The organism is Streptomyces sp. NPDC001663, assembly GCF_042893105.1.
Taxonomy (GTDB): Bacteria; Actinomycetota; Actinomycetes; order Streptomycetales; family Streptomycetaceae; genus Streptomyces.
Genome location: NZ_JBIAUR010000011.1, coordinates 1 through 230,686, shown reverse-complemented (window position 1 = coordinate 230,686; position 230,686 = coordinate 1). Strand labels below are relative to the sequence as shown.

The window sequence follows — 230,686 nt, the reverse complement described above, 5'->3', positions numbered from 1 at the left end:
GTGACGGTGACGTCGGAGCCGATCACGGCCACGTCGCCCTCGATGAGGCCGAGGACGTCGCCGGCCTGGCAGATGCCGGCCATGGTCCAGGACTGCCGCTCGGCGACGGCGACCTCGGCGTAGCGGGTCGCGCCGGCCGCCGAGGTCATCGACACGACGTCCTCGTCGAAACGGCGCTCCGGCTCGTGCACGGCGAGCGCCGCGATCCCCTGCACCGCGGACCGCGTCGGGATCAGTGCCACGCGGATGCCCTCCGCGCGGGCCTGCTCGGCCGCCGCCGCGGCGGTGTGGCGCAGGTCGGCGTCGTTGGGCAGCAGCACGACCTCGCGCGCATGGGCCCGCCGTACGGCATCGACGAGTTCCCCGCTCGCGGGCGCCTCCCCGGGGCGCGCGAGCACGGTGGTCGCGCCGGCCTCGGTGTACAGCCCGGCCAGGCCCTCGCCGGGCACGACGGCGACCACGGCGCGCTGGACACGCTCCCGGGGCGGCCGTTCCCCGCCGGTGGTGTGCACGTCGCCGACGCCGAAGTGCGTGATCCGGATCCGGTACGGCCGCCCGGCCTCGACGCCCGCCTCCACGGCGGCGCCCGCGTCGTCCACGTGCACGTGCACGTTCCACAGTCCGTCGCCGCCGACCACGACCAGTGAGTCGCCGAGGGCGTCGAGGCGCTCCCGCAGCCTTGCGACGGCGGCGTCCTCGGCCTCCAGCAGGTAGATCACCTCGAAGGCGGGGCCGCCCGCTTCCGGGGAGGACGCGCAGTCGTCGACGGTTTCCGCGTTCCCGGCAGCCGCCGTACCGCTGTCCACGCGCGCGTGCGCGACAGTTGCCGTATCGCCCTCCACGCGCGCGTACCCGCTGGAAACCACGACCGCCACCGGCGCTTCCCCCGTGAAGGTCTCCACCAGTGCCGCGAGCACCGCCACCAGCCCCCGCCCGCCGGCGTCGACCACCCCGGCGCGCCCCAGGACGGCCAGCTGGCCGGGGGTCGCGGCAAGCGCCGCGCGCGCTCCGTCGTAGGCCGCCCGTGCCACCGCGCCGCAGTCGCCCTCGGCCCCGCCGGCCGCGTCGGCGGCGCCCGCGGCCACCGACAGGACCGTGCCCTCCACGGGATGCGCGACGGCCTGGCGGGCGGAGTCGGCCGCGTGCCGCAGGGCGAGCCGCAGTCCGGAGCCGTCGGTGTGAGGCGTCTCACCGTCGGCGGCGAGCACCTGCGCCATGCCGCGCAGCAGCTGGGCGAGGATCGTCCCGGAGTTCCCCTGGGCGCCTATCAGCGCGCCGTGCGCCATCGCGCGCGTGGCGTCGGCCAGCGTCGGCTTCCCGGACTCCTCGGAGCCCACTTCATGAGCCGCGAAGACGGCCTCCACCGCGGCGACCGCGGACTCCACGGTCAGATACAGGTTGGTGCCGGTGTCCCCGTCGGCCACGGGGTAGACGTTGATCGCGTCGATCTCCTCGCGCGCGCGGCCGAGCGCCTCCAACGCGAGGCCGCACCAGGTGCGCACCGCGAGAGCATCGAAGAATGTCTGCGGCACCTGCGCCACCTGCGCCTCCTTGAGCCTTTGGACTGGACGCAGCGTAGACCCCGGGCCGGTGTCCGGCGGAAGTGGGCCGGGACGAGACCCTGATCAGCCATGGTAGTTTCGTTGTACTGGCGCAGTCGTTGTATGCTGCTCCGGTTGCCCGATCCACATCGGGCTTTCCCCTGGCACCGCCACTCAGATCTCTGATCCTGCGATCTCGATCCCGGCATGCCGGGACCCAACCGTAAGTGCATCTGAAGTCTTTGGAGTGACCCGTGGCTGCCAACTGCGACGTCTGCGGCAAGGGGCCGGGCTTCGGCAACAACATCTCGCACTCGCACCGCCGTACGTCCCGTCGCTGGAACCCCAACATCCAGCGCGTCCGTACCGTGGTCGGCGGGACGCCGAAGCGCGTGAACGCTTGCACCTCGTGCATCAAGGCCGGCAAGGTCTCGCGCTGACGCACAGCTAAGCGCGCGGCCACTGCTGGTTCGCTGCACTGAGCCGGTCCACCTCACGGTGGGCCGGCTTTTTGCCGTACCCGACAACCGTGCGCCCTGCGAGAATCCCCGGCATGCGCTTCGGCATCCTGGGCCCCCTGGAGGTACGCACCCACGACGGCACCCCCGTCGACCCCGGAGGGCCCCGCCCCCGCGCCCTGCTCACCCTCCTGCTCCTCGACGGGGGCCGGACGGTCTCCGTGGAACGCCTCATCGACGGCCTCTACGGCGCCGAACCGCCCGCCGGAGCCTCGAACGCGCTCCAGTCCCAGATCTCGCGTCTGCGCAGGCGCCTGGCCCCGCACACGCAGATCGAGGCGGCCCCGGCCGGCTATCGCATCGTCACCGTGCCCGACGCGGTCGACGCCCACCGGTTCGAGCAGCTGGTCGCGCAGGGACGTGCTGCCCTCGCCGCCGGAGATCACCGACTAGCCGCCTCCGAACTCCGGGACGCCCTCGCCCTGTGGCGCGGCCCCGCCCTGCCCGACCTCCCGGACGCGCATGCCGAGACCGCGCGGCTCGAGGAGCTGCGACTGGCCGCCGTACAGGACCGGATCGAGGCGGATCTGGCGCTCGGCGGCGGCCCCGAGCTCGTACCGGAGCTGCGGGCGCTGCTGTCGGACCACCCGCTGAGCGAGCGGCTGTACGGGCAGCTGATGCGGGCCCTGCACGCGGGCGGACGGCCCGCCCAGGCGCTCGCGGTGTACGAGGAGGCCCGGCGCGCCCTCGCGGACGAACTGGGCGCCGATCCCTCGCCGGAGCTGTCCGCACTGCACCAGGAGCTGCTGCGGGGCGCGGAGCCCGAGCGGCGCCGTCTGCCGGTGCAGCTGACCCGTTTCGTCGGCCGTGAGAGCGAACTCACCCGGATCGCCGCGCTGTTGACCGATTCCCGTCTGGTCACGCTCACCGGACCCGGCGGGGCGGGCAAGACACGGCTGGCGATCGAGGCGGCGAACCCTCTCGCCGGCGTCTGTTTCGTCGAGCTCGCTCCCCTCACCGACGGGCAACAGATCCCGTACGCCGTCCTGACCGCACTGGGGGTGCGGGACGGCTTCCGCTCGCCCACGACCGACAGCACCGACCGGCTCCTGGCCGCTCTGGATGGCCGCGATGTCCTTCTGGTCCTCGACAACTGCGAGCACCTGGTGGAGGACGCGGCCCGGCTCGCCTCCCTGCTCCTCGCCTCCTGCCCCGGCGTGCGTGTCCTCGCCACCAGCCGGGAGTCCCTCGGCATCACCGGTGAGGTCCTGGTCCCGGTGCCGCCGCTGCAACCGGAGCCTGCCGTGCGGCTCTTCCTGGACCGCGCCCGGGCCGTCCGGCCCGGTTTCGACGGCCACGCGCGCGTGCCCGACATCTGCGCCGCCCTCGACGGGCTCCCCCTCGCCATCGAACTGGCGGCGGCCCGCCTGCGCACGCTGACCCCGGACGAGCTCGCCGACCGCCTCGACGACCGGTTCCGGCTGCTCTCCCGCGGCGACCGCTCGAAGGCACCCAGGCACCGCACCCTGCGCGCGGTCGTGGAGTGGAGCTGGGAACTGCTGGAGGACGAGGAGCGGGAGCTGGCGCGGCGGCTGACCGTGTTCTCCGGAGGCGCCACGCTGGAGGCCGTCGGGGCGGTGTGCGGGCTGCCGTACCCGGAGGACGTGCTGGCCTCCCTGGTCGAGAAGTCGTTCCTGGAGGTGTCCGAGGGGCGCTACCGGATGCTGGAGACGATCCGGGCGTTCGCCGCAGAGGACGCGAGGGACACGAGGGACACGGAGGAGCTCGGGGACACCCACGCCGGCTACTTCCTGCGGCTGGCCGAGGAGGCCGAGCCGCACCTGCGCGGCGGTGGGCAACTGCCCTGGCTGGCCCGGCTGGCCGCCGAGCACGCCAATCTGGACACGGCTCTGCACCACCTCGTGCGCCGCGACACCGGCCTGGCCCTGCGCCTCATGGGCCCCCTCTCCTGGTTCTGGCGGCTGCGCGGAGTTCACGGCGAGCGGGTGGCGACGGCACGGCAGTTGCTGACCGCCGTCGGAGACGCGCCGCCGCCCGGACTGGAGGAGGAGTACGTGCTCTGCGTGATCAACGCCCTCTCCGGCGCGGGCGACGAACCCGAGCTCATCGCGCGCGTGGACACCGTCCTGTACGGGTACCAGGGGCCGCTCAGGCTGCCGTACATCCTCGTGCTGTGGGCGGTCGCGGCCGGTCCACGGCCCGCCACCGACGCGCACGCCCTCACCCTGGCCGGCGACTCCCCCTGGGCGCACGCCCTGCTGGACGTGGGCCTCGGCTTCCGGGCGCAGTACGCGGGCCGGCCCCGGGAGTCCGAGGAGTGCTTCGCCCGGGCGCTGGTGGGATACCGGACCACCGGTGACCGCTGGGGCATGGCCAACTGCCTCGACCCGCTGGGCATGTTCGCCCACGCACGCGGTGAGTCCGAGCGCGCCCTGGAACTGCTCGACGAGGGCCTGGCGTACGTGCGGGAACTGGCCGCACCGGAGGAGACCGCCGATCTGCTGCGCACCCGGGCCACCGTGCTGCTGCACCGGGGCGACACGGCGGCCGCCGTGGCCCACTTCGAACAGGCGCTGACGCTTGCGCGGGGCGCCGGGCTCCCCGACAAGGTGGCGGCCGCCCGCCGGGGCCTCGGCGACGCGGCCCGGCTGTCCGGGGACACGGCACACGCGCGCGTGCACTACGAGAACGCCCTCCAGGAGTGTGCCGCCAACTGGTTCAGCGTCGGCGAGACCGTCCGCAGCCTGATCGGGCTCGGCCGCACGGCCGCCGCCGAGGGGCACACCGAGGAGGCCCGCGACTGGTTCCGGCAGGCCGCCGAGCTGGCCGTGGAGGGATGGGGCGACCTGGAACTCGCCGACGCGGCCGAAGCGTTGGCCTCCACCGCCGACTCCGCCGAGCGGGCCGCGGTGCTGCTGGGCGCGGCCGTGGGCCTGCGGGGGCTGCGGACCGAGGGCGACCCGGACGTCGTGGGCATCGACCGGGAGATACGGGCGAAGCTGTCCGCCGAGACGTACGACCAGGCCTTCGAGCAGGGCCTACGGCTGCGGTCAGCGGCGGTCAGCGAACGGTAGGGGGACGGTCAGCGCCCCCGCCGAAGCTCGCCGCATGACAAAGAATCTCGCTCACCTCAGCGTCCTGATCTCCGGCGCCAGCGTCGCCGGACCCGCCCTCGCCCTCAACCTCTCCCGGCTCGGCGCCCGCGTCACCGTCGTCGAGAAGGCGCCCGAGCTGCGCGGCGGCGGCTTCGCGGTCGACTTCCGCGGCCACGTCCACCGCACGGTCCTGACCTCCATGGGCATCTGGGACGAGATCCACGCCCGCCAGACCCACATGGGCCGCCAGACCGTCGTCGACGCCGACGGCAGCCCGCGCGTGGACCTGCCCGCCGAGCTGATGAGCGGCGACGTGGAGATCTTCCGCGGCGACCTCGCGCAGATCATGTACGAGCGCACCAGGAACGACGTCGAGTACGTCTTCGGCGACTCGATCGCCTCCCTCACCGAGGACGCCGACGGCGTCGACGTCACCTTCGACAAGGGCGCTCCCCGCCGCTTCGACCTGGTCGTCGGCGCCGACGGGCTGCACTCGAACACCCGCCGGCTCGTCCTCGGTGACGAGTCCCGCTACCTGCGCTTCTTCGACCACTACGTGGCCGGCTTCGACGTCCCCAACCACCTGGGCCTGGACCGCAGCGGCCGCGTCTACAGCGAGCCCGGCCGCGCGTTCGTCATCGGCAACTACGACGGCGATCCGGACCGCGCGGGCGCGCTGCTGGTCTTCCGGTCCGAGGAGCTGTCGTACGACCGCAGGGACGTCACGGCGGTGAAGGAGATCCTCCGGGAACGTTTCGCCGGGATGGGCTGGGAGACGCCGTCCGTCCTCAAGGCCCTCGAAGAGGCCGACGACGTGTACTTCGACGCGATCGCCCAGATCCATGTCGACCGCCTCACCAAGGGGCGCGTGGTGCTGCTCGGGGACGCCGGGTACGGGGCGACCATGGGCGGCATGGGGACGGGTGTGGCGATCGTCGGCGCGTATGTCCTCGCCGGTGAACTCGCCCTCGCGGACGGCGACTTCCGCACCGCCTTCGCCGAGTACGAGACCCGGATCCGTGACTTCGCCAAGGGCTGCCAGAAGATCTCCGGCAACGCGGGCCCGTTCTTCGCCCCGGCGACCGAGCGGCGGATCCGCAGCCGCGACCGGATGTACCGGATCCTCGGCTCCCGCCCGCTGGCCCGCTTCTTCAAGAGGCTGACCGAGAAGGCGGCCACGGACATCAGGCTGAGGGACTACCCGGCCCTGCTTGAGGCCTGAGCGCCCAGGCATGGTCCACGGGCCCGATCCCCCCGCCGAGTGCGAACCCGGCCGCGATCGCCCCGGTGACGTACTCCTTGGCCGCCGCCACCGCCTGAGGCACGGACTGCCCCTTCGCGAGCTGCGAGGCGATCGCGGACGCGAGGGTGCAGCCCGTGCCGTGCGTGTGCCGGTTGTCGAGGCGCGGGGCGCGAAACCAGTGCTCCTCGGCGCCGTCGGTGAGCAAGTCGACCGCGTCGCCGGGGAGATGACCGCCCTTGATGAGCACCCACTTCGGCCCATACGCCAGCACGGCCGCCGCGGCCTCCCGCAGCCGGCCCTCCGACTCGACCCGTACGCCGGTGAGTTGGGCGACCTCGTCGAGATTCGGGGTCGCCACCGTCGCCACCGGCAACAGCTTCGTCCGTACGGAATCCAGCGCGGACGCGGCCAGCAGCGGGTCCCCGTGCTTGGAGACGCCCACCGGGTCCACGACGGCCGGCGCATCGGTGGAACCGATCAACTCGGCCACCGCCTCGACCAGTTCGGCCGAGGCCAGCATCCCGGTCTTCACGGCCTGTACGCCGATGTCGTCGACCACACTCCGGTACTGGGCCCGCACCGCCTCCACCGGCAGCTCCCAAGCCCCCTGCACCCCAAGGGAGTTCTGCGCGGTGACCGCCGTGACGACGCTCATGCCGTGCACGCCGAGCGCAAGCATCGTCTTCAGGTCGGCCTGGATTCCGGCCCCGCCACCGGAGTCGGAGCCCGCGACCGTCAGCACCCGGGGCTTCACGACTCGATGTCCCCGAAGTGGTCCCAGCCGCCCTTGCTGGTCCACGGCGCCCCGTCGACCGTGACCTGGGGCAGCGCCGAGGGGTTGAGCACCTCGCCGATCACCTTCCAGCGGGCCGGCAGCTTCACGTCCGGCGGGAAGGTCGCCACGATCGCGTGGTCCTCTCCCCCGGTCAGCACCCACTGCATGGGGTCGACGCCGACGGCCTGCCCGATGTCGTTCATCTGGGACGGGATGTCGATCGAGCCGGAGCGGATGTCGATACGGACCTTGCTGGCCTCGGCGATGTGCCCGAGGTCGGCGATCAGCCCGTCGCTCACGTCGCACATCGCGGTCGCACCGAGCGCGGCCGCCGCCGGACCGGCGTGGTACGGCGGCTCCGGGCGCCGGTGCGCCTCCACGAACGCGCGCGGCGAGCGGAAGCCGCGGGAGAGCACCGCGTACCCGGCGGCGGACCAGCCCAGCCAGCCGGTCACCGCGACCAGGTCGCCGGGCTGGGCGCCGCCCCGGGTGATCGGCTCCTGGTTGCGCAGGTCGCCGAGCGCGGTGATCGCCACCGTGATCGTGTCACCTCGTACGACATCGCCGCCGACCACCGACGCGCCCGCGACCTGGCACTCGTCGCGGATGCCGTCCATCAGCTCGCTCGGCCAGGTCACCGGGAGTTCGGCGGGCACGACCAGGCCGAGCAGCAGTGCGGTCGGCACGGCGCCCATGGCGGCGATGTCCGCGAGGTTCTGCGCAGCGGCCTTACGTCCCACGTCGTAGGCGGTGGACCAGTCGCGGCGGAAGTGCCGTCCCTCCAGGAGGATGTCGGTGCTGGCCACGACCCGTCGGTCGGGCGCGGCGACCACCGCGGCGTCGTCGCCGGGGCCGACCCGGACCGCCGGGGTGGTGGTGAGACGGGAGGTGAGCTCCCTGATGAGCCCGAACTCCCCGAGCTCACCAACAGTGCCCTTCATTGCCCTTGCTCCCCTTCTGTCCCTTGCCGTTCCCGGTCGCGCGTCATCAGTGTCCTCGATACGGTCGAGATGACCGTCAACTTCTGCCGTGCCTGCACCCTGGCGCGCAAGCCCCGGTCTCCGCGGGTCTCCCCGCGGCGAGCGGCGACGCGATACCGTGGCGTTCCTTTTCCCCACATGATCCTCGTGGCCGCCCTGGAGGTTCCGTGGTACAGGCGTACATCCTGATCCAGACGGAGGTCGGCAAAGCGTCGACCGTCGCCGAAACGATCAGCAAGATTCCTGGGGTGATCCAGGCCGAGGACGTGACAGGACCTTATGACGTGATCGTGCGGGCCCAGGCCGACACCGTGGACGACCTCGGCCGCATGGTGGTCGCGAAGGTCCAGCAGGTGGACGGCATCACCCGCACCCTGACCTGCCCGGTCGTGCATCTGTAGCCCCCGTCTACCCTTGGCCGGTGAACTTCTTCCGTCACCGGCACCGCACTGTTCTCGGGCTGCCCGCACTCGCCGTCGTGTTGATCACGGCCGCGGGCTGCTCCTCAGCAGACGACAGCGCCCGGGCTGCGGTTCCCGGCCCGGGCGCGAAGGTCACCAAGCTGTGTCAGAACCTGGACAAGGTGCTGCCGTCCAAGGTCGACGGCCAGGGCCGCAAGGACCCCGAGCCCGCCTCCGCGTTGACCGCGGGCTGGGGCGACCCGGCGATCATACTGCGCTGCGGTGTCGACCGGCCCGCCGAGATGGACGACCCCGAGGCCGACGGGGTCGAGGTGAACGGCGTGGGCTGGCTCCTGCAGAAGCAGAAGGACGGGTCGTTCCGTTTCACGACGACGCTGCGGAAGGCCTACGTCGAGGTGACGATCCCGAAGGACCGTACGGGAGACGGAATGGCTCCGCTGGTCGACCTCGCGCAGTCCGTCAAGAAGGCGATCCCCGCAGGGATCGCCGACTAGTGCCTAACGAAGTCCCGTGGACCTGCGCAGCGCCGCCTGCACCAGGCGGTCCACCAGCTCGGGGTAACTGATCCCGCTCGCCTGCCACATCTGCGGGTACATCGAGATCGGCGTGAAGCCGGGCATGGTGTTGATCTCGTTGATCACGAACTCCCCGCCCTCCGTGAGGAAGAAGTCCGCCCGCACCAGCCCCTCGCACGAAGCCGCCTCGAAGGCGTCCACCGCGAGCCGCTGCACCTCGGCCGTCTCCTCGGGCGTCAGCGGCGCCGGCACGATCCCCGGGGTCGAGTCGATGTACTTGGCCTCGAAGTCGTAGTACGCGTGCGCGTCCGGCGGCGGGATCTCCGCGGGCACGGAGGCCCTCGGCCCGTCCTCGAACTCCAGGACGCCGCACTCGATCTCGCGGCCCCGCACCGCCGCCTCGACGAGGATCTTCGGGTCGTGCCGCCGGGCCTCGGCGATCGCCTCGTCGAGCCCGGACAGGTCGTCGACCTTGGTGATGCCGATCGACGAACCCGCGCGCGCGGGCTTCACGAACAGCGGCCACCCGTGGTCGCCGGCAAGGTCGATGATCTTCTTGCGGGCGGCCGACTCGTCCTGCTCCCACTCGCGGGGCCGGATCACCACGTACGGGCCGACCTTGAGCCCGAAGGAGGTGAACACCCGCTTCATGTACTCCTTGTCCTGGCCGACGGCCGACGCGAGCACACCGGAACCCACGTACGGGATGCCGGAGAGCTCCAGCATGCCCTGCAGGGTGCCGTCCTCGCCGTACGGGCCGTGCAGGACGGGGAAGACGACGTCGATCTCGCCGAGCGCCTTGGGCACCGATCCCGGCTCGCTGTAGACGACTTCGCGGTTCGCGGGGTCGACGGGGAGCACCACTCCGCCCTCCCTCGACTCGGCGAGCTCCTCGACGTCGGGCGTGCGGCGTTCGGTGATCGCCATGCGTTCCGGTTCGTCGGCGGTGAGCGCCCAACGGCCTTCCCGTGTGATGCCGATCGGCAGGACGTCGTACTTGGTCCGGTCGATCGCCTTCAGTACGGCGCCGGCGGTGACCGCGGAGATCCCGTGTTCGGAGCTGCGTCCGCCGAACACGACGGCCACGCGCGGCTTGCGAGGCGGCTGCTCAGGGCTCTGGGGGAGGTTCTCGGTGCTCATATCGCGTTGAGAGTACCCGTTGGTAGTGCCCTGAGACAGCGTCCGCCCCGCGCCGGGAAAACAGCGTTGCTCAGCGTCGTTCCGGCTTCGCGCTGCGCGACATCAGCTCCTTGACGGCGACCACCGGAGGCTTGCCCTCGTGCACGATGGCGACGACCGTCTCGGTGATCGGCATGTCGACTCCGTGCCGGCGGGACAGATCCAGCACGGACTCACAGGACTTGACGCCCTCGGCGGTCTGCTTGGTGACCGCGATGGTCTCCTGCAGGGTCATGCCCTTGCCGAGGTTGGTGCCGAAGGTGTGGTTGCGCGACAGCGGCGAGGAGCAGGTCGCCACCAGGTCGCCCAGGCCCGCGAGTCCGGAGAACGTCAGCGGGTCGGCGCCCATCGCGAGGCCCAGCCGGGTCGTCTCGGCGAGACCGCGCGTGATCAGCGAGCCCTTGGCGTTGTCGCCGAGCCCCATGCCGTCCGCGATGCCGACGGCGAGACCGATGACGTTCTTGACCGCACCGCCGAGTTCGCAGCCGACCACGTCCGTGTTCGTGTACGGCCTGAAGTACGGCGTGTGGCAGGCCGCCTGGAGCCGCTGGGCCACCGCCTCGTCGGTGCAGGCGACCACCGCGGCGGCCGGCATGCGGGCGGCGATCTCCCGTGCGAGATTGGGTCCGGTGACCACGGCGATACGGTCCTGGCCGACCTTGGCCACGTCCTCGATCACCTCGCTCATCCGCATGGCCGAGCCGAGTTCGACACCCTTCATGAGGGAGACGAGGATCGTGTCGGGCGCGAGCAGGGGAACCCACTCGGCGAGATTGCCGCGCAACGTCTGCGAGGGGATGGCGAGTACGGTGAAGTCGGCGTCGCGCGCGGCCTCGGCGGCGTCCGTCGTCGCCCGCAGGTTCGCCGGGAGTTCGACACCGGGAAGGTAGTCCGGGTTCGTGTGCGTGGAGTTGACCGCTTCCGCGAGTTCGGCGCGGCGGCCCCACAAGGTGACCTCGCAGCCCGCGTCGGCGAGCACCATGCCGAAGGCGGTGCCCCACGATCCGGTACCGAAGACGGCCGCCTTGACGGGCTTGCTCACTTGCCCTGCCCCTCTTCCTGCTCGACCTTCGACAGCGTCTCCGCGGCGGTCCTGCGCCGCTGCTCGATCCGCTCCTGGCGCGGGTCGTAGGGCGTCTCGGGCGCCTTCTCGCCGCGGATCGTCTCCAGCTGGCGGGTGACGGCGGCCATGATGACCTCGGTCGCGTCCTTCAGGAGGTCCGGGGTCATCTCCTTGTCGTAGAAGGACGACAGGTCCACCGGCGGGCCTGCGAGGACGTACGAGGTCTTGCGCGGACGGACGTTGAGCTTCTTGGTGTACGGCGGCAGCAGTTCGTTGGCGCCCCACTGCGCGACCGGAATCACCGGGCACTTGGTCTGCAGGGCCACGCGCGCGGCGCCGGTCTTGCCGGTCATGGGCCACTGGTCGGGGTCCCGGGTGATGGTGCCCTCGGGATAGAACGCGACGCACTCGCCGCGTTCCACGGCCTCGATCGCGGCCCGGAAGGCGCTCAGCGCGTCCGTGGTCTCGCGGTAGACGGGGATCTGTCCGGTGCCGCGCATGAAGGCACCGACGAATCCCTTCTTGAAAAGACCGCTCTTCGCGAGGAATCGCGGAACGCGGCCGGTGTTGTACTGAAAGTGCGCATAGGCAAAGGGATCGACGTGCGAATTGTGGTTCACCGCGGTGATAAATCCGCCGTCGGCCGGAATGTTCTCCATTCCGCGCCAGTCCCGCTTGATCAGAACCACCAGCGGCGGTTTGGCGATCACCGCTGCGAGGCGGTACCAGAAGCCGATTCTGCGGCGGGGCACGCGGACACCTTCCTCTTGGGCCTGGGGGGCCGCACAAGTGTCGCCCCAGGCCGCCGGTCTGTCGAGAACACCGTACGCCCCGGCGACGCGACCGCCAGATGGCCCCAGGTGACGGCTGAGTGACAATGGCCGCGACAAGAGAGGGACGGAACGCTCGTGCAGTGGACGTTGGTCATACCCCTGAAACCCCTGTCGCGGGCCAAGAGCAGGCTCTCGGACACCGCGGCCGACGCGCTGCGGCCCGGCCTCGCTCTCGCCTTCGCCCAGGACACCGTGGCAGCCGCGCTGGCCTGCCCGGCGGTCAGGGATGTGGCGGTCGTCACGGACGACGCCCTGGCCGGCCGCGAGCTGGCCGCACTGGGCGCCCGTATCGTCCCCGACGAGCCGCGGGGAGGCCTCAACGCGGCCCTGGCGCACGGGGCGACCGCCGTACGCGCCGCACGCCCCACAAGTGCCGTCGCGGCCCTGAACGCCGACCTTCCGGCGCTGCGTCCCCCGGAATTGTCCCGGGTCCTCGACGCTGCCGCGGAATTCCCCCGTGCATTTCTCGCCGATGCGGCCGAAATCGGCACCACCTTGCTGGCCGCAACTCCCGCCCAGGAATTGCTCCCGTCCTTCGGCCCCGATTCCCGCGCCCGCCACCGCGCCTCCGGAGCCGTGGAACTGACCCTGGACGCGGTGGATTCGGTACGCCAGGACGTGGACACCGGCGAGGACCTGCGCGCGGCGCTGGCGCTGGGCGTGGGCCGGTATACGGCGACGGTGTCGGCGGGACTACTGATCCCGGGCACGTGAGCGCCCCGCAAGGGGCGCGGGGAACTGCGCGACCAGCCACGACGCACCCGCAGGCGGACACAATCCGTGGCTCAACGGCGAGCCCCGGCAGGCACTAGGCTGACCACCATGCAGGCCACCGCATACACGTACGACGCCGAAACCCGCTGCGGCAGCGTGCTGCTCGACGACGGCACCCCCCTCCCCTTCGACGCCGCTGCCTTCACCGCCGGAGGCCTCCGGCTGCTGCGGCCCGGGCAGCGGGTGCGGATCGAGGTCGAGGGGGCCAAGGACAGCCTCCGGATCACGCTGGTGACGCTCCAGACGCTCTGAACCCCCGTACCCGAGCCCCTTGAACACGCCGCGGGCCGGACTCCGACACGGAGTCCGGCCCGGCGTGTGAGTGCCCCTGTGCCCTTACCTCTTGCGGGCCGTGGCCTTCTTGGCGGTGGTGGTTCGAGCCGTCGACTTCTTGGCGGGGGCCTTCTTGGCCGTCGCCTTCTTCGCCGGGGCCTTCTTGGCCGTCGCCTTCTTGGCCGTGGTCTTCTTCGCCGCGGAGGTCTTGGCGGCGCCCGTGGTCTTCTTGGCCGTCGTCTTCTTCGCGGTCGTCTTCTTGGCGGTGGCCGTGGTCTTCTTGGCCGTCGTCTTCTTCGCCGTGGTCTTCTTCGCGGCGGCCGTCGCCTTCTTGGCGGTGGTCTTCTTCGCCGCGGCCTTCTTGACCGTCGCCGAAGCCCCGCCGGTCAGGCTGCCCTTGGGCGCCTTCTTGACGGCGACCTCGCCGCCGCGCGGGAGCTTCTTCGAGCCGCTCACCAGGTCCTTGAAGCCCTGGCCCGCGCGGAAGCGCGGAACGGAGGTCTTCTTGACCCGAACCCGCTCGCCCGTCTGGGGGTTGCGGGCGTAGCGGGCCGGACGGTCCACCTTCTCGAACGAACCGAAGCCGGTGACCGAGACCCGGTCTCCCGCGACGGTCGCACGGACGATGGCGTCCAGGACCGCGTCGACAGCCTCGGCGGCCTGCTGACGGCCACCGACCTTGTCGGCAATCGCTTCTACGAGCTGCGCCTTGTTCACGTCTTCCCCTTCGGAGACATTGCCAGAACGAAAGTGTTCAAGCTTTTTCGCACGTTAGGCAGATATATACCGCAAATCAAACACGAAACGGGCTTATCACCCTTGTGCCGCAACGAACTCGACTGCCTGGGACGTGTTCAGCGTTCCTCTTCGGGGAATCGCCCCTCCTCGAGGTCCGCCCTGAACCGCTCCAGGCGCCTTGCCGCGTCGGCGAGATCGTGCTTGGCCGCGGCCGTAATGACCAGCAGCTTCCGGGTCAGCGCCATCCGTACGCCCTCCGGGACTTGCAGTGCGCGCACACTTGCGTGCGCTTCCTTCAGTTGGTCCGCGACTGCCGCATAGAGCTCGAGTTGGCCGTCGTGTTCCATGCACAGATTGTGCCATCTGGGGCGAGTTGTCGCCTGCGGGGGTCGCAACTGATGCCTCAAACGGCCTTCCGGGCTCCGGCGGAAGTCGCGCCTACAAGCCTCGGCTACCCCCACAACAGCCTTCGTAACGTGGGAAGTTGGGGAAGACCCCGAGCGCCCCCGGGAGCGTCCGGACGCAGAAACAGCAGTACCCCCGATCGGGCTGATCGGGGGTACTGCGGGGCTGTTCAGGTGGCCGAAAGCCGACCCGCGAGTGCGCTTCGGGTCAGACCTGGAGCGTCCGCGGCTTGTACGACGGGCGCTTGGCCTCGTACGTGGCGATGTCGGCCTCGTTCTGAAGGGTGATGGAGATGTCGTCCAGCCCGTTCAGCAGCCGCCAGCGGGAGTTCTCGTCCAGCTCGAAGGAGGCGGTGATGCCCTCGGCGCGCACCTCGCGGGCCTCGAGGTCGACGGTGATCTCGGCCTGCGGGTCCTTCTCGGAGAGCTCCTGCAGCGCGTCCACGATCTTCTGCTCCAGAACGACCGTGAGCAGGCCGTTCTTCAGCGAGTTGCCGCGGAAGATGTCGGCGAAGCGGGAGGAGATCACGGTCTTGAAGCCGTAGTTCTGCAGCGCCCACACCGCGTGCTCACGGGAGGAGCCGGTGCCGAAGTCGGGACCGGCGACCAGGACCGTGGCGCCCTGCCGCTCCGGGCGGTTGAGGATGAAGTTCTCGTCCTTGCGCCAGGCCTCGAACAGCCCGTCCTCGAAACCGTCCCGGGTCACCTTCTTGAGCCAGTGAGCAGGGATGATCTGGTCGGTGTCGACGTTGGAACGGCGCAGCGGGACGGCCCGGCCGGTGTGCGTGGTGAATGCTTCCATGACTCTCAGACTCCAGCGGGCGCGGCGGCGGTTACGTCGGTCAGGTCGGCGGGCGAGGCCAGGTGACCCAGCACCGCGGTGGCGGCGGCGACCTGCGGCGACACCAGGTGCGTACGGCCGCCCTTGCCCTGCCTGCCCTCGAAGTTGCGGTTGGAGGTGGAGGCGGAGCGCTCGCCCGGGGCCAGCTGGTCCGGGTTCATGCCGAGGCACATCGAGCAGCCCGCGTGCCGCCACTCGGCGCCGGCCTCCTTGAAGACGACGTCCAGGCCCTCGGAGACGGCCTGCAGACCCACGCGCGCGGAGCCCGGGACGACCAGCATCCGTACGCCGTCGGCGACTTTGCGGCCCTCGACGATCGCGGCCGCGGCGCGCAGGTCCTCGATACGGCCGTTGGTGCACGAGCCTACGAAGACGGTGTCCACCTTGATGGAGCTCAGCGGCTGCCCGGCCTCCAACCCCATGTATTCCAGGGCCTTTTCGGCGGCGAGGCGCTCCGAAGCGTCTTCGTACGAAGCAGGGTCGGGGACGTTCGCCGAAAGCGGCGCACCCTGACCGGGGTTGGTGCCCCAGGTGACGAACGGCGCCAGCGAAGGACCGTCGATGACGACCTCGGCGTCGAACTCGGCGTCCTCGTCCGTCTTCAGCGTCTTCCAGTACGCGACGGCGGCGTCCCAGTCCTCGCCCTCGGGAGCGTGGGCGCGGCCCTTGATGTACTCGAAGGTGGTCTCGTCGGGGGCGATCATGCCCGCGCGGGCACCGGCCTCGATCGACATGTTGCAGATGGTCATCCGGGCCTCCATCGAGAGCTTCTCGATGGCGGAGCCGCGGTACTCCAGGATGTAGCCCTGGCCGCCGCCCGTACCGATCTTGGCGATGATCGCCAGGATCAGGTCCTTGGCGGTGACGCCCTCGGGCAGTTCGCCGTCGACCGTGATCGCCATGGTCTTCGGGCGGGCCAGCGGCAGCGTCTGGGTGGCCAGCACGTGCTCCACCTGGGAGGTGCCGATGCCGAACGCCAGCGCGCCGAAGGCGCCGTGGGTGGAGGTGTGGGAGTCACCGCAGACGACCGTCATGCCGGGCTGGGTCAGACCCAGCTGCGGGCCGACGACGTGCACGACACCCTGCTCGACGTCACCGAGCGGGTGCAGCCGCACACCGAACTCGGCGGCGTTCTTGCGCAGTGTCTCCAGCTGGACGCGGGAGACCGGGTCCGCGATGGGCTTGTCGATGTCGAGGGTCGGGGTGTTGTGGTCCTCGGTGGCGATGGTCAGGTCGAGCCGGCGCACCTGGCGACCGCTCTTGCGCAGCCCGTCGAAGGCCTGCGGGCTGGTCACCTCGTGCAGGAGGTGGAGATCGATGAAGAGGAGGTCGGGCTCGCCCTCGGCGCGCCGGACGACGTGGTCGTCCCAGACCTTCTCCGCGAGTGTCCTACCCATCGCTTTCCCTCCGGCCGGCAAAGGTGCGCCGGCCCAACTAGAGATCTTGTGGAGGCGACGCCCACGGCCCCTGTTCCCGGGCACCCGCCGCCAGGCCCGTTGGTCTTCGGGCCGCTGTGCATACAAGGGTTGCGCGTCTCACGAAAAAAGGAACTTGCGTTTCACAGAGTGAGACGTGAGTATCGTTTCATGGACAACAGTAGCGGCGTCGGCGTTCTGGACAAGGCAGCCCTTGTCCTGAGCGCCCTGGAGTCCGGTCCGGCCACCCTCGCGGGTCTGGTCGCGGCGACCGGGCTGGCACGACCCACGGCCCACCGACTGGCCGTGGCTCTGGAACACCACCGTATGGTGGCGCGCGACATGCAGGGCCGTTTCATTCTCGGCCCCCGCCTGGCCGAGCTGGCCGCGGCCGCCGGCGAGGACCGTCTCCTCGCGACCGCGGGCCCGGTGCTCACGCATCTGCGGGACGTCACGGGCGAGAGCGCCCAGCTCTACCGCCGCCAGGGCGACATGCGCATCTGCGTGGCCGCGGCGGAGCGCCTGTCCGGCCTTCGGGACACGGTCCCGGTCGGCTCGACGCTCACGATGAAGGCGGGCTCCTCGGCGCAGATCCTGATGGCCTGGGAGGAGCCGGAGCGCCTGCACCGGGGCCTGCAGGGCGCCCGCTTCACGGCCACCGCGCTCTCGGGCGTACGGCGCCGCGGTTGGGCCCAGTCCATCGGCGAGCGCGAGCCGGGCGTCGCATCCGTCTCGGCGCCCGTACGCGGCCCGTCCAACCGCGTGGTGGCCGCCGTGTCCGTCTCCGGCCCCATCGAGCGCCTGACGCGCCACCCGGGCCGTATGCACGCCCAGGCGGTCATCGACGCCGCCGCCCGCCTCTCCGAGGCCCTGCGCCGCTCGGGCTGACCCCGGACCGGGACATCGACGGGGGGCCTGCCCCAACGCCGCGGCAGGCCCCCTCGTTCCCCCGATCCCCCCTGGTCACCCAGCCTTTTCGGCCGCCTTCGCCGACCGGTGCGCGAACCGGTCCTTCGCCCGCCGGCCACGCCGCTCGAGCGGCACCTGGCCGTGCGCCTTCGCCAGGCCGAACGACGGCATGTCGAAGTAGATCGACTCGTAGGAACCCTCGGCCGCGATGTACGTCTCGTGCCACAGGCCCACGTGCCCGCGCGCCTTGCCCTGGCGCTCCTTGCGGTTGAAGACCGACCAGGCCCGGTGGTGGAACATGTCCGGCGAGGCCGTGTAGGCGTACAGCTTCTCCTTCGACTCCCAGTACTGGACGACGTAGTACGTCCGCGGCGAGGCCGTCAGCATCACATGCCCCAGCAGCCCCCGGTCACGGTCCCGCGCAAGCTCCCCAAGCATGCGGAACATCGACAACATGACCGGCAGCCACTGGTGCACCGCCCGGAAGTGGTTGATCCGCATGCCGATCAGCAGGACCACCACATCACCCTCGGCCGCTGCGGTCGTACGGCCGGACACCGGCTTCGCGAACATGACGGTCCCCCCATCAGATAGCGCCACTATCCGTCTGGCGATGGTTAGATAGTGACACTCACCAAGGAAGGGCGCAAGAGATGCGGCTGGCGGAGCTGAGCGAGCGCAGCGGCGTGTCCACGGCGACGATCAAGTACTACCTGCGCGAAGGGCTGTTGCCGCCGGGTCACCAGATCAACGCCACGACGGCCGAGTACGACGAGGAGCACCTGCGCCGGCTGCGGCTGGTGCGGGCGATGATCCAGGTGGGCCGGGTGCCGGTGGCGAAGGTGCGCGAGGTGCTCGGGCATGTGGACGACGACTCCCTGGGCCGGTCGATCCGCCTGGGCGCGGCGCTGTGGGCACTGCCGCAGGTGCCGGAGCCGGACGAGGACGACGAGTACGTCCAGGCCGCCCAGCAGGAGGTCGCCACGCTCCTGGACCGGCTCGGCTGGGAGAACGCCAAGCGGCTCTCGACCATCTCCCCCGCGTACCGCTCACTGGTGGTGTCGGTAGCCGCGTTCCGCCGGCTCGGCTACGGCTGGGGGGCCGAACTGATGGCGCCGTACGCCGAGTTGATGCACCGGACAGCCGTCCTCGACCTGGACAACATGGAGACGCACCCCTCGGAGGAGGAGCGGGTCGAATGGGCGGTCCTGGGGGCGATCATCAACGAGCCGATCCTGCAGGCGCTGCACCGGCTGGCCCAGGAGGAGGAGACGACACGGCGGTACGGCTTCGAGTGAGCCGGACACACGGAAGGCCCCCCAGCTCAATGCTGGAGGGCCTTCGATGTGCGTACCCCCGACCGGATTCGAACCGGCGCTACCGCCTTGAGAGGGCGGCGTGCTAGGCCGCTACACAACGGGGGCAAGGATCTTACGTTTCCGCAGATCCGAGCTGGTCTACCTGGACTCGAACCAAGACTAACTGAACCAGAATCAGTCGTGCTGCCAATTACACCATAGACCAATGTGGTTTAGACCAGTTTGTACCCCCGACCGGATTCGAACCGGCGCTACCGCCTTGAGAGGGCGGCGTGCTAGGCCGCTACACAACGGGGGCCCTAGCGATCCCGAGTTGACCGAGATCAGTACCCCCGACCGGATTCGAACCGGCGCTACTGCCTTGAGAGGGCAGCGTGCTAGGCCGCTACACAACGGGGGCGGATGCAGATGAGCTCTGCGAGCTGGCCTACCTGGACTCGAACCAAGACTAACTGAACCAGAATCAGTCGTGCTGCCAATTACACCATAGGCCACTGGAACGCAAGCCCCTACGGGGATCTTGTTCTAGTTTGCTCCTCCGGTTCCCGGCCTTTCGGCCCGCTCCCCGGCGGCGCAGGAAGAACATTACCTGAAGGTGGACGGGGCTCCAAAACGGGTATCCGCGCCGAGGATCGCGGGGAGTTCGGCGAGGGAGGCGATCCGGTGCGGGCCTGCGGGGGCGTCGCCGCTGGTGTGCACGCCATCGCGGTCGATCCACACCGACAGCAGTCCGGCGTCGGCGGCACCGCGCCCGTCGATCTCCGGGTGGTCGCCGACGTACGCGACCTGTTCCGGGGCGAGTTCCAAGGCCTCGCAGGCCGCGTGGAAGGCACCGGCCTCGGGCTTGGAGACGCCGAGTTCCGCGGCGCACAGGATGGCCTCGAAGCGGCCGTGCACGCCGAGGACGCGGAGCTTGTGATCCTGGACGTGGATGCTGGAGTTGGAGAGGACGGCGTGCCGGTGGCTGGCGGCGAGGGCGTCCAGAACGGGCAGGACGTCCGGGAAGAGGGCCCAGACGGTCTCGTAGTGCGCGATGTACCGCTGGAACCATGCGTCGGCCTCCGCGTCGCTCAGCTCCTCGCCCAGGAACACCCGCACGCGGTCCCGGCGCTGCCCCTGGAAGTCGACCTCCCCCGCCGAGAACCGCGCCCACTGGACGTCGGTGATCTCCCGCCAGCGCACGATGGCCTGCTCGGCACTCTCGTATGCGTCCAGCAGCCCCTCGGCCGCCAGGTGCAGGCGCATTCCGGCGCGGTCGGCACCGGTGTAGTCGAAAAGAGTGTCGTCAACGTCCCAGACCACGGCCCGAATGCTCATGATCCGACGGTAGCTCCACTCTCGGGGGGTGCGTCCGGCGATCGGGAATTGTCAGGCGGGGGCGTCGGACGGGTCCGGGGCGACGAAGAAGTCGGTGAGGAAGCAGGTGACCTCGCCGGTCGCCGAGCGCCCCACCCAGGTCGGGTAGGAGCCGTCGCCCCAGCCGGAGGTGAACGCGGCCAGCGTGTGACCGGTGCCGAGGGAGGTGACCAGGTGGGGCCCCGCCGACCAGTCGCTGTTCTCGAAGGCCTCCCACAGCGGCCCCTCTTCCTCCTGGGTCCCGGGGAAGGCCTCCTCGGCCGAGGCGTCGTAGAAGCAGCCGGTGCCGGCGTCGACGCCGTAGCCGAAGAACTCGTCGTCCTTGAGTTCGGCGGGGTCCTGTTCGGGGAGGAGCGCCAACTCCCAGGTCACGGTGGGTTCGTCACGGATGACGAGCCGGGCCGCCGCCACACGCCGGTGGGGGCGCTCGGCCGGGGGCTCGTCGGGGCGGGTGAGGGTCGCCACGGCCGCCTCGACCCGGTAACGGCCGGGTTCGACGGTGACGGTGAACGGCTCGATGTCCCCGGTCCCCAGATAGACGAACGGGTCGCAGGCGACGACCCGTCCGGTGGGCAGGTCGAGCGTCCCGCCGTCGGCCACGTGGATCACGCCGGAGGTCCCGGACTCGTAGGCGAACGTGGTGCCCGGTGTGAACAGCCAGGTGTAGTCGCGGGGGGACATCGGCATGACGGCGCCTTTCCGGATCTTGTGTGCGAACGAGCCGGAACACTAGTGCGCGCCACTGACAACGACGACCGAGGGGCGGCGCCCGGTGGTCCGGGTGCCGCCCCTCACGCGCGCGTGCGTTACGCGGTCAGCTTCTCCAGTGCCGCGTCGATGCGGGCCAGCGTCCTGTCCTTGCCCAGGATCTCCAGGGACTCGAAGAGGGGCAGGCCGACCGTGCGGCCGGTGACGGCCACGCGGACCGGGGCCTGGGCCTTGCCGAGCTTGAGGCCGTGGGCCTCGCCGGCGGCCAGGACGGCCTCCTTGAGGGACTCGGCCGAGGTCCAGTCGGCGGACTCCAGCTTCTCCTTCGCCGTACGCAGCAGGGCGTCCGAGCCCTCCTTCATGGCCTTCTGCCAGCTCGCCTCGTCCTCGACCGGCTCCGGCAGGAACAGGAAGTCGACGTTGTCCGTGATCTCCGAGAGGACCTTCAGGCGGGTCTGGGCGTGCGGGGCGACCGCCTGCCACTTGGCCTCGTCGAAGTCCTCCGGCGCCCAGGGGGCGAACGGGGCCCGCAGCCAGGGTGCGCAGCGCTCCGTGAAGTCCTTCACGTCCAGCAGACGGATGTGGTCGGCGTTGATCGCCTCGCACTTCTTCAGGTCGAACCGGGCCGGGTTGGGCTGCACGTCGGCGATGTCGAAGGCCGCGATCATCTCGTCGATCGAGAAGATGTCCTGGTCCGCCGAGAGCGACCAGCCCAGCAGGGACAGGTAGTTGAGCAGGCCCTCGGGCAGGAAGCCGCGCTCGCGGTAGAGGTTGAGCGACGACTGCGGGTCGCGCTTCGACAGCTTCTTGTTGCCCTCGCCCATCACGTACGGCAGGTGGCCGAACTGCGGGATCTGCTTGGCGATTCCGAGCTCGGTCAGCGCCTTGTAGAGCGCGATCTGGCGGGGCGTGGAGGAGAGCAGGTCCTCGCCGCGCAGGACGTGGGTGATCTCCATCAACGCGTCGTCGACCGGGTTCACGAGCGTGTAGAGGGGGGCTCCGTTCGCTCGAACGATCCCGTAGTCCGGGACGTTCTCCGGCGTGAACGTCAGCTCGCCGCGGACCAGGTCCGTGAAGGTGATCGTCTCGTCGGGCATGCGGAAACGGACGATCGGCGTACGGCCCTGGGCCTTGTACTCCTCGACCTGCGCGTCCGTGAGGTCGCGGCAGTGGCCGTCGTAGCCGGACGGCTTGCCGGCGGCGCGGGCGGCCTCGCGGCGGGTGTCCAGCTCCTCCTGGGAGCAGTAGCAGTGGTACGCGTGACCGGCGTCGAGGAGCTTGGCCGCGACGTCCTTGTAGAGGTCCATGCGCTGCGACTGGCGGTAGGGTGCGTGCGGGCCGCCGACCTCGGGGCCCTCGTCCCAGTCGAAGCCCAGCCAGCGCATCGCGTCGAGCAGCTGGTTGTAGGACTCCTCCGAGTCGCGGGCCGCGTCGGTGTCCTCGATGCGGAAGACGAGCGTGCCCTGGTGGTGCCGGGCGAAGGCCCAGTTGAACAGGGCGGTGCGGACCAGGCCCACATGGGGGTTACCGGTGGGCGAGGGGCAGAAACGTACGCGGACGGGTGCGCTAGCCACGCTTGACAACCTTGTTGGTGAGAGTGCCGATGCCTTCGATGGTGACGGCGACCTCGTCGCCGACGGTGAGCGGCCCGACGCCTGCCGGGGTGCCCGTGAGGATCACGTCGCCGGGGAGCAGCGTCATGGCCTCGGAGATGTTGACGATCAGATCCTCGATCGGGTGGATCATCTCGCTGGTGCGGCCGAGCTGGCGTTGTTCGCCGTTGACCGTGAGCTGGACGGTCAGGTCGGAAGCGGTGGCGAGGTCGAGGTCGGTCTCCACCCAGGGGCCGAGCGGGCAGGAGCTGTCGAAGCCCTTGGCCCGCGCCCACTGCTTCTCGCGCTTCTGCACGTCACGGGCGGTGACGTCGTTCGCGCAGGTGTAGCCGAAGATCACGTCGGCCACGCGCTCGCGCGGGACCTCGCGGCACATGCGGCCGATGACGACGGCCAGTTCGGCCTCGTGGTGCAGGTCCTCGGTGAAGGAGGGGTACTGGATCTCGTCGCCGGGGCCGATCACCGAGGTGGACGGCTTGAAGAAGGCGAAGGGTGCGTCGGGTACCTCGTTGCCCAGCTCGCGCGCGTGCTCCGCGTAGTTGCGGCCGAAGGCCACGACCTTGTTGGGGAGCACCGGCGGCAGCAGCCGGACCTTGCTCAGCGGCACCTTCGTACCGGAGAGCTCGAAGTCCGCGAACGGGATGCCCTTGATGATGTCGAGGACGAGCTCGTCCGGTCTGTCGCCCTCGACCGCGCCGAAGGCGACGTTCCCGTCGATGGAGAATCTGGCGATGCGCACGGGATTCTGGCGCCCCTCACTGAGCCTGCTGGAGTCTGACGCTCCAGGCTAACGCGGGAGGGGGGCCGCGCCTCGCGCATTACTGCGGACGCGGGGCCGCCTTGAACGATCCGCCGAGTTGATCTTCCGAGTGATCCGCTCGACCTGTTGAGTGATCTACGACCCTTGCGCGTACTACTGGGCGACGGAGGCCGTGGCGGGGACCTCCACGAGAACGGTGCGACGGGGATTGGCGGTCTGGGTGGGGAGATCGACGGAGTGTTCCGGCTGCTCCGGGGTCTGCAGTGCGTCGGCGTCGTCCAGGTGCGCCAGCGTCGTGCGCCGCGGGTTGGCTATGTTGTGGAACATCATCGTCGTCTTCACGGTTGTACTTGACCCTGTCGTGCTCGGGCGCCGGTGGAGGCCCAATGGCCCCCCGCGCGGGCGCGGTTGTCAAAGCGCTACGTCTTGTAAAGCGCCAGGCTAAACATCCAATTCCCCGGCGAAGACGTGAAGACCGCATGATCGGCATGTGAGTTTGCTCACGAAGCCGCAGGCAAACCGGTCAATTCAGGCCTCCAACCCACCCCAACGAAACGGACATTGACCCCCTGAAGCCACCATTCCGCTCCTGATCATGGCGACTGGGACACCGCTCCCACCTGGGGGACTCGCGGGCATAAGTCCGTTATGGACGAGATCTCGTTCTACGTCCGGTGACCCGGCACTCACATGCTGTCACGTAGGTCACGGCATGGCCCTCGGCCCTTGTTGGAGATCCTGCACTGTGCTGGAATTCCACGGACCGCCGCAGGATCGAGCCGGCGCACAGGGGGCGCGACAGAGCGCCGCGTGGCGGCGAGAAGGGGGAGCCAGCGGCCGGTCACTCACGACCGAACAGGGGGCGTATTCAGGGCGCTCCCCAAAACGCCGACACCGTGTCTTTCCGTTCACGCGGAGGGGCGCCTGGTCCAGAGGTTGCGACGCTAGTGCAGGGACGTTTCAAGAGGGATGGCAGTGCTTCGGCGGAGCCGGAGCCGCACGGCGGGACTGGCCCCAATGTCGGCAGTTCCTCGCCCCAGCACGCCCAGAACCCGGGCCCGACTGCGTCCGGCGACTCCGGCGGGCGCCCCGGCGCCGGGGCACCTTCCGGGCCCCCGAGCGCCGCTCCCCCGGCGATAAAGCCGCCGGCGGGCCCGAGCGGCCCAGGCTCGCGCCTGGCCCTGCGCAACTGGCGCATCTCCACGCGTCTGGTGTCGCTGCTGGCCCTCCCCGTGGTCGCGGCCACCTCGCTGGGCGCCCTGCGCATCAGCGACAACATGGACGACATCCAGCAGCTCGACAACATGAAGCTGCTGACGGAGATGACCAAGCAGGCCACCGAGCTGGCCGCGGCTCTCCAGGACGAGCGCGACCAGTCCGCCGGTCCGCTGGCGCACGGCTCCAAGGCCAGCGACTACACGGTCAAGGGCTACCGGGACAAGACCGACCGCGCCCGGCAGAACTTCACCGACGCGGCCGAGGAGATCGACACCTCCAACAAGGACGGCAAGCTCCAGGGCGTCCGCGAGAGCCTGGTCAGCGTCGTCAGCGACCTGGAGACCCTCGCCAAGATCCGCGACACCGCGTACGAGGCCAAGGGCAACTCGACCCAGACGGTCGAGGCCTACCACCGCCTGATCACGCACCTGCTGGACCTCTCGCAGGACATGGCGGAGGCCACCAGCAACCCCGAGATGATCCAGCGCACGCGCGCCCTGGCGTCCTTCTCCTCCGCCAAGGAGTACGCGTCCGTCCAGCGCGCGGTCCTCGCGGCGGCCCTGCCGGCGAACAACACCAACGTCGGCAAGCTGTCGGAGAACGACCGGCTGTACGCCCAGTCGGCGCTGCAGAGCCAGAACTCCGAGCTGCGCAGCTTCAAGAGCATCTACGGCACCGACAAGGCCGTCGCCCTCCTCAAGCCCATCGAGGAGAACAACGCGACGATCAAGGCCACCAACACCTACGCGACCCGCGCCCTGGCCGGCACCGACGGTCTGCAGGATCTGCAGAAGCGTTCGTACCAGGACTGGGTGGACGACAGCTCGACCAAGATCGAGCAGATGAAGAAGATCGAGCACTCGCTGCTCGAGGACATGGAGCAGAAGGCCCGCGAGCTGCGTGCCTCCTCCGAGCAGGAAGCGATCATCTCCGGTGCGCTGATCCTGCTCGTCCTCGGCGTCTCGCTCGTCGGCGCCTTCGTCGTCGCCCGCTCCATGATCCGCTCGCTGCGCCGGCTGCAGGAGACGGCCACCAAGGTCGCCCAGGACCGGCTGCCCGAGCTGGTCAAGCAGCTGTCCGAGTCGGACCCGCAGGACGTCGACACCTCGGTCGAGTCGGTCGGTGTGCACTCCAAGGACGAGATCGGCCAGGTGGCCGCGGCCTTCGACGACGTGCACCGCGAGGCGGTCCGCCTCGCCGCCGAGCAGGCTCTGCTGCGGGGCAACGTCAACGCGATGTTCACCAACCTCTCGCGCCGCTCCCAGGGTCTTATCCAGCGCCAGCTGTCGCTGATCTCCGAACTGGAGTCCCGCGAGGCCGACCCGGACCAGCTGTCCTCGCTGTTCAAGCTCGACCACCTCGCGACGCGTATGCGCCGTAACGGTGAAAACCTCCTGGTTCTCGCGGGTGAAGAGCCCGGCCGCCGCTGGACCCGCCCGGTCCCGCTGGTCGACGTGCTCCGTGCCGCCGCGTCCGAGGTGGAGCAGTACGAGCGCATCGAGCTGGCAGCCGTGCCGACCACCGAAGTGGCCGGCCGCGTGGTCAACGACCTCGTGCACCTGCTCGCCGAGCTGCTCGAGAACGCGACCTCCTTCTCCTCGCCGCAGACCAAGGTCAAGGTCACCGGTCACGCGCTGCCCGACGGCCGCGTCCTGATCGAGATCCACGACACCGGTATCGGCCTCTCCCCCGAGGACCTCGCGGCGATCAACGAGCGGCTCGCCTCGCCGCCCACCGTGGACGTCTCCGTCTCCCGCCGCATGGGCCTCTTCGTGGTCGGTCGTCTGTCCCAGCGGCACGGCATCCGCATCCAGCTGCGCCCGTCCGACTCCGGTGGTACGACCGCGCTGGTCATGCTGCCCGTCGATGTCGCCCAGGGCGGCAAGAAGCCGGCTCCGGGCAAGCCCGGCGCCCCCGGGTCCAGCGGTGGTCCGGCCGCCGCGCAGGCCGCCGCAGGTGTGGCCGCCGCGCGTCGCCAGGCCGGTCCGGGCGGAGCGGGCGGCGGCGCCTTCGGCGGCGGTGCCCTCGGCGCCGGTGCGTCCGGTGGCGGTCGGCTCGGTGCCGGTCAGGGCCCGCGGGCCGCGCTGCCCGGTGCGGGCGGCAACGGCAACGGCGGCCGTCCGGGTGCCCCGGGCGGAGCGCGTGGACCGCAGTCTCCGGCGGCTCCCCAGCAGGGCCGGCCGGCTCCCGCGGGTGCGGGCGCCGGGTTCGGTCAGGCGCCGGGTGCCCCGCAGGGTATGCAGGCCGCGGGCACCGGTCAGGACAGCTTCGGCGGCGCTCGTGGCGCCGTACCGCCGCAGTCCTCGGGCAACGCGAACAACTCGAACTCCGGGAACGAGCAGGGCGGCCGGCGCGGGCGTCAGCCGCAGCTGCCGGGCCGTGGCGGTCCCCGTGCCGAGCTGCCCGGCGGCAACCCGCAGGCCCGGCCGAGCTGGAGCGACGAGAACGCGCAGCCGCCGGTGCCGCGGGCCTCGCTGGACACTCCGCGCGGTCACGACGAGACCTCGCAGATGCCGCGCATCGACGACCGTCAGGGCCCGGCCTCGACCTCCCAGATGCCGGCGATCCCGCGCGGCGACGACCGCCAGGGTCCCGGCGCCACCTCCGAGTTCCCGCGTCAGGACTTCGGTGGCAACAACCCCCAGCACACGGGCCAGTTCGGCCACCAGGACTTCGGCGCACCGCAGCCCGGCACGAACGGCGCGCAGAACCCGGGCCAGTTCGTCCGCTCGGACGTCTTCGGCACCCCGAACGGGCAGAACGGCCAGAACAACCCGAACAACCCCGCCAACACGGGCCAGTTCGCGATCCCCCAGGCGTACGACTCCGGTTCCACCGGCCAGTTCGCGATGCCGGGCTACGACAACGGCTCCACCGGGCAGCACAATCTGCCGGGTCGTCAGAACCCCGGTAACACCGGGCAGTTCGAGCGCCCGCAGGCCGGCAACCAGAGCGACTTCGGTGCTCCGCGGCCGCCCGTCCCGCCGCGTCCGCAGCAGCGGCCCGTCCGCCAGGAGCCCGAGGCGCTGCCGCCGGCGTCCGGCCCCGGCGACGGTCGTACGCCGCTGTACGACACGCTGGAGACCAACTGGTTCCACGGCGGCCAGCAGGGCGGGCAGCCCGCCAACGGCTCTCCGGCCTCGCAGCAGCCGCAGGCTCCCGCCGCTCCCGCGGCGCCGCAGCCCGCTGCCGCTCCTCAGCGTCCCGTCACCTCCAGCTGGCGCAGCTCTCCGAACGACGATCTCGTCCGGCAGGCAGAGCGCGTACGGCAGCCGGCGGCGGGCGGCGTCACCACCTCCGGCCTGCCGCGCCGGGTGCCCCGGGCGAACCTCGTCCCGGGCACGGCTCAGCAGCAACAGCACCAATCCGGTCCGGCTGTCTCGCGTGCGCCTGATGACGTACGCGGCCGTCTGACCAATCTCCGTCGGGGCATCGCGCAGGGTCGCCAGGCCGGTACCGGCCAGACCGGCAGCTTCCCGAGCCCCACTCACCAGCAGGAGCGATAGTTGAGCCAGATGAGCCAGGCGGCACAGAACCTCAACTGGTTGATCACCAACTTCGTGGACAACACCCCAGGTGTGTCCCACACCGTCGTCGTGTCTGCCGACGGTCTCCTTCTGGCGATGTCGGAAGGCTTCCCGCGGGACCGCGCAGACCAGCTGGCGGCCGTCGCGTCCGGGCTCACCTCGCTGACGGCCGGGGCCTCCCGGATCTTCGAGGGCGGCAACGTGGCGCAGACGGTCGTCGAGATGGAGCGGGGCTTCCTCTTCCTGATGTCCGTCTCGGACGGTTCGTCCCTGGCCGTGCTCGCGCACCCCGAGTGCGACATCGGCCTGGTCGGCTACGAGATGGCGCTGCTCGTCGACCGGGCAGGTGCGGTCCTCACACCGGACCTGCGCGCCGAACTACAGGGCAGTCTGCTCCACTGACCCGCCCAGGATCCACCCCCGTCACCACATCACCGTCCGGCCGCCACAATCCCCCCACGGCCAACAGACGGCCAGCCCGATCGACTTGCTGTCCCGCCCGGAGGATTCATGACCCCGCCCACCGCCTCTCATGATCCGTACGCGGAGCCGTACGAGGATGAGGGCGACCAGCCGCTGGTACGTCCGTACGCGATGACCGGTGGCCGGACGCGGCCGCGCTATCAGCTCGCCATCGAGGCGCTGATCAGCACCACGGCCGACCCGGCAGCACTCATGGGGCTGCTCCCGGAGCACCAGCGCATCTGCCACCTGTGCCGTGAGGTGAAGTCGGTCGCGGAGGTGTCGGCGCTTCTGGCCATGCCGCTGGGCGTGGCCCGCATTCTCGTCGCGGACCTGGCCGAGGCCGGGCTCGTCGCCATCCACCAGCCGGGCGGCGACGAGACGACCGGTGCGCCGGACGTGACACTGCTCGAAAGGGTGCTCAGTGGACTTCGCAAGCTCTGACGGCGGGCGGGCGACCACCTCCGCGAAGATCGTGGTGGCGGGTGGCTTCGGCGTCGGCAAGACGACCTTCGTGGGCGCCGTCTCCGAGATCAACCCGCTGCGCACGGAGGCCGTCATGACGTCCGCGAGCGCGGGCATCGACGACCTGACCCACACCGGGGGCAAGACCACCACCACGGTGGCCATGGACTTCGGCCGTATCACGCTCGACCAGGACCTGATCCTGTACCTGTTCGGTACGCCGGGCCAGGACCGCTTCTGGTTCATGTGGGACGACCTGGTGCGGGGCGCGATCGGCGCCATCGTGCTGGTCGACACCCGTCGGCTCGCCGACTGCTTCCCGGCGGTGGACTACTTCGAGAACAGCGGCCTGCCGTTCGTCGTCGCGCTCAACGGCTTCGAAGGGCACCAGCCGTACGCTCCCGAGGAGGTGCGGGAGGCGTTGCAGATCGGTCCGGACACCCCGATCATCACCACCGACGCCCGCCACCGCTCCGATGCCAAGAGTGCGCTGATCACGCTGGTGGAGCACGCTCTCATGGCACGGCTGAGGTAGCACTCAAGTCAGCGATGCAATACGGCAGTTGTCGTAGACGCACCGGAGTCGGCTGTGGCCTTTGACACGGTCGGCCCCGGTGTTCATAACGTTTCGGGAGAGGAATCGGGTGGTACGGCCACGGGTCGTTGCCAACCGGTCTCGCTGCGCACACAAAAGCCCCGTCTTTTGACGGGGCTCGCTCTTTATGACCGTTTTATCTGGGGCTTACATCACACGGAATCCTCGCTTTCCACTGTTTGGAAGAGCGCAGGTCGTCGTGCTGGAATGCGTGAACTGCCCAATAGTCAAAGACGTACTCAGTAGTACTGCGTACTCAGTGACGTACTGGGCTCTGAGACACTGCGGCACAACGTTGGTGCCCGCCGCCGAGAGGTTGTTGGTCGAGTGAGGCGAAGCAAGAACGGTCCCGAGCCGTCGGCCCGGGGCAACTTCACCCCGCCGCCGCGCGGAGCGGCGCCCGCCCCTGTGCCCGTATCCGAGCCGACGGCGGCGCCCGCTTCGAGCGGCAGCCGTTTCTCGCCCCGCAACTGGCGGGTGCCGACCCGGCTGAACGCGATCCTGCTCATACCCGTGCTGGTCGGCCTCGTCATGGGCGGCTTCCAGGTGAAGAGCTCGATCGACACCTGGCAGGACGCCCAGGACGCGGAGAACACCGCGCGTCTGGTGCGGGCCGCCCTGACGTACAGCAACGCGGTGCTCGTCGAGCGCGACACGACCGCCGAGCCGCTGCTGGAGGGCAAGGGTGAGGACGACAAGACGGTCGTCGCCGCCCGCAAGGCCACCGACCAGGCCGCCGACGCCTTCGACGAGGCCGCCCAGAACATGCCGGACCGGGCCAACCTCAAGCGCCGTCTGGCCCGCTTCCGCGAGGTGGAGCCGTCGCTCGCGAAGATACGCGCGGTCGCCTACACGTCCCAGATGAAGGGCGTGGAGACCGAAGAGGCCTACGTCAACATCGAGCACCCGCTGCTCGAGTTCTCCAACGAGCTCGGGCTCGGCACCGGCAACATCACCAGCTACGGCCGCTCGGTCTACGCCATCGCACTCGCCAAGGGCGCGCTCTCCCTGGAGCGCTCCATCGGCATGCATCTGCTGATCAAGCCGGGCACCAGCCAGAGCAGCCTTGCCAAGCAGCGCATCGCCCTCACCTCGTACGCCTACCTGGAGGGCATCGCCATCCAGGAGTACCAGGCCGGCGGCACCGACGCGGACCTCGCCAAGCTGGAATCGCTCACGAAGCAGATCAAGGCCGACGGCGCGGCGATGGCCAAGAAGGCCGCCGCGCAGGCCGCGGCCGAGAACAAGACCTACGTGCCGCCGCCGTCGGACGACCCGACCGACATGATCACCGCCATGGCGCAGCTGAAGACGACGGACCCCGCCGAGCGCCAGGCGCTCGCCGCGAAGGGCGTCAGCTACGTGAACTGGTGGGGCATGACGACCCTGAAGTTCGACGCCTACCGCAAGCTGGAGTCCGACAAGGCCGACACCGCGGTGAGCGAGGCCTCGGACATCGCCGACAACGCCAAGCGTGACGCGCTGATCACGGGTGCCGCCGTCATCGTCGCCCTGCTGCTCGCGTTCATCCTGGCCGGCGCCGTCGCCCGCCAGATGTCCCGCGCGATGCGCCAGCTGCGCAACGCCGCCTTCGGCATCGCCGAGCAGCGCCTGCCGATGCTGGTCGACCAGCTCTCGCGCACCGACCCCGGCCGCGTCGACACCCGCGTCCAGCCCATCCCGATCACCACCCGGGACGAGATCGGCGAGGTCGCCCGCGCCTTCGACCAGGTCCACCGCGAGGCCGTGCGACTGGCCGCCGAGCAGGCCCTGCTCCGTGGCAACATCAACGCGATCTTCACCAACCTCTCGCGCCGCAACCAGTCGCTGATCGAGGGCCAGCTGACCCTGATCACCGACCTGGAGAACAACGAGGCCGACCCGGACCAGCTGGAGAACCTCTTCCGCCTGGACCACCTCGCGACCCGTATGCGCCGCAACGGCGAGAACCTCCTGGTCCTCGCCGGCGAGGAGCCCGGCCGCCGCTGGGACCAGCCGGTCCCGCTGGTCGACGTGCTGCGCGCCGCCTCCTCCGAGGTGGAGCAGTACGAGCGCATCGAGCTCTCCGGCGTCCCGGAGGCCGAGATCCACGGCCGCGCCGTGACCGACCTCGTGCACCTGCTCGCCGAGCTGCTGGAGAACGCCACGACGTTCTCCTCCCCGCAGACCAAGGTCCGCGTGACCGCGACCCGTCTCCCCGACGGCCGCATCATGATCGAGATCCACGACAAGGGCATCGGCCTCACGGCCGAGGACTTCGCGGACATCAACCACAAGCTGGCCAACCCGCCGACCGTGGACGCCGCGATATCCCAGCGCATGGGCCTGTTCGTGGTCGGCCGGCTGTCCGACCGGCACGGCATCCGCGTCCAGCTGCGCCCCTCCGGCGAGCAGGCCGGTACGACCTCGCTGGTCATGCTGCCCGACGCGATCACCCACGGCGGTGGCGGCGAGCAGCAGATCAACCGCGACGAGTTCACGGTCTCGCAGATCATCCCGGAGCAGAACTTCCAGGGTGAGGACTTCAACAACGGCCTGCCGATGCGCACGGCCGCGGAGCTCGGCTTCGACGACAGCCGCTACTCCGACGTACCGGACGACATACGGGAGCTGGACCCCGTCGGCCGCTCGCTGATGCGCGAGGAGCGCAGGGCGGCCCTGGAGGCCCAGGCGCAGGGCGAGCCGGGCCAGGACTCCCCGTCGTACGCCGAGTCCTTCGACGCGCAGCCTTCCTACGACAACGGCGGGTTCCCGGAGCAGCAGACGGGCTCCTACGACCGGCGCCCGACCTTCGACGAGCCGCAGCAGACTCCGTACGAGGAGCCGCAGCGCACCTCGTACGAGGAGCCCGCGAGCCGACCGTCGTACGACGAGCCGTACTACGCGCCGAACGGCGGACTGCCGCAGAACGACACGTTCTCGTCGGGCGGCGGCTACCCCGAGCCCTCGTATGCGGAGCCGGTCCGTGAGGAGCCCCCGGCCGTCCGCGCCTCCGCCCCGGAGTCCTTCCCGGCCTTCGAAGAGCGGCGCTACCAGGACGACTGGCCGCAGCAGGACAGCTACCAGAACGGCTACTCGTCCGATTACGCTCCGGAAACGGAAGCCGTCCAGGCCGCTGACGTGAGTGAGCGCGACCGCGTAGGCTTCGACCGTCCGGGACCGGCCCCTTCCGCGGGCCACGCGCTCACCGACGCCGGACTGCCCCGCCGCGGATCCATCGCAAGCGGTACGAGCGGTTCGAACGGCGCGCGGCACGTGAACCAGGAAGCGCCGGCTCCCGCCCCGGAGAGCAATGGCAGCAGCAACGGCAACGGAAGCGGCCCCGGCGGCGACTGGCGCTCGGCGAACGACGAGCGCTGGCAGCAGGCCTCCGCGCTCCGGAAGCCCAAGGCGGGCGGGGTCACCTCCTCCGGCCTGCCGCGGCGGGTACCCAAGGCCAACCTGGTCGAGGGAGCCGCCGAGAGCACTCCCCAGGGAGGCCCGTCGGTCTCCCGCGCCCCGGAGGACGTCCGGGGCAGGCTGAGCAACCTGCGGCGGGGCGTCCAGCGCGGACGCAGTGCCGGCGCAGGCAGTGAAACGAACGGCCAGGGCTTCGGTCCTGACAGCACCTACAACCAGGAGCGTTAGTGTGAGCCCGATGAGCCAGGCGGCACAGAACCTGAACTGGTTGATCACCAACTTCGTGGACAACACCCCGGGGGTGTCCCACACGGTGGTGGTCTCCGCCGACGGACTCCTTCTGGCGATGTCCGAAGGTTTTCCCCGCGACCGCGCCGACCAGCTTGCGGCCGTCGCCTCCGGTCTGACGTCACTGACGGCGGGCGCCTCCCGGATCTTCGAGGGCGGCGCCGTGAACCAGACGGTTGTGGAGATGGAGCGGGGATTCCTGTTCATCATGTCCGTATCCGACGGTTCCTCGCTCGCGGTTCTCGCGCACCCCGAGGCGGACATCGGCCTCATTGGGTACGAGATGGCACTTCTGGTGGACCGGGCCGGCTCGGTTCTGACGCCGGATCTTCGTGCGGAGCTCCAAGGCAGCCTGCTCAACTGACAGACAGACGGTGCGTTTTGGCGTCCCGGGGCCGTAAGGTTTCGGGACGCGGCTCCACAGGGATTGGGTGCCCGGCACAGTCGGAGGAGGAGAAAGTGGCAACACCCCCAGGCGGTTCGAATTCTGGCAACTGGTCGTACGGCCCTGCCCAGGGCCAGGGCGACGGTTCCCAGAACCCGAACCGCTACAACTTCCCCTCCACCCCGAGCCAGCGGCGTCACCAGCCGTACGCGCCCCAGGGTCCGCAGGGACCTGGGCCGTCGCCGTACGACCAGCCGCCGGCGCCGCGTATCCAGCCCGTGCAGCCGCAGCGACGCGCCCCTGAGCCGGCGCCCGCAGGGGCGTCGAACAACCCCCTGGTGCGTCCGTACGCCATGACCGGCGGCCGGACCCGCCCTCGCTACCAGCTCGCCATCGAGGCGCTGGTGCACACCACCGCGCAGCCGCACCAGATGCAGGGCCAGCTGCCCGAGCATCAGCGGATCTGCAACCTCTGCCGAGAGATCAAGTCGGTGGCCGAGATCTCGGCACTGCTGACGATCCCCCTCGGCGTGGCCAGGATCCTCGTCGCCGACCTGGCGGAAGCAGGACTGGTCGCCATCCATCAGCCCGGCGGCGACGAGAACGCCGGCGGCCAGCCAGACGTGACACTGCTCGAAAGGGTGCTCAGTGGACTTCGCAAGCTCTAGCGGCGGTCCTTCCCGCTCCACCACCTCCGCGAAGATCGTGGTGGCGGGCGGCTTCGGCGTGGGCAAGACCACGTTCGTCGGCGCCGTCTCGGAGATCAACCCGCTGCGCACAGAGGCCGTGATGACATCCGCTTCGGCGGGCATCGACGACCTCACCCACACCGGAGACAAGACGACCACCACGGTCGCCATGGACTTCGGCCGCATCACCCTGGACCAGGACCTGATCCTGTACCTGTTCGGCACCCCCGGTCAGGACCGCTTCTGGTTCATGTGGGACGACCTGGTGCGCGGTGCCATCGGCGCGATCGTCCTGGTTGACACCAGGCGCCTTGCCGACTGCTTCCCCGCGGTCGACTACTTCGAGAACTCGGGTCTCCCGTTCGTGATCGCGCTCAACGGCTTCGACGGCAACCAGCCGTACAACCCGGACGAGGTGCGGGAGGCTCTGCAGATCGGCCCGGACACCCCGATCATCACGACGGATGCCCGCCACCGTGCGGACGCGAAGTCGGCGCTGATCACGCTCGTCGAGCACGCGCTGATGGCTCGCCTGCGGTAGTCGTACGACGCTGAAGGGCCCCCTCCGCACGGAGGGGGCCCTTCGTCTTGGCCGAGGACGCGGACAACGCTGAAGGGCCCCTCCCGTTAGGGAGGGGCCCTTCAGCGTTGTGCAGACTCAGTGCCAGCTGTGCGGGGCCCGGAAGCCGGGCTCGCGCTCCAGGCGGCGCCAGCCGGCTTTCGCGCGGCCGCGGTGGGTCTGGACGTCCGACGGGGCGGCCGCGGCGCGAGCCAGGAGGATGGCCGTGATGGCGGCCACTTCCTCGGGCTCGGCGTGGCCCTTCTCGACGCGAATGTCAGGGGTGCTCATAGGTCTCAGTCTCCGTGAGAGAGGTTTCCGCGGGGGTATCGCGGAGGGTCCGCCGGGTTACTGCGGGGGGTTGCCGTGCTTGCGCGAGGGCAGGTCGGCGTGCTTGGTCTGCAGCATCGCCAGCGAGCGGACGAGGATCTCGCGGGTCTCGGTCGGGTCGATGACGTCGTCGACCAGGCCGCGCTCGGCCGCGTAGTACGGGTGCATCAGCTCGGACTTGTACTCCTTGACCATGCGGGCCCGCATGGCCTCGGGGTCCTCGGCCTCTGCGATCTGTCGCCGGAAGATGACGTTGGCGGCCCCTTCGGCGCCCATCACGGCGATCTCGTTCGTCGGCCAGGCATACGTGAGGTCCGCACCGATGGACTGGCTGTCCATGACGATGTACGCACCGCCGTACGCCTTGCGCAGGATCAGCGAGATCCGCGGCACGGTCGCGTTGCAGTAGGCGTAGAGGAGCTTCGCGCCGTGGCGGATGATGCCGCCGTGCTCCTGGTCGACACCGGGGAGGAACCCCGGGACGTCCAGGAAGGTGACGATCGAGATGTTAAAAGCGTCACACATCTGGACAAAGCGCGCAGCTTTTTCGCTCGCCTCGATGTCCAGGACGCCCGCGAGCGTCTGCGGCTGGTTGGCGACGATGCCCACTACTTGGCCGTCCAGACGGGCCAGGGCGCAGATGATGTTGCGGGCCCAGCGCTCGTGGACCTCGAGGTACTCGCCGTCGTCGACGATCTCCTCGATGACCTTGGCCATGTCGTACGGCCGGTTGCCGTCCGCCGGGACCAGGTCCAGGAGCACCTCGCTGCGCCGGTCCGCCGCGTCCTCGGACTCCACTCGCGGAGGGTTCTCACGGTTGTTCTGCGGGAGCAGCGAGAGGAGGTAGCGGACCTCGGCGATGCAGGTCTCTTCGTCGTCGTAGGCGAAGTGGCAGACGCCGGAGGTCTCGGCGTGGACGTCGGCGCCGCCCAGGCCGTTCTGGGTGATCTCCTCGCCGGTGACGGCCTTGACCACGTCCGGGCCGGTGATGAACATCTGCGAGGTCTCGCGGACCATGAACACGAAGTCCGTCAGGGCGGGGCTGTAGGCGGCGCCGCCCGCGCACGGGCCGAGCATCACCGAGATCTGCGGGATGACGCCGGAGGCCCTGGTGTTGCGCTGGAAGATGCCGCCGTAGCCGGCGAGCGCGGACACGCCCTCCTGGATGCGGGCGCCCGCGCCGTCGTTCAGCGAGACCAGCGGGGCGCCGGCCGCGATGGCCATGTCCATGATCTTGTGGATCTTGGTGGCGTGGGCCTCGCCCAGGGCGCCGCCGAAGATGCGGAAGTCATGGGCGTAGACGAAGACCGTGCGGCCCTCCACCGTGCCCCAGCCGGTGATCACACCGTCCGTGTGCGGCTTCTTGGCCTCCAGGCCGAAGCCGGTGGCCCGGTGCCGGCGCAGCTGCTCGACCTCCTGGAAGGAGCCCGCGTCCAGCAGCAGCTCGATGCGCTCGCGCGCGGTCAGCTTGCCCTTGGCGTGCTGCGCCTGGGTCGCCTTCTCGCTCGGTCCGGCCAACGCCCGCGCACGGATCTCGTGCAGCTCGGCCACCCGGCCGCGCGCGTCCGTCGGCTCGCTCACCGGCTCACCCGTCGACTCACCCGGCGCCTCATCCAAAACGGTCATGTAGTGACCATACGAAGCCCACCAAGGATTGCGAGCCGTCGACTCCGTACAGTCTCTGCCCCCTTTTCCTGGTGCCACTGAACAGAACCCGGACGGCATGCAGGCGTTCCGACTGTTCAGAGGGCTCCCGCGTTGTAGGGGCCACACAAAGCCGTCAGCCGAGAGCCAGGACACATCGGTGAGTCGCACATGACACGCCTGGGGTAATCCGCAGGGTCGTACGGCGGCCGGTGGAGAGGACTTCGACCGTCTCGTCAGCGCGGAGGACCCCGCGCGCCGGGTGGTCCCAGGTGATCTCGACCGGTTCGCCCGTACGGGGCGGCTCGCTCACGCAGAGCGTAGCGGTGCGGGCCCGACGGCGTACGAGGACGCCGGCGGGCGCGGAGGCGGTCAGCGGGCCCGCGGTGCCGGGCTGCCAGAAGTTGGCCGCCGTCAGGCCGAGGGAGGGGACGTGGACGGCCTGACGGGCGCTGTCGTTGGCGAGGAGCGACAGCCAGTGGCGGTCGGCGGCGCGGGCCGCGACGGCGTGGCGGGAGGCTCCGGGCATGAGGACGTACAGGTACGTGGCGTCCGTCGGGTCGGTGCCGTGGTCGAGCCAGAGGGTCTGCCAGCGCCGGGTGCGCTGTTCCGTCGTACTGGTCGTGTTGATGTCGGACCAGGCGCCGGTGCGGTCCTCGCGGAGGTCCGACAGACGCCCGTCCGGTACGACCCAGCCGCCGTGGCCGTCGAGGTGGGCCCAGCCCCGGCCTCGCACGAACTGCTGCGTTCCGCTCTCCCCCAAGTTGCGGTTGTCGACAACCGTCTCGACGGGCACCCCGTCGGTGCACGTGATCCCGGCACCCAGGCAGATCACCGCGTCCTCGACGCAGAACCACGACTTACGGGCCTGGAGCGTCGAGCCGAGGCCCCTCAGATGCTGGCCCACGGCCGCGTACTCGCCGTCGGTCGTGCCGCCGACCCAGCGCACGTCCGGCTTGGGGGCGCCCCATTCGCCACCCGCGCGGTCGCCGAGGCGGAGCGTGGAGACGGTCGTACCCGGCAGGCGATACCAGTCGACGGTGGGCCAGAACCAGTCCGTGTACTGGTCGCTGCGCCCCTCGGGCCACCAGTAGAGCATTCCGGCGCCGGTGTGCCAGCCGCGCGGGTTCTCGCCGTTGCCGCACTCGTAGTACGTGATGCGGTCGCTGCACATGGCGATGTTCGCGGTGAAGCGGGGGCGGCGGTGGACGGCGCGGTCCATCGCCGGGAAGAGACGGTGGCCTACGGGTTCGGGGGCGGCCGGGGCGGGCGAGGCGGCGACCGTGTGCAGACGGGCGAGGTCCGCCACGCCGAACTGAGACGCCGTCAGAATCGGTGTCACCGTGTCCCGTTCGATCCAGCCCTTGATGTACGAGTGCCAGCGCTCGCGTTCGGCTTCGCTCGCCCCGCCGGCCAGCAGAGCAATGGCCGCGATGATTCCCTGCCCGTGGAAGTGGTCGCTGCGCATCAGGTGCCGGTCGTCGCTCTTGAGGTAACCCCGGCTGATGGCACGGCCGTTGACACTGTCCATCACCAACCCGTCGTGGATCAGGGGCGCGTAGGCGCGCTCGACGCTGTCGAGGACGATCTGCCGGTCGGGGTCGGTCACCTCCCAGGCGGATCCGGCGAGGAGCGTGAAGAGACGGCCGAGGCCGTCGAGCATGACTTGTCCGTACGTCCCCGAGTACGCCACCCAGGTGTGCTGGACGAAGGAGCCGTCCGCGTACAGCCCGTCCCCTTTCGTGACGTACGGGAAGACCGGCGAGAGGGCGTCCCGAGCGAGAGCGATCCTGGCGTCCGCCCGGCCCAGGATGCCGCGCAGGGCGACCGAGCGGCACAGGTCGACGCGGTTGGCGCCGGTGGAGGTGCCGGAGTAGTCGGTGAGCATCGTGTCGGGGATGAAGTGGTCGACGGCGGCGCAGGCCGCTTCCCGCTGTGCGTCGGTGAGGTGGTCGTGGAGGACGGCCGTGATGTCCATCAGCAGGCGGGGGCTGCCGATCTGCCATTCCCACCAGTTGCCGTAGCGCGTGGTGGAGGGGTTGTAGATCGTGGCGAAGAGGTGGTCGAGGCCGCGCAGGACGTCCGCGAGGAGGGCCGGGTCGCCGGTCGAGCCGGTGCCCTGCTGGACGTAGGCCTGGGCCATCGTCCACAGGCGGCCGAAGCTCTGGGTGATGCCGGCGGGCGGGTCGTAGGGGTAGCCGGGCCAGAGGGAGGTGGGGGTCGGGGACATGCCGGCCTGGGCGGCGCGGGCGAGTTCGCCGGTCTCGGCGAGGCGGGAGGCGTACGGCTCGGCGGTGGGGTCGTAGCCGGCGCCCAGGGCGATGTCGAGCCAGCGGCGGCGGAGGGTGTCGTACGGGTCGTCGGCGCCGGCGCGCGCGGTGGGGGTGGCCGTGGCCAGGAGGGCTGCCGCGAGTAAGACGGCTCGACGCGTGAGTCTCACGGGGCCTCTTCGCTGTGGGTTCATGCCATGGGCATCTACCACCTCAGCGTAATCACGCCAACACCTTGCGGATGATGTTGAAACTTGAACGGAATAGGTCTACGGTCATCTGTGTTGAGTAGTTCAACATTCAACATCACTCCTTAGGAGCATGACATGGCGACCCCCGACCTCACCGCTCTGACCGGCGACTACACGATCGACACCGCCCACTCCGCGATCGGCTTCACCGTGCGCCACGCCATGGTGACCAACGTCAAGGGCAAGTTCGTCGACTTCAGCGGCTCGCTGCACCTGGACGGCGGCGACCCGTCGAAGTCCGGGGCGTCCATCGACGTCAAGATGGAGAGCATCGACACCGGGTCGGCGGACCGCGACGGTCACCTCAAGAGCGCGGACTTCTTCAAGATCGAGGAGTTCCCGACGATGACCTTCCGCTCGACCTCGGCGGAGTCCCTCGGCGGTGACGACTACCGCATCACCGGTGACCTGACGATCCTCGGCACCACCAAGCCGCTCAGCATCGACCTCGAGTTCAACGGCGCCGCGAAGGACCCGTTCGGCAACGAGCGCGTCGGCTTCGAGGGCAAGGCGGAGATCCTGCGCTCCGAGTGGGGGCTGACCTGGAACGCGGCGCTGGAGACGGGCGGCGTGCTGGTCTCCGACAAGATCAAGCTGAACTTCGACATCTCGGCGATCCGCAACGCCTGATCCTTCACAGCACCGGCACCTGAGCGCGCCCGCTCTCCTGTACCAGGAGGGCGGGCGCTCGCCATGCTCGGTCAGCCTGACCTCGCGGACCGGCGGCGGCCCTCACGCGTCGCGTCTGTGGAACAGCACCGCCCCGGCCGCCAACAGCCCCGCCGCGTACGCCGCCAGCACGCCGAGGCCCGGCCATGGGGCGATCGGCAGGTGGTCCAGGTTGCGGGTTGCCTGGATGGAGAGGGCCGCCGGGATCGGGGCCCAGCGTTGCAGGCGGTCCTGCCAGGTGGGGGAAGGCAGGAGGTCGGCCAGGAGGGGGACGACGTAGAGGAGGGCCAGGCCCAGGGTGATCGCGGCGGCCGTGTCGCGGAGGAGGGTGGCCAGGGAGAGGCCCAGCAGGGTGACCAGGGTGAGGATGAGGATCGAGCCTGCCGTGGCGCGGAGGGTGGCGGTGTCGGTGAGGGTCGGTGCCTCGAAGCCGTTCGTGGGGAGGATCCGGCGGGCGATCCAGAGGGTCGTCACGGTCGCCACGGCTCCCGCGGCCGCCGTCAGTGCCGCCAGCGCGGTCGCCTTGGCCGCGAGCACGCGGGGGCGGATCGGGATCGCCGTCAGGGTCGTGGTGATCGTGCCCGTGCCGTACTCCGCGCCCATCGACAGGGCGCCCAGGACCAGGCAGGTCGCCTGGCTCAGCCAGACTCCCGTCAGGGCCAGCTTGACCGTGTCCTCGTGGCAGCTGGACGGGGACGGGCACACGTCGTGGGTGAGCGAGGCGGCTGCCGCCGCGCCGACCGCGGCCGTCAGGACCACCGTCGCCGCCAGCAGCCACCAAGTACTCGGCAGCGTGCGGAGTTTCGTCCACTCGGCGTGCAGTGATCTCATGCGTCCCTCCTGCGCAGGCGCCAGGCCGCCAGCAGCAGGGCCGCCGCCGTGTAGGCCGCGAGGACGGCGAAGCCGTTCCAGGGGGCGAGGGGGTAACAGCCGCTTTCCGGGAGGCAGTTGTACTGCACCTGGGGGTAGTGGGTGACGCCCTGCTGGATCGCGAAGGCCGCCGCCGGGGTCACCCGCAGCAGCCACTGCGCGGCGGGGAGCGGGAAGGCGAAGGACAGGATCTGCGGGAGGATCACGAGGACCACGACCGTCGCTATGGTGCCCGCGCTGTTGCGGAGGACGGCGCCGAGGGCCAGCGCCAGGACCGCCACCAGGGAGAGCAGGGCCGCGCTGCCCACCACCGCCCGCAGCGCCGGGTTCTCGAGGAGGGAGACTTCGGGGAACTCGGGAGGTCCGAAGCCATTGGCGTGCAGGGCGTGCTGGGCGAGGGTGAAGCCCAGGGCGGTGGCCAGGAGGCCTGCCGTGAAGGTCACCGCGGCGATCACCGTCGTCTTCGCCGCCAGGACCTTCAGCCGGGCGGGCGTCGCCGTGAACGTCGTACGGATCAGGCCCCGTTTGTATTCGACCGTCATGAAGAGCGCGCCCAGCGTGACCATGAACAGGACGCCCACGAAGACGCCCTGGAAGCTCATCTGGACCAGGTCGGGGCCGTCCTGGGCGGGGGCGATGTCGCCGTGGCCGGTGAGGGTGTACGTGCCCGTCGTGGAGACGGCGGTCGTGCCCGGGGGGACGGCGTTCCCAGGGGCCGGGCCGCCGGGGGACGCTCCGCCCACGTCCGTGTTCGTCCAGGAGGTGGTGGAGCTGCCCGAGAGGGCGAGGTGCTCGTAGGTGCCCCTGACCAGGCCGCCGCCGTACTTCTCGCTCGTGCCGCCGAAGGCGCGGTGCACGTTCTGGTGGGCGGGGGTGCCCAGGAACAGGCCCACCTGGACGGTTCGCGGCAGGCCGGTGAGTCGTATGTCCTTGATCTTCGACCAGTTGTGGCCGTCGGCCGACTCGTAGCCGGTGAGATGGTCGCCCGTCCTCGTCAGGCGCAGCCAGCGCGGGGTCCTCGTCACATCGGTCTTCGAGCCCGCCGTGTCATCGGTGAAGTTCCACTGCATACGGATGCCATGGGCGGGGGTGGCGAGCACCGCCGCGTACGAAGAGCCCAGCACCAGGCTCGACTTGACCATGATCCCGGCCTTCGCCCAGGGCTCCAGGCCCTTGCCGTCGGCGCTCTTGATGCCGGTGACGCGAACCGTGACGCTGCCGTCGCCGGTCAGCGGGCGGTGGGTGAAGCGGAAGACGTCGACGACCGGCTTGCCGTCGGGGCCGAGCGTCACGTCCCCGCCGCCGCTGGTGCTGGAGCCGCTCGCGCCGAGCTGGCAGATCAGCACGGTGACCGCGGCGGCGACGGCCAGGACGACCGGCCAGACGCGGACCGTGCGGAACTTGGTCCACTCCGCGTGCAGGAGACGGCCGAAGCCGGCGCGGGCCGGGTGGAGCCGGGAGCGGTAGGGGGTGGCGGTCGTGGTCATCGGGTCACCTCGTCGGTGTCCGTGGCGGAGGTGAACTCGACCGCGTCTCTGGTGAGTTCCATGTACGCCTCCTCCAAGGTGGCCCGGTGTGCGCCCACTTCGGCGAAGGGGACACGGGCCTCGCCCAGCAGCTCGACGATGCGTGGGGCGGGGAGGCCGGTGATCGTGAGGGTGTCGCGGTCCGTTACGGCGACGGTGGCGCCCTCCCCGGCCAGGAGCTCCATGGCCTGCGTACGGGCGTCGGTGCGCAGGCGTACGCGGTCGCCGGAGGCCGCCGCCAGGAGGTCGGCGACCGCGGTGTCGGCGATCAGGCGGCCGCGGCCGATGACCACCAAGTGGTCGGCGGTGTCCTCCAGTTCGCTCATCAGGTGGCTGGAGACGAGGATCGCGCGGCCCTCGGCGGCCAGGTGGCGCAGGAGGGTGCGGATCCACTGGATGCCCTCGGGGTCGAGGCCGTTGACGGGCTCGTCGAGGAGCAGGACCGGCGGGTCGCCCAGCAACGCCGCCGCGATGCCCAGGCGCTGGCGCATGCCGAGGGAGTAGCCGCCGGCCCTGCGCCGGGCCGCGGTTTCCATGCCGACCTGTTCGAGGACCTCGTCCACCCGGCTCAGCGGCAGGCCGTGGGAGTTGGCCAGCCAGCGCAGGTGGTCGCGGCCGCGGCGGGCCGGGTGCAGTGCGGCGGCGTCCAGGAGCGCGCCGACCTCCAGGAGCGGGGTGCGCAGGGCGTGGTAGCGGCGGCCGCCGATCAGGGCCTCGCCCGCGTCGGGGGTGTCCAGTCCCAGCAGGGCCCGCATGGTGGTGGACTTGCCCGCGCCGTTGGGACCGACGAAGCCGGTGACCGTGCCGGGCTCGACCGTGAAGGACAGGCCGTCGACCGCGAGGGTCCGGCCGAACCGCTTGCGCAGGTCGCGGACTTCGATGGTTGCGTCGCTCATGCCAACGGAGGCTAGGCGTGGGGACAGGCGGTGTCGTCACGCCGGGGAGGTCCCTCGCGCGGGGGACGCAGGGCGGGAGGGCCCTGGGCACAATGACCGGGTGGGCGTGGAGAGATGGGTTTCGGCAAGGACGCGGGCGGCCCTGGGAAGCGCTCGCTCCCCCGCCGTTGCCTCAGGAGGCCTCGCTCTGCTGTCCGTCGGCGAGGGGCTCGTCCGTAGTGGCGATCCCAGCAGCAGCCTCGCCGTCGTACTGCTGCTGGCGCTCGCCACGACGCTGCCTCTCGCCCTCGTCCTCGGGGTCGGGCGGGGCAGCCGGGCCGGGGCCGCGATCGCCGTGAGCGCCGCCTGTGTGCTTGCGCTCGTGCCGTTCCAGGCGCTCACCTTCGGTGCCGCCGTCGCCCAGCTCAGCTGCGTGTACGTGCTGGCGCGGACGGGGCGGCCGCTGCTCGGCGGGCTGCTCGTCGCGCCCTACGTCGTCATCGCCCTGTTCGGTCACGAGGACGCCACCCGGATCGTGGCCGTCCTGCTCGCCACGTCGGCCTCCGTCGCCGCCGCGACCGGCATCGCGCGCCACGTACGCAGCACCGCCCTCGCGCACAGCGCGACCGAGCAGGCCTTCGCGGACACGCTGCTGGAGCATGCCGCCCGGGGCGAACGGGCCCGTATCGCAAGGGAGTTGCACGATGTCGTGGCGCACCACGTCTCGATGATCGCAGTGCAGGCGGAGAACGCGCGGCTGACCACGCCCGGCCTGCCGCCGGAGGGCGCCGCCCGCTTCCTGGCCATCGGGGACACCGCGCGCACCGCCCTGACGGAGATGCGCCGGCTGCTGGGCGTGCTGCGGGAAGACGCAAACGACACGGACACGGGTGTGCGGCGTCGGCCCCAACCCGGTCTCGGACAGTTGATGGAGCTGCTGGACGAGTCGCGCGACGCGGCCGGTTCGGGGACCCGGCTGATCGTCAGCGGGTCGGTCGGACCGCTCGACCCGGGCATCGAGGTCACCGCGTACCGGATCGTCCAGGAGGCGCTGACCAACGCGCGACGGCATGCGCCGGGTGCGGCCGTGGACGTGGAACTCCGGTACGAGGAGGACGAGTTGGCGATCCGGATCCGGGACAACGGGCCCGGCCCGGCGGCCCCCGGCTCACCCCACTCCCCCGGATCTCCCGGCTCCCCCGGTCACGGCCTGCTCGGCATGCGCGAGCGCGCGGCGACGGTCGGCGGCACGCTCGGCACCGGACCGGCGCCGGGCGGCGGCTTCCTCGTCGAGGCACGGCTCCCGGTGCGCGCGGAGGCCCTCGCATGAGCGCGGGCGCGGGCGCGGGCGTCCGGATAGTCGTGGCCGACGACCACGAGGTCGTCCGTGCCGGTTACGCCGGGCTCCTCGCCACCCAGCCCGACTTCAGCGTCGTCGGCACCGCCTGCGACGGCGCCGAGGCGGTGCGCGTGTGCCGGGAGCAGGGACCCGACGTGGTCCTCATGGACGTACGCATGCCGGTCATGGACGGCATCCGGGCGACGGCGGAACTCCACAGCGGACCGGACGCGCCGCGCGTCCTCGTCCTCACCACCTTCGACCTGGACGAGCACGTGTACGACGCCCTCGCCGCCGGGGCCAGCGGGTTCCTGCTCAAGGACGTGACGGCGGAGCGGCTGTTCGAGGCGGTGCGGGTGGTCGCCGCCGGTGAGGCGCTGCTCGCGCCCGCGATCACCCGGCGACTGATCGCCGAGTTCGCCCGGATGCGGCCCAGGGCGCCCGCCCAGGGCACGCTCGCCGGGCTCACCCCGCGCGAGACGGACGTGCTGCGGCTGCTGGCGGAGGGGCTGTCGAACCCGGAGCTCGCCGAGCGGCTGCATGTCGGCGAGGAGACGGTGAAGACGCACGTCAGCCGGATCCTGTCCAAGCTGGGGCTGCGCGATCGTACGCAGGCGGTCGTGATGGCGTACGAGACGGGGCTGGTCGTGCCGCGGACGGGATGACGGGTCAGCCCGCACACACCGGCTGGAGTACGCGGTCGAGCCCGTCGTATCGGGCCGGGGCGGGCGCCATGGTCACGTACCGGTCGCCGTGCCAGGTGTGCAGCGTCAGGTGCAGCAGGGGTGTGCCCTCGTGCGGGTGCGACAGCCAGTGCCGGCAGGCGGCGGCGCGGTGGACGTACGGGTTGCTCGCGGGTGTGCCGCCGACGCCGGTGAGCGCGCGGGACGCCGGGGGCGGGGCGAGGAGGCAGCCGGTGAGCAGCGCGAGCGCGACCAGGCAGGTGGAGGCGGTGAGCGTGGCCCCGGCCCGGGGCGGCAGTGTCTGCGGGCGCTCCCGGAGCGGTGGCCGGCCCGCTTCGAGGATCTCGACGGCGGTCACTTGCGGCAGGCCTTCCGCACAGCTTGCCCGATCCGGTCGAACTGGGCCTCGGTGGGGACGACTTGGGCGCGTCCCTCGCCGCGCTCGTTGCGCACGATCAGGATCAGCAGGGGCATTCCGCGCCGTGGGGCGTGCCCGTGGCAGAAGACGTTGAAGCGGGTGTGCAGGGTGCGTGCCTGACCGGGGACGAGCGCGGTACCGGGGGCGGGCATGCCCCACAGCAACAGGTTGTCGTAGCCGCCCGCCATACCCGTGAACATGACGCGGGAGTCGGCCGTGACGCGGAGGGTGACCGGGAACTCCGGGCTGAGGTGGTCGGGCATGCCCACCTCCGTGATGCGGGCAGTGGTGACGGCGGCCGGGTCGGGCGGCGGTGGCGGAGGGCGGTTCTCGACGACGTAGCCCAGGACCCCGCCGAGTACGGCCACGCAGGCCGAGGCGGCGATGGTGACCCGGGAGCGGCGCGACAGTCCCCGCCAGCGCTCCCGGAACTGGGGCCGGTCCGCGCCGAGGATCTCGACGACGTCCCTGTCGTCCCCCTCGGGTGGGGTCACCATGGCGCGAGCCTAGGCGCATCGGCCGACCGATGGATATCGGCCGATCGGCCCCATTTCAGCCGTCACTTGGCCGTACGGCGATCTGTGCCGCCGTTGTCCGCCTGCGCGGCACCGGCAGCAGCCACCAGGCCGACGCCACGGACAGTGCCGCGCCGACGGCGATGCCCTCCAGGCGGGTGGGGAGCAGGTGCTGGGCGTCCTGGCCGAAGTAGCCGAGGAGGAGGGAGAGGGCGCAGGTCATGCCGGCGGCCCAGTAGGCGTAGTTGAGGGGGCGCAGCCACAGGGCCACCGTGAGGACGGTGAACATCAGCGCCACGGCGGCACGGCCGCTGATTCCGGCCGTCGCCACGCCCGCCGCCAGGAGGGTGCCGACGGTCGCCCCGGCGAGGCGCTCGACTCCCTTGCGCAGCACGTCGGTTCGGCCGCGGTTGCCGCTCGCGGCGACGTAGGCGGTGAGGACGACCCAGGGCCAGTGGCCGTCGAAGAGCAGGTGGCCGAGGGCGAAGGCGACGGCGATACCGGCCGCCATCTGCAGGGCCATGCGGGTGCTGGGCCGGGGGTGGAGCCGGGAGGGACGGCGCGGCGGTTCCGCGGCGGCCTCCGCGCGCCAAGGCCCGAACCGGTCCCCCAACCCCTGCACCAACCACACGCACCCGCACGCCGCCGCCCCGATCAGCGCCGACCAGCCCCAGGTCACCAGCCCGCTCTGTGCCTCGGGCGGCAGCGCGGGACCGGGGACGACCAGGAGGGCGACCAGCGGCAGGGTCATCAGGGTGCCGGCCTTGGTGGCGGCGGGGCCGTAGCGGCGGATCCAGATGGCCACCGCCATGGCGGCCGTGAAGACGGCGGCGCCGATCGCGTAGTGCGAGGCGATCAGACGGCCGAGGAAGATCGAGGCACCGGCCGTCGCGGGCAGCAGCACCAGCGAGGCGACCCGGCGGCGGGTGTCGGCGGTGCGCTGGGTGGAGGCGAGCGTGAGGGTCAGGGCGACCGCGAGGACGAGCACGTCGGTGTGCAGTCCGGCGGCACCTTCCAGTGCCAGGGCGGCGGCCCAGCAGAGCAGCACGGCGGTCATCGTCAGCGCCGCTTCGTACGCGTTGCGTATTAGTTTGGCGGTCACTGTCGTGATGATACGGAGGTCGCTAACGGCGAGGTAGTAAGTATTCGCGTACGATTTCTGTCATGAACCACCTCCTTCCCGACGCCGCACGCATCCGTCGCGGTCTCGTCCGGCTCAACCGTCGGCTGCGGCAGGAGCGCGGCGAGGGGAGTCTCAGCCCCAACCAGCTGTCCGTGCTCGGGCATCTGCACCGGCACGGGTCCGCCACGCCCGGCGAGGTCGCGGCGGCCGAGCGCCAGCGGCCGCAGTCGCTGACCCGGGTCTTCGCGGAGCTGGAGGCGGAGGGGCTGGTCGTACGCGAGCCGGGCACGGTCGACCGGCGGCAGTCCGTGCTGTCGCTGACCGCGGAGGGGCGGCGGGCGCTGGAGCGGGACATGGCCGAGCGCGATGCCTGGCTGGCCGAGGCGCTCGCATCCCTGAGCCCGACGGAGCAGGGAGTGCTGAGGCTGGCGGCCGACCTGATGGAACGGCTCGCGGACCATCAGGAGCCGTAGCCGGACGGTCTCGAGCCGTGGACGGACGGTCGGCGTCAGAACCCTCCGCCCCCGAAGTCGCCTCCGCCTCCGAAGTCCCCTCCGCCGCCGTCACCGAAGCCGCCGCCGAAGTCGCCGGAGTCGAAGTCCGCGCCGGAGGTGTCTCCGCCGCCGTAACCGGCGAAGTCGCCGTAGCCGGAGCCGTAGTCGGCCGCGTAGGCCGGGCTGGCCATCATGCTGCCGAGGAGGGTGCCGACGAGGAGGCCCGGGAGGAGGCCGCCGCCGAAGTAGCCGCCGGCCCAGGGGCCGTAGGCGGGGCCCGCGTCCCAGTACGGACGGCGGCCGTAGTCGGTGTCGACCTCACGGATGACGGGGTCGCGGCCGTCGGCGAGGCGGGTCGCGTCGGCCGCGCAGACGGGGACCTCGCGTGGGGCGCCGTCCGGGGGTGTCCAGGAGGCGTCGGCGACGGAGGGGCCGTGGCGCGGGTCGAAGAAGCAGGGTGGCCGGCGCTCGGGCAGGGGGCGGCCCTCGCGGCGGGCGGCGAGCTGGGCGAGCGAGAAGCGGCCGTCCTCCAGGGCCTGGGTGACGGCGCGGACGTCCTCGGGTCTGGTGGCGGCGGCCATGTACGACTTGGCCTGCTCGTAGGCGTCCAGTGCGCGTTCGTAGTCCGCGCGCATGGCGTCGTCGGCGCCCGGCTCCGCCGGGTGGAAGTCGAGGCGGTCCAGCTCCTCGCCGAAGGCGGTGATGTCCTCGTCGACCACGACCCGGAGGCGTTCCAGCGCGGCCTGCCGCTCCTCGGCCTTGCGGCGCCTGTTGCGTCGTACGAGTGCGTACGCGCCGCCTCCTCCGGCCACCAGTACCGCGCCCACGGTGATCAGCGCGGTGGACGACATCCCGCCGCTGTCGGACGAGGACCCCCAGCTCGACGGCGCGGAGCCGCCCATGTTGGTGAGGGCGCGGTCCGTGAAGTCCGTCAGCTGGGTCTTGGCGTTCTTGTCGTCCTGCACGCTGGTGACCAGGTTCTGTACGGCGGTGCGCGGCAGGACGGAGGAGTCGGCCCTCGCGTCGAAGCGGTCGCCCAGGCGGATCGCGTACAGGCCGGTGATGCCGGTGTCGGTGCGCAGGTTCCGGAAGAGGTTCGCCGTCGGGTAGCCGGCCGGGAGGACCGCCACGAAGAGGGGCTTGTCGGCGTTCTTGATCTTCTTGGCGAGGGCGTCGGCGTCGGACTTCGAGAGCTGGGCCGAGGCGGCCGGGTCGACGTAGACGGGACTCCTGCGCAGGGCCTCCGCGACCGCCGAGACGCTCGTGTCGGCGGCGGCCGGCAGGGCGCCCGCCGACAGTACGGTCAGGGCGGCGAGCACCACGGCCAGGAGCAGCCCTGGGAGGCTTCGGGTCCGTACGCCGGGCTTCATAGTTCGAAGCTACCCGAAGCATCCCAAAACTGGTCATCCCTGCAGGCGGCGGATTCCTCAGGCGGCCCTGTAGGCCGCGATCAGCTTCTCCACCGCCGCTCCGTACCGTCCGGTGAGCGAGAGGTGGTCCGCGTCGGCGAAGGGTTTCGCGACCGCAGCCGTGATGCCCGTGCCCACCTTCTGCTGCACGATCAGCCGCGCCTTGGTCACGAGCGCCCGGCCGGCCTTGTCGGCGCCCGCCTTCTCGGCGACGGCGGCGGCAACGGCGAGCGCCTTCAGCGTCACTGTGCCGCCCTCCGGCACCTTGGTCAGGGTGGTCAGGCCCCAGCCGTACGGGAACTGCGGATCGTACGAGGCATCGCCGACGTTGATCGGCAGCTGGGCCTCGGACTTGGGCCAGGTGACGGGCAGTTGGCCGGTGAAGGGCCGCTTGCCGTAGAGCACGTCGGCGACCCCGTCGCCCTCCGTGCCCGGCAGCCAGGACGCCACCAGGGCGTCGATCCCGCCGAGCCGGTCGCCGATCAGCTGGGGGCGCCCGGAGACGATCAGCACCGCGCACTTCATGGCCGCGCACACCTTGTCGACGGCGGCCTGGTCGGCGGCGGAGAGCTGCAGATCGTGCCCGTTGCCGACGTCACCGACGCCCTCGGCGTACGGGGTCTCGCCGACGACGACCACACCGACGTCGTAGCCGGTCGTGGGCGCGGAGGCGTCCTTCGAGTAGGTGACGTCACCGTCCTTCCGCATGCCGTCGAGGACGGTCGTGCCCTGGGTGTGCGTGCCGGACGCGCCCTGCCAGGTGACGGTCCAGCCGCCGGTCTGGTTGCCGAGGTCGTCCGCGTTGGACCCGGCGACGTACACCTTCTGGTTCTTCTTCAGCGGGAGCACACCACCGGTGTTCTTCAGCAGCACCTGCGACTCGGCGGCCGCCTGCCGGGCGACGGCCCGGTGCGCGGCGGAGCCGATCTGCGAGGCGTTACCGGTGTCGGCGTACGGCTTCTCGAAGAGGCCGAGCTCGAACTTCTCGGTGAGGATGCGCGACACGGCGTCGTCGACCCGCTTCTCGCCGACCTTCCCCGCCTTCACCAGGTCGATCAGCATCGCGCTGAAGTCCTTGTAGGAGTACGGCACCATCATCATGTCGACGCCCGCGTTGACCGCCGTGCCGACATGGGCGGCGTAGTCGCCGGGCAGCTGGTCGATGGCGTTCCAGTCGCTGATGACGAAGCCGTCGAAGCCCATCCGGCCCTTGAGCACGCCGTTGATCATGTCGGCGCGGGCGTGCATCTTCACCGGGCCCTGTCCGTCGCCGAGGATGTCGAGCGAGGAGTACGACGGCATGACCGAGCCGATACCCCGGTCGACGGCGGTCTCGTACGGCGCCAGGTGGATGGCCTCCAGCTGCTGCCGGGTGACCTTGGTGACGCCCTGGTCGATGGTGTACGTGCCGGTCGTCGAGGAGCCGTACTCGGTGCCGCCGTCGCCGACGAAGTGCTTGGCGGTGGCGAGGACCTTGTCGTCGTCCTTCAAGTCCTTGCCGTTCGGGGCGCCTTGGAGGCCCTGGATGACCGTCTCCATGTCCTGCACCAGGGCCGGGTCCTCACCGAAGGACTCGTAGGAGCGGCCCCAGCGTTCGTCGCGGGTGACGCAGAGGCAGGGGGCGAAGTCCCAGGGGATGCCGGTGGCGCGGACCTCGGATGCCGTCACCGCGCCTGTCTTCTGGGCGAGTTGGGGATCGCGGGTGGCCCCGATACCTGTGTTGTGCGGCATGATCGTGGCGCCGACCAGGTTGTTGTGACCGTGGACGGCGTCGACGCCGTAGATCAGCGGGATCTGGAACCGCGTTGCCTGCGCCCGGAGTTGGAAGCCGTCGATCATCTTCGCCCAGGCATCCGCGGTGTTGGGCGTGGGTGTGGAGCCGCCGCCGGACAGGAGCGAGCCGAGGTTGTAAGCCGTGACGTCGCCGCCCTCTCCGACGGCCCCGCGCTCGGCCTGGGTCATCTGGCCGGCCTTCTCCTCGAGGGACATCCGGCTCACGAGGTCCGCGACGCGCTTCTTCACGGGCAACTTCGCGTCCAGATACGGCAGTCCGTGTGCGTCGACGACTACCTGCGGGGTCTCGGCCGGGGCCTTGGCGCCGGTGACGGTCAGCTTGAGCGGGATGGTCTCGGCGGGCTCGGCGGCCTTGTCGCGCAGGGTCGCCACCCGGACGGTCCGCGTCGCGCCGGAGGCCGTACCGGCCGGGAAGGTCAGGGTGCCGGAGACCGGCGTGTAGTCCCTGCCGGGGTCCGCGCTACCGCCGGTGGTCTCGTACGCGACAGTCACCGGGTCGTCGAGGGGTACGGAGCCGGTGGTGGCGACGGTGACCTTGACGGTGGCCGTGCCGCCCTCCTCGACGGGGTGGACGGCGCCGTCGGTCGTCACGGTCGCCCGCAGGGACTGGTCGGCCTTGCCGTACAACTCGACGTCGTCCATGGCGAATTGATCCTTGACGCCGACGGGGAGGGTGACGGCGTACCCCCACATCTGCGTGAGCCCGAGGACGTGGTCGATGCCGCCGACGGGCTGGTAGTCCGTGCGGTAGACGAAGTCGGTGAAGGGGATCTCGACCTGTTTCCAGCCGCTGAAGTCGTCGGTGAAGGAGGTCGTCCACAGCTCGGAGGCCTCGCCGTTCGCGCCGCCGTCCTTGATCTCGAAGGCGACCTTCTTGCCGTTGTTCCGTCCCTCCCACCAGAAGCGGATGCCCTTGTGGGCGGACCAGTCGTGGGCGGGTTCGTTCGCGGCGAAGTCGTGGGTGAAGCCGCCGTAGCCGCTGATGTCGTAGGTGCCGGTGAGGACCTTCTCGCCCTCGGGAGCGTCATCTCGTGGACCGAGCCGGAGAGTTGGCGGATCGTCGCTGTCGCCGCCCCAGGTGAAGATGCCCTCGGCGGGCTGGTTCGCGAAGGGGACCTCGCCCTCGAAGCGGTCCACGGGGACCGGGGCGGGATCGTCGGCGGCCCGGGAAACGGTTGGCGACAGGAACGCGGCGAGCAGTGCGGCGGAGACGAGCAGAGCGGTTCTTGGCATGGACCATCCCTCGACTCTCGTGGTTCACTCAGGACTTAGATCACGCCGTGAGTTAACTAACGGCCCACAGACCCGTCAAGACGTCACGTCAGACATTTCGGGAAGGGCGACGCACGATGAGGAGAACCCCCCACCTGCTCCGGCTCATGCTGGCCGGAGTGCTCTCCACCGCCGGTCTCACCGCGGCCGTGCCATCCGCGCACGCGGCCGGCGAGCAGGTCACCGCGTATCTGACCACCACGGACGACACCGCCGGTCGGCATGTCGTCCGTGGGCTGCAGCCCCAGGCGCCGTTCGCCTTCCAGTCCGGAACCGGTGGTGGCGGCGAGAACATCACCGTCGACGAGAACACCCGGTACCAGACCTTCACCGGAGGCGGCGCATCCTTCACGGACACCGCCGCCTGGCTGATGAACAGCAGCGGGGCGCTCTCGCAGGCGACCCGGGACACGACCATGCGGAAGCTGTTCTCACCCACGGACGGGATCGGGCTGTCGTTCCTGCGCAATCCGATGGGCGCGTCCGACCTGGCGCGGTACGGATACACGTACGACGACGTGCCGGCAGGGCAGACGGATCCGGGTCTGGCCAGGTTCTCCGTCGCGCACGATCTCGCGGACGTCGTCCCGCTGACCAAGCAGGCGCTGCAGCTGAACCCTTCGCTGACCGTGATGGCCTCGCCGTGGACGGCGCCCGCCTGGATGAAGGACAGCGGGCAGCTCAACGGGGGCTGGCTGAAGGCGGAGGACTACGGGGCGTACGCCTCGTACTTCGTGAAGTACTTGCAGGCGTACCGGGATCAGGGCATCCCCGTGTCGTACGTGACGGCACAGAACGAGCCGACGTGCTGTTCGGGATACCCGTCGATGAGCTGGAACGCCGACGGTCTGGCCTACTTCACCAAGAACGAACTGCTGCCGAAGCTGCAGGCGGCGGGGCTGTCGACGAAGGTGCTCGCGCACGACTGGAACTGGGACGTCTACGACTCGTACGCGGCGCAGACGGTGGACGACGCGGCTGTGCGATCCCATCCCAACTTCGGTGGGATCGCCTGGCACGGCTACGGCGGTGACGTCGGCAAGCAGACGTCCGTGCACGACCGGTACCCGCAGCTGGACGCGTTCGGCACCGAGCACTCGGGCGGGACCTGGATAGCGAACCAGCAGCGCGAGGACATGCTCAACATCGTCGACTACACGCGGAACTGGGCGAAGTCGGTGACCAAGTGGTCGTTGGCCGTGGACCAGAACATGGGCCCGCACAACGGAGGTTGCGGTACCTGCACCGGGCTGATCACCGTGCACAACGGGGACGGGGCGAGCGGCACCGTCGACTACACGGTCGAGTACTACACGATGGGCCATCTGACGAAATTCGTCCGCCCCGGCGCGCAGCGGATCGCCTCCACCGCCTCCTCCGCCGTGCCGAACGTGGCATGGCGCAACCCGGACGGCTCGAAGGCGCTGATCGCCTACAACGACGCCTCCGCCGCGAAGACGGTGACCATCAACTGGGGCTCGCAGCACGCCACTTATTCGCTGCCGGGCAAGACATCTGCGACGTTCACCTGGTCGGGGACGCAGTCCGGAGGGGGCGGGCAGTCCGGGGCCTTCGTCGGGCCGGGCGGCAAGTGCCTCGATGTGGCGGGCGGTTCGAGTGCGAACGGTACGGCGGTGCAGCTCTACGACTGCAACGGCTCGGCCGCGCAGCAGTGGACGGTGCAGGCGGACGGGACGGTCCGGGCGCTGGGCAAGTGCCTTGACGTGACGTCGGGTTCGACCACCGACGGGGCGAAGGTGCAGTTGTACGACTGCAACGGGACCGGTGCGCAACGCTGGTCGTACAACGCCTCGACAGGCGATGTCGTGAATACAGCGGCCGACAAGTGCCTGGACGCCACGGACAACTCCTCGGCGAACGGGACGCGCGCGCAGATCTGGTCGTGCACGGGGGCCGGCAACCAGAAGTGGCGTTTGCTTTAGGACCGGCCCAGGACTGAACCGTGGACCCGGTGGGTCACCGTGATGGGGCGGTGACCCACCTGGGGCGGCTTACTCCGCCGGCTCCACGCCCGCCCGCAGCAGTCCGTACGTGTACGCGTCCTCCAAGGCCTGCCACGACGCCGCGATGACGTTCTCCGCGACGCCCACCGTGGACCACTCGCCCGCGCCGTCGGACGTGGAGATCAGGACGCGGGTCGTGGACTGGGTGCCGTGCACGCCCTCCAGGATGCGGACCTTGTAGTCGACGAGGTCGAGCTTGGCCAGCTGGGGGTAGATCTTCTCCAGCGCGACCCTGAGCGCACGGTCCAGCGCGTTGACCGGGCCGTTGCCCTCCGCCGTGGCGACGATGCGCTCGCCCTTGGCGAAGAGCTTGACCGTGGCCTCGTTGGCGTGGGTGCCGTCGGGGCGGTCCTCGACGATGGCGCGCCAGGACTCGACGTCGAAGTACTTCAGGGGCTTGCCCTCCACCTCGGCGCGCAGCAGCAGTTCGAAGGACGCGTCGGCCGCCTCGTACGTGTAGCCCTTGAGCTCGCGCTCCTTGACCCGCTCCACGACCCGGCCGACCAGCTCGCGGTCGCCGCCCAGGTCGATGCCGAGCTCCTTGCCCTTGAGCTCGATCGAGGCGCGGCCCGCCATGTCGGAGACCAGCATCCGCATGGTGTTGCCGACCAGCTCCGGGTCGATGTGCTGGTACAGGTCCGGGTCGACCTTGATCGCCGAGGCGTGCAGGCCGGCCTTGTGGGCGAAGGCCGAGACACCGACGTACGGCTGGTGCGTGGACGGCGTGAGGTTCACTACCTCGGCGATGGCGTGCGAGATGCGGGTCATCTCGCGCAGGTGGCCCTCGGGCAGGACCTTCTTGCCGTACTTGAGCTCCAGGGCCGCGACGACCGGGAAGAGGTTGGCGTTGCCGACGCGCTCTCCGTAGCCGTTCGCCGTGCACTGGACGTGGGTGGCGCCCGCGTCGACGGCGGCCAGCGTGTTGGCGACCGCGCAGCCCGTGTCGTCCTGGGTGTGGATGCCGAGCCGGGCGCCGGTGTCGGCGAGGACCGTGGAGGCGACGGCCTGGATCTGCGCGGGGAGCATGCCGCCGTTGGTGTCGCAGAGGATCACGACGGAGGCGCCGGCCTCGGAGGCGGTCCGTACGACGGCCTTCGCGTACTCGGGGTTGGCGCGGTAGCCGTCGAAGAAGTGCTCGCAGTCGACGAAGACACGGCGGCCCTGCTCGCGCAGGAAGGAGACGGTGTCGCGGACCATCTCCAGGTTCTCGTCGAGAGTGGTGCGCAGGGCGAGTTCGACGTGCCGGTCGTGGGACTTGGCGACCAGCGTGATGACCTCGGCGCCCGAGTCCAGGAGCGCCTTGACCTGCGGGTCCTCGCTCGCCTTCGCACCGGCACGGCGGGTGGCGCCGAAGGCGACGAGCTGGGCGTGCTTGAAGTCGATCTCCTGCCGGGCGCGGGCGAAGAACTCGGTGTCCCGCGGGTTGGCGCCGGGCCAGCCGCCCTCGATGAAGCCCACGCCGAAGTCGTCCAGGTGCCGCGCGATCGCCAGCTTGTCGGCGACAGTGAGGTTGATGCCCTCGCGCTGCGCGCCGTCGCGCAGGGTGGTGTCGAAGACGTGGAACGAATCGTCGAGCTCGCTGGTTTCGGTCATGGTGTCAAGGCTCCTGTGTTGGATCTCGGTCTGTACCGGAATGACCGGCTCCACCGTCCTCCAATGATCCCTCGCGCTTTGCCTCCGGCTGAAGGTGGGCCAGAAAAGCGAAAAACCCCTCGCGGGTGCGAGAGGTCTGCGCGCGGGTCGAGGACGACGGTGTCCGCCCGTACCTGGTCGTACGTGGCGGTCACTGCGGACCGGCGCGCCTGCTGCCAATAATCATGGCGAACGAGAGCACGGGGGCAGTCTGGCACAAGTCGCCCCCGTGCTCACCGTCCGTCTCAGAATGCGAACCCCCCGGGTTCAGCCCAGTCGGCGCACGAACACGTCGACGGTGCCGTTGGTGTCGTCCGGCACCAGGTCACCGGCGTACGACTCGAAGGCGACCGCCAGGCCGTCGGGCTGGATGGACGGGTTCGTCGACGATCCGTCGGCCGGGCCGCCCTGCGCGTCGGTGCTGACGAGCTGCCTCGTGCCGGCCGCCAGGTCCGCGAGCCAGACCTGGCGCGGCGCCGACGGGTCGGCCACGGGGCCGGACTCGTAGGCCACGTGCAGCCCGTCCGCGCCGAGCGAGGCCCCGTAGGTGAACTCGCCCCGACCCGCGCCCCTGACCAGCCGCGTGCGGCTCTTGTCGAGGTCGCGGACGAACACGTTGGCGCTGCCGTTGGTGTCCTTGGGCGCGAGGTTCGAGGCGTACGAGTCGAAGGCCACCCGGCGGCCGTCGGCGCTGATCGACGGTCCGGTGGACTCGCGGTTCGCCGGTCCTCCGTCGCGCGCCACGGACGCCTTCTCCAGGGACCCGGTCTCCATGTCCCGTACGTAGATGTCGCTGTGGTTGGCCGGCCCTCCCGGGTGCGGGATCGAGTACTGGTAGGCGATGTGGCGGCCGTCGGCGCTGATGGAGGGCCGGCCGGCGGCGCGCGAGCCGTCCTCGGACACCTGGCTCACCGGCGCGACGGAGCCGTCGTAGACGCGGTAGCGGTAGACACGCGGCTGCTCCACGTGGTCGGGCGTGGAGGGCAGCGTGGCCACGAACGCGACCCACTGGCAGTCGAAGCTGATCGCCGGCTGACCCATCGACGTGAACGGCACGCCCTGGTAGCTGCGCGGGAACGCGCCGATCTTGCCGACGCTGCGGTTGCGCAGGTAGATCAGCGGATCGTGGTCCTCGCGCGGGGTCGTCGTGAGGTTGGTGGCCTGTGAGACGAAGGCGATGAAGCGGCCGCCCGCGCAGGCCGACGGTTCGTAGGAGGGGCCGTCGCCCATGGTGTGGACCGGCTGCGACGCGTAGCTGACCGCGGACGTCCCGGAGGGGTCCCGGTAGTACACGTCGGACTGCCCGTTGGTGTCTCCGCCGTACGCGGCTCCGTTCGAGGTGAACGCCACGCCTCTGTCGGTCGCGGCCGGTCCGAACGACGCCTCGGCGAGCTGGCCGCCGTCCATGGCGACACTGGCGCGCTCGGTGTACGGGACCTCGGGCGCGGCGCTCGCCGTGGTGCCGCTCGCCAGGGTCACCGCGGCGGTGACGAGGGCGGCGGCCAGGGTGGCGCGTGTGCTGGTGTACACGATCTCTTCCCCCTGTTCTGGTGCGGTCGGTCAGTGGAGGTGGCGGACGAACCCGTCGTAGTGACCGTTGGTGTCGTCCGGGACGAGCCGGCTGGAGTAGCTGCCGAGGCCGACGCGGTGGGCGCCCGCGCTCACCGAGTAGACCGCGACCGACTCGTCCGTGACGGGCCCGCCGGTGGTCGCCTCGCTGACCAGGCGCGTGGAGCCGGTGCGCAGGTCGCGGAGGTAGACGTTCTCCGGCCCCAACTGCCCGTCCACCGGCCGCGGTTGCGCAAGGTAGGCCACGTACCGGCCGTCCGGGCTGAGCACGGGCCCGTTCACGCGGTCCTCACCGTCCGGACCGGCCTTCACCCGCCGGGTGACGTCCGCCCGCAGGTCGCGGACGTAGACGGTGGAGGCGGTGCTCGGCGTCTCGCCCGGGACCAGCTCCTCCTCGCCCCAGTACTGGAAGGCGATGGTCCGGCCGTCCGCGGAGAGCGAGGCGGGCATCGCGTACCGCGGTACCGGCGCGCCGTCCGTCGCGACGTTGACCTGTTCCTCGGTGCCTGTGCGGCGGTCGTGCACCCAGGTGCGCCCGTAGGTGCTGCGCGGCACCAGCTGGGTGTACGCCACATAGCGGCCGTTGTCGCTCAGCCCCTGCAGCAGCGAGGGGTTGTCCGGGCGGTCCCGGTTGCTGATCCGCTCCACAGTGCCGGTGCGGCGGTCGAGGAGGTACACGATCCCGAAGAGGTCGCCGGGGTCCTTCTCCATCCGGTCGGCCTTGGCATTGAAGGCGATGTAGCGGGCGTTCGGCGACATGGCGGCACCCGCCGTGAAGGCGGAACCCCCGTCCAGGGCCACGCTGATCCGCTCCGTGCGGCCGGTGCGCCGGTCGTGCAGATAGATGTCCTGGGCCGCCTCGTTGGTCGGCGGGTCGTCCCAGTGGACGAGGTTCCTGGCGTTGGAGCTGAACAGGACGTAGCGGCCGTCGGCGCTGATGGCCCGCGCGTTCGACTCACCGCCGACGGCCTGGGCACCGTCCGAGCCGACGCTGACCCGCTCGACGGTCCCCTTGCGCAGGTCGCGCACGAAGACGTCCGAGTTCCCGTTCGTGTCGCCCGGCACCAGATTGGAGGCGTACGCCGAGAACACCGCGAACCGGCCGTCGGCGCTGAACTCCGGCCCGTACGCGTTCTCGTTGCCCTGCTCCCCCGTCGCCGACAGGGTGACCCGCTCGGTCTGCGGCTGCGGCGCCGGTGCCGCGGACGTGGCCGACAACGCGACCAGCGCTCCCGAGACCACCGCGACGGACACCCCACGCATGGCTCTGAACACGATTCCCCCAGTGTTCCCCGTGTGACGCTTCTCCCCCGGCCCTGCGCCGAGGGCTCTCATCGAGACAAGCGCACCGCCCCACACAGGGCAATCCCCCGAATTGAGTACAACCCGGGCACGGGCTCAGTCGTCCGCGAGAAGCCCCTCCTCCAGGAACTCCCGTACATGGCCGAGAACTTGCGGTCGGTCCGCCCCCCGCAGCCCGACCGCGACGTCGATCGAGAAACCGTCCATCAGCGACCGCAGCCGGGTCGCGAAACGGTCGGGGTCGACCCGCCGGAACTCACCCCGGGACACCCCTTCGGCGATCAGTGCCACCAGGTCGCGGTGCCAGGCACCCTCGATCGCGGCCTGGCGGTCGCGGGCGTCCTCGTCGGCGTTCTGCGAGCGGTTCCAGACCTCCAGCCACAGGGTCCAGTGCGGGTCGCGGTGGCCGTCGGGGACGTACAGGTCAACGTACGCATCGAGCCGTTCGCGCGCCGTGCCCGTGCGGCCCAGGAGCCGGCCGCGTTCGGCGCCGAGCCGGCCCTCGCTCCACTCCAGGGTCTGCAGCAGCAGCTCGTCCTTGGAGCGGAAGTAGTAGAGCAGGTGCCCGCTGCTCATGCCGACCTCGCGGCCGAGCGCGGCCATGGTGAGCTTCTCCAGACCGCGTTCGGCGATCATCTCCATGGCGGCGGCTAGGACGTCCTCGCGGGGCGGGGCGGGAGTGCGGCGGCGGGGGGACGGCGGGGTCATGCCGGGGTCACCCGCACCGCGTCGGGCAGGAAGTCCGTCTCGTATGCGCCGGTGCAGTCGGCGTACAGCGTCGCCACCACCGCGCCGCACCCCGCGCACACCTCGTTGGGCCCCTCACGCCCGGGCGGACCGCAGCACCCGATCTCCTGGAAGGCGGGGTTGGCGGACAGATACGCGCGGGTGTCCTCGGGGTGGGTCACCAGTGTGTCGCGCGGCCCGGCGGACATGAGGAATCCCTGTCCGCCGGGGTCGCCCATGCAGCTGTTGCCCGGGTTGGCGGCATCGCACCAGTCGGGATCGGGATGCGGCACGTACGGCGCCCCGCACGGCTCCGGGTCCACCGCGTACGCCCCGCGCGGCACGGTCGACGGGGCGCGGCGGGATCCGTCGGCGTTCTTGCGCCCGTCGTACTCCGGGCGGGGCGGGACCTCCGGCAGGAGGCGCAGCGGCTCGGTCAGCCGGCTTCCGCAGGCGGCGCAGATCAGCACGTTCACCCGTACGTTCTACCTGACCGCCGCCCTCGGCTGCTGCTGGGTGATGCAGTGGATGCCGCCCCCGCCCGCGAAGATCGTCCGCGCGTCGACGAGTGTCACCGTCCGCTCGGGGAACAGCCGCCGGAAGATGCCCGCCGCAATCTCGTCGCGCGGGTCGTCGAAACCGCACAGCACGACACCGCCGTTGCAGAGGTAGTGGTTGATGTAGGAGTAGTCGGCCCAGTGGCCGTCGGCCTCCAGGACGGTGGGCGCCGGGACCTCGACGACCTCCAGGCTGCGGCCCCGTGCGTCCTTCTGTCCCCGCAGCAGTCCGATGACCTCCTTCGTCACCTCGTGGTCGGGGTGCGCGGGGTCCGGCTGGGAGTGGGCGACCACGACTCCCGGGCGGGCGAAGGCGGCGACGATGTCCACGTGACCGAGGGTGCCGAAGCCGTGCGGGGGATAGTCGCCGGTGAGGCCGCGGGGCAGCCAGATCGCCTTGCGGGTGCCGAGCTGGGCGTGGATCTCGGCCTCGACCTCCTGCTTCGACCACCCCGGGTTGCGCTCGGGCCCGAGCTGGACGGTCTCCGTCAGCAGCACGGTCCCCTCACCGTCGACGTGGATCGCCCCGCCCTCGTTCACCAGCTTCGAGGCGTACGTCTTCGCTCCCGCGAGGTCCGACACATACGCGGCGATCTTCGCGTCGTGCTCCCAGCGGGCCCAGTGCTGGGCGCCCCAGCCGTTGAACGTCCAGTCCACGGCGGCCAGTTCGCCCTTGCCGTTGGTCAGGAAGGTCGGCCCGACGTCGCGCATCCAGGCGTCGTCGAGGTCCCGCTCGACGGTGCCGACGCCCTCACCCAGCAGGGCCCGCGCATCGGCCGACTGCCCCGGCCCGCACACCACCGTCACCGGTTCGAACCGGCGTATCGCGCGGGCGACCGACGCCCAGGCGGCACGCGAGGCGGCGAGGTCGTCCGGGTCCTCGAAGGTGGGGTTGGGGCCCGGCCACGCCATCCAGGTGCGCTCGTGCGGGGCCCATTCGGCGGGCATGCGGAAGCCGTCGGCGGCAGCCTTGTTCATCCGGGAGGTCCTCACAGGAAGTACAGACGGTTGAGGGAGACGGACTCGGCCGGCTCCGAGCGGATCGGTTCGCCGTCGAGCGTGACCAGACCGGTCCGCTGGTCGACATCCACCGCTCCGGTACGGGAGTTGAGGCGCAGATCGGCGGGCCCGATACCGCGCGTGCCGCGGACGGCGACCCTGCGTCGCCGGGTCGGCATGGTGTCGTTGCCCTGGTCGAGGGCCGCCTGCGCGACGAAGGCGACCGAGATGTCGGCCGGTGTCGCGCCGTGGGCGCCGAACTGCGGTCCCAGGACGAGGGGTTCGCAGGTGTCGGTGGCCGCGTTCGGGTCCCCGACCACGCCGTACGCCGGGAAGCCGGCCTTGAGGACGAGCTGCGGTTTGGCGCCGAAGTACTCGGGCCGCCACAGCACGATGTCGGCCAGCTTGCCGACCTCGATCGACCCGACCTCGTGCGAAAGTCCGTGCGCGATGGCCGGGTTGACGGTCAGCTTGGCCATGTAGCGCAGGACGCGCTCGTTGTCATGCTCGTCCGGGGCGCCGAACTCGGCCTTCATCTTCCCGGCCATGGCGAAGGTACGGCGGACCGTCTCCCCCGCCCGGCCCATGCCCTGCGCGTCGGACGAGGTGATGCCGATCGCACCCAGGTCGTGCAGCACGTCCTCGGCGCCCATGGTCCCGGCGCGGATGCGGTCACGGGCCATGGCGGCGTCGCCGGGCAGGTCGGTCTTCAGATCGTGGACGGAGACGATCATCCCGTAGTGCTCGGCGACGGCGTCCCGTCCGAAGGGCAGGGTCGGATTGGTGGAGGAGCCGATGACGTTCGCAACGCCCGCCATCTTCAGCACATTCGGTACGTGACCGCCCCCGCACCCCTCGATGTGGAAGGCGTGGATGGTCCGCCCCTCCAGCACCCGCAGGGTGTCCTCGACGGAGAGGCATTCGTTCAACCCGTCGCTGTGCAGGGCGACCTGGACGTCGTGCTCCTCGGCGACGCGAAGTGCCGTGTCCAGGGCCCGCGTATGGGCGCCCATGTCCTCGTGCACCTTGAAGCCGGAGGCGCCGCCCTCGGCGAGGGCCTCCACCAGTGGGGCCTGGTGCGAGGACGAACCCCGCCCCAGGAACCCGATGTTGACCGGCCACGCGTCGAAGGCGTTGAACGCATGCCGCAGCGCCCAGGGCGAGTTGACCCCGACGCCCCACACGGGCCCGAACTCCTGCCCGATGATGGTCGTCACGCCGGACGCCAGCGAGGCCTCCATGATCCGCGGCGACAGCAGATGGACGTGGGTGTCGACGGCACCGGCGGTCGCGATGAGCCCCTCGCCGGACACGATGGACGTACCGGTGCCGACCACGACGTCGACCCCGTCGAGCGTGTCGGGATTCCCGGCCCGCCCGATCGAGCAGATCCGCCCCTCCCGGATGCCGATGGAGACCTTGCGGATCCCCTGCACGGCATCGATCACCACCACGTTGCTGATGACGACGTCACAGGTCTCCCGGACGGCGGCCGCCTTGAGGTGCAGCCCGTCGCGCGCGGTCTTCCCGAAGCCGGCGAGGAACTCGTCGCCGTAGCGCTGGGAGTCGGACTCCACGCGGACGACGAGCCCCGAGTCGCCGAGCCGGATGCGGTCGCCGGCGCGGGGACCGTGGGCGGCGGCGTATTCGTACGGGTTCATCCTTCGGCTCCCAGATATCCGCAGGCGGCGGCCCTGCGCAGGGCCTCTTCCTTCGTCCCCGGCGCGTCCAGCGCCCCGTCGACGAGCCCCGCGAACCCGATCGCGACCCGCTCGCCCCCGATCGGCACGAGCCCGACCTCGACGCTCTCGCCGGGCCCGAAGCGCACGGAGGAACCGGCGGGGACGGCGAGTCGCATGCCGTAGGCGCAGGACCGGTCGAAGTCGAGGCGCGGGTTGGCCTCGAAGAAGTGGAAGTGGGAGGTGACGGAGACGGGCACGGTCGCGGTGTTGGTGACCGTGAGCCGGACGGCCGCCTCGGGCTCGGTGTGCGCGGGCCCGGGCAACAGGGCGCCCGGCGCCCCGTCCCCCAGCCCGCCGCCGGCTATCGGATCGGTGACGACCGCGAGCCTGGAGCCGTCGTCGAAGACGGCCTCCACATGCACCTCGGTGACGACGTCCGCGACGCCCGGCAGCACGTCGGCCGGGCCGAGGACAGACCGGGCGCGCTCGACGGCCTCGGCGAGCCGGGCGCCGTCTCGGGCCGCCTCGCACACGGTGTCCGCGATGAGGGCGGTCGCCTCGGGGACATTGAGCCGCAGACCGCGGGCCCGGCGGGCACGGGCCAGCTCGGCGGCCCCGAAGAGCAGCAGCCGGTCGCGTTCGGTGGGAGTCAGCCGCATATCGTTCCCTTCACTTAGAGCACCACTCTAAACATGAAATCCCCAAGACCGAAAGGTTGACGCCAAGGGGTTGAGCACATCACATTGAACGTCGCTCTAACCGAGGGAGAGATGCCATGCCGATAGAACAGCGCGGAGTCGACACCATCCCCGACGGGGAACGCACCAGCGGACCACGGGACCTGGTCTCGATCCTGCTCGGCTCCAACCTCTGCCTGGGCGTGATCGTCTTCGGCTGGCTGCCGGCGTCCTTCGGCCTCGACTGGTGGGCGTCGGTGAGCTCGATCGTGGCGGGCACGGTGGCCGGCACCGCGTTCACGGCCCCGTTGGCGCTGGTCTCCCTGCGCACGGCGACGAACCTGTCCACCTCCTCCGGCGCCCAGTTCGGCGTGCGCGGCCGGCTGGTCGGTTCGGTCGTCGGCCTGCTGCTGGCCCTCGGCTACACCGCCCTGACCGTCTGGATCGGCGGCGACGTGATGGTGAGCGTGCTGGGCCGCCTCCTCGGGCTCCCGCAGAACGGTGTCTCGTACGGCGTCGTCTACGGGCTGCTGGCCGCGGCGACCGTCGCGGGCGCGGTGTACGGCTACCGCGTGCTGCTCGCTATGTCCCGTGTCCTCGCGATCGGCATGACGGCCCTGCTCGCGCTCGGGGTGATCGCGTACGCCCCGCACTTCACGACCGAAGCGCTCCCGCAGACCGGCGGCTATCTGCTCGGCGGCTTCTGGCCGACATGGCTGCTGGCCGCGGTGGCGGCGGGCCTCTCGGGCCCCATCGCCTTCATCACCCTCCTCGGCGACTACACCCGCTACATCTCACCGACCCGCCACACCTCCCGCCGGGTCCTGCACGCGACCTGGCTCGGTCTGACGGCCGGCCTGCTGGTCCCGCAGTTGTTCGGCACGTTCACGGCGTACGGGGCGCGGGCGGCGCTCGACTACGCCGGGCCGCTGGTGTCCGCCTCCCCCACCTGGTGCCTCATCCCGCTCCTCCTCGCCGCCTCCGCGGGCTCGGTCGGCAACGCGGGCCTGATGCTCTACTCCATGGGCCTCGACCTGGACGCCATCCTGCCGCGCGCCTCCCGCGCCCGGGCCACCTGCACGGTCGCGGTCGTCGCCACGGCCTGCGTCCTCGCCGGCCACTACGCCTGGGACGCACAGTCCGCGATGACGTCCTTCGTCCTGCTCCTGACGGCCATCGGCACGCCGTGGGCGGTCATCACACTGATCGGCTCCGCGCGCTGCCGCGGGGTGTACGACGCGGACGCGCTGCAGGTGTTCAACCGCCGCTCGCGGGGCGGCATCTACTGGTACAGCGCGGGCTGGAACATTCCGGCGACGGTGTCCTGGGCGGTCGGCGCGGGGGTGGGCCTGCTCGCCGTCTCCCTGCCGTCGTACGAGGGACCCTTGCTGTCCCTGACCGGCGGGGTGGACTGCAGCTTCGTGCTGTCGGGGCTGGTGGGCGGCGTGGTGTATGTGTTGCTGCATCCCCGGGCTCATTCCAGCGAGGGCCGGGACCACTCAGCCCGTCCGGCGTTTGAGGACGAGGCCGTTTAGGCCGAAGCGGGGGTCTGGGGGCGGCAGCCCCCAGCAAGGCCCACACAACCGCCGAGCTCGGATCAGCCCGGTTCCAGCCCCGGCAGGAACTCCGTCCCGAACGCCGGCTTCAGGTCCGTGAACCACGTGGCCCCCTCGTCGTACGCCGCGAAGAACGGGCGGTCCACCAACTCGGGGTCGCGGGCCTGGATCAGGTGCAGGACGAAGACCTTCTCGCCGGCGACTTCGGCGACGCCGTCCACGCAAACCTTGCCCGGCATCGCCGACATCACCGGACCGCGCACCGTACGGGCCAGCCCCGACACGCGGGCGTAGGCGTCGCGGAAGATCTGGTGGCCGCGGGCCAGGGGGACGCCGAAGTAGCCCTGCGGGCCGGTGTCGCGCTCCACGAACTGGTAGTAGGGCACTGCCCCCAGCGTCGTCGTCACGTCCCACAGCTCGGCCCAGGCCTCGGCGCTGTCGTTGATGCCGGCCACCAGCGGGCCCTGGCAGCGGATCACGGCGCCCGTGCCGCGCACCCGGCGCATGGCGTCCCGCACGACCTGCGGGCGCAGTTCCTGCGGGTGCGTGAAGTGGGCCATCAGCGCGAGGTGGCGGCCACTCGCCACCACCTTCTCGAAGAGGCGGAGGAGGTCGTCGGCGTCCCGGTCGGTGGTGAAGGGTACGGCCAGAAGGCGAGCGACTTGGTGCCGATGCGGATCGAGCGGACGGTGTCGATCTCCAACAGCGGCTCCACATAACGCCGTAGCACCTCCGTGCTCATCACCAGCGGGTCGCCGCCGGTGATCAGGGCGCTGGTCACCTCGGGGTGGGCCCTGAGGTAGGCGGACGTGGTCGCGATGTCGTCGGTGGCGATGCGCAGGTCGGCCTCGCCGACGAACTGGGGCCAGCGGAAGCAGTAGGTGCAGTAGGCGTGGCAGGTCTGGCCCTGGCGCGGGAAGATCAGCACGGTCTCCGGGTACTTGTGCTGCAGCCCGATCAGCCGCCGCCCTTCGTGCACGGGGACGTTGGCGTCGAGCTGGCCCGGAGAGGGGTGAGTACGACTCCGGGCTGCTCTACCGGTCGGCCTACAGCGAACCCCGAGCCTCCTTCCTCTCTTTGCAGCGCCGTGTGGCATGGCGCCACGGGCGATGCGCCACCAGCAGCAGCGCTGCAGCGGCACCTACAAGGGGCGCAGCCAACGGCACGTAGGCAGCGCTACGGACGGCCAAAAGGGCGAGGCAGGCCAAGCTGGGAACGGCGAGATATACCGCCACAGTAAGGGCCTTCAGGAGCCAGTCGCCGAGCATGGCCCGTGCTTCCACACGAATGGCTTCGTCGATACTCATATGTGCCAAGGCCTCTATTCCGTGACCAGGACCGGCGACCACAACTCGACGAAGGCGGCCGCCGCCGCATCGTACTTCTCCGCGAAGTGCTGCCTCAGCAGCTCATGCAGGTCGCTTTCGTCGTCGACGACGATCAGCTCATGGGCGCCCTGGACGTTCAAGGTCTCACCGTATGAGGCGCGTTGGTCGGGGCGGTGGCGTCACATATACGACACCAGGTCGTGCCCAGCGACGTAGACGAAGCGGCAGCTGAACTCCCGGCGCCCGTCGGTCGCGTCGACCAGGGTCACCGGCAGATGGGTGAACCGCTCCATGGGCTTGCTCTGCTGCCACAGCTCGTCGAAGCGCTGCTCGACGAAGGCGCCGAGCGGGGAGCGTACGGCGACCTCGAGCTGGACGCCCTCGCCGGAGAGCCGGCCGACGGTGAGGAAGGAGACGAGGGAGCGCTCGTCCCAGCGGTAGAGGGTCACGCCCGGGGAGGTGGAACAGAGGCGTACTTCGAGGAACTGGCGGGCGGTGTCGTCGAGGCGGCGGGCGAACTGACTCAGCGTGCGCAGGTTGCGCAGGATGTCGCGGCGGATGTCGGCGCTCTGCTCGCCCAGTTCGCGGCCGCGCAGGATGACGGCGAGGGAGTCGGGGTCGAGGAGCAGGATCTGCACCCGGGCGCCGTGCGCGGTGGCGGACCTGATGCCGCGGAAGAGGCGTTCGGAGTACTGCGGGCCGAACAGGTTGGAGAAGGTGTCCAGCACCTTCACGTTCGAGGTCGAGCCGTAGACCTGGGCGCTGAACCACTCGTAGTCGAGCCGGGTGTGTTCGCGCACCCGGCCCTCCTGGGCGCGGGAGATCAGCGGGCCGATCACGAACACGGTGATGACGACGCCGACCAGGTCGGTGCCGAGGTTGAGGGTGAGGTTCTCGCCGTAGTTGTCCATGCGCGCGGCGAACCACAGCAGCACCCCCGCGCAGCCGGCCAGGAGCGCCAGCACCGTGAGGCTCTGGGGGCGGCGCGGGGTGCGTAACGCGCGTAGCAGCCAACCCGGCCTCGATATCGGCGTCCGCCCGTTCACCCGCGCTCCCTCCCCCGGCCGAATCCGCGCACCGGAGAGCACGCTCCCCCCGCGGAAGGAGTGGATACCCGCGCGGGGGAAGCGATACGCGTCGAACGAACTCCCCGTCCTCGACCTGCAGTTGGGATCAGCCGAGGCGGTGCATCCAGCCGTGGGCGTCCTCGGCCTTGCCGCGCTGGATGTCCAGCAGCGCCTCGCGCAGCTTGAGGGTGACCTCGCCGGGCTCGCCGCCCGCCTGCTGCCACTCGGCGCTCTCGCGCTTGACCGTGCCGACGGGGGTGATGACGGCGGCGGTGCCGCAGGCGAAGACCTCGGTGAGGGTGCCGTTCTCGGCGTCCTGCTGCCACTGGTCGATGGAGACGCGGCCCTCCTCGGACTCGTAGCCCAGGTCGCGGGCGACGGTCAGCAGGGAGTCGCGGGTGACGCCCTCGAGGATGGAGCCGGTCAGGGAGGGGGTGACGATCTTGTCGCCGTACACGAAGTACAGGTTCATGCCGCCGAGTTCCTCGACCCACTTGTGCTCGACCGCGTCCAGGTAGCAGACCTGGTCGCAGCCCTTGGCGGCGGCCTCGGCCTGGGCGAGCAGGGAGGCCGCGTAGTTGCCGCCGGTCTTGGCGTCGCCCATGCCGCCGGGGACGGCGCGGACGCGGTCCTCGGAGAGCCAGATGGAGACCGGCTTGACGCCACCGGGGAAGTAGGCGCCGGCCGGGGAGGCGATGACCAGGAAGAGGTACTCGTTGGCGGGCTTCACGCCCAGGCCGACCTCGGTCGCGATCATGAACGGGCGCAGGTAGAGGGACTCCTCGCCGCCGTGCGCGGGCACCCACGCCTTGTCCTGCTGGACCAGGGCGTCGCAGGCCTCGATGAAGGTGTCGACCGGCAGCTCGGGCATGCCGAGGCGGTGCGCGGAACGCTGGAAGCGCTCGGCGTTCTTCTCGGGGCGGAAGGTGGCGACGGTGCCGTCGGGCTGGCGGTAGGCCTTGAGGCCCTCGAAGATCTCCTGCGCGTAGTGCAGGACCATCGTGGCGGGGTCGAGGGAGAGCGGGGCGTACGGGACGAGCTGGCCGTCGTGCCAGCCGCGGCCCTCGGTCCACTTGATCGTCACCATGTGGTCGGTGAAGTGGCGGCCGAACCCGGGGTTCGCCAGGATCGCCTCGCGCTCCGCGTCGGAGAGTGGCGAGGCCGAGGGCTTGAGCTCGATCGTGGGCGTCGTCATGAGTGGTTGTCCTTCACCGGTTGTGTGTGACGGGCCGCGCTCACGCCTGTACTGCCAGTGGCCAGTGCTAGGACGTCCGAGCATTCCCTCATTCCGCGGCTCCGCGTTCGATTATCGCAAGCGGGAGGCCGTGGACGAAACGGCGTGAAATGCGGCCCAGGGGATGATGGTGGCACCCGGCGGGGACACAGCGAAAGCCGCCGGGTGCAGATGCGACCCGGCGGCTTCGAAAGATTTCGAGTGCTCGGCGGGTCAGCCGGCTACTCGTACGGCCAGCGCGTCGCCGATCTCGGCGGTGCTGCGGGCGGGCTTGCCGGTGCGCTCGGCGAGGTCGGCGGCGACCGCCTCGTCGATACGGGCGGCCTCGGCCTCGTAGCCGAGGTGACGCAGGAGCAGGGCGACGGACAGGACCGTGGCGCTGGGGTCGGCCTTGCCCTGGCCGGCGATGTCCGGGGCCGAGCCGTGCACCGGCTCGAACATGGACGGGAACTCTCCGGACGGGTTGATGTTGCCGGAGGCCGCCACACCGATGCCGCCGGAGACGGCCGCGGCGAGGTCGGTGATGATGTCGCCGAACAGGTTGTCGGTGACGATCACGTCGAAGCGCTCGGGCTGCGTGACCAGGTAGATGGTCGCCGCGTCCACGTGCATGTACTCGGTGGTGACCTCGGGGAACTCCGCGGCCACCTTGTTGAAGATGTTGGTCCACAGGTGACCCGCGAAGGTCAGCACGTTGTTCTTGTGGATCAGCGCGAGCTTCTTGCGCGGGCGGGCCTGGGCACGGGCGAAGGCGTCGCGGACGACGCGCTCGACACCGAAGGCCGTGTTCACGGAGACCTCGGTGGCGACCTCGTGCTCGGTGCCCTTGCGGATGGTGCCGCCATTGCCGGTGTACGGGCCCTCGGTGCCCTCACGGACCACGACGAAGTCGATGCTCGGCTCGCCGGCCAGCGGGGTGGCCACACCGGGGAGGAGCTTCGACGGCCGCAGGTTGACGTGGTGGTCGAAGGCGAAGCGGAGCTTGAGCAGGAAGCCGCGCTCCAGGACACCGGACGGGACCGAGGGGTCGCCGATGGCGCCGAGCAGGATGGCGTCGTGCCGCTTGAGGGACTCGAGGTCGGCGTCGGTGAGGGTCTCACCGGTGGCGTGGTAACGCTGGGCGCCGAAGTCGTACTCCTGAGTCTCCAGCTTCACATCCTGCGGAAGGACGGCGGAGAGGACCTTCAGACCTTCGGCCACGACCTCCTGGCCGATGCCGTCACCGGGGATCACTGCGAGATTGATGCTGCGAGACATGCGGGAACCCTACTCCCCGTCCCATGGGATGACACGTCATGTCCGCGATACGGACAGGGTGACGACGGAGGGCGTCAACTGGACGCCACCCGTTCACCCGTATGACTGGCGGGCGTTGGGATTCGCTGGGAACTTCACCACCATGGACATTCCCGACTTCGGCATTCCGCCGCAGCTCGCAAGCCGCATGAGCATGGCCGAGCAGCACGAGTACCTGCGTACCAAGCTCATGCGGCGCCGCACGCTGGTGACGGCGGGCGCGGTGGCGGCGGGCGGGCTGCTCACCGGCTGCGGCGGCAGCGGCTCGGGAGCACAAGGACCGCAGGGCACGACGGCCCCCTCGCCCGCGACCTCGAAGGTGCACGGCTCGGTGGTCTCCCCCTTCGGCCGCCATCTCGCCTTCGGCGCCGACCCGAAGACGCAGATGCGCGTCTCCTGGCAGGTCCCGCTCGCCGTGCAGAAGCCGTACGTCCGCATCGGCCTCGAGCCCGACGACCTGAGCCGGAAGATCGAGGCCGAGATCCGCGACCTGCACACCCCGGGAGTGACGGGTGTGCGCGCGGCGCTGGAGCAGTACTACGTCCACGCGGCGCTGGACGGCCTGCGCCCCGGCACGACGTACTACTACGGCGTCGGCCACGACGGCTTCGACCCGGCCTCGCCGAAGCACCGCTCGACGATCAGCAGCTTCCGCACGGCGCCGGCGAGCCCGGAGAAGTTCGTGTTCACGGCCTTCGGCGACCAGGGCGTCAGCCAGGCCGCGGCCGCCAACGACGATGTGATCCTGCGCCAGAAGCCCGCGTTCCATCTCCACGCGGGCGACATCTGCTACGCCGACACCAACGGCCGCGGCCAGAAGTCGGACGGCTACGACCCGGGCTTCTGGGACCTGTTCCTCAAGCAGAACGAGTCGGTCGCGAAGACGGTCCCCTGGATGGTGACCACCGGCAACCACGACATGGAGGCCTGGTACTCGCCCGAGGGCTACGGCGGCCAGCTGGCCCGCTTCTCCCTCCCGGACAGCGGCTTCGACGCCCGCACGGCTCCCGGGGTGTACGCGTTCACCTACGGCAACGTCGGCTTCGTGGCGCTGGACGCGAACGACGTGTCGTACGAGATCCCCGCCAACCTCGGCCACAGCGGCGGCCGGCAGACCAAGTGGCTGGACGAGAAGCTGGGCGAACTGCGGGCGTCGAAGACGGTCGACTTCGTCGTCGTCTTCTTCCACCACTGCGCCTACTCGACCTCCTCGCACGCCTCCGACGGCGGGGTGCGGGCGGAGTGGCTGCCGGTGTTCGCCAGGCACCAGGTGGACCTGGTGATCAACGGCCACAACCACGTCTACGAGCGGACCGACGCCGTCAAGGGCGGCGAGGTCGGCAGGTCGGTCCCCATCGGGGCGTCGACGGACCCGACGAAGGACGGGATCGTGTACGTCACCGCGGGCGGCGGCGGCCGTGATCTGTACGGCTTCCCGTCGGGCGTGAAGGAGAGCTACGAGGGGCACGTCACGCACCACGACTCCATCGACAGCTTCCACTGGACGAAGTCGAAGGCCTCCGCGGCGGAGACCGTGGAGTGGTCGCGGGTGCGCTACCGGGGCTTCTCCCTCCTCGCGGTGGAGGCGGAGAGCGGCACGCGGCCGGTCCTCAGGGTGTCGGCGCTGGCGCAGAGCGGCGAGCGCATCGACCACTTCGAGGTGCGGCGCGGCACGTGAGTCCGCGCCGCACCCCGTGCGGGTGCGGCTCCCGGCTTATCTGTGATGCCCGGTTCAGTGGCCGGTCGAACCGCCGTTGTCCCGGCGGTCGAGGGCGCGCTGCAGGGCGGCCGCGGCGTTCTTGCGGTCGGAATCGCTCGTACGGGAGATGTGACGGACTCGGCGGCGTGCGGTCGTCTCGGCCATGGGAAATCGACTCCTTCGAAATCCTGGAGTGCACAAGGGGGTTACGAGACGCCGGGTGGGGCGGGGAGCGGTGCCGCAGGGGTTGCCTGCAATGGGCCCGGCTCACGACCGCCATTCGCTTGGTCGAGCGAGACGTTCGGCTTCTACAAAACTAAGCGAGGAGCGCCGGTCTGTCTCCACAATTACTCGGACTTCCTACTATCTGAGACGGCGGATGGGGGCACACGGCGCTGAGCTGGGGTTTCGAGTTGGGACAGGGGAAAGCGGCGCTGGGCGATGACGGGCGGGAGCGACGGGGTCACGATGGACGGAAGCGGCCGTATGCCTCGGCCCGGTCCGGATCCGGGAGGGAGACCCGATGACCACGGAACATCCCCGCACCCAGGTGATCACCCAGCGCCGGTTCGGCGGTCCGGAGGTGCTCGAGGTCGAGGAGCGGCCGCTGCCCGTGCCCGCGGCGGGCGAGGTGCTGGTGCGGGTGCGTGCCGCGGGGATCAACGCGATCGACCTGCTGGTGCGTTCGGGCACGGCCCCGCTCTACGGCGAACCGCCCTTCACGCTGGGCCGGGACCTCTCCGGCGTCGTCGAGGCGGTCGGCGAGGGCGTCACCCGGCTGCGCCCCGGCGACGAGGTCTTCGGCAAGGTCGACGCGGGCGCGTACGCCACCCATGTCGCCGCCCCCGCCGCCTACTTCGCCGCGAAGCCCGCCACCGTCGACCACGTCCACGCGGCCGCCGCCCCGACGGCCACGCTCACCGCCTGGCAGGCCCTGATCGACATCGCCCGAGTCGGCCCGGGCACCCGGGTGTTGATCCATGCCGCGGCGGGCGGCGTGGGCCATGCTGCGGTGCAGCTCGCCAAGGCGGAGGGCGCGTTCGTCGTCGCCACCGCCCGCGCCGACCGTCACGACTTCCTGCGCGGCCTCGGCGCCGACGAGCTCGTCGACTACACGGCCGTCGACTTCACCGACGCCGTGCACGACATCGACGTGGCCCTCGATCTGATCGGCGGCGACTACGGCCCGCGCACCCTGAACACCCTCCGCCCCGGCGGCCTGCTGATCTCCGCGATCCCCGGCGACCTGGGCCTCACCCCGGAGGAGGTGGAGGCCCGCGGCATGCGCTTCGCGGTGGTCCAGGCGGAGCCCTCGGGCGAACGGCTCGAGAAGATCGCCGCCCTGCTGGCGGGCGGCCGGGTCCGCATCCACGTCGAGGCGGCCCTGCCCTTCGCCGAGGCGGCCAAGGCCCATGAGCTGGGCGAGGCGGGGCACGCGAAGGGCAAGCTGGTGCTCGTGCTCCCCGACTGACTCCTACCGGGCAGTGGGCCGGATCGCCCACACGACTGATCCTCCGCGCGGCGCGCGACACCGAAATCCGGCGAACGGGAACAGTGAGGCCATGAGCGACAAATTCAAGGCATTCCTCGAGGGCGGTCCGGCCGACCTCCCCGATCGGATCGTCCAGGTCCCCACCTCCGGGGCGGATCTGAAGATCGAGCTCCGCAACGGCTACGAACACTTCAGGCCGACCCCCCGTCTGACGGAGACGCCCGAGGGGAAGCTCCCCGTCTACGAGTGGTGGGAGCGGACGGAGATGCCCGGCTAGGGCAGGCCCTGGCTCACCGCAGCGCGGTCGCCAGCGCCTCCCGGAAGCCCTTCGGGTCGTCCGTCCACACCATGTGCCCCGCGTCCGGCAGGATCACCCGGCGGACGCGGGGCAAGGTGCGTTCCAGGGAGTCCACGGCGGAGCGCGGCCGGATGTCGCGGGCCCCGTCGACGATCAGTACGGGCAGGTCGAGGGCCCGGCAGGCGTCGTACAGCCCGGGTGTGCCGCACCGGCGCCTGCGCTCCTCCTCGATGGCCCTGCTGCACTCGTGGTTGACCCCGAACCACGGGTCGGCCATCCGCCCGGCGCGCTCCTGCGCCCGCTCGCGGTCCTCCAGCTCGGCCGACCACTGGAGCACCGCCCATTCCCGGTCGTCCGTCTCGGATCGCACGGGCCGGTCCGCCAACTCCCGCCAGCGGGCGAGGCGTTCGGGGTGCTCGCCGAGCCGGGACAGGAGGTTGGCCTCGAAGGCGGGGTGCCAGTCGGAGTCGGGACCGATGCCCGTACCGGCCACGTACACCAGCCCGCTCACCCGCTCCGGGTGCGCCAGCGCATAGCTCAGCGCGAGATACGCGCCCCAGGAGTGGCCGAGCAGCCGCATCCGCTCCAGCCCGAAGTGCCGTCGTACGGCGTCGAGATCGGCGACGAACCGCTCGCTCGTCCACGGCCCGGCGACGGACCGCTCCGAACGCCCGCACCCGCGCTGGTCCCAGCGGACGACCGGGGCCAGGTCGGCCAGCAGCTCCGCCAGGTCCTCGAAGTAGTCCCAGAGGCCGGGCCCGCCGTGGCACAGCACCAGGGGGTCGCCCCCGCCCGACCGTGCGGCCCACAGACGTACACCGTCGTCGGCCACCACGGTCGGGGGCTCGTTCTCCGTCATGGTCATGAGGGCAGTGTGCCCTGATGATGTGTCAGCCCATGTGCGGGTAGGTGTAGTCGGTCGGCGGGACCAGCGTCTCCTTGATGGCGCGGGTCAGGGTCCAGCGCATCAGGTTCTGCGGGGCACCGGCCTTGTCGTTGGTGCCGGAGGCGCGGCCGCCGCCGAAGGGCTGCTGGCCGACGACGGCGCCGGTCGACTTGTCGTTGATGTAGAAGTTGCCGGCCGCGTAACGCAGCTTCTCCATCGTGTACGCCGCCGCGGCGCGGTCGCCCGAGACGACCGAGCCGGTGAGCGCGTAGTCGGAGACCGACTCCATCTGGGTCAGCATCTCCTCGTACTTGTCGTCCTCGTAGACGTGCACGGCGAGGAACGGGCCGAAGTACTCGGTGCGGAAGACCTCGTTCTCCGGGTCGCTGCACTCGACGACGGTCGGGCGGACGAAGTAGCCGACCGAGTCGTCGTAGGAGCCGCCCGCGACGATCGTGCACGCCGGGTCCTGCTTGGCGCGGTCGATCGCGGCCTTGTTCTTGGCGAAGGAGCGGTCGTCGATGACGGCGCCGATGAAGTTGGAGAGGTCGGTGACGTCGCCCATGGTGAGGTAGTCGACCTCGGCGGCGAACTCCTCCTTGAAGCCGGAGTTCCAGATGGACGCCGGGATGTAGGCGCGGGAGGTCGCGCTGCACTTCTGGCCCTGGTACTCGAAGGCACCGCGGGTCAGGGCCGTCTTCAGGACGGCGCGGTCGGCGCTCGGATGGGCGACCAGGAAGTCCTTGCCGCCGGTCTCGCCGACCAGTCGCGGGTAGGAGCGGTACTTCTCGATGTTGCTGCCGACCGTCTTCCACAGGTACTGGAAGGTCTTGGTCGAGCCGGTGAAGTGGATGCCGGCCAGGTCCCGGTGCTCCAGGGCCACCTTGGAGACCTCGATGCCGTCGCCGGTGACGAGGTTGATGACGCCCTTGGGGAGCCCTGCCTCCTCCAGCAGCTGCATCAGGAGGACGGCCGCGTGGGTCTGGGTCGGCGACGGCTTCCACACCACCACGTTGCCCATGAGCGCGGGCGCGGTGGGCAGATTGCCCGCGATGGCCGAGAAGTTGAACGGCGTGATCGCGTAGACGAAGCCCTCCAGCGGGCGGTGGTCCAGGCGGTTCCAGACACCCGGGGAGTTGGCCGGGGGCTGCTCGGCGAGGATCTGGCGGGCGTAGGCGACGTTGAAGCGCCAGAAGTCGATCAGCTCGCAGGGACAGTCGATCTCGGCCTGCTGGGCGGTCTTCGACTGGCCGAGCATGGTGGACGCGGCGAGCGTCTCGCGCCACGGGCCGGACAGCAGCTCGGCCGCGCGCAGGATGATCGCGGCGCGGTCGTCGAAGGACATCGCACGCCAGGCGGGCGCGGCGGCGAGGGCCGCGTCGATGGCGTCCTGCGCGTCCTGCTGGGTCGCGTTGGCGTAAGTGCCCAGGCGGGCCTTGTGGTTGTGCGGCTGCACGACGTCGAACCGCTCGCCGCCGCCCATCCGCTTCTCGCCGCCGATGGTCATCGGCAGGTCGACCGGGTTCTCGGCCAGCTCCTTCAGCTTGGCTTCGAGCCGGGCGCGCTCGGGCGAACCGGGGGCATAGCCGTGCACCGGCTCGTTGACGGGGGTGGGGACCTGGGTCACAGCGTCCATGAGATCCGTAACTCCTTGAACTTGAGCGGGTGTTCGGGTTCAGCCCTTGCTGATCATGCTGCGCACGAAGAAGCGCAGGTTCGCCGGCTTCTCCGCCAGGCGCCGCATGAAGTAGCCGTACCAGTCGGTGCCGTAGGCGGTGTAGACGCGCATGCGGTGGCCCTCGGCGGCCAGTCGCAGGTGCTCGTCGCTCCTGATGCCGTAGAGCATCTGGAACTCGTACTCGTCGAGCTTGCGCCCGGCCTTGCGCGCGAGCTCCTGGGCGATGGAGATCAGGCGCGGGTCGTGGGACCCGATCATCGGATACCCCTCGCCCTCCATGAGAGTCCTCAGGACGCGGACGTACGCCTTGTCGATCTCGTGCTTCTGCTGGTAAGCGACCTCGGCGGGCTCCTTGTACGCCCCCTTCACCAGCCGCACCCGGCTGCCGGCCTCGGCGAGCCGGCGGGCGTCGGCCTCGGTGCGGAACAGGTACGCCTGGATGACGCAGCCGGTCTGCGGGAAGTCCTTCCGCAGCTCCTCGTGGATGGCGAACATCGAGTCGAGGGTGGTGTGGTCCTCGGCGTCGAGCGTGACGGTCGTACCGATGGCGGCGGCGGCCTCGACGACCGGCCGGACGTTCGCGAGGGCCAGCTCATGGCCGCCGTGGAATGTAGGGGCGGGCCCGGAGGGCCCTTCGAATAGGGCGGTGGTGGGCGACGGGAGGGACTGCCCGAACATCGACAGCTTGACGGACATCTCGACCCGCTCGCCGAGCGCCTGCTGCTTGAGCCTGTCGATCAGCGCCAGGTAGGCGTCGCGGGCGGCGCCGGCCTGCTCGGGGGTGGTGATGTCCTCGCCGACGACGTCCATCGTCAGCTCGAGGCCCCGGTCGGTGAGGTCCTCGATGATCGGCACGATGTCGTCGACGGTCTCGCCGGGGATGAAGCGGTCGACGACCTGCCTGGTCACCGGGGCCGCCGAGATCAGGCGTCGCATCCGGTCGCTGCGCGACGCGGCAAGAATCACGGGACCCAGCACGGGGCACCTCCACAAACCAGCAGATAGAACCACCGTGAAACCTAAGGATCCCTCCGATCCTCAGCCATCGACAGCTGTCACGCATCCGTGCCGCAGATCTCAGACAGATGTATGAAGTGGCCGGAACTTTGCGGCAGAATGCCCGAGTGACGTCCGAAGCTGGGCCTTTTAGAAGCGTGGGTGACTACCAGGAGCTGGTCGACGAGATCTCGGAGCTCCTGGGCGCGCCGGCGACCCTGGAGAACCGTGACTTCGAGCTGATCGCCTTCGGTGCGTACGACAGTGAGGGCGACCTCGACACGTCGGCGCTGGACCCGGTGCGCACCCGCTCGATCCTGACCCGGCGCTCGACGAGGGCGGTCCGTACGTGGTTCGAGGGCTTCGGCATCACGCGGGCGACGGGCCCGGTCCGTATCCCGCCCACGCCGGAGGCCGGGGTCTACCGGGGACGGATCTGTCTCCCCGTACGCCACAGGGGTGTGGTCCTGGGCTACGTCTGGCTGCTGGACTCCGACCCGGGCCCGACCGAGCGGCAGCTGACCGCGGCGATGGAGGTGACGGTCCGCATCGGCGCGCTGCTCGCGGACGAGGCCCAGCACGGGGCGGATCTGAGCCGGGAACTGAGGGCCGTGCTGGTCGCCGAGCGGGACTGGCAGCACGACATGGCGGTGACGGAACTGCGCACGGCACTGGGTGCGCGCGCGGACGGCGTCCACACGGTGGTGTGCGTGGCCCCGTGGCCCACCGCCGACCCGGAGGACGCCCCGTCGGTGCGTACGGTGCCGGGCGCGACGGCGTTGTGCACGGTGCCGTGGGGTGCGACGTCCCACTCCCTGGCGCTGCTGGTCCGGCTGCGCTCGGCGGACGTGCTGACACCGGCGACCTCGGCGGCGGGACGGCTGCTGGAGCGGGCGGGGGCCGGGACGGCAGCCGCCGGTATCGCCTCGGCGCGGGTGGGGCTCGCCGAGCTGGGGACCGCCTGGCGGGAGGCCTCCGCGGCGGCCCGTGCCGCGCTCGCCGAGCCAAGGCTGGGCCCGGTCGCCGAGTGGGCGCACATCGGCCCGTTCCGCCTGCTGACCGCGATGCCCCCGGAGACGGCCCAGGACCCCGTCGTACACGCCCTGTTGGCCCCCGCCCACCGCGAACTCGCCCGTACGGCCGAGGTCTACCTGGACTGCGCGGGCCAAGCGGGCCGCACCGCCGCGGAGTTGGGCATCCACCGCCAGACCCTCTACTACCGCCTCTCCCGCGTCGAGCAGCTCACCGGCCTGGACCTGGACGACGGCGAGGACCGGCTGCTGCTGCACATGGCCTTGAAGGGGGCGCGGTTGTAGGCATGCGGCTGCCGGTGATCGACTGCGGTCATGCCGCTGCTGATGATCGACCTCGACAACACTCTGGTGGACCGGGACACCGCCTTCGGTGCAGCGGCGGCCGCCTTCCTCGCCGAGCACGCCCTGCCCGCCGATGACCTCGCCTGGCTGCTCACCCTCGACGCGAGCGGCTACGCGCCACGGCGGGAGGTCGCCGGGGCCATGACCGACCGCTACGGCCAGGCGGTCCCCGTCTCCGCCGTACGCAGGTTCCTCGATCACGGCGCCGCCGAACGCGTCACCCTGCCCGAGCCCACCCGACGCGCTCTCGACAGGGCCCGCGCCGACGGCTGGACCTGCGTGATCGTCACCAACGGCCGGGTCGTCCAGCAGGAGACGAAGATCCGCAACACCGGCCTGGACAGCCTCGTGCACGGATGGGTGGTCTCCGAGGCGGTCGGCCACAAGAAGCCCGCACGGCAGATCTTCGAGGCGGCAGCAACCACCGTCGGAGCATCCCTCGACGGCGCCTGGCTGATCGGCGACTCACCGCACGCCGACATCCAGGGCGCCGTCGGCATCGGCGCCCGCAGCGTGTGGGTCTCGGGCGGTCGCTCGTGGGCCGAGACGGCGTACCGACCCACACAGACCGCCACCGACGCCGCATCGGCCATCGACTACGTGACCGGTCACGTCCCCGGCTACGGTACGAACTCGATCTCGGGGTAGCGCGCGGACGGCCCGGACAGCAGATGGCCGTCCCGGCCGCGCAGATGGAGGTCGAAGAAGGCGGCCAGGTAGGCACGTTGGGCGGTGACGGCCCGGTCGGCGTCGATCGTGCCGATGGTGTTGGTCAGGTAGGCGATCACCTCGGGTGCCAACGGCAGTGCCTTTTCCAGCTGTTGGGCCAGGGGCGACAGGTCGGTGTACGTCATGTGCCGCGAGTCGCGCAGCCGCAGGTCGAGGCGCCAGCCGCGCAGATGCGACCAGAAGTCGGCCCAGGTGGCGTCGGTGTCGCGGCCATGGACCGCGCTGCCCATCAGCAGGAAGGGCCGGTCGAGGCCGGCGGTACGGGCGGCCCCGTGGACGGCTCCGTCCAGGTTGACGCCGACGCGGATGCGGCGGTCCCGCACCATGACCTCGGCCGTCGTGTCGCCGCCGAGCGAGTGCCCGAACATGCCGATGCGGGACAGGTCGAGGCTTCCGCGCAGGCACCGGGGCAGCGGACGGTGCCCGGCGTCGGGGTTCCGCCCGGCGTTCAGCTGCACCAGCGTGTCCAGCACGAACCGGATGTCGTCCTGGCGCACTCCCAGTGCCTTGAGGATGTCGTCATCGGACGCGTCGGCCGGCTGCCTGCTCAGCTCCAGGCGGCCGCCGGGGAACTCCACGACCGGGGCCTCGTAGGTGTGGTCGACGGCGACGACCACAAAGCCATGGCCGGCGAGGTCCTCGACCAGGGCGGTGCCGAGCGCACGGACCGAGCCGTATCCCGCGGAGAACAGCACGACCGGACGGCCGCGGTGACCGGCCGCGACCGGGGCGTCCACGGCGGCGTGGGTCACGGGAAGGTCGACGTCGTCCAGGGAAGTCCGCACCTGCTGCGCGACCTGCCGCTTCCACACCGCCTCCGCCCCGGGCGGCAGCCAGGGCGCACGCGGTCGGCCGTACGCATCGGACGTCGGGTACCAGAGGCTGACCATCAGTTCGCGTGGCGCGGCGGCCGACGTCCACGGGTCCCGGCGCGAGGAGTCGACGAGGTGCAGCTCCGTCGTGCCGACCGGCGACGGTCCCGTCGGCCCCGGCAGCGTCAGCCGTATCCGCTCCGCCCGCTGCCCGGTCCCCGCCCACGCGGTCCGCCCGGTGCCCGCCACGAGGCCCGCCGCCCCGGCCGCCGCGAGTAACGATCTTCTTGCCATTCCGCTCATCAGAACCCCCGCGTCCTGGAGAACCGTCCGTCGAGGCCTCGAGGTGCCCGAGGTGTCTCAGGAACCGGCGCCCAGGAGCAGATCGCCGACCGCCTCGACCCCTTCGATGATCGCACGCTCCGTCAGATCGCCGAATCCCAGGACGAGTTGGGGCGGAGAGGCGACTCCCGAGGAGCGGCAGGCGCTCATTCCGTACAGGCCGACTCCACGAGCGCGGGACTCCGTCACCACGACCCCCTCGTCGGTCCCGGACGGCAGGTGCGCCACCGCGTGGAACCCCGCCGCCAGACCCGACAGCCGTACGGACGGGGCGTGTCGGGACAGGGCGGAGACAAGGGCCGTACGGCGGGTCGCGTACGTCGTGCGCATACGGCGCAGATGGCGGTCGTAGCGGCCGGACTCGATCAGACGGGCGAGGGCGAGCTGGTCGAGGGCAGGTGAGCCGCGGTCGGCGATGCGTTTGAGGCCGGTGAGGGGTTCGGCGAGTACCGGAGGGCACAGCAGCCAGCCCAGGCGCAGGGCGGGGGCCAGGGACTTGCTGACCGTGCCGATGGAGATCACCCGGTCGGCGGCCAAGCCCTGGAGGGAACCCACCGGTTCGCGGTCGTAGCGGAACTCGGCGTCGTAGTCGTCCTCGATGACGTACGCGTCCCGGCGCGCCGCCCACTCGGTCAGGGCGTGCCGGCGTTCGGGCGCGAGCACCACACCCGTCGGCCACTGGTGCGCCGGGGTCACGATCACCGCCCGGGCACCGGTCGCCTCCAACTGCCGTACGTCGAGGCCCGCTTCGTCGACCGGGACGGGTACGGCCGTCAGGCCCGCCGCCTTGGCGGCCGCCGTCGCGGTGGCCGGGGCGCCCGGGTCCTCGTACGCCACCACGCGCACCCCGGAGTCGGCGAGGGCGCGCAGGGCGAGGCCGAGGCCCTGTGCGTAGCCGGAGCAGACGACGGTACGGGCGGGATCGGCGGCGGCGCCGCGCACGCGCCGCAGGTATCCGGCGACGACCTCGCGCAGGGCCGAACTGCCCCGCGAATCACCGTAGTCGAGGTCGGCGGTCGGCATGGTGCGGGCCGCCTCCCTGGTCGCCCACAGCCAGTCGGCGATCGGGAACGACGTCAGGTCCGGGACGCCGTGCCGGAAGTCGGCGATCATGCGGGGGCCGGCGTCGGGCGCGGGCGCCGCGGGGACGGACTCCACCTGGGCGCAGTCCGCGACGCGGGTGGCCGAGCCGACGCGGGTGACGAGGTAGCCCTCGGCCTGGAGCTGGGCGTAGCAGTCCTGGACGAGCCCCCGGGACAGACCGAGGACGCGGGCGAGTTCGCGGGAGGACGGGAGGCGTTCGCCGGCCTGCAGCCGACCCGAGCGGATCGCGTCGCGCAGCTGCCGCTCGAGCTGCGCGCAAAGCCGCTCCCCGCCGTCCCGGTCGACGGTCAGAAGCAGCTCGGGTGACAAACCGGCCCACTGCACAGGCATGGAATTGGAGCTTAGCGGGGAGCCGGTCGCTCCCTAGCGTCGTATGCATGACGACTTCCGACGCCCTTCGGCCGACCGCCCCTTCGACCGCCCGGCCGCCCCTGCTGACCCGGCCCCTGCTGCTGCGCTTCGTGAGCCTGATCGGCGCGAGTGTCAGCTTCTTCCTGTTGCTGTCGGTGGTGCCCGCCTACGCCGCCGAGGCGGGCGGCGGGAGCGGTGCGGGTCTGGCCACCGGCTCCCTGATGCTCGCCACGGTTCTCGGCGAACTGGTCACTCCCCGGCTCGTCGCGCGCTTCGGATACCGGGTGACCCTGATGGCCGGCCTGTTCCTGCTCGGCGCCCCGGCCGTGGTGCTGACGGCCTCGGGGAGCATGGCGTGGATCGTGGCGGTGTGTCTGGTGCGCGGCCTGGGCTTCGCGCTCACGATCGTCGCGGGCGGCGCCCTGACCGCGTCCCTGATCCCGGCGGAGCGACGCGGCGAGGGCCTGGCCGTGGTGGGCGTGGTCTCCGGAGTGCCGTCGCTGGTCGCCCTGCCGCTGGGCCTGTGGCTCGCCGGGCACGCGGGGTACGGGACGGTCGCCGTGATCGGCGGTGCGGCGGCGCTGGCCGCGATCGTCCCGGTGCTCGGACTGCCGGACCGGCAACCGGAGTCGGAGGGGTCGGTGGGTGTGGTCCGCGGGCTGCGCACGGGCGCCCTGCTGCGTCCCGTCCTCGTCTTCGCCGCCACCGCCACGGCCGCCGGAATCCTGGTCACCTTCCTGCCGCTGGCCGTCCCGCCGGCGTCCGCCCCGGTCGTCGCGGTGGCCCTGTTCGTGCAGCCCGCCGCCTCGACCGTGACCCGCTGGCTGGCGGGCCGGTACGGCGACCGGCACGGCAGCGCCCGGCTCGTCCTGCCCGGCCTGTTCCTGTCGGCGGCGGGCGTACTGGTCACCGCCGCGACCGGCAGCCCGGTCGCCGTCGTCGCGGGCACCGCCCTGTTCGGCGCCGGCTTCGGCATCGCCCAGAACGCCACGCTCACGCTGATGTACGCCCGGGTCTCCGCCTCGTCGTACGGCACGGTCAGCGCCCTGTGGAACCTCGCCTACGACGGCGGCATGGGCGTCGGCGCAGCGGGCTTCGGCGTCCTGGCGGGCCTGACCGGCTATCCGTGGGCGTTCGCGGTGACGGCGGCGCTGATGCTGGGCGCGCTGGTCCCGGCCCTGCGTGACCGCAGCCACTGATTATTGAAAACGATTATCATCATGCTAACGTCGGCGCCTGCCCTTGACCACCCCTTTACCCGGAGGGTTCCGTGCGCCTGCCCGCCCGTCACCTGTTCTCGGCCGCCGTGGCGTCCACCCTGCTCACCGGCTGCTTCTCGGGAACGCCCGCCGAGGAGGGCGGTGACGGCAAGCGCATCCGCCTCGCGATGATGCAGCCCCCGCGCTCGGGGCTGTCGCCTCTCTCCGACGACGCCTTCAAGCTGTCGCGCTGGTCGACCGCCGAGACCCTGGTGAAGCTGGACGCGGACGGCGACGCCGAACCCGCGCTCGCCACCAAGTGGACCCAGTCCGGCCGGAGTTGGACCTTCGAGATACGTCACGGAGTCACCTTCCACGACGGCACGGAGCTCGACGCCGAGGCCGTCGTCCGCTCCCTCACCGAGGCGGCGACCGCCTCCCCCAAGCCCCGCATTCTCGACGGCGTGGAGCTGACCACCGAGGCGCACGGAGACACCGTCGTCGTCACGACGGCCGACGAGGACCCACTCGTCCCACAGCGGCTCAGCTCGCCGCAGCTGTCGATCCTCGCGGCGAAGGCGTACCGCGGGAAGACGGTGAACCCGGTCGGCGCGGGCACGGGGCCCTTCGAGCTCGTATCCGTCGACGGCACCTCCTCCGCCACCCTCGACCGCTACGACGCCTACTGGGACGGCAGGGCCAAGTCCCCCGGAATCGACGTGAAGTTCGTGCCCGACGGCACCGCCCGCGCCGCGGCGCTGCGCAGCGGCGAGGCCGACATCGTCGAGGCGGTGCCCGTCTCGCAGGCCGCGCTGCTCGACGAGGACCTGATCACCGAGGTCCCGATGCCGCGCACGAACACGCTGTACCTCAACACGGCGAAGGGCCCCTTCAAAGACGCCTCCCTGCGGGCCGCCGCCCGCGAGGCCGTCGACGCCGAGTCGATCGTGAAGGGCGTGTACGAGGGCCGCGCCGACGTCGCCGAGGGGCTGCTGGGGCCCGCGCTGCCCTGGGCGGCCGGGCTGCGCAAGCCGGTGTCCCACGCGAAGGCGGGCGACCCGGCCGGCAAGGCCGTCACCATCGGCACCTTCACCGACCGCGCCGAACTGCCCGAGGTCGCGGCCGCACTGCAACAGCAGCTGCAGAAGGCCGGGTTCAAGGTGAAGCTGGACGTCCGCGAGTACGCGAACATCGAATCCGACGCGCTGGCGGGCGAGTTCGACGCGTTCGTCCTCTCCCGCGCGACGGTCCTCGACTCCGGCGACCCGGCCGCGTACCTGTACAGCGACTTCGCCTCCGACGGCTCCTTCAACATCTCCCAGCTCACGGACAGGACCGTGGACAAGGCGCTGCACAAGGCGGGCGGGACCGCGACCGGCGAGGCCCGGCGCAAGGCCGTCGTCGCGGCCGAGACCGCCGTGCTCGCCACCGACGCCGCCGTGCCGATGCTCCACGAGCGTGTGATCCAGGGCGATGCCGCCGCAGTGGTCGGCGCCGCCCACGACCCGCGCGAGCGGGAGCTGGTCACGGCGGGCACCTACGTCAAGTGAGCGTCCGCAGAAGGGGATTGCCGACCCGCGCCGGGGCGACCCGCGCTCTCTGTCTCGTCGCCGTCGTGGCCACAGTGGGCCTCCTGCCCTGGCTCTCCGGCAAGGACCCCGCGCTCACGGTCCTGCGCGCCCGCTCCGCCGAGCAGGAGCCCACACAGGAGGCCCTGGACGCGATCCGCCATGACCTGGGCCTGGGCGCGGGCCCCCTTTCCCTGCTGGGGAGTTGGGCCGGCGGCCTGCTGCACGGCGATCTCGGCACCTCCTGGGTGTCGGGCACGGACGTCCTGCCGTCCGTCGTCGCCGGGCTCCAGGTGTCGCTGACGCTGATGGGCGCGGCCTTCGGGGTGGCGGTGCTGCTGGCGTGCGCGCTGGTGGCGCCGGTGCCGGCACGGGGGCGGGCCTCGGCCGGGGCATGGGCCGCGATGCTCGCCGCCGTACCCGAATTCCTGCTGGCCACCGTGGCGTTGCTGGTGTGCGGGGTGTGGCTGCGATGGCTGCCGACGTCGGGCTGGCAGGGACCCGAGTACCTGGTGCTGCCCGCCCTCGCCCTCGGCATCCCGGCGGGCGGACTGCTCGGCCGACTCGTCGCGGACGCGCTTCCGGCCGTGCTGGACGAGCGGTGGGTGGAGCTGTGGCGGGGAGCGGGCGTAAGCCGTGCGCGTGTCGCGGCTGCCGCGCTTCGGCGCGTACTGCCGCCGCTGGTCCCGCAGTTCGGGATGGTCGCCGTCGGCCTGACCGGTGGCGCGGTCGCGGTGGAGACCGTGTTCGCCGTGCCGGGCATCGGGCGTACGGCGCTGGGCGCGGCCAAGTCGCAGGACCTGCCGCTGCTGCAGGGCGCGGTGCTCGCACTGCTGCTGCTCGGGCTGGTCACGGGCGCGGCGGCGGCGTTCACACGGCGTCGGCTGCTGGGACCGGCGCTGCGTGACGCCTCGCTCAACCTGCCGCCGGCCCGTCCGGTCCGTACACACCCGGCGATCCCGTTGACCCTGTTCACAGCACTCGCCGTGACGATCGGCCGGGGCCTGCTGCGCGACCCGTATGCCGTACACACCACAGCCAGGCTGGCAGCCCCCTCCTGGTCCCACCCCCTCGGCACCGACGGCCTCGGCCGCGACGTCCTCGCCCGGCTCGGGCACGGGGCCGCCCCGACGGTCGGCACGGCAGCCGCCGTATGCCTGCTGAGTCTGCTGCTCGCGCTGGCGCTCGGTTTCCTGCCCGCCGTCGCGGCGGGCGCGGCCGACATCGCCAACGCGCTGCCCCCGGTGATCGTGGGCATCCTGGTCGCGGCGGCCGCCGGGCCGGGCACCGGCGGCGCGGCCCTCGCGGTCGCCCTGATCTCCTGGCCGCCGTTGGCCGCACACGCGGCGGCGCTGGTGCAGGAGGTGCGCGCGTCGTCCTTCCTGACCGCCCAACGGGCCATCGGCGCATCGCCGTTGTGGATCCTGACCAGGCATGTCCTCCCGTCCGTCGCCGCTCCCGTCGCCCGGCACGCCCTCCTCCGCCTGCCCGGCATCGCCCTCGCCCTGGCCTCCCTCGGCTTCCTCGGCCTGGGCGCCCAGCCGCCCGCCCCCGAGTGGGGCCTGCTGCTCGACGAGTCCCGCGCCTACGTGGAACGGGCCCCGTGGGCGGCCCTCGCCCCGGCGGTGGCACTGGCCCTGCTGGCGGGACTGGCGGTGTCGGGGGCGGCGTATGCGCAAGGACGGCGTGGCACCCGCGTCACGGTCATGAAGAAGGAGACCCCCGTTGGAGTCTGAAGCACCGGGGGCTGCGGAGCCGCTGCTCTCCGTCCGCGATCTGCGCATCGCCTTCGACGGCATCGAGGCCGTACGCGGCCTGTCCTTCGACGTCCGCCCCGGCGAAGTCCTGGCGCTCGTCGGCGAGTCGGGCGCCGGCAAGTCCCTCACCGCGCGGGCGCTGCTGGGGATGGTGCCGCGGGGCGCGACGACCGGCGGGAGCATCCGGCTGCGGGGCTCCACGGATCTCGCCGCCCAGCGCGGCCGCCGTATCGCGCTCGTCCCCCAGGACGCCCTGTCCGCCCTCTCCCCCGTCCACCCCGTCGGCGACCAACTCGCCGCCGCCGTACGGTCGGTGAGCCGCGTCCCCCGCAAGGAGGCCCGGGCCCGGGCCGTCGCCGCGCTCGAACGCGTCGGCATCCCCGACGCCGTACGCAGGGCACGCGCCTACCCGCACGAGTACTCCGGCGGCATGCGGCAACGGGCGGTCATCGCCATGGCGACGATCAACGAACCGGACGTCCTGGTCGCCGACGAGCCGACCACCGCGCTCGACGAGGCACGCCGGGACCAGGTGCTGAAGGTCCTCGGCGAGCAGCGCGAGGCCGTCGGCGCGGCGCTCGTCCTGGTCACGCACGACCTCGACGCCGTACGCCACCACGCGGACCGCGCACTGGTCATGTACGCCGGACGCCTCACCGAACTCGGCCCGGCGGACCGGGTGTTGACCCGGCCCCTCGCCCCGTACACCGCGGGGCTGCTGGCCGCCCTGCCCCGGAACGCCCGGGGCCGCCGCCTCCCCACCCTCCCCGGCACACCACCCGCCCCGGGCGCGCTCCCGCCGGGCTGCGCCTTCGCTCCGCGCTGCACTCTCGCGACGGACCTCTGCCGTCGCAAGGAGCCGGAGCCGCAGCGGGCGGACGGCCGCCTGGTCGCCTGCCATCACCGGGAGGAGGCGTGAGCACACCCCTGCTCGACGTCCGCGACCTCGTGGTCCGATACGGCACAGTGACCGCCGTGGACCACGTGTCCTTCTCCCTCGCCCCCGGCGAGACCCTCGCCCTGAACGGCCCGTCCGGCTGCGGCAAGTCGTCCACCGCACTGGCGGTGCTCCACCTGCGCCGCCCGGACGCGGGCGAAGTCCACTTCGAGGGACGGGAGTTGACGCGACTCCCCGAACGCGAGCTCCGCCCTCTCCGCCCCCGTATGCAGCCGGTCTTCCAGGACCCCTACGGCTCCCTCAGCCCCCGCCACCGCATCCGCGACGCGGTGGCCGAACCCCTGAAGGTCCAGGGCCGCTGGAACGGCACCGACGGCCCGGCCCGGGTGGCCGAACTCCTCGACCGGGTCGGCCTGGACCCCTCGTACGGAGACCGCCGGCCGCACGAGCTCTCCGGCGGTCAGTGCCAACGCGTGGGAATCGCCCGGGCCTTGGCCTCCGACCCGCGCCTGCTGGTCCTCGACGAACCGGTGTCCGCCCTGGACCCGTCCGTCCGGGCCGGCGTACTGAACCTGCTGGCCGACCTCCAGGACGAGCTCGGCCTCGGATACCTGTTCATCTGCCACGACCGGGCGGTGGTACGGCACTTCGCGGACCGCGTGCTCGAGATGCGGGACGGCCGCATCAGCCCTTCTGCGCCCCCGCGATCACCCGCCGCAGCCCCTCGGTGAGCTGCTCCGCATCGGTCGCCGTGTCCGGGTCGAAGAGCCACTGGACCATGAGGCCGTTGAGGATGGTCTGGTAGAAGCGGCCCTCCGAGTCGACGGTCTCCTTGTCGAGCTCGGCCTCAGGAACGCCGTTGAACATCGGCACGATCCCCGAGCGGCCCTGTTCCTGCGCCTCGGCGAGCAGCTTGCGCACCTCCTGCAGCCGGTCCGAGTGGATGATGACCTCGAGACTCAGCATCCAGACGGCCCGGGCCTCGGGCAGGGAACGGATGATGTTCGCCCACACCTCCTGGAAGCGCTCCAGCGACCCCGGGGCCGAGTCGGCCTCACCGCCCACGCCCCAGCCGGGGTCGAAGCTGTCGCCGAGGCCCTCGATCAGCGATACGTAGGCCTGCACCAGCAGTGCGTCCTTCGACCCGTAGTGGTAGCCGATCGAGGCCAGGTTGGTCCCCGACTCCTTGACGATGTCGCGCGCCGTGGTGCGCACGAACCCCTTCCCCAGCAGGCAGCGCTTGGCGCCTTCGAGCAGATCCTCACGGTGTCCCATGCCCGCCACCCTACCCCCGATCCATACAACCGTCCTATACGTATGACTTATACAAACGTTCTAGACAAGCGTTTAAGACGTCCGTACAGTCCCTGGCATGACGAACTCGACGAGCACCACCACAACCCCGGCCGGCGGCCTCGCCGGCCGCCGCGAATGGACCGCACTGGGCGTGCTGATGCTCCCGCTGCTGCTGGTCTCGATGGACGTCTCGGTCCTCTACTTCGCGATCCCGGCGATCAGCGCGGACCTCGAGCCGAGCGGCACACAGCAGCTGTGGATCTTCGACATCTACGCCTTCGTCCTGGCCGGCCTGCTGATGACGATGGGTTCGCTGGGCGACCGCATAGGCCGCCGCAAGCTCCTCCTGATCGGCGCCGCCGCCTTCGGCACCGCGTCACTGATCGCGGCGTACGCGAACAGCGCCGAGACCCTGATCGCGGCCCGCGCGGTGCTCGGCATCGGCGGCGCGACCCTGATGCCGTCGACGATGGCGCTGATCCGCACGATGTTCACCGACCCCGGCCAGCGCGCGAAGGCGATCGGCATGTGGTCCGGCGTGATGACGGCCGGCATCGCGCTCGGCTCGGTGATGAGCGGTGTCCTCGTCCAGTACTTCTGGTGGGGCTCGGTCTTCCTGGTCAACCTGCCCGCGATGGCACTGCTGCTGGTCCTCGGCCCGTTCCTGCTGCCGGAGTCGCGCGACCCGAACCCGGGCCGCTTCGACTGGCCGAGCGTCCCGCTGTCGATGGCCGCGGTGCTCCCCGTCATCTACGGCCTGAAGGAGATCCCGTCGGAGGGCTGGCACGCCGAGTACGTCGTCTCGATCACCGTCGGCCTGCTCTTCGCGACCGCCTTCGTCCACCGCCAGCGCACCGCGGCCTCCCCGATGATCTCGCCAGCCCTGTTCCGCGGCCGTGGGTTCGCCCCCTCCGTCGTCCTCAACCTCATCGCCTCGTTCGCCATGATGGGCTCGGCGTTCTTCACCACCCAGTACCTGCAGTCGGTGCTCGACAAGAGCGCGATGGAGGCGGCCCTGTGGGCGCTGCTCCCCTCGGTGCCGATCGGCATGGCGGCCCCGCTGGCGACGGCGCTGGTCCAGAAGGGCGTCAACCGCGCGTACGTCGTCACCGCGGGCTTCGCGATCGGCGCGGCCGGCTACGCGCTGCTGGCTCTCGCGGACACGGACTCCCTCTGGCTGGTCCTGACCGCGTGCGGCGTCCTCGCTTCCGGCATCGTCATGGTCATCTCCCAGATCACGGACCTGGCGATGAGCAGCGCCCCGGTGGAACGGGCCGGCTCGGCATCCTCCCTGATGGAGACGGGCGCGGAGTTCGGCGGCGCCCTCGGGATGGCGGTCCTCGGCTCCATCGGTACGGCGGTCTACCGCCACGACATTCCGGCTTCGGCCCCGGACGCGGCGCGCGAGACGCTGGGCGGCGCGCTGGCGGTAGCAGGCCAACTGCCGGGGCGCGCGGGAGACGCCCTGGCGGCGACGGCCCGCGAGGCGTTCACGAGCGGGATGCAGGGGGCGGCGATCGCGGGTGTGGTGCTGCTGGTGGGAGCGGCGGCGCTGGCGGTGAGGGCGCTGCGGGGGATCCACGTGGCCGACAAGTAGGGAAAAGCAAAGGGCGGCTGAGCTGACTCACGTCAGCTCAGCCGCCCTTTTGTTCTGTCAGACGAGGTTCACCGAGCGGGCGAACGTCGCCCCGATCTCCGCCTCGACCTCGGTCAGCACCCCGGCGGGCACCGTGTCGTCGACGGTCAGCACGGCAAGCGCCTCGCCACCGGCAACGGCCCGCGAGACCTGCATACCGGCGATGTTGATCCCGGCCTCGCCGAAGATCCGACCCACCGTACCCACGACACCGGGACGGTCCTCGTACCGCAGCACCACCATGTGGTCGGCCAGCGCGAGGTCCACGTCGTACTCACCCACGGCGACGATCTTCTGCAGGTGCTTCGGCCCGGCCAGCGTGCCGGACACCGACACCTCCTCGCCGTTGCCCAGCGTGCCGCGCACGGTGACGACGTTGCGGTGGTCGGCCGACTCCGAGCTGGTGGTCAGCCGCACCTCGACGCCGCGTTCCTGCGCGAACAGCGGCGCGTTGACGTAGGAGACCGTCTCGTCGACGACGTCCTCGAAGACACCCTTGAGGGCGCTGAGCTCCAGCACCTTCACGTCGTGCTGGGTGATCTCGCCGTACACCTCGACGTCGAGGCGGACCGCGACCTCGCCGGCGAGCGCGGTGAAGATGCGGCCGAGGCGCTCCGCGAGGGGCAGGCCCGGCTTGACGTCCTCGGCGATGACGCCGCCCTGGACGTTCACCGCGTCGGGCACGAGCTCACCGGCGAGGGCGAGCCGCACCGAGCGGGCGACGGCGATACCGGCCTTCTCCTGCGCCTCGTCGGTGGAGGCACCGAGGTGCGGGGTGGACACGACCTGGTCGAACTCGAACAGCGGCGAGTCCGTGCACGGCTCCTTGGCGTAGACGTCCAGACCGGCACCGGCGACCCGGCCCTCCTTGAGGGCGGAGTACAGCGCCTCCTCGTCGACGATCCCGCCACGCGCGGCGTTGACGATGCGCACGCTCGGCTTGACCTTGCGCAGCGCCTCGTCGCCGATGAGGCCGAGGGTCTCGGGGGTCTTGGGCAGGTGGACGGTGATGAAGTCGGAGACCTCGAGCAGCTCGTCGAGGGACAGCACCTTGACGCCCATCTGCGCGGCGCGCGCGGGCTGGATGTAGGGGTCGTAGGCGACGACCTTCATCCCGAAGGCGGACATGCGCTGAGCGACCAGCGCACCGATCCGCCCCAGACCCACGACACCGAGGGTCTTCTCGGCGAGCTCCACACCCGTGTACTTGCTGCGCTTCCACTCGCCGTTCTTCAGCGCGGCGTTGGCCTGCGGGATGTGCCGGGCGGTGGCGATGAGCAGACCGCAGGCGAGCTCGGCGGCGGTCACGATGTTCGAGGTGGGGGCGTTGACGACCATCACGCCGGCCTTGGTGGCGGCGGAGACGTCGACGTTGTCCAGGCCGACGCCGGCTCGTGCGACGACCTTGAGCTTGTGGGCGGCGGCGATGGCCTCGGCGTCGACCTTGGTGGCGGAGCGGACCAGGATCGCGTCGACATCGGCGATGGCCGGGAGCAGTTCGGCTCGGTCCGCTCCGTTGCAGTGCCGGATCTCGAAGTCGGGGCCGAGCGCGTCCACGGTCGCGGGCGACAGCTCTTCAGCGATGAGTACGACGGGTTTCGAGCTCACGTGAGTCCTCACAAGTCCAATGCGGACGGCCGTCCCGACGGCCGCAGGCGGTGGAGGGTACTGGCCGCGTGGAAGACGCACGACGCTGTGGGCCTGACGCGTATGTACTACGGAAGTGTAGTGGCGCGGCGATGGTCGTCCTGCGCCTCTGCGGAAGGATCACCCGTCCGTGACTCGACGGGTTGGACAACGGGGCCGGAGCTGACTGCTCCGGCCCCGTCCCCTGAGGCTTAAGCCTCCTCGTCGACCCAGCTCATCAGCTTGCGCAGCTGCTTGCCGGTGGTCTCCAGCAGGTGCTCGGAGTCCGCGGTCTTGTACTCGTTGTACTTCTTCAGACCGCCGTGGTACTCGGCCATCCACTCACGCGCGAAGGTGCCGTCCTGGATCTCGGCGAGGACCTTCTTCATCTCGGCCTTGGTGGCGTCGGTGATGATCCGCGGGCCGGTGACGTAGTCGCCCCACTCGGCGGTCTCGGAGATCGACCAGCGCATCTTCTCCAGGCCGCCCTCGTACATGAGGTCCACGATCAGCTTCAGCTCGTGCAGGCACTCGAAGTACGCGATCTCCGGCTGGTAACCGGCCTCGGTCAGCGTCTCGAAACCGGCCTTGACCAGCGCGGCCGTACCACCGCAGAGGACGGCCTGCTCGCCGAACAGGTCGGTCTCGGTCTCCTCGGTGAAGGTCGTCTTGATGACGCCGGCCCGGGTGCCGCCGATGCCCTTGGCGTACGACAGCGCGAGCGCGAAGGCACCCCCGGTCGCGTCCTGCTCGACGGCCGCGATACACGGAACGCCGCGGCCCTCCTCGTACTGGCGACGGACGAGGTGGCCCGGGCCCTTGGGGGCGACCATGCAGACGTCGACGTTCGCCGGGGGCTTGATGAAGTCGAAGCGGATGTTCAGGCCGTGGCCGAAGAACAGCGCGTCGCCGTCCTTGAGGTTGTCCTTGATGGACTCCTCGTAGACCTGGGCCTGGATCGGGTCCGGCACCAGGATCATGATGACGTCGGCCTCGGCGGCGGCCTCGGACGGCGTCACCACGCGCAGGCCCTGCTCCTCGGCCTTCGCCTTGGACTTGGAGCCCTCGTGCAGACCGACACGGACGTCGACACCCGAGTCACGGAGCGACAGCGCGTGGGCGTGGCCCTGGCTGCCGTAACCGATGACCGCGACCTTGCGGCCCTGGATGATGGACAGGTCGGCGTCGGCGTCGTAGAACAGCTCGGCCACTTTGGGTTCTCTCCTTGTGTGCAGGTGTTGCGTCCCACCGTATGACGGCGGGCGGAAGTGAAGTTTCGGGGTCTCGGTATACGGGCGGCCGATGTCACCCGGCCGCCCGAATCCGTGGCTATGCCGACCGGTCGAGAGCGCGCAGCGAGCGGTCCGTGATCGAGCGGGCGCCGCGGCCGATCGCGATCGTGCCGGACTGGACGAGCTCCTTGATGCCGTACGGCTCCAGCATCTTCAGCATGGCCGACAGCTTCTCGCTGCTGCCGGTGGCCTCGATCGTCACGGCCTCCGGGGAGACGTCGACGGTCTTGGCGCGGAACAGCTGGACGATCTCGACGATCTGGGAGCGCGTCTCGTTGTCGGCGCGCACCTTCACCAGGACGAGTTCGCGCTGAACGGCCTGGGTGGGCTCCAGCTCGACGATCTTCAGCACGTTGACGAGCTTGTTGAGCTGCTTCGTCACCTGCTCCAGCGGCAGGTCCTCGACCCCCACGACGATCGTGATGCGGGAGATGTCGGGGTGCTCGGTGACGCCGACCGCGAGCGAGTCGATGTTGAAGCCGCGGCGGGAGAAGAGGGCGGCGATCCGGGCCAGGATGCCGGGGGTGTTCTCCACCAGGACGGAGAGCGTGTGCTTGGACATGGTCTTTTTACGTCTCTCTCGCTCAGTCGTCTTCGTTGTCGCCGAAGTCGGGGCGGACGTCCCGGGCGGCCATGATCTCGTCGTTGGAGGTGCCGGCGGCGACCATCGGCCACACCATCGCGTCCTCGTGGACGATGAAGTCGACAACGACCGGGCGGTCGTTGATCGAGTTCGCTTCCTCGATGACCTTGTCCAGGTCCTCCGGGGACTCGCAGCGGATCGCGTGGCAGCCCATGGCCTCCGACAGCTTCACGAAGTCGGGGACGCGGGTGCCCCTGGCCTCCGGGTTGACGTCGTTCGGGCCGGAGTGCAGCACGGTGTTGGAGTAGCGCTGGTTGTAGAACAGGGTCTGCCACTGGCGGACCATGCCGAGGGCGCCGTTGTTGATGACCGCGACCTTGATCGGGATGCCGTTCAGGGCGCAGGTGGTGAGCTCCTGGTTGGTCATCTGGAAGCAGCCGTCGCCGTCGATCGCCCAGACCGTCTGGTCCGGGGCTCCGGCCTTGGCGCCCATCGCGGCCGGCACCGCGTAGCCCATCGTCCCGGCACCGCCGGAGTTCAGCCAGGTGGCGGGCTTGTCGTATTCGATGAAGTGCGCGGCCCACATCTGGTGCTGGCCGACGCCCGCCGCGAAGATCGTGCCCTCCGGGGCGAGTTGGCCGATCCGCTCGATGACCTGCTGCGGGGAGAGCGAGCCGTCGTCGGGCAGGTCGTAGCCGAGCGGGTAGGTCTCGCGCCAGCGGGACAGGTCCTTCCACCAGGCGCTGTAGTCGCCCTGGTGGCCCTCGCTGTGCTCCTTCTGCACCGCCTGGATCAGGTCGGCGATGACCTCGCGCGCGTCACCGACGATCGGCACGTCCGCGGCGCGGTTCTTGCCGATCTCGGCCGGGTCGATGTCGGCGTGGACGATCTTGGCGTACGGGGCGAAGCTGTCCAGCTTGCCGGTGACGCGGTCGTCGAAGCGGGCTCCGAGGGCGACGATCAGGTCGGCCTTCTGCAGCGCGGTGACGGCGGTGACCGCACCGTGCATGCCCGGCATTCCCACGTGCAGCGGGTGGCTGTCGGGGAATGCGCCGAGCGCCATCAGGGTGGTGGTGACGGGCGCTCCGGTGAGCTCGGCGAGAACCTTGAGCTCGGCGGTGGCGTGTGCCTTGATGACACCGCCGCCGACGTAGAGGACGGGCCGCTTGGCGGAGGTGATGAGCTTCGCGGCCTCGCGGATCTGCTTGGCGTGCGGCTTGGTCACCGGGCGGTAGCCGGGCAGGTCCATGACCGGCGGCCAGGAGAACGTGGTCTTCGCCTGCAGGGCGTCCTTGGCGATGTCCACCAGGACCGGGCCGGGGCGGCCGGTGGCGGCGATGTGGAACGCCTGGGCGATGACCCGCGGGATGTCCTCGGCCTTGGTGACCAGGAAGTTGTGCTTGGTGATCGGCATCGTGATGCCGACGATGTCCGCCTCCTGGAAGGCGTCCGTACCGATCGCCTTGGAGGCCACCTGCCCGGTGATCGCCACGAGCGGCACCGAGTCCATGTGGGCGTCCGCGATCGGGGTGACCAGGTTGGTCGCGCCCGGTCCGGAGGTCGCCATGCAGACACCGACCCGGCCGGTGGCCTGCGCGTAACCGGTGGCCGCGTGGCCGGCGCCCTGCTCGTGACGGACCAGGACGTGGCGCACCCGGGTCGAGTCCATCAGCGGGTCGTACGCGGGAAGGATCGCACCGCCGGGAATGCCGAATACCGTGTCGGCCCCGACCTCCTCGAGAGAGCGGATGAGGGACTGCGCACCCGTGACGTGCTCGGGTGCGGACTGCTGTCCTCCGGATCGGGGCCGCGGTTGCGGATGGGCCCCGGTGGCCTGCTCGGTCATCGTCAGTCTCTTCTCGATGCTGAGGGTTTTTGCGAGGTTTGTGCGGTGTTCAGACGCTGCACGACTGGTGCCTGTGCAACAAAAAACCCCTCGTGCCGTAAGGCAAGCGAGGGGAGCGCGCCGGGTGTGGTCGCTGGGAGTTCCGGGTCCGTCCGGACATCACCAGCTCAGCCGACGCGCTTTCCAAGTACGAGAATTCGGGTGCGCATGGCACTGACCCTCCCCCCGACGCGCACCACGTGTCAAGTGGGTGGGACGGGAGTCTCATTATGTGAGCGGAGGGCACTTCCGCCTCCCAGAACGGCGGGCACACCACTTGTGTACACCCCTGCGCCGCCACCCGCGAACGCGGGCTCGATCGGACCGTGCGGCACCGGATAGTGGCCGGATCCGAGCGCCCGGCGCAGCCGGTACTCGTCCAGCGGACCGGAGAACGCCATGCCCTGCCCGTGCGTGCAGCCCATCGCGCGCAACGCGACCACCTGCTCCGGCAGGTCCACGCCGTCGGCCACGGACTGCAGCCCGAGGTCGGTCGCGATCCTGAGCAGCCCGCTGGTGATCTTGTGCAGCCGCGCGGACTCGACGACGCCCTCGACCAGACTGCGGTCGAGTTTCAGTACGTCGACGGGGAGCCGTCGTAGCGCTGTGATCGCCGCATAGCCGCTGCCGAAGCCGTCCAGGGCGATCCGGACGCCGAGCCTGCGCAGGGCGCCCAGACGTCGTTCCAGTTCCTCCAGCGAGACCTTGGGGTCGGTGTCGGACAGCTCGATCACCAGCGCCCCGGACGGCAGCCCGTGCCGGGTCAGCAGGGCCTCGATCGAGCCGAGCGGCATCGACCGGTCCAGCAGCCGCCGGGCGCTCATCCGGACCGCCACGGGCACGGCGAGCCCGGTCGCGGTGCGCTCGGCGGCCTGCTCGACGGCCTCCTCCAGAATCCAGCGGCCCAGCTCGGCGGTCTTGTCGCTGTCCTCGGCGACCCGCAGGAACTCGGCCGGCGTGAACAGCACTCCCTGCGAGGACCGCCAGCGCGCCTGGGCCTCGACCGAGGCGATCCGGCCGTCCTCCAGGCAGACCACGGGCTGGTGCAGCAGGGCGAACTCGCCGTCGTGCAGTGCGGCACGCAGGCGCGTCGCCAGCTCCGCCTTCCGTACGACGTCCTGCTGCATCTGCGGGGCGTACAGCTCGACGCGGCCCTTGCCGGCCCCCTTGGCGCGGTACATGGCGAGGTCGGCGTTGCGCAGCAACTCGCCCGCACCCAGGCCCGGTTCGGCGAAGGCCACACCGATGGAGGCCGCCACCCGGACATCGTTGCCGTCGATCATGTACGGCTGCGAGAGCGTGATCCTGAGGCGGTCGGCGAGCTCCAGGATGTGCCGTTCGCGCGCTGAGCGGTCACGGGCACCGTCCCCGACGATCAGGGCCGCGAACTCGTCACCGCCGAGCCGGGAGGCGGTGTCGCCCTGCCGCACCGCGTCCTGGAGTCTGCGGGCGGCCTGGACGAGCAGTTCGTCCCCGGCCTGGTGCCCGATCGTGTCGTTGACGGCCTTGAAGCCGTCGAGGTCGATGAAGAGGACGGCCGTGCCGCGCAGGGCCACCCGGTCGGAGGCGCGACGGCCGGACAGGGCCTGCTGGACCCGCTTGGTGAACAGGGCGCGGTTGGGCAGGTCGGTGAGCGGGTCGTGCTCGGCGTTGTGCTGCAGCTGCGCCTGGAGGCGCACCCTTTCGGTCACGTCCCGGCTGTTGAAGATGAGGCCGCCGTGGTGGCGGTTGACGGTGGACTCGACGTTGAGCCAGCCGCCGTCGCCGGACCGGAAGCGGCATTCGATGCGGGTGGTGGGTTCCTCGGGCGGGCTGGCGGCGAGGAAGCGGCGCACCTCGTGCACCACGCAGCCCAGGTCCTCCGGGTGGATGAGATTGGCCAGTTCCGTACCCACCAGCTCCTCGGCGGGGCGTCCGTAGACCCCGGCGGCGGCCGGGGAGACGTACCGGAGGATGCCGTTGGGAGCGGCGATCATGATGACGTCGCTGGAGCCCTGCACCAGGGAGCGGAAGTGGTTCTCCTTCTGTGCCAGTTCCTGGGTGAGGGTGATGTTGTCGAGCAGCATGATGCCCTGGCGCACCACGAGGGCGAGCACGACCGTGCCGCCGGTCAGGAGCACCACTCGGTCGACGCTGCGGCCGTTGAGGACGTTGTAGAGGATCCCCAACGTGCAGACGGCGGCGGCGAGATAGGGCGTGAGCGCGGCCAGGGAGCCGGCGATCGGCCGGGCGGCCGGATACCGGCTGTGATCACCCCCCTGGGGCGTTGCATGGTGCTGGTGCGTGCCGCCCCGGAGGCCTGGCATGTGTTCGTGCACCACGCGCGTGTGCCCGTCCTCCTCCGCGGCCGGCCGGCCGTGCCGGGGTGCGGCCCAGGGGGCGTACGCGAGGAGCAGGGAGCCGGCGAACCAGCCCGCGTCGAGCAACTGGCCCGAGTGGTAGTTGTTGTGCAGCAGCGGCGAGGTGAACAGGGCGTCGCACATCACCGTCAGCGCCAGTGCGCCGATGGCGGTGTTGACCGCGGTGCGGTTCACCGCCGAGCGCCGGAAGTGCAGTGCGAGCACCATGCTGACCAGGGCGATGTCCAGCAGCGGATACGCCAGCGACAGCGCGGTGTGCGCGACGCTCGGCCCGTCGAACTTGGCCGCCTGGGCGAGCGCGAGGCTCCACGACAGCGTGAGCAGCGAGCCGCCGATCAGCCAGGCGTCCAGCGCCAGGCAGACCCAGCCGGCCTTGGTCATCGGCCGCTTGGCGAGCACCAGGAGTCCCACGATGGCGGGCGGCGCGAAGCACAGGAAGAACAGGTCGGCATAGCTCGGGGTGGGCACCGGCTGCCCCAGCACGACCTCGTACCACCCCCAGACCGCGTTGCCCAGGGCCGCCATCGCCGAGGAGAGGGCGAACAGCAGCCAGGCGGATCGAAAGCGGATACGGCGGCTACGGGCGTAGAGGAAGAGCGAGACTGCGGCGGTGCCCGCCGCGGCGCTCAGCCCGAAGTCACCCATGATCAGCGCGACTTCGCTCGAACCCCAGTCGAACGCGGAACCGACGGCGTATCCCGCGCAGACCAGGGCCAGGACGAGTTGGTGGACCAGGCTCGACCCGCCGCGGAAGGCCGGCGGACGCCGCAGCGGCCTCCGCGAGGGCCGTGCGCGCAGCGCCCGGTCGAGGGTGGTCGTGGGAGGCAGCGGCGAGCTCACCGGATCCTCCTGGTCCGCGCCGCTCCCGGGTCCCGCGGGTCCAGGTGCGCTGGGTGCGCATGCCTCCGGCGGCTGCTGTGCCTGCGCTGGTGATGGTTGTGACGGCAGCCGTGACTGCCGTGGTGACCGCGTCTGCGCGCGGCCGTACGCCAGGGTCGCCTCCGGCGGCCCCGTCGCGTCGGATCGCTCGCCCATAGGCCGTGCATCGCCCGTCGCCCCCCTCACAGTCTGAAATGTCCATCCCCGGCGCCGAACGGTTCGCGGCGCAGCCCCTGCTCGGGACGATACACCAGTCTCGTCACTCAGGGACATAGTTCCTCTACGCTCCGTGACGACCAGCGGCGATGCGAGCACGGACCGCATCCGCAAGGTTGCGGAGGGTACCGGAAACGGATTACACGCCTGTTGCGCCCGTCGCGCGGATCGCGCGCCGGACGCTCAAGTCGTCGGGGTCACGCGCCGGTTGCGCCTGTCGTAAGGATCACGTTGCGCAAGGGCTCCTGGTTCACGAATCGGGTCAACTGGTCCACGAGCAGCCGCTTGGCGCGGGGCAGGAACGCGGACGTGGGACCGCCGACGTGGGGGCTGATGAGGACGCCGGGGGCGCGCCACAGGGGGTGTTCGGCGGGCAGCGGCTCGGGGTCGGTGACGTCCAGAGCGGCGCTGATACGTCCGCTCTCCACCTCGGCGAGCAGCGCCTTGGTGTCGACGACGGGACCTCGGGAGACGTTGACGAGGAGCGCGCCGTCCTTCATGCGGGCGAGGAACTCGGCGCCGGCCAGGCCACGGGTGGTCTCGGTCAGGGGCGTGATCAGGACGACGACGTCCGCCTCGGGGAGCAGGGCGGGCAGGTCGGTGAGCGGGTGCACCGATCCGCGCTCCGTGGTGCGTGCGGAGCGCGCGACGCGCGCCACCCGCGCGACCTCGAACGGAACGAGCCGGTCCTCGATCGCGGATCCGATCGACCCGTACCCCACGATCAGCACGTTCTTGTCGGCCAGCGCTGGCCGGAACCCGCCGAGCCACTCCCCGCGCTCCTGCGCCCGCACGAAGTCGGGAATGCCGCGCAGCGAGGCCAGAATCAGCGTGAGCGCGAGCTCCGCGGTGCTCGCCTCGTGCACCCCGCGCGCGTTGCACACCCGCACGCCCGGCCGCAGGTCGTTCAGCCCCGGCACCAGGCTGTCGATGCCGGCCGACAACGTCTGCACGACCTCCACGGAGCTCAGCCGCGGCAGGGGCCGCACCGCGACCTCGGCGGGCTTCATGTAGGGGACGACGTAGTAGGCGCAGTCGGCGGGCTCTGCGGGGAAGTCCTCCTCGCCGTTCCAGAAGCGGTAGTTCGGGCCCGCGGGCAGACCCTCGATCTCGTCCGGCGGGATGGGAAGCCACACGTCAGCAGTCATGTCAGGAGGCTATGTCAGGCCCCTGGGGGTGCAGAGGTTAGGTTGGGGGCTCGGCAGAGGGAGGGTCACGAGCAGGTGGAGCGCAGGACGATCGGCGCGAGGGCGCTCGCGGTGGGGGCCGTCGGACTCGGGTGCATGCCGATGAGCTGGGCGTACAGCGGGTCGCGGCAGCGGGGCGAGGAGTCGCTCAGGGCGGTGCACCGGGCGCTGGACCTGGGCTCGACGCTCCTGGACACGGCCGACATGTACGGCCCGTTCACCAACGAGCTGCTGGTGGGGCGGGTGTTGAAGGAGCGCCGCGAGGACGCCTTCGTGTCGACGAAGGTCGGGCTGCTGGTGGGTGAGCAGCACATCGTGGCCAACGGCCGCCCCGGCTATGTGAAGCGGGCCTGCGACGCGTCCCTGCGGCGCCTGCAGGCGGACGTGATCGACCTGTACCAACTGCACCGCGCCGACCCCGAGGTCCCGGTCGAGGAGACGTGGGGCGCGATGGCGGAGCTCGTACAGGCCGGAAAGGTACGGGCGTTGGGGCTGTGTGCGGTCGGCGCCCGCGGTGGCCGCCGGTCCGGCGGGCGGCTGCACGATGCGACGATCAGGCAACTCCAGCGGGTGCAGCAGGTGTTCCCGGTGAGCGCGGTCGAGGCCGAGCTGTCGGTGTGGTCGCCCGAGGCGCTGGAGTCGCTGGTGCCGTGGTGCGAGGCGCGCGGCGTGGGCTTCCTGGCCGCGATGCCGCTGGGCAACGGCTTCCTGACCGGCACGCTGACCCCCGGCGAGGGCTTCGAACCGGACGACGTGCGCGCCCGCCACCCCCGCTTCACCGCGGAGATGATGGCCGCGAACCAGCCGATCGTGGCCGGTCTGCGCCGGATCGCGGCCCGGCACGGCGACGACGTCACGCCCGCCCAGGTGGCGCTCGCGTGGGTGCTGGGGCAGGGTCGGCACGTGGTCCCGGTGCCCGGCACCAAGCAGGAGCGGTGGGTGGCGCAGAACGCGGCGTCGGTCCGGCTGAGCCTGACGGCACAGGACCTGGCCGAGGTGGCGGAGCTGCCGGGTGCGCGGGGATCGTGGGACTGAAACCGGGCGGGTGGCCGGGGTGTCTCCGATTCGGTCTCACTTGATCGGGAACCTGTGAGGCGCGAGCGGTGTAAGACAAGTAGCACCTGCACGCAGCACCTGCTGCTGGAGACCGCCGCGTCGAAGGGACCAAGATCGTGCGACAACGAGCTGTGTCGGCCGTGTTGGCCGCGACCGCGCTCCTGCTGACGGCCGGCTGTTCCTCCGACGGAGGGGGCGGAGGGTCCTCGGGCGACGGTGGCGGTAAGACATCGGGGAGCACGACGGCCCAGTCCTCCCCCTCGCAGCAGGCGGCCGAGCAGGGCCCGCCCGCCAAGGGCTCGGTCAAGGTGCTGCGGACGGTGACCACGGGCCTGAACACCCCGTGGGGCCTGGCCCCGCTGCCCGACGACAGCGCCCTGCTCGTCGCCTCCCGCGACGAGGGGACGATCACCAAGGTCGACGTGAAGACCGGCAAGAAGACCGAGCTCGGCAAGGTGTCCGGAGTCTCCCCCGCCGGAGAGGGCGGCCTCCTCGGCATCGCACTGTCCCCGGACTACGCCTCGGACCACATGATCTACGCCTACTTCACCTCGGCCTCGGACAACCGCATCGTGCGCATGCTGTACGACACGAAGAAACCGGCTGGCGAACAGCTGGGCGCGCCCGACACGATCTTCAAGGGCATCCCCAAGGGCTATATCCACAACGGCGGCCGGATCGCCTTCGGCCCCGACAAGATGCTGTACGCGGGCACGGGCGAGAGCGGCAACCGGGGGCTGGCCCAGGACAAGAAGTCCCTGGGCGGCAAGATCCTCCGCCTGACCCCGGAGGGCGACCCGGCCCCGGGCAACCCGTTCCCGAACTCCCCGGTGTACACCTATGGCCACCGCAATGTGCAGGGCCTGGCCTGGGACTCCAAACAGCGCCTGTTCGCCTCGGAGTTCGGCCAGGACACCTGGGACGAGCTGAACGCGATCAAGCCGGGCGCCAACTACGGCTGGCCGGACGCCGAGGGCAGGTCGTCCGACTCCGAGTACCAGAACCCGATAGCCCAGTGGCACACGGACGACGCCTCCCCGAGCGGCATCGCCTACGCCGAGGGCTCCATCTGGATGGCCGGCCTGAAGGGCCAGCGGCTGTGGCGCATCCCGCTGAAGGGCACGGAGGCCTCGGCCGACCCGCAGTCCTTCCTGCAGGGCAAGTACGGCCGCCTGCGCACCGTGGTCTCGGCCGGCGGCGACAAGCTGTGGCTGACGACCAGCAACACGGACGGCCGGGGAAACCCGAAGTCCGGGGACGACCGAATACTGGAGCTGCAGGTCGGCTAGAAGCTCACTCGTCGGCGGGAGGTGTCCCGTCCTCCCGCCGAGGCGGCCGTACGACGACCTTCCCGGACGCGAGATCTATCGGCCCGCGCCCGGGGTCGTTGTCCCCGACGTCCTCACGGGTCAGTTCCAGCCGTTTCTGTTCGTCGCGGGTGTGCTTGCGGCCGGGTGCGAAGAGTTCCTCGAAGGCGTTGAACATCGCTCTCCCCTCATTGGCTGCTCCGTCATCCGGCCACCAGCCGGTCGACGTCCTCCGGCGGGAAGAGACCCAGCCGGTGCGCCACCGCCGCCGCCTCTCCCCTTCCTGAGACGCCGAGCTTGGCCAGAATGTTCGAGACGTGGACGCTGGCCGTCTTCGGGGAGATGAAGAGCTCCTCCGCGATCTGGCGGTTGGTGCGGCCGGCGGCGACCAGGCGCAGGACGTCGCGTTCCCGGCCGGTGAGGCCGAGGGCCTCGGCGGGGTCGGCGGGCCGCTGCTCCGGGACGCGGTTCAGGGTGAGGCGGGCGCGCTGGGCGAGCAGGGTGACGGCGTCGGCGAGCGGGCGGGCGCCGAGGTGCTCGGCCACGGCATGGGCCAGGCGCAGCAGTTCGGTGGAGCGGTCGCGCTCGTCGTCGCCGCCCGCTGCGAGGAGGACCTCGGCCAGACGGTGGCGTACGCGTGCGAGGTCGTAGGGGCGGTCCAGGCCTTCGAAGGAGGTGACCACGTCCGACCAGGTGTCGATGGTGTCGTGGCCCTCGACGCGGGCGAGTTCGGCGCGGACCCACTGCTCGTGGGCGAGCCAGATGGGGGCGTCGGTGGTGGTCTTCTTGGCGGCCTCGCGGAGCCGTTCGAGGACGTCGGCGCGGCCCTGGGCGGCGGCCGGCAGGGCGCGGGCGTCGGCCTCGGCGGTGGCGGCGGCGAGCAGCATGGGCCAGCCGTAGCGCTGGGTGCCGGGCGGGATGTCGGAAGCCAGGACGCGGGCGAGTTCGGCACGGGCGTCGAGGAGACGGCCCTCGCCGGCGGCCACGCCGATCGCGATGCGGGAGAGGAGAAGGGTGTGCTGAGGCATGGGATCGTGCGTGCCCAAGTAGCCGCGGGCGGCGGCCAGTTGGCGGGCGGCCTCGGGCAGGTCGCCACGGCCGAGGGCGACGTGTGCCAGGCACATGGCGCCACCGCCCCGGGGCTTGGCGCCGTGCCCCACGCGCAGGGCGCCCGCTGCGGCGTCGGCGGCGTCGTCCCAGCGGCCCAGGGAGTAGAGCGCCTCCGAGAGGTTGGCCCACACCCAGGCCTCGGAGTCCAGCTGGCCGAACTTCCTGGTGTAGACGAGGCCTTCCTCGAGGAGGGGCACGGCTTCCCGGGTACGGCCGACCGCGTCCAGTTCGGAGGGCAGATTGACGTAGGCGCGACCGGCGACGTACGAGACGCCCTCCTCCAGGGCCCGATCCTTGACCTCGTACATCTCGGCGAGCCCGGCCTCGGCGGAGCCGGCGTCGACCATGAGGCCGCCGAGGGTGAGGCGGGCGTTGAGTTCGATCTCGCGGGCGTCGACCATGCGCGCGTACTCGACGGCGCGCTCGGCGGCCGAGAGGGCGTCGGGGCCGGGTTCGTGGAGCATCGACCAGCTGGCGGCGTTGGCGAGCACCTCGGCGTGGACCTCGGAGGGTGGCAGGCCGCGGACCAGGTCCTGGGCGGTGGCGAGTTCCTTCCAGCCGTCGCCGCGGGCCTGGGCCTGTACGAGACGGGAGCGCTGGACCCAGAACCAGGCGGCGCGCAGAGGGTCGCCCTCGTCCTCCAGGAGGTGCAGTGCCCGCTTGGTGATCTTCAGGGCGCGCTCGCGCTCGCCGCTCAGCCGGCCCGCCACCGCCGCCTCGGCCATGAGGTCCAGGTAGCGCAGGGGTGTGGTGGCCGGATCGCAGCCGCAGGGGGGATAGACCTCGGTGTAGTCGATGGGGCGCAACTGGTCGCGTACGTCCTCGGGGGCGGTGTCCCACAGCTCCATCGCCCGTTCCAGAAGCCGCAGTTGCTCGCTGTAGGCGTGGCGGCAGCGGGCCTCGACGGAGGCGTCGAGGACGGCGGGGAGGGCCTTGGCGGCGTCGTGGGAGTGGTACCAGTAGCTGGCAAGGCGCATGACGCGTTCGTCGGCGGGGACGAGCGTCGGGTCGGCCTCCAGGGCCTCGGCGTAGCGGCGGTTGAGGCGGGAGCGCTCGCCGGGCAGCAGGTCGTCGCTGACGGCCTCGCGGACCAGGGAGTGGCGGAAGCGGTAGCCGTCGCCGGCGGGTGCGGCGAGCAGGATGTTGGCGTTGACGGCGGCCCGCAGGGCCTCGATGAGGTCGTCCTCGGCGAGCCGGGCGACGGCGGCGAGCAGCCGGTACTCGACGGTGGAGCCGCCCTCGGCGACGATCCGGGCGACCCGCTGGGCGCTCTCGGGCAGGCCCTCGACGCGGACCAGGAGCAGGTCGCGGAGGGAGTCGGTGAGGCCGGTGCCGCAGCCCTCGTGGGCGCAGACGGCGAGTTCCTCGACGAAGAAGGCGTTGCCGTCGGACCGTTCGAAGATCTCGTCGACCTGGCCGGGGTCCGGTTCGGCGGCGAGGATGCCGGCGATCTGGCGGCCGACCTCCTCGCGGTTGAAGCGGGCGAGTTCGACGCGGCGGACGGTGCGCAGCCGGTCGAGTTCGGCGAGCAGCGGGCGCAGCGGGTGGCGGCGGTGGATGTCGTCGGCGCGATAGGTGGCGAGCACGACGAGGCGGCCGGTGCGCAGGGTGCGGAAGAGGTAGGCGAGGAGGTGGCGGGTGGAGGCGTCGGCCCAGTGCAGGTCCTCCAGGGCGACGACGACGGTGCGGTCGGCGGCGACGCGCTCGAGGAGCCGGGCGGTGAGTTCGAAGAGGCGGGCCATGCCCTCCTCGTCGTGCCGTCCACCGGTGGACTCGCCCAACTCGGGCAGCAGCCGGGTGAGTTCCTCCTCCTGGCCGGCGGCCGCGGCGGCGAGTTCCTCGGGCAGTTCCCGGCGCAGGGCGCGCAGGGCGGTGGAGAAGGGGGCGAAGGGCAGGCCGTCGGCGCCTATCTCGACGCAGCCGCCGAGCGCGACGACTGCGCCCTCGCGGCAGGCGGCGGTGGCGAACTCCTCGACGAGCCGGGTCTTGCCGACCCCGGCCTCCCCGCCGATCAGCAACGCCTGCGGCTCGCCCGCGGCAGCGCGGGCGAGCGCGTCGTTCAGCGTCTCCAACTCTTCGGTGCGGCCGACGAACACGGGACTGACGGACCTGGTCTCCACGAGCCCGAGCATCGCACGGGGGTCCGACAGTGCGGCACCGGTTTTCGACGGGCCGGTGCTTCCCGGGAGGGCTCCCGAGCGCGCCGCTGCCCTCACCGCGGGGAGGTGCGGTGAGGGCGTGAGCGGGTTCTTCGTCCTGCGGTCCTTGTCCTGCCGAGGTCGGCCCTCCCCCGCGCGGCCGTCCTCCCGGACCCCGGTGTTCACGCGGCCCGGGACCGCAGCCGACGGAGGCGGTGGGTATGGGATTCGTCCTCGTCGGCACGGCGGACAGCGGCCTCACGGCGGGCGGCGCGGCGACCACGGAGGGCCTCGCGGGCCAGCCGCTCGCTCTCGGCCTGGCGGATCAGTTCGGCGGAACGGATCTGGGAGATCTCGTACTCGTACATGTCGTGTCCCTTGTGAGAGGCGGTTTTCCGGCTTCGCTTGTTGCGATGCCTCAACCTTCGTCTCCAAGGGGGGTGCGCCACATCGGGAGAGTTCCGCATCTTCGGGCGCTCTGGGGGCCTTAGATGTGCGGGAGGGGCCTCAGGAGCTCCGTAAGGTGCGTACGGATGCCCTAAGACCCCTCAGGACCTGCGGTGATTCAGCTGGTGGACGGCAGTCCGAGCAGGATGTCGGTGTACTTCAGGACGGCCAGGAGCAGGCCGATGACGCCGAGCGCGACACCGCCCCAGGCGACCGACTTGATCCAGGTGGCCTGCGGCTTTCCGGGGACGCCGAACGCGGGCCGGACGAGCACCACGACGCCGACGACCAGCGCGAGCAGCGCGAACAGGCCGCCCCACAGGGCGCTGGTCTGCCAGGCATCGCCGTAGACCTCCTTGACCTGCTTGGCGACGCTGGCGGTGGACGAGGTCTGCAGCTGGCCCACGAGGGTCTCGCGCGCGGCGGCCACGGTGCCGATCCAGCTGCCGGTCAGCGAGACGACGCCGAGCGCGGCGGAGACTACGGCGCCCGCACCCTGGCCGACGTCGGAGGAGCTCGCCTCCTCGTCCTCGGGGAGGGCAGGCGCTTCGTCCTCGACCACGTCCTCGGCGGCCTCGGCCTCGGCGTCGTCCGCCTTGGTCGCGGCCTCGGTCTCGGTCACCTCGTCGGCCTTGGTGACGTCCACCTTCTCCTCGTCGGTCGTGGCCTCGGCGCCCGCGGCACCGGTCTCGTCAACTGTCTTGGTTCCCATGTCCGGCACCGTACGGATCCTGTCTGAGAGGCGTCTTAATGATCGTTGTGTGCGGCACGCGCGCGTGCGTCACGCCATTCGGGGGCGAGGATCGACCACACCTCCAGGTCGTGCCGTACGCCACCATAGGGGTGCGCCTCCCGCCGGACTCCATCGCGGGTCATGCCCAGGCGCCGGGCGACGTTCAGGCTGGGTGTGTTGCCCGAGGCGGCGACCCATTCGATGCGGTGGATGCCGCGTTCCTCGACCGCCCAGTCGATGAGCACCCGCATCGCCCGGGTGATCAGCCCGCGTCCGGTCGCGGCGGGCTCCAGCCAGCAGCCGACCTCGGCGTTGCCGGTCTCCGCGTCGAAGTTCAGGGTGAGCACGCCGCCCACGAGCTTTCCGTCCAGCCAGATGCCGTGCACGGACGCGGTGTCGGCGGCGCGCATGTCGGCGTACCGCTGGAGCGTCTCCCGTGCGGAGGGCACGTCGACGGCCTTCGAGCCGAACGGGATGAACTGCCCGATGAACTCCCGCCCGCGCTCCAGATGTGCCAGGAACTCCTCGGCGTTCCACGGCTCCAGTGGACGCAGTTCGGCTCCGTCGTCACCCAGGGATATCGCGTACATCCTCTTCTTCCCGCCCCTTCGCCAGCACGTCCGCCACCTCGGCGTCCGTCGCCGCAGCCAGCCTTTCATGGGCGGCGCGGCACTCGGGCGGTTCGATGCTGATCCGGGGCAGGCGCGCATCGAGCCAGCGGGGCAGCCACCAGTTGGCGCCGCCGAGCATGTGCATGAGGGCCGGCACCAGCAGCGTACGGAGGACGAAGGCGTCGAGGGCGACGGCGGAGGCGAGCGCGATGCCGAACATGGCGATCACGCGGTCGCCGCTGAGGACGAAGGCGAGGAAGACCGAGATCATGATGACCGCGGCGGAGTTGATCACCCGGCTGGTCTCGGCGAGGCCGACGCGGACGGCGCGCCGGTTGTCGCCGGTCTCCAGCCACTCCTCGTACATCCGGCTGACCAGGAAGACCTGGTAGTCCATGGAGAGCCCGAAGAGGACCGACACCATGATCACGGGGAGGAAGGGCTCGATCGGCCCGGCGCGGCCGAGGCCCAGCAGCTCGCTGCCCCAGCCCCACTGGAAGATCGCGACGACGATGCCGAAGGCGGCGGCGACGGCGGCGACGTTCATCGCGGCGGCCTTCACCGGGATGCCGATGGACCGGAAGGCGAGCAGCAGAAGCAGACAGCCGAGGCCGATGACGACGCCGACGAACAGGGGCAGCTTGCCGACGATGACGTCGGCGAAGTCGTCGTAGCTGGCCGTCACGCCGCCGACGTGCAGGTCGAGCGAGGTGCCGGTCTCGGCGCGCGGCAGCACCTCGGTGCGCAGCCGGTCGACGAGGTCGCTGGTCTTCTGCGACTGGGGCGCCGACTCCGGGACGATCGTGAAGTACGCCGTGTCGCTGGCGCTGTTGTACGTCACCGGCGTCACCGACGCGACGCCCTCTGTGGTGCGGATGGTGGCGTCGAGGTTGTCGAGGGCGAGCTTGTCCTCGGCGCCGTCGACCTTGGTGACGAGGGTGAGAGGGCCGTTCACGCCGGGACCGAACCCGTCGGCAAGGAGGTCGTACGCCTGCCTGGTGGTGGACGACTTGGGGTCGTTGCCCTGGTCGGAGGTGCCCAGGTGGAGGGAGAGCGTCGGCAGCGCCAGGACAGTCATGACGACCAGGGCGACCACGCCGAGCACCTTGGGGTGCCGCTCCACGAAGGCCGACCAGCGGTGGGCGAACCCGGTCGGCAGCTCGGGCTGCGGCCCGTGCTCCTCCAGCCGCCGCCGCTCGCGCCGGCTCAGCGCACGCATGCCGATGAAGGACAGCAGAGCGGGCAGGAGCGTCACGGAGGCGGCGACCGTCAGGACGACGGTCAGGGAGGCGGCTATCGCGACGCCGTTGAGGAAGCTGAGCCTGAGGATCAGCATCCCGAGCAGGGCTATGCAAACGGTGGCACCTGCGAAGACTACGGCCCGTCCCGTCGTCGCTACGGCGTTCGTGACCGCCTCGGTGACGGACAGCCCGCGTTTCAGCCCGCGCCGGTGTCTGGTGACGATGAACAGCGCGTAGTCGATGCCGACGCCGAGCCCGATCAGCATGCCGAGCATGGGCGCGAAGTCGGCGACCGTCATCGCGTGCCCGAGCAGCACGATCGCGGCGTACGCGGTGCCGACGCTTACGAGCGCGGTCGCGATGGGCAGTACGGACGCGGCGAGCGAGCCGAAGGCGAGGAACAGCACGACGGCGGCGACGACCACGCCGACGATCTCGGCGACGTGCCCGCCCGACGACTCGGTGAGCCCGACGGCGCTGCCGCCCAGCTCCACCTGGAGCCCGTCGGTCTCGGCCGCCCTGGCGGCGTGGACTACGGCCTCGGCCTCGGACTTCTTGATGTCCTCGGCACGGTCCTCGAAGGTGATCGTGGCGTACGCCGTGTGCCCGTCGGCGCTGATCCGGCCCGTGCCCTGCCCGTGGTACGGGCCGGTCACGGCCGCCACCCCGGGCAGGTCCGCGATCTTGTCGAGGGTCTCGGTCATCGTCTGTTCGACGTCGGCGGCGCGGACGCTGCCCGACGTGGTGTGCCAGACAACGGTGTCGCTGTCGCCGCCGGATCCCGGGAAGCCCTCCTGCAGCAGCTGCATGGCGCGGCCCGACTCGGTGCCGGGAGCCTCGTAGTCGTTCGAGTACGCCGAGCCCGTGACCGCGGCGGCCGCGCTCACTCCGCCGAAGGCGAGGAGCCACAGCAGGACCGCGACGAGGCGGTGCCGAACACACCAGCGTGCAAGGGCTGCCACGAACGTGCTCCCAGGGGGGATTTGTGGATCTTTGACCGGGAACCGTCGTTCATGAGGTGAACAGCCCGCAAAGAACGCATGAGCAATGTGAAGACCACTCTTGCAGGCGAAAGTGATCGTTTAGCGCGTTCGTGCGTTTATTCACAGGAGTGGGAGGCAGATCACAGGACAGTAACGGTGACTCTGTCACCTCAGTCGAACTGGTCCCCCAGCGCCATCACCATCGCCCCGACGATCAGCAGCCACAGCGCCCGCCGCGTGCGCCCGCGGGAGCCGAGCACCGAGGCCAGCGCGCACACGAAGGCACCGAAGGCGTAAGCGCCGGGCACGAGGGCCGGGGCGGATCCGGTGAGGCGGAGCACCGACGCGGCCAGCCCGGCGAGGGCCAGCAGCGCCCCGGTCCCGGCCGCAGTCCAGCGGGCCCGCCGCGCGTCCTCGGCGGAGTCCACGACGTCCTGTATCTCGGAATCACCGCGTCCGTCCATGGCGGGCGAGCGTAGCGCGTCCCCCTGAGAAACCAGGTGCGGGACGTCCACCACGGCTGCTAGCTTCCGCGGGTCAGCCGTCCCCGGCGCCTCGCCGACGACCGAAGCGGGTGCATTGTTTGAAGGTCCGACCGAGCTCCTACGCATCTCTTTCCACTACGGAGGACTCAAGGAGCCCGTTCACCGATGTCCGACATCACATCCAGGACCTCGCACCACCTCACTGACCGCCTGACCCACCCCCGCTGGTCGCGCAGCAACCACTACGACGCCCGCTGGACGATCGAGAACCAGATGGGCCCGAACGCCCTGTGGCTGCTGGAGTGGCTGGCCCCCGCCCTCGGCCTCGACGCGCTGCGCCCCGGCGCCCGCGTCCTCGACCTCGGCTGCGGGCGCGCCATGACGTCCGTGTTCCTCGCCAAGGAGTACGACGTCCAGGTCGTCGCCGCCGACCTGTGGGTCAAGCCCGACGAGAACGCCGTACGCATCGCCGAGGCCGGTGTCGCCGACCGGGTGCTGCCGGTGTTCACGGAGGCGCACGACCTGCCGTTCGGCGAGGGCACGTTCGACGCGATCGTCTCCGTCGACGCGTACCAGTACTTCGGCACCAACGACCTCTATCTGCCCACCCTGACCCGGCTGTTGAAGCCGGGCGGCCGGATCGGGATCGTCGTGCCGGCCCTGCGCGAGGAGCCGACGGGCGACGAGCCGCCGGCGCATCTGAAGGAGTACTGGGAGAAGGATCCCGGTTTCTGGGCGTTCCACACCCCCGCCTGGTGGCGGCGACTGTGGACGCGCGGCACGGCCGTGGAGGTCGAGGCGGCCGACTGGCTGGACGACGGCTGGCGCGACTGGCTGCTGTGGAGCGAGGTGTGCGCCGAGGAGAGCTCCAGCGAGTTCATGGCGGACATGGCTCGCTGGTCGGTCGACCTGATGCACGCCGACGTGGAGCATGTGCTCGGCTTCGCGCGGGTCGTGGGACGCCGGAGGTAAGCAGGCGTACGGCCCCGCAGGCGTCGTAGGCAAGCGAACGGCCCCGGAGGTCATGCCTCCGGGGCCGTACTCAGTCTGTGGCGTCAGCCCTCGCTGACGCCCAGCTTCTCGAGGATCAGCTCCTTGACGCGGGCCGCGTCGGCCTGACCCCGGGTCGCCTTCATGACCGCGCCGACCAGGGCGCCGGCCGCGGCCACCTTGCCGCCGCGGATCTTGTCGGCGATGCCCGGGTTGCCGGCGATGGCCTCGTCGACCGCCGTGCCCAGCGCCGAGTCGTCGGAGACGACCTTCAGTCCGCGCTTGTCGACGACCTCGTCCGGGGTGCCTTCGCCCGCGAGGACGCCTTCGATGACCTGGCGGGCCAGCTTGTCGTTCAGGTCGCCCTTCGAGACCAGCTCGGTCACCCGGGCGACCTGCGCCGGGGTGATGGCCAGCTCGTCGAGCGCCTTGCCCGACTCGTTGGCGCTGCGCGCCAGTTCGCCCATCCACCACTTGCGGGCGGAGGCCGCGTCGGCGCCGGCGTCGATCGTGGCGACGATCGGGTCCAGCGCACCGGCGTTGAGGATCGCCTGCATCTCGGTGGCCGAGATGCCCCACTCCGCGAGGAGCCGGTTGCGGCGGACCAGCGGCAGCTCGGGCAGGGCGGCGCGGATCTCCTCGACCCACTCACGGGACGGGGCGACCGGCACCAGGTCCGGCTCCGGGAAGTACCGGTAGTCCTCGGCCTCTTCCTTCACGCGGCCCGAGGTCGTCGACCCGGTGTCCTCGTGGAAGTGCCGGGTCTCCTGGATGATCGTCCCGCCGCTGCTCAGCACGGCGGCGTGCCGCTGGATCTCGAAACGGGCCGCACGCTCCACGGACCGCAGCGAGTTGACGTTCTTCGTCTCGGAGCGCGTGCCGAACTTCTCGGTGCCGTTGGGGCGCAGCGACAGGTTCACGTCGCAGCGCATCTGCCCCATCTCCATGCGGGCCTCGGAGACACCGAGCGCCTTGATGACCTCGCGCAACTCACGGACGTACGCCTTCGCGACCTCGGGAGCGCGCTCGCCCGCGCCCTCGATCGGCTTCGTGACGATCTCGATGAGCGGGATGCCGGCGCGGTTGTAGTCGAGCAGCGAGTGCGAGGCGCCGTGGATACGACCCGTCGCGCCGCCCACATGGGTCGACTTGCCGGTGTCCTCCTCCATGTGGGCGCGCTCGATCTCCACGCGGAAGGTCTCGCCGTCCTCCAGCTGTACGTCGAGGTAGCCGTTGAAGGCGATCGGCTCGTCGTACTGGGAGGTCTGGAAGTTCTTCGGCATGTCCGGATAGAAGTAGTTCTTCCGGGCGAAGCGGCACCACTCGGCGATCTCGCAGTTCAGCGCGAGACCGATCTTGATCGCCGACTCGACGCCGGTCGCGTTGACGACCGGGAGCGAGCCGGGCAGGCCGAGGCAGGTGGGGCAGGTCTGCGTGTTGGCGTCCTGACCGAGTGCGGTCGAACAGCCGCAGAACATCTTGGTCTTGGTGCCGAGTTCGACATGGACCTCGAGGCCCATGACGGGGTCGTACGACGCGAGAGCGTCCTCGTACGACACCAGGTCGGTCGTGGTGGTCACGGTGAAACTTCCCTCTCAGCCCAGCAGGACGTCGTCGTCGCCCAGCCGCTTCAGCTCGCGGTACAGGATGGCGAGGCCGGTGACGACGGCGACGGCGGACACGGTGGCGTCGATCAGGACCAGCGTGTCCTGCTCGGCACGGGCCTTCTTGAGCCGCTTGGCGACACCGATGGCGCCGAACGCCGTGGTGGCGATGGACAGGTACGTACCGGACTTGGACTTCTTGAAGTCCTTCGCCTTGGACAGCTTGCTCACAGCGACGGTGCCTCCTCCAGGAGCGGGTGGCCCCACTTTTCCACGAAGGCGGCCTCGACGGCAGCGCCCACCTTGTACAGCCGGTCGTCCTTCAGGGCCGGGGCGATGATCTGCAGGCCGACCGGGAGGTTGTCCTCGGGGGCGAGACCGCAGGGCAGCGACATGGCCGCGTTGCCCGCCAGGTTGGTCGGGATGGTGCACAGGTCGGCCAGGTACATCGCCATCGGGTCGTCGGCACGCTCGCCGATGGGGAAGGCGGTGGTGGGAGTCGTCGGCGAAACGATGACATCCACCTGCTCGAAGGCCTTCTCGAAATCGCGCGTGATGAGCGTGCGGACCTTCTGGGCGGAGCCGTAGTAGGCGTCGTAGTAGCCGCTGGAGAGGGCGTAGGTGCCGAGCATGATGCGGCGCTTGACCTCGGGACCGAAGCCGGCCTCGCGGGTGATCGAGGTGACCTCCTCGGCTGAGTGCGTGCCGTCGTCGCCGGTACGCAGGCCGTAGCGCAGGCCGTCGAAGCGGGCGAGGTTGGAGGAGCACTCGGAGGGCGCGATCAGGTAGTACGCGGAGAGTGCGAGGTCGAAGCTCGGACAGTCCAGCTCCACGATCTCGGCGCCCAGCTCCTTCAGCAGCGCGACCGACTCGTCGAACCGCTGGATGACACCGGCCTGGTAGCCCTCGCCGCGGAACTGCTTGACGACACCGACGCGCATGCCCTCGACGCTGCCGTTGCGGGCGGCCTCGACGACCGGCGGGACCGGAGCGTCGATGGAGGTGGAGTCGAGCGGGTCGTGCCCGGCGATGACCTCGTGCAGCAGCGCCGCGTCCAGAACCGTACGGGCGCAGGGCCCGCCCTGGTCGAGGGAGGACGAGAACGCCACCATGCCGTAACGGGACACGGCCCCGTACGTCGGCTTCACGCCCACCGTGCCGGTGACGGCGGCCGGCTGGCGGATGGAACCGCCGGTGTCGGTGCCGATGGCGAGCGGGGCCTGGAAGGAGGCGAGCGCGGCGGACGAACCGCCGCCGGAGCCGCCGGGGATACGGGTGAGGTCCCACGGGTTGCCGGTGGGCCCGAAGGCGCTGTTCTCCGTCGACGACCCCATGGCGAACTCGTCCATGTTGGTCTTGCCGAGGATGACGACGTCGGCGGCCTTCAGCCTCTTGGTGAGGGTCGCGTCGTACGGCGGGATCCAGCCCTCGAGGATCTTCGAACCGACGGTCGTCGGGATGCCCTCGGTGGTGAAGATGTCCTTGAGCGCGAGCGGCACGCCGGCGAGAGGACCGAGCTTCTCCCCCTTGGCACGCTTCTCGTCGACGGCACGGGCCTGGGCCAGGGCGCCCTCGCGGTCGATGTGCAGGAAGGCGTGCACCTTCTCGTCGACGGCCTCGATACGGGCCAGATGGGCCTCGGTGACCTGCACGGCCGTGAGCTCGCCGGAGGCGATCTTCGCGGCGGTCTCGGCGGCCGTGAGCTTGATGATGTCCGTCATGGCGATTAGTCCTCCCCCAGGATCTGCGGCACCTTGAAACGCTGCTGCTCCTGGGCCGGGGCGCCGGAGAGCGCCTGCTCGGGGGTGAGCGACGGACGGACCTCGTCCGCCCGCATGACGTTCGTCAGCGGGAGCGGGTGCGAGGTCGGCGGTACGTCTTGGTCGGCGACCTCACTGACGCGTGCGACCGCGCCGATGATGTCGTCCAGCTGTCCCGCGAAGTGCTCGAGCTCTTCGGGCTTCAGCTCCAGACGCGCCAGCCGTGCGAGGTGGGCGACCTCCTCGCGCGTGATGCCAGGCATGCAGCGATCCTCTGGGGTGAGTGTGTGTGGTTTGGGCCCAATCCTAGGGGGCAGGGCGCGGTGGCCGTTAAACGGTTTCCCGGGCCCTGACGACGGAGGGGTCAGCGGCGGCCATCCCAGACCGCGCTTTTGAGGAAGTGGTTGTCGTAGAGGTCCTGCACCTCGAGGAGGCTCTCGGGGGTGACCTCGCCCAGGCGGATGCGCTGGAGATGGCGGAAGTACTCGAAGCGCTCCACTCCCGGTGTGATGACGATGAGGATGTCGGCGTCGGCGCCCGGCACGGCGGCGAAGGCGTGCGGTTTGCCCGGCGGAACGACGACCAGGTCACCCGGCTCGGCGGTGACGATGTCCTCGCCGGACAGGAGCTGGGCCGCGCCGTCGAGCATGAAGAACATCTCGGCCGAGTTGTTGTGCAGGTGCGGTCGGGCACCGTCGGCACCGTCCTTGAGAGTGACGCGCACGGTGGACAGGGCACCGCCGGAGGCGCTGCTGTCGGCCAGCAGCTTGACGCCGACGGGAGCTCCGCCGATCACCTCTGCCTCGGCGTCGCGGACGATCACGGAATCATTGAATTTCGGTACGAACAGCGACATCTCAGAACCCCCGGGTCTCGATCGTCGAGTCGATACGGATGCGATCAGGCCGCGAACAGCAGCCCGGCACTGATCAGCACGATCACGGCCGTGGCGAAGTGGATCCCGAAGGCAACGGCCTTCGTTCCGCCGTGGCGCAGCACTATCAGTGTGTCGAACAGCGGCACGAGTGCCACACAGACCATGAACCACGCCTCGGCACGGGCACCGGCGAAGGCCAGCAGGGCCAGACCGAGCACCCCGAAGGTGCCGTCGCGGAGCCCCTTGACCGAGAGATAGGCCCCGGCGTCGCCGTCCGGACGGGCGGGGACGCCGTAACCGGCGGCGGCAGGGGCCGGCTGGAACAGGAACCGGTAGCCGAGGAACACGCAGAAGAGGTCGAGCAGGACGGCCAGGGTGTACGCGGTGACGGTCATGGATCCCCTTGATGAATGAATCGCTAGCAACGCTAGGAACGAAATCGACGCTAACAGAGCATCGACAGACTGTCTAGCGCCGCTAGAATTCCTGCCATGGCGGTCCAGACGCGTCGGCAGCGCGAGCGACTGATCGTCACGGCCGCACGCGAACTGGCGGAGGGCGAGGGCTGGGACGCGGCGACGACACGTCAGCCGGCGGCGAAGGACACGCGGGGGCGCTCGCCGCGGTGGGGTCCGGCGCCGCTGAAGGAGGCGTTCGGTGAGCCGGCCCAGGCGGTGGCCCCGATCGCAGCCGAAGGCGAAGACCTCGGAGTGCTGACGGAGACGTACTGGCCTCTCCGCTTGGCCCGCACAGGTGGGCGGGTGGGTGGAGGTCAGTCGTCGGTGGCCGCCGCCGGGAGGGCCGCTCGGGGGCGCTGCCAGCCGCGGGAGCCCCGTGCCCGTAGCCACGCCGTCGTCTCCTCCGGCGGCATCGCCGCTGCGACCAGCCAGCCCTGTACGGCGTCGCAGCCCAGGTCCCGCAGGCGTTCCCAGGTCTCGTCGTCCTCGACGCCCTCGGCTACGACCAGCAGGCCGAGCGAGTGGGCGAGGTCGACCGTGCAGCGCACGATCTCCGCGTCCTCGGTGTCGACGGCCAGCCGGGCCACGAAGGAACGGTCGATCTTCAGCTCGCTCACCGGCAGTCGCCGTAGATGCACCAGCGAGGAGTACCCGGTGCCGAAGTCGTCCAGCGACATCTTCACGCCGTGCCCGGTCAGCCCGTTGAGGGTGTCCGCGGCGCGCTGCGGGTCCTCCAGGAGAACGTGTTCCGTTATCTCGAGTTGGAGCGCTCCCGCGGGCACTCCGTGCCGGGCCAGGCGCGCGGCCACGGAACCGGCGAAGCCGGGGGTGTGGACGTCGCGGGGGGAGACGTTGACCGCGACGGGGACGTACAGCCCCTGGGCCCGCCACGCGGCGACCTGGCCGAGGGCCGTCTCCAGCACGTACTCGGTCAGATGGGGCATCAGCCCCGAGGACTCGGCGATCGCTATGAACTCGTCCGGTGGCACCTTCCCGCGCTCGGGATGCACCCAGCGGACAAGGGCCTCCAGCCCGGCCACCTGCCCGTCGAAGCGGACCTTCGGCTGGTAGTGCAACTGCACCTCGTGCGCATCGAGCGCCCGGCGCAGATCGCCCAGCAGACCGAGCCGGTCCGGGGTGTTGGAGTCCCGCTTGGACTCGTACACCTCCACACCCGTACGGTCCCGCTTCGCCTGGTACATCGCCACGTCCGCCCGCCGCAGCAGCCCCTCGGCGTCCAGGGCGTGGTCCGGGAAGACGGCGACACCCGCGCTGGCCTCAAGGACGAGCGTGAGCCCGTCGAGGTCGAGCGGGGAGCTGAGCGCGGCCACGAGACCGCGGGCCACACGGGTCGCGGACGTCGTGGAGTCGGCGACCGGCAGTAAAACGGCGAACTCGTCGCCGCCGAGCCGCGCGGCCTCCGCTCCGCGCGGGAGCGCAAGGCGCAGCCGGTCGGCTATCTGCAGCAGGAGCCGGTCACCGGCGAGATGCCCGAGCGTGTCGTTGACCGAACGGAAGCGGTCCAGGTCGATCAGCATCAGCGCGGCGCGGGCGCCGATGCGCTCGGCGTCGTCCAGCGCGGTCCAGATGCGCTCCAGCAGCCACTGCCGGTTGGGCAGTCCGGTCAGCGGGTCGCGCAGCTGCTCCTCGGCCCGGGCGCGGGCTATCCACAGCGTGGAGTCGAGGGCGATCAGCGGGATGGCGAACAGCGGCAGCAGCACCGGCTGGGCCACGGCGACCACACACACCAGCGGGGCTATCCCGAGCAGCGCGACCGCCACCAGACCCTGTCTGACCAGTGCGGTGCGGGCGACGGTGGGCAGGCCGCCATGGCGCGGGGCGTGCAGATACCAGAGCAGGGTGCGGGTGACCAGGAGGTAGGCGGTGGCGACCAGCACCACCTCGGGGGCGGTGTAGAGGGTCCAGCTGTCGGGGTTCCAGGGATTCTCCACGGACGGCACGCGTCCGAAGGCGCCCAGCACGAGGGCCCCGGTGCCGATGCCCAGTATGTCCACCGAGCCCTGCAGCACCCCTTGGCGCCACCGGTTGCGGCGGGCTATGCCGACCAGCACCACGACGGTGAGGCTGACCATGCCCGCGGGCACCCAGCCGTACAGCATCAGGACGGCGAGGGTGAGGGCGGCGCCGGAGCCCGTGCCGCCCCACCAGCGGGAGCGGCCGAGCATGACCAGATGGCCGACGATGATGCCGGTCAGCACGGCCAGGGACCAGCCGACGGTGCCGGACGGGAAGAGCGCGTGCGTCCCGGTGAACGCCCGGTAGAAGCCGGCGCCGAGGACGAACCCGGCCGCCGCGACGACCGCCGCGGGCAGCGCGGGCCACGACACGTGCCGCTCCGTCTCGGCGCCCGGCAGGCCGGAGGAGTGGTCGGTGGTGAGGTGCGGGGCGCGGCCGTCCGTCGCGGTGTACTGTCCGGTGGCGCGCCCCTCCGCGCCCGGACGTTCCGCCCAGCGACTCGCCCGCCACGCGCCGGTGACCCGGCGCAGGCGCAGCCGTGAGTCCGGGGCGGCGCTCTCGGTCGGTTCCATTCCCGTCCCTCTCACAGCCGGCGGTGCCCACGCCACGCGGCCCGATGCCCGACAACCTTCAACGGCACCGCGTTTGGAAAACCCTTCCCCCTGCTCGCGAAGAGCAGGGGGATGCCCCAACCGCAGCTGGGCACGGCAGGTGCACATCTCAACAGTAGGCCGCAGAAGGCTTCCACGGGCACCGGTCGTCGACGGTTGCCCGATTGCAGCCCGGCCACCCGTATGCATCTGGTATGCGCCGAACGGGTGGCCTTCAACCGCTACTCCTCTGTGGGAAGCGCAACTTCTGCCGCCGCGTCCGGCCCCTGTTCCAGCAGGACGTTGAAGCCCTCCTCGTTCAGAACAGGCACCTTGAGCTGCATCGCCTTGTCATATTTGGAACCAGGATTGTCGCCCACCACAACGAAAGAAGTCTTCTTCGAAACAGAACCGGTCACTTTCGCTCCGCGGGTCTGCAGCTCCTCCTTGGCTCCGTCCCGCGTGAAGTGTTCGAGGGTGCCGGTGACGACGACCGTAAGCCCTTCCAGCGGACGGGGTCCTTCGTCCTCTCCGGAGCCCTCCTCCTCCATGCGGACGCCCGCGGCCCGCCACTTGCGGAGGATCTCCTGGTGCCACTCCTCGGCGAACCACTCCTTGAGGGAGGCGGCGATGATCCCGCCGACGCCGTCGGTGTTCGCCAGCTCCTCCTCCGTGGCCTGCTCGATGCGCTCGATCGACCGGAACTCGCGGGCCAGCGCCTCGGCGGCGACCGGGCCGACGTGACGGATCGACAGGCCGGTGAGGATGCGGGCGAGGGGGCGCTCCTTGGCCGCCGCGATGTTCTCCAGCATCGCGACCGCGTTCTTCTTGGGCTCGCCCTGCTGGTTGGCGAAGACCGTGGCGATCTTCTCCTCGCCGGTCTTCGGGTCGCGCTTGGGCAGGCCGCTGTCCTGGTCGAGGACGTACGCCTTGATGGGCAGCAGCTGCTCGATGGTGAGGTCGAAGAGGTCGCCCTCGTCCAGCAGCGGCGGGTCGGCGGGTTCCAGCGGTTTGGTGAGGGCCGCGGCGGCGACGTATCCGAAGTGCTCGATGTCGAGGGCCTTGCGGCCCGCCAGGTAGAACAGGCGCTCACGCAACTGGGCCGGGCAGGTGCGGGCGTTGGGGCAGCGCAGGTCGACGTCGCCCTCCTTCATCGGCCGCAGGGCCGTCTCGCACTCGGGGCACTCGGCCGGCATCACGAACTCGCGCTCGCTGCCGTCGCGCAGGTCGACGACCGGGCCGAGGATCTCCGGGATGACGTCACCGGCCTTGCGCAGCACCACCGTGTCGCCGATGAGAACGCCCTTGGCCTTGACGACGTCCTGGTTGTGCAGGGTGGCGAACTCGACCTCCGAGCCGGCCACCGTGACCGGCTCGACCTGGGCGTACGGCGTGACCCGGCCCGTACGGCCCACTCCCACACGGATGTTGATGAGCTTGGTGTTGACCTCCTCGGGCGCGTACTTGTACGCGATCGCCCAGCGCGGCGCGCGGGAGGTGGAACCGAGGCGCCCCTGGAGCGGGATTTCATCGAGCTTGACGACGACTCCGTCGATCTCGTGCTCCACGGAGTGGCGGTTCTCGCCGTAGTACGCGATGAACTCCCGTACGCCGTCGAGGCCGTCGACGACCTTGTTGTGCCGGGAGGTGGGCAACCCCCAGGTCTTGAGCAGGTCGTAGCCCTGGGAGAGGCGGGTGAGGCCCTCGAAGCCCTCCAGGGCGCCGATGCCGTGGACGACCATGTGGAGGGGGCGGGTGGCGGTGACGCGCGGGTCCTTCTGGCGCAGTGAACCCGCAGCCGCGTTGCGCGGGTTGGCGAAGGGCTTGTCGCCGGCCTCGACCAGGCGGGCGTTGAGCTCCTCGAACTTCTCCATCGGGAAGTAGACCTCGCCGCGGATCTCCACGAGGTCGGGGACGCGGTCGCCGCCCAGCCTGTCCGGAATCTCCGCGATCGTACGGACATTGGGGGTGATGTCCTCGCCCGTGCGGCCGTCGCCGCGGGTCGCCGCGCGGGTGAGGCGGCCGTGCTCGTAGGTGAGGTTGACGGCGAGGCCGTCGACCTTCAGCTCGCACAGGAGGTGGTAGTCGGGTCCGCCGACGTCCTTGGCGACGCGCTCCGCCCAGGCGGCCAACTCCTCGTCGCTGAAGGCGTTGTCGAGGGAGAGCATGCGTGAGCGGTGCTGCACCGCCGTGAACTCGGTCTCGTAAGCTCCGGCGACCTTCTGGGTCGGCGAGTCCGGGGTGCGCAGCTCGGGGTGCTCCTCCTCCAACGCCTCCAGGGAGCGCAGCAGCTTGTCGAAGTCCGCGTCGCTGATGACCGGAGCGTCGTTCACGTAGTACCGGAAGCGGTGCTCCTCGATCTGCTCAGCGAGCTGCGCGTGCTTCTCCCGTGCCTCGGCGGGCACCGTCGTCTCCGCTTGCTTTTCGCCGGCCACCGTATGTCCTCCCGTTACTCTGGGTTGTCCGCGAGGGATCTCGCCGCCCGGACGCAGTGGGCGAGTGCCTTGCGCGCGTAGTCGGGGGAGGCTCCCGCGAGTCCGCACGACGGCGTGATCGTGACCGCCTCCGCGAGAAGCCCCGGTTGCAGCCCCAGCCTGCGCCACAGCGTCCTGACACCCATGACGCTACCGGCAGGGTCTGACAATGGGCCGTCCGTGCTCGGCACGACACCGGCGAAGAGCCTCGTCCCCCCTTCCACCGCCTCGCCGATCGCGTCGTCGTCACGCTCGGTGAGGAGCGAGAAGTCGAAGGAGATCGCCGCCGCGCCCGCCCTGCGCAGGAGGGCGAACGGGACGTCCGGTGCGCAGGAGTGGACCACGGTGGGGCCGTCGCTGTGAACCCCGACGACGTCGCGGAGGGTGGCCTCGACGACCTGCCGGTCGACGGCGCGGTGGGTCCGATAGCCGCTGGCGGTCTTCACCTGTCCGCGGAGCACGGAGGTGAGGGACGGCTCGTCGAGCTGGAGGACGAGTTGCGCGCCGGGGATGCGGCGGTGCAGCTCGGCGAGGTGGAGGCGGAGCCCCTCGCCGAGCGAGGCGGCGAGGTCGCGGCAGGCGCCGGGGTCGCCGAGGGCGGCCTCGCCGTTCCTCAGCTCGAGACCGGCGGCGAGCGTCCAGGGCCCCACGGCCTGCACCTTGAGCGGGCCCTCGTACCCCTGCGTGAACTCCTCGAGGGCATCGAGGTCTTCGCCGAGCCAGGACCGGGCGCGCTTGGTGTCCCGGCCGGGGCGGTCGCCGATCCGCCAGCCGCTGGGCTCCACGCGCGCGTACAGCTCGACGAGCATCCCGGCGGTCCTGCCGATCATGTCCGCGCCGGGGCCCCGGGCGGGCAGCTCGGGCAGGAAGGGGAAGTCCTCGACAGCGCCGGTGGCGGTCTTGGCGGCCTCCCGGGCGTCGCCTCCTGGCAGAGAGCCGACGCCGGTGGCGGGACCGAAGCTGAACTGGCTGTTGTTGCTCACCCCGGAAGCGTACGTAACCTCCGGGGCGCGGCTTCACCTCATGCGAATTCCGTGCCGTTCCAGGAAGGCGACCAGCCCCGCCGGGTCCGCGACCTCCAGGTTGTTCCGGAAGCGGCCACGCTCCCAGGAGACGTCGGTCTCCCCGTGCACGCTGCCGCTGCCGATGAACTCGCCCTCCGCATCGAGCAGGGCGATGGTCAGGCCACCGTGACAGCGGCAGATGTCGTCCGCGAACTCACCGGCCGTGGTGAGGGAGCGCAGCTCGGCGAGAGCCTCCGGGTCGAAGACCTCGCCGCGGACCCTGCGCCCGGCTAGGGGTCCGCCATTGTCGCCGCCATCGAGGACGACCGCGGCCTCCGCGCGCTCCCAGACCTCGTCGAGCCAGGCCCGGACCACCTCGCCGCTCGCCCTGCTCCACCGCGCCGGCCCGGTCACTTTCCGGGCCGCACCGTCAGGTCGTTGACCTCCGCGTCCCGCGGCAGGTCCACGGCCATCAGGATCGTCGTGGCCACCGACTCCGGGTCGATCCACTTCGACGCGTCGTACTCCCTGCCCTCCTGCTGGTGGACCTTGGCCTGCATGGGGCTCGCCGTGCGGCCGGGGTAGACCGAGGTCACGCGGACGCCGTTGCCGTGTTCCTCGTGGCGCAGCGAGTCCGCCAGGGCCTTCAGGCCGTGCTTGGAGGCCGCGTAGGCGGACCAGTCGGCGTGGGCGTTCAGGCCCGCGCCGGAGTTGACGAAGACCACGTGGCCGCGGGCGGCGCGGAGTTGGGGCAGCAAGTGGCGGGTCAGCTCGGCGGGGGAGATCAGGTTGACGTTCAGCTGGTGGCGCCAGGTCTTCGGGGTCAGCTCCCCCACCGGCCCCAGGTCGACCACGCCCGCGATGTGCAACAGCGAGTCAACGCGGTCCGGGACCGACTGGTGCGAGAAGGCCCAGCTCAGCCTGTCCGGGTCGGCCAGGTCGCCCACCAGCGTCCTCGCCCCCGGGAACTCCGCCGCCAGCTCCTTCGCACGGCCCGCGTCGCGCGCGTGCAGCACGAGTTCGTCCCCGCGCGCGTGGAGGCGACGCGCGACGGCCGCGCCGATGCCGGAACCCGCCCCGGTGATCACATGTGTAGCCATGCCGCCATGCTCGCACCCGCCGGTGACTACTCCACGCCCTGGTTCTCCTCCAGATACGCCAGCGCGCCCACCGGCTCCTCGGCGAAGAACACCAGGTCGGACAGCGGACGGGGCAGGAATCCCTCGTCCTCCATGCGGCGGAACTGCTCCTTCAGGCCGTCGTAGAAGCCCGCGGTGTTCAGGAGCACCACCGGCTTGTCCGTGTGGCCGTGCTTCTTCAGTTCCAGGATCTCGGTGGCCTCGTCGAGCGTGCCCGTACCGCCCACCATGACCACCACCGCGTCGGCCTTCTCCAGCAGCAGCCTCTTGCGTTCGGCGAGGTCACGGGCGATCACCATCTCGTCCGCGCCCTGCCGCGCCTTTGCCGCCAGGAAGTCCACGGAGACCCCGCACAGGCGTCCTCCCGCCTCCTGCACGCCGTCGGCGACCACCTTCATCAACCCGACGTCCGAACCGCCCCAGACGAGCGTGTGCCCGCCTTTGCCCAGCAGTTTCGCGAAGTCGCGCGCGGGGCGCGTGTAGCGGTCGTCGAGGTCGGCGGCGGAGAGAAAGACGCAGATTCGCATGAGGTCACCGTACGCGGGAAGAACCGGGGGCCCGGGAACGCTTTTCCGGTATGGCAGACGGACACACGATCACCATCGAGCAAGTCGACCAGCGCGTGCGCGTGGTGCACGGCGACCAGATCCTGGCGGAGAGCGAACGGCCCCTCGTCCTCAAGGAAACGGGCTGTCCGCCGCGGTACTACCTCCCCGCCGACGACGTACGACTCGATCTGCTGACCCCTTCCGACACCCACACCTACTGCCCGTTCAAGGGCACGGCGTCCTACTGGTCGCTGCCGGGCGCGGCCGATCTGGTGTGGTCGTACCAGGAGCCCAAATCGGAAGTCGCCGAGATCAAGGGTCACCTCTGTTTCTACGACGTCGAGGTGCTGTGACCCGTACGACCGGTACGCCTCACTGATGATTTCCATGCCGTGGGGCAGTCTCCACGGCATGGACAAGCAGACCATTTCGCGCGACGGCACCTCCATCGCGTATCAACGCACCGGGCAGGGCCCGGCGGTCATCCTGGTGAGCGGCGCCATGTCGACGGGCGCCACGGTGGCACCCCTCGCCGGGCCCCTCTCCGGCCGCTTCAGCGTCATCTCCTACGACCGCCGCGGCCGCGGCGAGAGCGGTGACACCAAGCCCTACTCCGTCGACCGCGAGGTCGAGGACCTCGCGGCGCTCGTCGACGCGGCGGGCGGCGAGGCGTCGCTGTACGGCATCTCGTCGGGCGGCGCACTGGTCCTTCAGGCGGCGGCGAGCGGGCTGCCCGTCCGCCGGGCGGCCGTGTACGAGGTGCCGTTCGCCGTCTACGAGGGCGGCGCCAAGGAGCGCGCCGCGTACACCGAGCACCTCACCGAGGCGCTCGAACAGGGCCGGCCCGGGGACGCGGTCGAGCTGTTCCTCCGGCTCACCGGGCTGGCCGAGGAGATGATCCAGGGCGCCCGCCACTCCCCCATGTGGGCCGGAATGGAGTCGATCGCACCGAGTCTCGCCTACGACAACGCCGTCATGGGCGACGGTCTGGTGCCGCGGGACCGGCTGGCCGCGATCGAGGTGCCCGTCTTGTCGGTCGCGGGCGACGCGAGCCCCGCCTGGCTGCGCGAGGCCGCCCGGGCGGTGGCCGAAACGGCACCCCAGGGGACGTACCGGAGTCTGGAGGGTCAGACGCACATGGTGGATCCGAACGTCCTCGCGCCCGTGCTGGCGGAGTTCTTCGCGGCGGCTTAAGAACAAACCTTGAGCAGCCCGAGACCCTCCCGTAAGCAGTAGTCACATAAGATTCACAATCAACTCGCGCTTCGGCGGCGAGCCACCTTGTCCCCCGGCATTCCGGCTCGCTTGTGGAGCACGCCCCTTGAACACCCCGCACGCCCTGTCCGACGGCGGCATCCCCGCGGTCCCGCCGCAGCGCCGCCGCCGGGCCGACCCGCGCAAGGCCGTTTCCGGCCATGCCTATCCCGGGTTGCTTCCGGCCCCTCCCGACGACCGGGAGAAGATCTCGTACGTCCGGCGGCACACCTGGGTGCTGACCTGTTCCTCCCTCGTCGGCTTCGTCTGCCTGGTGATCAGTCAGGTGCGGGCGGCGGCGACCAGTGTGTGGATCTGGGCGTACGTCCCGCTTCTGCTGCTGTCCGTCGCGAGCTATCTGATCTCCTTCCGGCTGGACGCCTTCACCCCGAACTTCGACCTGCGCGGGCACCGCCGGCTGGTCAGGGCCTGGCGGCCCGAGCGGTATCCGGACGTGGACGTCTTCCTGCCGGTGTGCGGCGAGCCCATAGAGGTGCTGCACAACACCTGGCTGCACGTGCGCTCCCTGGCCGAGCACTACCCGGGCAGGGTCACCCCGATCGTGCTCGACGACTCCGACGACTCGGAGATCGGCGCGATGGCCGCCGACCTCGGCTTCCGGTACCTGGTGCGGCCCAACCGGGGATGGATGAAGAAGGCCGGCAATCTGCGGCACGGGTTCGAGCGGTCGTCGGGCGAGTTCATTCTCATCCTGGACGCCGACTTCGCCCCGCGCGCGGATCTGCTGCACGAACTCCTGCCGTACATGGACCGCGAACCGCGCACCGGCATCGTCCAGTCGCCGCAGTTCTTCCGGGTCCTGGACCAGCAGAACTGGATCGAGCGCGGGGCCGCGGCCGTGCAGGAGCTCTTCTACCGCAGCGTCCAGGTCTCCCGGCAGAAGAGCGACGGCTCGATCTGCGTCGGCTCCTGCGCGGTGTACCGGCGCAGCGCGCTCGCGGAGATCGGCGGGACCAGCCTGGTCGAGCACTCCGAGGACATGTACACGGGGTTCGAACTACGCGCGCGTGGATGGGATCTGACGTACGTCCCGCTCGCGCTGTCCACGGGCGTGTGCCCGGACACCGTCGGCGCGTTCTACAGCCAGCAGTACCGCTGGTGCATGGCCTCGCTCGCCATGCTGGGCAGCGGGGAGTTCTGGCGCACGAAGATGCGGTTCGCGAGCCGGTTGTGCTACTTGTCCGGTTTCGTCTACTACATCGAGACCGGACTGCTGACCTTCAGCGGCCCGCTCATCGCGCTCACGATCATGCTGGCAGCGCCCGAGCAGCTGAAGCTGGCGAACATCGGCCTGGTGCTGCCGAGCGTGGTCTACCTGACCGTGATCTACCCGATCTGGCACCGCAATCCGTACCGCCTGGAGGCCTGGGCCACCCGCATCCTGTACGGCTGGGCGCACGCCTTCGCCATCTGGGACACCGTGCGCCGCCGCCCGATGGGCTGGACGCCGACCGGGGCGGGCGGCGCCAAGGGCAGCAAGACGCGCCGCCTGTGGATCGGCATGTGGGCCTGGAGCGGCACCACGGCCGTGGCCTGGATCGCCGTCGCGGTCTGGCGGATGAGCACCTCGCTCAGCCCCTCCGACTACGCCCTGATGCTCGCCTCGGGCCTCTTCTACGGCGTCGCGGTCGCCCGCGCCCTCATCCAGCCGCATGCCGAGGAAGCCGTCGCCGTGGAACCGCTCGCCGAGGGGGCCGCCGCGTGACCGCCCCGCGCCGTCTGCTGCTCGCCCTCGTCGGCTGTCTGCTGGCCGCCGCCGTCGGTGCCTGTGCACCGCCCGCGCCGCAGGTTTCCTCGGCCGCGGCGACCGCCGAGGTGCCGACGCCGAGCACCGAACCGCCGTACGACATACGCCCGTTGCTCAAGCCCGACCACAAGTACCTCGGCGTCGCCTTCAACGGATCACCCCGTGCCACCGCGCCCGTGACGGCCTTCGCCGACAAGGCGGGGAAGCGGCCCAACCTCCGTGAGTACTACGCGAAGTGGGGCGATCCGTTCCAGCCGGACGTCAACCGGGCCGTGTGGGACGGCGGTCAGCTGCCCTTCCTGGTCTGGGAGCCCTTCTCCCGTACGGCCGCGCAGATCGCCGCGGGCCGGGACGACGCGTACATACGGGAGTTCGCCGACGCGGTGCGCGACTACAACCGGCCGCTCGCGCTGAGCTTCGGGCACGAGATGAACGGCGGCTGGTATCCCTGGGGCAGTAAGAAGACCAGGGCGGCCGACTTCGCGCGCGCGTGGCGGCACATCCACGACCTGTTCACGGACGAGGGCGCGGGCAACGTCATCTGGGTGTGGAGCCCGAACGTCATCAACCCGGTCCCGGACGTCCGGCTCGAGCCGTACTACCCGGGGGACGCCTACGTCGACTGGATCGGTGTCGTCGGCTACTACGCGCTGAGCGGCCCGACCACCTTCCGCACGCTCTTCGGGCCGACCCTGACCGAGATCCGCCGCTTCAGCCGCAAGCCGTTCATCATCGCGGAGACCGGTGTGCAGGCCGGCGAGAGCAAACCCACCGAGATCGCCGACCTGTTCGCGGGCGTACGCGCGCGTGCCGATGTCCTGGGCCTGGTCTGGTTCAACCTCAAGAAGGAGGCCGACTGGCGCATCGACAGCGGCCCGTTGTCGCTCGCCGCGTTCAAGAAGGCGGCGGCGGACGACTCCTTCGGCTTCGACGTCCGGAAACCGTAGGGGGCCCGTCATGGAGCGCAACGACTCCACCATGCAACTGCCCGTGGCCCGGCCGAAGGCCCGGTCGAGGGTGGCCGAGACGATGCAGCTGCGGGTTCTCAGGCCCCGCAGGTCGGGCTACACACTCCCGCCCGCCCCCGACTCCGGCTGGTCCGCCGCCCCGAGCTCCCGCCGCGCCCGGGTCAGCCGACTCGTCCTGCTCGCCCTGCTGGTGATGCAGGCCGCGCTGTCGCTGCGCCTGCAGAACACCGCCTTCGAGGACGAGTCCCTCTACCTGTTCGCCGGCCACGCCGAACTCGGCCACCTGCTCCACGGCACGAAGCTCTACGGCGGCTTCGAGAGCTACTTCTCGGGCGCGCCCGTCCTCTACCCCGTGCTCGCGGCCGCCGCCGACTCCGTGTTCGGACTGGCCGGGGCCCGCGCGCTGAGCCTGGCCTGCATGCTGGGCTGCACCGCCCTGCTGTACGCGATGACCCGCCGGCTGTTCAACGAGCGGGCGGGGCTGTGCGCGGCCGGTGTCTTCGCCGTGGCCCAGTCCACGGCGTTCATGGGCAACTTCGCGACCTATGACGCCCTCGCCCTGTTCCTGCTGGCGCTGGCCGCGTGGATCGTCGTACGCACCGCGGACTCGCATCCGCTGCTCACCCTGTTCGCCGCACCGGTGGCCGCGCTCGCGGTGGCCGTGAAGTACGCCTCCGCGCTGTATCTGCCCACCGTGGTGCTGCTAGGCGTGCTGACCGCCTACCAACGGCGCGGTCTGCCGCGGGCGTTGGGGCGCGGCGTGCTGCTCGCCGTGGCCACCGCAGCACTCCTGGGCGCCGGGCTCTACGCCTCCGGATACCTGGCGGCGATCCAGTCCACCACGACGGCCCGTGCGGCCGGTACGACGCCCTCCTGGACGATCCTGCGGGACTCCGCCCGCTGGGGCGGCCTGGCGGTCGCCGTGGCCCTCCTGGGGGCGTTCAGTTACGTCCGCAGCGGCCGGATGAGCGAGATGCCGGGCTGGCGCGGGGCGCTCCCGGGAGCCCGCTGGCGGGCCGCGCTCGGGCTGCTCCTGATCGGCACGGCCCTGCTCGCGCCCGCCTACCAGCTGCACCTGCACACCGAGGTCTCGCTGCACAAGCACATCGGCTACGGCCTGTTCTTCGCCGCACCGCTCGCCGGAGTCGGCGTCACACGGCTGATGGGCGCGCACTTCAAGTACCCGCAGTGGGCGATCTTCCTGGGCGTGGTGATGCTCTCCAGCGGCATGTCGCAGGCGTACGACAACTTCCACACGTGGCCGGACTCCAGGGGCCTGGTGGCCACGCTGCGGCCCTACATGAGCGCGCACGGCACCTATCTCGCCGACACCTACGAGGTGCCGGTGTACGCGCTGGGACGGGACACCTCGTACCGGCAGTGGAACTCGACCTACACGATCGACTACACGAGCCGCTCCGGACGGCACCTCACCGGGGCGGCCGGCTTCGAGGCCGCCGTGGCCGACCGGCACTTCACGCTGATCGTGCTCGACCGGGGCAACCCGACGGGCGAGAGCACCACCGTGCGCGACGCCCTGGTGCACTCGACCGGCTACCGCCTGATCGGCACGGTGCCCTACGCGACCGCCTGGGGCAGCAGCCGGTTCGAGCTGTGGGCGCCTTCCTAGGGCTTACGCGACCGAAGTCGTCGTCTTCGCGCGCGTGGTCGTCGCGATCGTCGCCGAGCCCACCACGCGCGTGCCGTCGTAGAGGACGATCGCCTGGCCGGGGGCGACGCCGCGGACCGGCTCCGTGAAGGAGACCTCCAGGGTGCCGTCGACCAGTTCTGCCGTGACCTCGGTCTCGCCGCCGTGGGCGCGCAGCTGGGCGGTGTACGTGCCGGGGCCGGAGGGTGCCGTGCCGCACCAGCGGGGCTTGATCGCGGTCAGGGCGGTGACGTCCAGGGCGTCGGCCGGGCCGACCGTCACCGTGTTGTTCACCGGCGAGATGTCGAGGACGTAGCGCGGCTTTCCATCGGGCGCCGGGGTGCCGATGCGCAGGCCCTTGCGCTGGCCGATGGTGAAGCCGTACGCGCCCTCGTGCGTGCCCAGCCTGGCGCCGGACTCGTCGACGATGTCGCCCTCGGCCTTGCCCAGCCTGTTCGCCAGGAACCCCTGGGTGTCGCCGTCGGCGATGAAGCAGATGTCGTGCGAGTCGGGCTTCTTGGCGACCGCCAGGCCGCGGCGCTCGGCCTCGGCGCGGATCTCGTCCTTGGTCGTCACCGTGTCGCCCAGCGGGAAGAGCGCGTGCGCCAGCTGCTTCTCGTCGAGCACGCCGAGGACGTACGACTGGTCCTTGGCCATGTCGGAGGCGCGGTGCAGCTCACGCGCGCCGTCCTCGCCCACGATCACCTTGGCGTAGTGGCCGGTGCAGACCGCGTCGAAGCCGAGGGCGAGGGCCTTGTCGAGCAGGGCCGCGAACTTGATCTTCTCGTTGCAGCGCAGGCACGGGTTCGGGGTGCGGCCCGCCTCGTACTCGGCGATGAAGTCCTCGACCACGTCCTCGCGGAAGCGGTCGGCGAGGTCCCAGACGTAGAACGGGATACCGATGACGTCCGCGGCGCGGCGGGCGTCGCGCGAGTCCTCGATGGTGCAACAGCCACGCGCGCCCGTGCGGAAGGATTGCGGGTTCGCGGAGAGCGCGAGGTGGACGCCGGTCACGTCATGGCCGGCCTCCGCGGCGCGGGCGGCGGCGACGGCGGAGTCCACACCGCCGGACATGGCGGCGAGTACGCGAAGAGGGCGGGGGCGCTGCGGGGTGTCAGTCATAACTCTTCAAGAGTAAGGGGGCGCGGGAACCGGAGCCCACGAGTATCCGTTGGTGATCACATGGGGGCGAGCAAGAAGGACACCGACAAGCGGCTTGGGCGCCGTGCACTGCTGCTGGGCGGGGCCGCGGCCGCCGTCGGCACGGCCGTGCTGGCGCGCGACGAGCTGGCGCATCTGTGGTGGCGGCTGCCCGGCGTGGAGAAGCCACGGGTGGCGGGCGCGGTCGACTTCCGAGGTGCGCGCTGGGTGGCGGCCTCACCGGCGAACTACCGCCGGGCCGACCGGCCGGACGACTACTCGATAGACCGGGTGGTCGTCCATGTCACCCAGGGCGGCTTCTCGAGCGCGGTCAAGGCCTTCCAGGACCCGGACCACCGGGCGGCGGCCCACTACATCGTCCGCAAGGACGGGCGGATCACCCAGATGATCCGCGAGCTGGACGTGGCGTTCCACGCCGGCAACCGGGAGTACAACGAACGCAGTGTCGGCATCGAGCACGAGGGCTTCGTGGAGCGCAGATCCTCGTTCACGGACGCGATGTACGCCTCCTCGGCGCGGCTGACGGCCGGGATCTGCAGGCGGTACGACATACCCGTCGACCGGGAGCACATCATCGGGCATGTGGAGGTGCCGGGGACGGACCACACCGATCCGGGACCGTACTGGGACTGGGACCGGTACATGAAGCTCGTACGCCAGGCTTCGTCAACGAAGGTGTAAAACATTTCCCGGACCTGATGTGTCCGATGCGTCCCATGCCCCTCGCGTGATCAGGGCATCGTCAACTTGGCTTTTTTTCAACGGAGTTGGGGATGATCGACGCGCACGGCACACTCACAGGCTGCGCGGCTTGCTCCTAACTTCGCCCCAGTTCTTACACAGCCCTTAGGTCAAACATCCCCAGCCATGACTCACATCGCAGAGCCCGGCTCCGGTACGGGCAGAGACGCCGAAAACGACCATTCCAAGAACACCCCCACCAAGGGCGAACACCGCAAGAACACCCGCAAGGGCAAGGGCATGCACCGGCGCACCTTCCTCGGCGGGATGGCCGGGGCAGGCCTCGGGGCGGTCGCGGCGGCCGGGGCGACCTTCTCGCTGCTGACCGAGGCGGGAAAAAACAAGGCGGGCGCGGCGACCAACACCGCCACCCTGACCGTCCCCGACCTCCTGGAGGGCACCACCTCCGACAGCACGACCACCTTCACGCTGGAGGCACAGACCGGCTCCAGCGAGGTGGTCAGCGGTGTCACCAGCTCCACCATGGGCTACAACCAGGCCTTCCTCGGCCCCACCATGAAGTGGACCAGCGGCAACACGGTCCTGCTCAACATCACCAACAGCATCGACGAGGACACCACCGTCCATTTCCACGGCGCACATGTCCCGGCCAAGATGGACGGCGGCCCCCAAGTCGCCTTCTCCGACGGCGAGACCTGGTCACCGACGTTCGAGGTGAAGGACGAGGCCAAGACGCTCTGGTACCACCCGCACGCCCTGGGCACCACGGCCAAGCAGGCGGTGCACGGCCTGACCGGCATGATCATCGTCGAGGACGACTCCGACACGTCCTCGGCGCTGCCCAGCGACTACGGCGTGGACGACATCCCGATCATCCTGCAGTGTCTGGCGTCGGACACGTCGGGTGACATCAAGTACGACCTGACCGGCTACCTGAGCAGCGGCCTGGTCTACCCGGTGTTGTGCAACGGCACGAACGTCGACGACACCACGCTCACCTTCGAGGCGACCAAGACCCGCACGCGCTTCCGGATCCTCAACGCCTCGCCGTCCGACATCATCACCGTCCAGCGCAGCGACGGCGGCACGATGACGCAGATCGCCACCGACCAGGGCTATCTCACCGAGGCCGCCGACGTGACGAGCATCCGCCTGGTGGCCGGTGCCCGCGCGGAGATGGTCATGGACCTCTCGGACGACGTCACACTGCAGGCGGTCATCACGACCGGCTGGGTGCGGGGCGGCAGCGGCACGTACGACTTCCTGACGGTCACCGCGAGCGGCACGGACACCCCGGACGACCTGCCGAGCACGCTCAACACCATCGACCGGTACGACACCAGCGACTTCACGGCGCGCACGATCACGCTCGGCCAGAGCGGCACGACGATGCTGATCAACGGCTCGGCGGGGACGAGCATGTCGTCCATGGCGATGATCAGCACCACGCTGGGCTCGAAGGAGATCTGGACGGTCAAGAACAGCACACAGCTGGAGCACTCGTTCCATCTGCACGACGTGCCGTTCCAGCTGATCTCGGTCAACGGCGAGGATCCGACCGGCGTCGAACTCGGCTGGTACGACACGTACGAGGTGGTCGGCGGTGGCTCCATAGAGATCGCGATGGAGTTCACGGACTTCTCCGACGACACCTACATGTACATGCTCCACTGCCATCTTCTGCAGCACGAGGACGAGGGCATGATGGCGTCCCTGATGGTGACGGAGAGTTAGCGCGGTATCAGGTCAGCCCCGCGGCGCGCGCACGCTCGACCGCGGGGCCGATCGCCTTCTCCAGGGCCTCCACGTCCGCCTCCGTGGAGGTGTGGCCGAGGGAGAAGCGGAGGGTGCCGCGGGCCAGGTCCGGGGCGGTGCCGGTGGCGAGGAGGACGTGGCTGGGCTGGGCGACGCCCGCGGTGCAGGCGGAGCCGGTGGAGCACTCGATGCCCTGGGCGTCGAGGAGCAGGAGCAGGGAGTCGCCCTCGCAGCCGGGGAACGTGAAGTGGGCGTTGGCCGGGAGGCGGTCGACCGGGTCGCCGCCGAGGATCGCGTCGGGGACCGCCGCACGGACCGCCTCGATGAGGCTGTCGCGCAGGGCGCCGATCTCCCGGGCGAACCACTCGCGCTGCTCGGCGGCCAGCCGGCCCGCGACCGCGAAGGAGGCGACCGCGGGGACGTCGAGGGTGCCGGAGCGGACATGGCGCTCCTGGCCGCCGCCGTGCAGTACGGGCACGGGGGTGTACTCACGGCCGAGGAGCAGGGCCCCGATGCCGTACGGACCGCCGATCTTGTGGCCGGACACCGTCATCGCGGCGAGGCCGGAGGCGGCGAAGTCGACGGGCACCTGGCCGAAGGCCTGGACGGCGTCGGCGTGCAGGGGGACGTCGAACTCCTTTGCCACGTCCGCCAGTTCACGGACCGGCATGACCGTGCCGATCTCGTTGTTCGCCCACATCACGGTCGCCAGGGCCACGTCGCCGGGGTTGCGGGCGATCGCCTCGCGCAGTGCCTCGGGGTGCACTCGTCCGTAGGAGTCGACCGGGAGGTACTCGACGTTCGCACCCTCGTGTTCGCCGAGCCAGTGCACGGCGTCGAGGACGGCATGGTGCTCGACGGGGCTGGCAAGGACACGGGTGCGGTTCGGGTCGGCGTCACGGCGGGCCCAGAACAGGCCCTTGACGGCGAGATTGTCGGCCTCGGTGCCGCCGGAGGTGAGAACGACCTCGCTGGGGCGGGCGCCGAGCGCTTCCGCGAGCGTTTCGCGGGCCTCCTCGACGGTGCGCCTCGCGCGGCGGCCGGACGCGTGCAGGGCGGAGGCGTTGCCGGTGCTGCTCAGCTGGGCGGTCATCGCCTCGACCGCCTCGGGGAGCATCGGGGTCGTCGCGGCGTGGTCGAGGTAAGCCATGGTGGGCACGATTCTACGGGGCCGGACTCAGGGCCCTCGCGTCAAGGTCGCGCGGCCTGCAACCGGACGGTGCCGGAGGTCGCGGCCAGGAGGCCCCGCGGTGGTGCGGCTCGTCCCGGGCCGCCTGTCACCACACGGGAGGTCACTCCTAGAAGCTCCACGAAATCGTGCTGTCCACCTGCATGAACGCCACCAGGACCAGCAGGTCGGCGACGCCCAGGCCCAGACCCAGGAAGGCACGGCCGCGGCGCTTGGTGCCCCGCCACAGAGCCGCGGCAGCCAGGACGATGGCGATCGGGCCGAGGAAGACGTTCAGGACGAGGAGGCCGACGAGGCCGAGGATGAAGGACGCCACGGCCATGCCGTCGGCGTCACGGCGGGTGGGGGCGGGGGCGGTGCGGCCGTTGGCCGGTGCGGTGAGTTGCATGACGGGTCAGCTCCAGGAAGTCGGTCGTGCGGACGGTCAGTTGGCGGTCGTGTTCTGCCTGCGGCCGTGGCGCTCGCGCAGCGCGAAGATGCCGAGCCAGGCACCGATGACGGCGGCGGCGACGAGGGTGAAGGTGAACGGCGCGTGGGCCACGGTGCCCAGCACGGCACCGAAGAGCAGAAGTGCGGCAACGAGGAACAGCATGGGATTGATCCCCCTCCGAGACGCCTCTAGGGGCGTCTCTCGTTACGGTTCGGTGAACAGTTGTAGTTACAGTTGTTCACTGACTCCAGAGTCTAGCGCGCCTTACGGCTTTTCAAATCCAGAGAACAGTTGTTAACTGGATGACATGAGTCACACCCTCGGCATCCGGCAGGCCCAGAAACAGAAGACCCGGCAGGCGCTGCTCGACGCGGCGCTCGGCCTGCTGGAGGAGCAGAGCCTGAGCAGTCTGGGTCTGCGCGAGGTCACACGCGCCGTCGGCGTCGCCCCGACCGCCTTCTACCGCCACTTCCGCTCCACCGCGGACCTCGGCGTGGCCCTGGTCGAGGAGGCGCTGGGCAGCCTGCACCCGATGATCCGCACGACGGTGACCGCGGCGGACAGCAGCGAGGAACGCATAGCGCGCGCCATTGAGTTGATCGCCGGTCATGTGGACGCGCATCCCGCCCATATCCGTTTTATCGCCCGTGAGCGACATGGCGGGGTTCAGCCGGTACGGGAGGCGATCCGGGACCAACTCGCGCGGTTCGCCGAGGAGGTGAGCACGGAACTCGCCAAGGACCCCGAGTCGGAGGGCTGGAGCGAGGACGACCTGCTCATGCTGGCCCATCTGTACGTGGACCAGATGCTGATCACCGCCTCGCTGTTCCTGGAGGCGCTGGAGGGCACCGAGGAGGACCGGGAGCAGGTCGCGCAGATCGCCACCCGCCAGATGCGGCTGATCAGCATCGGCCGGCATCACTGGCAGACGGACTGAGCCCGCGATCCCGGGCAACACGCAGGGGCGGCACGCCCGTTCACCGGGAGTGCCGCCCCTGTCGTACGGGCCGCGAGGTCAGTTCTTCGTCGTGGCCTGCCGGCTCGGGGCGCCGCTGGGGGCGGCACCGCCGGGACCGCCCTGGCCGCCACCGCCGCCACAGCCGCCGCCCTGACCGCCACCGCCGGGACCGCCGCCCTGGCCGCCGCCACCGGGGCCGCCGCTGGGCGCGCCGCTCGGCACACCCGACGGCGTACCGGTGGGCTTGGCGGTCGCGTTGCCGGTCGGGGCGCCCGACGGGGCGCCGCTCGGCATGCCGGACGGGGCGCCGCTCGCCGCGCCGGACGGGGCCGAACAGGCCTGCTGCTGCCCGGAGTTGCCGCTGTTCGAGGACGACGAGGAGTCGCTCGAGCCGCAGGCCGCCAGGACCAGAGGCGAGAGCGCCAGCAGGGCCACTGCGGGGACGAGACGCACACGCTTCATGAGAAACAACTCCAAGGAAGATGAGGGAGTCTTGAGTGCGGGAACTCAATCAACGGCGCTTGGGGGTTCCTTGGGCCCCCACTGTCCCCGGCCTGTGATTCAGGTAAAGCGCACCTCAAGACGGCGCTCTGACCTGCGAATTCACAGACCGCCCTCGCCTACTCGCTGGTACAAGTCCGTGACAGAAGCGGCCGCGGCGGCCAGCTCCTCGCGCACCTCGGGCGGCGAGAGGACCTCCACCCGGTCGGTGAACGCGAGCAGTTGACGAGCCTCGCCGACGAAGCGGTACGACAGCCGTGCGGTGACCCACTCGCTCTCGCCGTCGTCGTCGGGGAGCCCGGCGAGCTGCGCGGCGTTCAGGCGCAGGAACATGTCGAGGCGGTCGCGCCGGACGCGGACGGTGACGTCGAGTCCGCCGGGCCGCTCCTCGACCTGGCGGCGCAACACCTCCCAGGCGTCGGCGAGTTCGACGCCCGGCCGCCGTTTCACCGGGTCCGTGAGGGCGGTGGCGGAGTGCACCCGGTCGGCGCGGAAGAGCTGCGGTTTCGCGCGGCGGTCGGCGACCAGGTACCAGACGCCGGCCTTCGACACGAGGCCGTACGGGTCGACGGTGTACGTCCGCGCCTCCCGCTCGCCGCTGTGCCGGTAGCGCAGCCTGAGGCGCCGGTCGGCGAAGACGGCGTCCTGCAGCACGTCCAGGTCCACCGCTTTCTGCGGTCCGCCCTTCCAGCGCGTGGCGTCGACGAGGATGCGGCGGCTGGTCACCTCGGCGGCCGGGCGGTGCGGCGCCGGCAGCGCGGCCATCACCTTGCGCAGCGCCGAGCCGAGCGCCGCGTCCAGGCCGAGCGCGGCGTGCGCGCCCTGGGCGGCCAGGATGAACAGGGCACGGGACTCGTCGGCGGTCAGGCCGGTCACATCCGTACGGAATCCCGCGAGCAGCTCGATGCCGCCGTGCCGCCCGCGCTCGGCGTAGACGGGCACTCCGGAAGCCGAAAGCGCCTCGATGTCCCGGTAGATGGTCCGCACCGACACCTCGAGCCGCTGGGCGAGTTCGTGCGCGGGGACGCGGCCGCGGGTCTGCAGGAGCAGCAGGATCGAGAGCAGGCGGTCGGACTTCACGCCCCCAGAATCGCGCCACCCGCAGGCCGTCCGCAAATGCTGACGGAAACTGTCAGGTTATCCGGGGACTCTCGGCGTACCGACTCACGAACGCACGAACTCACCGAGGAGCCCGTGACCATGAACGCCGTCGACCCCCGCCCCGTCTACACCCGCGCCACCGAGCAGGCGGCCGCGCTCATCAAGACCGTACGGCCCGAGCAGTTGACCGGCCCGACCCCCTGTACCGAGTTCGACGTACGCACCCTGCTCAGCCACATGGTCGGCGGCACCCTGCGCATCGCGGTGGTCGGCGAGGGCGGCGACGGCATGGCCGTGCGCCCCTTCGTCGACGACGTGCCGGACGACGCCTGGACGACGGCGTACGACGAGGTCCGCACCCGGGTCCTGAAGGCCTGGGAGAGCGACACCCGCATGGAGGCCCCGGTCCGCGTTCCGTGGGGCGAGGTCCCGGGCCGAGCAGCCCTGTCGGGCTACGTCATGGAACTGGTGACCCACACCTGGGACCTCTCGGACTCCCTCGGCCACCCCCTCGAACTCGACCCGGAACTGGCCGACTTCGCCCTCACCACCGCCCGCCGCGTCCTTCCGGACCCGCAACGCGACGAACAGACCCCCTTCGCCGACGTCCTCCCGACCCCCGCAGAGGCCGACACCTACCAGCAGTTGGCAGCCTGGCTCGGACGAGAGCCACTCACCCGAGCCTGACTCCCCGCACTTCCCTCAACACAAGCAGCCATACACGTGCCGTGGGGCGAGGTCCCGGGCCGTGCGGCCCTGTCGGCCACGCGGCGGAGCCGCAAATCGGATACAGCGTCATGGAACTGGTGACCCACACCTGGGACCTCTCGGACTCCCTCGGTCACCCCCTCGAACTCGACCCGGAACTGGCCGACTTCGCCCTCACCACCGCCCGCCGCGTCCTTCCGGACCCGCAACGCGACGAACAGACCCCCTTCGCCGACGTCCTCCCGACCCCCGCAGAGGCCGACACCTACCAGCAGTTGGCAGCCTGGCTCGGACGAGAGCCACTCACCCGAGCCTGACTCCCCGCACTTCCCTCAACACAAGCAGCCATGCACGTGCCGTGGGGCGAGGTCCCGGGCCGTGCGGCCCTGTCGGCCACGCGGCGGGACGCGGACACCCCCTTCGCCACCGCCCTGACGGCCCCCGAAGGAGCCGACAGTTACGGGCAGTTGGCCGCCTGGCTGGGCCGGGACTCGCTCAGCCGAGCCTGACCCGCGCCAGCTGGCGGGACTGGGCGACCAGGCGGTCGTCGCTGTCCCACACCTCGGCGTCCTCCTCCAGGAAGCCGCCGGCGAGGTTGCGGGTGGTGATGGAGACGCGGAGGGGGCCCGGGGCCGGGCGGGAGCGGACGTGGACCGTGAGTTCGACCGTGGGGACCCAGCCCTTCAGGCCGAGTTCGAAGGCGGTGGGCGGCAGGGCGTCCACCGCCAGGAGGAGGGAGAGGGGGTCGGCGTCCCGGCCGTCCGCGAGGCCGAACCAGGCGCGCATCTCGCCCTTGCCCGAGGGGGCACCCAGCGCCCAGCCCAGGGTCGACGGGTCGATCTTGATCATCAGGCGGTCGGCGATCGCGGAGCTGCCGGAGACGGGGGCAGGTCCGTCCTGGGGGCCGAAGCACTGGTCCATGGGCGGGAACGCGGGCGGCTTCGCCGTCGTACGGACGTCGTCCGGCAGCGCGTCCAGGTCGCCGTACGAGGCGAGGACGCGGATGCGTTCCACCTCGCGGCCCTGCTCGTCGTACTGGAAGAGCGAGGCCTGGCCGGTGGAGAGGGTGCGACCGGTGCGGACGACCTCCGTGCGGACGACCGCCGGGCCCGGCTGGGACGCCGTCAGGTAGTGCGCCGAGATCGTGAACGGGTCCGCGTGCGGCAGGGCGTCCGCGAGCGCGCGGCCCAGGACGGCCAGCAGATAGCCGCCGTTGACGGCGTTGATGATGGTCCAGCCGGCGGACAGGTCGATGTCGTAGACGCCGGGGGCGCGCGGGGTGAGCGCGGTGTCGCGGTCGAACTCGCTGTCGCCGATCCCGGCCCGTGCGACGGCCGGCGCGGAAGCTGCTTCTGGCATGTCTGAACCGTACAACGAGAAATTACTAAGCGGTAGCTTTTGCTATTACGGCTGCGTGACACCTGCATGTTCCTGCGCCGCCCCCGCCCGTCCTCCTGGGTGAGGTTCCGGCAATTTCTTGGTAAGTGTCCGGACTCGCCCTGAACCCGGAAACACCTCTCCCCCTCTATGGGGACATGAGCCTCACCGGGACTCCGTTCCTCTACACGCTGATCGTGCTGTTCGCGGTCGCCCTGACAGTGCCGCTCGTCCTGTGGTCACGGGTCCGCGGGCCGAAGGCCCTGCGTGCCGTGGCCCGGATGCTGATGCTGCTGTTCGCCCAGGGAACCGCGGTCGCGCTGGTCTTCGTCATGGTCAACAACGCCAACGGCCTCTACGACAACTGGGCCGACCTGCTCGGCACGGGCAACCATGTGCAGCAGGCCGCCGACCTCGGCGCCGACGGCACCGGCGGAATAGCGCTGAAACGGTTGCCCAAGGTCAGGCAGAACTTCACCTGGGCCGGCGGACCCGGTATGCACGGCGTGCGCGAGACACAGCTCAAGGGCCGCGTCTCCGGCGTGAACGCCGAGGTCTACGTCTGGCTGCCGCCGCAGTACAACGAACCCCGCTACCGCCACCACAAGTTCCCGGTGGTGGAACTGCTGCCCGGCTACCCCGGCTCGGCGAAGGCGTGGTTCGGGTCGATGAAGGGGACCAGGCAGCTGGAGCCGCTGATGCGGGACGGCCAGGTCGCCCCGTTCATCCTGGTCGCCCCGCGCACCAACCTGCTGGCCGGGGTGGACACGGGTTGCGCGAACATCCCGGGCACGGTCAACGCCGACAGCTGGCTCAGCATCGACGTACCGAAGATGGTCATGGACAACTTCCGCGCCGAGCCCGCCCCCAAGGGCTGGGCGGTCGCCGGGTACTCGGCCGGGGCGCACTGCGCGGTCAAGCTGGCCGTCGCCCACCCCGACCGCTACCGCGCGGCGGTCGGCATGTCCGGCTACAACGACCCGATCGGCGAACGCAATTCGCTCGCCGCGCAGAACCCGACCCTGCGGGCCGAGAACAACCCCTATCTGCTGCTGAGGAACAAGCGCACCGCGCCGCCGATCGCGCTGTACATCTCGGGCGAGTCCGGAGACGGCTACCAGGCCGGTGTGGCCCTGGAGTCCATCGCCAAGGCTCCGACGACCGTGCACGTGGTGTTCCTGCCGCGCAGCGCGGGCGGTCACACGATGGCGCTGTGGCGGCCGCAGGTGCCGACGGTGTTCCGCTGGCTGACGCTGGAGATGGGCAAGAACCGTCCGAAGGTCAGGTCCGGCTCTACTCCTCTCGCACCGTCGACCGCCGGTTCCACGCGCGCGGAGCTCGCCAGTGGAACCTCATCGCGAGCAGGCGCAGGACGAAGGCGGTGACGGCCGCGAAGCCGCTGCTGAACGGGGTCAGGGCGTCGTAGCGGATGCACAGGGCGACCATGGTGGCGCCGACGATCGCCGGGACCGCGTACAGGTCGCGGTCCCAGCGCAGCAGTGACGGCACCTCGTTGGCGAGCACGTCCCTGAGGACACCGCCGCCGACGGCGGTGGCGAGGCCGAGGGTCGCGGACTGGGTGAGGCCGAGACCGTACTCGTACGCCTTCGTCGTCCCGGCGACGCAGAACAGGCCGAGGCCGGCCGCGTCGAAGACGTTCACGCCGACCTGGATGCGCTCCACCTGAGGGTGCAGGAAGAAGACCAGGAGGGCGGCGAGGAGCGGGGTGATGAAGTAGCCGAGGTCCGTGAAGGCGGCGGGCGGTACCGCACCGATGATCAGGTCCCGGAACAGCCCCCCGCCCAGCGCGGTGACCTCGGCAAGTACGGCCAGGCCGAAGATGTCGAAGTTCTTGCGGACGGCCAGCAGCGCGCCGGAGATGGCGAACACGAAGATGCCGACGAGGTCGAGCGTGTGCTGGACGGAGGGGCTGAACAGTTGCTGAAACACCCATACATTCTTACCTATGAGAGGGTGCTCCCCTTGCAATGCAAGGGTCAGAGGGCCGGTTTCCCTGTCGTGAACAGCCAGGTCTGGAAAAGATCGTCCAGCTGCCGGCCGCTGACCTTCTCCGCCAGCTTGATGAAGTCGGCGGTGTTCGCGTTGCCGTAGCGATGGATCTTCGTCCAGGTCGGCAGCAGCTTGAAGAAGGCGGCGTCGCCGATGCGTTCGCGCAGCATCTGGAGGGTCATCGCGCCTCGCTGATAGACCGCGGAGGCGAACATGGTGTCGCGCTGCGGGTCGCCGACGGTGATCTGCCAGAAGGCGTTGTCGGCGGGGCGGGCGTTGTACGCGGCCAGGAACGAGTCGTGGGCACTGCGGGTGCCCTGGTGCTCGGCCCACAGCCACTGGGCGTAGGTGGCGAAGCCCTCGTTGAGCCAGATGTCCTTCCAGCGCTCCACGGACACCGAGTCGCCGAACCACTGGTGGGCCAGCTCGTGCACGATCGTCGTCTCGTTGCGCACCGCCGAGTAGATCGGCTTCGACTGCACCTCGAGCGAGAACCCGGCCTCGGGCATGTCGTCGACGATCGCGCCGGTCTCCTCGAAGGGGTACGGCCCGAATACCTGCGACCAGTAGTCGGTGGCGGCGGCGGTGACGGCGTACACGTCGACGTTGTTGCTGTTCGCGAGCACCGGGTCGATGGCGACGTAGATCGGGATCCCGGACGGCGTCCGACCGGTTTTCACGTCGAACTTCCCGATCGTCGCGGTCGCGAGATAGGTCGCCATGGGCTTGTTCTCGCGCCAGTGGGTGTACGTCGAGTCGCCCTTGTCGTACGTCGAGACGAGCCGGCCGTTGGAGACGCCGGTCAGGCCCTTGGGGGCCTTGATGCGGATGTCGTAGGTGGCCTTGTCGTCCGGGTGGTCGCTGGACGGGAACCAGGTGGAGGCGGCGTTGGGTTCGCAGGCGACGAAGACGCCGTCGGCGGTCTTCATCCAGCCGTAGCTGGAGCCGAACACGATGGGGCCGCCGAGGGGTTCGGGGACGCCGCCGTAGGTGACGGAGACCGTGAAGTCGCGGCCCTTGGGCAGAAAGCCGCGCGGGGTGATGCGCAGTTCGTCGCCGTCGCGGGTGAACTCGGCGCGTCTGCCGTTCACTTCGACCCTGGTGACCTCGAGTTTCTGCAGGTCGAGATCGAAGGAGGAGAGGCTCTGGGTGGCGTGCGCCGTGAGTGTCGTACGGCCGTCGAGGCGGTCGGTGTCGGGGTTGTACGCCACGTCGAGGGCGTAGTGGCGGGCGTCGAAGCCGCCGTTGCCGAGGTTCGGGAAGTAGGTGTCGCCGATGCCGGGGGCTCCGGGGGCCGGACCCGAGGAGGCGGCGATGGCGAAGAAAGAAGCCGCCGCTGTCGCGACGGCCCCTAAGCGTGTCGAACGGGAGAGTTTCATGAGTCGTCCCTTTCGAGCGTGTGCCGATAAGTCGGACACGGACGACTCTGAACTCTCCCGTTCGGTCATGCACATGACTTTGCCAACTTGTCATGCGTTACTTGTCGGTTGACTCCTGGCGGTCGGATTCCGCTTCCGGAACCTCGTCGGTGACGGCCTCTTCGGTGACGGCCTCTTCGGTAGCGGCCTCTTCGGAAGAGGTCTCCGCCGCCGCTACGGCAGCCACCGCGGCCGACGTCTCCGCCGACTCCGCCAGCACCTCGTCCGAGACCAGTTCGGCCGCCTCCTTGGCCACGGTCAGCAGCACCGTGTCCTGCGGGGCCTGGTCCTCGAAGTTCTCCGGGTGGTGGCAGGCGACCTGCTGACCGGGCTTCAGCTCGACGAGCTTCGGCTCGGTCGTCTTGCAGATCTCCGTCGCCTTCCAGCACCGGGTGTGGAAGCGGCAGCCGCTCGGCGGGGAGATCGGCGAGGGCACGTCGCCCTTGAGCAGGATGCGCTCGCTCTTGACGTTCTTCCGCTTCGGGTCCGGGATCGGCACCGCCGACATGAGCGCCTTGGTGTACGGGTGCATCGGCGCCCTGTACAGCGACTCGCGGTCGGCCAGCTCGACGATCTTGCCGAGGTACATCACCGCGATCCGGTCCGAGACGTGCCGGACCACCGAGAGGTCGTGCGCGATGATCACGTACGTCAGGTCCAGCTCCTGCTGGAGGTCGTCCAGCAGGTTGACGACCTGGGCCTGGATCGACACGTCCAGCGCGGAGACCGGCTCGTCCGCCACGACCAGCTTCGGGTTCAGGGCGAGCGCGCGGGCGATGCCGATGCGCTGGCGCTGACCGCCGGAGAACTCGTGCGGATAGCGGTTGTAGTGCTCGGGGTTGAGGCCGACCACCGACAGCAGCCGCTGGACCTCCTTCTTCACGCCGCCCTCGGGGTGGACGCCCTGCAGCCTGAAGGGGGCACCGACGATGGTGCCGATCGTGTGGCGCGGGTTCAGCGAGGAGTACGGGTCCTGGAAGATCATCTGCACGTCGCGCCGCATCGGCCGCAGCTGACCGACACCGAGGTGCGTGATGTCCCGGCCCTCGAACTCGACCTTTCCGCCGGTCGGTTCGAGCAGCCGCGTGATCAGCCGGCCCATGGTCGACTTGCCGCAACCGGACTCGCCCACGACACCGAGGGTCTCGCCCTTGCGGACCTCGAAGTCGATGCCGTCGACGGCGCGCACCGCGCCGGTCTGCCGCTGGAGCAGGCCCTTGCGGATCGGGAAGTGCTTCTGGAGCCCGGTCACCTTCAGCAGGGTCTCGCCGTGGGCGGCGTCCTTGTTGAGGGTGGCACCGTCGCTCTGCGCAGGGATGGTCACTGCTTTGTCCTCGCTCACAGCTTCGGCGCAATCTCTTCGGTCCAGATACGCTCCCGCTGCTCCGTGCTCATGTGGCAGGCGGCCCAGTGCCGGGTGCCGACCTCGCTGAGCTCGGGCCGGACCGTGCGGGTGACGTTGTCCTTCGGAATGTCGGCGTACGGGCAGCGCGGGTTGAAGGCGCAGCCGTCCGGGACGTTGATCAGGGAGGGCGGGGAGCCCTTGATCGGGATGAGCCGGTCGGTGTCCTCGCGGTCGAGCCGCGGCATCGAGCCGAGCAGACCCCAGGTGTAGGGGTGGCGGGGCTCGGAGAACACCGAGTCCGCCGGGCCGCGCTCCACGCACCGGCCGCCGTACATGACCAGCAGGTCGTCGGCCATCTCGGCGACCACGCCGAGGTCGTGCGTGATCATGATGACCGCGGAGCCGAACTCCTTCTGCAGATCCCGGATCAGGTCGAGGATCTGTGCCTGCACGGTGACGTCCAGGGCGGTGGTCGGCTCGTCCGCGATGAGCAGTTCGGGGTTGTTCACCAGCGCCATGGCGATCATCGCGCGCTGGCGCATACCGCCGGAGAACTCGTGCGGGTAGCCGTCGACTCGCTTGGCCGGCTCCGGGATGCCCACGCGGTCCAGCATCTCGATGGCCCGCTGCCTGGCCACCTTCTTGTTCACCTTGTGGTGGACCCGGTAGGCCTCGATGATCTGCTGGCCGACGCTGTAGAACGGGTGCATCGCCGACAGCGGGTCCTGGAAGATCATGGCCATCTTCCGGCCGCGCAGCCGCCGCACCTCGTCGGGGTCGGCGGCGATCAACTCCTGGCCGTCCAGCCAGACCTCGCCGGAGACCCGGGCGTTCGCCTGCCGGTGCAGGCCCATCACACCGAGCGAGGTGACGGACTTGCCGGAGCCGGACTCGCCGACGATGCCCAGGGTCTGGCCGCGGCGCACGCTGAAGCTGACACCGTCCACCGACTTGACCAGACCGTCGTCGGTGTTGAAGTGGATGCGCAGATCGCGAACGGAGAGGAACGCGTCGTCGGCGTCGGTGGGGGCGACGGTGGCCGGTTCGCCCAGCGCCGCCTTTTCGAGCTTGCTCACGAGTACCTCACGCGGGGGTCGATGGCTGCGTACACCAAGTCGACGATGAGATTGCAGAAGACAATGAAGAACGCGGCGACCAGCGTCACGCCCATGACGATCGGCAGGTCGTTGTCCTTGATGGCCTGGATCGAGTACGCACCGATGCCCTGCAGGGAGAACACCGTCTCGGTCAGCACCGCGGTACCGATCAGGGTGCCGAAGTCCATGCCGAAAATGGTGACGATGGGCGTCAGCGCGGCCCTCAGGCCGTGCTTGGTGACGACCGTGGACTCCTTGAGGCCCTTGGCCCGTGCCGTCCGGATGTAGTCCTCGCCCATGGTCTCCAGCATGCCCGCCCGGGTGAGCCGGGCGTAGAGGGCGGAGAAGAGGAATGCGAGGCTGATCCAGGGCAGCATCAGGTGCCAGGCCCAGTCGGCCGGGTTCTGGGTGAACGGCACGTAGTCCGTGCTGTCCCAGATGGGCCACTGGTAGACGAAGAGGGCGTTGATGACCTGACCGGTGAAGAAGATCGGCAGGGAGACGCCGGCGAGCGCGATGAACATCGAGATGCGGTCGATCGGACTGCCCTTGCGCAGCGCCGAGATGACACCGGTGGTGACACCGAAGATCACCCAGATCACCGCGGCACCGACGGCCAGCGAGAAGGAGACCGGGATGCGCTGCGTGAGCTGCGGCCACACCTCGACGTGGCTCTTGAAGGAGTAACCGAAGCACGGGGCGTCACAGTGCGTGGCGTCGGGGCCGAACTTGTAGTCGGCGCCCACGAACAGGCCCTTGATGTAGTCCCAGTACTGGATGTAGATGGGCTGGTCGAAACCCAGGTTCTTCTTGATCGCGGCAATGGACTCGGGGTTGGCGTCCTTGCCGACGTACTGGGTGGCCAGCTGGGTGGCCGTCTGGCCGCCAAGGCGTGGCACCAGGAAGAAGATGCCGAACGTGACTGCGCTGACCACCAGCAGCAGTACAAATGCGCCCAAGACGCGTCGGATGATGTACGCAGCCACAGCTGTGCGGCTCCGAGCGGCCGGGACGGAGTTGTCCGTCCCGGCCGCCCGGTGCCTTCACCTGCCTTTCAGGGAATCCGGCCTGTGCTTACTTCGACGAGCTCAGCAGCAGGTAGTCGTACATGCCGAGGTACGCCTGCGTGACCGTCACGTTGGTAGCGGACGTCGGCCGGAGCAACAGGTTCTTGCGGTAGACGAGCGGGACCACCGAGGCGTTGTCGAGCACCATCTTGTCGATGTCGCCCCAGGCCTTGGTACGGGCCGCGGCGTCGGTGTTGGCGATCGCGCTCTTCAGCGCGTTGTTGATCTTCGGGTCGTCCAGCTCCATCAGGTTGTTGCCACCCGACGGCTTGATGGCCGCACCGTTGATGATCTGGTCCAGGAAGCCGTAGCCGGTCGGCCAGTCGGCACCCCACGCCATGGAGAGCATGCCCAGCTTGTGCTCGTGGACGTAGCTCGGGACACCGGCGAAGTTGGAGAAGTACTTGCCGGAGGGGAACTGCTTGATCTCGACCTTGATGCCGACGCTCTTGAGCGAGTTCTGGATGGCGGTGGCCTGGGCGATCTCGGCGGGACGGTCCGAACGGGCCGTCAGCGTGGTGGAGAAGCCGTTCGGCTTGCCGCACTGCTTGAGCTCCGCCTTGGCCTTGGCCGCGTCACCCTTGTGCCCGGAGGACGGGTAGGTGTCGAACTTCGTGTAGCCGTTGACCGACGGCGGCAGCAGCGTGGTGGCCACGTCACCCTTCGGCGAACCACCGATGGCGTCGAGGATCGACTGCTTGTCGACGGCCCACTGAACGGCCTTGCGGCAGTGGACGTTGTCGAACGGAGCCACGTGGACGTTCAGCGCGATGTACGAGGTCGCACCCGCGTAGGAGTTGTCCGTCTGCTTGGCGTACTTGCCGCTCAGCACCTTCGGCTGGGTCTGCGGCTGGACGCCGGTGCCCGCGATGTCGGCCGTGATCTTGTCGGCCAGCAGGTCGTTGTCGATGGTGACCGGGTTGACCTTGAACTTGACCGTGATCTTGTCCGGCAGTGCCTTGCGGACCGTGTCGGTCTTCTGGTCCCAGTTCGTGTTGCGGACGAGGGTGGCGCTGCGGCCCTCCTCGTACGACTGGAACTTGTAGGGGCCGGAGGACACGATGTGCTGCACGTACTTCGCACCGTCGTCCTTCGCCGCCGGCACGGGGGCCGTCTGGGAGAAGGTCGCCAGGTAGTCGAAGTCCGCGAACGGCTGGTTCAGCTTGAAGACGATCGTCTGATCGTCCGGGGTCTCGATCGACTTCAGGCCGCCGGCCGACTTGTCCTTGTAGGGACCCTTGTACTTGTCGCCGCCGACCAGGTAGGCCTTGAAGTACGTGGGGCCGTTGGACAGGGCCTCGGGCGCGAAGTTGGAGCGCTCGATCGCGTACTTCACGTCCTTGGACGTGATCGGCGTACCGTCGTCGAACTTCAGGCCCGAACGCAGTTTGTACGTCCACGTCTTGGCGTCGGCGCTGGGCTTGCCCAGGGACTCCGCGAGGTCGGGGACGACCTGGAGACCGGCCTTGCCCGCGGCGGGCTTGAACGTGACGAGCGTACGCGCGTAGAGGCGCGAGAAGTTCTGCACGAACCCGTAGTACGTGTTGCCCGGGTCCAGGGAGTCCGGCACGTCGGAGTCCTCCAGCGTGACCGAACCCCCCTTCTTGTTCGACACGTTGACGATGGCGTCGAGCGCCGCGTCCTTCTTGCCGGCGCCGCCACTGCTGTCGTCCTTGCCGCCACCGCCGCCACAGGCTGCGGCGCCGAGCGAGAGCGCCAGTACCGACGCAACGGCGGCGGTAACCCTTCTCGTCTTCACGTGAGGAAAGCCCCCTCTATCGATGGATCACTTGCTGCGAGGGTCGAGTGCGTCACGCAGCCCGTCACCCAGCAGGTTGAAGGCCAGGACGGTGATGAAGATCGCCAGTCCGGGCACGAACATGTACTGCGGATCTGCGGTGTAGAGATCCACGGCGTTGCTGAGCATTCCGCCCCAGGAGGCCTGCGGCGGAGCGATGCCGACTCCGAGGAAGCTCAGCGCGGCCTCGAAGAGGATGTTCGTCGGGATGATCAGCGTCGAGTAGACGAGGATCGGCGCGACGAGATTGGGGAGCAGTTCCCGGAACAGGACGTACGGACCACGTGCCCCGAGACTGTGGGCCGCCTCGATGAACTCACGCTTGCGCAGGCTCATCGTCTGGGCGCGCACGATACGGCCGATGTAGGGCCAGCTGAAGAAGCCGATCACGAAGATCAGCACGCAGATGCGCAGCGACAGGCCGTTGAGTCCGAAGAAGCCGTCCTGCACCGAAGCCGAGATGGCGATGGCGAAGAGCAGCAGCGGGAAGGCGAGGAAGGTGTCCATCAGCTTGCTGACGATGCTGTCCACCCAGCCGCCGTAGTACCCGGCGACGACACCCAGCACGGTGCCGATCACCACCGACAGCACCGTGGCGCCGCCGGCGACGAGGAGCGAGACCCAGGAACCGTCGATGATGCGGGCCAGCATGTCGCGGCCGTACTGCGGCTCGACACCGAGCGGGTGGGACCAACTCATGCCGCCCCAGCCGCCCTTGGGCGCCAGCAGCGCCGGGTCGATCAGGTCCTGGTGGAACTTGTCGGGGTCGAGCCCGAAGATCCACTCGATCGGCTTGGCCAGGATGGCCATCAGCGTGAGGCAGATGACGACGATGCCGCCCGCCACGGCCACCTTGTCCCGCTTGAACCGGGTCCAGGCGATCTGAGTGAGGGAACGCCCTTCGATCTGGCTCTTCTTGGCCCCGGCGAGCACGGCCTCGGGCTGCGCTCCGGCTTCCGCCCCCGTGGTCTCGATCGGTGCGGTCACAATGACCTGACCCCTCTCGCCGGTGGTGACCGGCCTTTGTCCGCCGCTGTGGGCGGCTTGGTTCGCTTGCCTGCTGCGCGGCGGCCGCAGATGGTTACGGCCCGACTGTCCAGGTGATCCTCGATTGGTACCGATCGGTACTCGCTCACAGGATCGACATTCCTCGCGTCTGAGAGGCGAGTCTTCAACGCGCTCGCGATCACGCGCCAGGTCTGATGGAGAAAGTATGCGCAACCGTGATGCTGTCTGGGGGGTTCCGTTATCCGGACAGCCGTGCACCGGGGCCGGACGCGGTTCAGTTGCGACCTTTGGGGACAGAGTGGGATCTTCCGCCCGCCTCTACGCGCGCAGATCAACTCCCGCCCCGGCGCGGGCGGGTGGCCGTCTCAGTATCCGCCGTGCACCGGCGGGTAGCCGTATCCCGACGCCGGCGCCTGGGCCGGAGCGGCCGCGTGGGCCTCGCGGTCGTAGAAGGGGCGGGCGCTTGCGCGCATCCACAGGGCGACCGGGTCGTACTCGTCGGACATCGCCACGGTCGACACCGGCAGGCCGTCCGGGACGGCGCCGATGGACTGCTGCATCATCGCCCGCACCGAGTCCACCGCGGGCGGGCTGGTGTCGTATACATCCAGGCCGATGGCGAGGTACGGCGCCCCGAGCGCCGGCTGTACCCAGGCGCGGCGCAGGGCGCGGACGGCCGGGGTGCGGTGGGCGTTCTGCGCGAGCAGGGCGTAGAACTGCGGGATCTCGATGCCGGGTTCGGACAGCCGCAGGGGACCGGCGGGCTGGCGCTCCAGGCCGGTGGCGATACGGCGCAGGTCGAGCCAGGGGATGCCGACGCCGCCGCCGGGGGCGTGCGGGTTCAGCCAGAGGCCGAAGTGGTCGGGGTAGAGGGTGCGGGCGACGTCGAGTCCGTCGACCACTTCATAGGAGCGGTTCCAGCCGCTGGCCGAGAGCTCCTGGGCTGAAGTGACGCACGGGGCGTATCCGTAGCCCTCCACCTCCATGTTTCCGTACTGGGCGTCCGGGGAGCCTGCCTGGCCGTGCCACAGGAGCATCCAGACCTGGCCGGAGCCGGGGGTCGCGAGCGCGCGGAGCAGTGCCTCGTAGGCGTCGTAGCGCCCCGGCGTCACCTGGCGCAGCATGTGCTCGACCGTCCCGGTCGTGGTGCCGCTGGCGCTCACGTGTACCGCCCCTTCTGATGGTTGCCCCGCGTATGCCCACAGCTTAAGCGTCTGGAAGGTCGGGACCTGGTGTGTGTTCGCGAGTGCGGGTCGGGGAGTCCTAGTGGCCGTACTGATAGAAGGGCCGGACGTTTTCCCTCATCCAGTTGGCCACCGGGTCCTCCGTCACATCCAGGAGGACCAGGTTGACCGGCCACTGGGTCGCAACCCTGGTCACGGCCCGTTCCAGGGCCTGCAGCGGGAGGGCCCTCAAGTCGCCCTCCCGCTGGGAGAGTTCGACGCCCACGAACATCACCGGATGCGCCGTCTCGACGGCCGCGAGGCAGCGGCGGGCCGTGACGACCACGCCCGTCTCCGCGAACTCGGCCGAGGCGGCCGCCAGGAAGTCGATCGGGTCGTCCTGCCAGTCCGGTTCGAAGAGCTTGACCCGGCCGCCCGACGTCGGGCCGTCCAGGGGCGTGCGGCCCACCCGGCAGAGTTCGGCGACCGCGGCCGGAGGGAGGGGGACGCCGACCACGCCGTCCGGATTGACCGCGAGGCCCACCTGCGGGGGCAGGCCGCGGGCGAACTCGACGGCCGGGGCGATCGTGTACCCCATGTGGGAGCCGACGACCTGGCGGAACTGCTCCTCGGAGCTGAAGACCGGGACGTACGCCTGACCCTCGATCTCCAGCGTGGGCAGGTCGAGGGGGCCGCTGTGCGGGCCGCCGCCGTTGGGCAGCGGGATCCAGACGAAGCTGCGGCCGAGGACCTCGATGATCCGGCCGCCCGCCGAGGGCATGCCCAGGGAGGCCGACAGCACCTCCTCCAGCTCGTTGCCGGGCCATCCGCCGTGCGGATGGGGGTGCGCCTGCATGGGAAAGTCCGCGGGGAGATCCGCTGGGAAGTCCATCTGTCCTGACCGCCTGCTGAGAATCACTGCTGAGGCAGAAAGGCTAGCGGGTACGGCCCGAAACGGCCTCGGTCACGACCTCAGCCCGTGAAGCCGATCCTGCTCAGTACGTCCGCCGCGTCCCGGTCGAGCAGCACCGCCGAGCCGCAGCCCTCGGGCAGGTCGCCCTGCTCCACGGAGCGGATCAGCCGGGCGGCCGCCGTGCGGTGGCGCAGGAACGCGTACCGCGAGACGCCGCGGCCGCGCTCGCGCTGGCCCTCCAGGGCGGTTCCCGGCGTGACGTCGAGGAGCAGCAGGTGCAGGATGCCGCCCCGGCGGCGGGCCTCCCGGGCGAGCCAGCCGCGCACCCAGGCCTGTGTGCCGCAGTCGTGCACGACGACTCCCTTGCCGCTGCGCAGCGCGCGGCGCAGCCCGGCGAAGTGGGCCAGGCGGACCAGGGGGCGGTAGACCGCGTACGGCAGGAAGCGGGACATACGGGCGTCCCAGCGGTCGCGGGTGTCCTGGGAGTCGATGCGGATGCCCCGCACCGCGCGCTCCATCAGCGTGGACTTGCCGCTGCCGGGCAGACCGGTGATCACCACGAGGTCGCGGGGGCCGAACAGCAGGGCGTGCGGGCTGCGGCCGGAGCGCTCGCGGAAGTCGCGGACAACCGGCGCCGGGCGCTCCTGGCACCGCTCGCGGGCCGGGGCCGAGGGCTGCTTCGGCAGCGCGACGGCCGAGGTCGTGGCGTACGCCGTGGTCCTGTTCACCGTGATCGTCCTCCCTGCGGGGTCAGGAAAGGTTCTCCCCATCGAATGTAAAGAGAAGGTAATGCACGGTGTCTCCCGGTTCCGTTCGCTTATGGCCACAGGCCGGTCACAAAAGGAGGGGCCCGAAAGGAGTGGCAAGTGCGGCCTGCCGCGACCCGACGAGGCGTGCAATGATGTGCGCGCCAACTGCATACCGGCCGTTTGAATCCGCGCGGGAGAGTCCCCAGCAGCACCGTCTGCCGGGGCGCCGAAGGAGCAAGTCCCTCCCTTGAATCTCTCAGGCCCCGTTACCGCGCGGGCGAGGCACATCTGAAAAGCGGGCCGCTGCACATGCGGCTCCACCCAAGGTGCAAGCCAGGATCCCCACGTGTGGTCAGCACGTGCGGTCATGGCGAACCTCTCAGGTTCCGATGACAGATGGGGAGGAACGCCCTCGCCCGTCCTGCCTTGCTTTGGGAGACGACCGTCCGATGAGCAGCACCGCACCCCGTCATACCGCGCTCGATGCCCTGCATCGCTCGCTCGGTGCGACGATGACCGACTTCGCCGGCTGGGACATGCCCCTGCGCTACGGCTCCGAGCGTGACGAGCACCTGGCCGTGCGCACCAAGGCCGGCCTCTTCGACCTCTCGCACATGGGAGAGATCACCGTCACGGGCCCCGAGGCCGCCCGGCTGCTGAACCACGCCCTGGTCGGCAACATCGCCTCCGTCGGCGTCGGCCGCGCCCGCTACACCATGATCTGCCGGACCGACGGCGGCATCCTCGACGACCTGATCGTCTACCGGCTCGGCGCGACCGAGTACATGGTCGTCGCCAACGCCTCCAACGCCCAGGTGGTACTGGACGCGCTCGTCGAGCGCGCCTCCGGGTTCGACGCCGAGGTGCGCGACGACCGGGACGCGTACGCACTGATCGCCGTGCAGGGCCCCGAGTCGCCGGGAATCCTGAAGTCCCTCACCGACGCCGACCTGGACGGCCTGAAGTACTACGCCGGTCTGCCCGGCACGGTCGCCGGCGTCCCGGCGCTGATCGCACGCACCGGGTACACCGGCGAGGACGGTTTCGAGCTGTTCGTGAAACCGGAGCACGCCGTCGAGCTGTGGCAGGCGCTGACCAAGGCGGGCGAGGGCGTGGGCCTGGTCCCCTGCGGGCTGTCCTGCCGGGACACGCTGCGCCTGGAGGCGGGCATGCCGCTGTACGGGCACGAGCTGTCGACCTCGCTCACGCCCTTCGACGCCGGGCTCGGCCGGGTGGTGAAGTTCGAGAAGGAGGGCGACTTCGTGGGGCGCGAGGCCCTGCAGGAGGCCGCCGCCCGTTCCGAGGAGAACCCGCCGCGCGTCCTGGTCGGCCTGGTCGCCGAGGGCCGCCGGGTCCCGCGCGCCGGGTACCCGGTCGTGGCCGGCGGCGAGGTGATCGGCGAGGTCACCTCCGGCGCGCCCTCCCCCACGCTGGGCAAGCCGATCGCGATGGCGTACGTCGACGCGGCGCACGCGGCGCCGGGCACCCCCGGCGTGGGCGTGGACATTCGCGGCAGCCACGAACCGTACGAGGTCGTGGCGCTGCCCTTCTACAAGCGCCAGAAGTAGACACTGAGCGCGGGCGGCCTCGTCCGTGGACGTGACCCCGCGCACATACACCCTGATCACACGCGTTTCCAGCAGTCCCCCATTCATCACCACTCCCCGCGTACAGGAGAATTCAGGCCATGAGCAACCCCCAGCAGCTGCGCTACAGCAAGGAGCACGAGTGGCTGTCGGCCGCCGAGGACGGCGTCTCGACGGTCGGCATCACGGAGTTCGCGGCCAACGCGCTCGGCGATGTCGTCTACGCCCAGCTTCCCGAGGTGGGCTCCGCCGTGACCGCGGGCGAGACCTGCGGCGAGCTGGAGTCCACCAAGTCGGTCAGCGACCTGTACTCCCCCGTCACCGGTGAGGTCACCGAGATCAACGAGGACGTCGTCAACGACCCGTCCCTGGTCAACTCGGCCCCCTTCGAGGGCGGCTGGCTCTTCAAGGTCCGGGTCACCGAGGAGCCCGCCGACCTGCTCTCCGCCGACGAGTACACCGCCCAGAACGCCGGCTGAGGAGCCGTAGACGCATGTCCGCACTGAACACGTCCCTGCACGAGCTGGATCCGGAGATCGCCGCCGCGGTCGACGCCGAGCTCGAGCGCCAGCAGTCCACCCTCGAGATGATCGCCTCGGAGAACTTCGCTCCGCTCGCGGTCATGGAGGCCCAGGGCTCGGTCCTGACCAACAAGTACGCCGAGGGCTACCCCGGCCGCCGCTACTACGGCGGCTGCGAGCACGTCGACGTCGCCGAGCAGATCGCCATCGACCGTCTCAAGGCCCTGTTCGGCGCCGAGTACGCCAACGTCCAGCCGCACTCCGGCGCCTCCGCCAACCAGGCCGCCCTGTTCGCCCTCGCCCAGCCCGGCGACACCATCCTCGGCCTGGACCTCGCCCACGGCGGCCACCTCACCCACGGCATGCGGCTGAACTTCTCGGGCAAGCAGTTCAACGTCGTCGCCTACCACGTGGACGAGGAGACCGGGCTGGTCGACATGGCCGAGCTGGAGAAGCTGGCCACCGAGCACCGCCCGAAGGTGATCATCGCGGGCTGGTCGGCGTATCCCCGCCGGCTGGACTTCGCCGAATTCCGCCGCATCGCCGACGCCGTCGGCGCCTACCTGTGGGTGGACATGGCGCACTTCGCCGGCCTGGTCGCGGCCGGCCTGCACCCCAACCCGGTCGAGCACGCCGACGTCGTCACCTCCACCACCCACAAGACGCTGGGCGGGCCGCGCGGCGGCATCATCCTGGCGAAGCAGGAGTTCGCGAAGAAGCTGAACTCCTCGGTCTTCCCCGGCTTCCAGGGCGGCCCGCTGGAGCACGTCATCGCGGCCAAGGCGGTCTCCTTCAAGGTCGCCGCGAGCGAGGAGTTCAAGGAGCGCCAGCAGCGCACGGTCGAGGGCGCAAGGATCCTCGCCGAGCGGCTGACGGCCGCGGATGCCCGCGCGGCCGGCGTGAATGTCCTGTCCGGCGGCACGGATGTGCACCTGATCCTGGTCGACCTGCGGGAGTCCGAGCTGGACGGGCAGCAGGCCGAGGACCGCCTGCACGAGGTCGGCATCACGGTCAACCGCAACGCCGTCCCGAACGACCCGCGCCCGCCGATGGTGACGTCGGGGCTCAGGATCGGTACGCCCGCGCTGGCCACCCGCGGCTTCCAGGCGGCGGACTTCGCCGAGGTCGCCGACGTCATCGCGGAAGCCCTGAAGCCGTCGTACGACGCGGAAGCGCTGAAGGCCCGGGTCAAGGCCCTGGCCGACAGGCACCCGCTGTACCCCGGTCTGAACAAGTAGTTCCTTTTTGTGGGGTGTCCTGGACACTCGTAGTGAGCGGGACACCCCACCCCCTTTGTTCCACTCCGTTCTGAGGAGTCACCGTGGCCATCTCGGTCTTCGACCTGTTCTCGATCGGCATCGGCCCGTCCAGCTCCCACACGGTCGGCCCGATGCGGGCGGCACGCTTGTTCGCCCGCCGTCTGCGCAACGAGGAGCTGTTGGGCTCCGTGGCGTCCATACGTTCCGAGCTGTACGGCTCTCTCGGCGCCACCGGCCACGGCCACGGCACCCCCAAGGCGGTGCTGCTCGGTCTGGAGGGCGCCTCGCCGCGGACGGTGGACGTGGAGCGTGCCGACGAGCGGGTGGAGGCGATCAAGTCGTCCGGCCGGATCCGGCTGCTCGGCGAGCACGAGATCCCGTTCTCCTTCGACGACGACCTGAAGCTGCACCGCCGCAAGGCCCTCCCGTACCACGCGAACGGCATGACCCTGTGGGCGTACGACGCCTCCGGTACGGAGTTGCTGTCGAAGACGTACTACTCGGTGGGCGGCGGCTTCGTCGTCGACGAGGACGCGGTCGGCGAGGACCGCATCAAGCTCGACGACACGGTGCTCAAGTACCCCTTCCGCACGGGCGACGAGCTGCTGCGCCTGACGAACGAGACGGGCCTGTCGATCTCGGCGCTGATGCTGGAGAACGAGCGGGCCTGGCGCACGGAGGAGGAGATCCGCGAGGGGCTCCTCGACATCTGGCGCGTCATGCAGGCGTGCGTCTCCCGCGGCATGTCCCGTGAGGGCATCCTGCCGGGCGGTCTGAAGGTCCGCCGCCGCGCCGCGATGTCCGCCCGCCAACTCCGGGCGGAGGGCGACCCGTTGGCGCGTGCGATGGAGTGGATCACGCTCTACGCGATGGCGGTGAACGAGGAGAACGCGGCAGGCGGCCGCGTGGTGACCGCCCCGACGAACGGTGCCGCGGGCATCATCCCGGCGGTTCTGCACTACTACATCAACTTCGTGCCGGGCGCCGACGAGGACGGAGTGGTCCGCTTCCTGCTGGCGGCGGGCGCGATCGGCATGCTCTTCAAGGAGAACGCCTCCATCTCGGGCGCCGAGGTCGGCTGCCAGGGCGAGGTCGGCTCGGCCTGCTCGATGGCGGCGGGCGCACTGGCCGAGGTCCTGGGCGGCTCCCCCGAACAGGTCGAGAACGCCGCCGAGATCGGCATGGAACACAACCTGGGCCTCACCTGCGACCCGGTCGGCGGCCTGGTCCAGATCCCCTGCATCGAACGCAACGGCATGGCCGCGGTCAAGGCGGTCACCGCGGCGCGGATGGCGATGCGGGGGGACGGCTCGCACAAGGTGTCCCTGGACAAGGTCATCAAGACGATGAAGGACACCGGGGCGGACATGAGCGTCAAGTACAAGGAGACGGCGCGGGGCGGTCTCGCGGTGAACATCATCGAGTGCTGAGGCGCACCGCCGGAGGTGGTGTCGCCGGAGTTCGGGCGGTCATGGGAGCGGGCGCCCGTCGGAACCCGCTCCCATGAGCCGGTGGGCTCAGCGTGCTCGGCGTCCGCCCACCGAGGCGCATGACGAGTCGGGGCGGCCCGGTGCGGATTCCTGGCCTCGCGCGGCCGTCTTCCTCGGCGGGTCCGCAGGTACCGCCTGGGACAGCTCGCTGCGGCCGCGCACCTTGAGCTTGCGGTACACCCGGGTCAGATGCTGCTCGACCGTGCTGACGGTGAGGAACAGCTCGCCTGCGATCTGGCGGTTGCTCAGCCCCCGCGCCGCGAGCCGGGCCACCCGCCGCTCGGCGTCGCTCAGCTCCTTGACCGCGGTGATACCGCCCGGCCCGCGCCCGGCCGGGACGGCACTCGCCAGGGCGGGCTCGAGGGCCACGGTACGGCCGGGCGCCTGGACGCCCGCCTCCTCGGCGAGATAACGCGACTGGTACAGCAGCAGCCGGCCCTCGTCGTGCCGGCCCAGTTCCTGCAGCGCGGCCGCCAGATCGGCCTTCGCCTGAGCCAGTTCCAGCGGCGCCTCGACCTGCTGCAGCGTCTTGAGAGCCTCCCTCAGCAGCTCGGTGCGCCGGTCGAGGGGACGGCATGCGGCCAGCACCCGCAGCGACAGGGCGTGCACGTATGGCTGCCGACGGTCGGTCAACTCCCGTTGCTCTTCAGCCAGTTCGGCGGCATCGTGCACCCGGCCCAGCCTCAGTAACGCCTCGGCCGCGTCCGTGCGCCACGGCAGGAAGGCGGGGAGGTCGAGGCCCCACTCCTTCAGCTGGTTGCCGACGGTGAGGAAGTCGGCCAGGGCGGGCTCCGGCTGGCCGCAGGCCAGGTGGTAACGGCCGCGGGCCCTGAGATAGGGCAGGCCGGCGGTGGTGTGGGACATGACGTCGGGCACAGGCAGATTCAGCAGTTCCTGGGCCTGGTCGAGCCTGCCGAGCTCGGTGCGTGCCTGGAGCAGGGTGGCGATCGGCAGACCGATCAGTACGCCCCAGCCCTCGGCAGGGAGGATGCCGAGCGCGCTGCGGCCGAACCTCTCGGCCTGCTCCAACGCGCCCCGGCGCAGCGCGATTTCGGCCGCCAGCGCGGTGAAGACCGCGTGCCACACCGTCAGGTCCCGCTCCTCGGCGGCGACGGCGAACCCCTCGGCCCAGCGGGCGGCGGTGCTCAACCGGCCGCACAGGACGAGGACCACGAGCGCGGCGGCCAGTGCCGCGGCGGTACCGGCGCTGAACGGATAACGGCGCAGCGTGCGTTCGGCCGCCTGGGCGCCGGGGACGCCGGGCGCGCACGACATCAGGTCGGCGAGGAGTTCGGCCACCTGGGACTGCGGGTCGGCGGCGAACGGGAGGTCGGTCCGCAAGGTGCTCGCATCCCTGTCCCGCTCGCCGAGAGCCGCCGCGGCCGGCGGGTAGAGCAGGGTGAGCCATTTGCTCCGGGCGTGGCGGTGGGCGGCCGTGAGGGGGTCCCGGGACCAGTCCGGGTCGCGGAGCCTGCCCAGGTGGTCGAGGGCCGCGTCGATCTTCCCGAACCAGAGCAGCGCGCCGATCAGGGTGGAGACATGACCGCTGGCCAGCTGACCGTCCTCGGCCGCGACCATCAGGTCGGGCACCCAGCGTGCCGCGGCCGTCGGGTCGGTGAGCCACTCGGTGCGTACCAGCATGGCCGTGGTGACGGCCTGCTGGCGCCGGTCGGCCGGGTGGAGGTCGGCATAGTGCAGGATGTCCTGCGCCAAGTGCACCTGGCCGTCGCCCATCGCCTGGTCCGCGGCCTCCTGCAAGAGCGTCACCGAGCAGCTGGTGCCGATCTGTTCCGAGGCGAGGAGCTGGACGGCGACGGCGGTGGCCGGCGCGCCGTTCTTGTGCAGGATGCGGGCGGCCCGGGCGTAGGCGTCGGAGCGCTCCTCCGGGGTCATGTCGCCGAGCACGGCGACGCGGGCCTGGGAATGCCGGAACCGGTCCCCGCCCAGGATCCCGGCGGCGCGCAGCACGTCGATCGCCCGCTGCGTGGACTCGCTGTCCAGGCCGACCAGGTGGTGCAGCAGCGTCCGGTCGAACGTGTCGCCGAGCAGGGCGAGTTGGCGGGCGAAGTCCAGCAGGTCGGAGCCGCAGCGGTAGAGGCAGGTCAGTACCGCCTCCCGGTAGGCGCGGTCGGCCGCGGGCCGCTGGTCGTCGGGGCGGGCCCGACGGTCGTCGTCGAGCAGGGCGCGCACCAGCAGCGGACTGCCGCCGCTGACGTCCCGGTAGGCGGCGGCCTTGCGGCGCGCGGCGGTGCGGCCCAGCCGGGGCGCGAGCAGTTCCTCCACGTCCGCGACGGGCAGCGGCCCGAGGCGCAGCCGGCGGGTCACGGGCTCGGACGGCAGCTCCGCCTTGAGCAGGACGTCGAGGGGCTGGGACGTCTCGGACTCGGCGAGCACGAGCAGGAGCCGGCCGGTGTGCAGTCGGCGCAGGACCGCGAACAGGATCTGCAGGGACGCGGTGTCGGCGTGCTGGGCGTCGTCGATGCCGATCACGAGGGGCTCTTCGGTCTCGTCCATCAGATCGAGCAGGGCCATGCACACCCGGTGGAAGACATGGGCCCCGATCCGGTCGGACGCGCCGGGCTCGAGGCAGTCGCGCAGGGAGGCGCTCGCTCCCTCGTCGAGCAGGCGCAGGATCCGGCCGACCGGTTCGGCTGGGACATGACCGCGGGCGCCGCGGAAGAGCTGTTCGAGGACGGCGAAGGGAACGGACCGGGCGGCCCGGGATGCCGTGGCCGACAGGGAACTCGTGCCGGACCGGGCGGCATCGTCATAGAAAGTGCGCAGGAGAAGCGTCTTCCCGCTGCCCGCCGGACCCGTGACGACGGCGAGTCGGCCGGCGCCCGCGCGCGCTTCGCCGAGCAGGCCGTGCAACTCCGCCAGTTTTCCGCGCCGTTCACCCGGCAGCACGTCGGCGGATGTGTGACCGAGGTGTTCTCCTTTGCGCTCCGTATCAAGGTTGGCCGAATCTTCCACTACTTCCCCCAGTTGAATGACCAAGCTTCGGAAAGTCGCGCAAAAATCTCGGGAAAGAGGACATGGTCCCGAACTCCGGGCTCATGACGACCGGTTCCGTACGACCGGCGTGCACAGGCGCCATTACCTGCGATATGTCCTCAATGACGCGCAGCTGAAAATTTGCGCATTCACCAACTTGCCCTGTCCAGTCTGGGAGGGGGGTGAGATCATTGTCAACGCCGATCTTTTCGGACCGGGTGCCGCGGGCGGGTCGAGTGGGTGAATTCGGACAGCGAGCGTCGACCTCTCGGCCTCGTTTAATCTTCCAGCAACACGGACGGCACATTTCACGGACGCGGACCCTCCGCTACGAGCTGCGCGGTTGACCGGCCCTTTGCATTCGGCGCCGAGCGGAGCGTCCCGGAACGTGACGGGGGTCATAAGAACAAAAATAGGGGTCGGGCGCCGTTGCGCCACGACCCCTATACGACCGGCGGACGGGTCAGGTCCCCGGGCGCGCCGTCTTGATCCGGTCGGCGATCCGCTCCGCGATCATCAGCACGGACAGCAGTGTGTTGCCGCGGACCACCTCCGGCATCACGGAGGCGTCGACCACGCGCAGGCCGTCCACGCCGAGCACACGGCACTCCGGATCCACGACCGTGGCCGGGTCGTCGGGGGATCCCATGTGAACGGTGGCGGACAGATGACCCCCGTCCCAGACCACCTTGGGCAGGTCCTCCACGGTGGGAATGTCGGGCTTCGCCTCCAGGATCGAGGTGAACGACGGCTTGGCCACGAACTCGGCGACCCGGTCCAGGGCGTCGGCGGCACGCGCCAGGTCCGACTCGTCCGTCAGCAGCCGGTGTTCGATGAACGGGGGCGACAGCGGATCGCGCGAGGTGAACAGCAGCCGCCCTCGGCTGAAGACCTGCTGCTGCACGATCAGCAGCCAACTGCCGCCCATCCAGTGGTTGTTCGGGATGATCATCATGTCGTTCTCGCCGGCGCCCGCGAGCCCGGAGGAGTAGCGCAGCGTGACATTGGTGAAGCGGTCGTACGGGCTCTCCTTGGCCTGTGCGGTGGTGGGCAGCGGCACGATGACGGTCGGATGGTCCTGCACGCCCTGGCCCACCGGCAGGTCGGCCACCACGTCGATGCCGAGCTCGTGCAGGTCCTGGGCCTCGCCGATGCCGGAGCGGACCAGGATGGCGGGCGACATCAGGGCACCCGCCGCGAGGACGACCTCGCCGCCCGGGTTCAGCCCGAGGGTCTCGCCGCCGACCAGCCGCACCCCGGTGACCCGCTTGCTGCCGGGCTCGACGACCACGGTGTCCACGTGTGCGTCGCCGCGGACGGTGAGGTTGGCGCGATCGCGCGCGGGCTCCAGGTAGGCGTCGTTCGTAGTGACCCGGCGGCCGTCGCGGATGTTCATGGCGAACGGCGAAAGACCGGTCGCGCCGGGGGCGTTGTGATCCTCGGCCCAGGGGATCCCGGCATCCAGGACCGCGTCGCGGAAGGCGAGGTCCACACCGCCCCAGCCCTCCTGGGGCTCGCGGTAGACGGGGACGGGGCCGCCGCTGCCGTGGTAAGGGGCGTCGGGGAAGTCGTGCTCGTCCTCGAGTTTGGCGTAGTACGGCAGGACGTTCTCCCAGCTCCAGCCCTCCGCGCCGGACGCCGTCCAGCGGTCGAAGTCCTGTGAGGTGCCGCGCAGCGCGAACAGGATGTTCACCAGCGAGGTGCCGCCGACACCGCGGCCGCGCAGGAAGGGAGTTGGCTCCTGCGCGGGATTGCGACGGTTTTCGAGACCGGCCCACCAGTAATCAGGATTGTTGGACGTCTCCAGGTCTATCTTGCGGTGCCGGAATGCCTGGGGAGTTTCCTCGGTACGGAAGTCGTGTCCCGCCTCGAGCACCAGGACGTCCGCTTCGGGGTCCTCGCTGAGCCGCGCCGCGAGCACGGCTCCGGCCGATCCGCCCCCGACGATTATGTAATCCCAACCGCGGACCTCGTCAGCCATTTTCATGCCTCTCGCTCGGATTATCCGGACGTTCGAGAATTCGATAACAACCAATTACGTCGCGCGGTGCAGGTCAACCCCTATCCGAGGGCCCGGGAACCCCTACGGGGGTGGAAAGGGGTTCCCGGGTCCGTTTCGGTTCCCCCGCCGTCAATTCGCCTCTTGCGCGGCGGTGGGGGCGGGGGCCTGCGCGGGCTTCTCGGCGGGGGCCGCCTGCGCGGGGGCGGGGGCGGGCTTGCGCAGGGCCAGGGCCAGGACCGCGGAGACGGCGGTGAGCCCGGCCGCCACCCACCCCGAGGTGCGCAGCCCGTCGATGACGTCGGAGACCGCCGGGTGTGCGTCCGCCCCGATGTCCAGCCCCGCGTTGGCGACGGCCACCAGGACGGCCAGGCCAACGGCGCCGCCGACCTGCCGGAAGCTCGACACCAGGCCGGAGGCCACGCCCTGTTCGGCGGGCGGCACGCCCTGCGCCGCTGCCACGAACATCGGCGGGAAGCCGAGACCGCCGCCCAGTCCCCAGACGGCCGAACCCGGCAGCATCAGCCAGTAGGAGCCGTCGACGGTCAGGCTCGCGGAGACCCCGGCCAGGCCGACGGCGGTGAGGAACACCCCGGTCGTCACCGCGGCACGCACGCCCCACTTGCCGATGAACTTCGGGGTGATGCGCAGCGCCGTCACCATCGAGATGAGGGTGGCCGGCAGGAAGGCGAGGCCGGCTTCCAGGGCGTCGTAGCCGAGACCGTCCTGGAGGTAGGTGGTGAACAGGTAGTACGTGAAGCTGAGCGCACCCTGGAAGACGAAGATCACGATCATCGTGGTGAGCAGGTTGCGGTTGCCGAACATGCGCAGCGGCACCAGCGGATCACGAGTGCGCGCCTCCAGCAGCACGAACAGCACGAGCAGCACACCGCCGACGGCCAGGGTGCCCGCGCCGTCGAACGTGGCCCAGCCCTTGTCGGGCCCGCTGACCAGGCCGAAGACGATGAGGGTGAGGCCGGCGGTGGCGATCAGGGCGCCCAGCAGGTCGAACTTCTTTTCCTTGGCCGCCGCGGGCGGATCGGCCGCGAGCACCCTGGGTGCGGCGAGAGCGGCGATCAGCGCGAGCGGCACGTTCACGAAGAACACCCACTCCCAGCCGAGGTAGTTGGTGAGCACACCGCCGAGCAGGGCGCCGACGGACAGGCCCGCGCCGCCGGCCGCGCCCCAGACGCCCACGGCGCGGTTGCGCTCGCCGCCCTCGGCGAAGTTGAGGTAGATCAGCTTCAGTGTGGCCGGGGTGACCAGGGCACCGCCGAGCCCCTGCACGAAGCGCGCCCCGACCAGCAGGCCCTGGTCCGAGGAGAGGCCGCCGACCAGCGACGACAGCGCGTACAGGGCCATGGCCAGCGAGAACATGCGGCGCGGTCCGAAGCGGTCCACGGCGCGGCCGCCCAGCAGCAGGAAGCCGCCGAGGCCGACGACATAGGCGCTGACCACCCACTGGAGCGACTGCGCGTTGAAGCCCAGCTCCCGTCCGATGTCGGGCAGCGCGATGAAGACGATGTTGACATCGATGGTGGCGATGAGCTGTGCGAAGGCCAGCAGTGCCAGCCTCAGGCCCAGCCTGCGGCCCACCTCGTCAGGTGCAGCGACCACGGTGGTAAGCCCTTCTCGGAGAAATGGCGCGGAACAGAAGATCAGCGAGGGGTGTTGAGGGGAAGAGATCCAGCCCGACGGGCGACCTGCTCTAACTTTGGGGGGAGCGGGACATGCCCACGAGGGGCTCAAGTGACAGGTATGCGGAGGATCTCGCCATGCACCGGATCGCCCTGCTCGCCATCCCTCCCGTGACGGCCGCGGAGCTCTCCATCCCCGAGATGGCCTTCGGTCAGGCCCTGGTCGACGGGCAGCCCTGTTACGAGGTGGTGCCGTGCACGACCGAGGCCGGAGCGGTGGTCGGCACGGGCTCGCTGGAGATCGTCGTACGACACGGGCTCGAGGCCCTCGAGACGGCCGACTCGGTGCTGGTGGTGGGCGCGGGCGGCCGCGAGGAGGCCGATCCGCGGCTGCTCGCGGCGCTGCGGGAGGCGGGCCTGGCGGGCAAGCGCATCGCGTCCGTGTGCGGCAGCGTGTTCGTACTGGCGCAGGCGGGGCTGCTCGACGGCCGCCGCGCGACGACGTACTGGAAGTACGCCGCCGAGCTGCGCTCCCGCTTCCCCGACGTCACCGTGCAGTCGGACGTGCTGTACCTCCAGGACGGTCCGGTGGTGACCTCGGCCGGGCTCGCCGCCGCCATGGACCTGTGCCTGCACATCATCCGTACGGACTTCGGCAGCGCCATCGCCAACACGGTGGCCCGGCTGGTCCTCGCGGCGCCCGTGCGCTCCGGTGAACAGGCGCAGCTCGTCGCGGAGTTGGTGCCCGAGAAGCGGGGCGTCTCGCTCGCCGACACCCGGGAGTGGGCGCTGGAGCGGCTGCACGAGCCGCTGACCCTGGCCGATCTCGCCCGGCACCACAGCAGTAGTGTGCGCACCGTCATCAGGCGGTTCCAGGCCGAGACCGGGCTGACGCCACTGCAGTGGCTGCTCAACCAACGCATCGACCGTGCACGGGAGTTGCTGGAGACCACCGATCTGCCGCTGGACCGGATCGCGGAGCGCAGCGGCATCGGCTCGGTCGACTCGCTGCGCCAGCACCTCGTACGCCGCTGCGGCCTCACCCCGAGTGCCTATCGCGCCTCGTACGCCCGGACCGCCACCAACCGGTGAGAGGCGCCCACCGGAACGACCGACCGGCGGGGCGCCTCCGCTTCCCCCACGAAGGGATCAGTCCATGACGCAGACCTCTCAGGGCACCGAGGGCACGGCGGACACGAGCGAAGCGGTGGCCCGGATCGAGGACCTCGCGGCCGCGTCGGGCGGGCTCGTGGTGTTCAACACCGTTGCCCCGTCCGGGACTCCGCACTCCTCGGTGGTGAACGCCGGCGTACTCGCCCACCCCACGACCGGACGGCCGACGGTCGCGATCGTCGCGCTCGGCGGCTCGCGCAAACTGCGCCATCTGGAGCGGGACCCGCGCGCGGTCGTGGTCTTCCGCGACGGGCGGCGCTGGACGGCGGTGCGCGGCACGGCCACGATCGTCGGCCCCGACCATCCGCACGAGGCGGTGACGCCCGAGGCGCTGCCGGAGCTGCTGCGGGACGCCTACCGGGCGGCGGGCGGCGGCGAACACCCCGACTGGGACGAGTACGACCGCACGATGGCCGCCGACCGACGGGCCCTGGTGCTGGTCTCCCTCGACCACACCTATGGCAACTACTGGCCCGCACAGGGCTGATGCCCTTCGGGGCACCCCGTCTCCCGGCGGGGGTTAGGGGTGCCCCGAGGATCTTCTGGGGTAGGCGGTAGGGGTGAAGTCTCCCTAGCGTTCCGGGATGTGGCGCTTTCCTCATCTCCGCCTTCCTCTCCTCCGCCTTCCACTCGTCCGTCCTCGGCGGGGTCCGGTTCCGTCGGCTCCCCGGTCGAACCGACCTTTCTGAGCCATCTGCTGCCCGGGGCGGCTTCGCCGGCCCGGCCCGCGCTGCTCCGGCCGTACGGTCCCGACGAGCGCCGTGCCGGGGACGAGCTGCTCGCACGGCTCGACCCGCTGCTCGCCGGGGTGGACGCGGCCGAACTGGACCGCACCGCGAAGCTCCCGGACGGCCTGGTCGACGGGCTGCGTTCCGCCGGGTTCCTGGCGCTGCGCAACCCCGAGCACCTCGGTGGGCCGGCCGCGTCCGACTACAACGCCTTCCGGGCCGTCGAGCACGCGGCGCACACCTCCGTGGCCGTCGGGCAACTGCTCGCTGTGCAGAACGGGGTGGGCGCGCCCGCGCTGCTGGCCGGACTGCCGCCGGGCCCGCTCGCGGAGTTCGTCGCCCGTCATGTCGCGGCCGGCACCCTCTCGGGCTTCGGCGGCACGGAGCCGGACGGCCAGAACAACACCTGGCCCACGACCACCGCGGCGCGAGCCGCCGACGGTTCGTACGTCCTCGACGGTGAGAAGGTGTTCACCGGCAACGCCCCGGTCGCCGGGCTGGTCGCGGTCACGGCAACCGTGCCGGAGGGCGCGCGGCGCCGGGCGGCGGTCGTCTTCGTGGAAACCGCGAGCCCCGGCGTCGAAGTGAGCGCCCGGCACGAGTTCCTGGGCAGCAGAGGCCTGCCGAACGGCTCGCTGCGCTTCGCGGGCGTACGGGTGCCCGGAGAACGGGTCGTGCTCGGCGACGAGCCGGACGATCCCCGCTTTCCCGCGGGGATCGGGCGGGTCGCCATGGTGGGCCAGCTGGTGTTCAACGGCGCGCCCGCGCTGGCCGTCGTACGCCGGAGTCTGCGCTTCCAGCGGGAGTTCGTGGCCCGGCGGACCATCGACGGGCGGCCGCTCGCCGGGTACGACGCGATCCGGCGCCTGGCCGCACAGACGCTTGCGGAGGCGTACGCGGCGGACAGCGTGGTGCGGTGGTGTCTCGGCGGCGGTGAGCGGGCGTTCGATCTGCTGCTCGCCAAGAACATCTGCACGCTCACCGCGTGGCGCACCGCCGACCGTACGGTGTCGGTGCTGGGCGGGGAGGGTCTGGAGACGGCCTCCAGCAAACTCCGCCGTGGGGCGCGCCCCCTCCCGCTGGAGCAACTGCTGCGGGACGCACGGGGCCTGAGGGTCTCCGGGAACATCGACTTCCTGCTGGACATCAGAGCGGGGCGGCTGCTGCTCGCGCAATACGCCGGCGAACGGCCCGCAACGCCGCCCGCCGCGAGCGAGGACGAGCCGGACTTCGGCGGGCTCTCGGACGCCAACCGGCGGCACTTCGTCGCGCTCCGGCGGGATCTGCGCCGACTCGGCGAGTGGTGCGCCCGGTTGGCGACGGCGTCGCCCGGCGAGGACCAGGAGGCAGCGCGGCTCGTCGGGCGGGCTGCCGGTGAACTGCTCGCGGTCTTCGCGACGTTGGCCCGGGCGGCAGCCGAGGACTCCGGCTTCGCGGCGCGGCAGGAGCTGGCCGACGTCCACTGCGCGGCCGCCCGGCACCGCCTGGACGGGCTGTGGCGGCGACTCGCGGCGTATGCCTCGGACCCCGGGATCCCGCACCGCTCCGTGAGCCGCACCTGGTTCGCCACGTCCGACCTCGACTTCCTCGTCAGCGCCTGAAGACCGGACGTTCCGGAAGGCCTGACGTTCCCGAAGCCCCACGTCCTCCCAGACCCCAAAGGGGGCTCCTTTGACGACCCATCAACAGGACACCGCCACGCACGACGACGGCACCCGTGACACCGGGCGGCTGCCCGACGTACTGGGCGGCTTCGACCTGACCGACCAGAGCCGCTGGGCGGCGGGCATCCCGTACGAGCTGTTCGCGCGGTTGCGCCGCCGGGCACCCGTGCTGCGTCATCCACCGGGTCACATGCCGGACGGCGACGGCTTCTGGGTGCTCACCCGGCACGAGGACATCGCCCTCGCCGCCGGCCACGATCCGGATCCGTTCTCGGCGCAGGGCGGCGGCGGCCGCACCGGCGGCGGCTCGCACCTGGAGGACCTTCAGGTCGGGGTGCACGCCGGGGTCTTCCTGCCGATGATGGACAACCCGCGGCACGAGCTGCTGCGCGGTCTGTTCACGCCCTGGACCGAGCCGACCGAGCCGGTACGGGCGCGGATCAGGGCGTTCGCCACCGAACTGGTCGACGAAGCGGTCGCCGAGGGCACCGGAAACGCCGCCGACCTGGCCGAGCGGTACGCCGCCCGCTCGATCGCCCTGCTGCTCGGCGCGGAGCCCGGTGACCTGCCCCAGGTGGAGGTGTGGGCGCACAGCGTGTGCGGCTTCGTGGACCGCCGGACCGGGGTCGCCGACGACAACGCGCGCCGCGTCTTCGCCGAGATCCAGTCGTACGCCCGCCGGTTGCTGGCCGCCAGGCGCGAAGCGCCCGCCGCGGACGCGGCCTCCGTACTCGCCACGGCCGAACTGCCCGCGGACGGCGACCAGCCGCCGATCAGCGACGCCGAGCGCGAACTGAACTTCCTGCACCTGCTGATGACCGGCATCGAGCAGCCGCGCAACACCCTGGCCGGCGGGCTCGAGGGCTTCCTCTCCCACCCCGGCGAGTGGGCGCGGCTGAACGCGGACCGCTCGCTGCTGCCGACGGCGGTGGAGGAGGTCCTGCGCTGGGCGCCGCCCAACCCGTTCAACCGCCGTACCGCCACCCGCGACGTACGGCTGCGCGACGTCCTGATCCGGGCCGGGGACAAGGTCACCCTGTGGTGGCCCGCGGCCAACCGGGACGAGGACGTCTTCGCCGACCCGGACCGTTTCGACGTCGGCCGGGACCCGAACCCCCATCTGAGCTTCGGCCACGGCACCCACTCCTGCATGGGTGACCACTTCGCCCGGTTCCAGATCGGCGCGCTGCTGGAGGCGCTGCTGGACCGGGTGGCCGAGCTGCGGCCGGCCGGTCCCCCGGTCTGGGCCCCCAACAACAAGCACACCGTCGTGCTCGACCTGCCCGTGGAGTTCGTACCGCATCGCCCTGCCGACGACAGGAGTTCCCGATGACCGAGGCACCGCCCGTGGACACCTCGCTGGTGTCCCAGCTCCTCCCCTTCAACCCCTTCGACCGCGCCTTCCACGCCGACCCCTATCCGATTCTCAGGCGCATACGGGAAGAGTCCCCCGGAGCCGTGCGGATGCCCGCGGGTGTGGTGACCGTGCTGGGCCACCGCGAGGTGTCCCGGGTCCTGACGGATCCCAACTTCGGCTGGGGCGACGGCGACGCGGTCAAGCAGCAGGAGGTGTCCCTGGACGGCGGGAAGCCGGTGCGGATCCTGGCGTTCATGGACCCGCCGGACCACACGCGGCTGCGCGGACTCGTGTCGAAGGCCTTCACTCCGCGCACGGTGGCCCGGCTGCGGCCCCGCATGGAGCAGATCACCGACGAGTTGCTCGCCACCGCGCAGGCGAACAGCGCCGACGGGCGGATCGACCTCGTGGAGTCGCTGTTCCGGCCGCTCGGCGGGCTCGTGCTGACCGAGATGCTGGGCATCCCCGAGGAGTACCACGCGCAGGCGTTCGACTTCTCCATGGACAGCGCGCGCGGCCTCGACCCCGACTTCACGCTGACGCCCGAACAGGCCGCCAAGCGCGACGAGGGCCGCCTCTGGTTCGCGGAGCTGACCCGGAAACTCGCCGAGCAGCGGCGCGCCGAACCCGGCGACGACCTGATCACCGAGCTGGTCAACGCCGAGCAGGACGGGGAGCGGCTCACCGAGACCGAGCTGGTCTCCATCTGCGTCAACCTGCTCGCCGCCGGGTTCGGGGCGACGGCCGCCCAGATGGCCAACTCGACACTGGCGCTGCTGCAACACCCCGACCAGCTGCGGTGGTTGCGCAAGAACCCCGACGGCATCGGCTCGGCCACCGAGGAACTGCTGCGCTACGACGGCCCGTTGTTCCTGCTGACCCGCAGCGCCTTCCGGGACACCGAGGTGGGCGGGCTGCCGATCGCGGCCGGCGAGCAGATCTTCCTGTCGATGGGTTCCGCGAGCCACGACCCTTCGGTGTACGACGATCCGGACCGGCTGGACCTGTCCCGCACCCCGCACAAGGTGCTCGGCTTCGGCCACGGCATCCACTTCTGCGTGGCCGCGCCGATCGCCCGGATGACGACCCAGACGGCCCTCGCGGCGCTCGTCCGGCACGACATCGAACTCGCCACGGACGCACCGGAGTTCAACGGAGCCCTGGTCATCCGCACGCTGGCGAGCCTGCCGGTGCGGCTGACGCCGCGCGGCTGAGGCACCTGGCACGCGGAAATCCCCCCGCCGGTTCGACCGGCGGGGGGATTTCCGCGTGCCAGGTGGTCGAGGGTCTTATCGGCGCAGGCCCGACAGGAGGGCGTCGACCCGGCCGAGGGCCTCGAGGCCGTCACCGCTGGCCGCCACGAAGCCGTCCGGACGCAGCAGGACGAAGCCGGTCCGGGCCCGGGAGGCGGTGTGGTCGTGGCGGACCAGGGGGGCGTGGCGGTCGGATAGCTCCCGGGCACCGCGCCGTACCTCGGAGGCCGCGGCGCCGAGCGTCAGCAGCCGGAACTGCGGGGCACCCGTGAGCGGACCGGGCAGCCACGCCGGGCCGCGGGTGCCGGGGGCGGGCAGCAGCCGGGCGCGCAGGGACGTCGCCGCGGGGCGGGTGCCGCCCGCCTCCGCTGCCGTTGCCGGGAGCAGCGGGGTGGTGTAGCGCATCCGGCGCCCCGCGAGCAGCGGTGTGAACCAGCGCCGGAGCACACCGCCGGCCTCCAGCAGCCGCCAGCCGGCGTTGCGCAGACGGGCGCCGACCGGTCCGAGCAGGAACATGCGGGCCGCCCTGCGGGTGTTGCCGACGACCTGCTCGGCGGCCTGACGCCGCTCGGTCCCGTACGTGTCGAGGACGACCGCGGACAGCCGGCCGCCGATGACCCCGCCGAGCTTCCAGGCGAGGTTGTGGACATCCTGCAGGCCGAGGTTGAGGCCCTGGCCGCCGATCGGGGAGTGGGTGTGCGCCGCGTCGCCGACGAGGAAGCAGCGGCCGATGCGGAAGCGCTCGGCGACGCGTTCCTGACTGGCGAAGGTGGTGACGGCCCCGAGGCGGCCGATGCGCAGCCCGCCCGGGCCGCGCTCGTCGAGGAGCCGCTGGACGGTCCGCTCGGTCAGGGGGGTGTCCTCGTCGACGGGGGCGCCGATCCGGACAGTGCCGCCGCGCAGCGGGGCGAAGACCATGGAGCCGGTGCTGCGCAGGAAGTAGTGGACCACTCCGCGCTCGTACGAACCCTCGATCTCCCCTTCGGTGACGAGGTAACGCCCGGGCACGGAGCCGCCGTTGAAGGTGACGCCGAGCAGGTCGCGCACGGTGCTGCGCACTCCGTCCGCGCCGACCAGCCAGTCCGCGGTGACGTGGAAGGGCACGCCGTCGGGGCCCTCGGCGTCGACGGTGACCCCGTCGTCCGCGGGGTGGACGCCGGTGACCCGGGTGGACCACTCGACACGGCCGCCCAGCTCGTGCAGGCGTTCCTCCAGGAGCCGGGCGGTCTCCTCCTGCGGCAGCAGCAGGGCGGCGTTCGCATCGCCGAGCGCACTGCGCAGTCGGGTGCCGCCGGTGAGGTGGTAGGTCAGGGCACTCACCGGCAGTCCGCGCTCGCTTGCCAGGTCCCGGACACCGAGGCTCGCGAAGACCTCCAGGGCCGGCGGCCACAGCAGCACGGCCCGCGAGCCGCCGGCCCGCCGCTCGGCGGCGTCCAGCACCCGTACGGGCACGTCCTGTTGAAGCAGCGCACAGGCCAGCGCGAGCCCGCAGGGCCCGGCGCCGACGATGACGACAGGGGTGACTGGTTCGCCTGTCTTTTCGCCCGTCTTTTCGCCTGTCACTTCGTCGGTCATGCGGAACGCTCCTCGGCCAGAGGGAGCACCGCGGTGAGCCACTCCCGGATGCGCCGGGCCGTGGTGTGCGCGTGCTCCTCGATCACGGTGTAGTGGTCACCCGGTACGTCGGTGAGGTCGTGCGGCAGCGGCCAGGCCTCGGCTCCCGCGACGGTTTCGGGCCAGCCCTCGGTCCGGCGGGCCGGGCGCAGCACCAGCGTGCGGGCGCGGACGGGGGCGGGCCGCCAGTCCGCGAGGAGCCGCAGATACGCCCCCATGGCGGTCAGCCGGGTGTCGTCCAGGGGCAGCAGTTCGCCCATGTGCTCCGGGAGGGCGCGCAGCAGCGCGGGCGCGAGCGTGGCGAGTGTGCCGTCGCCGAGGGTGTGCGTGTCGACTAGGACCACGGCTTCGGGCTGCTCTCCCAGGCTTTCGAGGCGGGCGGCCACGGCGTGGGCGAGAAGGCCGCCCGAGGAGTAGCCGACCAGCACGGACCGCTCCTCGGCCACGATTGCTCGTACGGCCTCGGCGGTGCTGTGGACCAGCGCGTCGAGACTCGCGGGGAGAGGCTCGCCGTCGAGGAAACCGGGCAGGGAGAGCACGGTGACGCTGTCGGCGCCGTCGGCGTGGGATGCGGCGAACCGGGCGTACTGGTGGGGGCCGGAGGTGGCCAGGACGGTCGGGAAGCAGATCAGTGCAAGGCCGCCGGAGCCACGCCTGAGCGAGGTGGCCGCGGCGGCGGCAGCCGGCCCGGGCCCTGCCTGCGGCCGCAACTGCGCGGCATCGGCCAGGAGATCCAGATAGCCGTGGGTCCGGCCACTGTCGGGCGCGGTCCGCAGCAGGGAGGTGAACAGGCTCTCGGGGGCCGGGGAGCCGGAGTCGGGCGCGTCGGACGCAGCCCCCGGAACCGTCAGAACTCCCGAACTCGCCGTCGCCACCTGCTCCGTGGAGTGTTGCGCCGCCTGCTCCGTGAGATGGCGGGCCAGCGCGTCCGGTGTGCGATGGGTCAGCAGGGCACCGGCCGTCAGGGGCAGGCCCGTGGCGCCCGCGACCCGGTTGCGCAGTTCCACCGTCGTCAGGGAGTCCATGCCGAGTTCCAGGAACGTGCGCTTAGGGTCGAGGGAGCCTGCGTCCCGGTGCCCGAGCACGGCGGCGGTCTCTGCCCGTACGACGTCGAGCAGCGCCCGACGGCGGTCGGCGGGGGCAAGCGCGGCGAGGTCGACGCCGGCCGTCGCGGTGCCCGGCGTCCTGGTCCGGCGCGCGGCGGCAACCTCCGGGATGTCCGAGATGAGCGGGCTGGTCCTGGTCGCGGCGAACCGCTCCAGGAACCGCTCCCAGCGCAGGTCGGCGACGAGCACCGCCGGTTCGCCGCGCTCCAGTGTCCGGTCGAGCGCGGCGAGCGCCGTCTCGGGCGCCATGGCCGGCAGCCCGCGTCCCACGAGCCGCTCCCTGCGTTCCGTCTCCAGCTGACGGGCCTCCGGCTCGGTGGTGTCGTTGGCCCAGGCGCCCCAGGCCACCGAGGTCGCGGGCAGCCCCTGGGCGCGGCGGTGTTCGGCGAGGGCGTCGAGATACGCGTTGGCGGCGGCGAACGCACCGAGGCCCACACCGCCACCGAGGACCGCGGTGAAGGAGGAGAACAGCACGAAGGCCGACAGCTCGCGGTCCGCGGTGAGTTCGTGCAGGTTGCGCGCAGCCAGGGCCTTCGCGGCCAGGACCCGGTCGAGCCACCCGGGCGTGAAGTCCGCGAGCGGTGCCTCCTCGAGGAGCTGCGCGGTGTGCACGACGGCCGTCAGCGGTGCTTCCGCCGGGACGTCCGCCAGCAGGGCGGCGAGCGCCTCCCGGTCGGCCGGGTCGCACTCGGCGATGGTGACGGAGGCACCCGACTCCTCGAGTTCCGCGAGGAGTTCACCGTGTCCGTCCGTAGTCCCCGGTGCCACGGTGAGCAGCAGGTGCCGTCGGCCGGTACGGGCCAGATGGCGCGCGACATGGGCCCCGTACTCGCCCGTGCCGTCCGTCACCAGGACGGTGCCGTGCGGCTCCGGCGCTGCGTCGGCGGTGTTCCCGAGGCCGGTGACCGGCAGCAACCGCCGGGCGAACAGCGCGGCGGGCCGCAGCGCGAGCTGGTCCTCCTCGCCCGCCTCGGCGATGACGCCGAGGACCCGGTCCCAGACCCGGTCGTCGACGTCCGCCGGCAGGTCGAGGAGCCCTGCCCAGCCGGCCGGGTACTCCAGCGCGGCAACCGCACCGAGCCCCCACACCTGGGCCTGCGCCGGGCTGTGTACCGGATCGGGGGCCGCGGTACCGACCGCTCCCCGGGTGACGGTCCACAGGCGCGCCCCGGCGCCGGCATCGGCGAGCGCCTGGAGCAGCAGCAGGGTTCCGGCGAGACCGCCCGTGGAGGCGGGCAGTGCGGGCGGCGGGGTCTCGTCCAGGGGCAGCAGGTTCAGTACGCCCGCGAGCCCGGCGCCGACGGTCTCCCGCAGCCGCGCGGTGAGCAGGTCGCGCCCGGCCGCCGCATCGACTGCGATGCGCAGCACCTCGGCACCGCGGCCGCGCAGAGCCTCCTCGGCGGCGTCGACCAGCGCATGCACATCGGGCGGGACACCGTCGGCGCCCGGGGCGGCCAGCAGCCAGGTGCCGGACAGGGCGGTGGCCGTGCGTTCGGGCACCGGGTGCCAGCCGATGCGGTAGCGCAACCGGTCGGCGCCGGCCGTCGGTTCCTGAAGAGCGCGGTCGGCCCGCGGCCAGTAGCGGGTGCGCTGGAAGGCGTACGTCGGCAGCGGCACCCGGCGCCCGCCCGCACCGGCGAACACCGCGTCCCAGTCGGGAGCGGCCCCCCGGGTCCACGCCTGTCCGAGCGAGAGCCGGAACCGGCGCAACCCGCCCTCGTCACGCCGCAGGGTGCCCACGACCGCCGCCTCCGCGCCCCGGTCGAGAGCGGTGTCCTCGATGCCGGGGGTGAGGACGGGATGGGCGCTGGACTCGACGAACAGGCCATATCCGTCGCCGAGCAGCGCCTCTACGGTGGTCCGGAAACGCACCGGGCGACGGCAGTTCTCGTACCAGTACCCGGCCGTCAACTCCTCGCCCCGGATCTGCTCCCCGGTGACGGTGGAGTAGACGGGGATACGGGACGGGCCCGGCCGCACGAACGCCAGCTGCTCCAGGATCCGCTCACGCAACGGCTCCACCTGCGCCGAGTGCGAGGCCACCGTCGACGGCACGACCCGCGCCCGCACCCCCTCACCCGTCAACTCCTCAATGAGGGACGCAAGTTCATCCACCGGCCCGGCCACCGTGACCGCACTCGGGCCATTGACACCCGCAAGCGTCAACCCGGCCGACAACCGCCCCCGCACCTCCTCCTCCGACAGGGCCACGGACGCCACCGCACCCCGCCCGACCAACTCCTCGGCGAACAACCGCGACCGCAACACGATCAACCGCGCCGCATCCGCCACCGACAACACACCCGCCACCACCGCGGCCGCCACCTCACCCTGGGAATGACCGACCACCGCATCCGGCTCCACCCCCGACGCCCGCCACAACTCCGCAAGCGACACATGCACCGCCCACAACACCGGCTGCACAACCTCGATCCGCCCCAACAACTCCGGATCCGACAACGCCTTCACCGGCGACCACCCCACATGCGCTTCGATCGCCCGCACACACTCCTCGAACCGCTCCCGGAACACCGCCGAGGAATCCAGCAGTTCCACCGCCATCCCCACCCACTGCGACCCCTGACCCGGAAACACGAACACCGTCCTGGTGTCCTCCAGAGCGGTGCCTTGCGTGAGGTCGGGGGCCGTGTCGTGGCGGCTCAACGCGCCCAGGGTGTCCAGGAGTTCGTCCCGGCCGGTGGCGACGGCCACCGCCCGGCGGTCGAGAGCGGCGCGGGTGCGGGCCAGCGAGTGCGCGACGTCCCCGGGGGCCAACTCCGGCCGGGCGAGCAGGTGTTCACGCAGCCGCGCCGCCTGCGCCCGCAGCGCCGCCGGAGACTTCGCCGACAGGACGAAGGGCAGCGGTGTCGGAGCATGCTGCGGGGGCGCGGAAACGTCGGCCGGCGCCGGCGGTTCCTCGATGACCACGTGGGCGTTGGTGCCGCTCACGCCGAACGCGGAGACGCCGGCCCGGCGCGGACGCCCCTGACGACGCGGCCAGTCCACCGGCTCGGTCAGCAGCTCCACACCGCCCTCGGACCAGTCGACGTACCGCGAAGGCTCGTCGACATTGAGCGTGCGCGGCAGCACCTCGTGCCGCAACGCCTGCACCATCTTGATCAGGCCGAGGGCGCCGGCCGCGGTGCCGGTGTGCCCGACATTGGACTTCACCGAGCCGAGCCACAGCGGGCGCCCGTCCTCGGGGCGGTCCTGGCCGTACGTGGCCAGCAGCGCGCCCGCCTCGATCGGATCACCCAGCCGCGTGCCGGTGCCGTGCGCCTCCACCACGTCGACATCGGAGGGCCGCAGCCCGGCTCGGCGCAGCGCGGCCTGGATCACCCGCTGCTGGGACGGACCGTTGGGCGCGGACAGACCGTTGCTCGCACCGTCCTGGTTCACCGCCGAGCCCCGGATCACCGCCAGCACCTCGTGCCCGTTGCGCCGCGCGTCCGACAACCGCTCCAGTACGACGACTCCGGCTCCCTCCCCCCAGGCCGTACCGTCCGCGGCCTGCGCGAACGCCTTGACGCGGCCATCGGGGGCGAGGCCGCGCTGGCGGCTAAAGTCGGCGAAGATCGTGGGGGTGCTCAGTACGGTGGCGCCGCCGGCGAGCGCGAGCGTGCACTCCCCCTGGCGCAGCGCCTGACTCGCCAGATGGACCGCCACCAGAGAGGACGAGCAGGCCGTGTCCACCGTGACCGCCGGACCCTCCAGACCCAGCGTGTAGGCGACCCGGCCGGAGACGACGCTGCCCGCGACGCCCGTCATCCGGTGTCCCTCGATGTCCTCGGAGGTGGCGCCCAGCAGCAGTTCGTACTCGGCCGAGCTCCAGCCCGTGTACACACCGGTGGGGCTGCCGCCGAGCCCGGTGGGATCGATTCCGGCGGACTCCAGCGCCTCCCAGGACAGCTCGAGCAGCAGCCGCTGCTGCGGGTCCATCGCCAGTGCCTCCCGCGGCGAGATCCCGAAGAAGTCCGCGTCGAACTCCGCCACGTCGTGGAGGAACGCGGCACGCCGCACATAGGAGGTGCCCGGCCGGTCCGGGTCCGGGTCGTAGAGCGCGTCCAGGTCCCAGCCGCGGTCGGCGGGGAAACCCGAGCCGAGGTCCCCGCCCTCGGTCACGAGGCGCCACAGGTCGTCCGGTGAGCGCACGCCTTCCGGCAGCCGGCAGCTCATCCCCACGACTGCGATCGGCTCGTGCCGGCCCTCCTCCAGATCCCGGACGCGCTGCCGGGACTCGTGCAGCTCGGCCGTGACGCGCCTGAGGTAGGTCCTGAGTTTGTTCTCGTCAGGCGTGGCGGGCGTGGTGGATATCGCTGACATGGCAGAGATCACTGTCCTCGCTGCTCGGTGCTCAGGCCGCGCTTTGTCAGCGGGCGCCCAGCTCGTTGTCGATGAAGTCGAAGAGGTCGTCGTCGTGCACGTCGGCGAGCGGTTCGCCGGCCGGCTCCGGCTGCTCCGCCGGGCCTGCGGGCGCGGGTGCCGCGTCCGTGTCGGAGACGAGCCGTTCGCCCAGGTACGCGGCCACCGCGGCGATGCTCGGGTGGTCGAAGACCAGCGTGGCGGGCAGCTTGAGCCCGGTGAGCGTGCCGAGCCGGTTGCGGAGTTTGACGGCGGCGATCGAGTCGAAGCCGAGGTCCTTCAGGGAACGCTGGACGGACACCGCCCCGACACCGCCATGTCCGAGCACGGCGGCGGCCTCGGACCGTACGAGCCCGATGAGCCGCCGCTCCCGGGCCTCGGGCGGCAACCCGGCAAGCACCTCGGCGAGCGCCGGTTCCTCTGTACCGGCCGTGTCGTGCGGCTTCGCCGCGTCGTCGCTCACGACGCGCGTGGCACCGGCGGACTCGGCCCAGTAGCGGGTGCGCTGGAAGGCGTACGTCGGCAGCGGCACCCGGCGCCCGCCCGCACCGGCGAACACCGCGTCCCAGTCGGCCCGCAGCCCGTGCGCCCAGGCCTCGCCGAGCGCGGTGTACCAGCGGGCCGGCCCGCCCTCGTCACGCCGGAGCGTGCCCAGCGCCAGCACATCCGCACCCGCATGCCCGGCGGTGTCCTCGACCCCGAACGTCAGCACCGGATGCGCACTGACCTCCACAAACGACCGATGCCCCGCACCGAGCAGCGCCTCCACCGCCGTACGAAAACGCACCGGGCGACGGCAGTTCTCGTACCAGTACCCGGCCGTCAACTCCTCACCGTCGACGATCCCACCGGTGACGGTGGAGTAGACGGGGATGCGGGACGGGCCCGGCCGCACGAACGCCAGCTGCTCCAGGATCCGCTCACGCAACGGCTCCACCTGCGCCGAGTGCGAGGCCACCGTCGACGGCACGACCCGCGCCCGCACCCCCTCACCCGTCAACTCCTCAATGAGGGACGCAAGTTCATCCACCGGCCCGGCCACCGTGACCGCACTCGGGCCATTGACACCCGCAAGCGTCAACCCGGCCGACAACCGCCCCCGCACCTCCTCCTCCGACAGGGCCACGGACGCCACCGCACCCCGCCCCACCAACTCCTCGGCGAACAACCGCGACCGCAACACGATCAACCGCGCCGCATCCGCCACCGACAACACACCCGCCACCACCGCGGCCGCCACCTCACCCTGGGAATGACCGACCACCGCATCCGGCTCCACCCCCGACGCCCGCCACAACTCCGCAAGCGACACATGCACCGCCCACAACACCGGCTGCACAACCTCGATCCGCCCCAACAACTCCGGATCCGACAACGCCTTCACCGGCGACCACCCCACATGCGGCTCGATCGCCCGCACACACTCCTCGAACCGCTCCCGGAACACCGCCGAGGAATCCAGCAGTTCCACCGCCATCCCCACCCACTGCGACCCCTGACCCGGAAACACGAACACCGTCCTGCCCCGGTCCCGCAGGCTTCCGGTCGCCGTTCCGTCCGGTGCCTCGCCGTGTGCCAGGGCTTCGAGGTGCTCGGTGAGGCGGGCATGGTCCGCCGCGACGACGACCGCACGTTCGTCGAGGGCAGCGCGGGTGCGGGCCAGCGAGTGCGCGACGTCCGCGGGGGCCGACTCCGGCCGGGCGAGCAGGTGTTCACGCAGCCGGGCCGCCTGCGCCCGCAGCGCCGCCGGGGACTTCGCCGACAGGACGAAGGGCAGCGGGCCGCCGACCCGGGCAGGTCCGGGAGGCGCCTCGGTGTCCGGGGCCTCCTCCAGGACGGCGTGGGCGTTGGTGCCGCTGATACCGAACGCGGAGACTCCGGCCCGGCGCGGACGCCCCTGACGACGCGGCCAGTCCACCGGCTCGGTCAGCAGCTCCACACCGCCCTCGGACCAGTCGACGTACCGCGAAGGCTCGTCCACGTTGAGGGTCCGCGGCAGCACCTCGTGCCGCAACGCCTGCACCATCTTGATCAGGGCGCCGACGCCCGCGGCGGCCTGGGTGTGGCCGATGTTGGTCTTGAGCGAGCCGAGCCACAGCGGGCGCCCGTCCTCGGGGCGATCCTGGCCGTATGTGGCCAGGAGGGCCTGGGCCTCGATGGGGTCGCCGAGGGGGGTGCCGGTGCCGTGCGCCTCCACGGCGTCGACGTCCGCGGGCCGCAGCCCGGCGCGGTGCAGCGCGGTCTGGATCACCCGTTGCTGGGAGGGGCCGTTGGGCGCGGAGAGGCCGTTGCTGGCACCGTCCTGGTTCACCGCCGAGCCGCGGATCACCGCCAGCACCTCGTGCCCGTTGCGCCGCGCGTCCGACAACCGCTCCAGTACGACGACTCCGGCTCCCTCCCCCCAGGCCGTACCGTCCGCGGCCTGCGCGAACGCCTTGATACGGCCGTCTGCGGAGACCGCCCGCTGTTTGCTCGACTCGACGAACGCGAACGGCGAGGCGAGCACCGCTGCGCCGCCCGCGAGGGCGAGCGTGCAGTCGCCCTGGCGCAGCGCCTGACTCGCCAGGTGGACCGCCACCAGAGAGGACGAGCAGGCCGTGTCCACCGTGACCGCCGGACCCTCCAGACCCAGCGTGTAGGCGACCCGGCCGGAGGCGACGCTGCCGTGCATGCCCGTGGTCAGATAGCCCTCCAACTCCTCGGGGACGAGGGCCAGTCGGCTGGTGTAGTCGTGGTACATCAGGCCGGTGAAGACACCGGTCGGGCTGCCCGCGAGAGCGGTGGGGGCGATCCCGGCGGACTCCAGCGCCTCCCAGGACAGCTCGAGCAGCAGCCGCTGCTGCGGGTCCATCGCCAGCGCCTCCCGCGGCGAGATCCCGAAGAAGTCCGCGTCGAACTCCGCCACGTCGTGGAGGAACGCGCCGCGGGCGACGTGCGAGGTCCTGGGGTGGTCGGGGTCGGGGTCGTGGAGCGCGGCCAGGTCCCAGCCGCGGTCGGCCGGGAAGGCGGAGCCCACCTCCTCGCCCGCCGCCACCAGCCGCCACAGGTCCTCGGGGGAACGCACGTCTCCCGGGTAGCGGCAGCTCATGCCCACCACCGCGATCGGCTCGTGGGCGGCGGCGGCCAGGCGCTGGTTGTCCTGCCGGAGCCGGGACACCTCCTTGAGGGCGTCCCGCAGGGCCTCGACCACCGTTTCGGACGTTGCTTTCGCCATGCTCGTTCCCTCCGGGGGCGGCCGGCCGGGCTCGGGTCCCGGCCGGCCGTCGGTCAGATCTGGATGCCCTCGCGGGCGAGGCGTACGAGTTCGTCGACGTCCATGCCGTCGATCTCCTCGTCGGCCGCTGCCGGGGCGGCGGGGACCTCGGGGGCGGTCGCAGCGGCTGGCTGCTCCCCCGCGGCGGCCGCCGGCTCGTCCGGCAGCAGCCGGGAGAGCACGAACTCGGCGAGGGCCTGGGGGGTCGGGTGGTCGAAGACCGCGGTCGCGGGCAGCCGCAGGCCGGTGGCCCGATTGAGCCGGTTGCGCAGTTCGACGCCGGTCAGCGAGTCGAAACCGAGGTCCTTGAACCCCTTGCGTACGTCGACGGCTTCGGGCCCGGGGTAGTCGAGCGCCGAAGCGGCCTGGGCCCGGACCAGGTCCAGCACCGCCTTGTGCCGGTCGGCCGGGGCCAGCGCGGCGATCCGGTCCCTGAGTGATTCCGGTTGACTCGCGGTCGGTGCGGCCGCGGCACGGCGAGGCAGCGCCGTGCGGACCAACCCCCGCAGCAGTGCGGGGAGTTCGCCGGTGCGGGATCGGAGCACGGTGGCGTCGAGGTCGACCGGGACGAGGTGTGCGGCGCCCGACTCCAGTGCGGCGTCGAGGAGTTCGAGGCCGCGCTCGGCGCTGAGTGCGCTCATGCCGCTCTGCCTGCGCAGCCGGTCACGGTCGCCGTCGGAGAGGTGGGCCTCCATGCCGCCCTCGGCCCACAGGCCCCAGGCGAGGGAGGTGCCGCTGAGCCCGGCCGCGACGCGGTGCCGTGCCAGCTCGTCCAGCACGGCGTTGGCGGCAGCGTAGTTGGCCTGTCCCGCGCCGCCCAGGACGCCCTGCACGGAGGAGAACGTCACGAAGGCGGCGAGGCCGAGGTCACGGGTGAGGTCGTGCAGGTGCCAAGCGGCGACGGCCTTGGGCCGCAGCACGGCGGCGAGCCGCTCGGGGTTCTGGGCCGCGATCACCCCGTCGTCGAGGACACCGGCGACATGCACCACCGCGGTCAGCGGATGTCCGGGATCCACTGCGGCAAGCAGTCCGGCGAGCGCCTCCCGGTCGGCCGCGTCGCAGGCGACGATCCGTACGTCGGCGCCCAGGCCACCCAGTTCCCCGGCGAGTTGGGCCGCTCCAGGGGCGTCGGGGCCCTTGCGTCCGGCCAGGATCAGCCGCCGTACACCGTGCCGGGTGACGAGATGCCGGGCCGTGAGGGCGCCCAGGGCGCCGGTGCCGCCCGTGATCAGGACGGTCCCGTCCGCACTCCAGGGGGTGGGGGCCGGCCGACTCGGCGCCGCCTGCCTGGCGAGCCGCGGCACGAGCAACTGCCCTCCACGCAGGGCGAGTTGAGGTTCTCCGGTGGCGAGCGCCGCCGCGACGGAACGGGGGTCTGCGCCCTGGTCGTCGAGGTCGAGCAGGACGAACCGGTCGGGGTTCTCGGTCTGCGCGGTGCGGATCAGGCCCCAGGCCGCGGCGTGCGGCAGGTCGGAGACCTCGTCTCCGGGGGCGGCGGCCACCGCCCCGCGGGTGACCAGGGCGAGCCGGGTCCCGTCGAGACGCTCGTCCGGCGGCCAGGCCTGGGCCAGGGTGAGGGCGTGTTCCGCCGCGCTCTGCATCCCCTCGGCGGGGTCGGTGCCGAGCGGGGCCAGCGGGGCCAGGACAACATCCGGCACGGGCCCGCCCGCGTCGAGGTGCGCGGTGAGGGCATCGAGGTCGGGATAGGTGTCGGCACCGTTGGCCAAGGGGTCGGCCGGGGAGGCGTGGAGGGTGAGCACGGGCGGACGTTCCTGCCCACTCGCCGACGGACCGCCGACAGAGCCGGAACCCGTGTGTCCGCCCGGCGCCGCGACCGGCCGCCACTCCAGCGTGTACAGCGCGCCGCGCTCCGTGCCCCGGGCCGCGGCCAGCTGCCCGGCCGCCACCGGCCTGCGTACCAGCGAGTCGACCGAGGCCAGCGGATGCCCCTCGGCGTCCGTCAGGTGCAGGGCGACGGCGTCGCGCCCCGCGGGCACCACGCGGACCCGCGCGTCGGCAGCACCCGAGGCCCACAGCCGTACGCCCTGCCAGGCGAAGGGCAGCCGGGTCTCGCGGGGCCCGCTCTCGCCGCGTCCGGCCAGGTCGATGGCGTGCAGCGCGGCGTCCATCAGCGCCGGGTGCAGGCCGAACTCCCCTGCCTCCGGGCGCCGTTCGTCGTCGAGCGACACCTCGGCGAGGATCTCGTCGCCGTGCTTCCAGGCCGCCCTCAGGCCCTGGAACGCGGGGCCGTAGTCGTAGCCGGCCCGCGCAAGTTCCTCGTACCAGCCGGTGAGGTCGAGGGGCTGGGCGCCGGGTGGGGGCCAGGCGGCGGGCGGGGTGTCGGTCGCCGGCAGGCCGGTGTCGTCGGGGGCGAGAAGCGCTTCGGCGTGCCGGGTCCACGACGAGTCGTCCGGGGCGGTCTCGTCCTGCGAGTGGACGGACAGCCGACGCGATCCGCCGGCGTCGGCGGCGCCCACCGTGACCTGCAGCCTGCGGCCCCCGGTGGCGGGCAGCACCAGCGGCGCTTCGAGAGTGAGTTCCTCGATCACCCCCAGACCGTGGCGGCGGCCGGCCGCGAGGAGGCTCTCCACGACGGCCGTGCCGGGCAGCAGCACCGTGCCGAGCGCGGCGTGGTCGGCGAGCCAGGGGTGTGTGCCGAGCGCGAGCCGCCCGCTGAGGACGGCCTCGTCGCCGCCCGCCAGGCCGACCGCGGTGGCGAGGAAGGGGTGTTCGGCAGCCGCCAGTCCCAGCGCGGCCACGGCGTCCGCCCGGTCCGGTTCGCGGCGCACCGGTTCCTGCACCCAGTACCTGGTGCGCTGGAAGGCGTACGTCGGCAGGTCGGCGGCCGGCCCGGAACCGATCCCGTGGACCGTCTCCCAGTCGACCTGAAGCCCCCGGGCCCAGGCCTCGCCGAGCGCGGTGTACCAGCGGGCCGGCCCGCCCTCGTCACGCCGGAGCGTGCCCAGCACCAGCACATCCGCACCCACATGCCCGGCAGTGTCCTCGACCCCGAACGTCAGCACCGGATGCGCACTGACCTCCACAAACGACCGATGCCCCGCACCGAGCAGCGCCTCCACCGCCGTACGAAAACGCACCGGGCGACGGCAGTTCTCGTACCAGTACCCGGCCGTCAACTCCTCACCGTCGACGATCCCACCGGTGACAGTCGAGTAGACGGGAATGCGGGACGGGCCCGGCCGCACGAACGCCAGCTGCTCCAGGATCCGCTCACGCAACGGCTCCACCTGCGCCGAGTGCGAGGCCACCGTCGACGGCACGACCCGCGCCCGCACCCCGGCCCCGACGAGCGCGTTCACCAGGCCTTCCAGCTCCTCGCGCGGGCCGGCCACGGTCACCTGGCCCGGACCGTTCTCACCAGCGAGGGTGAGCCTTCCTTCATGCCCGCGCAGCCAGGCCGCCGTCTGCTCCTCGGACAGGGCGACGGAGGCGACAGCCCCGCGCCCGACCAACTCCTCGGCGAACAACCGCGACCGCAACACGATCAACCGCGCCGCATCCGCCACCGACAACACACCCGCCACCACCGCAGCCGCCACCTCACCCTGGGAATGACCGACCACCGCATCCGGCTCCACCCCCGACGCCCGCCACAACTCCGCAAGCGACACATGCACCGCCCACAACACCGGCTGGACAACCTCGATCCGCCCCAACAACTCCGGATCCGACAACGCCTTCACCGGCGACCACCCCACATGCGGCTCGATCGCCCGCACACACTCCTCGAACCGCTCCCGGAACACCGCCGAGGAATCCAGCAGTTCCACCGCCATCCCCACCCACTGCGACCCCTGCCCCGGAAACACGAACACCGTCTTTCCGGTGCGTTCGGCGACGCCGCGGACGACCTGGGGCGCCTCGTCGTCGGCGGCGATCCGGTCGAGTCCCGCGAGCAGGTCCTCGTGCCCGCTGCCGACCACGAGGGCGCGGTGCGGGAACGCCATACGGGTGGCGGTCAGCGCGACGGCGACCGCGGCCGGCTCGGGCGCGTCCTCGGCGGTGACCCGGTCGCGCAGCCTTGCGGCCTGGGCGCGCAGTGCCTCGGGGCTCTTCGCCGACAGGGCGAACGGCAGCGGGCCGGTGGCGGGCGCGGCCCGGACCGGTTCCTCCGGGTCGGGAGCCTCTTCGAGGATCACATGGGCGTTTGTGCCGCTGATGCCGAAGGAGGAGACGCCCGCGCGTCGCGTGCGGTCCTGACGGCGCGGCCAGTCGACCGGCTCGGTGAGGAGCTCCACCCCGCCCTGGGACCAGTCGATGTACGGGGACGGTTCCTCGGCATGCAGGGTCCTGGGGAGCACACCGTGGCGCAGTGCCAGGACCATCTTGATCACGCCGGCCACGCCCGCGGCGGCCTGGGTGTGGCCGATGTTGGACTTCACGGAGCCGAGCCGCAACGGCAGTCCGTCCTCGCCGCGCTCCCTGCCGTAGGTGGCCAGCAACGCGCCCGCCTCGATCGGATCACCCAGCCGGGTGCCGGTGCCGTGCGCCTCCACCGCGTCGACGTCGGAGGGGTTCAGGCCCGCCTCGGCGAGCGCCCGGCGGACGAGGCTCTGCTGGGCGGGGCCGCTGGGGGCGGTGAGTCCGTTGCTGGCGCCGTCCTGGTTGACGGCCGAGCCGCGGACCACGGCGAGCACCCGGTGCCCGTTGCGCCGCGCGTCCGAGAGCCGCTCCAGGACCAGGACGCCCGCGCCCTCCGACCAGCCGGTGCCGTTCGCCGAGGCGGAGAACGACTTGCAGCGCCCGTCGGGCGACAGAGCGCGCTGCCGGGTGAGGTCGACGAAGATGCCGGGGGTCGCCATCACCGTCACGCCGCCCGCGAGCGCCAGGCTGCTCTCGCCGCGGCGCAGCGACTGGCAGGCGAGGTGGAGGGCGACGAGCGAGGCGGAGCAGGCGGTGTCCACGGTCATTGCGGGGCCTTCGAGCCCCATGACGTAGGCGACGCGCCCGGAGGCGACGCTGGGCGTGCTGCCCGTCATCAGATAGCCCTCGGTGGACTCGGTACCCTCGTGCAGGCGCGGCCCGTAGTCCTGGAAGGTGGCGCCGAGGAAGACGCCGGTGCGGGTGCCGGCCAGACGCGTGGGGTCGATCCCGGCGCGCTCCACGGCCTCCCAGGCGGTCTCCAGGACGAGGCGCTGCTGGGGGTCCATGGCGGCCGCCTCGCGGGGCGAGATCCCGAAGAACGCGGCGTCGAAGCCGGTGACGTCGTGCAGGAAGCCGCCCTCGCGCACGTAGTGCTTGCCGCGTTCGGTGCCCTCGGGGTCGTACAGGCCCGCCAGGTCCCAGCCGCGGTCGTCGGGAAACGCACCGATCACGTCGCGGCCCTCGGCGAGGACGTCCCACAGGTCTTCCGGGGTCTCGATGCCGCCGGGGAAGCGGCAGCTCATCGCGACCACGGCGATGGGGTCGTCGTCGTTCTCGCCCCGAGCGGGCGGTGTCGGCGGGACGGGCAGGGCGTCGTCGCCCGCAAGGTGACGGGCGACGGCCTCGCCGGTGGGATGGTCGTAGACGAGCGTGGCGGGCAGCGGGCGTCCGACGGCCTCGGCGAGCCGCTCGCGCAGCTCGACGCCCATGAAGGAGTCGAACCCGAGGTCCTTGAAGGCACGTTCGAGGTCGATGGAGTCGGCGTCGCCGTGGCCCATCACCGCGGCCATCTCCGCGCGCACGAGCGCGGGGAGCTCCTCCGGGGCGGGGCCCGCCGTCACCACAGGGTCCCGGTCGTCCGGTACCGGCTCGGCTGCGGGTGCGGGTTCGTCCGTGCGCCGCACGGGCTGTCGTACGACCTCACGCAGCACGGCGGGTACCTGGGCGCCGCCACTGGTCCCGGGGCGCGCGGCGACGAGGAGTCCGTCGTCCCGGCCGCGGGCCGCGTCGAGCAGGGCGGGCACATCGGCGGCGGTCAGCGTGCCCAGGAATCCGCCGCCCCGTTCCCAGGAGACGAGGGTGACGGGCAGGCCCCGCGCGCGACGGGCGCGGGCGACCTCGTCGACGGCTCCGGGCACCCCGCCGGACAGGGCGTCCGGGACGACCAGCACGAAGTCGGACACCGCCGACTCGACGGCGAGTTCGTGGAGTTCGGCGGCGAGTTCGCCGCCGCCCACGAGCACCACCGCCGACAGGGGCCGTCCGGCGACCTGGGCCGTCATGTCGCCGGGTGTGGCGAGCAGCAGGTCGCGCAGCCCGTGCTCGGTGGCCAGGTGGTGGACTACGGCGGCGCCGAGCCCGGTGCCGGACGGGTCCGCGACCAGGACCGTGCCGCCGGTCTCCCAGGCCGGTGCCGGACCGGCGGACGGCCCGGCGGGAAGCAGCCGCGGCACCAGCGCCGCACCGGAACGGAGCGTGACCTCGGGCTCGTCCGCGGCCAGCGCGGCGGGCAGCAGGCGCAGGGACTCCGGCCCGCCGCCCAGGTGCAGCAGGGACGTCCGGTCGGGGTGCGCGCGGTGCAGGGCATGCGCCGGGTCGTCGTCGGCCGAGCCGGTGGCGCGGGTCAGCAGCACCAGGCGGCAGTCGGCGCGGCGCTCGTCGGCGAGCCAGTCGCGCAGCTCGGCCTCCGCCGGGGGCTCCGGCAGCAGGACCACTGCGGGTGCGGGCCCGTTCGCGGTCGCCCGGTGCAGGGAGACGAGGCTCGGATGGAGCTCGACTCCGCGCTCCCCGGTGGTCAGCGCGGCGGCCAGGCCGAGCCGGTCCGGTCCGGCGATCGCCCAGCGGCCGGCCGCGCCCGGCGCCGCGGTGAGCGGGATGTCCGCGAGGGTGAACAGCGCGGCCGCCGGCGGCGGGGGCTCGGCCGCCGCCAGCCAGTGCCGGGTGCGCTGGAAGGCGTACGTCGGCAGCGGGACGCGCTCCGTGGGCGAGGTGTCGAGGACGTGCCGCCAGTCGACGGCCGTGCCCCGGGCGTGCAGCGTGGCGAGGGCCTCCTCCAGCGCGGCCACCTCGGGGCGGGCGCGGCGCACGGCCGGCACGAAGACCGCCTCGCCCGCGGCCGCATCGAGGCAGTCCCGGCCCATGCCGGAGAGCACGGCGTCGGGGCCGATCTCCAGGAACCGGGTGACCCCGCGCGCGTGCAGGGCGCGCATCCCGTCGAGGAACCGGACGCCCTCGCGGGCGTGCCGCACCCAGTGCTCGGGGGAGGCGAGTTGCTCCGCCGTGGCTTCGGCGCCGGTCAGGTTGGAGACGACCGGGATCCTCGGCGGGTGGTAGGCGAGTGTGCCGACGACCTCGCGGAACTCGTCGAGCATGGAGTCCATGTGCGGCGAGTGGAAGGCGTGGCTGACCCGGAGCCGCTTGACCTTGCGGCCCTTGGCCCGCCACTGCTCGGCGAGGGCGACGACCGCGTCCTCGTCGCCGGCGAGCACGGTGGCGGCGGGGCCGTTCAGCGCGGCGATCCCGACCCGGCCCACCGACTCGAACTCCCGGAGGGAGGTGAGGAGTTCGTCCTCCGACGCCTGGACGGACACCATGGCTCCACCGGGCGGCAGCTGCTGCATGAGCCGGCCGCGCGCGGCGACCAGCGCGCAGGCGTCCGGCAGCGAGAGCACGCCGGCGGCGTGCGCGGCGGCGACCTCACCGACGGAGTGCCCGAGCAGCGCGTCCGGTACGACGCCCCAGTGCTCGACCAGCCGGAACAGCGCGGTCTCGAAGGCGAACAGGGCGGCCTGGGTGCAGCCGGTGTGGGACAGCAGCTCGGCCTGGGCCGCCTCGCCACCGGCCGTGTCGGTGAGGAGGAGGTCCCTGACGGAGCGGTCGAGGTGGGCGTCGAGGCCCGCGCAGACGGCGTCGAAGGCCTCGGCGAACACGGGATGGGCGGCGTACAGCTCCCGTCCCATGCCGGGGCGTTGACTGCCCTGCCCGGTGAACAGGAACGCGGTGCGCGCGCTCGCGGGCGCCCGGCCGCGCACCGCCCGCGGCACCGCGCCGCCCTCGGCCAGGCGCTGAAGGGTGTCGCCGAGCCCGTGCGCGTCCTGGCCGAGCAGCACGACACGGTGCTCGAAGTGGGTGCGGTCGGTGGCGAGGGAGCGCGCCACGGCCGCCGCGGGGAGTCCGGGGTGCCGGGCCAGATGCCCGGCGAGCGCGGCGGCCTGGTCGCGCAGCGCGGGCTCGGTGCGGGCCGAGAGGAGTACCGGGGGCAGGGTGCGGTCGGTCGGGTCGGGTCGGGCGGCGGGCGGTGCGGGCCAGTCCGTGAGGACGAGGTGGCAGTTGGTGCCGCCCATGCCGAAGGAGCTGACGCCTGCGACGAGCGGGCCCTCGCCCAGGGATCGCACCTCGGTGTTGACCTCCAGGCGGAGCTCGCCGAACGGGATGCCGGGGTGCGGGTCGCGGAAGTTGAGGCTGGGGACGAGGGTGCGCTCGCGCAGGCACAGCACCGCCTTGAGCAGGCCCGCGATGCCGGCCGCACCTTCCAGATGGCCGATGTTGGTCTTCACCGACCCGACGAGCAGCGGGTCCTCGGCCGCCCGGCCGGTGCCCAGGACCTCACCGAGCGCGGCGGCCTCCACCGGGTCGCCGACCGGCGTGCCGGTGCCGTGCAGCTCCACGAACCGCACGGACCCGGGCTCGACGCCCGCGTCCCGGTACGCCCGCCGGATCACCTCGGCCTGCCCCGCGCGGCTGGGCGCGGTCAGGTTTTCGCCGCCGCCGTCGTTGCCGAGGGCGCCGCCGAGCAGCACGGCCTGGACCGGGTCGCCGTCGGCGAGCGCGTCCCGCAGCGGCTTGAGTACGACGAAACCCCCGCCCTCGCCCCGTACGTACCCGTTGGCGCGGGCGTCGAAGGTGTAGGCGCGGCCCTCGGGCGAGAGCGCCCCGAACCGTCCCGCCACCTCGTGCCCTTCGGGCGTGAGGTTGAGGTTGACGCCACCGGCGAGGGCCACCGTGGACTCGCCGCGGCGCAGGCTCTCACAGGCCAGATGGACCGCCGCGAGCGCGGAGGACTGCGCGGTGTCGACGACGAGGCTCGGTCCGCGCAGCCCGAGCAGGTACGAGATCCGGTTGGCGATGATGCCGCGGGTGACGCCGGTGATGGTGGTGTGGGTGACGGCGTCGGGACCGGCGGCGTGGGTGAGCTTCGCGTAGTCGTCGGCCATGGCACCGATGAACAGGCCGGTCCGGCCGCCGTCGAGCACCGCGGGCGGCACGCCGGCGTTCTCCAGCGCCTCCCAGGCCAGTTCGAGGGCGAGTCGCTGCTGGGGATCGATGCCGGCGGCCTCCCGGGGCGAGATCCCGAAGAAGTCGGCGTCGAACAGGTCCACCCGCGGCAGATGGCCGGCCCGGGGACCGGGTCCGGCGCCCTGCTGCAGGCGGCCTTCCGGCGGCGGGGAGACGGCGTCCCCGCCGGTGCGCAACAGTTCCCAGAAGGCGTCCGGATCCGGGGCTCCGGGCAGCCGGCAGGCGATGCCGACCACGGCGACAGCGCCGTCCGGCACCGAACGTGCCTGCACAGGAGCGGAACCGGAATCGTGGGTCATCGTCTTCCTCTCGGGATCAGTCGTACGGGTAGAAGCCGCGGCCCGTCTTGCGGCCCAGCAGGCCGCCCTCCACCAGGCGGGACAGCATCGGCGGGCGGGCGTACGCCGGGTCCCTGAACTCCTCGTGCAACGCGTCGGCGATCGACGCGACGACATCGAGGCCGATCAGGTCCGCGACCTTCAGCGGGCCCATCGGATGGGAGCAGCCGAGCACCATGGCCCGGTCGACGGACTCGACGGTGGCGAACCCGGACTCGACCATGCGGATCGCCGACAACAGGTAGGGGATCAGCAGGGCGTTGACGACGAAGCCCGCGCGGTCGGCGGACGCGACGGTCTGCTTGCCGAGGACATCGGTGACGAACTCCCGTGCCCGCAGCTTGGTCTTGTGGTCCGTCACCAGCGACTCGACCAGCTCCACGAGCGGCAGCGCGGGCACCGGATTGAAGAAGTGGATGCCGATCACCCGGCCGGAGTGCCGGGTCGCCCGGGCCAGCTTCATGATCGGAATGGAGGACGTGTTGGAGGCGAGGATGGCGTCGGGGTCCTCGACGACCTTGTCGAGCCGAGCGAAGAGGGCGAGCTTGGCCGCCTCGTCCTCCCTGATGGCCTCGGTGACCAACTGCCGGTCGGCGAGGCTCTTCAGGTCCGCGGTGAACGAGATCCGCTCCAGCGCCGCCTTACGGTCGGTGTCGCCGATCCTGCCCCTGCCGACGGCCCGGTCCAGGGAGGCGGTGATCCGGCGCAGCCCCTTGGCGGCCGAGGACTCGCGCGACACCACGACCCGTACGTCGAGCCCGGCCACCGCGCAGACCTCGGCGATCCCCGCCCCCATCGCACCGCAGCCCACGACTCCGACGCGCTCGATGGCCGGCAGCACGGGCGGGGCGCCAAGACCGCGCGGCGCGGGCACCGCGGGGGCGCTCATGCCGGCACCTTCCAGCGCAGCAGCCCGGAGCCGAGAGCCATGCCACCGCCGAATCCGGAGAGCAACACGGTGTCGCCGTCGGCCAGTTCACCGGAGCGGGCCGCCTCGTCGAGGGTCACCGGCACCGAGGCGCTGCCGACGTTGCCGTACCTCTCCAGGGTGCGATGCACCCGCGCCCCGGCGAGCCCGGCGCGCTCGGCCAGCTCGCCGAGGAGGACACCGTTGGGCTGGTGCGGCACGAAGTGGTCGATGTCGCCGAGCCCGAACCCGGCCCGGGTGACGAGGCGCTCGAGAGCCGGCGGCACGTGTTCCATGACGAAGTCGCGTACGCCTCGGCCGTCCATGCGGAAGTAGTGGTCCCCGGCGTCGACGCTCTCGTGCGACGCGGGCTGCCTGCTGCCGCCGGCCTCCACCCGGATCAGCCGGGCGGCGTCACCGCGCCCGACCAGGTCGACGTCGAGGATCCCGTACGGCTCGGGCACACCGCCGACGACGGCGGCCCCGGCACCGTCCGCGAAGAGGACCGCCGTCCTGCGGTCGGTGAAGTCCAGGATCCGCGAGTAGACGTCGGCCGCCACCACCACGGCGATCGCGCCGGGGTGCAGGGCCAGCAGCCCCCGGACCAGCCCGAGCCCGTACACGAAACCGCTGCACACCACATTGACGTCGAGACAGGCCGCCCGGTGGGCCCCGAGCGCGCGCTGCACCAGGTGCGAGGTGGGCGGCTGCGGGTGGTCACCGGTCGAGGTCGACACGACCAGGTAGTCGACGCGCTCCGCCTCGATCCCGGCCTGCTCCAGGGCGTTCTCGACGGCCCGTACGGCGAGATCGGAGGTCGCCTCGTCCGGTGCAGCGAACCGGCGGGCCCGGATCTGCGTCTTGCGTTCGATCCACTCGGGGTCCACCCCGACGCGCTGCGCGATCTCCTCGTTGCCGATCTCCTCCTTGGGCAGATACGACCCGGTTCCCAGTATTCCTGTGGCCGTCTTCGGCACTCTGCATCACACCTTTCGGGCAGGGAGAGCGAGTTCTCGGGCGGTCGTCCCGCGGGTCTCGCGCAGCGGATTGATCCGCAGTTCGCCGATGCGCGCCCGCAATTCCGGATCGGTGACGCCGAGACCTTCTTCAGGTGCCAGGCAAAGCACGCCGACTTTTCCGGTGTGCCGGTTCGTCTGCACAAGCCGAGCCGCCTCGCCCGCCTCGTCGAGCGGATAAGCCGCGGACAGCACCGGCGCCAGGTGTCCGAGCGAGAACAGCCGGTTGCATTCGGCCTGTTCCTGGAGGTTCGCGGCATGGCTGCCGATGATCCGTTTGAGGTTCATCCACAGATAGCGGTTGTCGAACTCGTGCTGATATCCGGTGCTGGAGCCGCACGTGACGACCGTGCCGCCGCGGCGCACCACGAACACGGAGATCCCGAAGGTGGCGCGTCCGATGTAGTCGAAGACGACGTGCGGGTCCTCGCCGACGGCTTTGCGGATCGCGCGCCCGAGCCGCTTGCCCAGCTCGATGGTCTCCTCCGCGCCGGCCGGTCCGGCGGCGGGCATGCCCAGTTCGGTCCGGTTGACGACGATGTCGCAGCCGAGGCGGCGCAACAGCTCGGCCTTGGCGTCCGAGCCGACGACACCGACCGGGATGCCGCCGCCGTTCTTGACCATCTGCACCGCGTACGCGCCGAGCCCGCCGGTCGCACCCCAGATCAGCACGATGTCGCCCTGCTTGATCCGCGCACCGCGCTCGCCGACGAGCATCCGGTACGAGGTGGCCGCGGTCAGCAGCACCGAGGCGGCCTCCTCCCAGGTCAAGTGGGCAGGTTTGGGCAGGAGTTGGCTGGCCCGCACCACGGCGTAGTGGGCCAGGCCGCCGAAGTTCGTCTCGTAGCCCCAGATGCGCTGCTCGGCGCCGAGCATGCCGTCGCCGTGGGTGGCCGGCTCCTGGTCGTCGACCTGGACACAGCTGACGACGACGTGGTCGCCCGGACCCCAGCGGCGCACCCCGCTCCCCGCCTTGACGATCACGCCGGCCGCGTCGGAACCGATGACCTGGTGGGGCAGGTCGTGCCGGGCGGCCCAACCGCCCTGGCGGGCGTACCTCTTGAGGAACGAGAACGTCGGCACCGGCTCGAAGGTGGCGGACCAGACGGTGTTGTAGTTGATGGAGCTCGCCATCACGGCGACCAGGACTTCGTCGGGGGCGAGTTCGGGCATGGGTACCCGGCCCACGCGCAGAGTCTTCCGTACGTCCTTGTCCGCCGCTCCGGCGAACAATCCGGCGTCGTCCGCCCGGATATGGGCGGCCAGATATTCGTCCGGGGGTTTTATTCGGTCGAGTTCATCGGGAGCTGCTCCACCGAGTGCGGCCTCAGCCAAAGCGTCCACGGCATTCCTCACGCATGGGGGGGTACATCGACGGGTGCCGTATCTCCATTGACACGGAATTCCTTGAATTCGAGCGCCGATTGAGATGCTATGGATCATTTGAATGGGCAAGCAACCCTTAAGGGGCCCCTAACGGGATCACGCGGAGGCCGCCATGACGCACCCCTACACGCCGCCGTGCGGGCGCCCGCGAAAGTTAGGGGTACCGCCGTTTCGGCCGGCCGCGTCACCCTCTACTGGACCACCGCGCGCAAAGCGCAGCCGCGCGCAACCGAACGCCCGCCGGACGAAGGGACGCCATGTCGCCGAACGCCCAGGTACCGCTCTCCGTCCTCGATCTGGTGCCGGTGGTCTCCGGCTCGTCCATCGGCGAGGCGTTCCGCACCACCGTGGAGCTGGCGCGACGCGCCGAGGCCGCGGGCTACCGCAGGTACTGGCTGGCCGAGCACCACCTCAACCCCGGGGTCGCGGGCGCCTCGCCGGCCCTGGCAACGGCCGTGGTGGCGGCCGCGACCAGCCGCATCCGGGTGGGCGCGGGCGCGGTGCAGCTGGGGCACCGGACCGCACTGTCGGTGGTGGAGGAGTTCGGCATCCTGGACGCGCTGCACCCCGGCCGGGTCGATCTGGGGCTGGGCCGCTCGGGGTTCCGCCTCTCGGAGCTGAAGAACCGCCCCTCCGGGCAGCGGGAGGCCCGCTCCGAACCGGCCGCCTCCTGGCGCACGCCCGAAGGCCTGCTCATTCCGCGCCCCTACTCCTTCGCGCAGCTCGCGGACTCCCCCCTGTTCGCCCTGCACACCGCCCTCGTGCAGTTCCCGGGCAGCGAGCCGGTGGAGTACACGGCCCATGTCGCCGACGTACTCGGCCTGTTGCGCGGCGGCCACCGCACCGCCGAGGGGCTGCCGGCCCGGGCCACGCCGGGTGAGGGCGCGGACGTCGAGGTCTGGATCGTGGGCAGCGGCCCCGGCGAGAGCGCCCGGGTGGCGGGGGAGAACGGCCTGCCGTTCGCCGCCAACTACCACATCACCCCCGGCACGGTCCTGGACGCGGTGGCCGCCTACCGCAAGGCCTTCCGCCCCTCCCCCGCGCTCGCCGAGCCCTACGTCCTGGTCTCCGCCGACGCGGTCGTGGCACCGGACGACGCGACCGCCCGGACGCTGGCCGCGCCGTACGCATCCTGGGTGCGCAGCATCCGCTCCGGCCGGGGCGCGATTCCCTTCCCGACCCCGGAGGAAGCGGCCCGCGAGACCTGGACGGACGAGGACCGGGCTCTGGTGGCGGACCGCACCGAGACGCAGTTCGTCGGCTCGCCCCGCACGGTGGCCGCACAGCTGCGCGCCCTGCGGGACGCAACTGGCGCCGACGAACTCCTCGTCACCACGATCACCCATGACCGGGCGGACCGGATCCGCTCGTACGAGCTCCTGGCCGAGGAGTGGTACGGGACGAGCTCCTCCGCGGCAACTCACGCTGCTGCGGAGGCCACTGCTGCTCCGGGGTCCACCCGGCAGTAGTCGGTTTCTCGGCGGCGCAGGTCTTCCCGGCGTGGACGTTTCCACCTCGTTCACACATCCGGAACGGATCACCCGTGCCAAGGTGGGGATACATCAACTCCATCAACTCCTGTCCCCCCACCGGCAGATCAGGGAGTCCCTCCATGCTGCGCGGCATCGACGTAAGCGCGTACCAGTCCTCCTCCTACGACACGGACGGTCTCTCCTTCGTCTTCATCAAGGCGACGGAGGGCCGTTCGTACGTCAACCCGAGACTGACGGCCCAGACGAAACGGGGCCGCGACGCCGGCCTGGTCGTCGGCTTCTACCACTTCCTGTGGCCCGGCAACCTCCAGGCCCAGGCCGAGTACTTCGTCAAGCACGCCCCGGAGAAGGCGGGCGACATCCTGGCGGTCGACTGGGAGACGACGAGCTCGGGCACCCACGCGAGCAACGCGGAGAAGGACCTCTTCATCCGCAAGGTGAAGGAACTACGGCCGAACAACCAGGTCGTGCTGTATTGCAACCGCAATTTTTGGCTGGACATCGACACGACCTCGTACGCCGGCGACGGCCTCTGGATCGCCGACTACGTCACGGCGGGCAAGCCCCGCATCAAGGCCAAGTGGCGCTTCCACCAGTACACGAGCGAACCGCACGACAAGGACGTCGCGGACTTCGCCGACAAGGCGGCGCTGAAGGAGTGGGCCTCGGGCGCCTGACCGAGCCACGATTACGGTTCTCGAAGAGGGGAGCTTCTCGTCATGGGCGGGGCAGTCAGCGCGGTCAGCAGTAACCGGGTGTACTCGTTCACCAAGCCGAACCGGGAGAGCATCACGTTGCTCGAAGGGCTCGGGGTGGAGGGGGACGTGCACGCCGGGGTGACCGTGAAGCACCGGTCGCGGGTGGCCAGGGATCCCTCGCAGCCGAATCTGCGGCAGGTGCACCTCATCCACCAGGAGTTGTTCGAGGAGGTGCGCGGGGCCGGGTTCGAGGTCGTGGCCGGGGCGCTCGGGGAGAACGTCACCACCCGGGGGATCGATCTGCTGGGGCTGCCCAGGGGGACCTTGCTGCGGCTCGGGGACGAGGCCGTCGTCGAGGTCACCGGGCTGCGGAATCCGTGTCTGCAGATCGACGGGTTTCAGCAGGGGCTGCTGAAGGAGGTCGTCCGGCGGGACGCGGAGGGGGGCGTGCGGCTCAAGGCCGGGATCATGAGTGTGGTTCTGCGGGGTGGGGTCGTGCGGCCCGGGGATCCGGTCGCCGTCGAGCTACCGGACGGGCCGCACGTGCCCCTCGAGATCGTCTGAGTTTTACTCAAGGCGGAGGAGGGCGTACCAGCCCCCGCGACGCCGGCATGATCCGCCGGACAGGCCCTACGCCCGGAAGTCCGCCGACCGCTCCCGCGGCGCCTCCGCCAGCGCCTTCGTGACCCCGTCGACGCCCTCCCTCAGGCCGTACACCGGCGTGCCCGGCTGCTGGCGCCAGGAGTCGTCGAGGCCGCCGGCGTCCACGGTGTCGAAGCCGAGGTCGTCGATCAGGGCCCGTACCTTCCGCTTGGCCGCCTCGTCGTCGCCGGACACCGGGAGTGCCAGGCGGTCGGGGGCGCCGGCCGGGCGGGCGCGTTCCAGGAGGTCCGCGGCGTAGGTGCCGTTGAACGCCTTGATCACGGTGTGGCCGATCTGGCCGGCCGTCCAGGCGCTCTCGGTGAGGCCCTCGTCCTCGATCCCGGCGATCCTGCCGTCCCGCTGCTGGGGGTAGTAGTTGCCCGTGTCGATCACGGCGACGTCCTCCGCCGCGCCGTCCAGCACGCCCGTCGGCAGGTTCGGGACCGCCTTGAGCGGGACCGTGACCACCACGACCTCCGCACCGCGCGCCGCCTCCTCCACCGGGACCGGGGTCGCCCCCGTCTCCTCGGCCAGTGCGGTGAGCGTCTCGGGACCGCGGGAGTTGGCCACGGAGACTTCGTGGCCGAGCGCGGTGAGCCGCCGGGTGAGGTTGCCGCCGATGTTGCCCGCGCCGATGATGCCGATCTTCATGACAGGCCCTCCAAGGTCCATGCGCATGCATACGTCTGGGCTGGATCAACCCTGGAGGCTGCCGGACTATTCCGGACCGCTTCCTGGGCCGATCCACTCGTCACGGGCCGGTCTACTCCCTACAGCGCCGGTCCACTCGCCACGAGCCCCCGAACGGGCCATCCGGCTCCCGCCGCCGACACGCAGCTCCACGGCACCACGCATGAGAAAGGGGCCGGTCCCGACGGACCGGCCCCTGCTCGCGTCACTTGCTCAGGTACGCCCAGAACTCGTCGAAGGACAGGACCTTGTCGCCGTTCAGGTCGCGGGCCTTGATGATGACCTCGGCGACCGACTCGGTGACGTTCCAGTCGCCCCCCTGGGCGAGGGCGGTCTTGAACTCGGCGGCGGTGATGAAGCCGTCACCGTCGGTGTCGATCCGCTGGAACTCCTTGCGCGCTGCCTCGATGTCCGCCACCGATCCGCCCCTTTTCTCCATAAATACAGGTCTTGCTGTGTTGCTGTCGCAGGTCAGATTAGCTGGCCGTGCGCGCCTCCAGTGCGGCGACCACCCACGCGAACTCCTCCTCGTAGGCCTTCACCTGCGTTCCCTTCAGGATGCCGAGCAGTTCGCGGTAGCGGGCGAGCCGGACGTTGTGGGTCGCCTTGACGCGTTCGAGGATGTCGGCGCGGTCGGCGTTCCCGAACAGCTCCCGCAGGACCTTCTCGGCCTCCGGCGACTCGGGCGCGATCCCCCGCTCGCGCGCCTGCTCCGTCAGCTCGATGAGCCTCTTGACGAACCACATGGACGCCCCGGCGGGCGTGTCCTGCCTCCGGCCTCCGTGATTGAACTCGGCCGCCCTGCGCATCTGCGCCCGGAACTCGGGGTCCTGCACCATCTCGGCCAGCTCCACCCAGGCGTCCACCTGCTCGGGTGTCGGGTCGTCCGGCAGGTTCACGGCGGTGTTGCGCATCCTCTCGCGGATGTCCGGGTCCACGTGGTCGAGCCCGTGGAACATCTCCTCCACGAACTCCTCCATGATCCGCCTGCGCTCGGCCGCCGACAGCCGCGCCAGTTTGTTCATCAGGGTCATCTCCTCTGCGGTCGAACCGCGTCGCGCCACGGTCGAGAGCACCGCACGGATCGTGCGCAGCGAGCGGATCTGCGCGTCCAGCGCCACCACATGCGCCGCCGCGACCTCCGCCACGGTCCGCTCCCCGTCCAGCACCTTGCGGACGTCGACCAGGCCGAGGCCCAGCTCGCGCAGGGTGCGGATCAGTTCGAGGCGGGCGGCGGACTCGGCGTCGTAGAGCCGGTAGCCGCCCGCGGAGCGGGAGACGGGGGTCAGGACGCCCTCGTCGGACCAGTAGCGGATGGTGCGCACGGTCAGTCCGGTGGACCGCGCCAGCTCGCCGATGGTGAAAAGTCCGGTGCCGTCGTCGATCATGTGTGTGAGTCTGGGCCTTCCAGTGGGTGGAGACTCAAGGAGCGCGGTGGTGGAGACTCTTCGGGACATTCTCGACGCGGCCGCCCGGGACGTCTTCCCTCCCGCAGACGGCGGTACGACGGTCGTCCCCCAGCCATCTCCCCGCGACGCCGGTGTCTTCGCCTTCACCGCCCACACGGTGATCGCCACCGACGAGGATCCCGACTGGGTCCACGACACCCTGCGCGCCGTCGACTGCGACGCGCTCGCGGCGACCATGAACGCCCGGTTCCTCGCGGCCCTCATGGACCGCACGGGCCGCGGGAGCGACACCATCGACGTGATGACGGTGGGCGCTCCCCTGCCGGGCCGGCCCCCGCTCACCCTGCGGGAGATCGCCGACCCGGACCACCCGAGGGTCGTGAGCTCCCGCAAGCGGCGCGACGACGTGCGGGTGTGGACCACGGACGGGGGCGGCCTGCTCGTCCTGGGGCACGGTGTCGCCGGCCGGCTGGAGGTCGCGGTCGAGGTGGCGGACGGCGTACGGCATCGGGGGCTCGGGCGCGAACTGGTGCGGGCGGCACGGCAGTTGAGCGGGGGCGAGCCGGTGTGGGCGCAGGTCTCGGCAGGGAACGCCCGCAGTCTGCGGGCGTTCCAGGCGGCCGGTTACCGTCCCGTCGGCTCCGAGGTGCTGCTCAGTGCCACGGCTCGTAGTACGGGTTGCTCTGACACTCGCTCATGATCTCGACCTTGGCCTTCTTGTCGACCGGGCAGACGCCGATGATGTACTGCCGTGCGATGCCGCCGGGGAAGGCCACCTCGACCTGGTCGGCCCATTTGTGGGTGTCGCCGATGGTCTTGTTGACGTCGACGCCGCCGGGAGCGTCGATGTAGTAGTTGTAGCCCGACTTGTACCAGGTCTTGTACAGGTCGTGGTCGTACGTCGTCGAGACGTACGGGGACGGCTGGTTGACCAGGACGTACTGCTCGATGTCGTACTGGCCGTCGACGACGTCCTTCGGGTGGAAGCCCTGCGGGAAGACGGTCGCGGGGCCGCGGCTGTCGCTGCGGTAGAGCGTGCCGCAGGTCTTGCGCCAGACCGGTTCGGGCGTGATGCGGTCGACGTCGACGCGGCGGTCGGCGGCCGCCTTGACCGGGTCGTCGAACTGGGGACAGGCAGGGGCGGCGGCCCCCGCGGAGACGGTCGGGGCCACGGTGGTGAAGACGGCCGCGAGGGACAGGGCGACGGCAGCGGCCCGCCGCCGCAGGCGAGTTGTGATCATGCGGGGCACAATTCCGGTTCCGCGGCGGCGGGTTGTGGATCATCACCCGATCGGCGGCGTGTCCCCCGCTTTCCCAACCTGCCGTGTTTCAGCGGAAGATGCCGGTGTGGCCGAGGGAGTAGCGGCCCGGCTGCGGGTACACGGCAAGGCCGTGCGGGCCGCTGCCGACCTTGATGCGGGCCAGTTGCCTGCCGGTGCGGGTGTCGATGGCGTAGACCTCGGAGTTGTAGCGGCCGGACAGCCACAGGACCTTGCCGTCCGCGGAGACGCCGCCCATGTCGGGGCTGCCGCCGTCGGGCAGGTGCCACTTCTTGGTGAGCCGGTCCTTCGTGAAGTCGAAGATGGAGATGGAGCCCTCGCCGCGGTTGGAGATGTACATCTCGCGCGAGTCGCGGCTGACGTAGAGCCCGTGGCAGCCCTTGCCGGTGTGCAGGAAGGACGGCTCGGTGAACTTGTCGCCGTCGAGGATCCACATGCCGTCGGCCGTCATGTCGGCGATGTAGAACTTCTTGCCGTCGGGCGAGACCTTGACGTCCTGCGGCATGGCGCCGTGGTACGGCAGCCGCTGCTGCCCGACGATCTTCATCTTCTCGGTGTCGACCTTGAGGAGTTCGCCGCTGAACTCGCAGGAGACGATGAAGTAGCGGCCGTCGGCGGAGAAGTCGGCGTGGTTGACGCCGTAGCAGCTGACCGGGACCGTCTTCACCCGCTTCATGGTGTGCGCGTCACGGAAGACGAGCTCGCGGTCCAGGGAGGCCATGACCACGGCGTACTTGCCGTTGGGCGTGAAGTACAGGTTGTAGGGGTCGTGGACGGAGACCGTCCGGCCGGCCTTCCCGGTCTTCGGGTCGATGGGGGTGAGGGTGTTGCCCTTGTCGTTGTTGACCCAGAGCGTCTTCATGTCCCAGGAGGGGACGACGTGCTGGGGCTGGGTGCCGACCGGGATCGTCTCGATGACCCTGTACGTCTTCGGGTCGATGACGGAGACGGTGTCGGAGTTGGTGTTGGGGACGTAGACGCGGGACGGGAAGTCCCTTACCACCGGGGAGAGTCGGTTCGGGCGGTCGGCCGCGTACACGTCCTTCGGGTCGAGCACGGGCGGCATGCCGGGCAGCCCCTGGACCGTCTTCTTCTTGACCGGGGCGGGCGGTACGGCGGCCTTGCTGCCGAGGGCCTCGTCCGCGTGGCGGGAGGAGCCGCAGGCGGCCAGGGCGGCGAGGGCGACGGTCGCGACGAGGGCGTGTGCGATGCGGGTGCGAGACATCAGCTGAACAACTCCGTGGTGGTCACTGCGGAGAGGCCGCGGCGGGTGAGTTCTTCCAGTACGGCGGGGAGGGCGGCGACCGTGTCCGGGTAGCCGAAGTGCAGGCTCACCACGGATCCGTCTCGGACTTCCGCGAGCACCTTGCGCGTGACGGCGTCCGCGCCGGGCTTGGTGAAGTCCAGGGAGTCGACGTCGAAGGAGAGAACGTGCGGGTAACCGGCGCCGCGCGCCAGGCGGGCGACGCGCGGGGAGGCCCTGGGGGCGCGGGAGGGGCGGAACCAGGTGCCGATGGAGCCGGTGAGCTGCTTGAGGCGGCCGGCGCAGGCGGTGATCTCGGCGCGGGCGTCGGCCTCGGTCATGGCGTTGATGTCCAGGTGGCGCTGGGTGTGGTTGCCGAGGTCGTGGCCGCCGTCGAGGACCCGGCGGGCGAGCTCCGGGTGCTGGTCGAGCCAGGTGCCGACGGCGAGGACGGTGATGTGGGCGCCGTGCTTCTCGGCCTCGGTGAGGATGGCGCGGGCGATGGCCGGATCGCCCTGTCCGTGGAAGGTGAGGGCCACGCGAGGTCGGATGCGGGGCCCGTGGGTGAGCTGGGCGGGTTGGCCGGGGTAACTGCGGGGGCCGGGAGCCGGCGGTTCGGTGGACGGCGGTCCGCCGGACGGGGATTGGGTGGGCGAGGGCTTGGCGGCGGGGTGTGCGGAGGCGGCGGGGTGTGCGACGGCACCGCTCGTGGCGCACCCTGCGGTGAACGCGCCTGCGGCGAGGAGGCCGGCGCCGTTGCGGAGCGCCGTTCGGCGGTCGGTCGAGGTCACCGCACCATTTAAGGGGTGAAGAGCGGGAAAACAGCCGATTCACCCGAAAGGGGGACATTCCTCGGGTCGCGGCAAATCCAGCCCGTCCGGCGTTTGAGTTGCCGCACCGCCGGAGGCAACCGTCAGCGGTCCGCCACTCGCATCTCGAACCATGTCGTCTTGCCCCGTGGGAGGAGGTCGACTCCCCAGCGGTCGGAGAGTTTGTCCACCAGGAACAGACCCCTGCCGCTGATGTCCGTCTCCTGGACCGGCATCAGACACGGCAGACCCCGGGAGGGATCGCGGACCTCGATGCGGATCCAGCCCCGGCGGCGGCGCATCCGGAGGCCGAAGACACGGGCGCCGGTGTGGCGTACGGCGTTGCCCACCAACTCGGAGACGAGTAAGACCGCGTCTTCGGTCATCTTCGGGGTCAGGCCCCACTGGCGGAGAACCACCACCTGGGCCAGCCGGCGGGCCGTGGCCGCGGACTCCGGGCGGGACGGCAGGGGGACCTCGGCCTCGGTGGGATTGCCGAACAACTCGAGCGCCTTGAGCGCTCGTTCGTCCTCCACCGCAGGCGACCAGCGCGCCGCGGTCGCACGGCCGTGTCCCCGCGGCTGTTCGATGCCCTCCAGCCCCGCCATGCCCCCATCATGGCCGCCCAGAGCGCCCTCCGGGGCCGTTCCGGAGGAATACGCCCCCCGGAACGCGTCATTCCGAATGGGTCGGTTGGCATATGCCGAAGGCATTTCAGAGCTCTCCACACCCTGCCCGACCTGCGGTGACGGCTCCGTCGGAGGCAATCGACAGCCTCCCTCGACAAGGCAGACTTAAGGTTGCCTTAAGGCTCCCATAAACCGCCCCATCGAGGGACCCGGATCAGACATCGCGTCAATTGCAAGCGGTTCGGCGGAAGTTCGGCCGCCGGTCAGGGACGGCTCAGAGGAACTTCGCCTTGCCGGGTCCCTCCTCCACGAAGCTGCGCATCCCGCGCTCGCGGTCCTCCGTGGCGAACAGACCCGCGAACCAGTTCCGTTCGACCGCAAGTCCCGTCTCGAGGTCCGTCTCCAGACCCGTGTCGATCGACTCCTTCGCCGCGCGCAGCGCCATCGCCGGGCCCTGCGCCAGCTTCGCCGCCCACTCGTGCGCCGCCGCGTACACCTCGTCGGCCGGCACGATCCGGTCCACCAGCCCCAGGGTCAGCGCCTCGTCCGACTTGACCATACGGCCCGTGAAGACCAGGTCCTTCGCCTTGGACGGACCGATCAGACGGGACAGCCGCTGGGTGCCGCCCGCGCCCGGGATCAGGCCCAGCAGGATCTCCGGCTGGCCCAGCTTCGCGTTGTCCGCCGCGATGCGGTAGTCCGCGCAGAGCGCCAACTCGCAGCCGCCGCCGAGCGCGTAGCCCGTGATCGCCGCGACCACCGGCTTGGGGATGCGGGCCACCGCCGTGAACGAGTCCTGCAGGGCGCGGGCGCGCAGGACCATTGCCGTGTGGCTCATGGTCTGCATCTCCTTGATGTCCGCGCCCGCCGCGAACACCTTCTCCCCGCCGTACAGGATCACGGCCCGTACATCGTCGCGCCGGGTCGCCTCCTCGGCGAGTTCCTTCAGCCGGTCCTGCGTGGCGACGTCCAGCGCGTTCATCGGCGGACGGTCGAGGCGGATGGTGCCGACGCCTTCGGCGACTTCGAGATTCACGGTCATGCAGGCAGGTTAACGCGCGCTAACGACAACGGCCCCGGTGCCGTACCTCACACCGGGGCCGTCCATCGAACGAGGTCTACGACTTCCACTTCTCCCACGACATGTTCCAGCCGTTGAAGCCGTTGTCGGGGTCGACCGTGCGGTCGTTGGAGCGCTTGACGATCACGACGTCGCCGATGATCGAGTGGTCGAAGAACCACGCGGCCGGCAGCCCCCTGTCGTAGCCGCCGCGCACGTCGCGCAGACCGACGCAGCCGTGGCTGGCGTTGTAGTTGCCGAAGGCGTCGCCGCCCCAGTAGTTGCCGTGGATGAAGGTGCCGGAGTTGGTCAGGCGCATGGCGTCGGGGACGTCCTTGATGTCGTACTCGCCGCCGTAGCCGACCGTGTCGCCGTTCATACGGGTGACCCGGAGCCGCTCGCTGATGACCATCTGGCCGTTCCAGGTGTCGTAGCCGGGCTTGCCGGTGGTGACGGCCAGGGTCTTGATCACCTTGCCGTCCTGCATGACCTTCATCTTGTGGGTCTTGGCGTCGACCACGGAGACCTGGTTGCGGCCGATGGTGAACTTCACCGTCTTGACCTGCTCGCCGTAGACGTCCGAACGGCCCTCGACGCCGTCGAGGTTGAGCTTGACGGTGACCTTCGTGCCGGACTTCCAGTACTTCTCGGGGCGGAAGTCGAGGCGGTCGTTGCCGAACCAGTGGCCCTCGACGTCGACGGCCGGCTCGGTCTTGATGCTGATGGCCTTCTCGACGTCCTCGGGGTGTGTGATGCCCCGGGTGAAGCGGATCGAGAACGGCATCCCGACGCCGACCTTGGAGCCGTCCTCGGGGGTGAAGTAGCCGATGAAGGTGTTTTTCGGAGTGAGGGTGGTGAAGCTGGAGTCCTCCGCCGCCTCACGCCCCTCGGAGTCCTTCGCGACCGCGTGCACCGTGTACTTGGTGGACGCCGCCAGGTGCGTGGACGGCGTCCAGCTCGCACCGCCGTCGGTTATCTTCCCGGATATCTCCGCGCCCTTGGCGTCCTTGACCTCGACGGCGGTCAACCTGCCCTTGGTGGCGCTGACCTTGAGGGCGCCGCTGGTGCCGACCGACTTCGCGCCGTCCTTCGGGGCGATGGCGACCACCGCCTCGGACTGCTTGCTCTGCGCCTTGTCCGAATCCTTGCCCTTGCTGTCCCCGGAACCGGATCCGGAGTTCGAGCCTCCCCCTCCGCACGCGGTGACGGCCAGCAGCAGCACTCCACATATCAGTGCCAACAGCCCTCGGCCCCCACGCCCGCGTGCGTCAACCGACGCCCCCGATATCGGCCGCACGTTCAAGTCGTTCTCCCCTCGCCGGGCCTGGTCAGGCCCGCACCCCGGCGCGTTCCGCGCGCGCATTGGCGCATATTAACCGCAAGGTTTTGGGGATCGTGTCAGGTGAAGGTCACCGTTCAGTCGCAACATCGACCGACGTCCCTGTCTCGATCCCCGCCTCCCCCAACGGTTACTTGACCGCGCTGCCCGCCTTCCACTCCTTCCAGCCCATATTCCACCCTCCGAGGCCGTTGTCAGGAGCGACCTTTTTGTCATTGCTGTGGACGACTTCGACGACGTCGCCGACGAGGCTGCGGTCGAAGAACCAGCCCGCGGGGGTGTCGGAGCTGCCGCCCTTCACATCCCTGAGGCCCACGCACCCGTGGCTGACGTTCACGTGTCCGGGGGCGTCCGGCGCCCAGTAGTTGCCGTGCAGGAAGGTGCCGGAGTCGGTCAGGCGCAGGGCGTGCGGGACGTCGGGGATGTCGTACTCGCCCTTGCCGTTCTCCTTCTTGAAGCCGACCGTGGCGCCGTTCATCCGGGTCAGCTCGAACATCTCCATCACCACCATCTTCCCGTTGTAGGTGGTGTGTTTGGGCGCTCCGGCGGTGATCGGCACGGTGGCCAGCAGTGTGCCGTCGCGCCGGACCTGCATGGTGTGCTCGGCGGCGTCGACGGTGGAGACCTGGCTGCGGCCGACGGTGAAGGAGTACGTCTTGTACTGCAACCCGTAGACGCCGGGCGCCCCTTCGACGTCGCGGAGTCCCAGGGAGACGGTGACCTGGGTGCCGGGCTTCCAGTACTTCTCGGGGCGGAAGTCGAGGCGCTCCCTGCCGAACCAGTGCGGGCGGATCTCGACCGCCGGTTTCGCGGTGACACTGACGGCGCGTTCGACGGCGGCGCGGTTGTCGATCTCCCGGTTGAACTCGAGGGAGACGATCATTCCGGTGCCGACCGTGGAGCGGTTCTCCGGGGTGACGTAGCCGATGAAGCGCTCGTCGGGGACGTACGTGGTGAACGTCGTGTGCCGTGCGGACCTGCGTCCGTGGCCGTCGACGGCCACCGCGTCGACCGTGTACCTGGCGGCGAGCGCGAGCTTCGGGTCCTTGGGTTCCCAGCGCAGGCCGTCCTCGGAGATGCGGCCGGGCACCGCGGACTCCTGCGCGTCCTGGTCCTTGACGACCTGCACGGACTCCAGCCGCCCGCTGGGCACCCGTACCCGCAGCTTGTTGTCCGGCCGGACGCCCTTGCTGCCGTCGTCCGGGGAGATACGGATGACGTCCTCGGGTGCCGGGGGTTTGCCGAGCGCCCCGCTGATGTCGATCCCCTCCCTGGGGTTCGAAGTGCAGCCGGCGGCTCCGGCCAGCAGCCCTGCCCATGTCAGTACGGCGGCCAGCGCGGCCCCCGCGCGCCGCGCGCGCCCTTGTGCATGCCTCACGAGGAGCCCAACGACGCGGCCCCCCTGGGGAAACGTGAGTGCCCGGCGCTCCGCAGGCTGTCGCGCCCCGCGGCGGAGCCGCCATTGATTCAGCCCCGCGCCCCTTTGGGGCGTTGCCGAGCCGGATGTGACTTCGCCCTGCCTGCTTGTCGGCCCGGGTCGTTTGGCCATGCTCTGGGCAGAACAGTGGGGAGGACGACGCGACGGGGAGCCGCGGCCGGGACGCCGTGCGCTCTTTTGGGGTCGTTCCGCGAGCCGTGGGAGGACGACAGGTGTCCAGCGCAGCCGAGCAGGAGGCGGTGGCCGAGGGGCGTGCCGCCGAGGAGGAGCGCCCGGCCTCCGCCGTCAACGGCGCGCGGCGCAGGACGCCGGGCGTGCCCGTGCGGCCGGGTGCGCCGACACCGCTGGGGGCCAGGTTCCGGGTCGGCCCGGACGGGGTGGCGGGCACCAACTTCGCGCTGTGGGCGGGCGGGGCGGAGGCGGTGGAGCTCTGCCTGTTCGACGAGGGCGGCAAGGAGACGCGGGCCCGGCTGACCGAACTGACGCATGAGATCTGGCACGGATTCGTGCCGGGTGTGATGCCCGGGCAGCGGTACGGCTACCGGGTGCACGGCCGCTGGGACCCGTGGACCGGCGGCCGCTGGAACCCGGCGAAGCTGCTCCTCGACCCGTACGCGCGCGCGGTGGACGGCGACTTCAGCCTGCCGCCCGAGGTGTACGGGCACGTCCGCGACTGGCCGCAGCAGCAGGTCGCTGACACCGTGCGCGACGACCGGGACTCGGCGCCGTACGTGCCCAAGGGCGTGGTCGTCCACGATGACGACGACTGGGCGGACGACCGCCGGCCGAAGACGCCGTGGGCGGACTCCGTCATCTACGAGCTGCACGTCAGGGGATTCACCGCCCTGCACCCGGGGATCCCGGAGGAACTGCGCGGTACATACGCCGGATTGGCGCACCCCGCCGCCATCGAGCACCTGGTCGAGCTGGGTGTGACGGCCGTGGAACTGCTCCCGGTGCACCAGTTCGCGCACGAGGACCATCTGCTGCGTCGCGGCCTGAAGAACTACTGGGGCTACAACTCCATCGGCTATTTCGCCCCGCACGCCGCGTACGCCGCTTCCGGTACGACGGGGCAGCAGGTCGGCGAGTTCAAGCGCATGGTGCGCGCGCTGCACGCGGCCGGGATCGAGGTCATCCTCGACGTGGTCTACAACCACACGGCGGAGGCGGGCGAGCTGGGCCCGACGCTCTCGCTCAAGGGCATCGACAACCGGGGGTACTACCGGCTGCAGTCGGACGCCCGGCGCTACGCCGACTACACGGGCTGCGGCAACACCCTGCACGTCGTACAACCGCATGTGCTCCGCCTCATCACCGACTCGCTCCGCTACTGGGTGACGGAGATGGGCGTCGACGGCTTCCGCTTCGACCTGGCCGCCGCGCTCGCCCGCTCCATGCACGACGTCGACATGCTGTCGCCGTTCCTCGCGGTCATCGCGCAGGACCCGGTGCTCCGGCGCGTGAAGCTGATCGCCGAGCCGTGGGACGTGGGCTCCGGCGGCTACCAGGTGGGCGCCTTCCCGCCCCTGTGGACGGAGTGGAACGACCGGTACCGCAACGCCGTACGCGACTTCTGGCGGGGCGCGCTGCCGGACGTACGGGACCTGGGGTACCGCCTGTCGGGCTCAAGCGACCTGTACGCCTGGGGCGGTCGCCGCCCCTACGCCTCGGTCAACTTCATCACCGCGCACGACGGATTCACCCTGCGCGACCTGGTGTCCTACGAGCGCAAGCACAACGAGGCCAACGGCGAGGGCAACCGGGACGGCTCGAACGACAACCGGTCGTGGAACTGCGGGGCCGAGGGCGAGACGCCCGACGAGCGCGTACGGGCGCTGCGGCGGCGGCAGCTCAGGAACCTGCTGACGACGCTGCTGCTGTCGACGGGTGTACCGATGCTGGTCGCGGGCGACGAGCTGGGGCGGACGCAGCGCGGCAACAACAACGCGTACTGCCAGGACAACGAGATCAGCTGGCTGGACTGGGGGCTGCTGGAGGAGCCGGCCTGGAAGGCCCTGTTCGAGCTGACCTCCCGGCTGATCGAGCTGCGCCACCGGCACCCGGTGCTGCGCCGCCGGGCCTTCTTCTCGGGGCGGGCGCACTCCGCGGACGGCCTGCGCGACCTGGCCTGGTTCACCTCGCGCGGCACGGAGATGACGGAACGGGACTGGTACGCGCCCGCCGCCACGCTCGGCATGTATCTGTCCGGACGGGACATACCGGGCCGGGACGAGCGGGGCGCGCCGATCCTCGACGACAGCTTCCTCACCCTGCTGCACGCCGGCGACCGCCCGGTGAGCTTCGTGCTGCCGGGACCGCCGTGGGCGGAGCAGTACGAGGTGGTGGTCGACACGTCGAGGGAGGCGCAGGGCGAGGCGCCGGGGGTGGTGCACCGGGCGGGGACGGCGATCACGGTTCCGGCGCGGGCGGTGTTGTTGTTGCGGGTCCATGAACTCCCGGCCTGATCCCTGGCCATTACACCGACCCCCTGATCAGACTCGGTCGCATGCCTGAGATCTCCCGCCGTGCCTTCGGTGGTCTCGTCGGCGGCGGTGCCGTGACCGCCGTCGCCGGTACGAACACTGCCGCTGAAGCCGCTGAATCCGCCCCCGCCGAGCGCCCGTTCAAGGCCCGCGTCGCCTCCGGGTCCGCAAAGCGGCCCAACCTCCTGGTCATCCTCGGCGACGACCTCGGGTGGGCCGACCTCTCCTCGTACGGCGCCCCGCACATCAAGACGCCGAACCTGGACCGGCTGGCCCGGCAGGGGGTGCGGTTCACCGACGCGTACTCGGGGTCGGCGACCTGCTCGCCGACGCGGTTCAGCCTGTACACCGGGCGGTATCCGGGCCGTACGAAGGGCGGGCTCGCCGAGCCGATCGCCAACAGGACGCAGGGGCTCGACCCGAACCACCCGACGCTGGCCTCGCTGCTGAGGAAGGCCGGTTACGCCACCGCCCTCATCGGCAAGTGGCACTGCGGCTGGCTGCCCGACTACAGCCCCACCAAGTCGGGTTGGGACGAGTTCTTCGGCAACCACGGGGGCGTGCTGGAGTACTTCTCCAAGCTCGGGCAGCTCGGTGACCACGACCTCTACGAGGGCGACGCCGAGTACAAGGACCTGCGGTACTACACGCACGTCCTGACCGAGCGGGCCGTGGAGTACGTGAGCCGCGAGCACGACAGGCCGTGGCTCCTCAACCTCAACTTCACGACCCCGCACTGGCCGTGGCTCGCGGAGGGCGACGCGGAGACCGGGGCCGAGATCGCGGCGAAGATCCGGGCCGCCAAGTCCCAGGCCGAGGTCAGCAACGCCCTCAACCACTACGACGGCGGCTCGGTCGCAAAGTACACGGAGATGGTGCAGAGCCTGGACGCGGCCGTCGGCGAGGTGCTCACCGCGCTGCGCCGCTCGGGGCAGGAGGAGCACACGCTGGTGTACTTCGCCAGCGACAACGGCGGCGAGCGCTGGTCGTACCTGTGGCCGCTGAGCGGCGAGAAGTTCGTGCTGCAGGAGGGCGGCATCCGCGTCCCGACGATCGTGCGCTGGCCGCACCGCATCGACGGCAACCAGGTCAGCCACGAGCCGAACTTCTCCCCGGACTGGACGGCGACCTTCCTGGAGCTGGCCGGCGCCCGCCCCGACCCGGCGTACCCGCTGGACGGCACGAGCCTGGCCGGGTACCTGCTGCGGGACGAACAGCTCCCGGAGCGGGACCTGTTCTGGCGGGTACGGGCCAACCGGGCCCTCAGGCGCGGGGGTTTGAAGTACTACCAGGACTCGGCCGGCAAGGACCACCTCTACGACCTCGGCACCGACCTGCGCGAACAGGCCGATCTGGCCCCGGACGAGCCGGAGTTGCTGGCGGAACTGAAGGCCGCTTGGGAGAAGACGGCCGCGGGGCTGCTGCCGTATCCCGGCTAGCCGAGAATCCCCCGCCGGTACGCCGTCGCGACCGCCGCCGCGCGGTCGTTGACGCCCAACTTGGCGTACAGGTGGGTGAGGTGGGTCTTCACGGTCGCCTCGCTGATGAACAGTTCGCGGGCGATCTCGCGGTTGGACGTGCCCTTCGCGACCAGGGCCAGCACCTCGCGCTCGCGCGCGGAGAGCGGCTCGTTGCCGGGGGCGCGGACGGCCGACACCAGGCGGGAGGCGACCGCCGGGGAGAGGACCGTACGTCCCTCGGCGGCGGCACGGACCGCCGTGAACAGCTCGTCGCGCGGGGCGTCCTTGAGGAGATAGCCCGTCGCGCCCGCCTCGATCGCGGGCAGGGTGTCGGAGTCGGTGTCGTACGTGGTGAGGACCAGGACCTTGGCGCGGGCGCCGCGCCGGGCCAGCTCGGCGATGGCGTCGACTCCGCCGCCGCCCGGCATGCGCAGGTCCATGAGGACGACGTCGGGGTCGAGGGCGGCGGCCCGTTCGAGGGCCTCGACGCCGTTGGCCGCCTCGCCGAGGACGCGGAAGCCCGGCGCGGACTCGAACATGCCGCGCAGACCGTCCCGTACGACGGGGTGGTCGTCGACGATCAGCACGGAGATCAGAGACTCATCGGTCATGGCGGACCAACGGTACGCGAGCCGACAGTGCCGTGCCGTGGCCCGGTTCGGACTCCACGGTCAGTGCACCGGCGATGCGTTCGGCGCGGGCCCGCATGCCGTCGAGGCCGAAGCCGCCGGAGCGGGAGCGGGCCGGGAGGGCGAGGGGGTCGAAGCCGGTGCCGTCGTCGCGGATGTCGAGGATGACCTCGTCGCCAAGGAAGGAGAGGGTGACGCCGACGCGGGTGGCCCGGGCGTGGCGGGCGGCGTTGGACAGGGCTTCCTGGACGATGCGCAGGAGGGTGGCGGCGACCTCCTCGTGGAGCTGTTCCGTGGTGCCGGTGACGGTGAACTCGGCGCGCACGCCGGTCCGTTCGCCCCATTCGACGACCGTCTTCTTCAGGGCCTCGGGCAGTCCGTCGTTCTCCAGCGCGACCGGGGAGAGGTTGTGCACCGAGCGGCGGGCCTCGCCCAGGCTGTGCCGGGCCAGGTCCATGGCGCGGCTCGTGTGCTCCCGTGCGGTGTCCCCGTCAGGCGTGTTCGCGACGACCTGGAGCTGGGCGATGATGCCGGTCAGGCCCTGGGCGATGGTGTCGTGGATCTCTGCGGCGAGGCGCCGGCGTTCGTCGGCGACCCCGGCTTCCCTTGCCTGGACGAGGAGTTGGGCGTGCAGGGCGGCGTTCTCGTCGAGGGCCTGCTGCAGCGCCGTGTTGGTGCGTTCGAGTTCGGCGATGGTGACGGTGCGCTCGCGGGCCCGCTGCTGCTCCTGGTCGGTGAGATGGGCGACCACCATCTGCAGACCGGAGTTGGCGACGAGGAGACCGGCGAAGACGATCCACTGGACCAGGCTCCCGAACGGCATTCCCCCGGCCTGCGCACCGGCCACGGTGACCGCGCTCGCGAACAGCCCGAGCCGCTGCCACAACCTCCCCGGGATCGTCTCGTCGGCGTCCATGTAGCCGGCGGCGGCGTAGAACGCGAAGAAGGGGCTGAGCCAGGTGAGGGCGAAGGCGAGCGCCCAGCGGACGATGTAGTACGCCGTCCCCGCCCCGGACGGGGTCCGGCACCGGTCGGCCCTGCGGAGCCGGGCGGCGTGCCACCACAACTGGAGCGCGACCGAGGCGGTGATCAGTGCCCAGGCGGTGTACCACTCGGCCCGGCTGGTCCCCGCATCGGCCGAGGCGACCCCGAGGACGACGCTGACGCCGAGCAGCCCGTACGGCCCCCAGGTGTGCAGTTGCTCCCAGCGCCGGTCGATCTGCGCGTCCGCGGTGGTCATCTCCCCAGTCTGCACGGCCCCTCGCCTACTCCCAGCGGAACCAGCGGCTCGCGGCCCCGGTCAGCAGCAGGATCCACACCACCAGCACACCCAGGTGGGTCCAGCCCGGCCAGTGCCCCGCCGCCGCCTGGTTGAGGGCCTGCGCGGCCGCCCCGAAAGGCGTGCACTCGACGATCCGGGCGAGGACGTGCGGCATGGTCTGCACCGGTGCCCACACTCCCGCGCAGAACATCGACGGGAAGAACACCGCGGACCCGATCGCGCCGGCGATCTTCGTCGTACGGGACAGCGCCGACACCACCGATCCGAGAGCAAGGGCGACCAGGACGGCCAGCAGCAGGGCGAGGCCGTATCCGAAGGGCTGCTCGGGCAGTCGTACGTCGAAGGCGAGGCGCCCGACCGCGAGAGCGAGCAGCGCCGAGGCGAGGGCCGCCGCGCCGTACACCAGCATCTGCGCGGACAGCAGGGCGGACGGGCGGACCGGCGTGGTGGCCATGCGGCGCAGGATGCCGCGCTCCCGGTAGCCGGTGAGGGTCTGCGGCATCGACTGCAGACCGCCGACGATCAGGCCGAGCAGGACGGCCACCGGGACGTAGACGTCGACGGTGCGCAGACCGCCGAGGTCGGCCTCGTGGTGCCGGAAGGACGGGATGGAGCCGAGGATCACCAGCAGCAGAGTCGGGAACAGCAGGATCCAGAAGAGGGCGCCGGGTTCACGGCGGAACAGGCGGACCTCGGTCCTCAGTACGGCCGTGCTCATGCCGTTCTTCGGTACGGCGACGGTGCTCATGCCGCTGCCTCCTTCGTGTCGGCCTTCGTCAGGTCGAGGAACGCGTCGTCGAGCGTGGCGTCCAGGACGCGCAGTTGGTGGGCGGTGATGTGGTGGCGGGCGAGGAGGGTGATCACGGCGTTGACCGTCTCGTCCGTGCCGGAGAGGGTGACGCGGCCGTCCCTGTACTCGATCGAGGCGAGGGCGGGGAGCGCGTTCAGGTCACGTTCGTCCAGCGGGGCGGACGGGGTGAAGCTGATGACGGTGGCCCCTGCCGAGCGCCGGATCAGGCCGGCCGGGGTGTCCAGGGCGGCCACCCGGCCCTTGTCGATCACGGCGATCCGGTCGCACAGCCGCTGGGCCTCCTCCATGAAATGGGTGACGAGGAGGACGGTGACGCCGCTCGCGCGGACGTCCTCGATCAGCTCCCAGGTGTCCCGGCGGGCACGCGGGTCGAGGCCGGTCGTCAGCTCGTCGAGGACGACGATGCGGGGGTTGCCGATGAGCGCGAGCGCGATGAACAGGCGCTGCTTCTGGCCGCCGGAGAGCTTGCCGAACCGGGTGGTCAGCTTGGCGGTCAGGCCCAGGCGTTCGGCGAGCGGCGCCCAGTCCAGCGGGCTCGGGTAGAAGGAGGCGTACAGCTCCAGGGCCTCGCGGACGGTGAGCTTGGCCTGCAGCTCGCTCTGCTGCAGCTGGGCGCCGAGGACGCGGGACACGCGCGCGTGGTCGGCGACGGGGTCGAGGCCGGTGACGCGGATGCGGCCGCCGTCGGGGACGCGCAGTCCCTCGACGCACTCGACGGTGGTGGTCTTGCCGGCGCCGTTCGGGCCGAGGATCCCGAAGATCTCGCCCTCCTCGACGGCGAAGGACACACCGTCCACGACGGCCCGGCCGCCGTAGCTCTTGCGCAGATCGGTGACTTCGATGACGGACATGGCATCAGCGTCGCGGGGAGCGGGCGGGCGGCACATCGGCCGTCGCGCTCGAAGCGGCATCAACCGATCGGTTGATGGCGGCATACGACCCTCCGGCCGACGGCGGCCCACGCCCCCGGGCCGCCGCGTCCGACCCCTCGAACGCGCAGGTCGTAGGACCGAAGGCCGATCCCGGTCCGGCCAAAACTCGGTGGGCGTTGTCAGTGCCGGTCCGTAGGCTCGCTGATGATGTCGACTACACGTGCAACCGCCGAGGAAGCCGGAAAAGCCGGGGAGATCAAGGACCGATCCGCCGTACGCACACTGCTGCGCCTGTGGCCTTACGTGCGGCCCGTGCGGGCACGGCTGTCCACCGCCGCGTTCGTCGCGGTCCTCGCCTCCTGTACGGGGCTCGTGATCCCGCTCGTGCTGAAGTGGATGGTCGACGGTCCGGTTGCCGACCGGGACCCGGCGGGCGTGTGGCTCGGCGCGCTGTACCTGCTGCTCCTCGGGCTCGCCGAGGCGCTGCTGTTCGGGCTGCGGCGGTGGCTGGTGGCGCGGCCGCTGTCGAGCGTCGAGGCGGGGATGCGGGCGGATCTGTACTCGCATCTGCAGCGGCTGCCGGTCGCCTTCCACGACCGGTGGTCCTCGGGCCAGCTGCTGTCGCGGGGCACGACGGATCTGATGCTGCTGCGCATGTTCCTCGCCTTCCCACTGACCTTTCTGCTGGTCAACGGGGTGACGATCCTCGTCGGCGTGGTCATCATGCTGCTGCAGGACTGGACGCTCGGACTGGTCATCCTCGGCCCGGCGATTCCGGTGGTGGTCACCTGCGTGATCTTCGAGAAGCGGTACGCCACGGTGGCGCGGCGCGCGCAGGACCAGGTCGGCGATCTGACCACGGTCGTCGAGGAGAGCGTGCTCGGCATCCGGATCATCAAGGGGTTCGGGCGGCACCGCAGCCAGGCCCGGGCGTTCCGGGAGCTGTCGCGGACGCTGCGGGGGACGGAGCTGCACAAGGCCCGCCTCCTCGCCACGATCTGGGGCGTGATCGTGACGCTGCCGGAGGTGGCGATCGGGGCGGCGCTGGTGCTGGGGACGGTGCAGGTCGCGGACGGCGACCTGTCGGCCGGCACGCTGGTCGCCTTTCTGTCCACGGCACTTGCGCTGCGGTGGCCGGTGGACTCGATCGGCTTCCTGCTGGCGATGAGTCAGGAGGCGGCGACGGCCACGGAGCGGTACTTCGAGGTGATGGACGAGGAACCCGAGGATCGGAGCATCGTCGAGACCGCTTCGACCGGGTCCGAGGAGACCGGCCTCCGGTTCCGCGACGTCCGGTTCCGGTACCCCGACGCCCCTGCCGACTCCGCTCCCGTTCTCGACCGCATAGACCTCCACATCCGCCCCGGCGAGTCCATGGCCCTCGTCGGTGCCACCGGCAGCGGCAAGACCACGCTCACCGCTCTCGTCCCCCGCCTGCACGAAGTGACGGACGGGCGGATCACGTTGGACGGTGAGGACATCACCGCGATGTCCCGTGAGGAGCTGCGCTCCAAGGTCGCGGTCGCCTTCGAGGAACCCACCCTCTTCTCCGCGAGCGTCGGGGGCAACGTGCTCATGGGCGCCGACGACAGCGCGGGCGCCGCGGAGCTCAACCGCGCACTCGCCGTCGCCCAGGCCGACTTCGCGCACGCCCTCCCCCAGGGCACCGACACCCAGGTCGGCGAACAGGGCCTGAGCCTCTCCGGCGGTCAGCGGCAGCGGCTGGCGCTCGCGCGGGCCGTCGTGGGAAGACCGAGGTTCCTGGTGCTCGACGACCCGCTGTCCGCGCTGGACGTGCACACGGAGGCCGCAGTCGAGGCCGCCCTGCGGGACGTGCTCGCGGAGACCACCGCCCTCATCGTGGCGCACCGCCCGTCCACCGTGCTGCTCGCCGACCGCGTCGCGCTGCTCTCCGGCGGCCGGATCACCGCCGTCGGCACCCACCAGGAACTGCTGCGCACGAACGCCGAGTACGCCCATCTGATGTCCGGCACCGGGGAAGCGGAGGACGACCGATGACCGCGCCGACCACCTCCGTCCCCATGGCGGACGACGAGCCGGACCTCCCCCGCCCGAAGGGTGCCGACGACCCCTTCGACCGCGACGTCCTGCCCACTCCCCCGGGCGCCACCGCCACGCTGCTGCGCTCCCTGCTCACCCCGTTGAAGGCCCGCGTCACGGTCACCACGCTGCTCCTGCTGCTCCAGCAGGCGGCGGTGCAGGCGGGCCCGCTGCTGGTGGCGTACGCGATCGACAACGCGGTGCCGGCGTTCCGGGACCAGCGCCACGGCCCGCTGATCGCGGTGGCCGTGGCGTACGGGCTGTGCGCGCTGGTCTCCGGCGGGCTGCAGTACGCGTTCATCATCGCCTCCGCGCGCGTCAGCCAGGACGTGCTGCTCGATCTGCGCGGCCGTATCTTCCGGCACGCGCAGGCGCTGAGCATCGACTTCCACGAGCGCTACACCTCGGGCCGGCTGATCTCCCGGTCCACGGCCGATGTCGAGTCCCTGCGCGAGCTGCTGAACGAAGGCCTGCAGGAACTCGTCACCGTCATCCTCTCCTTCGTCTACATCTCGGCGATGCTGCTCTGGCTCGACCTGGGGCTGGGTGCGGTGGCGGTGGCGTCCTTCGTGCCGCTGTATCTCCTCGTACGGGTCTACCAGCGGCGCGCGGTGCAGGTGTACCGCGTGCGGTCCACCGCGATCGCGGCCGTCATCGTCAAGTTCGTCGAGACCATGAACGGCATCCGCCCGGTGCGCGCGTTCCGCCGCGAGAAGGCCAACGACGGCGACTTCCGCGTCCTCAACAAGCGCCACGAGCGCGTCAACGGCGACGCGATGCTGGAGATGGCGCGTTACGTCGTCGGCTCCCGGCTGGTCGCCAACACGGCCGTCGCGCTGATCGTGCTGTGGGGCGCCCACCGGGTGGCGTCCGGCTCGCTGGAGCTCGGCGTGCTGGCGGCCGCCGTCCTGTACCTGCGGCGGCTGTACGACCCCATCGACCGGCTCGGCATGTTCCTGAACTCGTACCAGTCGGCGGCGGCCTCCCTGGAGAAGATCGCCGGGCTGCTGGCGCAGACTCCGTCCGTGCCGGAGCCGTCGACACCCGTGGAACTCCCGGTACTCGAGAGCGAGCACCCCGGCCGCGAGGTCGTCTTCGACGGCGTCCGCTTCGGCTACCGCACCGGCGGCGAGGTCCTGCCCCGCTTCGACCTCACCGTCCCGGCCGGGCAGACGGTCGCGGTCGTCGGCTCGACCGGCGCCGGCAAGTCCACGCTGGCCAAACTGCTCGCCCGCTTCTACGACCCCTCCGAGGGCCGCGTCCTGCTGGACGGGGTCGACCTGCGCGAGCTGTCCGTGCCCGAGCTGCGGCGCGGGGTGGTGATGGTGACGCAGGAGGCGTTCCTGTTCTCCGGCACGGTCGCCGAGAACATAGCCATCGGCCGCCCGGACGCCACCCGGGAGGACATCGAGCGGGCGGCGAAGGCGATCGGCGCGCACGAGTTCATCAGCGCGCTGCCCGACGGGTACGACACGGACGTACGGAAGAGAGGCGGCCGTATCTCCGCCGGTCAGCGCCAACTCGTCGCCTTCGCACGGGCGTTGCTCGCGGACCCGGCCGTGCTGATCCTCGACGAGGCGACCAGCTCGCTCGACATCCCGGGCGAACGGGCCGTGCAGCGCGCCATGTTGACGGTCCTGCGGGGTCGTACGGCGGTCGTCATCGCGCACCGGCTGTCGACCGTCGAGATCGCGGACCGGGTACTGGTCATGGAGCACGGCAGGATCGTGGAGGACGGCAGCCCGGCCGAACTCGTCGCGGGTACGGGGCGGTTCGCGGATCTGCACCGTGCGTGGCGGGACAGTCTGGCGTAGCGGACGCGAGAGGGACGGGGGCACATGATCGACGCGTACGAGGATCCCGGGACGCCCGACTGTCGGGGCGGTTGGTACTTCCTGTGGTGGCTGGTGAAGTGCCAGTGGGGCAGATGTCTCGCCGGGGCGGCGCTGGCCAGTGTGTGGATGGTGCTGATGGCGGCGGCGCCGTACCTGATGTCCCGGGCCATCGACGACGGTCTGGTGCCGGGCCACCTCGGCGTCCTGGCCTGGTGGACCGTCGTCCTTTTCGTGGTGGGTGCGGTCAACTCATGGCTGAGCATCATGCGCCACCGCACGATGACGCGCGTACGGATGGACGCCAACTTCCGCACGGTCAAGGTGGTCGTCGGGCACGCGGTGAAGCTGGGCGCCGCGCTGCCGAGGCGGGCCGGGGCCGGCGAGGTCGTCACGATCGGCGTCGGCGACGTGCTGACGATCGCCCAGTCCCTGACCGTCGTCGGCCCCGGGGCCGGCGCGGTGGTCGTCTACGCGGTCGTGGCCGGACTGCTTCTCTCCATCTCGGCACCGCTGGCCGCGGTGGTCCTGCTCGGCGTGCCGCTGATCGCGCTGTGCGCCGGGCCGCTGAGCGTACGGCTGCAGGGCGTGGAGACCGAGTACCGGCAGCGGCAGGGCGTGCTGACCGCCCGCATCGGCGACCTCGCGGGCGGCCTGCGCGTCCTCAACGGCCTCGGCGGCAAAGGCCTGTTCGCGGACGCGTTCCGCCACGACTCGCAGCGGCTGCGGGCCCAGGGCTACCGGGTGGGCTCGGTGGCCAGCTGGATGCAGGCGTTCGGCGTGGGCCTGCCGACCCTGTTCCTCGCCCTGGTGACCTGGCTGGCGGCCCGGCTGGCCGCCCAAGGGGACATCAGCGTGGGCGAGTTGGTGGCGGTGTACGGCTATGTCGCGGTGCTGGTGGGCCCGGTGGCGTTCTTCGTCCAGATGACCTACGAGTTGGGCCGCGGCGTGGTGGCCGCACGTCGCGTCGTACGCCTGCTGGAACTGGAACCGGAGCCCGACGAAGGCACCCAGCCCGGCCCCGCGGAGCCGTCCGCCCTGCACGACCCCACCTCGGGCGTACGGGTACTACCGGGCCACCTCACCGCCCTGGTGGCGGCCCGCCCGTCCGACGCCGAGGCCGTGGTGGACCGCCTCGGACGGTACGCCCCGTCGACAGCGACCTGGGGTGGGATCCGGCTGGACTCGATCCCGATGGCTGAGGTCCGGTCACGCATCCTGGTGGCAGACAACGAGGCCGCCCTCTTCGCAGCGACGCTGCGCGAAGTACTCGGCGGCCCGGCAACTCCCCTCAGGGGCGCGGGGAACTGCGCGACCAGCCACACACAACCCGCAGTCGCCAGACAACAACCCGAGGCACCCTCCGAGGCGCACATAACCCAGGCCCTACACGCAGCTGCCGCCGACGACATCGTCCAGGGCCTCCCCGAAGGCCTGGCCTCTCCGATAACCGCACAGGGGCGAAGCCTCTCCGGCGGTCAACGCCAACGCATCCGCCTGGCCAGAGCACTCACGGCCAACCCCGAGATCCTGCTCGCCGTGGAACCGACCTCCGCCCTCGACGCCCACACGGAGTCCACCGTCGCCGCCCGCCTCCGCGAGGCCCGCGAGGGCCGCACCACGGTACTGACCACGACCTCCCCCCTGGTCCTCGACCGGATGGACACTGTGCACTACCTGGTCGACGGCAAGGTCGCAGCCACCGGAACCCACAGACGCCTGCTGGAAGAGGAACCCGGCTACCGCGCACTCGTGGCCCGGGACGTGGACGAGGAGGTCGTACGGTGACGCCCTCCACAGGCCACCTGCCCGTCGCCGAACCCGCCGCCGTACGCCGAGCCATGCTCCGGCTGATGCGCGCCGACCGAAAAGCCTTCGCCACCGCACTGACACTGAACGCACTGGCAGCCGCAGCCGGCCTCGCCGGACCGTGGCTGCTCGGCCGCATCGTGGACGAGGTACGGACCGGTCACGGCGTCGCGGCCGTCGACCGCCTGGCCTTCGGCATCCTCGTCGCCTCGCTGGCCCAACTGCTGCTCGCCCGCTGGGCCCGCTACGTGGGCCACCGCTTCGGCGAGCGCACCCTCGCCCGGGTGCGCGAGGAGTTCGTCGACCGCGCACTGGCGCTGCCCGCATCGGTCGTGGAGCGGGCCGGCGCCGGCGATCTCACCGCGCGCGGGACCGCCGATGTGGGCATCGTCGGCACCACGCTGCGGGACGTCGGGCCCGAACTGCTGGTCAGCACCGTGCAGGCGCTGTTCGTCATGGGCGCCGTCTTCGCGCTCGATCCGCTGCTCGGTCTCTTCGGCGTACTCGGGCTGACCCCCATCTGGTTCGCGCTGCGCTGGTATCTGCGCCGGGCCCGCGACGGCTATCTCGCGGAGGGTGCGGCCACCTCGGAGGTCGCCGAGATCCTCGCGGCGACCGCGTCCGGTGCCCGCACGGTGGAGGCCTTCGGGCTGCAGGCGCGGCGGACGGCGGCGAGCCGGGACGCGCTGGAGACGTCCCGGCGCACCCGCCTCTACACCCTCTTCCTGCGCAGCGTGTTCTTCCCGGCGGTCGAGGTGTCGTACACCGTGCCCGTGGCGGGAGTGCTGCTGGTGGGCGGGGTGCTGCAGGCGCGCGGCACGGTGGGGCTCGGTGACGTGGTGGCGGCCGCGCTGTACCTGCGGCAGTTCACCGAACCGCTGGACCAGATCCTGATGCGGGTCGAGCAACTGCAGAGCAGCAACGCCTCGTTCGCCCGCGTGGAGGGCCTGGCCGCGGCCCCGCGGTCCGCCCCGGACGACGGCTCCCCCGCACCCGCCGACGACCGCATCGACGTGTCAGGCGTGCGGTACGCCTACGACCGCGGCGGCGAGGTGCTGCGCGGTGTCGACCTGACCGTGCGGCCCGGGGAGCGGCTGGCGGTGGTGGGACCCTCCGGCGCCGGGAAGACCACGCTGAGCAGGCTGCTCGCGGGCGTCGACGCGCCGACCGAGGGCACGGTGACGGTCGGCGGAGTGCCGGTCGTCGACCTCGGCCCCGAGCAGCTGCGCCGCCAGGTCGTCCTGGTCACCCAGGAGCACCATGTGTTCCTCGGCACGGTCCGCGAGAACCTGCTCATCGCCGAACCGGCCGCCACCGACGAGGAGTTGTGGGCGGCGCTCACGGCGGTCGGCGCCGACGGCTGGGTACGGGAGCTGCCGGACGGGCTCAACTCCCGGCTCGGCGAGGGAGGTTCGCGTACGGACGGCTCCCAGGCCCAGCAACTCGCCCTCGCCCGCGTCGTCCTGGCCGACCCGCACACCCTGATCCTCGACGAGGCCACGGCGCTGCTCGACCCGACGACCGCCCGGCACACCGAGCGCGCGCTGGCCGCCGTACTGGAAGGCCGCACCGTCATCGCCATCGCCCACCGCCTGCACACCGCGCACGACGCGGACCGGGTCGCAGTGATGGAGGACGGCCTCCTCACCGAACTCGGCACCCACGAGGAGCTGGTGGCGGCCGAAGGGGCGTACGCGGCGCTGTGGGGCACATGGCACGGAGACCGTGCCTGACCGATCAACCTCCGGTCCGGATACCGAACATGAACCACCGGACAACGAACCATTTCCGGCCAACTTCCTGACGCGCTCCTGACAGGGCGCAAATCTCCTGCCACCCTTCCCACAGCTTCAACACAGCAACCCCACAGCTCCACCCCAGTTCTGCCCGGACGGTCGACCCACCGTCCGGATCTCCCCTGGCCGCGTGACCCGCGGCCACGCAGAAGGAGTCAGTGTTGAGAAGCAGTTCCTCTCGCAGACGCACCTCCCACATCGTCGCCCTCGCCGGCGTCACAGCCCTGCTCGCCGCGGCCGTCCAGTCGGGCGCCGCATCCGCCGCCACGGAGAAGGCACCGTCGGCGTCGGTCAAGGGCAACCCGGCCCACGCGGCCGTGAAGCTCTCCCCCTCGCAGCGCGCCGAGCTGATACGCGACGCCGACACCGCACGCGCGCAGACCGCGAAGGACATCGGTCTCGCCGCCAAGGAGCGGCTCGTCGCCCGTGACGTCGTGAAGGACGCCGACGGCACGCTGCACACCCGCTACGAGCGCACCTACGACGGCCTGCCGGTCCTCGGCGGCGACCTGATCGTCGACACCGCCAAGTCGGGCGCCACCAAGCGCGTCATCAAGGCGACGAACGCGTCCCTCAAGGTCTCCGACGTCACCCCGGACATCACCAAGGCGGCCGCCGAGCAGCAGGCCGTCAAACGCGCGAAGGCCCTCGGCGGCAAGAAGGCATCCGCCGACGCGGCGCCGCGCAAGGTGATCTGGGCGGCGAACGGCAAGCCGGTCCTGGCGTACGAGACGGTCGTCGGCGGCTTCCAGGACGACGGCACACCGAACCAGCTGCACGTCATCACGGACGCGACCACCGGCAAGAAGCTGTACGAGTACCAGGCCATCGAGAACGCGACCGGCACCGGCAACACCCAGTACAGCGGCACGGTCTCGCTGACGACGACGCAGTCGGGCTCCAACTACAACCTGACCGACGGCGACCGCGGCAACCACAAGACGTACAACCTGAACCACGGCACGTCCGGCACCGGCACGCTGTTCTCGCAGACCAGCAACACCTGGGGCAACGGCACCACGTCGAACGCCGCGACCGCGGGCGCCGACGCGCACTACGGCGCCGCGACCACCTGGGACTTCTACAAGAACACCTTCGGCCGCTCCGGCATCAAGAACAACGGCGTCGGCGCCTACTCCCGCGTGCACTACGGCAACTCGTACGTGAACGCCTTCTGGGACGACGGCTGCTTCTGCATGACGTACGGCGACGGCTCCGGCAACGCGGACCCGCTGACCTCCCTCGACGTGGCCGGCCACGAGATGAGCCACGGCGTCACGTCGAACACCGCCGGCCTCAACTACAGCGGTGAGTCGGGCGGGTTGAACGAGGCGACCTCCGACATCTTCGGCACCGGTGTGGAGTTCTTCGCCGCCAACTCCTCCGACGTCGGCGACTACCTCATCGGCGAGAAGATCGACATCAACGGCGACGGCACCCCGCTGCGCTACATGGACAAGCCCAGCAAGGACGGCTCGTCCAAGGACAGCTGGTACTCCGGCATCGGCGGCATCGACGTGCACTACTCGTCGGGTCCCGCGAACCACTTCTTCTACCTGCTGAGCGAGGGCAGCGGCGCCAAGGTCATCAACGGCGTCAGCTACAACTCGCCCACCGCGGACGGGCTTCCGGTCACCGGCATCGGCCGGGACAAGGCCCTGCAGATCTGGTACCGGGCGCTGACCACCAAGTTCACGTCCACCACCAACTACGCGGGCGCCCGCACCGGCACCCTCGCGGCGGCCGGTGAGCTCTACGGCACCACGTCCGCCGAGTACAAGGCGGTGCAGGACGCGTGGGCGGGCGTCGCGGTCGGTTCGCGCTCCGGTGGCGGCGGCGGTGGCGGCACGTCCTTCGAGAACACCGCCGACGTGTCGATTCCGGACAACGGGGCCGCGGTCACCTCGTCCATCACCGTGTCCGGCCGGACGGGCAACGCCCCGTCGAACCTTCAGGTTTCGGTCGACATCGTCCACACCTGGCGCGGCGACCTCGTCATCGACCTGGTGGCGCCGGACGGGTCCACGTACCGCCTGAAGAACTTCAGCTCCTCCGACTCGGCGGACAACGTCAACGAGACCTACACGGTCAACGCCTCCTCCGAAGTCGCCAACGGCACATGGAAGTTGAAGGTCCAGGACCAGGCGGCCCAGGACACCGGCTACATCAACAGCTGGAAGCTCACCTTCCCGTAGGCCCTGCCCGCAGGGTCCCGAGACAGGGCGCCGCCCCGGTGGTTCGACTCCCCGGGGCGGCGCCCTCTTTTTGCCACGCACATGCCCATCGATGGTTTGCCCTTTACCCAGGTCAAGTCCGTTTACATTCCGGCAATGTTCACCCGAGGGTCGGTTTTCGGCCAACATCACTTGGGGGTCCTGACATGTACGCGCCTTGGTGTCACTCTTCCTCACAACCGCCGCACAACTTCACAGCAACTCCGGACGGCCACCCCACGGCCGCTTCGGACTCCCCCACCACAAGGAGCTTGTGTGACCCCCCTCTACGCGCGTCACAAGCGCTCGACTCTGGCCATCGCAACCGCCGTTGCCGCCGGAGCCCTGCTCACCACCGGTCTGACCACCGGTACGGCCGCCGCCCAGACCCCGGTGGAGACCTCGGCCAAGGCACCCCTCGCCGCCGCGCCCACCGCGCTGTCGGCCGGGGCCCGCACCTCGCTCATCAAGAAGGCGCAGGCCGACGTCGCCGAGACGGCGCAGCAGATAGGCCTCGGCACCAAGGAGAAGCTGGTCGCCAAGGACGTCGTGAAGGACGTCGACGGCACGCTGCACACGCGCTACGAGCGCACGTACGCGGGCCTGCCGGTCCTCGGCGGCGACCTCGTCGTCCACACCGCGAAGTCGGGCAAGGCCGAGGGCGTCACCAAGGCGACGAAGGCCGCCATCAAGGTCGCCTCGCTCAAGGCGACGGTCACCCCGGCCAAGGCCGAGAAGCAGGCGGTCAGCGCCGCCAAGACGCTGGGCTCCACCAAGTCCGCGGCCGACGGCGCCCGCAAGGTGATCTGGGCCGGCTCCGGCAAGCCCGTCCTCGCCTACGAGACGATCGTCGGCGGCCTGCAGGACGACGGCACCCCGAACCAGCTGCACGTCATCACCGACGCCGCGACCGGCAAGAAGCTCTTCGAGTACCAGGGCATCGAGAACGCGACCGGCACCGGCAAGACGCTGTACTCGGGCACCGTCAGCCTCACCACCAACCTGTCGGGGTCGACGTACCAGCTGTACGACACCTCGCGCGGTGGTCACAAGACGTACAACCTGAAGCACAGCAGCAGCTCCGGCACCGGCACGCTGTTCACCGACGCGGACAACACGTGGGGCACCGGCGCCGCCTCCAGCTCCACCACGGACCAGACCGCGGCCGCCGACGCCGCGTACGGCGCGCAGGAGACCTGGGACTTCTACAAGTCCACCTTCGGCCGCAGCGGCATCAAGAACAACGGCGTCGCCGCCTACTCGCGCGTCCACTACGGCAGCTCGTACGTCAACGCCTTCTGGGACGACAGCTGCTTCTGCATGACCTACGGCGACGGTGAGAGCAACACCCACCCGCTGACCTCGCTGGACGTGGCCGGCCACGAGATGAGCCACGGTGTCACCGCGAACACCGCGGGTCTGGACTACTCGGACGAGTCCGGCGGCCTGAACGAGGCCACCTCGGACATCTTCGGCACCGGGGTCGAGTTCTACGCCAACAACTCGTCCGACAAGGGCGACTACCTCATCGGCGAGAAGATCGACATCAACGGCGACGGCACCCCGCTGCGCTACATGGACAAGCCCAGCAAGGACGGCGGCTCGGCGGACTCCTGGTCCTCCTCCGTCGGCGACCTGGACGTCCACTACTCGTCCGGTGTCGCGAACCACTTCTTCTACCTGCTGTCCGAGGGCAGCGGTTCGAAGACGATCAACGGCGTGACCTACAACTCGCCGACGTCCAACGGCTCCACGGTCACCGGCATCGGCCGGGACAAGGCGCTGCAGATCTGGTACAAGGCGCTGACCACGTACTTCACGTCGACGACGAACTACAAGTCGGCGCGTACCGGCACGCTTTCGGCGGCGTCCGCGCTGTACGGCTCCAGTAGCACCGAGTACAAGGCGGTGGCCGCGGCCTGGTCCGCGGTCAACGTGAGCTGACCCGAGGGGGGTTGGCGGGCGGCACCCGGGGCGAAGGCACTCCCGGGCGCCGCCCTACTCTTGTGTCCCATGCGCCTGGAGGACTTCACCTACGACGACGTCGGCGGCACCCGCCGCGGCGGTTTCTGCCCGCCGGGCTTCCGCCCGCTGCATGTGCGCACGCGCATCGGCGAGGGCGAGAAGGTGTTCCGCAGAGCCTCGGAGGCGGTGCTGACCTGGGAGATGCACCGGGAGCTCGGCGTGGGCATCGACGCGAGCGCACCGCGCGCCGCCGAGGACGTCGACGTCACCGTCACCCTCGCCGGAGTGATCAAGGCGCCGTGCCGCATCGTCTACACGGTCGAGGAACCCCGCCGCACCGGCTGGGCGTACGGCACGCTGGCCGGCCACCCGGAGTGCGGCGAGGAACTCTTCGTCGTGGACCGCACCGGTGACGGCACGGTCTGGCTGACGGTCTCGGCGTTCAGCCGCCCCGCGAAGTGGTACGCCCGGGCGGGCGGACCGGCCACACGGGGCCTGCAGAACGCGTACGCACGGCGCTGCGGAAAGGTTCTCCAGCAGCTGTGCGCGCCCCTCTCCGAGGACTAGACCGTCACCGGAACAACACCCCCGCCCCGTCGGCCGTCTCCTCCGAAGGCACCGCCACCAGCCCCAACTCCGCGCCGGACGCGAGGAGTCGGTGCGTGGGCAGGATACGGACCGTGTAGCCGTACGGCCCGGTGCGGTCCAGGGAGAGCGGGCCCTCGTACACCCAGCGTCCCTCGGGGTCCGGTCCGCCCGCCGGTTTCAGCGGGACCGTCACGGCGTCCGCGATGCGGTCCTCCGGGTCGACCCGGCCGGAGACGACCTGGACCTCCACGTCGTCCGGCCCGAGCTCGCCGAGGCCGACGCGCACCCGCAGTCCGAGGGTGGTGCCGAGTTCCGCGGTGGCCGTGGCGGCGGACGTCTCCACGTGGTCGACGGTCACTCCGTGCCAGGCGTCCCGCACCCGCCCCTTCCAGGCGGCGAGTTCGCGCGCCGAGTCGGGGACCATCGCCCGGTGGGCGTGCGCGGCCGGCGTGTAGAGCCGCTCGACGTACTCGCGGACCATGCGGCCGGCCAGCACCTTCGGGCCGAGCAGGGTGAGGGTCTGGCGGACCATCTCGATCCACCGGTCGGGCAGACCGTGCTGCCCGCGCTCGTAGAACCGCGGGGCCACCCGCTGTTCCAGCAGGTCGTAGAGGGCCTCGGCCTCTATGTCGTCGCGGCGGTCGGGATCGGTGCCGACGCCGTCCGCCGTCGGGATCGCCCAGCCGAAGTCGGGCTGGAACCACTCGTCCCACCAGCCGTCCAGGACGGACAGGTTGAGGCAGCCGTTGAGCGCCGCCTTCATCCCGCTCGTCCCGCACGCCTCCAGCGGCCGTAGCGGGTTGTTGAGCCAGATGTCGCAGCCGGGGTAGAGCTTCTGCGCCATCGCCATGCCGTAGTCCGGCAGGAACACGATCCGGTGCCGCACCCGCGGGTCGTCCGCGAACCGCACCAGCTCCTGCACCAGCCGCTTGCCGCCGTCGTCCGCCGGGTGCGCCTTGCCCGCGACGACGATCTGGATCGGCCGCTCGGGGTGCAGCAGCAGGTCCATCAGCCGGTCGCGGTCGCGCAGCATCAGCGTCAGTCGTTTGTACGACGGCACGCGCCGCGCGAAGCCGATGGTGAGGACGTCCGGGTCGAGGACCCCGTCGATCCAGCCCAACTCGGCGGTTCCCGCGCCGCGTTGACGCCAGGAGGCGCGCAGTCGCGCGCGGACCTCGTCCACCAGCTGCTCGCGCAGGTTGCGGCGCAGCTCCCAGATGTCCTGGTCGGCGATGTCCCCGACCGCGTCCCAGCGGTCCGAGCCGCCGACCGTCAACGCGTCCTCGGTGCGCTGGGCGCCGATCTGCCGGGCACCGAGCCGGAACACCTCGGGGGCGACCCAGGTGGGCGCGTGCACCCCGTTGGTCACGGAGGTGATCGGCACCTCGTCGGGGTCGAATCCCGGCCACAGCCCGGAGAACATCTCCCGGCTGACGTGCCCGTGGAGCAGCGAGACGCCGTTGGCGCGCTGGCCCAGGCGCAGGCCCATCACGGCCATGTTGAACAGGTTCGGTTCGCCGCCGGGGTAGGTCTCCATGCCGAGCCGCAGGATGCGTTCGACGTCGATGCCCGGGAGCTCGGCGTCGAGGCCGAAATGGTGGGCGACGAGTTCGCGGTCGAAGCGGTCGATGCCGGCCGGGACGGGTGTGTGCGTGGTGAAGACGGTCCCGGCCCGCACCGCCTCCAGTGCGGAGTCGAAGTCCAGCCCCCCGGCACAGAGCTCGGCGATGCGCTCCAGCCCGAGGAAGCCGGCGTGGCCCTCGTTGGTGTGGAACACCTCGGGGGCGGGGTGGCCGGTCAGACGGCAGTACGTCCGTACCGCGCGGACCCCTCCTATGCCCAGCAGCATCTCCTGCAGCAGCCGGTGCTCGCTGCCGCCGCCGTAGAGCCGGTCGGTCACCTGTCGCTCGCCGAGGTCGTTCTCCTCGACGTCCGAGTCGAGCATCAGCAGCGGGACGCGGCCGACCTGGGCGAGCCAGATACGGGCGTGCAGCTGCCGGCCGCCGGGCAGGGCGAGGGAGACCTGGGCGGGGGTGCCGTCGTGCTCCTCGAGGAGGGCGACGGGCAGCTCGTTGGGGTCGAGGACCGGGTAGTGCTCCTGCTGCCAGCCGTCCCGGGACAGGGACTGGCGGAAGTAGCCGTGCCGGTAGAGCAGCCCCACGCCGATCAGGGGCACGCCGAGGTCGCTGGCCGCCTTGAGGTGGTCGCCGGCGAGGATGCCGAGGCCGCCGGAGTACTGGGGCAGGGCGGCCGTGATGCCGAACTCGGGCGAGAAGTAGGCGATGGCCGCGGGGAGTTCACCGGACTGGGTCTGGTACCAGCGCTCGCCGCTGACGTAGTCGCTGAGATCGTCCGCCACCGCGGCCAGCCGGCGCAGGAAGCGGCGGTCCTCGGCGAGCTCCGCCAGCCGCGCCGGCGACACGCTGCCCAGGAGCCGTACGGGATCGCATTCCGAGGCGGCCCAGCGCTCGGGGTCGACGGACTGGAACAGGTCGCGGGTCTCCGCATGCCAGGACCAGCGCAGATTGCGGGCCAGGTCGCTGAGCGGCCGCAGGGGTTCGGGGAGAACGGGTCGGACGGTGAATCGACGGATCGCCTTCACTTTCCACCTCGACGCGTGTGTCGCTGTGCGGACGCACAACGGTGTGCGCCTCGTCGTCAACCTCGACGGTATCGGTGCAGGGGGTTCCGTAACCACGCCACGTCCAAGAGCACGACACAGTCGTACACAGACCGAAAAGCGCCGCAACCTTCACGGGTCCCCCATGGCCGACATGGCCGATTCCGCCCCCGTAGGCCCCCTTGTGGGCCTCTACACCGCACGAGAGGCTGCCAAGTGGAGTCAATGGAGGGGAACTGACCATGGCACGGACGCGAACACGGCGTCTGCGCTGGACTGGGGGGTTGACCGCGGTGGCCTGTGCTGCCGCGCTTTCGGCCATCACCCTGCCTGCGCACGCCGCACCGGAGGGGCAGATACTCGGCGCCGGTGAGCCCGGTTCCGTCAGCGGAAGTTACCTGGTGACACTCAAGGGGGGAACGAAGGCTCCGTCGGCGACCGGAAAGGACATCGCCGAGAAGTACGGGGCGAAAATAAGCCACACGTACGGCACGGCCCTCAACGGCTATGCGATCAGGGCCAACGAAAGACAGGCCAAGCGCCTCGCGGCCGACTCACAGGTCGCCTCCGTCGCCCAGGACACGCGCGTGTCGCTCGACCACACGCAGAAGAACCCGCCGTCCTGGGGTCTGGACCGGATCGACCAGCCGAACCTGCCGTTGGACAAGAGCTACACCTGGCCCGAATCGGCGGGCAAAGGGGTCACCGCCTACGTGATCGACACCGGCATCCGGATCACGCACAAGGACTTCGGCGGCCGCGCGAGCTACGGCTGGGACTTCGTCGGAAACGACAAGACCGCCGCCGACGGCAACGGCCACGGCACACACGTCGCCGGCACGATCGTCGGCAAGACGTACGGCGTCGCCAAGCAGGCCAAGGTGATCGCCGTCCGCGTCCTCGACAACGACGGCTCCGGTACGACGGCGCAGGTCATCGCGGGCATCGACTGGGTGACCAAGCACGCGAAGAAGCCCGCGGTCGCCAACCTCAGCCTGGGCGGCTACCACAACGCCCAGCTGGACGCCGCCGTACGCAATTCCATCAGGTCGGGCGTCACGTACGCCGTCGCCGCGGGCAACGACGGTCTGCCGGCCGCGCTCTACTCCCCGGCGGACGTGAAGGAGGCCATCACGGTCGGGGCGACCGACAGGACGGACGCCCGGGCGAGCTTCTCCAACTTCGGCTCGGCCGTGGATCTCTTCGCCCCCGGCGTGTCGATCACCTCGGCGTCGTACGCGAGCGACACCGGCAAGGCGACCTTCTCCGGTACGTCGATGGCGACGCCGCATGCGGCGGGCACGGCCGCGCTGTATCTGGCCGACCATCCGAAGGCCACGCCGGCCCAGGTCTCCAAGGCGCTCACCAAACTGGCGGTGTCCGGGAAGATCTCCGGCCGGGGACTCGGTTCGCCGGACGAACTGCTGCAGGTGCCGTCGTCCTGACGGAGGCACTATGGGACCGGCCCCGTTCGTTCACGAACGGGGCCGGTCTTGTGTGTGGACATACGCGTGAGTAGTTAACAAAGTGCCGGAATGCTCACCCGAATAGGGTGGGAAGGCTCCTCCGGGTACCTTGCACGACAGACACCACGCAGGACCCCCTCCCCATAGTCATCCGCCCACCCACGTTGACGCGGACAGGAGCGGTCATGCCCGCCACGCACCACTCGTCATCACCCCCGACGCGCAAGCCCGAAGCGCCCCCCGTGCGTCCCGCCACCGCCGGACCGCCGGCCCCGGAGCCACCCTCCGCGGGCGACACCGCCGGTATCGGGCGCATACCCGTCCTCGACGTCCGCCCGGTCGTCCAGCACGGGCGCCGGCCGGCCAAGGCCGTGACCGGCGAGTCGTTCGAGATCTCGGCCACCGTGTTCCGCGAGGGCCACGACGCGGTCGCCGCCAATGTCGTCCTGACCGGCCCGGACGGCCGCCCCGGCCCCTGGACACCGATGCGCGAGCTCGCCCCGGGCACCGACCGCTGGGGCGCCACCGTCACCGCCGGCGAGCCCGGCCGCTGGACCTACACCGTGGAGGCCTGGGGCGATCCGGTCACCACCTGGCGCCACCACGCCCAGATCAAGATCCCGGCCGGGATGGACACGGAACTGGTCCTGGAGGAGGGCGCCCGGCTGTACGCGCGTGCGGCCGACGGCATCCCCGAGGGCAGCGAGCAGAACGTGATTCTCGCCGCCGTCGGCGCCCTGCGGGACGAGAGCCGCCCGGCCGCCTCGCGCCTGGCGGCGGCGTTGACGCCGGAGGTGGATGCGGTGCTGGCCCGCCATCCGCTGCGGGAACTGGTCACCGCCTCGCAGACCCTGCCGCTGCTGGTGGAACGCGAACGCGCCCTGTACGGCGCCTGGTACGAGTTCTTCCCCCGCTCCGAGGGCACCGAGCAGATCCCGCACGGCACCTTCCGCACCGCCGCCCGCCGCCTCCCGGCGATCGCCGCCATGGGCTTCGACGTCGTCTACCTGCCCCCCATCCACCCCATCGGCACCACCTTCCGCAAGGGCCGCAACAACACCCTCTCCCCCGGCCCGGACGACGTCGGCGTGCCCTGGGCGATCGGCTCCCCCGAGGGCGGCCACGACGCCGTCCACCCCCAGCTGGGCACCATCGAGGACTTCGCCTGGTTCGTCCGCGAGGCCCGCGGCCACGGCCTGGAGATCGCCCTCGACTTCGCCCTGCAGTGCTCCCCGGACCACCCCTGGGTGCACAAACACCCCGAGTGGTTCCACCACCGCCCGGACGGCACCATCGCCTACGCCGAGAACCCGCCGAAGAAGTACCAGGACATCTACCCCATCGCCTTCGACACGGACATGGACGGACTGACCGCGGAGACGCTGCGGGTGCTGCGGGTCTGGATGGACCTGGGGGTGCGGATCTTTAGGGTGGACAACCCGCACACCAAGCCGGTCGTCTTCTGGCAGCAGGTGATCGCCGACATCAACGCCACCGACCCCGACGTGATCTTCCTGGCGGAGGC

The 230,686-nt window shown here is 70.9% G+C and carries 187 protein-coding genes, 5 tRNA genes, 1 pseudogene and 1 riboswitch (1 of these 194 cut by a window edge); of the genes and pseudogenes, 73 read left to right on the top strand and 120 right to left on the bottom strand.

The genetic code is table 11. The annotated features are described in order from the left end of the window. Window positions 1-1,541: the 5' portion of a DAK2 domain-containing protein gene (locus ACFY1L_RS33275; RefSeq protein ID WP_388832348.1), read on the bottom strand. The gene continues 190 nt to the left of window position 1, outside the view; the window shows 1,541 of its 1,731 coding nt (coding positions 1-1,541); it begins with the start codon at window positions 1,539-1,541; its stop codon lies off the left edge, out of view. A 254-nt stretch (window positions 1,542-1,795) separates the two neighbouring features. Between ACFY1L_RS33275 and rpmB the strand changes: the two genes are divergently transcribed. The 3 genes from rpmB to ACFY1L_RS33260 all read left to right on the top strand — a co-directional run bounded on the left by rpmB (window position 1,796) and on the right by ACFY1L_RS33260 (window position 6,337). After that, window positions 1,796-1,981, top strand: coding sequence for a 50S ribosomal protein L28 (rpmB, locus tag ACFY1L_RS33270; protein ID WP_003993230.1), 186 nt, complete (start codon window positions 1,796-1,798; stop codon window positions 1,979-1,981). Window positions 1,982-2,094: 113 nt separating this feature from the next. Then, window positions 2,095-5,094 carry a BTAD domain-containing putative transcriptional regulator gene (locus ACFY1L_RS33265; RefSeq protein ID WP_388832345.1) on the top strand — a complete coding sequence of 1,000 codons (3,000 nt, stop codon included), beginning with the start codon at window positions 2,095-2,097 and terminating at the stop codon, window positions 5,092-5,094. A gap of 34 nt (window positions 5,095-5,128) precedes the next feature. Beyond that, a complete protein-coding gene (locus tag ACFY1L_RS33260; protein WP_388832342.1) occupies window positions 5,129-6,337 on the top strand; it encodes an FAD-dependent monooxygenase in 1,209 nt (402 codons plus the stop codon). Here the strand turns inward: ACFY1L_RS33260 and thiD are convergent. Both thiD and ACFY1L_RS33250 read right to left on the bottom strand, forming a co-directional pair. Further along, window positions 6,300-7,112: a bifunctional hydroxymethylpyrimidine kinase/phosphomethylpyrimidine kinase gene (gene thiD / locus ACFY1L_RS33255; RefSeq protein ID WP_388832339.1), complete on the bottom strand. Its 813-nt coding sequence runs from the start codon at window positions 7,110-7,112 to the stop codon at window positions 6,300-6,302. The genes ACFY1L_RS33260 and thiD overlap by 38 nt on opposite strands. Further along, entirely contained in the window at window positions 7,109-8,074 is a 966-nt protein-coding gene (locus ACFY1L_RS33250; RefSeq protein WP_388832336.1) for a thiamine-phosphate kinase, read from the bottom strand. The genes thiD and ACFY1L_RS33250 overlap by 4 nt, the downstream gene beginning before the upstream one ends. Window positions 8,075-8,280: 206 nt before the next feature. Here ACFY1L_RS33250 and ACFY1L_RS33245 point away from each other — a divergent pair, with 206 nt between their 5' ends. Both ACFY1L_RS33245 and ACFY1L_RS33240 read left to right on the top strand, forming a co-directional pair. Then, entirely contained in the window at window positions 8,281-8,514 is a 234-nt protein-coding gene (locus ACFY1L_RS33245; RefSeq protein WP_003997603.1) for an Lrp/AsnC family transcriptional regulator, read from the top strand. 20 nt (window positions 8,515-8,534) lie between these two features. Then, the gene (locus ACFY1L_RS33240; protein ID WP_388832333.1) at window positions 8,535-9,029 is read left to right on the top strand and encodes a DUF3515 domain-containing protein; all 495 of its coding nucleotides are present in this window, start codon (window positions 8,535-8,537) and stop codon (window positions 9,027-9,029) included. Between the two features lie 3 nt (window positions 9,030-9,032). Here ACFY1L_RS33240 and ACFY1L_RS33235 read toward each other — a convergent pair whose 3' ends face one another. From ACFY1L_RS33235 to ACFY1L_RS33225, 3 genes are all read right to left on the bottom strand, one after another. Continuing rightward, window positions 9,033-10,190, bottom strand: coding sequence for a D-alanine--D-alanine ligase family protein (locus tag ACFY1L_RS33235; protein WP_388832330.1), 1,158 nt, complete (start codon window positions 10,188-10,190; stop codon window positions 9,033-9,035). Between the two features lie 70 nt (window positions 10,191-10,260). Then, window positions 10,261-11,271, bottom strand: coding sequence for an NAD(P)H-dependent glycerol-3-phosphate dehydrogenase (locus tag ACFY1L_RS33230; RefSeq protein ID WP_388832327.1), 1,011 nt, complete (start codon window positions 11,269-11,271; stop codon window positions 10,261-10,263). Beyond that, the gene (locus ACFY1L_RS33225; protein WP_388832324.1) at window positions 11,268-12,044 is read right to left on the bottom strand and encodes a lysophospholipid acyltransferase family protein; all 777 of its coding nucleotides are present in this window, start codon (window positions 12,042-12,044) and stop codon (window positions 11,268-11,270) included. Before ACFY1L_RS33225 ends, ACFY1L_RS33230 begins: the two co-directional genes overlap by 4 nt. A 156-nt stretch (window positions 12,045-12,200) precedes the next feature. On the opposite strand from ACFY1L_RS33225, the gene cofC reads away from it, so the two are divergent. Further along, on the top strand, window positions 12,201-12,839 hold the full coding sequence (gene cofC / locus ACFY1L_RS33220; RefSeq protein ID WP_388832322.1) for a 2-phospho-L-lactate guanylyltransferase: 639 nt from the start codon (window positions 12,201-12,203) through the stop codon (window positions 12,837-12,839). 108 nt (window positions 12,840-12,947) lie between these two features. Further along, on the top strand, window positions 12,948-13,151 hold the full coding sequence (locus tag ACFY1L_RS33215; protein ID WP_388832319.1) for a hypothetical protein: 204 nt from the start codon (window positions 12,948-12,950) through the stop codon (window positions 13,149-13,151). Window positions 13,152-13,235: 84 nt separating this feature from the next. Here ACFY1L_RS33215 and ACFY1L_RS33210 read toward each other — a convergent pair whose 3' ends face one another. The 4 genes from ACFY1L_RS33210 to leuC form a co-directional block, all read right to left on the bottom strand. Next, window positions 13,236-13,889 (bottom strand): HU family DNA-binding protein, encoded by a 654-nt coding sequence (locus ACFY1L_RS33210; RefSeq protein WP_361270847.1) that lies wholly within the window; start codon window positions 13,887-13,889, stop codon window positions 13,236-13,238. A gap of 137 nt (window positions 13,890-14,026) precedes the next feature. After that, entirely contained in the window at window positions 14,027-14,257 is a 231-nt protein-coding gene (locus tag ACFY1L_RS33205; RefSeq protein WP_388832316.1) for a hypothetical protein, read from the bottom strand. Window positions 14,258-14,522: 265 nt separating this feature from the next. Beyond that, the gene (leuD, locus tag ACFY1L_RS33200) at window positions 14,523-15,116 is read right to left on the bottom strand and encodes a 3-isopropylmalate dehydratase small subunit (RefSeq protein ID WP_388832313.1); all 594 of its coding nucleotides are present in this window, start codon (window positions 15,114-15,116) and stop codon (window positions 14,523-14,525) included. Between the two features lie 5 nt (window positions 15,117-15,121). After that, complete coding sequence (gene leuC / locus ACFY1L_RS33195) at window positions 15,122-16,552, bottom strand: 3-isopropylmalate dehydratase large subunit (RefSeq protein ID WP_388832310.1); 1,431 nt, start codon at window positions 16,550-16,552, stop codon at window positions 15,122-15,124. A 189-nt stretch (window positions 16,553-16,741) separates the two neighbouring features. Between leuC and ndgR the strand changes: the two genes are divergently transcribed. Further along, the gene (ndgR, locus tag ACFY1L_RS33190) at window positions 16,742-17,458 is read left to right on the top strand and encodes an IclR family transcriptional regulator NdgR (protein ID WP_026278050.1); all 717 of its coding nucleotides are present in this window, start codon (window positions 16,742-16,744) and stop codon (window positions 17,456-17,458) included. A 75-nt stretch (window positions 17,459-17,533) separates the two neighbouring features. Here the strand turns inward: ndgR and ACFY1L_RS33185 are convergent, their stop codons facing one another. Then, window positions 17,534-18,052 (bottom strand): DUF4188 domain-containing protein, encoded by a 519-nt coding sequence (locus ACFY1L_RS33185; RefSeq protein WP_388832306.1) that lies wholly within the window; start codon window positions 18,050-18,052, stop codon window positions 17,534-17,536. A gap of 80 nt (window positions 18,053-18,132) precedes the next feature. Between ACFY1L_RS33185 and ACFY1L_RS33180 the strand changes: the two genes are divergently transcribed. Continuing rightward, window positions 18,133-18,777 carry a MerR family transcriptional regulator gene (locus ACFY1L_RS33180; protein ID WP_388832303.1) on the top strand — a complete coding sequence of 215 codons (645 nt, stop codon included), beginning with the start codon at window positions 18,133-18,135 and terminating at the stop codon, window positions 18,775-18,777. A gap of 53 nt (window positions 18,778-18,830) precedes the next feature. Here the strand turns inward: ACFY1L_RS33180 and ACFY1L_RS33175 are convergent. From ACFY1L_RS33175 to ACFY1L_RS33130, 10 genes are all read right to left on the bottom strand, one after another. Continuing rightward, a tRNA-Glu gene (locus ACFY1L_RS33175) sits at window positions 18,831-18,903 on the bottom strand. A 28-nt stretch (window positions 18,904-18,931) separates the two neighbouring features. After that, a tRNA-Gln gene (locus ACFY1L_RS33170) sits at window positions 18,932-19,003 on the bottom strand. Between the two features lie 20 nt (window positions 19,004-19,023). Further along, a tRNA-Glu gene (locus ACFY1L_RS33165) sits at window positions 19,024-19,096 on the bottom strand. A gap of 29 nt (window positions 19,097-19,125) precedes the next feature. After that, a tRNA-Glu gene (locus ACFY1L_RS33160) sits at window positions 19,126-19,198 on the bottom strand. Between the two features lie 22 nt (window positions 19,199-19,220). Next, window positions 19,221-19,292, bottom strand: a tRNA-Gln gene (locus ACFY1L_RS33155). A gap of 91 nt (window positions 19,293-19,383) precedes the next feature. Continuing rightward, entirely contained in the window at window positions 19,384-20,115 is a 732-nt protein-coding gene (locus tag ACFY1L_RS33150) for an HAD family hydrolase (RefSeq protein ID WP_388832300.1), read from the bottom strand. A gap of 51 nt (window positions 20,116-20,166) precedes the next feature. Then, window positions 20,167-20,841: a DUF4241 domain-containing protein gene (locus ACFY1L_RS33145; protein WP_388832298.1), complete on the bottom strand. Its 675-nt coding sequence runs from the start codon at window positions 20,839-20,841 to the stop codon at window positions 20,167-20,169. A gap of 119 nt (window positions 20,842-20,960) precedes the next feature. After that, window positions 20,961-22,445, bottom strand: coding sequence for a glutamate--tRNA ligase (gltX, locus tag ACFY1L_RS33140; RefSeq protein ID WP_388832295.1), 1,485 nt, complete (start codon window positions 22,443-22,445; stop codon window positions 20,961-20,963). Beyond that, on the bottom strand, window positions 22,429-23,214 hold the full coding sequence (locus ACFY1L_RS33135) for a fumarylacetoacetate hydrolase family protein (protein ID WP_388832292.1): 786 nt from the start codon (window positions 23,212-23,214) through the stop codon (window positions 22,429-22,431). The genes gltX and ACFY1L_RS33135 overlap by 17 nt, the downstream gene beginning before the upstream one ends. Window positions 23,215-23,388: 174 nt before the next feature. Next, on the bottom strand, window positions 23,389-23,577 hold the full coding sequence (locus ACFY1L_RS33130; protein WP_361270876.1) for a hypothetical protein: 189 nt from the start codon (window positions 23,575-23,577) through the stop codon (window positions 23,389-23,391). Between the two features lie 605 nt (window positions 23,578-24,182). Here ACFY1L_RS33130 and ACFY1L_RS33125 point away from each other — a divergent pair. The 8 genes from ACFY1L_RS33125 to ACFY1L_RS33090 all read left to right on the top strand — a co-directional run bounded on the left by ACFY1L_RS33125 (window position 24,183) and on the right by ACFY1L_RS33090 (window position 34,804). After that, window positions 24,183-27,959: a nitrate- and nitrite sensing domain-containing protein gene (locus tag ACFY1L_RS33125; RefSeq protein WP_388832288.1), complete on the top strand. Its 3,777-nt coding sequence runs from the start codon at window positions 24,183-24,185 to the stop codon at window positions 27,957-27,959. A 9-nt stretch (window positions 27,960-27,968) separates the two neighbouring features. Then, window positions 27,969-28,382, top strand: a complete 414-nt coding sequence (locus ACFY1L_RS33120; protein ID WP_003973453.1) for a roadblock/LC7 domain-containing protein — start codon at window positions 27,969-27,971, stop codon at window positions 28,380-28,382. A gap of 108 nt (window positions 28,383-28,490) precedes the next feature. Further along, window positions 28,491-28,886: a DUF742 domain-containing protein gene (locus ACFY1L_RS33115; protein WP_016432454.1), complete on the top strand. Its 396-nt coding sequence runs from the start codon at window positions 28,491-28,493 to the stop codon at window positions 28,884-28,886. Next, a complete protein-coding gene (locus ACFY1L_RS33110) occupies window positions 28,867-29,442 on the top strand; it encodes an ATP/GTP-binding protein (RefSeq protein WP_046258886.1) in 576 nt (191 codons plus the stop codon). The genes ACFY1L_RS33115 and ACFY1L_RS33110 overlap by 20 nt, the downstream gene beginning before the upstream one ends. 387 nt (window positions 29,443-29,829) lie before the next feature. Further along, complete coding sequence (locus ACFY1L_RS33105; protein WP_388832284.1) at window positions 29,830-33,129, top strand: nitrate- and nitrite sensing domain-containing protein; 3,300 nt, start codon at window positions 29,830-29,832, stop codon at window positions 33,127-33,129. Window positions 33,130-33,139: 10 nt separating this feature from the next. Next, the gene (locus tag ACFY1L_RS33100) at window positions 33,140-33,553 is read left to right on the top strand and encodes a roadblock/LC7 domain-containing protein (RefSeq protein WP_007384910.1); all 414 of its coding nucleotides are present in this window, start codon (window positions 33,140-33,142) and stop codon (window positions 33,551-33,553) included. Window positions 33,554-33,648: 95 nt separating this feature from the next. Next, entirely contained in the window at window positions 33,649-34,242 is a 594-nt protein-coding gene (locus ACFY1L_RS33095; RefSeq protein ID WP_388832281.1) for a DUF742 domain-containing protein, read from the top strand. After that, window positions 34,223-34,804, top strand: coding sequence for an ATP/GTP-binding protein (locus ACFY1L_RS33090; RefSeq protein ID WP_026248371.1), 582 nt, complete (start codon window positions 34,223-34,225; stop codon window positions 34,802-34,804). Before ACFY1L_RS33095 ends, ACFY1L_RS33090 begins: the two co-directional genes overlap by 20 nt. 117 nt (window positions 34,805-34,921) lie before the next feature. On the opposite strand, the gene ACFY1L_RS33085 is transcribed toward ACFY1L_RS33090, so the two are convergent. The 3 genes from ACFY1L_RS33085 to ACFY1L_RS33075 all read right to left on the bottom strand — a co-directional run bounded on the left by ACFY1L_RS33085 (window position 34,922) and on the right by ACFY1L_RS33075 (window position 39,260). Further along, entirely contained in the window at window positions 34,922-35,113 is a 192-nt protein-coding gene (locus tag ACFY1L_RS33085; RefSeq protein WP_388832278.1) for an acyl-CoA carboxylase subunit epsilon, read from the bottom strand. A gap of 57 nt (window positions 35,114-35,170) precedes the next feature. Next, complete coding sequence (locus tag ACFY1L_RS33080) at window positions 35,171-36,778, bottom strand: acyl-CoA carboxylase subunit beta (RefSeq protein ID WP_388832275.1); 1,608 nt, start codon at window positions 36,776-36,778, stop codon at window positions 35,171-35,173. Between the two features lie 154 nt (window positions 36,779-36,932). Then, complete coding sequence (locus ACFY1L_RS33075; RefSeq protein WP_388832272.1) at window positions 36,933-39,260, bottom strand: polysaccharide lyase 8 family protein; 2,328 nt, start codon at window positions 39,258-39,260, stop codon at window positions 36,933-36,935. A 132-nt stretch (window positions 39,261-39,392) separates the two neighbouring features. Here ACFY1L_RS33075 and ACFY1L_RS33070 point away from each other — a divergent pair, with 132 nt between their 5' ends. After that, window positions 39,393-39,947: a YceI family protein gene (locus ACFY1L_RS33070; protein WP_388832269.1), complete on the top strand. Its 555-nt coding sequence runs from the start codon at window positions 39,393-39,395 to the stop codon at window positions 39,945-39,947. Between the two features lie 102 nt (window positions 39,948-40,049). On the opposite strand, the gene ACFY1L_RS33065 is transcribed toward ACFY1L_RS33070, so the two are convergent. The 3 genes from ACFY1L_RS33065 to ACFY1L_RS33055 are packed head-to-tail and all read right to left on the bottom strand — an operon-like array spanning window position 40,050 to window position 43,278. Then, on the bottom strand, window positions 40,050-40,817 hold the full coding sequence (locus ACFY1L_RS33065; protein ID WP_388832266.1) for an ABC transporter permease: 768 nt from the start codon (window positions 40,815-40,817) through the stop codon (window positions 40,050-40,052). After that, a complete protein-coding gene (locus tag ACFY1L_RS33060) occupies window positions 40,814-42,343 on the bottom strand; it encodes an ABC transporter permease subunit (RefSeq protein ID WP_388832263.1) in 1,530 nt (509 codons plus the stop codon). The genes ACFY1L_RS33065 and ACFY1L_RS33060 overlap by 4 nt, the downstream gene beginning before the upstream one ends. After that, on the bottom strand, window positions 42,340-43,278 hold the full coding sequence (locus ACFY1L_RS33055; protein ID WP_388832261.1) for an ABC transporter ATP-binding protein: 939 nt from the start codon (window positions 43,276-43,278) through the stop codon (window positions 42,340-42,342). Before ACFY1L_RS33055 ends, ACFY1L_RS33060 begins: the two co-directional genes overlap by 4 nt. Window positions 43,279-43,384: 106 nt before the next feature. Between ACFY1L_RS33055 and ACFY1L_RS33050 the strand changes: the two genes are divergently transcribed. Next, window positions 43,385-44,587, top strand: coding sequence for a sensor histidine kinase (locus ACFY1L_RS33050; protein ID WP_388832751.1), 1,203 nt, complete (start codon window positions 43,385-43,387; stop codon window positions 44,585-44,587). Further along, window positions 44,584-45,261, top strand: coding sequence for a response regulator (locus ACFY1L_RS33045; protein ID WP_388832258.1), 678 nt, complete (start codon window positions 44,584-44,586; stop codon window positions 45,259-45,261). Before ACFY1L_RS33050 ends, ACFY1L_RS33045 begins: the two co-directional genes overlap by 4 nt. 4 nt (window positions 45,262-45,265) lie before the next feature. Here ACFY1L_RS33045 and ACFY1L_RS33040 read toward each other — a convergent pair whose 3' ends face one another. The 3 genes from ACFY1L_RS33040 to ACFY1L_RS33030 are packed head-to-tail and all read right to left on the bottom strand — an operon-like array spanning window position 45,266 to window position 47,314. After that, window positions 45,266-45,637, bottom strand: coding sequence for a hypothetical protein (locus ACFY1L_RS33040; RefSeq protein ID WP_388832255.1), 372 nt, complete (start codon window positions 45,635-45,637; stop codon window positions 45,266-45,268). Continuing rightward, window positions 45,634-46,194 (bottom strand): hypothetical protein, encoded by a 561-nt coding sequence (locus ACFY1L_RS33035; protein ID WP_388832252.1) that lies wholly within the window; start codon window positions 46,192-46,194, stop codon window positions 45,634-45,636. Before ACFY1L_RS33035 ends, ACFY1L_RS33040 begins: the two co-directional genes overlap by 4 nt. Before the next feature lie 55 nt (window positions 46,195-46,249). Further along, entirely contained in the window at window positions 46,250-47,314 is a 1,065-nt protein-coding gene (locus ACFY1L_RS33030; RefSeq protein WP_388832249.1) for an FUSC family protein, read from the bottom strand. Window positions 47,315-47,376: 62 nt separating this feature from the next. On the opposite strand from ACFY1L_RS33030, the gene ACFY1L_RS33025 reads away from it, so the two are divergent. Further along, on the top strand, window positions 47,377-47,808 hold the full coding sequence (locus ACFY1L_RS33025) for a MarR family winged helix-turn-helix transcriptional regulator (RefSeq protein ID WP_388832248.1): 432 nt from the start codon (window positions 47,377-47,379) through the stop codon (window positions 47,806-47,808). 35 nt (window positions 47,809-47,843) lie between these two features. Here ACFY1L_RS33025 and ACFY1L_RS33020 read toward each other — a convergent pair whose 3' ends face one another. Next, window positions 47,844-49,199, bottom strand: coding sequence for a hypothetical protein (locus ACFY1L_RS33020; RefSeq protein WP_388832245.1), 1,356 nt, complete (start codon window positions 49,197-49,199; stop codon window positions 47,844-47,846). Window positions 49,200-49,256: 57 nt separating this feature from the next. After that, the gene (locus tag ACFY1L_RS33015) at window positions 49,257-52,265 is read right to left on the bottom strand and encodes a glycoside hydrolase family 3 N-terminal domain-containing protein (RefSeq protein WP_388832243.1); all 3,009 of its coding nucleotides are present in this window, start codon (window positions 52,263-52,265) and stop codon (window positions 49,257-49,259) included. A 116-nt stretch (window positions 52,266-52,381) separates the two neighbouring features. On the opposite strand from ACFY1L_RS33015, the gene ACFY1L_RS33010 reads away from it, so the two are divergent. Then, window positions 52,382-54,247 (top strand): lectin, encoded by a 1,866-nt coding sequence (locus tag ACFY1L_RS33010; RefSeq protein WP_388832240.1) that lies wholly within the window; start codon window positions 52,382-52,384, stop codon window positions 54,245-54,247. 69 nt (window positions 54,248-54,316) lie between these two features. Here ACFY1L_RS33010 and cimA read toward each other — a convergent pair whose 3' ends face one another. From cimA to ureA, 8 genes are all read right to left on the bottom strand, one after another. Continuing rightward, window positions 54,317-55,921, bottom strand: a complete 1,605-nt coding sequence (cimA, locus tag ACFY1L_RS33005; protein WP_388832237.1) for a citramalate synthase — start codon at window positions 55,919-55,921, stop codon at window positions 54,317-54,319. Window positions 55,922-56,227: 306 nt separating this feature from the next. Continuing rightward, complete coding sequence (locus tag ACFY1L_RS33000) at window positions 56,228-57,490, bottom strand: hypothetical protein (protein ID WP_388832234.1); 1,263 nt, start codon at window positions 57,488-57,490, stop codon at window positions 56,228-56,230. Between the two features lie 30 nt (window positions 57,491-57,520). Next, on the bottom strand, window positions 57,521-58,792 hold the full coding sequence (locus tag ACFY1L_RS32995) for a hypothetical protein (RefSeq protein ID WP_388832231.1): 1,272 nt from the start codon (window positions 58,790-58,792) through the stop codon (window positions 57,521-57,523). 135 nt (window positions 58,793-58,927) lie between these two features. Next, window positions 58,928-59,539: a TetR/AcrR family transcriptional regulator gene (locus tag ACFY1L_RS32990; RefSeq protein ID WP_388832228.1), complete on the bottom strand. Its 612-nt coding sequence runs from the start codon at window positions 59,537-59,539 to the stop codon at window positions 58,928-58,930. Beyond that, a complete protein-coding gene (locus ACFY1L_RS32985; protein WP_388832225.1) occupies window positions 59,536-60,033 on the bottom strand; it encodes a hypothetical protein in 498 nt (165 codons plus the stop codon). The genes ACFY1L_RS32990 and ACFY1L_RS32985 overlap by 4 nt, the downstream gene beginning before the upstream one ends. Before the next feature lie 9 nt (window positions 60,034-60,042). After that, entirely contained in the window at window positions 60,043-61,092 is a 1,050-nt protein-coding gene (locus ACFY1L_RS32980; RefSeq protein WP_388832222.1) for an agmatine/peptidylarginine deiminase, read from the bottom strand. Window positions 61,093-61,103: 11 nt separating this feature from the next. Continuing rightward, window positions 61,104-62,774, bottom strand: coding sequence for an urease subunit alpha (locus ACFY1L_RS32975; RefSeq protein ID WP_388832219.1), 1,671 nt, complete (start codon window positions 62,772-62,774; stop codon window positions 61,104-61,106). Continuing rightward, window positions 62,771-63,454 (bottom strand): urease subunit gamma, encoded by a 684-nt coding sequence (gene ureA / locus ACFY1L_RS32970; protein ID WP_388832216.1) that lies wholly within the window; start codon window positions 63,452-63,454, stop codon window positions 62,771-62,773. The genes ACFY1L_RS32975 and ureA overlap by 4 nt, the downstream gene beginning before the upstream one ends. 116 nt (window positions 63,455-63,570) lie before the next feature. Between ureA and ACFY1L_RS32965 the strand changes: the two genes are divergently transcribed. Then, window positions 63,571-65,007 carry a cytosine permease gene (locus tag ACFY1L_RS32965; protein ID WP_388832214.1) on the top strand — a complete coding sequence of 479 codons (1,437 nt, stop codon included), beginning with the start codon at window positions 63,571-63,573 and terminating at the stop codon, window positions 65,005-65,007. 62 nt (window positions 65,008-65,069) lie between these two features. Here ACFY1L_RS32965 and ACFY1L_RS32960 read toward each other — a convergent pair whose 3' ends face one another. The 6 genes from ACFY1L_RS32960 to ACFY1L_RS32935 all read right to left on the bottom strand — a co-directional run bounded on the left by ACFY1L_RS32960 (window position 65,070) and on the right by ACFY1L_RS32935 (window position 69,914). Then, window positions 65,070-65,615, bottom strand: coding sequence for a hypothetical protein (locus tag ACFY1L_RS32960; protein WP_388832211.1), 546 nt, complete (start codon window positions 65,613-65,615; stop codon window positions 65,070-65,072). Continuing rightward, window positions 65,588-66,007, bottom strand: a complete 420-nt coding sequence (locus ACFY1L_RS32955; protein ID WP_388832208.1) for a hypothetical protein — start codon at window positions 66,005-66,007, stop codon at window positions 65,588-65,590. The genes ACFY1L_RS32960 and ACFY1L_RS32955 overlap by 28 nt, the downstream gene beginning before the upstream one ends. A gap of 342 nt (window positions 66,008-66,349) precedes the next feature. Further along, window positions 66,350-66,496, bottom strand: a complete 147-nt coding sequence (locus ACFY1L_RS32950) for a hypothetical protein (RefSeq protein WP_388832205.1) — start codon at window positions 66,494-66,496, stop codon at window positions 66,350-66,352. A gap of 39 nt (window positions 66,497-66,535) precedes the next feature. Further along, window positions 66,536-67,402, bottom strand: coding sequence for a hypothetical protein (locus ACFY1L_RS32945; RefSeq protein ID WP_388832203.1), 867 nt, complete (start codon window positions 67,400-67,402; stop codon window positions 66,536-66,538). Window positions 67,403-67,529: 127 nt separating this feature from the next. Continuing rightward, window positions 67,530-68,618 carry a branched-chain amino acid aminotransferase gene (locus tag ACFY1L_RS32940; RefSeq protein ID WP_388832200.1) on the bottom strand — a complete coding sequence of 363 codons (1,089 nt, stop codon included), beginning with the start codon at window positions 68,616-68,618 and terminating at the stop codon, window positions 67,530-67,532. Window positions 68,619-68,870: 252 nt separating this feature from the next. Then, window positions 68,871-69,914 carry a 3-isopropylmalate dehydrogenase gene (locus ACFY1L_RS32935; RefSeq protein ID WP_388832197.1) on the bottom strand — a complete coding sequence of 348 codons (1,044 nt, stop codon included), beginning with the start codon at window positions 69,912-69,914 and terminating at the stop codon, window positions 68,871-68,873. Between the two features lie 142 nt (window positions 69,915-70,056). Here ACFY1L_RS32935 and ACFY1L_RS32930 point away from each other — a divergent pair, with 142 nt between their 5' ends. After that, complete coding sequence (locus tag ACFY1L_RS32930; RefSeq protein WP_388832194.1) at window positions 70,057-71,631, top strand: purple acid phosphatase family protein; 1,575 nt, start codon at window positions 70,057-70,059, stop codon at window positions 71,629-71,631. Window positions 71,632-71,685: 54 nt separating this feature from the next. Here ACFY1L_RS32930 and ACFY1L_RS32925 read toward each other — a convergent pair whose 3' ends face one another. After that, window positions 71,686-71,817 (bottom strand): hypothetical protein, encoded by a 132-nt coding sequence (locus ACFY1L_RS32925; protein WP_020138683.1) that lies wholly within the window; start codon window positions 71,815-71,817, stop codon window positions 71,686-71,688. Window positions 71,818-72,175: 358 nt separating this feature from the next. Between ACFY1L_RS32925 and ACFY1L_RS32920 the strand changes: the two genes are divergently transcribed. Together ACFY1L_RS32920 and ACFY1L_RS32915 are read left to right on the top strand one after the other, a co-directional pair. Next, window positions 72,176-73,123 carry an NADP-dependent oxidoreductase gene (locus ACFY1L_RS32920; RefSeq protein WP_388832191.1) on the top strand — a complete coding sequence of 316 codons (948 nt, stop codon included), beginning with the start codon at window positions 72,176-72,178 and terminating at the stop codon, window positions 73,121-73,123. 91 nt (window positions 73,124-73,214) lie between these two features. After that, complete coding sequence (locus ACFY1L_RS32915) at window positions 73,215-73,421, top strand: DUF5988 family protein (protein ID WP_361274043.1); 207 nt, start codon at window positions 73,215-73,217, stop codon at window positions 73,419-73,421. A gap of 13 nt (window positions 73,422-73,434) precedes the next feature. Here ACFY1L_RS32915 and ACFY1L_RS32910 read toward each other — a convergent pair whose 3' ends face one another. Genes ACFY1L_RS32910 through ACFY1L_RS32900 form a run of 3 tightly spaced genes read right to left on the bottom strand, consistent with a single transcriptional unit; the run spans window position 73,435 to window position 76,984 of the window. After that, entirely contained in the window at window positions 73,435-74,307 is an 873-nt protein-coding gene (locus tag ACFY1L_RS32910; protein WP_388832187.1) for an alpha/beta fold hydrolase, read from the bottom strand. A 25-nt stretch (window positions 74,308-74,332) separates the two neighbouring features. Then, window positions 74,333-75,964, bottom strand: a complete 1,632-nt coding sequence (gene pruA, locus ACFY1L_RS32905) for an L-glutamate gamma-semialdehyde dehydrogenase (protein ID WP_388832184.1) — start codon at window positions 75,962-75,964, stop codon at window positions 74,333-74,335. Between the two features lie 39 nt (window positions 75,965-76,003). Next, on the bottom strand, window positions 76,004-76,984 hold the full coding sequence (locus tag ACFY1L_RS32900; RefSeq protein WP_388832181.1) for a proline dehydrogenase family protein: 981 nt from the start codon (window positions 76,982-76,984) through the stop codon (window positions 76,004-76,006). Window positions 76,985-77,112: 128 nt separating this feature from the next. Here ACFY1L_RS32900 and ACFY1L_RS32895 point away from each other — a divergent pair, with 128 nt between their 5' ends. Continuing rightward, window positions 77,113-78,318, top strand: coding sequence for a PucR family transcriptional regulator (locus tag ACFY1L_RS32895; RefSeq protein WP_388832748.1), 1,206 nt, complete (start codon window positions 77,113-77,115; stop codon window positions 78,316-78,318). A 30-nt stretch (window positions 78,319-78,348) separates the two neighbouring features. Next, entirely contained in the window at window positions 78,349-79,026 is a 678-nt protein-coding gene (locus ACFY1L_RS32890) for an HAD family hydrolase (RefSeq protein ID WP_388832178.1), read from the top strand. Here the strand turns inward: ACFY1L_RS32890 and ACFY1L_RS32885 are convergent. Together ACFY1L_RS32885 and ACFY1L_RS32880 are read right to left on the bottom strand one after the other, a co-directional pair. Beyond that, window positions 78,999-80,213, bottom strand: coding sequence for an alpha/beta hydrolase family protein (locus ACFY1L_RS32885; RefSeq protein ID WP_388832175.1), 1,215 nt, complete (start codon window positions 80,211-80,213; stop codon window positions 78,999-79,001). The genes ACFY1L_RS32890 and ACFY1L_RS32885 overlap by 28 nt on opposite strands. A gap of 66 nt (window positions 80,214-80,279) precedes the next feature. Then, window positions 80,280-81,695: a PLP-dependent aminotransferase family protein gene (locus ACFY1L_RS32880; protein ID WP_388832172.1), complete on the bottom strand. Its 1,416-nt coding sequence runs from the start codon at window positions 81,693-81,695 to the stop codon at window positions 80,280-80,282. 47 nt (window positions 81,696-81,742) lie between these two features. Here ACFY1L_RS32880 and ACFY1L_RS32875 point away from each other — a divergent pair, with 47 nt between their 5' ends. From ACFY1L_RS32875 to ACFY1L_RS32855, 5 genes are all read left to right on the top strand, one after another. Next, complete coding sequence (locus ACFY1L_RS32875; protein WP_388832169.1) at window positions 81,743-82,915, top strand: MFS transporter; 1,173 nt, start codon at window positions 81,743-81,745, stop codon at window positions 82,913-82,915. 71 nt (window positions 82,916-82,986) lie between these two features. After that, the gene (locus ACFY1L_RS32870; RefSeq protein ID WP_388832166.1) at window positions 82,987-84,465 is read left to right on the top strand and encodes an ABC transporter substrate-binding protein; all 1,479 of its coding nucleotides are present in this window, start codon (window positions 82,987-82,989) and stop codon (window positions 84,463-84,465) included. A gap of 65 nt (window positions 84,466-84,530) precedes the next feature. After that, window positions 84,531-86,219, top strand: coding sequence for an ABC transporter permease subunit (locus ACFY1L_RS32865; RefSeq protein WP_388832163.1), 1,689 nt, complete (start codon window positions 84,531-84,533; stop codon window positions 86,217-86,219). Further along, window positions 86,209-87,159, top strand: a complete 951-nt coding sequence (locus ACFY1L_RS32860) for an ABC transporter ATP-binding protein (RefSeq protein ID WP_388832160.1) — start codon at window positions 86,209-86,211, stop codon at window positions 87,157-87,159. Before ACFY1L_RS32865 ends, ACFY1L_RS32860 begins: the two co-directional genes overlap by 11 nt. Next, entirely contained in the window at window positions 87,156-87,869 is a 714-nt protein-coding gene (locus tag ACFY1L_RS32855) for an ATP-binding cassette domain-containing protein (protein ID WP_388832158.1), read from the top strand. Before ACFY1L_RS32860 ends, ACFY1L_RS32855 begins: the two co-directional genes overlap by 4 nt. On the opposite strand, the gene ACFY1L_RS32850 is transcribed toward ACFY1L_RS32855, so the two are convergent. Continuing rightward, complete coding sequence (locus ACFY1L_RS32850) at window positions 87,823-88,413, bottom strand: TetR/AcrR family transcriptional regulator (RefSeq protein ID WP_388832155.1); 591 nt, start codon at window positions 88,411-88,413, stop codon at window positions 87,823-87,825. The two genes, ACFY1L_RS32855 and ACFY1L_RS32850, sit on opposite strands and share 47 nt — an antisense overlap. 97 nt (window positions 88,414-88,510) lie before the next feature. Between ACFY1L_RS32850 and ACFY1L_RS32845 the strand changes: the two genes are divergently transcribed. Continuing rightward, the gene (locus tag ACFY1L_RS32845) at window positions 88,511-90,031 is read left to right on the top strand and encodes an MFS transporter (RefSeq protein ID WP_388832153.1); all 1,521 of its coding nucleotides are present in this window, start codon (window positions 88,511-88,513) and stop codon (window positions 90,029-90,031) included. A gap of 57 nt (window positions 90,032-90,088) precedes the next feature. Here ACFY1L_RS32845 and serA read toward each other — a convergent pair whose 3' ends face one another. From serA to ACFY1L_RS32815, 6 genes are all read right to left on the bottom strand, one after another. Further along, the gene (gene serA, locus ACFY1L_RS32840; protein ID WP_388832150.1) at window positions 90,089-91,678 is read right to left on the bottom strand and encodes a phosphoglycerate dehydrogenase; all 1,590 of its coding nucleotides are present in this window, start codon (window positions 91,676-91,678) and stop codon (window positions 90,089-90,091) included. A 230-nt stretch (window positions 91,679-91,908) separates the two neighbouring features. Then, window positions 91,909-92,907, bottom strand: coding sequence for a ketol-acid reductoisomerase (gene ilvC, locus ACFY1L_RS32835; RefSeq protein ID WP_388832147.1), 999 nt, complete (start codon window positions 92,905-92,907; stop codon window positions 91,909-91,911). Window positions 92,908-93,025: 118 nt separating this feature from the next. Further along, complete coding sequence (gene ilvN / locus ACFY1L_RS32830; RefSeq protein ID WP_361274090.1) at window positions 93,026-93,550, bottom strand: acetolactate synthase small subunit; 525 nt, start codon at window positions 93,548-93,550, stop codon at window positions 93,026-93,028. A gap of 22 nt (window positions 93,551-93,572) precedes the next feature. After that, on the bottom strand, window positions 93,573-95,417 hold the full coding sequence (locus ACFY1L_RS32825) for an acetolactate synthase large subunit (protein WP_388832144.1): 1,845 nt from the start codon (window positions 95,415-95,417) through the stop codon (window positions 93,573-93,575). A 242-nt stretch (window positions 95,418-95,659) separates the two neighbouring features. Continuing rightward, window positions 95,660-98,656, bottom strand: coding sequence for a putative bifunctional diguanylate cyclase/phosphodiesterase (locus ACFY1L_RS32820; RefSeq protein ID WP_388832141.1), 2,997 nt, complete (start codon window positions 98,654-98,656; stop codon window positions 95,660-95,662). Window positions 98,657-99,108: 452 nt separating this feature from the next. Further along, window positions 99,109-100,059 carry a 2-hydroxyacid dehydrogenase gene (locus ACFY1L_RS32815; RefSeq protein WP_388832138.1) on the bottom strand — a complete coding sequence of 317 codons (951 nt, stop codon included), beginning with the start codon at window positions 100,057-100,059 and terminating at the stop codon, window positions 99,109-99,111. 75 nt (window positions 100,060-100,134) lie between these two features. Here ACFY1L_RS32815 and ACFY1L_RS32810 point away from each other — a divergent pair, with 75 nt between their 5' ends. Both ACFY1L_RS32810 and ACFY1L_RS32805 read left to right on the top strand, forming a co-directional pair. Then, window positions 100,135-101,133, top strand: a complete 999-nt coding sequence (locus ACFY1L_RS32810) for an aldo/keto reductase (RefSeq protein WP_388832135.1) — start codon at window positions 100,135-100,137, stop codon at window positions 101,131-101,133. 152 nt (window positions 101,134-101,285) lie between these two features. Beyond that, window positions 101,286-102,443, top strand: a complete 1,158-nt coding sequence (locus ACFY1L_RS32805; protein WP_388832745.1) for a PQQ-dependent sugar dehydrogenase — start codon at window positions 101,286-101,288, stop codon at window positions 102,441-102,443. A gap of 4 nt (window positions 102,444-102,447) precedes the next feature. On the opposite strand, the gene ACFY1L_RS32800 is transcribed toward ACFY1L_RS32805, so the two are convergent. The 7 genes from ACFY1L_RS32800 to ACFY1L_RS32770 form a co-directional block, all read right to left on the bottom strand. After that, window positions 102,448-102,639 carry a DUF6191 domain-containing protein gene (locus ACFY1L_RS32800; RefSeq protein ID WP_388832132.1) on the bottom strand — a complete coding sequence of 64 codons (192 nt, stop codon included), beginning with the start codon at window positions 102,637-102,639 and terminating at the stop codon, window positions 102,448-102,450. Between the two features lie 25 nt (window positions 102,640-102,664). Continuing rightward, a complete protein-coding gene (locus ACFY1L_RS32795; RefSeq protein WP_388832129.1) occupies window positions 102,665-105,703 on the bottom strand; it encodes an AAA family ATPase in 3,039 nt (1,012 codons plus the stop codon). A gap of 188 nt (window positions 105,704-105,891) precedes the next feature. Continuing rightward, window positions 105,892-106,077 carry a hypothetical protein gene (locus ACFY1L_RS32790; RefSeq protein ID WP_388832127.1) on the bottom strand — a complete coding sequence of 62 codons (186 nt, stop codon included), beginning with the start codon at window positions 106,075-106,077 and terminating at the stop codon, window positions 105,892-105,894. 197 nt (window positions 106,078-106,274) lie between these two features. Further along, entirely contained in the window at window positions 106,275-106,868 is a 594-nt protein-coding gene (locus tag ACFY1L_RS32785) for a hypothetical protein (protein ID WP_388832124.1), read from the bottom strand. A 35-nt stretch (window positions 106,869-106,903) separates the two neighbouring features. After that, complete coding sequence (locus ACFY1L_RS32780; RefSeq protein ID WP_388832121.1) at window positions 106,904-107,479, bottom strand: GNAT family N-acetyltransferase; 576 nt, start codon at window positions 107,477-107,479, stop codon at window positions 106,904-106,906. Further along, window positions 107,457-109,703 carry an MMPL family transporter gene (locus tag ACFY1L_RS32775; protein ID WP_388832118.1) on the bottom strand — a complete coding sequence of 749 codons (2,247 nt, stop codon included), beginning with the start codon at window positions 109,701-109,703 and terminating at the stop codon, window positions 107,457-107,459. The genes ACFY1L_RS32780 and ACFY1L_RS32775 overlap by 23 nt, the downstream gene beginning before the upstream one ends. A 191-nt stretch (window positions 109,704-109,894) precedes the next feature. Next, window positions 109,895-110,188: a hypothetical protein gene (locus ACFY1L_RS32770; protein WP_388832116.1), complete on the bottom strand. Its 294-nt coding sequence runs from the start codon at window positions 110,186-110,188 to the stop codon at window positions 109,895-109,897. A gap of 186 nt (window positions 110,189-110,374) precedes the next feature. Between ACFY1L_RS32770 and ACFY1L_RS32765 the strand changes: the two genes are divergently transcribed. Next, window positions 110,375-111,181 carry an SAM-dependent methyltransferase gene (locus ACFY1L_RS32765; protein WP_388832113.1) on the top strand — a complete coding sequence of 269 codons (807 nt, stop codon included), beginning with the start codon at window positions 110,375-110,377 and terminating at the stop codon, window positions 111,179-111,181. Window positions 111,182-111,264: 83 nt separating this feature from the next. Here the strand turns inward: ACFY1L_RS32765 and gatB are convergent, their stop codons facing one another. The 12 genes from gatB to ACFY1L_RS32705 all read right to left on the bottom strand — a co-directional run bounded on the left by gatB (window position 111,265) and on the right by ACFY1L_RS32705 (window position 123,609). After that, the gene (gene gatB / locus ACFY1L_RS32760; protein WP_388832110.1) at window positions 111,265-112,779 is read right to left on the bottom strand and encodes an Asp-tRNA(Asn)/Glu-tRNA(Gln) amidotransferase subunit GatB; all 1,515 of its coding nucleotides are present in this window, start codon (window positions 112,777-112,779) and stop codon (window positions 111,265-111,267) included. 15 nt (window positions 112,780-112,794) lie between these two features. Further along, a complete protein-coding gene (locus ACFY1L_RS32755) occupies window positions 112,795-113,034 on the bottom strand; it encodes a hypothetical protein (RefSeq protein ID WP_361274129.1) in 240 nt (79 codons plus the stop codon). Further along, entirely contained in the window at window positions 113,031-114,524 is a 1,494-nt protein-coding gene (gene gatA, locus ACFY1L_RS32750; protein WP_388832107.1) for an Asp-tRNA(Asn)/Glu-tRNA(Gln) amidotransferase subunit GatA, read from the bottom strand. Before gatA ends, ACFY1L_RS32755 begins: the two co-directional genes overlap by 4 nt. 5 nt (window positions 114,525-114,529) lie before the next feature. After that, entirely contained in the window at window positions 114,530-114,826 is a 297-nt protein-coding gene (gatC, locus tag ACFY1L_RS32745; RefSeq protein ID WP_007384860.1) for an Asp-tRNA(Asn)/Glu-tRNA(Gln) amidotransferase subunit GatC, read from the bottom strand. 101 nt (window positions 114,827-114,927) lie between these two features. Continuing rightward, window positions 114,928-115,419: a cupin domain-containing protein gene (locus ACFY1L_RS32740; RefSeq protein ID WP_388832104.1), complete on the bottom strand. Its 492-nt coding sequence runs from the start codon at window positions 115,417-115,419 to the stop codon at window positions 114,928-114,930. A 44-nt stretch (window positions 115,420-115,463) separates the two neighbouring features. Continuing rightward, on the bottom strand, window positions 115,464-115,835 hold the full coding sequence (locus tag ACFY1L_RS32735; RefSeq protein WP_388832101.1) for a DUF4267 domain-containing protein: 372 nt from the start codon (window positions 115,833-115,835) through the stop codon (window positions 115,464-115,466). A 377-nt stretch (window positions 115,836-116,212) separates the two neighbouring features. Further along, window positions 116,213-118,447, bottom strand: a complete 2,235-nt coding sequence (locus ACFY1L_RS32730) for a putative bifunctional diguanylate cyclase/phosphodiesterase (protein ID WP_388832099.1) — start codon at window positions 118,445-118,447, stop codon at window positions 116,213-116,215. Window positions 118,448-118,707: 260 nt separating this feature from the next. Further along, the gene (ligA, locus tag ACFY1L_RS32725; protein WP_388832096.1) at window positions 118,708-120,900 is read right to left on the bottom strand and encodes an NAD-dependent DNA ligase LigA; all 2,193 of its coding nucleotides are present in this window, start codon (window positions 120,898-120,900) and stop codon (window positions 118,708-118,710) included. Between the two features lie 14 nt (window positions 120,901-120,914). Then, window positions 120,915-121,922, bottom strand: coding sequence for a methionine synthase (locus tag ACFY1L_RS32720; protein ID WP_388832093.1), 1,008 nt, complete (start codon window positions 121,920-121,922; stop codon window positions 120,915-120,917). 33 nt (window positions 121,923-121,955) lie between these two features. After that, entirely contained in the window at window positions 121,956-122,357 is a 402-nt protein-coding gene (locus tag ACFY1L_RS32715; RefSeq protein WP_388832090.1) for a hypothetical protein, read from the bottom strand. Beyond that, the gene (locus tag ACFY1L_RS32710; protein ID WP_388832087.1) at window positions 122,354-123,043 is read right to left on the bottom strand and encodes an SDR family oxidoreductase; all 690 of its coding nucleotides are present in this window, start codon (window positions 123,041-123,043) and stop codon (window positions 122,354-122,356) included. The genes ACFY1L_RS32715 and ACFY1L_RS32710 overlap by 4 nt, the downstream gene beginning before the upstream one ends. A 26-nt stretch (window positions 123,044-123,069) precedes the next feature. Continuing rightward, on the bottom strand, window positions 123,070-123,609 hold the full coding sequence (locus ACFY1L_RS32705) for a TIGR00730 family Rossman fold protein (RefSeq protein WP_388832085.1): 540 nt from the start codon (window positions 123,607-123,609) through the stop codon (window positions 123,070-123,072). Between the two features lie 50 nt (window positions 123,610-123,659). Here ACFY1L_RS32705 and ACFY1L_RS32700 point away from each other — a divergent pair, with 50 nt between their 5' ends. The 5 genes from ACFY1L_RS32700 to ACFY1L_RS32680 all read left to right on the top strand — a co-directional run bounded on the left by ACFY1L_RS32700 (window position 123,660) and on the right by ACFY1L_RS32680 (window position 129,250). Then, window positions 123,660-123,983, top strand: a complete 324-nt coding sequence (locus ACFY1L_RS32700; protein WP_388832082.1) for a DUF427 domain-containing protein — start codon at window positions 123,660-123,662, stop codon at window positions 123,981-123,983. Between the two features lie 58 nt (window positions 123,984-124,041). Further along, on the top strand, window positions 124,042-124,824 hold the full coding sequence (locus tag ACFY1L_RS32695) for an alpha/beta fold hydrolase (protein WP_388832079.1): 783 nt from the start codon (window positions 124,042-124,044) through the stop codon (window positions 124,822-124,824). 127 nt (window positions 124,825-124,951) lie between these two features. Continuing rightward, complete coding sequence (locus ACFY1L_RS32690) at window positions 124,952-126,610, top strand: glycosyltransferase family 2 protein (protein ID WP_388832076.1); 1,659 nt, start codon at window positions 124,952-124,954, stop codon at window positions 126,608-126,610. Next, complete coding sequence (locus tag ACFY1L_RS32685; protein WP_388832073.1) at window positions 126,607-127,599, top strand: glycoside hydrolase family 26 protein; 993 nt, start codon at window positions 126,607-126,609, stop codon at window positions 127,597-127,599. Before ACFY1L_RS32690 ends, ACFY1L_RS32685 begins: the two co-directional genes overlap by 4 nt. Window positions 127,600-127,609: 10 nt before the next feature. Next, on the top strand, window positions 127,610-129,250 hold the full coding sequence (locus tag ACFY1L_RS32680) for an ArnT family glycosyltransferase (protein ID WP_388832070.1): 1,641 nt from the start codon (window positions 127,610-127,612) through the stop codon (window positions 129,248-129,250). Window positions 129,251-129,253: 3 nt separating this feature from the next. On the opposite strand, the gene mnmA is transcribed toward ACFY1L_RS32680, so the two are convergent. Further along, a complete protein-coding gene (mnmA, locus tag ACFY1L_RS32675) occupies window positions 129,254-130,390 on the bottom strand; it encodes a tRNA 2-thiouridine(34) synthase MnmA (protein WP_388832067.1) in 1,137 nt (378 codons plus the stop codon). A 60-nt stretch (window positions 130,391-130,450) separates the two neighbouring features. On the opposite strand from mnmA, the gene ACFY1L_RS32670 reads away from it, so the two are divergent. Next, on the top strand, window positions 130,451-131,110 hold the full coding sequence (locus tag ACFY1L_RS32670) for an N-acetylmuramoyl-L-alanine amidase (protein ID WP_388832064.1): 660 nt from the start codon (window positions 130,451-130,453) through the stop codon (window positions 131,108-131,110). A 186-nt stretch (window positions 131,111-131,296) separates the two neighbouring features. Beyond that, window positions 131,297-132,865, top strand: a complete 1,569-nt coding sequence (locus ACFY1L_RS32665; RefSeq protein ID WP_388832061.1) for a multicopper oxidase family protein — start codon at window positions 131,297-131,299, stop codon at window positions 132,863-132,865. Window positions 132,866-132,872: 7 nt separating this feature from the next. Here ACFY1L_RS32665 and ACFY1L_RS32660 read toward each other — a convergent pair whose 3' ends face one another. The 3 genes from ACFY1L_RS32660 to ACFY1L_RS32650 form a co-directional block, all read right to left on the bottom strand. After that, window positions 132,873-134,036, bottom strand: a complete 1,164-nt coding sequence (locus ACFY1L_RS32660) for a cysteine desulfurase family protein (protein WP_388832058.1) — start codon at window positions 134,034-134,036, stop codon at window positions 132,873-132,875. Between the two features lie 148 nt (window positions 134,037-134,184). Continuing rightward, a complete protein-coding gene (locus tag ACFY1L_RS32655) occupies window positions 134,185-134,463 on the bottom strand; it encodes a DUF4190 domain-containing protein (protein ID WP_361274176.1) in 279 nt (92 codons plus the stop codon). Window positions 134,464-134,499: 36 nt separating this feature from the next. Further along, the gene (locus ACFY1L_RS32650; protein ID WP_361274179.1) at window positions 134,500-134,667 is read right to left on the bottom strand and encodes a hypothetical protein; all 168 of its coding nucleotides are present in this window, start codon (window positions 134,665-134,667) and stop codon (window positions 134,500-134,502) included. A 145-nt stretch (window positions 134,668-134,812) separates the two neighbouring features. Here ACFY1L_RS32650 and ACFY1L_RS32645 point away from each other — a divergent pair, with 145 nt between their 5' ends. Further along, entirely contained in the window at window positions 134,813-135,442 is a 630-nt protein-coding gene (locus tag ACFY1L_RS32645; RefSeq protein WP_388832054.1) for a TetR family transcriptional regulator, read from the top strand. Between the two features lie 78 nt (window positions 135,443-135,520). On the opposite strand, the gene ACFY1L_RS32640 is transcribed toward ACFY1L_RS32645, so the two are convergent. Continuing rightward, entirely contained in the window at window positions 135,521-135,925 is a 405-nt protein-coding gene (locus ACFY1L_RS32640; protein ID WP_388832051.1) for a hypothetical protein, read from the bottom strand. Between the two features lie 141 nt (window positions 135,926-136,066). After that, complete coding sequence (locus ACFY1L_RS32635; RefSeq protein ID WP_388832048.1) at window positions 136,067-137,044, bottom strand: helix-turn-helix transcriptional regulator; 978 nt, start codon at window positions 137,042-137,044, stop codon at window positions 136,067-136,069. 120 nt (window positions 137,045-137,164) lie between these two features. Between ACFY1L_RS32635 and ACFY1L_RS32630 the strand changes: the two genes are divergently transcribed. From ACFY1L_RS32630 to ACFY1L_RS32620, 3 genes are all read left to right on the top strand, one after another. Then, window positions 137,165-137,752: a TIGR03086 family metal-binding protein gene (locus tag ACFY1L_RS32630; RefSeq protein ID WP_388832046.1), complete on the top strand. Its 588-nt coding sequence runs from the start codon at window positions 137,165-137,167 to the stop codon at window positions 137,750-137,752. A gap of 110 nt (window positions 137,753-137,862) precedes the next feature. Next, window positions 137,863-138,090 (top strand): hypothetical protein, encoded by a 228-nt coding sequence (locus tag ACFY1L_RS32625; protein ID WP_388832043.1) that lies wholly within the window; start codon window positions 137,863-137,865, stop codon window positions 138,088-138,090. Between the two features lie 30 nt (window positions 138,091-138,120). After that, the gene (locus tag ACFY1L_RS32620) at window positions 138,121-138,282 is read left to right on the top strand and encodes a hypothetical protein (RefSeq protein WP_388832040.1); all 162 of its coding nucleotides are present in this window, start codon (window positions 138,121-138,123) and stop codon (window positions 138,280-138,282) included. Here the strand turns inward: ACFY1L_RS32620 and ACFY1L_RS32615 are convergent. Further along, on the bottom strand, window positions 138,269-139,132 hold the full coding sequence (locus ACFY1L_RS32615; RefSeq protein ID WP_388832037.1) for a thioesterase family protein: 864 nt from the start codon (window positions 139,130-139,132) through the stop codon (window positions 138,269-138,271). The two genes, ACFY1L_RS32620 and ACFY1L_RS32615, sit on opposite strands and share 14 nt — an antisense overlap. 176 nt (window positions 139,133-139,308) lie before the next feature. Between ACFY1L_RS32615 and ACFY1L_RS32610 the strand changes: the two genes are divergently transcribed. Then, window positions 139,309-140,535, top strand: a complete 1,227-nt coding sequence (locus ACFY1L_RS32610; protein ID WP_388832035.1) for an alpha/beta hydrolase — start codon at window positions 139,309-139,311, stop codon at window positions 140,533-140,535. Here ACFY1L_RS32610 and ACFY1L_RS32605 read toward each other — a convergent pair. The 10 genes from ACFY1L_RS32605 to ACFY1L_RS32560 all read right to left on the bottom strand — a co-directional run bounded on the left by ACFY1L_RS32605 (window position 140,444) and on the right by ACFY1L_RS32560 (window position 151,697). Continuing rightward, window positions 140,444-141,100, bottom strand: coding sequence for a trimeric intracellular cation channel family protein (locus ACFY1L_RS32605; protein ID WP_388832033.1), 657 nt, complete (start codon window positions 141,098-141,100; stop codon window positions 140,444-140,446). The two genes, ACFY1L_RS32610 and ACFY1L_RS32605, sit on opposite strands and share 92 nt — an antisense overlap. A gap of 47 nt (window positions 141,101-141,147) precedes the next feature. Continuing rightward, window positions 141,148-142,539 (bottom strand): M1 family metallopeptidase, encoded by a 1,392-nt coding sequence (locus ACFY1L_RS32600; RefSeq protein ID WP_388832030.1) that lies wholly within the window; start codon window positions 142,537-142,539, stop codon window positions 141,148-141,150. 97 nt (window positions 142,540-142,636) lie between these two features. Continuing rightward, window positions 142,637-143,902, bottom strand: coding sequence for an ABC transporter ATP-binding protein (locus ACFY1L_RS32595; RefSeq protein ID WP_388832028.1), 1,266 nt, complete (start codon window positions 143,900-143,902; stop codon window positions 142,637-142,639). A gap of 14 nt (window positions 143,903-143,916) precedes the next feature. Further along, a complete protein-coding gene (locus tag ACFY1L_RS32590) occupies window positions 143,917-144,999 on the bottom strand; it encodes an ABC transporter ATP-binding protein (protein WP_388832025.1) in 1,083 nt (360 codons plus the stop codon). Continuing rightward, window positions 144,996-146,006, bottom strand: a complete 1,011-nt coding sequence (locus ACFY1L_RS32585; protein ID WP_388832022.1) for an ABC transporter permease — start codon at window positions 146,004-146,006, stop codon at window positions 144,996-144,998. The genes ACFY1L_RS32590 and ACFY1L_RS32585 overlap by 4 nt, the downstream gene beginning before the upstream one ends. An 88-nt stretch (window positions 146,007-146,094) precedes the next feature. Then, the gene (locus ACFY1L_RS32580) at window positions 146,095-147,846 is read right to left on the bottom strand and encodes an ABC transporter substrate-binding protein (RefSeq protein WP_388832019.1); all 1,752 of its coding nucleotides are present in this window, start codon (window positions 147,844-147,846) and stop codon (window positions 146,095-146,097) included. A 27-nt stretch (window positions 147,847-147,873) separates the two neighbouring features. Beyond that, entirely contained in the window at window positions 147,874-148,872 is a 999-nt protein-coding gene (locus ACFY1L_RS32575) for an ABC transporter permease (RefSeq protein ID WP_388832016.1), read from the bottom strand. A 386-nt stretch (window positions 148,873-149,258) separates the two neighbouring features. After that, window positions 149,259-150,056, bottom strand: coding sequence for an enhanced serine sensitivity protein SseB C-terminal domain-containing protein (locus ACFY1L_RS32570; protein WP_388832013.1), 798 nt, complete (start codon window positions 150,054-150,056; stop codon window positions 149,259-149,261). Between the two features lie 100 nt (window positions 150,057-150,156). Beyond that, window positions 150,157-150,948, bottom strand: a complete 792-nt coding sequence (locus ACFY1L_RS32565; RefSeq protein WP_388832010.1) for an enhanced serine sensitivity protein SseB — start codon at window positions 150,946-150,948, stop codon at window positions 150,157-150,159. Window positions 150,949-151,028: 80 nt separating this feature from the next. Further along, window positions 151,029-151,697 carry an AAA family ATPase gene (locus ACFY1L_RS32560; RefSeq protein ID WP_388832007.1) on the bottom strand — a complete coding sequence of 223 codons (669 nt, stop codon included), beginning with the start codon at window positions 151,695-151,697 and terminating at the stop codon, window positions 151,029-151,031. A gap of 202 nt (window positions 151,698-151,899) precedes the next feature. Further along, a riboswitch (glycine riboswitch) is annotated at window positions 151,900-152,000 on the top strand. 167 nt (window positions 152,001-152,167) lie between these two features. Between ACFY1L_RS32560 and gcvT the strand changes: the two genes are divergently transcribed. The 4 genes from gcvT (at window position 152,168) to ACFY1L_RS32540 (ending at window position 156,514) form a co-directional block, all read left to right on the top strand. Further along, on the top strand, window positions 152,168-153,286 hold the full coding sequence (gene gcvT / locus ACFY1L_RS32555; protein ID WP_388832004.1) for a glycine cleavage system aminomethyltransferase GcvT: 1,119 nt from the start codon (window positions 152,168-152,170) through the stop codon (window positions 153,284-153,286). A gap of 119 nt (window positions 153,287-153,405) precedes the next feature. After that, window positions 153,406-153,783: a glycine cleavage system protein GcvH gene (gene gcvH / locus ACFY1L_RS32550; RefSeq protein WP_099931447.1), complete on the top strand. Its 378-nt coding sequence runs from the start codon at window positions 153,406-153,408 to the stop codon at window positions 153,781-153,783. A gap of 14 nt (window positions 153,784-153,797) precedes the next feature. Further along, window positions 153,798-155,063: a serine hydroxymethyltransferase gene (gene glyA, locus ACFY1L_RS32545; protein ID WP_388832001.1), complete on the top strand. Its 1,266-nt coding sequence runs from the start codon at window positions 153,798-153,800 to the stop codon at window positions 155,061-155,063. Window positions 155,064-155,146: 83 nt separating this feature from the next. Beyond that, window positions 155,147-156,514, top strand: coding sequence for an L-serine ammonia-lyase (locus tag ACFY1L_RS32540; RefSeq protein WP_388831998.1), 1,368 nt, complete (start codon window positions 155,147-155,149; stop codon window positions 156,512-156,514). A gap of 87 nt (window positions 156,515-156,601) precedes the next feature. Here the strand turns inward: ACFY1L_RS32540 and ACFY1L_RS32535 are convergent, their stop codons facing one another. The 3 genes from ACFY1L_RS32535 to ACFY1L_RS32525 form a co-directional block, all read right to left on the bottom strand. Further along, window positions 156,602-159,481: an AAA family ATPase gene (locus tag ACFY1L_RS32535; protein WP_388831995.1), complete on the bottom strand. Its 2,880-nt coding sequence runs from the start codon at window positions 159,479-159,481 to the stop codon at window positions 156,602-156,604. 550 nt (window positions 159,482-160,031) lie between these two features. Continuing rightward, a complete protein-coding gene (locus tag ACFY1L_RS32530) occupies window positions 160,032-161,549 on the bottom strand; it encodes a GMC family oxidoreductase (RefSeq protein ID WP_388831993.1) in 1,518 nt (505 codons plus the stop codon). A 150-nt stretch (window positions 161,550-161,699) separates the two neighbouring features. Next, complete coding sequence (locus ACFY1L_RS32525; RefSeq protein ID WP_388831990.1) at window positions 161,700-163,184, bottom strand: MFS transporter; 1,485 nt, start codon at window positions 163,182-163,184, stop codon at window positions 161,700-161,702. A 158-nt stretch (window positions 163,185-163,342) separates the two neighbouring features. Here ACFY1L_RS32525 and ACFY1L_RS32520 point away from each other — a divergent pair, with 158 nt between their 5' ends. The 5 genes from ACFY1L_RS32520 (at window position 163,343) to ACFY1L_RS32500 (ending at window position 169,340) form a co-directional block, all read left to right on the top strand. Next, window positions 163,343-164,296, top strand: a complete 954-nt coding sequence (locus ACFY1L_RS32520; RefSeq protein WP_388831987.1) for a GlxA family transcriptional regulator — start codon at window positions 163,343-163,345, stop codon at window positions 164,294-164,296. Between the two features lie 64 nt (window positions 164,297-164,360). Next, window positions 164,361-164,864 (top strand): TIGR03618 family F420-dependent PPOX class oxidoreductase, encoded by a 504-nt coding sequence (locus ACFY1L_RS32515; RefSeq protein WP_388831984.1) that lies wholly within the window; start codon window positions 164,361-164,363, stop codon window positions 164,862-164,864. 99 nt (window positions 164,865-164,963) lie between these two features. Then, on the top strand, window positions 164,964-166,706 hold the full coding sequence (locus tag ACFY1L_RS32510) for an acyl-CoA dehydrogenase family protein (RefSeq protein WP_388831981.1): 1,743 nt from the start codon (window positions 164,964-164,966) through the stop codon (window positions 166,704-166,706). A 70-nt stretch (window positions 166,707-166,776) separates the two neighbouring features. Then, window positions 166,777-168,102 carry a cytochrome P450 gene (locus ACFY1L_RS32505; protein WP_388831978.1) on the top strand — a complete coding sequence of 442 codons (1,326 nt, stop codon included), beginning with the start codon at window positions 166,777-166,779 and terminating at the stop codon, window positions 168,100-168,102. Beyond that, complete coding sequence (locus ACFY1L_RS32500; protein ID WP_388831975.1) at window positions 168,099-169,340, top strand: cytochrome P450; 1,242 nt, start codon at window positions 168,099-168,101, stop codon at window positions 169,338-169,340. Before ACFY1L_RS32505 ends, ACFY1L_RS32500 begins: the two co-directional genes overlap by 4 nt. Before the next feature lie 75 nt (window positions 169,341-169,415). On the opposite strand, the gene ACFY1L_RS32495 is transcribed toward ACFY1L_RS32500, so the two are convergent. The 7 genes and pseudogenes from ACFY1L_RS32495 to ccrA form a co-directional block, all read right to left on the bottom strand. Continuing rightward, entirely contained in the window at window positions 169,416-170,954 is a 1,539-nt protein-coding gene (locus ACFY1L_RS32495) for an FAD-dependent oxidoreductase (RefSeq protein WP_388831972.1), read from the bottom strand. Continuing rightward, the gene (locus ACFY1L_RS32490) at window positions 170,951-176,413 is read right to left on the bottom strand and encodes a beta-ketoacyl synthase N-terminal-like domain-containing protein (protein ID WP_388832742.1); all 5,463 of its coding nucleotides are present in this window, start codon (window positions 176,411-176,413) and stop codon (window positions 170,951-170,953) included. Before ACFY1L_RS32490 ends, ACFY1L_RS32495 begins: the two co-directional genes overlap by 4 nt. Window positions 176,414-176,468: 55 nt before the next feature. After that, window positions 176,469-179,672, bottom strand: a pseudogene (locus ACFY1L_RS32485) (type I polyketide synthase); the annotation flags it as partial. 56 nt (window positions 179,673-179,728) lie between these two features. Beyond that, the gene (locus tag ACFY1L_RS32480) at window positions 179,729-189,193 is read right to left on the bottom strand and encodes a type I polyketide synthase (RefSeq protein WP_388831970.1); all 9,465 of its coding nucleotides are present in this window, start codon (window positions 189,191-189,193) and stop codon (window positions 179,729-179,731) included. Between the two features lie 16 nt (window positions 189,194-189,209). Further along, window positions 189,210-190,121, bottom strand: a complete 912-nt coding sequence (locus ACFY1L_RS32475; protein ID WP_388831968.1) for a 3-hydroxybutyryl-CoA dehydrogenase — start codon at window positions 190,119-190,121, stop codon at window positions 189,210-189,212. Then, window positions 190,118-191,116 (bottom strand): 3-oxoacyl-ACP synthase III family protein, encoded by a 999-nt coding sequence (locus ACFY1L_RS32470; protein ID WP_388831966.1) that lies wholly within the window; start codon window positions 191,114-191,116, stop codon window positions 190,118-190,120. The genes ACFY1L_RS32475 and ACFY1L_RS32470 overlap by 4 nt, the downstream gene beginning before the upstream one ends. A 6-nt stretch (window positions 191,117-191,122) precedes the next feature. Then, a complete protein-coding gene (gene ccrA / locus ACFY1L_RS32465; RefSeq protein WP_388831964.1) occupies window positions 191,123-192,499 on the bottom strand; it encodes a crotonyl-CoA carboxylase/reductase in 1,377 nt (458 codons plus the stop codon). Window positions 192,500-192,798: 299 nt separating this feature from the next. Between ccrA and ACFY1L_RS32460 the strand changes: the two genes are divergently transcribed. The 3 genes from ACFY1L_RS32460 (at window position 192,799) to ACFY1L_RS32450 (ending at window position 195,296) form a co-directional block, all read left to right on the top strand. Then, window positions 192,799-194,010, top strand: coding sequence for an LLM class flavin-dependent oxidoreductase (locus tag ACFY1L_RS32460; protein ID WP_388831962.1), 1,212 nt, complete (start codon window positions 192,799-192,801; stop codon window positions 194,008-194,010). 143 nt (window positions 194,011-194,153) lie between these two features. Continuing rightward, window positions 194,154-194,711 carry a glycoside hydrolase family 25 protein gene (locus ACFY1L_RS32455; protein ID WP_388831960.1) on the top strand — a complete coding sequence of 186 codons (558 nt, stop codon included), beginning with the start codon at window positions 194,154-194,156 and terminating at the stop codon, window positions 194,709-194,711. A 42-nt stretch (window positions 194,712-194,753) separates the two neighbouring features. Then, the gene (locus ACFY1L_RS32450; protein WP_388831958.1) at window positions 194,754-195,296 is read left to right on the top strand and encodes an MOSC domain-containing protein; all 543 of its coding nucleotides are present in this window, start codon (window positions 194,754-194,756) and stop codon (window positions 195,294-195,296) included. Between the two features lie 66 nt (window positions 195,297-195,362). Here ACFY1L_RS32450 and ACFY1L_RS32445 read toward each other — a convergent pair whose 3' ends face one another. The 3 genes from ACFY1L_RS32445 to ACFY1L_RS32435 all read right to left on the bottom strand — a co-directional run bounded on the left by ACFY1L_RS32445 (window position 195,363) and on the right by ACFY1L_RS32435 (window position 197,452). Then, window positions 195,363-196,046 carry an NADPH-dependent F420 reductase gene (locus ACFY1L_RS32445; RefSeq protein WP_388832739.1) on the bottom strand — a complete coding sequence of 228 codons (684 nt, stop codon included), beginning with the start codon at window positions 196,044-196,046 and terminating at the stop codon, window positions 195,363-195,365. A 223-nt stretch (window positions 196,047-196,269) separates the two neighbouring features. After that, a complete protein-coding gene (locus tag ACFY1L_RS32440; RefSeq protein ID WP_388831956.1) occupies window positions 196,270-196,482 on the bottom strand; it encodes an EF-hand domain-containing protein in 213 nt (70 codons plus the stop codon). A gap of 58 nt (window positions 196,483-196,540) precedes the next feature. Continuing rightward, entirely contained in the window at window positions 196,541-197,452 is a 912-nt protein-coding gene (locus tag ACFY1L_RS32435) for a MerR family transcriptional regulator (RefSeq protein ID WP_388831954.1), read from the bottom strand. Between the two features lie 46 nt (window positions 197,453-197,498). Here ACFY1L_RS32435 and ACFY1L_RS32430 point away from each other — a divergent pair, with 46 nt between their 5' ends. Further along, window positions 197,499-198,173 (top strand): GNAT family N-acetyltransferase, encoded by a 675-nt coding sequence (locus tag ACFY1L_RS32430; RefSeq protein ID WP_388831952.1) that lies wholly within the window; start codon window positions 197,499-197,501, stop codon window positions 198,171-198,173. On the opposite strand, the gene ACFY1L_RS32425 is transcribed toward ACFY1L_RS32430, so the two are convergent. The 7 genes from ACFY1L_RS32425 to ACFY1L_RS32395 all read right to left on the bottom strand — a co-directional run bounded on the left by ACFY1L_RS32425 (window position 198,127) and on the right by ACFY1L_RS32395 (window position 205,211). Beyond that, entirely contained in the window at window positions 198,127-198,714 is a 588-nt protein-coding gene (locus ACFY1L_RS32425) for an ADP-ribosyltransferase (RefSeq protein ID WP_388831950.1), read from the bottom strand. The two genes, ACFY1L_RS32430 and ACFY1L_RS32425, sit on opposite strands and share 47 nt — an antisense overlap. Before the next feature lie 88 nt (window positions 198,715-198,802). After that, a complete protein-coding gene (locus ACFY1L_RS32420; protein WP_388831948.1) occupies window positions 198,803-199,978 on the bottom strand; it encodes a YncE family protein in 1,176 nt (391 codons plus the stop codon). Further along, on the bottom strand, window positions 199,978-200,787 hold the full coding sequence (locus ACFY1L_RS32415; RefSeq protein ID WP_388831946.1) for a polysaccharide deacetylase family protein: 810 nt from the start codon (window positions 200,785-200,787) through the stop codon (window positions 199,978-199,980). Before ACFY1L_RS32415 ends, ACFY1L_RS32420 begins: the two co-directional genes overlap by 1 nt. 122 nt (window positions 200,788-200,909) lie before the next feature. Next, window positions 200,910-201,413 (bottom strand): ATP-binding protein, encoded by a 504-nt coding sequence (locus tag ACFY1L_RS32410; RefSeq protein WP_030948532.1) that lies wholly within the window; start codon window positions 201,411-201,413, stop codon window positions 200,910-200,912. Window positions 201,414-201,708: 295 nt separating this feature from the next. Then, window positions 201,709-202,476: an enoyl-CoA hydratase/isomerase family protein gene (locus tag ACFY1L_RS32405; RefSeq protein WP_388831944.1), complete on the bottom strand. Its 768-nt coding sequence runs from the start codon at window positions 202,474-202,476 to the stop codon at window positions 201,709-201,711. 76 nt (window positions 202,477-202,552) lie between these two features. Further along, window positions 202,553-203,797 (bottom strand): Ig-like domain-containing protein, encoded by a 1,245-nt coding sequence (locus tag ACFY1L_RS32400; RefSeq protein ID WP_388831942.1) that lies wholly within the window; start codon window positions 203,795-203,797, stop codon window positions 202,553-202,555. A 166-nt stretch (window positions 203,798-203,963) separates the two neighbouring features. Next, window positions 203,964-205,211, bottom strand: a complete 1,248-nt coding sequence (locus ACFY1L_RS32395) for an Ig-like domain-containing protein (protein WP_388831940.1) — start codon at window positions 205,209-205,211, stop codon at window positions 203,964-203,966. Between the two features lie 272 nt (window positions 205,212-205,483). Here ACFY1L_RS32395 and glgX point away from each other — a divergent pair, with 272 nt between their 5' ends. Both glgX and ACFY1L_RS32385 read left to right on the top strand, forming a co-directional pair. Next, window positions 205,484-207,739, top strand: a complete 2,256-nt coding sequence (gene glgX / locus ACFY1L_RS32390) for a glycogen debranching protein GlgX (protein ID WP_388831938.1) — start codon at window positions 205,484-205,486, stop codon at window positions 207,737-207,739. 41 nt (window positions 207,740-207,780) lie between these two features. Beyond that, on the top strand, window positions 207,781-209,196 hold the full coding sequence (locus ACFY1L_RS32385; RefSeq protein WP_388831936.1) for a sulfatase: 1,416 nt from the start codon (window positions 207,781-207,783) through the stop codon (window positions 209,194-209,196). Here the strand turns inward: ACFY1L_RS32385 and ACFY1L_RS32380 are convergent. The 4 genes from ACFY1L_RS32380 to ACFY1L_RS32365 are packed head-to-tail and all read right to left on the bottom strand — an operon-like array spanning window position 209,193 to window position 212,790. After that, entirely contained in the window at window positions 209,193-209,828 is a 636-nt protein-coding gene (locus ACFY1L_RS32380) for a response regulator (RefSeq protein ID WP_388831934.1), read from the bottom strand. The two genes, ACFY1L_RS32385 and ACFY1L_RS32380, sit on opposite strands and share 4 nt — an antisense overlap. Continuing rightward, window positions 209,818-211,086 carry a sensor histidine kinase gene (locus ACFY1L_RS32375; RefSeq protein WP_388831932.1) on the bottom strand — a complete coding sequence of 423 codons (1,269 nt, stop codon included), beginning with the start codon at window positions 211,084-211,086 and terminating at the stop codon, window positions 209,818-209,820. The genes ACFY1L_RS32380 and ACFY1L_RS32375 overlap by 11 nt, the downstream gene beginning before the upstream one ends. Before the next feature lie 25 nt (window positions 211,087-211,111). After that, on the bottom strand, window positions 211,112-211,846 hold the full coding sequence (locus tag ACFY1L_RS32370; protein ID WP_388832736.1) for an ABC transporter permease: 735 nt from the start codon (window positions 211,844-211,846) through the stop codon (window positions 211,112-211,114). 26 nt (window positions 211,847-211,872) lie between these two features. Next, window positions 211,873-212,790, bottom strand: coding sequence for an ABC transporter ATP-binding protein (locus tag ACFY1L_RS32365; RefSeq protein WP_388831930.1), 918 nt, complete (start codon window positions 212,788-212,790; stop codon window positions 211,873-211,875). Between the two features lie 228 nt (window positions 212,791-213,018). Between ACFY1L_RS32365 and ACFY1L_RS32360 the strand changes: the two genes are divergently transcribed. The 7 genes from ACFY1L_RS32360 (at window position 213,019) to ACFY1L_RS32330 (ending at window position 225,054) form a co-directional block, all read left to right on the top strand. Then, window positions 213,019-214,830, top strand: coding sequence for an ABC transporter ATP-binding protein (locus tag ACFY1L_RS32360; protein WP_388831928.1), 1,812 nt, complete (start codon window positions 213,019-213,021; stop codon window positions 214,828-214,830). Continuing rightward, on the top strand, window positions 214,827-216,686 hold the full coding sequence (locus ACFY1L_RS32355) for an ABC transporter ATP-binding protein (RefSeq protein ID WP_388831926.1): 1,860 nt from the start codon (window positions 214,827-214,829) through the stop codon (window positions 216,684-216,686). Before ACFY1L_RS32360 ends, ACFY1L_RS32355 begins: the two co-directional genes overlap by 4 nt. A 24-nt stretch (window positions 216,687-216,710) precedes the next feature. Next, window positions 216,711-218,492 (top strand): ABC transporter ATP-binding protein, encoded by a 1,782-nt coding sequence (locus tag ACFY1L_RS32350; protein WP_388831924.1) that lies wholly within the window; start codon window positions 216,711-216,713, stop codon window positions 218,490-218,492. 53 nt (window positions 218,493-218,545) lie between these two features. After that, complete coding sequence (locus ACFY1L_RS32345) at window positions 218,546-220,246, top strand: ABC transporter ATP-binding protein (protein WP_388832733.1); 1,701 nt, start codon at window positions 218,546-218,548, stop codon at window positions 220,244-220,246. 224 nt (window positions 220,247-220,470) lie between these two features. Next, window positions 220,471-222,504, top strand: a complete 2,034-nt coding sequence (locus tag ACFY1L_RS32340; RefSeq protein ID WP_388831922.1) for a M4 family metallopeptidase — start codon at window positions 220,471-220,473, stop codon at window positions 222,502-222,504. A gap of 294 nt (window positions 222,505-222,798) precedes the next feature. Then, window positions 222,799-224,466 (top strand): M4 family metallopeptidase, encoded by a 1,668-nt coding sequence (locus tag ACFY1L_RS32335; protein WP_388831921.1) that lies wholly within the window; start codon window positions 222,799-222,801, stop codon window positions 224,464-224,466. 69 nt (window positions 224,467-224,535) lie between these two features. After that, the gene (locus tag ACFY1L_RS32330; protein ID WP_388831919.1) at window positions 224,536-225,054 is read left to right on the top strand and encodes a DUF1990 domain-containing protein; all 519 of its coding nucleotides are present in this window, start codon (window positions 224,536-224,538) and stop codon (window positions 225,052-225,054) included. A 4-nt stretch (window positions 225,055-225,058) separates the two neighbouring features. On the opposite strand, the gene ACFY1L_RS32325 is transcribed toward ACFY1L_RS32330, so the two are convergent. Continuing rightward, window positions 225,059-227,677, bottom strand: coding sequence for a glycosyltransferase family 1 protein (locus ACFY1L_RS32325; protein WP_388831917.1), 2,619 nt, complete (start codon window positions 227,675-227,677; stop codon window positions 225,059-225,061). Between the two features lie 260 nt (window positions 227,678-227,937). Between ACFY1L_RS32325 and ACFY1L_RS32320 the strand changes: the two genes are divergently transcribed. Both ACFY1L_RS32320 and ACFY1L_RS32315 read left to right on the top strand, forming a co-directional pair. Then, window positions 227,938-229,140, top strand: coding sequence for a S8 family peptidase (locus ACFY1L_RS32320; protein ID WP_388831915.1), 1,203 nt, complete (start codon window positions 227,938-227,940; stop codon window positions 229,138-229,140). Between the two features lie 206 nt (window positions 229,141-229,346). Then, a partial coding sequence (locus tag ACFY1L_RS32315; RefSeq protein WP_388831913.1) for a maltotransferase domain-containing protein occupies window positions 229,347-230,686 on the top strand: 1,340 nt, incomplete at its 3' end.

Excerpts from the sequence above, each read along its gene's own strand:
- ACFY1L_RS32365 (WP_388831930.1), bottom strand. The coding sequence starts at position 212,790 with ATGTCCGTCATCGAAGTCACCGATCTGCGCAAGAGCTACGGCGGCCGG.
- ACFY1L_RS33035 (WP_388832252.1), bottom strand. The coding sequence starts at position 46,194 with ATGGTGACCCCACCCGAGGGGGACGACAGGGACGTCGTCGAGATCCTC.
- ACFY1L_RS32530 (WP_388831993.1), bottom strand. The coding sequence starts at position 161,549 with ATGGCTGACGAGGTCCGCGGTTGGGATTACATAATCGTCGGGGGCGGA.
- ACFY1L_RS32405 (WP_388831944.1), bottom strand. The coding sequence starts at position 202,476 with ATGACCGTGAATCTCGAAGTCGCCGAAGGCGTCGGCACCATCCGCCTC.
- ACFY1L_RS32730 (WP_388832099.1), bottom strand. The coding sequence starts at position 118,447 with ATGGAACCGACCGAGAGCGCCGCCCCGGACTCACGGCTGCGCCTGCGC.
- ACFY1L_RS32475 (WP_388831968.1), bottom strand. The coding sequence starts at position 190,121 with ATGAGCGCCCCCGCGGTGCCCGCGCCGCGCGGTCTTGGCGCCCCGCCC.
- ACFY1L_RS32700 (WP_388832082.1), top strand. The coding sequence starts at position 123,660 with ATGGCAGACGGACACACGATCACCATCGAGCAAGTCGACCAGCGCGTG.
- ACFY1L_RS33045 (WP_388832258.1), top strand. The coding sequence starts at position 44,584 with ATGAGCGCGGGCGCGGGCGCGGGCGTCCGGATAGTCGTGGCCGACGAC.
- ACFY1L_RS33205 (WP_388832316.1), bottom strand. The coding sequence starts at position 14,257 with ATGGAACACGACGGCCAACTCGAGCTCTATGCGGCAGTCGCGGACCAA.
- ACFY1L_RS32940 (WP_388832200.1), bottom strand. The coding sequence starts at position 68,618 with ATGACGACGCCCACGATCGAGCTCAAGCCCTCGGCCTCGCCACTCTCC.
- ACFY1L_RS32495 (WP_388831972.1), bottom strand. The coding sequence starts at position 170,954 with ATGACCGACGAAGTGACAGGCGAAAAGACGGGCGAAAAGACAGGCGAA.
- cimA (WP_388832237.1), bottom strand. The coding sequence starts at position 55,921 with ATGACCGAAACCAGCGAGCTCGACGATTCGTTCCACGTCTTCGACACC.
- ACFY1L_RS32795 (WP_388832129.1), bottom strand. The coding sequence starts at position 105,703 with ATGCTCGGGCTCGTGGAGACCAGGTCCGTCAGTCCCGTGTTCGTCGGC.
- ACFY1L_RS33015 (WP_388832243.1), bottom strand. The coding sequence starts at position 52,265 with ATGCCAAGAACCGCTCTGCTCGTCTCCGCCGCACTGCTCGCCGCGTTC.
- ACFY1L_RS33080 (WP_388832275.1), bottom strand. The coding sequence starts at position 36,778 with ATGACCGTTTTGGATGAGGCGCCGGGTGAGTCGACGGGTGAGCCGGTG.
- ACFY1L_RS32625 (WP_388832043.1), top strand. The coding sequence starts at position 137,863 with ATGGAACTGGTGACCCACACCTGGGACCTCTCGGACTCCCTCGGTCAC.
- ACFY1L_RS32655 (WP_361274176.1), bottom strand. The coding sequence starts at position 134,463 with ATGCAACTCACCGCACCGGCCAACGGCCGCACCGCCCCCGCCCCCACC.
- ACFY1L_RS33060 (WP_388832263.1), bottom strand. The coding sequence starts at position 42,343 with ATGACCACGACCGCCACCCCCTACCGCTCCCGGCTCCACCCGGCCCGC.
- ndgR (WP_026278050.1), top strand. The coding sequence starts at position 16,742 with ATGGACAACAGTAGCGGCGTCGGCGTTCTGGACAAGGCAGCCCTTGTC.
- ACFY1L_RS32995 (WP_388832231.1), bottom strand. The coding sequence starts at position 58,792 with ATGCGTGGGGTGTCCGTCGCGGTGGTCTCGGGAGCGCTGGTCGCGTTG.
- ACFY1L_RS32845 (WP_388832153.1), top strand. The coding sequence starts at position 88,511 with ATGACGAACTCGACGAGCACCACCACAACCCCGGCCGGCGGCCTCGCC.
- ACFY1L_RS33235 (WP_388832330.1), bottom strand. The coding sequence starts at position 10,190 with ATGAGCACCGAGAACCTCCCCCAGAGCCCTGAGCAGCCGCCTCGCAAG.
- ACFY1L_RS32935 (WP_388832197.1), bottom strand. The coding sequence starts at position 69,914 with ATGTCTCGCAGCATCAATCTCGCAGTGATCCCCGGTGACGGCATCGGC.
- ACFY1L_RS33085 (WP_388832278.1), bottom strand. The coding sequence starts at position 35,113 with ATGAGCACCCCTGACATTCGCGTCGAGAAGGGCCACGCCGAGCCCGAG.
- ACFY1L_RS33025 (WP_388832248.1), top strand. The coding sequence starts at position 47,377 with ATGAACCACCTCCTTCCCGACGCCGCACGCATCCGTCGCGGTCTCGTC.
- gatC (WP_007384860.1), bottom strand. The coding sequence starts at position 114,826 with ATGCCTGGCATCACGCGCGAGGAGGTCGCCCACCTCGCACGGCTGGCG.
- ilvN (WP_361274090.1), bottom strand. The coding sequence starts at position 93,550 with ATGTCCAAGCACACGCTCTCCGTCCTGGTGGAGAACACCCCCGGCATC.
- ACFY1L_RS32410 (WP_030948532.1), bottom strand. The coding sequence starts at position 201,413 with ATGGCGGGGCTGGAGGGCATCGAACAGCCGCGGGGACACGGCCGTGCG.
- ACFY1L_RS33150 (WP_388832300.1), bottom strand. The coding sequence starts at position 20,115 with ATGAGCATTCGGGCCGTGGTCTGGGACGTTGACGACACTCTTTTCGAC.
- ACFY1L_RS32640 (WP_388832051.1), bottom strand. The coding sequence starts at position 135,925 with ATGAAGCGTGTGCGTCTCGTCCCCGCAGTGGCCCTGCTGGCGCTCTCG.
- ACFY1L_RS32880 (WP_388832172.1), bottom strand. The coding sequence starts at position 81,695 with ATGCCTGTGCAGTGGGCCGGTTTGTCACCCGAGCTGCTTCTGACCGTC.
- ACFY1L_RS32500 (WP_388831975.1), top strand. The coding sequence starts at position 168,099 with ATGACCGAGGCACCGCCCGTGGACACCTCGCTGGTGTCCCAGCTCCTC.
- ACFY1L_RS32735 (WP_388832101.1), bottom strand. The coding sequence starts at position 115,835 with ATGACCGTCACCGCGTACACCCTGGCCGTCCTGCTCGACCTCTTCTGC.
- ACFY1L_RS32435 (WP_388831954.1), bottom strand. The coding sequence starts at position 197,452 with ATGATCGACGACGGCACCGGACTTTTCACCATCGGCGAGCTGGCGCGG.
- ACFY1L_RS32850 (WP_388832155.1), bottom strand. The coding sequence starts at position 88,413 with ATGGGACACCGTGAGGATCTGCTCGAAGGCGCCAAGCGCTGCCTGCTG.
- ACFY1L_RS32785 (WP_388832124.1), bottom strand. The coding sequence starts at position 106,868 with ATGGGAACCAAGACAGTTGACGAGACCGGTGCCGCGGGCGCCGAGGCC.
- ACFY1L_RS33180 (WP_388832303.1), top strand. The coding sequence starts at position 18,133 with ATGCGGCTGGCGGAGCTGAGCGAGCGCAGCGGCGTGTCCACGGCGACG.
- ACFY1L_RS32790 (WP_388832127.1), bottom strand. The coding sequence starts at position 106,077 with ATGTACGAGTACGAGATCTCCCAGATCCGTTCCGCCGAACTGATCCGC.
- ACFY1L_RS32645 (WP_388832054.1), top strand. The coding sequence starts at position 134,813 with ATGAGTCACACCCTCGGCATCCGGCAGGCCCAGAAACAGAAGACCCGG.
- ACFY1L_RS33115 (WP_016432454.1), top strand. The coding sequence starts at position 28,491 with ATGACCCCGCCCACCGCCTCTCATGATCCGTACGCGGAGCCGTACGAG.
- ACFY1L_RS32420 (WP_388831948.1), bottom strand. The coding sequence starts at position 199,978 with ATGTCTCGCACCCGCATCGCACACGCCCTCGTCGCGACCGTCGCCCTC.
- ACFY1L_RS32875 (WP_388832169.1), top strand. The coding sequence starts at position 81,743 with ATGACGACTTCCGACGCCCTTCGGCCGACCGCCCCTTCGACCGCCCGG.
- ACFY1L_RS32975 (WP_388832219.1), bottom strand. The coding sequence starts at position 62,774 with ATGAACCCGTACGAATACGCCGCCGCCCACGGTCCCCGCGCCGGCGAC.
- ACFY1L_RS32620 (WP_388832040.1), top strand. The coding sequence starts at position 138,121 with ATGCACGTGCCGTGGGGCGAGGTCCCGGGCCGTGCGGCCCTGTCGGCC.
- ACFY1L_RS32920 (WP_388832191.1), top strand. The coding sequence starts at position 72,176 with ATGACCACGGAACATCCCCGCACCCAGGTGATCACCCAGCGCCGGTTC.
- ACFY1L_RS33075 (WP_388832272.1), bottom strand. The coding sequence starts at position 39,260 with ATGAACCCACAGCGAAGAGGCCCCGTGAGACTCACGCGTCGAGCCGTC.
- ACFY1L_RS33010 (WP_388832240.1), top strand. The coding sequence starts at position 52,382 with ATGAGGAGAACCCCCCACCTGCTCCGGCTCATGCTGGCCGGAGTGCTC.
- ACFY1L_RS32765 (WP_388832113.1), top strand. The coding sequence starts at position 110,375 with ATGTCCGACATCACATCCAGGACCTCGCACCACCTCACTGACCGCCTG.
- ACFY1L_RS32670 (WP_388832064.1), top strand. The coding sequence starts at position 130,451 with ATGGGGGCGAGCAAGAAGGACACCGACAAGCGGCTTGGGCGCCGTGCA.
- ACFY1L_RS32450 (WP_388831958.1), top strand. The coding sequence starts at position 194,754 with ATGGGCGGGGCAGTCAGCGCGGTCAGCAGTAACCGGGTGTACTCGTTC.
- ACFY1L_RS32965 (WP_388832214.1), top strand. The coding sequence starts at position 63,571 with ATGCCGATAGAACAGCGCGGAGTCGACACCATCCCCGACGGGGAACGC.
- ACFY1L_RS33250 (WP_388832336.1), bottom strand. The coding sequence starts at position 8,074 with ATGAAGGGCACTGTTGGTGAGCTCGGGGAGTTCGGGCTCATCAGGGAG.
- gcvT (WP_388832004.1), top strand. The coding sequence starts at position 152,168 with ATGAGCAGCACCGCACCCCGTCATACCGCGCTCGATGCCCTGCATCGC.
- ACFY1L_RS32885 (WP_388832175.1), bottom strand. The coding sequence starts at position 80,213 with ATGGCAAGAAGATCGTTACTCGCGGCGGCCGGGGCGGCGGGCCTCGTG.
- ACFY1L_RS32320 (WP_388831915.1), top strand. The coding sequence starts at position 227,938 with ATGGCACGGACGCGAACACGGCGTCTGCGCTGGACTGGGGGGTTGACC.
- ACFY1L_RS32660 (WP_388832058.1), bottom strand. The coding sequence starts at position 134,036 with ATGGCTTACCTCGACCACGCCGCGACGACCCCGATGCTCCCCGAGGCG.
- ACFY1L_RS32445 (WP_388832739.1), bottom strand. The coding sequence starts at position 196,046 with ATGGACCTTGGAGGGCCTGTCATGAAGATCGGCATCATCGGCGCGGGC.
- ACFY1L_RS32825 (WP_388832144.1), bottom strand. The coding sequence starts at position 95,417 with ATGACCGAGCAGGCCACCGGGGCCCATCCGCAACCGCGGCCCCGATCC.
- ACFY1L_RS32915 (WP_361274043.1), top strand. The coding sequence starts at position 73,215 with ATGAGCGACAAATTCAAGGCATTCCTCGAGGGCGGTCCGGCCGACCTC.
- ACFY1L_RS32380 (WP_388831934.1), bottom strand. The coding sequence starts at position 209,828 with ATGACCGATGAGTCTCTGATCTCCGTGCTGATCGTCGACGACCACCCC.
- ACFY1L_RS32930 (WP_388832194.1), top strand. The coding sequence starts at position 70,057 with ATGGACATTCCCGACTTCGGCATTCCGCCGCAGCTCGCAAGCCGCATG.
- ACFY1L_RS32425 (WP_388831950.1), bottom strand. The coding sequence starts at position 198,714 with ATGATCACAACTCGCCTGCGGCGGCGGGCCGCTGCCGTCGCCCTGTCC.
- ACFY1L_RS32705 (WP_388832085.1), bottom strand. The coding sequence starts at position 123,609 with ATGCGAATCTGCGTCTTTCTCTCCGCCGCCGACCTCGACGACCGCTAC.
- ACFY1L_RS32460 (WP_388831962.1), top strand. The coding sequence starts at position 192,799 with ATGTCGCCGAACGCCCAGGTACCGCTCTCCGTCCTCGATCTGGTGCCG.
- ACFY1L_RS32360 (WP_388831928.1), top strand. The coding sequence starts at position 213,019 with ATGTCGACTACACGTGCAACCGCCGAGGAAGCCGGAAAAGCCGGGGAG.
- glyA (WP_388832001.1), top strand. The coding sequence starts at position 153,798 with ATGTCCGCACTGAACACGTCCCTGCACGAGCTGGATCCGGAGATCGCC.
- ACFY1L_RS33260 (WP_388832342.1), top strand. The coding sequence starts at position 5,129 with ATGACAAAGAATCTCGCTCACCTCAGCGTCCTGATCTCCGGCGCCAGC.
- ACFY1L_RS32980 (WP_388832222.1), bottom strand. The coding sequence starts at position 61,092 with ATGAACAAGGCTGCCGCCGACGGCTTCCGCATGCCCGCCGAATGGGCC.
- ACFY1L_RS33145 (WP_388832298.1), bottom strand. The coding sequence starts at position 20,841 with ATGCCGATGTCCCCCCGCGACTACACCTGGCTGTTCACACCGGGCACC.
- ACFY1L_RS32800 (WP_388832132.1), bottom strand. The coding sequence starts at position 102,639 with ATGTTCAACGCCTTCGAGGAACTCTTCGCACCCGGCCGCAAGCACACC.
- ACFY1L_RS33185 (WP_388832306.1), bottom strand. The coding sequence starts at position 18,052 with ATGTTCGCGAAGCCGGTGTCCGGCCGTACGACCGCAGCGGCCGAGGGT.
- ACFY1L_RS32330 (WP_388831919.1), top strand. The coding sequence starts at position 224,536 with ATGCGCCTGGAGGACTTCACCTACGACGACGTCGGCGGCACCCGCCGC.
- ACFY1L_RS32610 (WP_388832035.1), top strand. The coding sequence starts at position 139,309 with ATGAGCCTCACCGGGACTCCGTTCCTCTACACGCTGATCGTGCTGTTC.
- leuC (WP_388832310.1), bottom strand. The coding sequence starts at position 16,552 with ATGGGTAGGACACTCGCGGAGAAGGTCTGGGACGACCACGTCGTCCGG.
- ACFY1L_RS32815 (WP_388832138.1), bottom strand. The coding sequence starts at position 100,059 with ATGACTGCTGACGTGTGGCTTCCCATCCCGCCGGACGAGATCGAGGGT.
- ACFY1L_RS33020 (WP_388832245.1), bottom strand. The coding sequence starts at position 49,199 with ATGAAGCCCGGCGTACGGACCCGAAGCCTCCCAGGGCTGCTCCTGGCC.
- ACFY1L_RS32910 (WP_388832187.1), bottom strand. The coding sequence starts at position 74,307 with ATGACCATGACGGAGAACGAGCCCCCGACCGTGGTGGCCGACGACGGT.
- ACFY1L_RS32520 (WP_388831987.1), top strand. The coding sequence starts at position 163,343 with ATGCACCGGATCGCCCTGCTCGCCATCCCTCCCGTGACGGCCGCGGAG.
- ureA (WP_388832216.1), bottom strand. The coding sequence starts at position 63,454 with ATGCGGCTGACTCCCACCGAACGCGACCGGCTGCTGCTCTTCGGGGCC.
- gatA (WP_388832107.1), bottom strand. The coding sequence starts at position 114,524 with ATGACGGACATCATCAAGCTCACGGCCGCCGAGACCGCCGCGAAGATC.
- ACFY1L_RS32680 (WP_388832070.1), top strand. The coding sequence starts at position 127,610 with ATGGAGCGCAACGACTCCACCATGCAACTGCCCGTGGCCCGGCCGAAG.
- ACFY1L_RS32890 (WP_388832178.1), top strand. The coding sequence starts at position 78,349 with ATGCCGCTGCTGATGATCGACCTCGACAACACTCTGGTGGACCGGGAC.
- ACFY1L_RS33215 (WP_388832319.1), top strand. The coding sequence starts at position 12,948 with ATGCAGGCCACCGCATACACGTACGACGCCGAAACCCGCTGCGGCAGC.
- ACFY1L_RS33100 (WP_007384910.1), top strand. The coding sequence starts at position 33,140 with ATGAGCCAGGCGGCACAGAACCTGAACTGGTTGATCACCAACTTCGTG.
- ACFY1L_RS32990 (WP_388832228.1), bottom strand. The coding sequence starts at position 59,539 with ATGACCCCGCCGTCCCCCCGCCGCCGCACTCCCGCCCCGCCCCGCGAG.
- ACFY1L_RS32650 (WP_361274179.1), bottom strand. The coding sequence starts at position 134,667 with ATGCTGTTCCTCGTTGCCGCACTTCTGCTCTTCGGTGCCGTGCTGGGC.
- ACFY1L_RS32780 (WP_388832121.1), bottom strand. The coding sequence starts at position 107,479 with ATGTACGCGATATCCCTGGGTGACGACGGAGCCGAACTGCGTCCACTG.
- ACFY1L_RS32710 (WP_388832087.1), bottom strand. The coding sequence starts at position 123,043 with ATGGCTACACATGTGATCACCGGGGCGGGTTCCGGCATCGGCGCGGCC.
- ACFY1L_RS32565 (WP_388832010.1), bottom strand. The coding sequence starts at position 150,948 with ATGGACTTCCCAGCGGATCTCCCCGCGGACTTTCCCATGCAGGCGCAC.
- ACFY1L_RS32615 (WP_388832037.1), bottom strand. The coding sequence starts at position 139,132 with ATGCCAGAAGCAGCTTCCGCGCCGGCCGTCGCACGGGCCGGGATCGGC.
- ACFY1L_RS32600 (WP_388832030.1), bottom strand. The coding sequence starts at position 142,539 with ATGAAACTCTCCCGTTCGACACGCTTAGGGGCCGTCGCGACAGCGGCG.
- ACFY1L_RS33065 (WP_388832266.1), bottom strand. The coding sequence starts at position 40,817 with ATGAGATCACTGCACGCCGAGTGGACGAAACTCCGCACGCTGCCGAGT.
- pruA (WP_388832184.1), bottom strand. The coding sequence starts at position 75,964 with ATGGACGCTGTGACCCAGGTCCCCACCCCCGTCAACGAGCCGGTGCAC.
- ACFY1L_RS32350 (WP_388831924.1), top strand. The coding sequence starts at position 216,711 with ATGATCGACGCGTACGAGGATCCCGGGACGCCCGACTGTCGGGGCGGT.
- ACFY1L_RS32695 (WP_388832079.1), top strand. The coding sequence starts at position 124,042 with ATGGACAAGCAGACCATTTCGCGCGACGGCACCTCCATCGCGTATCAA.
- ACFY1L_RS32515 (WP_388831984.1), top strand. The coding sequence starts at position 164,361 with ATGACGCAGACCTCTCAGGGCACCGAGGGCACGGCGGACACGAGCGAA.
- ACFY1L_RS32385 (WP_388831936.1), top strand. The coding sequence starts at position 207,781 with ATGCCTGAGATCTCCCGCCGTGCCTTCGGTGGTCTCGTCGGCGGCGGT.
- ACFY1L_RS32925 (WP_020138683.1), bottom strand. The coding sequence starts at position 71,817 with ATGGCCGAGACGACCGCACGCCGCCGAGTCCGTCACATCTCCCGTACG.
- ACFY1L_RS32345 (WP_388832733.1), top strand. The coding sequence starts at position 218,546 with ATGCTCCGGCTGATGCGCGCCGACCGAAAAGCCTTCGCCACCGCACTG.
- ACFY1L_RS32455 (WP_388831960.1), top strand. The coding sequence starts at position 194,154 with ATGCTGCGCGGCATCGACGTAAGCGCGTACCAGTCCTCCTCCTACGAC.
- mnmA (WP_388832067.1), bottom strand. The coding sequence starts at position 130,390 with ATGACTGACACCCCGCAGCGCCCCCGCCCTCTTCGCGTACTCGCCGCC.
- gcvH (WP_099931447.1), top strand. The coding sequence starts at position 153,406 with ATGAGCAACCCCCAGCAGCTGCGCTACAGCAAGGAGCACGAGTGGCTG.
- ACFY1L_RS32665 (WP_388832061.1), top strand. The coding sequence starts at position 131,297 with ATGACTCACATCGCAGAGCCCGGCTCCGGTACGGGCAGAGACGCCGAA.
- ACFY1L_RS32355 (WP_388831926.1), top strand. The coding sequence starts at position 214,827 with ATGACCGCGCCGACCACCTCCGTCCCCATGGCGGACGACGAGCCGGAC.
- ACFY1L_RS32770 (WP_388832116.1), bottom strand. The coding sequence starts at position 110,188 with ATGGACGGACGCGGTGATTCCGAGATACAGGACGTCGTGGACTCCGCC.
- ACFY1L_RS33265 (WP_388832345.1), top strand. The coding sequence starts at position 2,095 with ATGCGCTTCGGCATCCTGGGCCCCCTGGAGGTACGCACCCACGACGGC.
- ACFY1L_RS32630 (WP_388832046.1), top strand. The coding sequence starts at position 137,165 with ATGAACGCCGTCGACCCCCGCCCCGTCTACACCCGCGCCACCGAGCAG.
- ACFY1L_RS33055 (WP_388832261.1), bottom strand. The coding sequence starts at position 43,278 with ATGAGCGACGCAACCATCGAAGTCCGCGACCTGCGCAAGCGGTTCGGC.
- ACFY1L_RS32740 (WP_388832104.1), bottom strand. The coding sequence starts at position 115,419 with ATGTCGCTGTTCGTACCGAAATTCAATGATTCCGTGATCGTCCGCGAC.
- ACFY1L_RS32480 (WP_388831970.1), bottom strand. The coding sequence starts at position 189,193 with ATGACCCACGATTCCGGTTCCGCTCCTGTGCAGGCACGTTCGGTGCCG.
- ACFY1L_RS33070 (WP_388832269.1), top strand. The coding sequence starts at position 39,393 with ATGGCGACCCCCGACCTCACCGCTCTGACCGGCGACTACACGATCGAC.
- ACFY1L_RS33120 (WP_003973453.1), top strand. The coding sequence starts at position 27,969 with ATGAGCCAGGCGGCACAGAACCTCAACTGGTTGATCACCAACTTCGTG.
- ACFY1L_RS32375 (WP_388831932.1), bottom strand. The coding sequence starts at position 211,086 with ATGACCACCGCGGACGCGCAGATCGACCGGCGCTGGGAGCAACTGCAC.
- ACFY1L_RS32370 (WP_388832736.1), bottom strand. The coding sequence starts at position 211,846 with ATGAGCACGGCCGTACTGAGGACCGAGGTCCGCCTGTTCCGCCGTGAA.
- leuD (WP_388832313.1), bottom strand. The coding sequence starts at position 15,116 with ATGGAAGCATTCACCACGCACACCGGCCGGGCCGTCCCGCTGCGCCGT.